Origin of the sequence: Oceanobacter sp. 1_MG-2023, from assembly GCF_030689025.1 — a bacterium.
In the GTDB taxonomy this organism is placed as follows: Bacteria; Pseudomonadota; Gammaproteobacteria; order Pseudomonadales; family Oceanobacteraceae; genus Oceanobacter.
Map to the genome: position 1 here is coordinate 115343 of NZ_JAUYWA010000002.1, position 175651 is coordinate 290993.

The following is a 175651-nucleotide window of genomic DNA, read 5'->3' on the forward strand; positions in this document are numbered from 1 at the left end:
ATAATCCCGGCCTTTGTTTTTCAGGAACATCTCCCCAGGGGTAGAAGCTGTGAGTCAGAGTCGCCATAACGTCAAAACCTTTCAGGGCATGATTGCCGCCCTGCAAGAGTACTGGTCCGATCAGGGCTGTGTTATCAACCAGCCACTGGACCTCGAAGTCGGGGCCGGTACTTTCCATGTACACACTTTTTTACGCGCCATTGGCCCGGAAAAATGGAACTCGGCCTACGTTCAGCCCAGCCGTCGTCCCACCGATGGCCGTTACGGTGAAAACCCCAATCGCCTGCAGCACTATTATCAGTTCCAGGTGGTCATGAAGCCTTCCCCAGCCAACTTCCAGGAGCTGTACCTTGGCTCTCTGAATGTGCTTGGGGTTGATACCCTGATCCACGACATCCGTTTTGTAGAAGACAACTGGGAATCGCCAACACTGGGCGCCTGGGGTCTGGGCTGGGAAGTCTGGCTCAACGGTATGGAAGTCACCCAGTTCACCTACTTCCAGCAAGCCGGTGGGTTGGAATGTTTCCCGGTCATGGGTGAAATCACCTACGGTCTCGAACGGATCGCCATGTACCTGCAGGAAGTCGACTCGGTCTACGACCTCGTCTGGACCTATGGCCCCGACGGAGAGCCAGTCACCTACCGCGACGTCTTCCATCAAAACGAAGTGGAGCAATCCACCTACAATTTTGAATTCGCCGATGTCGACTTTTTATTCCAGGCCTTCGATCAATACGAAAAAGACTGCACCAAGCTGGTCGCTGCCAACCTGCCACTGCCAGCCTACGAACAAACCCTGAAAGCCTCGCACACCTTTAACCTGCTGGATGCACGCGGGGCAATTTCTGTCACCGAGCGTCAGGGCTATATTCTGCGTGTTCGCACCCTCGCCCGTGCCGTCGCTCACTGTTATTACGACAGTCGTGCCGAACGTGGCTTCCCGCTGGCCGAAGACGGTATTCGTGAGGAAGTGCTGGCCAAGTGGTTAGCCGATAAAGAAAAGGACGCTGAAAAAGCACGCAAGAAGGCTGAGAAAGAAGCAGCCCAAGCGGCTGGGGAGAACAAATAATGGCCACTCAAGATTTTCTGGTAGAGCTGGGTACCGAAGAACTGCCACCCATGGCATTAAAAAGCCTGTCGGAAGCCTTTGCCGACGGCATCGTCAATGGCCTGAACGACGCCAGCCTGACGACTGACAAGGTCACCATTTTTGCTGCACCACGACGTATGGCCGTGCGTATTACCGGCCTCGCCGAGCAACAAGCCGATCAGCAGGAAACCCTCTATGGCCCACCGGCCAAAATCGCCTACGATGCCGACGGTAATCTGACCAAGGCGGCGGCAGGTTTTGCCGCCCGTGCCGGTGTCGATGCCAGTGAGTTACAAACCGCTCCCGAATCTGCCGGTAAAAACGCTGGCAAGCTGATGATCCAGCGCACGATCAAGGGTAAACAAACGGTTGAGTTGCTGCCTGCCATCGTACAGACCAGCCTCGACAAGCTGCCGATTCCCAAGCGCATGCGCTGGGGTGACTCCCGGGTTGAATTTGTCCGGCCAGTACAATGGTTGGTGATGCTGTTTGGTAACGCCGTTGTCGACGCTGAAATACTGGGCTTGCAAGCCGGTAACACCTCCATGGGTCACCGCTTCCATTCACCTGGTAAAGTAAGTATCAACTCACCGGCCGAGTACGAAGAAACCTTGCGTGCTGCCTATGTGATGGCCAGTTTTGCCGAACGTTCGGAGCTGATTGCCAAACAGGTAAAAGCCGCCGGTGAAAAACTGGGTGGTGAAGCGGTTATCAGTGACGACTTGCTCGAAGAAGTCACCGCGCTTAATGAGTGGCCTGTCGCCCTGGCAGGTTCATTTGATGAAAGCTTTCTGACCGTTCCGGCGGAAGCACTGGTCTCTTCCATGAAAGAGCACCAGAAATACTTCCACGTAATGAAAGACGGCCAGCTGCTGAACAACTTTATTACCGTCGCCAATATCGAATCAAAAGATCCGGCCCAGGTGATTTCCGGCAACGAGCGGGTGATTCGTCCACGTCTGGCCGATGCCAAATTCTTCTGGGATACCGACCGCAAGCAGCCGCTGGCGAGCCGTTTCGACAAGCTCGAGAACGTTGTCTGGGTCAATAGCCTCGGCTCCATCGCCGACAAGGCCCGCCGCATTTCGACGCTGGGGCAGAAAATTGCCAGCGCAATGAACGCCGATACCGCTCTGGTTGAGCGAGCCGCCCGATTGTGTAAAAACGATCTGGTCTCCAACATGGTATTCGAGTTCACCGACCTGCAAGGTCTGGCGGGTAAATATTACGCCGAGCACGATGGTGAACACGCCGATGTCGCCGCCGCCATGATTGAGCAGTACATGCCCGCCTTTGCCGGTGATGCACTGCCCGATACCGCAACCGGTACTGCCATTGCGTTGGCCGACCGGCTGGACTCACTGGCCGGGCTGTTTGGCATTGGCCAACTGCCCACCGGCTCCAAAGACCCGTTTGCCCTGCGTCGTGCCTCTCTCGGTGTATTACGTATTCTGGTGGAAAAGAAGATCAATATCGATCTGTCGGATCTGCTCGACTGGGCACTCGACAATGACTGGCCGATTGAATTACAAGCCGACACCAAGGCTGCCCTGACAGAGTATCTGCTCGACCGCTTCAGTGCCTGGTACCAGGACGCGCATATTCCGGCGGATGTGTTCCTCTCGGTCCGTGCCCTCGGCATTACCCAGCCGCTCGATATTGACCGTCGGGTGAAAGCCGTACACGCTTTCAGCCAGCTGGAATCAGCCGCCGCATTGGCCGCTGCCAACAAACGGGTTTCCAATATTCTGGCCAAAAACGGCGGCGATACCATCACAGCCGAAGTCAACGCCGAGCTGCTGCAGGAAGTACAGGAAAAAGCCCTGTTTGAAGAAGTCACGGCGCTGGCCGATCTGGTTGGCCCGGTTATCAAACGCGGCGATTACGAAGGTGCCTTGACGGTATTGTCCACCTTGCGTGATGTGGTCGATAACTTCTTTGATAATGTCATGGTGATGGCAGATGACGAAGCGATCAAAAACAACCGTCTGGCGCTACTGAAGCAGCTACGGGCGATGTTTATTGCCATCGCTGATATCAGCCTGCTGCAAGGTTAAAACCTGCTGAACTGGCACACAGACGACGGCAAGCAATATAAGCGGCTCAATCGTCTGTCTCTGACTACAAAAGCCCGGCTGGTCCGGGCTTTTGTGTGTTCGCTCACACTGAATGATGGATACACTGGCCTGTGCCATGCCCTCGGAGATCAATCCCATGTCACTGATTATTCTCGATCGTGATGGCGTCCTTAATCAGGACTCCGATGCTTACGTCAAATCTGCCGCGGAATGGATCGCTATTCCCGGCAGTGCCAAAGCCGTCGGCCGCCTGTGCCAGGCGGGTTATCAGGTAGCCGTCGCCACCAATCAGTCGGGGTTGGCCCGGGGTTATTTCCATCAGGATGATCTCGATGCCATGCACAGCAAAATGAATGCCTTGATTGAAGCCGAGGGCGGTCATCTTGCCCATATCGCCTGGTGTCCCCATGGCCCCGGGGATCAGTGTGATTGCCGCAAGCCATTACCTGGCCTGATCCATCAGATTGAACAGGCGCTGGGAGTCTCCGCCCAAGGGGCTGTCATGGTCGGCGATTCTATCCGGGATCTCGAAGCCGGTACCGCAGCTGGATGTACACCAATACTGGTGCGCACCGGCAAGGGCCGTGGCTCGGAAAACAAGCTGGCCACTCACCCAACACTCGCCCATACCGCCGTGTTTGATGATCTGTCATCCTGGGTAGATCAATTCCTCAATTCGAAAAATCAAAACCCGATAACCGGGCCTGACTGATAGCTCAATAGCCTCACGAATACTTGGTGTGTCGGAGCCGGGTCAGGTAGTCTGGCTGGCAGGCCCTGTAGCCCACAATCTGCTTGGAGTCCGGTGCAGTGCCCGTGCCCACAGGGAAACAGTCATAGGAAATGACGTAACAATCAAAACCTCATGGCAATGGTATAAACACGCAGACAGTTTGATTTTCAACAAGGCTTCTTCAGCATGATGAACAGCTCCAGTTATTCGGCCGCTGCCGACGTTCCAAACTCACCGTTCAGCCATAAACTACGCAGTATCCTTTTTTACATTTGGCTGACGGTAGTCACCGTTATCTGGTTTATCCCCAGTTTATTGATTGGCCCTTTTTTACCGCTCAAGGCACGTAATTATTGGGTAATGGGCATTCATTGCCGCCTGGTTATTTTTGGTTTGCGCTGGATTGCAGGTATTCGCTGTGAGGTCGAAGGCCGGGAAAATATTCCCAGCGATGGCCGTGGCTATGTGCTGATCAGCAAACACCAGAGCACCTGGGAGACCTTTATGCTGCCAACACTGATCTACCCGCACGTGCAGGTAGTCAAGAAAGAGCTGTCTTACCTGCCGTTTTTTGGCTGGGGTTTACAGTTGATTCAACCCATTTTTATTAATCGTAATAAAAAGACCAACGCTCTCAAGCAAGTCATTCAGCAAGGTGAGGTGCGGCTGAAGGCAGGTATTCACGTGCTGGTCTTTCCAGAAGGCAGCCGTATTCCTTCGGGCAAGCGCAAGCTGTTTTCCAAGGGAGGGGCCATGCTGGCGACCAAAACCGCTGCTCCGGTTATCACCATTGCCCATAACTCTTCCGAGCATTGGCCCAACACTCATTGGGTAAAATCGCCGGGGGTTATTCGTATGGTGATCAGTGCTCCTATCGAAACCGCAGGTATGAGTACTGCCGACTTGAATGAACTGACTGAAACCTGGATCAACGAGCAGGTTGATCGTATTTCTGATCTGCCATTCCAGGGTGAGTATGTGGAAGCCGTGACCAGCGGCAAGCGCTTCTAGCCAGCACACAGCAAACACCACGCAGATTGGTTTTAACAACGGCTCTCTGGTTTAACCTGAGGGCCGTTTTTATTGCTCTGCATATCGTGAGACCATCCTGTTCCATGTGGAACATTCGGGCTTATGGTTCCGGTCGTTCTGTCGTGAATTCTGATCTTACTTGGATATTGCACGCTATCGCTTAGCGCATAACAAGAGAGCCATAAAAAAGCCGATGATTCTTTGGGAATCATCGGCTTTTTACTGTTCTTCTGAGTGTGCCTGTCGCCTGTGTGGCTTGGCTCTTGTCTTGATGGCTTGGCTGATCATCGCTGGCTGAAGAGTCTGTTTCACGTGAAACACGTCGCCGTTTCACTCTCTTTATCGTCTGCCAGTACCAGCCTGATTCTCTGGTACTGATCTACTCACACACCCTACACCCCGGCTTCAACCCCGCTTTCAATCGCCCACTCTGGCCCGGCCGGAACACCAAAGCCCGGAACATTCAGGCATGGTCCGATTTACTCGACCATGCCTTTGATGGTGACCAGCGGATTAACATCGGCTTCGTAGTCTACGCCTTCCAGGCCGAAACCAAACAGGCGCAAGAACTCTGCCTTGTAACCGGCAAAGTCGGTATCGGTCGCAATGGTGTCCGTGGTGATGGTATCCCAGGCATCTTCAACGGCTTTTTGTACTTCCGGAATCAGCTCCAGTTCATCAACCCGGGCACGTCCTTCATCATCCAGACGTGGAGTATCTGAATACAGGCACTCGCTGTACAGGCGATACAGCTGTTCGATACAGCCTTCGTGAGTACCCTGCTCTTTCATCACTTTGAATAGCAGCGACAGGTACAGCGGCATAATTGGAATGGCGGAGCTGGCTTGTGTCACAACGGCTTTTAACACAGCAACCCTGGCATCGCCGCCTTTGGCCGTCAGTTTTTCACGGATAGCGATCACTCGTTTGTCGAGATCTTGCTTCGCCTGGCCAATGGTACCGCCCCAGTACAGATCCCAGGTTACCTTGTCGCCGAGGTAGGTAAACGCAGATGTTTTGGCACCATCCGCCAGTACCCCGGCAGCATCCAGCGCATCGATCCACATCTGCCAGTCTTCACCACCCATAACGGCAACCGTATTGTCGATATCTTCTTGAGAAGCGGCTGGCAAGGTGAAGTCCTGAATGATTTCCTTATCGGTATTGATACCTCGCAGGGTAACGTCTTTACCGATGGGTTTCAGGGTCGAGTTATGGACAACTCCGGTTACCGGGTGCTGGCGACGAGGAGCAGCCAGACTGTAAATAACCAGGTCGACTTGACCCATATCGGCCTTGATGGCGTCGATGGTTTTTTGCTTGATCGCATTGGTAAAGGCATCACCGTTGATACTTTTTGCATACAAGCCATCGGCTTCAGCAAATTGATGGAACGCCGCCGAGTTGTACCAACCAGCACTGCCTGGTTTTTTCTCTGTTCCTTCTTTTTCAAAAAACACACCGAGTGTGGATGCACCTGCACCAAAGGCAGCCGCAATACGTGCAGCCAGGCCATAACCGGTCGAAGCACCAATCACCAGGACACGCTTGGGCATATCGATCTTGCCCTGTGCCTTGATAAAGTCAATTTGCTCTTTAACGTTTGCTTCACAACCACTTGGGTGGGTTGTTACACACATAAAACCGCGCACTCTCGGTTTGATAATCATGAATCATTCCTGTCGATCTGGATTACGGGATACCCGAAGCACTCGTCTGGCAGCAACAAGCAGGCTTCGGCCAATGCTGGGTTATTGTAGCTTGCCACCCACTATATAGCAGCTCTCTTTGGGACAAGCACTGTTGAGTCAATCATCCCCTGCTGACCGGATATTTCTGTGGATAACTCAGTGGATGAAATTTTTTGATGCGTTTTTTCAGTGACAGAATCTTGCCACCCAAAAGCCTGAAATAAAAAAGCCCCGACCGAGATACCTCCGCCGGGGCCTGATAAACACTGGAGAAATCAGAAATCCAGGTTCGCTACGTTTAATGCATTGGCTTCGATAAAGGCGCGACGCGGTTCCACTTCATCCCCCATCAAGGTTGTGAACATCTTGTCGGCGGAAATGGCATCCTCGATACCAACCCGCAGCATACGACGGGTATTCGGGTCCATGGTGGTCTCCCACAATTGATCCGGGTTCATCTCTCCCAGACCTTTATAGCGCTGGATATTGAAGCCTTTTTTGGCTTCATTCAGCAGCCATTGAATTGCATCCCAGAAATCAACGATAGGATAAACACGCTCCCCTCGTTGAATATAGGCATCACTTTCCAATGTATCGCTCAGGCGTTGGCTGATCATCGACAATCTGCGATAACCGGAACCAGTAAAAAATTCACGATCGAGAATATAATCACGTGGCACACCATGAGTAATGACCTTAACCAGTACATTAAACTCGTTACGCTCAGTATCCTGGATATGTTCCACGTGGAAATGGTTGCCACTGCGGCCAGCATCCGGCAGTACTGCGTCCAGCTGCGCAGCCCAGTTTTTCACAAAGGCTTCATCACCCAGAGCAGAGGCTTCCACAACAGGCAGCGTCAGTAGCTGATGCAATACGGCTTGAGGAATCAGGCCAGACAAGCGCTGTACGATCTCTTGTGCTGCCCGATAGTCGGCAACCAGTTCAGCAAAAGCCGTGTCCGTTATGGCTGGCGCATCCGCTGACGGATGAAGTGCGGCTTTTTCCAAAGCGATATGAGTCAGGTACTCCTCCATCGCTTCTTCATCCTTGATGTACTGCTCTTGCTTGCCACGTTTGATTTTGTACAACGGCGGCTGGGCAATATACACATGACCACGTTCAATGATTTCTGGCATTTGGCGGAAGAAGAAGGTCAGCAACAGCGTCCGGATGTGCGCCCCATCCACGTCCGCATCGGTCATGATAATAATGCTGTGATAACGCAATTTGTCGGGGTTAAATTCTTCCCGGCCAATGCCACAGCCCAATGCAGTAATCAGGGTGCCGACTTCTGCTGACGACAGCATTTTGTCAAAGCGGGCTTTTTCAACGTTGAGGATTTTACCTTTCAACGGCAAAATTGCCTGAGTACGACGATCCCGGCCTTGCTTGGCGGAGCCGCCGGCCGAGTCCCCTTCCACCAGGTAGACTTCTGACAAGGCTGGATCTTTTTCCTGACAGTCCGCCAGCTTGCCAGGCAGACCGGCAATATCCAACGCGCCTTTACGGCGTGTCATTTCACGAGCACGACGAGCGGCGTCACGAGCACGGGCAGCATCGATCATTTTGCCAACCAGGTCTTTTGCCTGAGACGGGTTTTCCATCAGATATTCACTGAACAGGCGTCCCATCTCCTGCTCCACCGCAGGTTTCACTTCAGAAGATACCAGCTTGTCTTTGGTCTGGGAGCTGAATTTTGGATCAGGTACCTTGACCGAAATAATCGCGGTCAGGCCTTCGCGGGCATCGTCACCAGTGGTAGCCACTTTGGCTTTTTTCGCCAGACCTTCTTTTTCAATATAGGTATTCAGGGTACGCGTCAGGGCCGCACGGAAACCGGCCAGGTGACTACCACCATCCCGTTGTGGAATGTTGTTGGTGTAGCAGAAGATATTTTCCTGGAAGGAGTCGTTCCACTGCATCGCCACTTCCACAGCAATACCGTCTTCACGCTCAGCATTAAAATGGAAAACGTCGTTCAGGGCGGTTTTGCCGTCATTGAGATATTTTACGAAGGAGGCTAACCCACCTTCAAACTCAAAAACGTCTTCTTTATCGGCGACTCGCTCATCTTTTAAATAAATGCGAACACCAGAGTTCAGGAAGGATAATTCCCGCAGGCGTTTGGCCAGGTACTCATAGGAGAATTCGGTTTTGGTGAAGGTTTCTTTTGATGGTAAAAAAGTCACCATGGTGCCGGTGGTATCACTGACACCCACTTCCCGCAATGGGTAATCTGGCACACCGTGGCTGTATTCCTGTTCGAACAGTTTACCACCACGGCGAATGGTCATTTTCAGGCTTTCAGATAACGCATTGACGACGGAAACACCCACGCCGTGTAATCCACCTGAAACCTTATAGCTGTTGTCATCAAACTTGCCGCCAGCATGCAGTACCGTCAGAATCACTTCCGCAGCAGAGACACCTTCTTCTTCGTGAATCTCGGTGGGGATACCTCGGCCGTTATCCGATACTGATACCGAATTGTCCGTGTGAATAACGACATTAACGCTGTCACAATAACCCGCCAAGGCTTCATCAATGGAGTTATCAACCACCTCAAACACCATATGATGCAGGCCGGTGCCATCGTCCGTATCACCGATATACATGCCTGGGCGCTTGCGAACGGCATCTAGGCCTTTCAGTACTTTAATACTGGACGAATCGTAACTCTGCTCACTCATTCAGTGTTCCTCTTGGGCGGAAATAGCATCAACAACTGCTTGTTGGATCAGGTGATCAGGAAAGGCTTTCTTCTTCGATTTTGCCGTGTTCCACATGAAACACCTTGAAGTCGGAGGGGGTCCAGCTGTCCATCAGTTGCTGCTTTTCTATACTTGTAATAAATACCTGACATTTTAAATCTTCCAGCACCTGGCATAAAGCCAAACGGTGCCGGGAATCCAGCTCTGAGGCCAGGTCATCGACCAGGTAAATAGGCGCATTACCACAGCTTTGCTTATACAGAATTCCCTGGGTAAGCTTCAGTGCTGCCACCACTGTTTTTTGCTGGCCTCGCGACAGTACATCCGCTGCCGGTAATTTATTCACTCGAATACGCAGCTCTGCCCGATGTGGGCCAGACTGAGTATAGCCCAGCTGTAAATCCCGCTCTTGCTGTCGGGCCAGAATATCCTTGAGCTGGCTGTCCTTTTCCCAGCCGGGATAATAATGTAATCCTACCTTGATGCTTTCATCGAGTGCTGCCAGCGTAGTCTCAAAGCGAGGCACAAAATCTTTCAGATAAGCCAGGCGATACTGGTGAATCTTTTCGCTGGCTTCCATAAAGCCATCATCCCAAACATCCAGCCAGCTGGTTTCTTTTTGTTTCAGCACGCTGTTGCGTTGTTTTAGTACCTTACGGAAGATCCGCCATTCTTCGATAAAGCCAGGTTCCACATGGAACACTCCCCAATCAAGAAACTGGCGGCGGTCTTCTGGAGATCCAACCAGTAACCGGAAGGTATTGGGCTCAATCACTTGAACCGGCAAGCAACTGGCGACCTGTGCCTGGGATGTCAGTACCGATCCATCGAGGCGAAACAGTACGTCACCATTACGTAAACGGAGGCTGTACAGGTTCTGTGTTTTTTCTTCATCAGGCTCGCCCATCTCGCATTCCAGCTCAAGCCGATCCGCATCGTGCAGGATCAGCTGTTTAATCTGATTGGAACGGAAAGATTTGCCGGAAGACAGCAAGGCGATGGATTCCAGCAAGCTGCTTTTACCGCTGCCGTTATCACCATAAATAAAGTTAACACGGGAATGAGGCTGAATCGTCAGCGGTGCCAGATTACGGACACCGCGAACGGACAAACGCCGAATCGGCATAAATACCTACAAGCGCATCGGCATCACAACGTAAAGCGAGTCGCCACCTTCCGGTTCTTCCAGAAGTGCACTGCTATTTGCGTCGGACAGCGTCAGTTTGACGTTTTCATTACTGATAACAGACATAACGTCCAGCAGGTAGGCAACGTTAAAGCCCATTTCAAGGGAGTCGCCACTGTAATGAACGGCTACAGATTCTTCGGCTTCTTCTTGTTCAGGGTTATTGGCAAACACTTGCAATAAATCCGGAGCCAGCACCAAACGCACACCACGATACTTTTCGTTGGAAAGAATCGCCGTCCGGGCAAATACCTGGCGTAATTCCTGGCGATCGGCCAGCATGACGTTGGTTCCATTTTTTGGAATTACCCGGGTGTAATCCGGAAACTTGCCATCAACCAGCTTGGAGATAAAAGTGAAATTCTCGGTTTGGGTGCGTAAGTGATTACCACTCAAAGACAAGGTCACGCTCATCTCGGCGTCTGTCAGCAGTTTTGCCAATTCCAGCACGCCTTTGCGTGGCAAGATAATCTGGCTGGCTTCATCCGGCCCGGATATATCAACACGGCAGGTCGCCAGGCGATGGCCGTCGGTTGCAACGGTACGCAGTGAGTCAGTGCTGACTTCAAACAGCATGCCGTTAAGATAATACCGTACGTCCTGTTGCGCCATGGCAAAGCTGGTGCGATCCAGCGCCCGGCGTAACACCTGTTGGCTCATGGTAAAGCTTTTTTCTTCACCCACCGATTCAACGTTAGGAAATTCGCTGGCAGGCAAGGAGGACAAGGTAAAACGTGAACGACCAGAGCGGATATTCACGCGCTGGTCATCAAGGGCAATTTCTATCTGGGCACCGTCCTGCAAGGAGCGGCAAATATCCATCAGTTTTTTGCCGGGCACAGTAACAGCACCTTCAACACCGGCTTCGTCAAGCGTTACCCGGCCAACCAGTTCGACCTCGAGATCGGTCCCTGTCAGGGATAACTGCTGACCACGCACTTCCAACAATACATTGGAGAGCACCGGTAACGTCTGTCGTTTTTCAACAACACCCGCCACCAGTTGCAGGGGGCGTAGCAAAGCTTCCCTAGAGATTACGAATTTCATGTTTCTCCACTCAGGTCTAGGTTGTCAGTGAACGCAGCAGGTTCTTGTAATCTTCAAGAACGTCAGCGTTGGTTTGTTGCAGTTCTTTCACTTTTCTACAAGCGTGCAACACCGTCGTATGATCTCTGCCACCAAAGGCTTCGCCAATCTCGGGAAGACTATGATTAGTGAGCTCTTTGCTTAACGCCATCGCCACTTGTCGTGGGCGGGCGATCGATCGTGTTCGGCGCTTAGATGATAAATCAGAGATCTTGATTTTGTAATACTCGGCGACGGTCCGCTGGATATTATCAATACTGACTTGCCGTTCTTGCAGAGCAAGCAGGTCTTTCAGCGATTCCTTGATAAACGGCAGGTTGATTTCACTGCCGGTGAATTGCGCACTGGCAATCACTCGCTTCAGGGCACCTTCCAGCTCCCGGACATTGGAGCGAATGCGCTGGGCAACAAAAAAAGCAGCATCATCGGGTAAGTGCACCCCACTTTGCTCTGCTTTTTTCATCAAGATGGCGACCCGGGTTTCAAGCTCGGGAGGTTCAACACCGACCGTCAGTCCCCAGCCAAAACGACTCTTCAACCGCTCTTCAAGGCCATGAATTTCTTTTGGGTAACGGTCGCAAGTCAGAATCATTTGCTGACCACCTTCCAACAAGGCGTTGAAGGTATGGAAGAACTCTTCCTGGGAGCGCTCTTTACCGGCGAAAAACTGGATGTCATCAATCAGCAAGGCATCCAGACCGCGATAGAAACGCTTGAATTCGTTAATGGCATTCAGCTGCAGGGCCTTGACCATATCCTGTACAAAACGCTCGGAGTGTACATAAAGTACCTTGGCGTTCTGGTTTTTTGACTGTAGATAATTGCCGACCGCATGCATCAAGTGGGTTTTACCCAGGCCAACACCACCATATATAAAGAGTGGGTTGTACGACCCGCCAGCGTTTTCGGCAACCTGCTGGGCTGCAGCGTGGGCGAGCTGGTTCGATTTGCCTTCAACAAAAGTCTGGAAGGTAAATGTCGGGTTCAGGAAGGAACGGTGCTTTACCCCTCCTTCTACCTGTACTTCCCGGCGGGAAGTGGAAGCCGCGGATGTATTGACAGGCATTTGTACCGGAGGTTTGGCAGTAACCGCTGGCGGCTGGAATTCATCCACCATTGGCTCATCATCTTCTGCTCGTGCCCGAGTGGCAGCAAAGCTGGAGGCCGGATTACGCGCCACCGGTGGCTGTGGTTCAGCCTGGCGCGGCGCAGGCGGTGGCGCACGAAACATCGGCTGCGATTCACCCACGGTCAGATCCACGTGAGTCAGCCGTCCGCCATTCAACTCGGAAAGAATTTCCTGGATTCGTTGCAGGTATTTGTCTTTGACCCAATCCCGAACAAAGCGGTTTGGCGCACTTAATACCAACCGCTGATTTTGCTCAGACGCCATCAGAGGTCGAATCCAGGTGTTGTACTGCTGGGTCGGCAATTCATGCTCCAGATGCCGTAAACATTCATCCCAAAAAACAGCCACACCCACCTCAATTTACGTTTTGGTCAAGGCCGCTAGTGTATCCAAAGTGGCAGAAGTTATCCACAGAATAGTCTGACTCGCAGCGGGTGAATTCAGTACCATCGAAACTGCCAACCAACAACCTGTGGAAAACCTGACCGTAATCACCCATTTACTCCACAGCAAATGATGGCGATCAGACAGCGACGGTATATCTTGCTCTTTCACACACGGGTTACGGTCAGCTTAATACCACCTTCATCACTGGAACAAGGCCTGGTTATTAACTCTATAAATTCATTGGAATCAAAAGCTTAGACCGGTTATCCACAGAAAAACCGTGATGTAATAATAATAACTTCATCAGTCCTTCATCTCTTTTCAAACACTAATTCATACAAAATAATAATATTGGGACTGTGGGGAATTCTGCTGACCGATTCGGTCATCAGAATTGGTCAGGAAACAGTCATTGCCATTTATCCGGCTTTCTCATACAATTGCCGCCCTTTAAAAACTGACCCCTAAACATTAACCGGGTATCCGAATATGAAACGTACATTTCAACCAAGCGTCCTGAAGCGCAAGCGCAACCACGGCTTCCGTGCACGTATGGCTACCAAAAGCGGTCGTCAAATCCTGACTCGCCGTCGTGCCAAAGGCCGTCAGAATCTGAGCGCCTGATCGGGCAGATAGCTCCCGACCGCAGTTTACTGATGATCGATTTGACCTTTGGCCGTGATGCACGATTGCTGAAACCAGCTGAGTTCAAACGAGTTTTTGATGATACTGAACGGCGCGGGAGTACTCCCCAATTGCTGGTCCTTGCTTCTGGCAACCAACAACAGCGTCCGCGTCTGGGGTTTGTGTTAGCCAAGAAGCAAATTCGACATGCTGTCGATCGAAATCGTGTCAAACGGTTGATTCGGGAATCATTCCGTCATCACCAGCCCGAACTGGGTTCATACGATTATGTCGTATTGGCGAGGTCAGGAATTACCGAACTGGACAACCGTCAGATACGTGAGATGATTGACTCCCTCTGGTTCCGATTAAAGCGACCAAACCATGGCAAGTCCGGCAACAATCAAAAAAGACGGCGACGTTAGTTTTGCAGCTCGAATACTGCTGTTGCTGATTGCCGGCTATCGCTACGCCATCAGTCCGTTATTGCCCTCCCGCTGTCGTTTTTACCCTACCTGCTCGTCTTATGCTGCTGAAGCGGTAACACGATACGGTGCCTTGCGTGGCGGTTATCTCGCCATCCGTCGTTTGGTCAGATGCCACCCCTGGGGGGATCACGGCGTTGATCTGGTACCTGATTTACCCAAACATTCTTCCAACTGTTGTCAACGGAAACCCTGAACATGGATATCCGCCGTACGGTTATATACCTTGGCCTGGCCATTTCGAGCTATTTTATCTTCATTACCTGGAACGACGATTACGGGCAAAAAACCCGTATCGATGCGCCGATCCAGGCAGAAACACCGGCAATCCCGGATGTACCCAGCGTTGCTGATGTAACAGCCGATGCGGAACATCCGCAGCTGGAAGCACCTCAGATCAGCTCCACAGGGAGTGCCCCGACACCATCCGGTGAACTGATCCGCATCAAGACCGATGTGTTGCAAGTAACCATCAACCCTCGCGGCGGTGAAGTGACGGAAGTGTTGCTACCGGAGTTTCCGGCGTCTATCGAAACCAAGGACATCCCGTTTGTATTGCTGGAAAACAACCAGCGTCGTACCTACGTGGCACAAAGCGGCCTGATTGGTCGTGATGGCATCGATACCAATGGTGGCGCGCTCTTCAGTGCAGCAAAGAATGACTACACGCTGACCGAAGGTGACGATGAACTGGTGGTTGTGCTGTCAACCGAGACAGACAAGGGTATGGTCGAAAAAGTATTTACCTTTCACCGGGGAAATTACCTGATCGACATGCAATACCGGATTCACAACAACTCATCCGAGCCATGGGAAGGGGTGTTTTACGCCCAGCTGAAACGGGATGCCTCTCCGGATCCTTCTGCTGGTAGCGGTATGGGCATGCAGGCCTATCTGGGTGCTGCCTTGACGACGAAAGAGAATCGCTACGAAAAAATCACCTTCGATGACCTTGAAGACGAAGTATACAAAAACCCGCAAGAAGGCGGCTGGGCTGCGATGTTGCAGCATTATTTCCTCTCTGCCTGGGTACCGTCACAAGATGCGACCCACACCTACAATGGTCGCTTCGTCAAGGGTAACTACATCTTCGGTTTTTATGATCAGGCCATGGTGGTCGCACCGGGTACTGTCGGTGAAACCGGTGCCAGTCTCTATGTTGGACCCAAGGATCAGGACTCGCTGGAACAGATTGCACCGCACCTGGAACTGACCGTCGATTACGGCTGGTTGTGGTGGATTGCCCAACCGTTGTTCTTCTTGCTGACCTTTTTCCACAGTATTGTTGGCAATTGGGGTGTGGCGATCATCCTGCTGACCCTGTGTGTGAAAATCCTGTTTTTCTACCCGTCTGCAGTGAGCTATCGCTCCATGGCCAACATGCGCAAGGTTGGCCCGAAAATGCAGCAGATCAAGGAACAGTACGGCGACAACCGTGAAAAACTGGGCCAGGAAATGATGGCGCTGTACAAAAAAGAGAAGATCAATCCGCTTGGTGGCTGCTTGCCAATGCTGATCCAGATGCCGGTATTTATCTCTCTGTACTGGGTACTGATGGAATCGGTTGAGCTGCGTCAGGCACCGTTTGCACTCTGGATTACCGACATGTCGGTGATGGACCCTTACTTCATTCTGCCGCTGTTGATGGGTGCTTCGATGTTTGTACAGATGCGCCTTAACCCGACCCCTCCAGATCCAATGCAGGCGCGGGTGATGCAGTTTATGCCAGTGATGATGACTGTATTCTTCCTCTGGTTCCCGGCTGGTCTGGTACTGTACTGGGTGGTAAACAACCTGCTGTCGATTGCTCAGCAGTACGTGATCACCAAGCAGATAGAAAACAGCTGAAGCTGGTTTTCAGCGATCACGGGAGCCATTGGCTCCCGTTTTTGTATCTGCAAGACGACCTGCAACGATCCCCTTTCTCTCTGTGAGGCTGTCATGAGTAACACCATTCATCAGGACACTATTGCCGCCATTGCCACTGCTCCCGGCCGTGGAGGCGTTGGCATTGTGCGAGTTTCCGGCGCGGCAGCGCAAACCATTGCAGAGCGGGTGATTGGTTATCAGCCCCGGCCCCGGCATGCCCATTATGGTGCGCTGAAAGCTGCCTCCGGAGACGTTCTGGATGAAGGGATTACCCTCTTTTTCCCCGGCCCCCACTCGTTTACTGGCGAAGATGTGGTGGAATTCCAGGGTCATGGCGGCCCGGTGGTGCTGGATTTGTTGCTGAATGAACTGGTGTCACAGGGCTGTCGTCTGGCCCGTCCGGGGGAGTTTTCCGAACGGGCTTTTCTGAACGACAAGCTGGACCTGGCCCAGGCAGAAGCCATTGCCGACCTGATTGATTCCGCCTCCGAACAAGCGGCCCGTTGTGCCCTGCGTTCATTGCAAGGAGAGTTTTCTCGCCGCATACAACAGTTGCTCGATCAGCTGATCGAACTGCGTATCTACGTGGAAGCGGCGATGGACTTTCCAGAAGAAGAAATCGACTTTCTCTCTGACGGCAAGGTCGCCGCCAAACTGGCCACGGTTATGGCCGCGCTGGAACAGGTACTGGCCGAAGCAACCCGAGGCTCCATTCTGCGCGAAGGCATGACCGTCGTGATTGCCGGACGTCCCAATGCTGGCAAGTCCTCACTGCTTAACGCCCTGGCGGGTCATGAGCGAGCGATCGTGACCGACATTGCCGGTACCACCCGCGACGTTCTGAAGGAACATATCCAGATTGATGGTATGCCTCTGCACGTAGTGGATACCGCAGGGCTGCGGGATGCCCCTGACGAAGTGGAACGTATCGGCATCCAGCGGGCCTGGGACGAAATTCGCCAGGCCGACCGTATCCTGCTGATGATGGACGCCACAAGCGACCAGCACAGCCCGGAACAACTGCTGCACGCACTCTATGACGAACAGGGTCTGGCCACCGAAACCGACGCCCTGATTCGCAGCGGTCGACTGACCGTGATTCGCAACAAGATCGACCTTGCCAACGAAACTGCAGGTCTGGACAACCAGGGCCCCTTTCCGGTGTTACGGATTTCAGCCCGTCAGCAACTGGGTATCGACGCTTTGCGCCAGCATCTGAAACAGGTGATGGGGTTTGATGCCGGTGGCGAAGGCGGGTTCTTGGCTCGACGCCGCCATCTGGACGCCCTTGAACGCGCCCGTATCGCACTGCAACAGGGGCAACAACAGCTATCCGGGCTTGCAGCAGGGGAACTCCTCGCCGAAGACCTGCGCGACGCTCAGAAAGCGCTGGGGGAGATTACCGGTGAATTCAGTGCCGATGACTTGCTGGGCAAGATTTTTGGATCTTTTTGTATCGGCAAGTGATGGTGCGAGTCTTGTTCTGGTCAAAAACAGGAGCCAACGTCATTGACTCCGGTAATATAATGCATACAGAGATTAATCGGGATAAATCACATGATTACCAGTTTTTCTATCGCTAATAGCGGCCCTATCGTTAAGGCGCAAGGCCAGAGGCTGGGTCAGTTGAATCTGATTATCGGTGAAAACAGCTGTGGTAAAACCTGGCTGCTCAAAAGCCTGTATTGTGTCATGCGTACTCAGGAAGAATTCGGGCGGGGGCAAGATAATCGGGAATTTCATGATGTGCTGAGTGACAAACTCTACTGGACGTTCCAGAGTCAGCCGTTGGGTGACATGGTCAGACGGGGTAAAAGCAATCGTCTTCGGGTTGCCGTCACTATGGACGATCATTCGGTGCTCGATTTCAGTTTCGGGCAGGATACGAGCAAGCAGGTAAAGCCCGATATTAATACACTCCCGGAGCGGACGGACAATTCTGTGTTTCTGCCGCCAAAGGAGGTGCTGTCATTATGGAATGTTATCCTCCGGAGCGCGTTGCAGAATCGAGAATTTGGTTATGATTCAACGTATTCAGACTTGGTACTTGCGCTACAAAACCAGCCTCAGCGCGGCCGTAATTACGACGGTTTTTCAAAGTCACGTAAGCAGCTGGAACAAATGTATCAGGGTAAAGTGACCTTTGAAAACAATGAATGGCTTTATAAGCAGGGTAACTCCAGATACTCCATTCACAGCACAGCTGAAGGCATCAAAAAAATAGCCGTCCTGGATACTCTGTTAGGCAATCGTTTTTTGACGCCGGGATCCGTCGTTTTTGTTGATGAACCCGAGTCAGCGCTACATCCAACAGCCATTGTGCAACTGATCGATATTTTGGCGTTACTGGCCGCGCAGGGCATGCAAATATTTATGGCGACTCATTCTTACTATGTTGTCAAAAAACTGTTGTTGATTGCGAAACAGCAACAGTTGCCGATACCGTGCTTTCTTTCTGATAACAAGGGCGCCTGGCAGCAGAGTTGTTTACTGGCGGATGGATTGCCTGATACAGAGATCATCAATGAATCAGTGCGTTTATTTGATCAAGAGTTCGAGGGCATCGGTGGATGATCATCGAAGAGTCAGGGCTTCGCTTTGGTCCGTTTAATCCTGAGCAAATATTTCATATTGAAAAATCTTCCTTCGTAAGCTCTCGATTATCTACAAACGGCATCAAAATTTGCGAGTTTGTTTATCTGTCAGAGTTAGGTGATTTGATGCTGGTGGAAGCCAAGAGTTCTGTGCCTGACCCTGGCAAGTCGAAGTCAACGTATGAAGATTTTTTTTGGAATATTTTTGAGAAGCTGGATAATTCATTTCAGATCTTGCTGGCTGGATATGTGACTCGTGACATGCCGCTGAATGCGGAAATTTCCGCGCCATTGCTCGCGGTTGATTGGCAGGAGGCTGCAATTCGTTTTTATTTGGTGATTCCGGAGGTGCCAGATCAGTACCTGCCACCAATGACCGATAAATTAAACCGATTGTTCAAGCGCCATCACAGTATCTGGCGTATGGAAATAAAGGTGATTAACGCCCGTATTGCGCAGAGTATTGGTTTGTTAGTCTGATTCGCTGACGTTGGTGGGCATATTATGCGAATTCCAGAGCTTTAAAAGTAAGCAGTTGCTTACTTTTAAAGCCTTGTCTATCAAAGGCTGGTCAATGTCCCGAGCCATTCGCGGACGGACTCCAGATGAGGGGTGTCTGGCCGGACACGATCGGCAACCATTGCACCTTGCAAGGAAGATACAACGACCCGTGCCAGCGCTTCGCGAGAGACCGGCAAGAAGCGGGCGGAGCTGAGGCAGTCAAGTACCCACTCGTACAAGGCATCATAAAAAGCCTGGATTGCTGTCAGACTGTCTTCGGTCAGTTCGTTCATACCGGCGCTGTAAGCCTGGGCAAGGCACTGGCCATTGCTGCTGAAGTGATCCATGTACAAGTCGCACAGATGTTGCAGTCGCTGCCGCGGGCTACTGATGCCGTCGGTACGCTGTTGCAGTTCCGTAAAAAAAGCCTGTTGGTAGTCGGTAGCCAATTCCAGTAACAGTGCGTCCCGGCTTTTGAAGTGATAATGCACGGAGCTGGATTTGATCCCTGCTACCTTGCCCATTTCTCGAAAACTGGCTGCAGCCAGGTTGTTTTTGCAGATCTGATCAGTCGCAATGGATTTGAGATGATCTCTGGTATCGCTCACGGCACGTTCTCCCTGTATGTCTCTTGGATAAATTCTATCGGGTGTTAGGAATCAATAGAATGGCCTGGATCAGAAATATGCCGGTTTTTTGAGCAATGGTGCCTAAAAAACGGTATTGATGGCCTCTTTTGTGCCCTGGGCAACCCTCTGAGCCGGTTGTGTTCCCGAGCTTGCCGGTAGCCTGGCAACGGTTAGATGCTGCAGTCATGGCGGTTGCTTATATGACCCCTTCAGATATAGGGGGGTGGATGTCCGGCATTCTTGAGAAGACCAGTGATTAGCCGGTGATAAAGGACATATTTGGCAAAAGTTCACATTTTTGGCATTAAATGTGACGCAAAACACTATCTTTGTTGACATTTTTATGAATATTTGATGAAAAGGCTAGCTGCAGGACAGTTTTCCTGATGGAAGTTGCTGTTCCTTGTGATAACTAACCGCTTATCTACCAGGGATCGCCATGCGCGTTTTCACGATAACAACAATAATAACGACTGCATTGAGTTGCTCCGGATGTGTTTCTGGAAGTAATAATCAGGCCTATGAATCTTCTTATAATCGTGCCATCGCGCTGAATGGTTTTTGGGACGGTCAGTTTGATCAAAGCGGCGCTGTGCGGCTCTTGATATACGAAGGCAATATCTACGGTTTTGATGACAGCCGTGGTTTTACCGGTACAGCTGAGTACGACACATCCGAGCGCAGTGTCTCCATGAGTCTGGAATCCCGCTGGATCACTGGTAACGATGAAGCGCAGGGCGAGATGATGTCCAGTGGTACAGCCAGTAATGTTGGTGTGGATGCCTTGCTGATTGATGAGAGCGATGGCACCGGCCTGATTGTGGGCACTTATGCAACCGGCCTGAATGCAGGTGCCATAACACTGAAAGCCGACGGCAGCTGGAAGAACTCTTCTTCTTTGTGGAATACCCTGGGTGTTTGGCAAGCAGGTACGACCAGCCTCTATATAACCGAGGTGGATGGCAGGGCCAAGTTTGTTGGTCAGGGTGCAGACAGCTGCAGCTTTGATGGCGAACTCTTTTTGCTGAATACCGACTATCCCCTGCTGAAAGCACATATTTACAGCCGCTCTGGCTGCAATTTCTTTACCGTATCAACCCCGGTAGATGGCTACGCAGCCATTACCTCTGAGGGAATGCTGGAATTCTATTTCACTTCTGACAGTGAATTGCTGCGTCTGGAATACAGCCGCTAGGTCCCGTTTTTCCCTTGGTCGTTATTTCTTGTTGTTGGCGGTTGTTGTGATCGCCACTCCTTTCTTTCTGGCTGATTAATGTCAGCCTGCCTTGTGTTGTATCTCATTGACCGTGGGCGGCGAGCGGCTGCCTGTTTGGTTGACACCCTGTGGGTAGTATCGTTTTGAGAGTTTGAGGTTTTCAGCTTGTGGATAATCCTGTTAGAAAATGTGGTAAAGCCATGGTGTAAGGGGTGGTTATCCCTGGATAACTGTTATCCGGTTTTTGCCTTATTTTAGCTTTTTAGCGTTTATAAGATTCTTATAAACAGCCTAGTATATTGATTTTAAAAGATAAATTTATGTTTCGAGGTGGCTGTGGATAACATTGTAAACAGCCCGATTCGGGGTGTTTAAGGTTGTGGATAGTTGTTCTGGTTATATATTGTACAGGCTCTATCTGGGGGCTGAGGGAGTTGCTATAATCCGCGCCCGTTTTTGTAATTCCTGTGATTTGGTGAGGTGGCTGTGGAATACCCCGTTCGATATGACGTGATTGTGGTAGGTGGTGGTCATGCTGGTACAGAGGCTGCGTTGGCGTCGGCCCGTACCGGTAGCAAGACCCTGCTGCTGACCCATAGCACGGACACCGTCGGAGTGATGTCCTGCAATCCAGCCATTGGCGGTATTGGCAAAAGTCATCTGGTGAAAGAAATTGATGCACTGGATGGCGCCATGGCACGGGCAACCGATCGCGGCGGTATTCAATTTCGCACCCTGAACGGCCGCAAAGGGCCAGCGGTACGGGCTACCCGTGCCCAGGCTGATCGGGCTCTGTATCGTTCAGCTGTTCGCCATATTGTTGAAAACCAGCCCAATCTGGATATTTTCCAGGCTTCTTGTGATGATTTGATACTGGATGGTGATGGGGTTGGCAGCACCGTTTGCGGCGTGGTGACACACACCAATATGAAGATTTATGCCACGTCCGTGGTGTTGACGACGGGTACCTTCCTCGGTGGCCTGATTCATATCGGTATGGAAAACCACAGCGGTGGCCGTGCGGGTGATCCGCCTTCTACTGCTTTGTCTCGACGGTTGCGGGAAATGCCTTTTGCTGTCGGGCGGCTAAAAACCGGCACCCCGGCGCGTATTGACCGCCGCAGTGTGGATTTTTCCGTGATGCAGGAACAACCGGGGGATACGCCGTTGCCGGTGATGTCCTTTATGGGGTCGCTGTCTGAGCATCCGGAGCAGGTCAGTTGTTACATTACCCATACCAATGAACGGACCCACGATATTATTCGTGCCAACCTTGATCGATCACCCATGTACGCCGGTGTGATCGAAGGGATAGGCCCACGTTATTGCCCATCGATTGAAGACAAGATCACCCGCTTTGCAGACAAAAGCAGCCATCAGGTCTTTGTTGAGCCAGAAGGGTTAAACAGCAATGAGCTGTACCCGAATGGTATTTCCACCAGTTTGCCGTTTGATGTTCAGCTGGATCTGATTCATTCCATCCCTGGTTTTGAGCAGGCCCATGTGACGCGCCCGGGTTATGCCATCGAATACGATTATTTTGATCCGCAGCAACTGAAACACAGCCTCGAGACCCGCTGTATCAACAATCTGTTTTTTGCCGGTCAGATCAATGGCACCACAGGTTACGAAGAAGCCGGTGCCCAGGGCTTGCTGGCAGGCTTGAATGCCGCGCTGCGGGCGTTGGAAAAAGACGTCTGGGTACCACGTCGTGATCAGTCCTATATGGGCGTGCTGGTGGATGATCTGATCACCATGGGCACCAAAGAGCCGTACCGGATGTTCACCAGCCGGGCGGAGTATCGCCTGATACTGCGAGAAGACAACGCAGATCTGCGTCTGACAGAGATTGGTCGTGACCTTGGTATTGTTGGTGATCAGCGCTGGGCAGCCTTTTGCGAAAAACGAGAGCAGATTGAGCGCGAAGCACAGCGTTTGAAAACCACCTGGATACAGCCCGGCTCCACCGAAGCGGCAACCTTGGCCGGACTGGGTGAAACAGCGATTACGCATGAATACAATCTGCACGAATTGCTCAAGCGCCCTGCCCTGACCTATTCGATGATTGCCCGACTCAAGGGCGAGCCATCCAGTGAAGATCCGCGCGTGGCAGAGCAAGTGGAAATCCAGGCCAAGTACGACGGCTATATTGCCCGTCAGCTGGAAGATATCGAGCAACTGCGGCGTTATGAAAATACGCTGCTGCCAGATGACCTCAATTACGATGCCATCGGTGGCTTGTCCAATGAAGTGAAACAGAAACTGTTTGAACTCAAGCCGGAAACCCTGGGTGCTGCTTCACGGCTTTCCGGGGTGACACCAGCGGCGATCAGCCAGATCATGATTCACCTGAAAAAACGCAATATGGCGCACCGCATGGAGGCCTGACACTGGCCTTTAATAACAACAAGTACCGGAGTCTTGCCGTGCATTCGGTCTTTTGACGTCGCTGGCTCCGATTCGCGGATGACTTTGTGCTAGTATCCGCGCCCCTGGCAGGATTCAAGGCATTTATATATGAGTATGGCAACTTCTCTCCCAACTGGACTGCGCCCCCGCTTGGTGCGTGGTGCTGCCCAGATGAATGTCGAACTGAGTGATCAGCACAGCGATCTGTTGATGAGCTATCTGGAACTGCTGCACAAATGGAACAAGGCGTATAACCTCACCGCCATTCGTGAGCCGTCGGCCATGGTTGACCTGCACTTGCTCGACAGTCTTGCTGTGCAGCCACATCTTGGCGATGCAACACATATTCTGGATGTGGGTACCGGCCCTGGTCTGCCAGGCATGGTGCTGGCGATACTGAATCCGCAACGGCACTTTACCTTGCTCGATAGCAACGGCAAAAAGACGCGCTTTATGTTCCAGGCTCGTACCAGTCTAGGGCTGGAAAATGTCACTATCGTGAATGACCGGGTTGAGGCATATCATCCCGAGGTGCCATTCGATATGATTGCCAGTCGAGCATTTGCCTCGCTGTCTGATATGGTGATCTGGTGCCGTCATTTACTGGCACCGCAAGGTTGCTATCTGGCCATGAAAGGCCAGTACCCCCAGGAAGAGCTTGAAGCTCTGCCTGCCGATGTGACGTTGGCATCTGCTGCCATTATTGAAGTGCCAGGTGTCGAAGGTCAGCGTCATCTGCTGCGATTGGTCGCTGCGCCGGGCGACGACCATGTACCGACTGATCAATAATATCCCTGTAGAGCGAAGACAATGATTCTGGCGATTACCAATCAGAAAGGTGGCGTAGGCAAGACGACGACGGCAGTGAACCTGGCTGCCTCACTGGCGGCAACCAAACGCCGGGTGTTACTGATTGATCTTGACCCCCAGGGTAATGCCACCACCGGTAGCGGTATTGACAAATACGCACTGGAAACCTCGTTGTACGAAGTGCTGGTGCAACGCTGCACGGTAGAAGAAGCCATCGTGCCCGCCGGTGAGGCTGGCTATGACCTGATTCCTTCCAATGGCGACCTGACCGCAGCGGAAGTTGAGTTGATCAATGTTATCGGTCGGGAGCAGCGGCTGCGCAAGGCATTGGCCAGTGTGCAAGCAAATTACGATTATATCCTGATCGATTGCCCGCCCTCACTCAGCATGTTGACCGTTAACGCAATGGTTGCGTCGGATGCGGTACTGATCCCGATGCAGTGTGAATACTATGCCCTTGAAGGGCTGAGTGCGCTGATGGAGACCGTCGACTCGATCAAGGATGCCTACAATCCACAACTGTATATCGAAGGCTTGCTGCGTACCATGTACGACCCACGCAACAGCCTGACCGAAGATGTCTCCTCGCAACTGATCAGCCACTTCGGTGACCGGGTTTACGATACCGTCATCCCCCGTAATGTACGTCTGGCGGAAGCACCCAGCTACGGCATTCCGGCATTGTTGTACGACCGTAATTCCCGTGGTGCCATGGCCTACCTGGCCCTGGCCGGAGAAATGAATCGCCGTCACCGGGTGGTAACGGCCTGAATAGAGATGTTCAAAACGGACATGATCGGAATCAAGGTATGATAAAACGTAAACGTGGCCTGGGGCGTGGCCTTGATGCGCTGTTGGCGGCGTCGCATGCCGGTCAGGATGACAATACCCCTGAGTCGGTAACAGCCGGCCCGGTGCAGGACACAGCCGATAAAGACCTCAGTTATTTGCCGCTGGATGTGATTCAGCCAGGCCAGTATCAGCCGCGTCGGGATATTCAGCCAGAGGCTCTGGAAGAACTGGCCGACTCGATTCGGGCACAAGGACTGATGCAGCCAATCATGGTGCGTTTGTTAACGGGCTCGGAAGATCGTTATGAAATCATCGCCGGAGAACGTCGCTGGCGTGCCAGTCGTATGGCCGGGCTGGCGCAAATTCCGGCGCTGGTGCGGAATGTGCCGGATGACGCAGCCATTGCCATGGCGCTGATCGAAAACATTCAGCGGGAAGACCTCAACCCGATGGAAGAAGCCATTGCGCTACACCGGTTGCAGCAGGAATTTGAACTGACACAGCAAGAAGTTGCCCGGGCCGTTGGAAAAAACCGTACCACCGTGGCCAATTTGCTGCGGCTGATGAACCTGAACGCCGATGTAAAAATCCTGTTGGAAAACGGCGACCTGGAAATGGGCCACGCCAGAGCCTTGCTGGGACTGAGTGATCAGGCGCAGAGCCAGGCAGCCGACCAGGTGGTCGCCAAAGGCCTGACGGTACGACAAACCGAAGCGTTGGTGCGTGCCCATGAGCAAAAACAATCAGCCAGTGCCGCAGTTCCCGCACCTGCAGATCCCGATGTCGAACGCTTGGAGCGGCTGCTGGGAGAGCGCCTCGGTGCCAGTGTGTCCATTCGCCATAATGCCAAAGGGAAAGGAAAACTGGTGATCAACTACACCAGCCTGGATGAGCTGGATGGCATTTTGAGCCATTTGCAGTAAGCCTGTCACATCTGAAGGAAATGATTTCTGCTGCGAAAGGACAATAACAACGCGATCAAATGACCAGACAAAGCCGTGCAAGCAAGGGGTTTTGCTTGACATATGGCCCGAATTGATACGTATCAATAGTGCATAGACCATCCAAAGCACTACGACCAATTTATTACAGATAGATCCGGTAATTGGTTGAAGGCCGGATACCTTGCCCATATAATCACCGCGCTTTCGCACTGGCCAAAGCAGAAATTCAACGACTAGTGAGATCAGGTTGTCTACTGTACCGCGTCCACCTGTGCATCGGATCGTCATCTTACAACTGATCCTGACGCTGATTTCTGCCTTGATTGCCTGGTTACATAGTGATGTAGCCGCCGTGTCGGCGTTATTGGGCGGGTTAGCCTGTGCCCTGCCTAACGCTTACTTTGTCTGGCGCGCATTCCGCTATACCGGGGCCAGATCGGCCAGCAGGATTGTACAATCGCTCTACCAGGGAGAATCCTGGAAGTTTTTGCTGACAGCGCTGTGTTTTATCGTCATCTTCCAGCGGGTTGAGCATCTGAATGCATTGGCACTGTTTGCAGGATTCATGACAGTGCAGTTGGGGCACCTCGCTTCAGCACATGTCGCCAATTTATAAACTATGGACTGAGAGTGAACGATGGCTGGAAACTCCCAAGAGTATATTGCTCATCATTTGACCAATCTGACATTTGGCAAACTGCCCGAAGGGTATGTGCGTCATGACAAGAATGGTTCTGAAACTGTACTGACCCACGATACCTGGACCATGGCGCACACCGGCCAGGAAGCTCAGGATATGGGTTTCATGGCGATCCATGTGGATTCCCTCGGCTGGTCTCTGGCTATGGGTATCCTGTTCGCATGGGTGTTCCGGAAAGTGGCGAAAAACGCTACATCGGATGTACCTGGCAAGCTCCAGAACTCTGTCGAGGCAGTGGTTGAGTTTGTTGATGGCACCGTTAAGGAAACATTTCATGGGAAAAACCCATTGATTGCGCCGTTGGCATTGACGATTTTTGTCTGGGTCTTCCTGATGAACTCCCTCAAATGGCTGCCAGTTGATCTGGTGCCCGGCATTGCTCATGCCATGGGGCTGGAATTCTTCAAGATCGTACCGACCGCAGACCCGAATGGAACGCTGGGGCTGTCGCTGGGTGTATTCCTGCTGATTATTTACTACAGCATCAAGGTCAAGGGCATTGGTGGCTTCACCAGAGAACTGACCCTGAAACCTTTTAACCACCCGATTGCGATCCCGTTCAACCTGTTCCTGGAAGTACTGGGCTTACTGACCAAACCACTGTCTTTGGCATTGCGACTGTTCGGTAACATGTACGCCGGTGAGGTTGTGTTTATTCTGATCGCCTTGTTACCGTTCTATATGCAGTGGGTATTGAACGTGCCATGGGCAATCTTCCATATCCTGGTGATTCCGCTACAGGCATTTATCTTCATGGTTCTGACGATTGTTTACCTGAGTCAGGCACACGAAGATCACTAGTGCGAATCGACCGACAATTTTAAATTTAACCCTTAACAAACTACGTAACTAAACTTTAGGAGTCTTTAATGGAACTCGTATACATTGCTGCTTCAATCATGATTGGTATGGGTGCCCTCGGCACTGGTATCGGTTTCGCCCTGCTGGGTGGTAAATTGATCGAAGGTACTGCCCGTCAGCCTGAGCTGGGCCCTCAGTTACAGACCAAAACCTTCCTGATGGCTGGTTTGCTGGACGCTGTTCCAATGATTGGTGTTGGTATCGCGATGTACCTGATCTTCGTTGTAGCAGGTTAATCATCCAAGCGATCCCTGATCGTCTTGAAAGAAACCTGTCCAACGAATTCGTAAGAGGTAAATCGTCGTGAACATGAATCTGACCATGCTCGGTCAATTGATTGCCTTCGCGATTTTCGTCTGGTTCTGCATGAAATTTGTCTGGCCGCCTTTGACCAGTGCAATGCAGGAACGTGTAAAGAAAATTGCCGATGGTCTGGACGCAGCAAACCGTGCAGAACGTGACCTGGAACTGGCGCAGGAAAAAGCCATTTCCGAGCTGCGTGAAAGCAAAGAAAAAGCGGCTGAAATCATCGAACAGGCTAACAAACGTGCCAACCAAATCATCGACGAAGCGAAAGAAACCGCTCGCGCTGAGGGTGACCGTCTGGTAGCCGCTGCTCAAGCAGAAGTTGAGCAAGAGGTTAACCGTGCCAAAGAAGTTCTGCGCAAACAGGTATCTGAGCTGGCTGTTGCCGGCGCTACCAAGATCCTGAGCAAGTCAGTCGATGCGTCAGCTCATGCTGATCTGCTTAATCAACTGACTGAAGAACTCTAAGCGAGGTTGCCATGGCTGAATTAACCACTCTCGCTCGGCCATACGCCAAGGCCGTGTTTGCTGAAGCAAAAGAGAAGAAAACCCTGGACGCATGGTCAGAAGATCTGGCCCTGCTGTCTTTATATGCATCCGACGCCGAGATGGCGAAAGTGCTGGTACATCCTTCTCTGACTGCGGCACAGCAAGCACAAGCCTTGATTGACGTATGTGGCGAAAAGCTTAATGACGCAGCCAAAAACCTGGTAAACGTTCTGGCAGAAAACAAGCGCCTGACGCTGTTGACTGAAATTACAGCTCTTTATGAAGAGCTGAAGGCCCAGCTGCAAAACGCAGTAGATGTCGTAGTGACCTCTGCGTACGCACTGACCGAAGCACAGTCGAACAAGCTCGCTCAGGCACTTAAAGCCAAACTGCAACGTGATGTCCGCATGACCAGCGAAGTTGATGAGACCCTCATCGGCGGCGCTATTATTCGTGCAGGCGACCTGGTTATTGACGGCTCACTCACAGGCAAGCTGTCAAAGTTGGCCGAAGCGATGAAATCCTAGTTTGAGGGACGATGCATGCAGCAACTGAATCCATCCGAGATCAGTGAAGTCATCAAAAAGCGCATCGAAAGTCTCGATGTGACTTCACAAGCCCAGAACGAGGGCACCGTTGTATCCGTATCCGACGGTATCGTTCGTATCCATGGTCTTGCCGACGTAATGTACGGTGAGATGATTGAATTTGAAGGCGGTGTATACGGCCTGGCCATGAACCTGGAACGCGACTCTGTAGGCGCGGTTATTCTGGGCGAATACAAATCGCTGGCTGAAGGCCAGAAAGCGAAATGTACCGGCCGTATCCTGGAAGTTCCAACCGGCGAAGCCATGCTGGGTCGCGTTGTGAACACACTGGGACACCCAATTGACGGAAAAGGTCCTATTGAGACCAGCACATCGGCACCTGTTGAACGTGTTGCGCCTGGCGTAATTGCTCGTCAGGGTGTTGATCAGCCGCTGCCAACAGGCTACAAGGCGGTTGACTCCATGGTGCCGGTTGGCCGTGGCCAGCGTGAGCTGATCATTGGTGACCGTCAGACTGGTAAGTCAGCGATGGCGATCGATGCCATCATCAACCAGAAAGGCAGCGGCGTTAAATGTGTTTACGTTGCAATTGGCCAGAAGCAATCTTCCATTGCGAACGTCGTTCGTAAACTGGAAGAGCACGGCGCGATGGAACATACCATCATCGTTGCTGCTGGTGCTGCCGATCCTGCAGCAATGCAGTTCCTGGCGCCCTATTCCGGCTGTGCGATGGGAGAATACTTCCTCGATCGTGGTGAAGACGCCCTGATTGTATACGATGACCTGACCAAACAAGCCTGGGCTTACCGTCAGATCTCATTGTTGCTGAAGCGTCCTCCGGGTCGTGAAGCATATCCTGGTGACGTTTTCTATTTGCACTCCCGTTTGCTGGAACGTGCTTGTCGCGTTAACCCTGATTACGTGAAAAGCGTAAGCGGTGTTGAAGGCAAAACCGGTTCTCTGACGGCTCTGCCAATCATTGAAACCCAGGGCGGTGACGTCTCGGCATTCGTACCAACCAACGTGATTTCGATCACCGATGGTCAGATCTTCCTGGAAACCAACCTGTTCAACTCTGGCGTACGTCCAGCGATGAACGCCGGTATTTCGGTTTCTCGTGTAGGTGGTGCAGCGCAGACCAAAATCATCAAGAAACTGGGCGGTGGTATTCGTCTGGCTTTGGCTCAGTATCGTGAATTGGCGGCATTCGCCCAGTTCGCATCTGACCTGGATGAAGCGACTCGCAAACAGCTGGAACATGGTAAAGCCGTTACCGAGCTGATGAAGCAAGGTCAGTATGCACCGATGTCCACTGCAGAAATGGGATTGTCGATTTACGCTGCTACCGAAGGCTTCCTGGAAGACGTTGAAGTATCCAAGATCAAGTCTTTTGAAGCTGCTCTGCTGAGCTACGCCAACAGCGAATTTGCTGAACTGATGGCGAAGATCAACGTGAAGGGCGACTTCAATAACGAAATCGCGGCCAGTCTGAAAGAGTGTATTGAAACTTTCAAGAACTCCCAGACTTGGTAAGTCCGGCGCTGGCGACCAGTAATGGTTGCCAGCAGGATTCAACCTTCAACGTGAGGCAGCTTGGTTATGGCAGTCGGTAAAGAAATTAAAGAGCAGATTACGAGTGTAAAAAGCACGCAGAAAATTACTTCAGCCATGGAAAAAGTGGCTGTTAGTAAAATGCGTCGCGCTCAGCTGCGTATGGAAAAAAGCCGCCCTTACGCGGAAAAAATCCGTAACGTAATTGGCCATCTGGCCAACGCGACTTCTGAATACCGCCATCGTTATCTGCAAGATCGTGATGTCAAACGGGTTGGTTATATCGTTGTGTCTTCCGACCGTGGCCTGTGTGGTGGTTTGAACAATAATCTGTTCAAGCTGCTTGCTCGGGAAACAAAAAACTGGAGAGGAGAAGGAGTGGATGTTGATTTCTGCTCTATCGGTGCCAAGGCATCGCTGTTTTTCTCCAGTTTTGGTGGCAATGTTGTGGCTGCAAAATCCCATTTGGGTGACGCGCCGGAACTGGCCAGCCTGATCGGCTCGGTAAAAGTGATGCTGGACGCATTTGACGAAGGCAAGATTGATCGTCTGTTTATCGTCCACAATCGTTTTGTAAACACCATGACCCAACAACCTGTTGCGGAACAAATATTGCCGCTGAAGGCAGATGAAGAATTCGCTCGGGATCACTCATGGGATTATATCTACGAACCTGCTGCCGAGGAAATCATCGACAGCTTGCTGGTTCGTTTCATCGAATCCCAAGTGTATCAGAGTGTGGTTGAGAACAACGCCTGTGAACAGGCCGCGCGTATGTTGGCAATGAAGAACGCCACCGATAACGCCGGCGACATGATTAACGAGCTGAATTTGTTGTACAACAAGGCTCGTCAGGCAGCGATCACCCAGGAAATTTCGGAAATCGTTAGCGGCGCCGCGGCTGTATAAGCCGGGGAACGAAGGTTTTAAGGTTAAGAGGAACCGAATATGAGCGGACGTATCGTACAGATTATCGGTGCCGTTATCGACGTGGAATTCCCACGCGACAGCGTACCCAAAGTCTACGACGCCCTGACCGTTGATGGTACTGAAACTACTCTGGAAGTTCAGCAACAGCTGGGTGATGGCGTAGTGCGTACTATTGCGATGGGCTCCACAGAAGGTCTCAAGCGTGGCCTTCAGGTAACAAACTCTGGCGCTCCAATCTCTGTACCCGTTGGTATTGAGACATTGGGACGCATCATGGACGTCCTTGGCCGTCCTATTGATGAATGCGGCGAGATCGGTGAGAAAGAACGTTATTCGATTCACCGTGCTGCACCTGGCTTCGACGAACAAGCCAACTCCACTGACCTGCTGGAAACCGGCATCAAGGTAATTGACCTTGTTTGTCCGTTCGCCAAGGGTGGTAAAGTTGGACTGTTCGGTGGTGCCGGTGTTGGTAAAACCGTAAACATGATGGAACTGATCAACAACATTGCAAAGGCTCACTCCGGTTTGTCTGTATTCGCAGGTGTTGGTGAGCGGACTCGTGAAGGTAACGATTTCTACTACGAAATGGCGGAATCCGGGGTTGTAAACCTGGATGACAAAGCGGCTTCCAAAGTAGCAATGGTTTATGGCCAGATGAACGAACCCCCAGGCAACCGTCTGCGTGTGGCTCTGACAGGTCTGACCATGGCAGAGAAATTCCGTGACGAAGGTAAAGACGTACTGTTGTTTGTTGACAACATCTATCGTTATACCCTGGCGGGAACCGAAGTATCTGCACTGCTGGGCCGTATGCCTTCCGCAGTAGGTTACCAGCCGACTCTGGCTGAAGAAATGGGTGTTCTGCAGGAGCGTATTACCTCCACCAAGAACGGTTCCATTACTTCTATCCAGGCGGTATACGTACCTGCGGATGACTTGACTGACCCATCGCCAGCAACCACCTTTGCCCACTTGGACTCCACCGTGGTACTGAGCCGTGATATCGCATCCAAGGGTATTTACCCTGCGATCGATCCACTGGACTCTACTTCCCGTCAGCTGGACCCACTGGTTATCGGTAACGAACACTACGACATCGCTCGTGGCGTTCAGGGTGTACTGCAGCGCTACAAAGAGCTGAAGGACATCATTGCGATTCTGGGTATGGACGAACTGTCCGACGAAGACAAGCAGCTGGTTGCTCGTGCACGTAAAATCGAACGCTTCCTGTCCCAGCCATTCCATGTGGCAGAAGTGTTTACTGGTGCGCCAGGCAAGTATGTATCACTGAAAGAAACCATCCGTGGTTTCCAGGGTATCCTGAACGGTGATTACGACGACCTGCCAGAGCAAGCCTTCTACATGGTTGGTACGATCGACGAAGCTGTCGAAAAAGCCAAAAACATGTAATTCGGGCTGGTAAGGCCGGAATCATCCGGCTTTACCTCCTCAACCTGAGGAATACCTTATGGCGATCACTGTACATTGCGATATTGTCAGTGCCGAAGAGAATCTCTTCTCCGGTCTGGTCGAGCGCGTTATTGCTGCGGGCCTGATGGGTGAGCTTGGTATTGAACCAGGCCACGCGCCCTTGCTGACCCCGTTGAAACCAGGTCCGGTTCGTATCGTCAGACAAGGCGGTAGCGAAGAGGTTGTTTACGTCTCTGGTGGTTATCTGGAAGTTCAACCAAACCGGGTGACTGTGTTGGCTGATACGGCAGTTCGTGCGCACGATATTGACGAAGCCGCCGCTCTGGAAGCCAAGAAACACGCTGAACAAGCACTGGCAAATCAAGGTTCCGACTTTGATTATTCCCGCGCTCTGTCCCAGCTTGCTGAAGCCGCAGCCCAGCTGCGCACCATTCAGCAAATCCGTGAAAAACTGGGCAAGCGCTAAGCTTCGCCTGTTTTTGACGGCAGCCCTCGAATCTTCGGGGGCTTTTTATTTTCTGCCGACAGGATGTCAGATGGCCGTTAATATTTTTCTGTCTCCTGTTCGTGCGATTTTATACGATATCGTGTTCCCAAAGCTCAGGAGAGCGTCCTTATGTCCAAAGTATTTTCCAGGGCCTTGTTGCCCTTGATGGTCGCTGCCTCATCCTCTGTGATGGCTGGCCAGTTTTATGCCGGTGTGGGAATAGCCGGTTTTATCGGCAGTGGAGAAGAGGAATACACATCAGGTCGTTACTCTGTTACCTATGATTATGAGTATTCGCAACAATCGATCGGGTTGGGTTATCAGTTTGATAACGACAACCGCCTGGAAGTCTCTTTGGCGACCATTGATGTAGAATATGACAACGATTTTTATGATGATGAATCATACTCTGGCCTTGATGTGGATTATTCGTTTGTTTGGCGTTACGAAGCCGTCAGACCCTATCTGCTGATTGGCTTTGGGTTGTACACATACGATGATTCAGGAGAGTACTATGCCGATGGTGAGGACTTGTCCGGCGTTGCATTCAACTTTGGCGCAGGCGTAATCTGGCAGTTCCATGAACATCTGGATGTTGACCTGGGTTACGGCTTCAAGTCGATTGGCTGGCAGGATGCGGAGGATGGCCACCACATCTACGAAACCCAATCTACCCAGAGCGGTTTCGATCTTGCGGCGCATATATTGTTCTGATTGACGCCAGAAGATGATGTGCAACAGGCGCCATGGCGCCTGTTTTTGTATCTGTTAATCTGTTATGCGTTCAATCAATATCACACCTGTACATACACACCTGCGGGTTTGCTTATTGTTCAGCAAACAGTATGGAAGCGGTTTTCACCACACTGGCATGGCGTTCTGCCAGGCGCTGGTGATCCTTGTCATAGCCACCTCCAATGACCGTCACAACCGGTATGCCGCGCTGTTGGCAGTATGCCAGCACCCAGCGGTCCCGTTGCTGAATACCCTCCAGGGTTATATTCAGGTGGCCGAGCTCATCCCCTTCCCAGACATCAACTCCGGCATCGTAAATCACCAGCTCTGGCTGCTGTTCATGAATCAGGCGTTCGAAGGTGTCCCTGACAACTGTAAGATAGGCAGCATCATCGAGATATTGCCCAAGGCCAATATCAAGATCACTGCGGTGTTTACGGAAAGGAAAATTCTTCTCGCAGTGAATCGAGCAAGTAAATGCCCGTGGCTCATGCTCCAGCAGAGCCGCAGTGCCATCCCCCTGATGCACATCCAGATCAAAAATCAACAAACGCTGGACTTCTCGCCGTTGCAGCAGAGTCAGGGCGGTATAGGCGAGATCGTTGACCAGGCAAAAACCAGAGCCAAAATCATAATGAGCATGGTGGGTGCCGCCAGCGAGATGGCTGGCCATGCCATGCTGGAGTGCCAGCCGGGCGGCCAGCAAGGTGCCATTGGGTGCGGTCAGGGTCCGGTCTATCAAACCCTGGCTCCAGGGTAAGCCCAGGCGTCGCCAGGCTTTCATCTCAATGGCATCGTCAACCAGAGCCTGCAGGTAAACCGGACTGTGGGTAATGGCGAGGTCGGCGATGGAAGCCGCGGCAGGCTGATAGATATTATCGTGGATATAACCCTGCTGTAACAGATGGTCGTGCAGGCGCACAAACTTGGACATGACAAAGCGATGGTTGTCCGGGAACGGGCAAGAATAGTTGGTGTGATAAACAATAGGCAATTTCATGATGAACCGGCAGAGTTCCAACGGCAGAGAGTCTGTAGGGTAGCTGAACCAACGGTGGGACTATGCCGCCGTACTGCATCAGAAACTAGCATATTGTCCGGCAATGCGTGACCTTTAAACAGACCTACGACCAAGGGCGAGTGGCAATTTGATAGCCTGTATGGTCCATTAGAAGCCTGTCAGGATTTGCTCCTGAACGTGCAACGCAGCGCCAGAGCAGGCTTTTGTCAGTCTGCCGGCATACTGTTTAGTCAGCGATGCAACGTCTATTTTTCCGAGGTTGATGTGAAAAAAGATAATAAAAACAAGAAAACAGCCACAGAGAATCAAGCGATCTCCAGCTTTGAGAAATTCTTTTACCGCTATATCGCCTGGTTTCCGATTCTGGTGTTACCGGCCCTGGTATGGGAGATGTTCAGCGTCAACGACTATGCCCCGGCAGGGTTGATCGGCGTTATGCATGCCGTGCTGGTGTTCCGTCTGGTCACGATTGCCGGGCAGGAAGGCTGGTTCAAAAAGCGGCAGCAACAAGTCTGAGATGCGCCGGTGCCTACCCGGGTACCGGTAGAAAACATGACTTAGGCTGGGACTACACAAAGGTGCCGCTATGCTGCTTGGTCACCGTCGATGCTATTTTTTTGAAAAATAATCGGACAGGACAAAGTACTTTATCTTGTTGATCAAAGAGTAGTCTGATGGATTGCCGAGAAAAAATTCCTGTGGGACTTTTTCGAGATTGTGAGTACCTTTGGCCCGAAAGGTTTTAATCAGGTTGCGCATGGTTCTGTAACCCAGCAGGCTCAGCAAGGACGGACAGGCCTCGCCATCTTTATCAATAAAGTGATGCAGGCTGGGGCTATGAATAATTTTCGGAAATCCTCGCGCCTGGTTAGTGATACGTAACCAGTGCAAGTGCATGACATTGTATTCGGTAGGTAATATATGTACATGGAGGTTAGAGAGCCAAATCAGCTCCCGAAAAAGTGGCTGGTCAGCATTACTGCCAGTCTCTTGCATTAACCGCTTCCAGGTATTGAGAAAGGCCGTTGTTTCTTCCGTTTTTCGTATTCCGACAACGCCACTATTCAAGGCTGGAAACGATTCAGGAAATGATAGTTTATGTATTCTCTGGCCATGGTGACTGGTTCGCGCCTGATCGTGTACCGCCGCGATATCAAAACGGTCAAGGATAAAGAACACATCAGATATATCGTCGATTACAAAAGTATCGGCATCGATATAAACCGTTTTTTCAAAGCGGGAATCCTGCAACGCGTCAATTTTGGCGCGAAACCAGGAGTCTTCATACACATGAACCTGATCGAAAACATCGTCATCGCATGGTTGATCTGTGAACAAGTCGATCGGGTAATCGGGGCACTGTGCCTTGAGACTGCGAGCCGAGCGAATGGCTAGCTGTGTGTAGCCAATATCGCCCGTTGCTGCATAGACAAATCCATTCATCAATATATCGCTTCCCTGCTAACAGGACACCTAAGGTCTGGATGCTAGCATATTCTGCGCCCGCACCGCAGCTGCCCGTACCTGATCTGGCGCAGTACCGCCGATATGATCGCGAGCGGCAACAGAGCCTTCCAGGGTCAGTACATCAAAGACATCGACAGTAATTTCATCGGAAAACTGCTGCAGTTCTTCCAGCGTCATGTCACTGAGATCCTTGCCTTGCTCCAGGCCATAAGCCACCGCTTTACCAACAATTTCGTGGGCGTCACGGAAGGGAATACCCTTGCGTACCACGTAATCGGCGAGATCGGTGGCGGTGGAGAAACCCCGCTTGGCAGCATCCCGCATATCATCCCGACGTGCTTGCAGGTGAGGAGCCATATCTGCAAAGGCTCGCAGGCTGTCGCGCAAGGTATCGACGGTATCGAACAGGGGTTCCTTGTCTTCCTGATTGTCCTTGTTGTAGGCCAGTGGCTGGGACTTCATCAGTGTCAGCAGGCTGACCAGATGACCATAGACCCGGCCGGTTTTGCCTCGTACCAGTTCAGGAACGTCGGGGTTCTTTTTCTGCGGCATGATGGATGAGCCGGTGCAAAAGCGGTCTGGCAAATCAATAAAGCGGAATTGCGCCGATGCCCACAGCACCAGCTCTTCCGAGAAGCGTGACATATGCATCATGATCAGCGCTGCGGCACTGGTGAATTCGATGGCGAAGTCGCGATCGGAGACAGAATCCAGACTGTTTTCAGTGGGAGCGTCAAAGCCGAGCAATTCGGCAGTATAGAAGCGGTCAATCGGGTAAGTCGTACCGGCCAGCGCTGCAGCCCCCAAAGGCAACTGGTTAACCCGCTTGCGGCAATCCTGCAGGCGGGCGTAGTCCCGTTCCAGCATCGCATTCCAGGCCAGCAGGTGATGACCAAAGGTGACTGGCTGTGCGGTTTGCAGGTGGGTGAAGCCCGGCATGATGGTGTCGGCTTCCCGCTTGGCCAGTTCAATCAGGCCTTGTTGCAGGCGGGTCAGTTCGGCACTGATCAGATCGATTTCATCACGCAAGTACAGGCGGATATCGGTGGCAACCTGATCGTTACGGGAGCGGCCGGTGTGCAGTTTTTTGCCGGTGATACCGATCTTGGCAGTCAGTGCGGCCTCGATGTTCATGTGCACGTCTTCCAGTGCGATCGACCAGTCGAAATCACCGCGCTCAATCTCGATACGTACTTCTTCCAGGCCACGAATGATATCGTCGCGCTCGTCGTTACTCAGCACTCCGACGTGGGCCAGCATGCGGGCGTGGGCAACCGAGCCCTGGATGTCGTGGCGGTACATGCGCTGGTCAAAGTCCACTGACGCAGTGTAACGGGCAACAAATGCATCGGTTGGCTCAGAAAAACGGCCGCCCCACGAGGCATTGGTGGATTGATCAGTCATGTACTCCCCCTCAATAAACGCAAATGTTGTGGCTCTATTGGCGTTGGCCAGCCACAACAGAAAATTTCCAGCCGCAGAGTATACCTGTGGCGTGGCAACGGTTTAACCGGAATGTGGAGCAGATACTTGTTGTCGTCCGAGACTAAAGCGAGACTAGTACTGTTTTTACCTTACGGTCAGAGGATCAGCTATGTCAGATACCGTATCCGCTGTCAGCCATCAGCATGATCGCAGTTTACTGGATGCGTTTTTCCTGCCCGATTTGTGTAACACCCGGGCAATCCTGTTTTTGCTGGCGGTCAGTGAAGGCCTGGTAGCGATTCTGACCTTGATGGAATCGTCGCTGGCGGCGTTTTCCTGGGAACGTTTTGGCCTGGTCTCGCTGTTTGTGCAGTGGGTGGCCTTGCTGTCGGTGGCGGTGTTGTGTCAGCTGCGATTTGTGCTGGTGCAGGTGAACGTCATGCTGGTTTCGGTGCTGGCGCTGTTATTGGTGCAGCTGGTGACACTGGGTGTGGGGTTGATGGCGGACTGGCTCTGGCCAACCAGTGTGAGAAGCATCGACTGGCTCTGGCTGGCCCGGAATGCGCTGGTCAGTGCCCTGGTGACAGCATTGGCATTACGCTACTTTTATGTGCAGAGCCAGTGGCGGATTCAGGCGCAGGCAGAGCTCAAGGCGCGGCTGTCAGCGTTACAGGCCAATATTCGGCCGCATTTCTTTTTTAATACACTGAATACCGTCGCTGCGCTGATTGTGATTGATCCGGAAAAAGCCGAAAACATGCTGCTGGATCTGGCGCAATTGTTCCGGGTGGTTCTGAAAGCCGATGACACGCCATCGACGTTGGAGCAGGAAATTGAATTTGGCCAGCGTTATCTGGATATCGAACATACCCGGCTGGGGACACGGCTGACGATCGAGTGGCAACTCCCCGACCCTTTGCCGGAGATTATTATGCCAACCCTGATTCTCCAGCCATTGCTTGAAAATGCGGTTTACCACGGCATTCAGCCCCTGGTTGGTGGCGGCTGGATTCGTATTTCGCTGACCCCGGTGACGGGAGGCTGGGAGCTGATGGTCGCGAATGCCCGGGTTCCCGGCAGCAGCAAGCCGGGTAATGGCATTGCCCAACGTAATATCCGTGCCCGACTGGACACCCTGTTTGGTGATTCTGCCCGGCTACAGACACTGGAGCTGGCGGATGAGTACCAGGCGCGGATCATGATTCCACTGTATTCTGGAGAGCGTACCCATGAGTTATCGCCTGGCGCTGGTTGATGATGAGCCGCTGGCTCGTGGCCGGTTGGCACGCCTGTTAAAAGAGCACCTGGATTTTGAACTGGTGGTCGAACTGGAGAGCGGGGATGCCACCTTGCAATGGCTGGAGCACCACCGTGCCGATGTATTGCTGCTGGATATCCAGATGCCTGGCCGCAGCGGGCTGGAAACCGCCCAGGCATTGCAGCAATATGACACGCCTCCGCTGGTGGTTTTTTGTACGGCATTTGATGAACATGCTCTGGATGCCTTCGGTGTCAGCGCCATCGATTACTTGCTCAAGCCGGTACGTCCGGCGGATTTGCAGCGGGCATTGGAGCGGGTCAGGGAGCGGCTGGAGGCCCGGGAACTGGCAAGCCGGGATCTGTCAGAAGAAAAACCGGAGCACGACGAAGGCACCGCTAAAATACGCACGCACCTGACTGCCCGCACTCATATGGGCTTGCAACGTATCCCGCTGGAAGACATATGCTACTTTCTGGCTGATCAGAAATACGTCAATGCCATTCAGGAACAAGGCGAAACATTGATCGATGACAGCCTGCGTCAGCTCGAAGAAGAATTTGGCGACCGCTTTGTCCGGGTCCACCGCAGTGCGTTGGTGGCGCGGGATCGTATCGTGCGACTGGAAGCGCAGGAAGGTCGAGGCCATGTGGTATACCTGAACGGTATCAAAGACGGTGTTGCGGTTAGTCGCCGCCATTTACCGGATGTGCGCAAGGTAATGAAGTCATTTTAGCCCTGAACACAGTATTTCCTGCTGCTTAGCTGATCCGGGTAATTTCAGCTGACGCGCCAGCACTGGTATGATTTGCAAATGTCTCATATCGGTGGTCTGCCAGCCAGGCCACCATACTTCCCGTCGAATAAGGATCATCATGTCATCAGCTCGTCTGCTCCGTATTGCTACCCGTAAAAGTCCTTTGGCCCTGTGGCAGGCTGAACATATCAAGGCCCGCTTGATGGCCTTGCATAAAGATCTGGAAGTAGAACTGGTGACCTTCTCCACCCAGGGTGACAAGATTCTCGATACACCGCTGGCCAAAATTGGCGGTAAAGGATTGTTCGTCAAGGAATTGGAAGTCGCCATGCTGGACGGCCGTGCCGATATTGCCGTGCACTCAATGAAAGACGTGCCGATGGAATTTCCGGAAGGGCTGGAGCTGGGCGTGATTTGTGAGCGGGAAACCCCGCTGGACGCTTTTGTCTCCAATAACTACAGCAGTGTCGACGAACTGCCACAAGGGGCAGTTGTTGGTACCTCAAGCCTGCGGCGCCAGTGTCAGTTGCAACAACAGCGGCCGGATTTACAGATTCGCTCCCTGCGTGGCAACGTCCAGACGCGCCTGGGCAAACTCGATGCCGGTGAATTTGATGCCATTATTCTGGCTTCTGCCGGACTGTTGCGAATGGAAATGGGTGATCGCTTGACGGCATCCCTCTCGGCCGAGCAGTCCTTACCTGCTGGTGGCCAGGGCGCATTGGGGGTTGAGTGGCGTTGTGATGATGAGCTTGCCCAGACACTGATCGCTCCTTTGGCCCATGCCGATACCACCGACTGTGTGCTGGCCGAACGGGCCTTGAACCGTCGTTTGCAAGGTGGCTGCCAGGTGCCCATTGCCGCCTATGCAGAATTACAAGGCGACCAGCTGACCTTGCGGGGGCTGGTGGGCTCCGTCGATGGCAGCAAGGTGCTGACCACGGAACAGCAGGGCAACAGGGCCGATGCAGAGATACTGGGTATCCTGGCGGCAGAACATCTGCTGGCCCAAGGGGCTGGCGAGATCCTGACCGAAGTCTACGGTCGTGAGGTACGCTAGGCTTTGACAACGATTCTGGTGACCCGCCCCGAGGGTCAGGCCGATCATCTGATCGCCGCTCTGGAGCAGGCCGGTTATCACTGTCTGCATCGGCCATTGATGGCGATTGAGGCGGTGGCCGAGCACAGTGAGCACGCGCGTTTGGCCCGTGCCCGGATGCTCGATCTCGACCTCTACCAGCACGTGATTGCCATCAGCGCCAACGCAGCCCGGTCGGGGCTGGAATGGCTGGATACGTATTGGCCCCAGCCACCGCTGGGAGTGCACTGGTATGGTGTTGGCCCAGCCAGTACCGAACCTTTCTGGCAGTACGGTCTGGAGGCCAGCTGTCCGGCCAGCCGATATGACAGTGAAGGACTGCTTGCATTACCTGCCTTGCAGCAAGTGGCAGAACAACGCATTCTGATCTGGCGGGGTGTTGGTGGTCGGGAAACACTGGCGACGACATTACGTGCGCGTGGCGCTTGTGTCGACTATGCCGAGCTGTATGAACGGCGACCGCGGCAGTACAGCAGTCACGATTGGGACGTGACACTCGGTACCCGTCCATGGCTGCTGCTCAGCAGTGGCCAGGCCCTGGATATTATAGAAAGGCAGGTGCCCACGTTGGCTAACCGGATTGTCGGGCTGATACTGCCCAGTGAGCGGATTGCCGAACAGGCGCGGGCCAAAGGCTACGATCCGGTATTGGTTCCCGCCAGTGCCAGGGATGACGACATGCTCAGCTGCCTGGCGGCGCAGCTGTAACCCGATAATCAGGTCGCTAGCGGCGGCGGTGACAGGAAAACAGACGTGGACAACAACAAAGACAAGCAAACAACAGACGATGCGGGTGCTGACGCCCAGGTAACGCTGGACAAAGAGCAAGCTCCCGCAGCCCCGAGCGACAGCACGACGGCGTCGACGAATAAAAAAGCGGCGTCGAAAAAGACCCGACCGGATGTGCAAGCAGGCAAACCCGACAAGGAAAACACCCCTGGACGGCGATCGTCATTGGCAATCTGGCTGCTGGTTATTCTGGTGTTACTGTCACTGGCCGTCTCGGCGGCTGTGGTCTGGTATGGGTTGCAACAGCGCCAACAGCTGGGCCAGCTGCAACAGCAGTTGCAAGGCATGGCACAACAGACGCAGGCTGATCGCCAAACCCTGAATACACTGGGTCAGCGGCAGCAGCAACAGGATAGCGGTGATCGGGCTTTGCAAGACCAGCTGGCCACGGTATCCCGTCAGGCGCAGCATAATGAACAACGGCTGGCCGGGCTGGCCGGTTCCGATCGTCAGGACTGGCTCCTGGCCGAAGTGGAATACCTGCTGCGATTGGCGAATCAACGCCTGAACCTTGAGCGTGATGTTACCGGAGCAGCTGCCATGCTGGTGGCTGCCGACAAGGTGCTGCTGGAAATCAACAACCCGGCCTACGATAACGTCCGGACTAAAATAGCCAGCGAGATCCAACAGCTGCGCCGGGTGCCCGGTGTCGACAAGGTCGGTGCGATTGCCCGCTTGCAGGCGATGCAGGATTCTCTGGATCAGGTTGACTGGTTGCCACAAGTGCGGTTGCCATCAACAGCCTCCGACGCCAATACAACCCTGGCCGGAGCCGCTCAAGCCTGGTACCAGCAGCTGTTTGATGAGCTGAAACAAGGACTTGCCCAGGTGGTACGGATACGTCGTCAGGACAGCCCTGTCGATATTCCCATGGCACCGGAGCAGGCTTATTACCTGCAACAGAATGCCCACCTGATGCTGGAACAGGCCCAGCTGGCGATGTTGCGTGGCGATCAGAACCTGTACGACAACAGCCTTGGCCGCGTTAAAGGCTGGGTTGAACGTTATTTGCCCAAGCAAGATCAGGCGGTGCTGGCATTACGCCAGTTGCTGGGCGAGCTGCAACAATGGCAGGTGAGTCCGGCGGTACCGGATATCAGTGCATCCTTGCAGGCTCTGCGTGCACGTATGATTCTGGATGAAACGGAATACAGCCCGGAGCAACAGCCAGTGGCTCCTGCTGCCAAGGCGACCACTGAGCCGCAAGGAGCACAGCCATGAAGCGCTGGTTGCTGTTTTTTGTAATTACCCTGGTGGTGGCCCTGGGGGCAGGGTCTCTGGCGGGGCAGGATTCAGGTTATGTCCTGCTGAGCTGGCATCATTACAGCCTTGAAACCAGCTTGTGGTTCTTTTTGTTACTGCTTGGCGTCATGCTGGTGGCGGTGTATTTCTTATTCCGTTTCAGCCTGGTGATGCTGGGTTCCGACTGGCGTTTTAATGAATGGCGGCGCAGTCGCCGTACCGCCCGTGCCCGCAAGCAAACCACCCGTGGTCTGTTGTCGCTGGCATTGGGGCAGTGGTCAAGGGCTGAACGTTTGCTGACACGTTCGGCAACCGATACCGATATGCCGCTGATCAACTATCTGGCCGCCGCCCGTGCGGCGTATGAACAAGGCAAGCACGACACCACCGATGAGCTCTTGAGTGCTGCCAGTAAAAGCACCCGCGGGGCTGATTTGGCGGTTGGTATTTCCCATGCCCAGTTGCTGATCTCGCGCGGCCACAAAGAGCAGGCCCTGGCGGTTCTGGTCAGCTTGCGCGACCGTTATCCCCGTCATAGCTACTTGCTTAAATTGCTGGTGCGGCTGTATCAGGATCTGGAAGACTGGGTGGCGTTACACGAATTACTGCCGATTCTGGGCAAGGCTGGCAAAGCCGGAAAAATTCCGGAAAGCAAGCTCAAGGAACTGGAAGAAAAAGTCTATTTGCAGCTGATCGACCGTACAGCCAAGGCGCAGCAAAGCAAGGACCCGGTAGCGGCCTTGAAGAAACTGTATCAGTCGATGCCCCGACACTGCCGCCGTCAGGGGGATATTCTGTTGCACTACACCGATACCCTGCATGAGCTGGGAGAGGATGAGCAGGCCGAAGTGGATTTGCGTAACGGGCTGGCGTACGTTTGGCGTGATGACTTGCTGCTGGCCTACGCCAGACTTAATGGCGCGGATGCCCGCAGACGTTTCCTCTTTGCAGAAAAACAACTGCAGGAACGGCCGAATGATCCGGTACTGTTATTGATTCTGGCGCGCCTGGCGCTGCGTCTTGAGCAACCGGAGCGGGCCAGAGAGTTTTTGCTGATGGGATTGAAGCTGAAAAACCTGCCCGGACTAAACGCCGAAATGGGCAAGTTACTGGTGCAAGAACAGGATCATGTCGGTGCCAGCCGATACTTCCAGCAAGCCCTGGCGCAGCAGGACTGCCAGTCCGGCTAGTGTTTACCCCTGGTCAAACCCGATCCGCTCGCCTGAGCGGATCGATCATACGATCATTTCAGCGTGAGCGACTTGCCCGCTGCCTGTCGGGTGGCTGACCATTCTTCATAGGTTTTGGCCGCCGTCTTACCCGGAATACTCAGCAGGACTTCAAAGTAGTCTTCATTAAACTTGTCTGCCAGTACCGTCGCCCGGTGTTTGCCTTTGACGACATACACGGACTGTACGCTCTGGTGGTCAAAATCGCGCCAGGTCTGTGGGTCCTTGACGCCGGTATAGGTGTGGTTTTCCAGAGCGGAAATCAGACGGCTGCTACTCAGGCTACCGGTGCGTTCTGCCGCCGCTTTGAATTCATAGACAATATTGTAAGCCGAGGCAGCGGAGCTGGAAGGGTATTTCTGGAAGCGATCGGCAAAGCGCTCAACAAATTGCTGGCCCTTTTCAAAGCCGTACAGATAAGGCACCTGCCAGGTCCAGGGCACGGCACCAATAACGTCTTCCAGAATGCCAGCACCGGCGGAGATGGCCATACCCAGCGTCAGGTTGGGCACCACAATGGTCATCTTGTCTTTCAGGCCCATGCGATAGGCTGCCTTCAACGTGCTGGCCATATCGTCACCAAACTGAACCAGCATCAGCACATCCGCATTGGCGCGTTCTGCTGCTTCCAGAGCACTTTCAATATCTGCCTGCTTCGGGCGTGGAAAAGGTACCAGAACGCCGGGGTATTTGTTTTTATCCTGGGTATTGGTGAAGGTGCGCAGGGAGCCTTCGGTGGAATGGCCCCAGCTGTAGTCGGCGGTCAGATAAAACACTTTTTTACCGGCCAGACTCTGGTTCAGATAAAACGCCAGTGCTTTGGCGGCCATCCAGGCGTTGTAGGTTTCACGAAACATATAACGATGGCCTTCCTCGTCTGTGGTTTCGTTGGCGTAGGTCAGGGTGCCAAAATAGATCAGACCCTGACGGGCAGCCTCTTTACCGGCGGCAATGGCCACGGCACTGGAAGAGCCACCAAACAGCATCGAGACCCCTTGGGACGACAGCCGCTTGACGTTTTCGACAGCTTTATCCGGCTTGGATGCGGTATTGGCCGTAATCAGTTCCAGTGGACGGCCCAACACACCACCTGCGGCGTTGATTTCCTCAACGGCCAGCAAGGCACCACGGGCCTGGGCGATTCCCTGTTCTTTATAGGGGCCAGTCGAGGGGTAGTTCAACCCCAGTTTGATGGAGTCGGCGGCCTGAGCGGTGAGCGCAGACAACGCAAGTGCGGTGAGCACAAAGCAACGATACATGGCGATAACCTTCTTATTATTGTTATTACATCTTGAGTCTTTTCAGCGACCAAGGCGTTACGCCATTGGTCGCATAATCGAGCGGGTGTAGAGGCGGGAAACTTGCTTAATCGACTTTGTTGAGATGAACGTCCATTTGCGGGAACGGAATTTCAATTCCTTCGGCATCAAAACGTAATTTGATGGCTTCCGTCAGCTCCCATTTAACCACCCAGTAATCGGCTGCTTTTACCCATGGGCGTACAACAAAATTAACGGAGGAATCGGCCAGCTCGGATACCGCTACGGTGAAGGCCGGGTCTTTCAGGATACGCTCGTCATTACCCAGCATCTCGGTCATGATCTTTTTGGCCAGCAGCAGGTCGCTGCCGTAGGAAATACCCACGACCATATCCAGACGGCGGGTTGGTTCTTCCGAATAGTTCACCATGGTGTTACCAAAAACATTGGCGTTGGGCACGGTGACTACCCGGTTGTCCGGAGTTTTCAAACGAGTACTGAAAATGGTGATCTTGTTGACGGAACCGGCGACACCACCGACTTCAACGTAATCCCCCAGCTTGAACGGGCGGAAAACAATCAGCATGACACCCGCAGCAAAATGCGACAGTGAATCCTTCAGGGCCAGACCAACTGCCAGGCCGGCGGCACCCAGCAAGGTGATCAGTGAGGTCGTATCCAGACCCAGCTGCGACAGCGAGATCACCACCACCAGCACCATCAGCAGTGCCCGCAGTACCGTGCTTACAAAATCTGTCAGGATCGGTTCAACCCGGGCCTTGACCATCATGCCGGTGATGGCTTTCAGCACCAGATTGGCGACCATGCGGCCGGCAAAAAATATCAGTAACGCCAGAACAATCTGGGTACCCCATGGCAGCAGATATTCTGCCCAGATGTTTTCCGTAGATAATGAACTTCCGAATTGATTTAGCCAGTCCACAAATATTCCTCAATAGATTGGCGATGCCTGGAAAGCCTCGCCTGGTTTGCCATCGCTGGTCGGTGATTGCCGGTCAATAACAGAACGGCGTGTATTCTCGGCTGATGTGGCTGTCTTGTCGGTCAGGCCTTGGGAGGCCGTGGCGCATAAGCCAGTACATCGGAGTGCAGATTGGTCTCGCCAAGACCCAGCGGTTCCAATTGCTCTAGAGTACCGTAGACCATATTAGGGGAACCGCAAGCAAAGACATGGACCCCGGAGAGGTCTTTGAAGTCGTGCTGTATCACCTGATAGATCCAGCCAGCCCGTCCGTGCCAGCCATCGGCCTGTTCTTCCAGTATAGGATGGAAATGCAGATTGGGATGATCATGTGCCCATTGTTGGGGTAAATCGGCCATATAGAAGCCGCCAGCGCTGCGGTTGGACCAATACAGGTGGGTTTCTTGTGCCGGAGCCAGCGCCAGAATACCTTCTGCCAGTGCCTTGATCTGGGCAAAACCGGTGCCCGCCGCAAGCAGCAGGATCGGTTTGCCAGCACAGGCCCGCAGCTGGGTGGGGGAGATAAAGCAGTCACCCATCGGCAAGGTGGCTGAAATCGTTGGCTGGGTTTGCAGCTGTTTGATCACCTGTGCGGCGGTGTCGCTGGTGTTGGCAATATGCAGCTGCAAGGCCCGTGGCTCGGAGCCGGTGAGGCTGCCCGGGGCGCTGGCAATAGAGTAGGGGATTTTCCGTTCGCTGCCGTCGGTGCCGGTGATATGTAACAGCAGATACTGGCCAGGCCAGAAATCCAGTGCCTTGCCTGCCGGAGCCAGCAGCTCAACGACATATACTTCCTCCGTCAAGGGGGTGACGGCTTGGACTTGCATGGCCAGGATAACCTGGTCTTTGCAATCCGGGTGCTGAATATTAGCCATAACAATCTGGGTATCCGTTTGAGGCATCGCTATACAACATAATACCCGATTGCTTTGATCAAGTATTTGCTGGCCAATGAGATTATTGAATTTTAGAGAGCCGGCCAGCCAACGACCAGCACAGACTTCACAGACGCCGTTTTTGCAGGCGGTTTTCATCTTGATGCCATGTTCATGAGCCGCATCCATCAGGGTCTGATCAGTGCGGCAAGGCATGGTCACCTGATTTGGTAAAAAGGTAACCGTTACCGTGGTGACGGGTTGCACACTGTTCACTGGCTGTCGTCCATGGGGTCAAGACCGAGTTCCGACCAGATTTCATCAATATGGGCAACCACCTCTGGGTCTTTGACGATCGGTGTGCCCCATTCCCGGGTGGTTTCACCGGGCCACTTGTTGGTGGCGTCCATTCCCATTTTGGACCCCAGACCAGAGACCGGCGAAGCAAAGTCGAGGTAATCGATAGGCGTGTTCTCGATCAGGGTGGTATCCCGTGCCGGGTCCATACGGGTGGTAATCGCCCAGATCACGTCTTGCCAGTCGCGGGTATTGACGTCGTCATCCACCACGATGACAAACTTGGTGTACATGAATTGCCGCAAAAACGACCATACCCCCATCATTACGCGCTTGGCGTGACCCGGGTACTGCTTTTTCATGCTGACAATGGCCATACGGTAGGAACAGCCTTCCGGAGGCAAATAGAAGTCGACGATTTCCGGAAACTGCTTTTGCAGAATCGGCACAAACACCTCGTTCAGGGCAACACCCAGAATGGCGGGTTCATCCGGTGGCCGACCGGTGTAGGTGCTGTGATAAATCGGATCGCGGCGGTGGGTAATACGCTCGACAGTGAATACCGGGAACTGATCCACCTCGTTGTAGTAACCGGTGTGGTCACCGTACGGCCCTTCCGGGGCCATGTCACCAGCATGGATCACGCCTTCCAGCACAATCTCGGCACTGGCGGGCACCAATAGCTCATTCCCAATACTCTTCACCAGCTCGGTTTTGCTGTCGCGCAGCAGTCCGGCAAATGCGTATTCACTCAGGGTATCGGGCACCGGAGTGACTGCACCCAGAATCGTGGCCGGGTCGGCCCCCAGTGCGACAGTGACGGGAAACGGCTCGCCGGGATGGGCTTTTTGCCATTCCAGAAAATCCAGCGCCCCGCCTCGATGACTGAGCCAGCGCATAATGACCCTGTTCTTGCCGATAACCTGCTGGCGATAAATGCCAAGATTATGGCGTTCCTTGTGTGGGCCTTTGGTGATCACCAGGGGCCAGGTAATCAGCGGTGCGGCGTCTCCGGGCCAGCAATGCATCACCGGAATCTTGCCCAGATCCACGTCTTCACCTTCGATGACCACCTGCTGACAGGGGGCCTTTTTAATCACGCTTGGGCCCATGGTTAATACTTTCTTGAAGATCGGCAGCTTTTCCCAGGCGTCCTTCATGCCCTTGGGTGGCTCCGGCTCCTTCAGAAAAGCCAGCAGCTTGCCGACCTCCCGCAGTGCTGCAACTGAGTTCTCGCCCATACCCATGGCGACCCGCTTGGGGGTACCAAACAGATTGGCCAGCACTGGCATTTCGTAACCTTTGGGGTTTTCAAACAGCAGTGCCGGGCCTTCTGCCCGTAATACCCGGTCGGCGATTTCGGTCATTTCCAGATGGGGATCGACGGGGTAGCGGATGCGCTTGAGCTCACCCTGCTTTTCGAGTTGGTCAATAAAGTCACGAAGGTCGTTGTATTTCACGCGGCTGCCTCACTTTCAGGAAGAGGCATGATAGCAACGGGGCGGGTTGATGAGCCAATAGGCTGTGATACTTCTGTGATAACCCGGACGACTCCGTAACACTTCCGGGAGGACTGCAACCGGCTCCAGGCATCATTCTGAACGGGTTGTTCAGCAGGCTGTTGGCAGGCTGCGAACCCTAACCCAATGATGGAGAGCATGATGATGAATTTACGTACAACGCTGCTGGCCGCCGCCATAAGCACTCTGGCGACCCCGGCAATGGCAGCCGACCTGACCGTAGAAATCACCAACCTGACGCGTGGAATTGCCTTTACGCCGTTGCTGGTAGCTGGTCACGATGCCGATACGGCGCTGTTTATGCCGGGTGAAGCGGCCAGTGCCAACCTGCAAAAAATGGCTGAAGGTGGTGATATCAGCGGCTTGTCGGCGGATGTAACCGGTGCCGGTGGTGTCATCGTCGACAATCCAGCCGCCGGGTTGTTGCTGGCAGGACAGTCAGCCAGCACAGATATCGACACCGGTATGAATACCCAACTGTCGATTGTGGCCATGATGCTGCCCACTAACGACGGCTTTGTTGCTCTCAACAGCCTTGAGATTCCAACACTGGCGGGGACCTATTACTACGACCTCAACGGCTATGACGCCGGTACCGAAGCCAATGATGAAATGCGGGGCAGCGGAGCACCGGGCGAAGCCGGATTCCCGGTTCCTGAACCTCTGGATGCCAGCATTGGCATGTCGGCAACAGGCATTGCCGCAGTAGCGGAAGAATTTGTTCATATTCACCGCAATGTGCTGGGCGACAGCGATCTCGGTGGTGGTGTCAGTGATATCGATTCAACAGTACACCGCTGGTTGAACCCGGTGGCCCGTGTGACCTTGACGGTCAAGTGAGGTGATTAAGATGATTCTGATACGCAAGCATGCCGGCCTGGTGCCGGTCTTGGCCAGCGCGGTGCTCTTGAGCGGTTGTTTGGCTGATGACGATAACAACAGCAGTAACAGCGCGAGCGACGCTGAACAAACCAGCAACAAAACCTTTGCCGTCACCGTGACCAATGCCACGGCCGGGCAACCCCTGTCGCCACTGGCGGTGGTGGCACATGGGGCCGGTTATCACACCTTGGTGACCGGCACGGCCGCCAGTATTGAGCTGGAGCAATTGGCCGAAGGTGGCGATAACAGCGCCTTGCTGGCCGCTGCCAACAGCAACCCGGCGGTGTACAGCAGCCAGAGCGGCGAGGGGGTCGTTGTGCCGGGCGGTACGGCAACGCTGACCATAACGCTGGATGGCATAAGTGTAGACAGCATGGGCGCCATGGATGAGAGCATCTTGCTGAGTATTACCAGCATGCTGGTGAATACCAATGATGGGGTGATTGCTGCCTCTGCGCTGGACGTGACGCAGCTGGCAGTGGGGTCATCGCTTCAGGTAACGGCCAACAGCTACGACGCTGGCACCGAAGCCAATACCGAATCGTCGACGACCATTCCTGGCCCGGCTGCCGGTGGCGAAGGGTTTAATGCCAGTCGAGATGATCGGCAAGACCAGGTGACGCTGCATGCCGGTGTGGTCACGCAGGACGATGGCCTGGCCAGCTCGGCACTGACGCACGTCCATCGTTGGGATAACCCTGTGGCCTTGATCACCGTGACCCGGACAGAGTGAATCCGGACAGAGTGAATCCGGATATCTCGGTGTGACGCATGTCCGGGCAGCCGCCGACAGGTTTTGTAAGAACCCGAGGCTGCGCGCGACCAAGGAAACAAGGAAAACAGCCACCGCCCGGAGACCCGCCATGCCTGCGCCACTCACTTCCGCCACTGACCCGACGACGCCCGCCGGAGCCACTGAACGTGGCCTGGTCTCGGCCTCTGCGGCGCTGGCCCATCGTATTCTGGTGATTGAGGATGAACCCGATATTGCCAATTTACTGGCCTTGCATTTACGCCAGCAGTACCACCATGTGCAGGTAACTCACGATGGTCAAGCCGGGTTTGAACTGGCCTGCCAACAGGACTGGAGCCTGATTGTGCTGGATTTACATTTGCCGGGAAAAGACGGCCTGGAAATCTGTCGTGACCTGCGCGGTCGGGGTCACACCGTACCTGTGCTGATGCTGACCAGCCGTTCCAGTGAAATGGACCGGGTGCTGGGGCTGGAAATGGGAGCCGACGACTACTTGCTAAAACCCTTCAGTGTGATTGAGCTGATGGCCCGCATCAAAGCCATCTTGCGCCGGGTACAAACCGAGCGGGCCGGTCGGGAGCCGACCGCGTCAGTGGATGAACTGGTCAGCCAGTCGCACCGTCTGGTGCTGAACCTGCGCCAGCATCGCATCAGCAAGGCGGGCAAGGTGCTCGACCTGACGGGTAAGGAATTCGACCTGCTCAGCTATTTTATGCAGCATCCGGAAGATGCCTTCTCCCGCGCCCATTTGTTAAACCGCATCTGGGGGCAAGGGCAAGAAGGCTACGAACACACGGTCAACACTCACATCAATCGTCTGCGTGCCAAAATCGAAGACGACCCGACCCGGCCCCGCATTATTGTGACTGTTTGGGGGGTGGGGTATCGCCTTGGATAAGCCGGATCATACGTACCGCCATCCGCTGAACCCGAAACCCTCCAGCCGGGTGATGGCACTCGGGGGCCGTCTGTTTACCCGGCTGGCATTGGCGTTGCTGCTGATTCTGGTGATGCTGGGCACCTTGCTGCTGGGACTGTCGGGCTATATGAGCCAGAACCACAGTCTGAATGTGTTGCAACAGCTGAACCAGCCGGTCGCCGGTTATGTGACGCGACAACAGCCGCTGCTGGATGCAGCCGGCGTGGTGGACGAGCAAGCCCTCGACCAGTTGGCCGGGCATGCCATGGTGCTGAACCCTGCCCTGGAAATCTACTTGCTGGACGCCAACGGCCAGATCCTTGGTCATCGTCTGCCGCCTGACCAGGTGCATTTGCAGCGCGTGGCGCTGGCTCCGATTCAACAGTATCTGCAACCAAACGCCCGTTACCCTGTGCTGGGCGATGATCCCAGTAATCCGCAGCAGCGCAACATCTTCTCCGTGGCCGCTATTCCGGCATCTCCAGCCTCCATACTGACCGCCAGCAGCGGCGATGCTGACGCCAGCGGAGCCAGACCACTCGGTTATGTTTACGCCGTTATTGGGGGCCAGCATTACCGGCAGTTGCATGAGTCGGTTTTTTCCAGCTACACCTTTACGCTGGGCAGCTGGCTGATGGTCGGCAGTATTGTCACTGCCGTACTGGTGGGGTTGTGGATATTTTTTGTGCTGACCCGGCGGCTGACCCGCTTGCGGCAAGCTGTCTTGCGTTACAACCTGCTCTACCCTGATATGTCGGTGATGCAGCCATTGCTGCAAAAAACACCGCAGCCGTCGGATGAAATTGGCCAGTTGACTCTCGCTTTCCAGCAGATGGCGGCACATATTCAACAGCAGTTCAGCCGGGTGCAGGCACTCGACAGCAACCGGCGGGAACTGATTGCCAATGTGTCCCACGATTTACGCACCCCGCTGGCCAGTATTCAGGGGTATATCGAAACGGCCTTGCTCAGGTTGCACGACGGCCCGCAGCAAGCGGAGTTGCGAGGCTACCTGGACATTGCCAGCCAGCAGAGTCAGCGGTTGTCGCAACTGATTAACGAGTTGTTTGAACTGTCGCTGTTACAGGCCGACAACGCCGAGCCCAATAGCGAACCGTTTTCCTTGCTGGAACTGGCCCATGACTGTTTGCAGGAATTTCGCCTGAAAGCGCAACAGCAAGGCGTCGAACTGGATTTGCAAGGCCAGCAGCACGACAGTTATGTGGTGGCAGATATCGCCATGATACAACGGGTACTGCAAAACCTGATCGACAATGCCTTGCGCCACACGTCATCCGGCGGCTCGGTGGTGTTGCAGATCCAGGCGCTTGAGGGTGCCACCCGGATTGAAATCCGCGATACCGGTATTGGCATCCAGCAGCACGATATTCCACATATTTTTGAGCGCTATTATCAGGCCAGCCGCTCGCAAACCATGGCCTCAACCCCCACAGGGCAGGCCAAGCGACAAGGCAGTGGCCTCGGGCTGGCGATCGTCAAACGCATTCTGGAATTGCATCAAAGCCGTATCGATGTGGAATCGGTACCAGGAACGGGCACCTGCTTCCGTTTTGAACTGGCCAACTCATTGCCAGCCCGGGAAGCTACCCTGTGACGTAACGCCATGCCTCCTCTATAATGCGCCATTGTTTTTCCGACGGAGCCGAACCATGCAGGCACGAACCACCCTGATGCTGGCCGCTATTGCCGGATTCCTGGGCGTAGCGCTCGGTGCTTTTGGTGCCCATGGCCTGAAACCCCTGCTGTCGGCACCAATGATGACGGTGTATCAGACCGCCGTTGACTACCATCTGCTGCACGCCGCTGTGTTGCTGGGTCTGGGGGTTTGGCAACTGCACCAGCCGCAGGTCTGGCTCAATCGGGCGGCGCTGTTTATGGTGGCCGGACTGCTGCTGTTTTGCGGCAGCCTGTACGCCATGGTGCTGCTGGATTTGCGCATGCTGGGCATGATTACCCCGATTGGCGGCGTTAGCTGGCTGATTGGCTGGGGCTTGTTGTTTATCGCGGCCCGTTCGATGACGACTTCTACTTCCATTGATTAACGTTAGGCATTCCTGAGTGACAGAACACGAGTCCAACAACCTGAACGACCATCTTCCGGCCGATGCCGCCACTGCCTTGCCTGAAGAGGATGAAGTCGCGGCGGAACAAGCAACGGCGGACGACAAACCCGTTTATCGCCGGGGTATCAAAAGCTTTGTGATCCGCGCTGGCCGCCTGACCAAAGGGCAAGAGCTGGCACTGGAGCGCAAGTGGGCTGAGTGGGGGCTGGAGCTGGCCGATGGCCCGATTGTTCCGGCGAATGTGTTTGGCCGTGATGCCCACACCGTGCTGGAAATCGGCTACGGCATGGGTCAGTCACTGGTGGCTATGGCCGCTGCGGCACCAGAGAAGAACTTTATCGGTGTTGAAGTGCATTTGCCCGGTGTCGGCTCGCTGCTCAACCTGGCAGAAGAAGCCGGTGTCACCAATGTGCGCAGTTACAAGGACGACGCCATCGAGGTTCTGAAGCTGATTCCGGATAACAGCATTGATACGGTGCAGCTGTTTTTCCCTGATCCGTGGCACAAGAAAAAACACCACAAACGCCGGATCGTACAAACCGGATTTGTCCAGACCCTGCGCCGTATTCTCAAGCCCGGTGGCATCTTCCATATGGCTACCGACTGGGAAAACTACATGGAGCACATGATCGAGGTGATGGATGCACAGGCGGGTTATGACAATATCGCCGGCCCTGGCCAGTGTGTTGAGCGCCCGGATGACCGACCACTGACGCGGTTTGAAAAACGCGGTCAGGGTAAAGGCCATGGTGTCTGGGATATGAAATACCGCAAGATTGACTGATCGTTGATCGCCCACGATCATCACTCAGGTCGATAATCCGGCGGCACCAATAATGCCGCCCCCGACTTACTATTTGATAACGTCTGGCCGCTGATTGCCGACGTCCGACGGAGCATACTGATGCAAAAGAAAGACAAAGAAAAAGTATTTGGTGGTGACTGGAGCGAAGACCAGTTGAGCACCTTTCTTGACGTTCCCAGCTACGATGGTGACAGTGCCGATTATATCGGTGCCATCCGCGCCTATCGTTATATGGTGCCTGGTACCTTTGCCCAGTATATCGAGTTGTTCAAGGCCAAAGGTCACGACCTGAATGCCACCAATGCTGCTGGTGAAACCATTCTGGCGACCATCAGCCAGCATAAACAAGGCGCAGAATATGCCGAGATCCTGAAGGATGCCGGAGCTGTCTGATCATGGTGATCAACCTGAGTGAACGATGTGCCAGCTGATTGGCTGTCGGCCGGTTCGGTCACTCGGGTCTGAATGGATTGTATTCAACTATCGGCCGTTAGCTGGATGTCAGCGTCGTCGGTAGTGTTCCCACTGTTATTTTCCCATCCCCGGGTGCTTGTTATCGCCGGATATCGCGGTTGATTATCTGGTGTCTGCTCTCGCTCTTGTTCTCGCTCTCTGTTTGTCACTACATCGGCACCAGACCGTCCAGATAACGGACGTTATCGGCACTAATGGCTGTATGCCGTACGTGCTTGCTCAACTTCAGTGGTCAGGCTGTACCGGTGAGGTAGCGAGGTAGCGTAGTAGTTAAGTAGTGAAGTTAGGTAAAAGATAATTGAACCTGTCGCAGCACCACACCACCCAAAACAGACGCGTAATTGGTGCCATTTGGATACTTCTCAGCACGGAGTCTCCAGTAGATACTAATGCTCTCTATAGATGACATAAAACGGATGTGAATGCATGAAAACGATACTGATAACAGGTGCCACATCGGGTATTGGACTGGCTGCGGCACAGCACATCAGGCAGCAGGGCCATCGAGTGCTGATCACCGGCAGGAGGCCGGAGCGTCTGGAGGTTGCACTGACGGCTCTTAACGGGACAGATCAAGATCACAAGCAGCAGGATACACCTGCGGCTCGTGGTTATTGCTGTGACCAGACAGACGTAACGGCGATCACACAACTGTCGGAATTGCTGTTGGCAGAACGGTACCAGCTGGACGCCCTGATCCTGAATGCCGGTATCTTTTTGCCACAAGCCTTTGAGTCCTTTACAACAACAAACCTGCAGCAGCAATTAAACAGCAACCTGCTGGGGCCATTACAGACCTTGTATGAATTGCTGCCGGTATTGAACAACCCGGCGAGTGTGGTGCTGGTCTCGAGCATTGTGGCGGACAAGGCCTTTGCCAATTGTACGGCCTATGCCGCCAGCAAGGCTGCACTGGAAGGGGCCATGGGCCCATTAAATCTGGAGTTGGCCAGCCGTGGTATACGGGTTAACTGTTTGCGACCGGGCATTACATTAACCGAAATCCAGTCCAAGGCCGGGATGAATGAGGAAGCGTTGGCACAGCTGACGGAAAATATGAAATCCACACTGGCCGGACGCATCCTGCAGCCAGACGATATGGTGGCAGCACTGGAATATCTGGCGTTGGGTGGCAGTAGTGCGGTCAGAGGGCTGAAGTTGCAGGTGGATGGCGGTTATTGCCTGTGATCCCGTTGTGTCTGGTCGGTAGCTTGCCGCGATGGCTGATGGCTGATTGATGGTAGATGGCTGATCGAAAGTGGCCAGGCTGATAATTAAGACGCCCCTGAACGGCTTAACCGCGGAGCAACCGATGCCGTTTCGACAGCCATTACCAGTCTCGACCCTGTTTGTTTTCACGTGGAACAATGCCAACACCTGAGGCTACAGGGTCGGGTGCCCAGCGGGCAAGTGATGCTGTAACAAGGCATGCAGACACAGGTGTAAATCATCCAGTGTCCGCCGCGCCCGTTGTGGGTTCTGGTGTACGACCACCAGAAATACGCTGTGGCTGACCTCCAGATAAAGCCGCCCCAGCCGTTCACGTTCGCGAATATGGCTCTGGATTCCCATACGTTTGAATATCACCGCCATATGATGGATCACCAGGTCGTCGTGTTGTTCATCCAACTGGCGTAACTCGGGGACCGAAAACATGGCTTGCACCAGCGTCAGTACGGCCTTCTGGCGTTTGTAGACTTTTAAATGGCGCTCCAGTACCTTGTTGAGTAACTGTTCCAGCGGCAGGGTTTCAACCGGTAGCTGGGCAATACCGAGCAAGGCTTGCTCGACATCTTCGAGCCAGCGTTGGCCCATGGCATACAGAATGGCGTGCTTGTTGGGAAAGTAGTGATACAGCGAACCTACCGAAATCCCCACCGCTTTGGCAATCAGAATGGTGCTAAGGTCATCCAGTCCCACTGTTTCCAGCAGTTCAGCCGTGATATCAATGATCTCCCGTGAGCGTTTGCGTGAGCGCCGTTGCATCGGCTCGCTGCGAGGTTGCAGGTTTTGCTGACGCTGTGAACGGGGGTTGGCAGGGGCTGGTTCATCACTCATTGGTGCAGGGGTTCCTCGTCGATAGTGATCCGGGCAACAGGCTCAATATGGATCAGAAAAAGCGGTCGCGCAGGGAATAATACAGCATTCCAGCCACCAGTCCGGGCCAGCGCAACAGGGTACCACCGGGAAAGCTTGGCGTCGGCACCGCGGCAAACTGATCAAAACCCTGGGCTGACCCGGCGAGGGCATCGGCCATCAGCTTGCCACCCAGGGTGGCAAGAGCAACGCCGTGACCGGAATAACCATGGGCAACAAACAGACTTTGATCCACGCGCTCAAAGTGTGGCATACGGTTCAGGGTAATGGCGAGGGTACCACCCCAGCCGTAGTCGATACGGTACTGTGCCAGCTCAGGGTACAAGGCCAGCATATGCTGCTGCACAAAGGCGCGAATATCGCTGGGGAAGCGCGAGGTATAGGTTTCGCCACCCCCCCACAGCAAACGGTTGTCACCCGATAAACGAAAATAATTGATGACAAAGCGGGAGTCTGCCACCGCTACATCGGCGCGATTAATCCGTTGGACGAGGTGGTCCGGGAGCGGCTCGGTGGCGAGAATAAAATTGTTGATGGGCATGATCTTGCCCGCAATGCGTTTTTCCAGAGGCCCGAGATAGCCATTGCACGCCAGCAATATATATTGGCAGGAGACGTTGCCCGCGCTGGTACTTACCTGGGTTGTTCGGCCCGATTGATAGTCTGTTACCCGGCTGTGTTCATACAGCTGGACACCGGCTTGCTCGGCGGCAGTCGCCAGCCCCAGCGCGTAATTCAGCGGGTGCAGGTGCAGGGCATTGGTGAAATGTTCTCCACCGTAATAACGCTCGGTACCCAGCATCTCCTGTACATCGGCGGGCTTGATGTAAGCCACGTCCTGATAACCCAGGACCTCCTGTTTATAGGCTACTGCGGCTTCAATGTCGGCGCTGTGACCCGGTTTGGCGGCGACATGTAACACGCCATGTTTAAGATCACAGTCAATCTGATGCTTGTTGATGAGTGTTCTGACCAGTTCGACCGAATCCAGCGACATCTGCCACAAGGCGTCCGCTGTGGGGCGGCCGACTTTTGCAGCCAGATCCTCATGCGCCATATTCAGGCCTTGGCAAACCTGGCCACCGTTGCGGCCAGAAGCACCCCAGCCGATTGATTCCGCCTCCAGCAAGGCGACCGACAAGCCGTGTTCGCGCAGCTGCAGTGCTGCCGACAAGCCAGTGTAACCACCACCAATGACACACACATCGGCCTTGATGTCCCCTTTCAGTGAGGGGTAGGCGCTGACACGATTGGCACTGGCGCGATAGTAGCTGCCGCGATCTGATTGTGTGTGCATGGTCTTGCTCCAGCTGTCGGATGATCTGTCTGGCGCTACCGTAGCACAATAAAACCCGAATGATAATTCGGGTTTTATTGTGCTGACAAAATCGCCAAATTGAGCAATTATCGAGCAGGTTGCGTTGCTCTTGCGGGCTTTTTGACATAGCCTTAAACCGAATTATTGTTCGGTTTGAAGATGAAGATCAAACACGAATCGTTATCCTACCGACGCTGGTTAATTGGCCAGCACAACCAGAACCTACTGCAGGACAGGTGAATTATGGAAGCCGTCGAACGCTTTCTGAAAGAAAATGGCATTACTGAAGTTGAGTCTACTTTTCCCGATATGACGGGTAATGCCAGAGGCAAGTTTTATCCTACGCGCAAATTCCTGACCGAAAATGGCGGTCATATTCCGGAATGTTTACTGGTACAAACGGTGAACGGAGAGTGGGCCGACAATCACTATGATCTGGTCGATCCGGCGGATAAAGACATGCTGCTGGTGCCGGACCCATCGACGTTGCGTATTGTGCCCTGGGCCGATGAACCCACTGCCCTGGTGATTAACGACTGTTATACCTCCGATGGTAAACACCACCCGCTATCAAGTCGCTCGGTACTGCGCCGGGTCTTGGCACTGTATGAAAAAGAAGGCTGGCGACCGATTATTGCGCCAGAGGTCGAGTTTTACTTGGTACAGAAAAACAGTGATCCGGATTACGAACTGAAACCAGCCATGGGCCGTTCCGGCCGTCGTGAAAACGCGCGCCAGTCTTACAGTATTGATGCGGTAAACGAGTTTAACCCGGTGATCGACACCCTGTACGCCTACTGCGACGAGTTGGGTCTGGATGTGGATACCCTGATTCATGAATCAGGGGCCGCACAAATGGAAATCAACTTCCTGCATGGTGATGCCATGAGCCTGGCAGACCAGGTATATATCTTTAAACGTGCATTACGTGAAGCGGCCCTGAAACACGATATGTACGCCACTTTTATGGCCAAGCCGATGCAAAGTGAGCCAGGCAGCTCGATGCATATCCATCAAAGCCTGCTCGATGCCAATACGGGCAAGAATATCTTTGCCGGAGAAGGGGATGAGCTGTTCTCAGCAACCTTTTATCACTATGTTGGCGGTTTGCAGAAATTTACCCCGGCGGCGATTCCTTTTTATGCCCCTAATGTGAATTCCTACCGCCGTTTTGTGCCGGAAATCGCTGCGCCGGTTAATTTCAAATGGGGAATCGATAATCGCACGGCAGGATTACGTGCCCCCAAGGCTCCCAAGGATGCCACCCGAATTGAAAACCGCTTTGCCGGGTCAGACTGCAACCCGTATCTGGCCATCGCGGCCAGTCTGGCGTGTGGTTATCTGGGGATGAAACTGGGTATCAAGGCGGAAGCCCCGGTCGAGGCGCTGGCGGCTCATGAAGGGGATCTGGTAGCGGTCTCACGTACACTGGAAGAAGCCTTGCGCTTGCTGGAAGAATGTCCAGAATTGCAAGAAGTGATCGGAGAGCACTTTGTTAAGGGATATATCGGCGTCAAGCGTGCTGAATTTGAAACCTTCAACAAGGTAATCAGCTCCTGGGAGAGAGAGTTTCTGCTGATGACGGTCTAACGAACGTTTCATCGGTGTTGTTCGATAATAGATAGAGCGACGACGTAACGCTCGAAAATGTAGTTCTCGATGCATTAACGCTGGATGAAGTATCCGTAAACCAAGGCAGGGCCATCAGGTTCTGTCCCTTATTCATACAAGGGAGATCACGATATGACGTACGTAACCCGGTCACGCCTGCCACTATTGTCAGCCACTATGCTGATAGGGCTTTCTGGTTTGACACCGCTTGCCCAGGCAGAAGGCGTACTGAACTTTTATAACTGGTCTGACTATATTGGTGAAGAAACCATCGCCAATTTTGAGCAGGAAACCGGTATCAAGGTGAACTACGATGTGTACGACAGCAACGAAACCCTGGAGGGCAAGTTGCTGGCGGGTAATACCGGTTATGACCTGGTGGTACCGACGTCGAACTTTATGGCATTGCAAATCAAGGCGGGTATTTTTCGCAAGCTGGATAAAAGCCAGCTGCCGAATCTGAAAAACCTGGATGCTTCCTTGTTAACGTCATTGCAGAAAAAAGATCCGGGCAACCAATATGGCGTGCCGTATTTATGGGGTACCACCGGGATTGGTTACAACCCGGCGATGGTTGCCGAAGTGTTGGGCGAAGAGGCTCCCGTCGATAGCTGGGAGCTGGTATTCAACCCCAAATACATGGAAAAACTGGCTGACTGCGGCGTTTCCTTTATGGATTCCTCCGATGAAATGTATCCGTTTGTGATGTTGTATAACGGCGATGACCCAAACAGCACCGACAAGAAATACTTCAGCGACGATGCCAGAGCGACCCAAACCCTGAAAGCGGTACGGCCCTACGTCAAACAGTTCACGTCATCCCAGTACATCAGCGATCTGGCAAATGGTGACAGTTGTGTTGCTGTCGGTTACTCCGGTGATGTGTTTCAGGCAGCCTATAACGCTGAAGAAGCAGACAACGGTGTTGAAGTGGTCTACAGCATTCCGAAAGAAGGCTCGGAAGTCTGGTTTGATATGCTGTTGATTCCGGCGGATGCCAAAAACGCCGAGAATGCCCACAAATTCATCAACTATCTGTTGCGCCCGGAAGTGATTGCGGAAGTAACCGATTATGTCTGGTACGCCAATCCGAACACCGCTGCAACGACACTGATTGATCCTGAGATTGCCGCTGATCCGGCGATTTATCCGACTCCCGATGTGTTGGAGAAGCTGTTTGTCAGTAACGAAGAAGACCCTAAAGTGGCACGTATCCGTAACCGCAGCTGGGCCAATATCAAAGCCGGACGTTAACGGCGAGAACAAGCGGCAAAGGAAAGCCAGCAAGTTATAGAACCGCAGCCACAAAAAAGCCCGTTTGAGTTTCCTCAAACGGGCTTTTTATCGTTCAGTCTGGCGCATAAACCGGCATTTGAAGGCCGGTTATGAGATCAGGCTGTTTTTTTCGGCTTGGAGCGCTTGCGTTCATTTTCAGTCAGCAATTTCTTGCGCAGACGAATGCTGGTAGGAGTCACTTCGACCAGTTCATCTTCTTCGATGAATTCCAGAGCCTGTTCCAGCGTGTGACGGACTGGAGGGGTCAGGTTAATGGCTTCATCAGTACCGGAAGCACGGACGTTGGTCAGCTGCTTGGCCTTGGTCGGGTTAACCACCAGGTCGTTGTCGCGGCTGTGCAGACCAATGATCATGCCTTCGTAGACTTCCAGGCTTGGGGCTACAAACAGGCGACCACGCTCTTGCAGGGTGAACAGGGCATAGCCCAGTACCTTGCCCGGTACCATGGAGACCAGTACGCCGTTGTGGCGAGTAGAACCCAGGCTGCTGAGCACAGGACCGTAGTGATCAAACACGTTGGTCAGGATGCCGGAGCCAGAGGTCATGGTCATGAACTGCGAACGGAAGCCGATCAGGCCCCGTGCTGGCATGATGAACTCAAGACGGGTGCGACCCTTGCCATCCGGTACCATATTGGTCATCTCGGCGCGACGGTTGCCCATCTCTTCCATGATGGAACCCTGGTGCTCGTCTTCAACGTCGATAACCACTTGTTCGTATGGTTCTTGCAGCTCGCCGTCGACGATTTTCTGGACCACTTCGGGCTTGCCGATGGCCATTTCGAAGCCTTCGCGACGCATGGTTTCAATCAGTACCGACAAATGCAGCTCGCCACGACCAGAAACCTTGAACTTCTCAGGGCTGTCGCCCGGCTCAACACGTAATGCCACGTTGTGGATCAGCTCTTTGTCGAGACGGTCCTTGATATTACGTGAAGTAACGTACTTGCCTTCTTTACCGGCGAACGGTGAGTCATTGACCTGGAAGGTCATGCTGACTGTTGGTTCGTCGACGGTCAGGGCAGGCAGGGCTTCAACATGACCGACCGCACACAGGGTATCGGAAATGTTCAGGCCTTCAATACCGGAAACACAGACGATGTCACCAGCGGAGGCTTCTTCAACGGCAACCCGGTTCAGACCGTGGAAACCTTTTACTTCCAGCAAGCGGCCCTTGCGGATCTTGCCTTCAGCAGAAATCAGCTGAATGTCAGTACCTGGCTTGAGCTTGCCGCGGGAGATACGGCCAACACCGATAACACCGACGAAGCTGTCGTAGTCCAGTGCCGAGATTTGCATCTGGAACGGGCCATCAAGATCGACAGGTGGCGGGGTTACATGGTCGACGATCATCTGGAACAGTGGCGTCATGTCTTCGGCCATATCATCCGGATCTGTACCGGCGATACCGTTCAGGGCGGAGGCGTAGATAACCGGGAAGTCGAGCTGTTCATCGGTGGCACCGAGACGGTCGAACAGATCAAAGATCTCGTCCATTACCCAGTCAGGGCGAGCGCCAGGGCGGTCGATCTTGTTGATCACCACGATAGGACGCAGGCCACGCTCAAACGCTTTTTGGGTAACAAAACGGGTTTGTGGCATCGGGCCGTCGACGGCATCGACGAGCAGGCAGACGGAATCTACCATGGACATCACACGCTCAACCTCGCCACCGAAGTCGGCGTGTCCTGGTGTGTCGACGATGTTGATTCGGTAGTCGTTCCAGCGAATAGCAGTGTTTTTCGCCAGAATGGTAATACCGCGTTCTTTTTCCTGATCATTCGAGTCCATGACTCGCTCGCCACCTTGGTCTTTACGATCCAGGGTGCCGGATTGCTCCAGCAGTTTATCGACCAGGGTAGTTTTACCGTGGTCAACGTGAGCAATAATGGCGATGTTTCTGAGATTGTCGATCACAACAAAAGCCTTGGTTAAAGTTTGTGCAAAATTGGCGGCCGATTATACCTGACTTCGGATCGATGCGTGATGTCAATTTCATTATAAGAAAAGCGCTATTAATGTAGGCGTGGATATTGGAAACTGGTTGTATGAACCTCTAACGGGCACGCAGTCTGACTGGGGTCATATAAAATCAAGCAAAATGCACCAATATGGATCTATTTTGCTTGTAAGGCACCTGAAGTGTGCAAAAAAGACGATTGTGGGATCGGATATACCCTGAATACCGTGAGGTTTTCTGCATGCCTCTAAATGGCACGCGAATTGCTCCTTTTTCGGGCATGGTAGCAGGGGCTGGACCCCATTATCGGATATGAAACAGCATCTGGAGATAAGTAAATGTCAGAGAACACTCTGAATCTGATCAAAGAAAATGACGTTAAGTGGGTTGACCTGCGTTTTACCGATTCCAAAGGTAAAGAGCAGCATGTAACCATTCCTGCCAGCTATGTCGACGAAGAATTCTTCGAAAATGGCCAGATGTTTGATGGCTCATCCATCTCCGGCTGGAAAGGCATCAACGAATCCGACATGATCTTGATGCCGGATGACACCACGCCTTTCATGGATCCCTTCACTGAAGATGCAACGCTGGTTCTGCGTTGCGACATTATTGAGCCTAGCACCATGCAAGGCTATGAGCGCGATCCCCGTTCTGTAGCCAAGCGCGCTGAAGAATACCTGAAGTCTACTGGTCTGGGTGATACTGCCTTCTTTGGTCCAGAGCCAGAATTCTTCATGTTTGATGATGTTCGCTGGGGTCAGGACATGACCGGCAACTTCTACAAAATCAATTCTGACGAAGGTGCCTGGGCAACTGAAGCCGTTACCGAAGGCGGCAACCTGGGTCACCGTCCACGCGTCAAGGGCGGTTACTTCCCTGTTCCTCCAGTCGACAGCCACCACGACATCCGTGCTGCCATGTGTAACACCATGATGGCTATTGGTCTGGACGTTGAAGTACATCACCACGAAGTAGCAAACGCCGGCCAGAACGAAATCGGTGTTAAATTCAACACGCTGGTGAAAAAAGCCGACGAAGTGCAAATGATGAAATACATCGTGCACAACGTTGCCGCTGCTTATGGCAAAACAGCTACTTTCATGCCGAAGCCAATCGTTGGTGACAACGGTTCCGGTATGCACGTGCACCAGTCTTTCTGGAAAGATGGCGAAAACCAGTTTGCCGGTGACGTTTATGCAGGACTGAGCGAAACAGCTCTGTACTACATTGGCGGTATCATCAAGCACGCCAAAGCGTTGAACGCGTTCACCAACCCGTCAACCAACTCCTACAAGCGTCTGATTCCTGGATTCGAGGCCCCGGTCATGCTGGCATACTCTGCCCGTAACCGTTCTGCTTCTATCCGTATTCCTTACGTTGCGTCTCCTAAAGGCAAGCGTATCGAAGCACGTTTCCCTGATCCGACTGCCAACCCATACCTGGCATTCGCAGCCATGCTGATGGCTGGCCTGGACGGCATCAAAAACAAACTGCACCCTGGCGATGCAGCAGACAAGGATCTGTACGACCTGCCTGCTGAAGAAGCCGCAGCTATCCCACAAGTGTGTGGCAGCCTGCGTGAAGCCCTGGACAGCCTGAAAGCTGACAGCGACTTCCTGACAGCTGGTGGTGTATTCACTGAAGATATGATCGAAGCTTACGTCGACCTGAAAATGGAAGATGTTTACCGCGTTGAACATACCACTCACCCGGTTGAGTTCGATATGTACTACTCCGTTTAATCTTCGGATGAACGGGTTGTCATAAGGAAAGGTCGCTTCGGCGGCCTTTTTTTGTGGCTTACTATTGTTGTTTGCAGCCGCCACCAAATAAAGACATGGCGCTATGGCTGCTGAGGACTATGGTGTTAGACGCAAGAGGATCGGCGTGGTGAAAACAACCAAAGAATTATGGAATTCATATCCGCTCCGGAATGCCCTGCCTGACTGGCGTATCCGTTGGCAGCCGTCGGCTCCTGAGGCATTGACACAGGCGTATCGGCAGTATTATCGGTTACCCGATGTTGAAGCCGGACAGCACCGCATGGGCAAGCTGGAAAGTGCCGGTTTTGATATTGCGCTGCAGTACTGGGTTTGTCCTGACGCGGTGGCCAATCTTATTCTGGTGCACGGCTATTATGACCATGTCGGGCTGTATGGCAGCCTGATTGGATTTTGCCGGGCCCAGCGCCTGAACCTGGTGGCATTCGACTTGCCGGGGCATGGCTTGTCGAGTGGTGAGGCAGCCAGAATCGACGATTTTGATCAGTATGAAACCGTGTTTGCCGATGTGTTCCAGCAGGCTGAACAGCAGCTGCCGGCGTTGCCCTGGCTGGCTGCCGGTCAGAGTACCGGGGGAGCGATTCTGGCCAGCTATCTGCTCAAGCGCCACCCGGTAGCCGGTCAGTCCGGGCCGTTGCTGGTCTGGCTGCTGGCCCCGTTGTTACGGCCAGCGGGATGGCGCAGCGGCCGCTGGATACATACGCTGGTACACCGTTTTGTCGCCCGGGTGCCGAGACGTTTTGTGCTGAACGGTAATAATCGGGTATTTGCTGAATTTGTTGCCAGTAGTGACCCCCTGCAATCCCGTTATTTGAGTGTCCATTGGGTGACGGCACTCAAGCGTTGGCTCGGCTGGATCGAGCGGCGATCACCGTTTGATTATCCGGTACGCATGATTCAGGGGACGGCGGATCAGACCGTTGACTGGCGTTACAATATTCCGGCCTATCAGCGGTTGTTCCCGGCGTTAATGTTGAGCCGCATCGTCGGTGCTCATCACCACCTGGTGAATGAATCTCCGGAACGATTGGGGAACGTATACGAGGTGATGCGGTCAGATTTGAGTGCTGTGTTGGCTGCTCAGGAGACGGCTTCCAAAACAGGGCAATGAGCTGCTCTTTTTTAAGAGCAGTGCCATAAAAAGAAGCAGGCCGGCGAAATATATCGGGGAACAGCCTGCCATACGCAGATTATCTGACGGATGATAGATTTGATTTTCGACCTCAAATGGTGCAATAACAGCTTTTCTTGCCTGGTGGGTCGGTCTTTCAGAAAATGAGCGCACTGATTTTGGCGTCATTGCTCAAAACAGAAGGGCAATTCTGGTGCTATTCATACTTTGGTCACTACTTGTGACTAAAGTGGCAGAAATGTTGCTCAAAGACAGACAAAGTAGCTATATGTCTGCCTGGTGTCATCTTGGTAGGCCATACGTATAAAAGTAGATTTTTGCTGGAGTCACTTTCAATGAAGAAGCCAGATTTACTGGTCTTTGTAGGATTGGTTGTTATTTTGGGTGCTGCCATTACTGGCATGACAATCGATGAGAATCAACGTCCGTCTGCCGTCCTGGCATCGGAACATACTATTCGCTAACTGGCTGGCACCCATCGTAGTGCGGTATCGGTAGCAATAGCAGATAAAGGAATATCCCAGGCTTCAGCAGGAAGCGTAGCAAGACACTGAAACTCATGGGCGCAGCCTATGAGCTTTGGGTGCTTGCCTGCGCGCTGAGTAAAGGCCAGCGAGCGGTCGTAAAAGCCGCCACCCATCCCCATACGATTGCCATGCAGGTCAAACGCAACCAGTGGCAAGCAGATAACAGACAAGAATCTTGCCTGGCAGCGTTTGCCGTAGCGAAAATCCGGCTCTGCGATACCAAAGCGGTTGTTGCTCATGCGTGTGCCTGGCTGATAACGGATAAACGCCAGTTCGCCGCGACGTAGCGGATGCAAGCTGGGCAGATAGACTTCCTTGCCCATTCGGATCAGCTGCTTGATGATCTGCTCCGGGTTGATTTCACCATCATTCACCAGATACAGCGCGATTCTCCGGGCAGCCAGCAGGGCACCCGGCTGTAATAACGAGCGTTGCAGGCCTCGTGCTGCCTGGCGTTGCTGTTGCGCTGTCAGGGAGCGACGCTGCAAGCGCATGGCCTTGCGAATTTGAGGTTTGTTCATAGGGACAGGAATACAGGATGTAAGCAAATCAGAAAGGAGGCCCGCCGCACCGCTGTCGGAAAAAGGCCTTGAACCCAATGGTTCAAGGTGGTGGGTTCTTCACTGAATCAGGCTTTCCGGAAACCGGACATGCGCACAACAGCGACTGGAACCCTCCGGGGTTGTGGACATCGGCTCGAGGTCTTTGTCGACTGGCCAATGCGGCAGGAGCTGGCGAGTATATCAGAGATCAGGAGTTCTGCGAAAAGTCTGCGGCAGAATGCTCGTTTTCACGTTGTGCGGAGAGATTCAGCGCAGTGTCCAGCCGATTATTCAGGTCATCAAAAATAGTCGCCTGTTGCTGCAGCTCGTGTTGTGTTTCGAGTAACTGATGGGCAATGTTCAGCGCCGCGATCACCGCAATCCGGTCGGTACCCGGCAAGGTACCGGAGGACGACGTCGAATTCTTGATTTCAGCCATCTTCTGGTCGAGCAGGTGCGCGGCATCACGCAGCTGCTGTTCGGCCCCGGCAGGGCAGTTGATCCGGTATTCCCGGTCCAGAATCGTGAGACTCAGGGTTCTGGGGTCATTGGCCACAGTTGCGCTCCAGCACTTGCAATTTTTGTATCATTTCATGAACCTTGCGGCGTGCCGCTTCGTTTTGCTGTACCAGTCTGGTCCGTTCAGACTGCCAGTTCGCTTCTTCAGCACGCATGCGCTGGTTTTCTTCGTACAGTTCCTGATGGATGTCGAGCAGTTTCAGGATACGCTGCTGCAGGCTGTGCAAGTCATTTGCTGGCATAACATTCTTCTGGTTCAGGGCTGGACTGGGGCTACTACTATAAGAGCCGTCCAAGTGGCTGGTCAATCCGACTGTCGACTCCAGTGAAAGCGGGCAACCTGCACGATGGCAATGTTAGAATAAACAGATTGATTATATAGAGGTTGTTATGAAATTTGACTTTGCCAGTGCAGCGGATATCTGGCTTGAAGCCCGTTGTTACCAATCCCCGTCGGCTTTGCACGGCTGGTTGAGTGGTTATCTGGCCAGTGGTTCCCGCCTGACACCGAAACAATGGCTGGCAGAAGCCATGGATTACCTGGAACTGGAAATGGCTCCAGAGCCGCCACTGTCCGATATGTTGCCAGAATTCTATGACTGGGTGCTGGCTGTGATTGGTGCGGAAGAAATGGCCTACAGCCCGTTATTACCCAGTGACGAAGATGCTGATGTCGCCGAGCAGGTCGAATGCCTGGCGGAATGGAGCAAAGGTTTCCTCGATGGCTTTGGGGCTTCCGAGCGCTCTGCCGGGCAGTTACCGGAAGATGTCGTGGAAGTCTTGCGTGATCTGGATGCCTTTTCCCAGGCCGAGGTTGACGACCTGGACGATGCCGCCAACGAAGGCATGTACCTTGATCTGTCCGAGCACGCCCGGGTGGCGGCCCTGACGGTGTTTTACAACATGAACCGCTCGGCTGGTTCGTCATCCACAACCCTGCATTGATCCGGAGGTGATATGAAACTGGAAGCATCCGAATACGCTCGTCGTCGTCAGCAACTGATGGCGCAAATGAGTGATAACAGCATCGCGATTATTCCATCGTCTCCGGTGCATGTGCGCAACCGGGACGTGGAATACCTGTTTCGCCAGGACAGCGATTTTTATTACCTCAGCGGCTTTGACGAAGAACACGCCGTGCTGGTGCTGATTCCGGGGCGGGAATATGGCGAATACGTTTTGTTCTGCCAGGAAAAAATCAAGGAACAGGAAATCTGGACGGGTCGCCGGGTAGGGCCAGAAGCCGCGCTGGAGCGACTGGGAGCCGATGATGCCTTTCCGATCACCGATATCGACGACATCCTGCCTGGCCTGATTGAAGGCCGGGACAAGATTTACGCCAATCTGGGCGTCAGCCCGGACTTCGACAACCAGCTAATGGGATGGGTCAACCATATCAAATCCCAGGTGCGTAACGGCTCACGGCCACCACGGGAATTCAGCGGCCTGGATCATATCCTGCACGAAATGCGGCTGATCAAATCCGAGGCCGAAATCGACCTGATGCGACAAGCAGCAGCAATCAGCGCCAATGCCCACTGTCGGGCCATGCAAATGGTTGAGCCGGGGATGTATGAATATCAGCTGGATGCCGAAATCATGCGTACCTTTATGGCTGCTGGCAGTCGTTGGCCGGCCTATCCTTCGATTGTCGGCAGTGGTGAAAACGCCTGCATCCTGCACTACACCCGTAACGATGCGCAGATTCAGGACGGTGATCTGATTCTGATTGATGCCGGTTGTGAACTGGACTATTACGCCTCTGATATTACCCGCACCTTCCCGGCCAATGGCCATTTCAGTGCAGAACAAAAAGCCCTGTATAACCTGGTGCTGGATTCCCAATACGCCGCCATGGACTGGATCAAGGCTGGCAATCGCTGGAATGATCCACACGATGCCGCAGTAACCGTGCTGGTCGAAGGATTGCTGGCACTCGGCTTATTGTCCGGTGATCCGGATGAGATTCTGGCCTCCGGTGAATACCGCCGTTTCTATATGCACAAAACCGGACACTGGCTCGGTATGGACGTACACGATGTGGGGGAATACCGCATCGACGGCGAGCCAAGACGACTGGAAAACGGCATGGTGATGACCGTCGAGCCAGGATTGTATGTGGCACCAGACGATGAAACCGTCGAGGCGCGCTGGCGCGGCATCGGTATCCGCATCGAGGACGACGTGGTTGTACGTGTCGATGGCTGTGATGTACTGACGGCTGGAGTGCCGAAAACCGTTGAGGAAATAGAAGCACTGGTTCAGGGCGGGTTGACTGACTGAGGGCAATGCCCGGTGTGTTTTTCTTGCCTTGGCGGGCGCTAATCGTGACAGGCTCTTGACCCTGCCGCGAGCCACCCGTCAGAGTGTCACCTGCTGAACAAAGAGCGTTATCCATGACCGAACCTGCCTTATCTTCCCCTGCCTTTGACCTGGTGATTCTCGGTGCTGGCATGACCGGCGCCAGCCTGGTGCACCTGCTGCAGCCTGCGCTGGATGACGGTCTGCGCATTGCGTTGATCGATCGCCAGCAGATTCGCTGGACTGCCGACATACTGGAGAGACCGCCCAGTTTTGATGGTCGTGCCACGGCGCTGGCCTGGGGATCACGGCAGTTATTGGAACGTATGGGGTGCTGGTCGGCGGTGGCGGACCGGGCCTGTGCGATTGAACATATTCAGGTATCGGACCGTGGCCGCTTTGGGCAAACCCATCTACACGCCAGCGAGCAGGGCACCGAAGCATTGGGCTATATCGTTGAAAACGCGGTATTGGGGCGGGCACTGCTGCAAGGGCTGGATTCCTGCCCGAATGTCACCCTGTTGTCCGATACCGAGGTAACGCAAGTTACCATGACCGCCACCGGTAGCCAGCTGACCCTGGCCGATGGCAAGACCCTCACCACGGCGCTTTTGGTCATGGCCGATGGTGGCCGCTCCGGTCTGGCGCAACAGCTGGGAATTCGGCATCAGCGTGAAGACTATGGCCGCATGGCACTGGTAACCCAGGTTGAAATGGATCGCGAGCATCAGCACTGGGCTTATGAACGCTTCAGTGACCATGGCCCGGTGGCCTTGCTGCCGTTACAGCAGCGCCACTTTGCGGTGGTCTGGACTCTGCCCCCTGATGATTGTGAACGTATTATGGCGTTGCCAGATGCCTTGTTTGCCGAGCAGTTACAACAGCAGGTCGGCTATCGCAGCGGCCGTATTCTGCGGGTTGGCGAACGCTTCAGTTACCCGCTGGCACTGGTGCGCAGTGGCGAACAGGTACGCCGGGGCCTGGTGTTGCTGGGGAATGCTGCTCACAGCCTGCATCCGGTGGCCGGACAAGGCTTTAACCTGGCATTAAGAGATACCGCCGCGCTGGCGGCCCGTGTACTGGAAAGCTGGTCGATGAAGCGACCGTTAGGTGATCTCACCGTATTGCTGGAATACGCCCAGCAGCAACAGCAGGATCAGGCCAATACCATTCTGGCCAGTGACCTGTTGCCCAGAGTGTTTTCCCACCCCGGCACCTTGACGGCGCTGGGTCGTGGTGCCGGACTGCTGGCGCTGGCCAGCCTGACGGTGCCGCGACGGTTATTGGCACGTCACGCCATGGGGCTGGGCCAGCCTGCGCCCCGGTTTGGTTTGCCGCCAACCCCAAAACCTGACAATTTATCTTCCCGGTCGGAGTCTGCTGATGCGTTATGACGTGGTAATTATTGGTGCCGGGCTGGTCGGACAATCCCTGGCGGCCGCTTTGGCACAGGGTAATCCGCAGCTGGCTATTGCTCTGGTTGATCCGGCGTTGGCGTCCGCAGCGGAGCTTCCGGCGGTATTGCCCACGGAGGGGCTGGATGGATTTGATCTGCGGGTGAGTGCCTTGACCGCGCGCAGCCAGAATTTTCTGACCGATATCGGCGCCTGGCAATGGATTCGCTCACAACGGTGTCAGCCTTACACGCATATGACGGTGTGGGATGCAGAAGGCACCGGTGAAGTGAATTTTGATGCTGCCGATTTGCACGTTCCTTGCCTTGGCCACATCGTTGAAAATCGCGAAACCCTGGCCGGGTTGCGGCAGCAGCTGGCCTCGTGCCCGGCGGTGACCCAGATCGCGCAGCCGGTGCAATATCTCGACAGCCGTCAGTCCGACGGCCTGACGCCCGTAGTGCTGGCGCAGGGGGATACCTTGCTGGCGGCACTGGTGGTCGGAGCCGATGGCGCGCATTCCCGGGTGCGGCAGTGGGTTGGATTACCAACGCGGGAATGGGATTACCAGCATCAGGCGCTGGTGGCGACCGTCGCCATGGAGAAACCGTTGGCGGCCACCGCCTGGCAGCGCTTTCGGCCACAGGGACCACTGGCCTTGTTGCCTATGCCAACCAATCCGCATCTGGCTTCGATTGTCTGGTCTACCAGTGACGATGAGGCCAATGCGCTGATGGCGCTGTCGGACGAGGCTTTTGGTCACGCCCTGGCCGAAGCCTTCGAGCAGCGATTGGGAACCGTTACCGGGTGTTCTCAACGGGCCGCGATTCCTTTGCGCCAGCGCCATGCCCGCCGTTACTGGCAAGACGGTGTAGTGCTGGCGGGGGATGCCGCACACACCATTCATCCGTTGGCCGGACAGGGCGTCAACCTCGGTTTCAAGGACGTGGAAGTGCTGGCCGCTGAAGTACTGACGGCTGTTGCACGTGGCATCTCTCCCGGACACGATCAGGTGCTGGCCCGTTATCAGCGTCGACGTCAGGCCGATAACCTCGCGACCATGGCGGCGATGGAAGGCTTCAAGCGTCTGTTTGCTGCTGATGCGCCACTGGTGCGATTACTGCGTAACGTCGGAATGAACCGGTTTGACCGGCTGTTACCCGTCAAGCAGCACGCCATGATGCAGGCAATGGGCCTGTAGCTCCATTTGGTGTGCTGGCCGGTTCGTGCTCAACACGACGTCCGTATGTATTACGTACAAGTGCAAGTTGCTTATGATCAGTACTGGCACAGACCGCAGCGAATAAACGGTGATGACAGCAGGAATGTTTCGCTGCATGTGTCGCAAACCGATATAATGCCCGGTTCTTTTTGCTCCACCCTGTTGAGGTCTCCATGTCTGAAGCTGTTTCCTGTCTACGCTTGAACCCACAAGCGGAACGCCGTCTTAAATCCGGTCATTTGTGGGTTTACAGTAACGAGGTGGACACCAAAAAAACGCCGATTCAAGGTCTGGAGTCCGGTAGCCAGGTGGTGATCGAAATGGCCAACGGCAAGGCGCTGGGCAGTGCGGTGGTCAGCCCGGATCAATTGATTTGTGCGCGTCTGATCAGCCGTGACAGCAAGCAGTTTCTCGACAGCTCGCTGATTGTACATCGCCTCAAGGTTGCCCTGAGTAGCCGTGAACTTTGGTATCCTGATGGCTGCTACCGCTGGGTGTATGGCGACAGTGACGGCCTGCCGGGGCTGGTTGTTGACCGTTTTGGTGATGTCGCAGTAGTGCAAATTTCCAGTGTCCTGATGGAAACCCTGCGGCAGGAAATCGTGGATGCCATCGTCAAGGTGATCAAGCCGGACGCCGTGGTACTGAAAAATACCGGCAAGCTGCGGGCCGTTGAAGGTTTGCCAGAATACGTCGACGTTGTGTACGGCGAGCTGGAAGACAACTGCGCCCCCATGATTGAAAACGGTACCCGCTTTATGGTGCCTGTGATCGATGGCCAAAAAACCGGCTGGTTCTACGATCACCGTGAAAACCGGGCGGTGCTGAACCGGTTGGTGACGGGCAAACGGGTACTGGATGTTTTCAGTTATATCGGCGGCTGGGGCGTGCAGGCGGCCCGCCATGGTGCTGCAGAAGTTCACTGTGTGGATTCCTCTGCCAAGGCTCTGGATTGGGTTGCCCAGAATGCGGAGCTGAACGGCGTGGCAGAACGGATGACCTGCTGGGAAGGCGATGCCTTTGAAGCACTGCGGCAGCTGAAAGACAGTGGCGAGCGTTTTGATGTGGTGGTGGTTGATCCGCCAGCGCTGATTCCGCGCCGCAAAGACATCAAGGCTGGTGAGCAGGCTTATCATCGCCTCAATCAGCTGGCGATGCGTCTGCTGAATCGTGATGGCCTGCTGGTGGCTGGTTCTTGCTCCATGCATCTGGGCGAAACCCGCTTGCCGAGCATTATCCGGACACTGGGTCGGGAGCTGGATCGTGATGTGCTGATTCAACACGTCGGTAGCCAGGGTGCAGACCATCCAGTGGTTCCGGCCATTCCGGAAACCCGTTACCTCAAAGCCGTGTTCGCTCGCGTATTACCTACCCGCTAACCACGGTTGCAGAAGTTCGGCCCAGCCCTGTCCGTGGCCGTTATGTCTTGGGCAAGGTCAGGCGCAACAGGCTGGCGGTTTGTTGCAACAGACTATCCAGCTGCTTGATGTGATCAACCTGCGAGGTGGCTGCCGGTATCTCTGCCGCTGCTTCTGCCGGGGTTGCTGAGGTATCGGCTGGTTCGGCCCTGGCCGTTTCACTAACAGGCGTCAGAGCCTGGGTCAGCGCCGCCTGCCATTGCGCCAATAATTCTGGATGCTTGTCGCCTAGCAGCGATATTAAAGCCCCTTCCTGGGATTCGTTACCGAGTAACCAGAGCTGCATTCCTTGCAACAGAGCCTGAATATCCTGCTGGCTGGTATCGCTGAATTCACTGCTGTTACCCGGCAGACGTTTTGCCAATAATTCCGTTCGGATCAGCCAGGCACAGGCACTCATGCCGGCTTGCAGGGCTGCCGACGGGGTACTGCTGGTTACCAGCTGGGCATAGTAGCCGTCAACTTGCTGCCAGCGGCTTTGTAACAGGTGTTGGTGATCCAGTAATTGCGCCGTCACCAGTTGCAGGTATTGGCGGCGGCGTTTCTGGTTGGTGACGGCATCAGGAGCCGGTTCGCTGGAGCTACTGCTACTGTTATTGGCTGGCAGCACATAGTCAGAGGCGTCGCGTTGCCCGTCACTGCCCCACAGCAAGAATTCAATCGCATGAAACCCCAGGCTGACCGAGGCCGGGTCAGAAAACCCATGCTGCTGCCTGAGTGCTTCCGGGGTCAACGGCAAGGCCAGATCGTTCACAATGCCGGTAAAGGGGTAGCCCGGCAGATAGTCGAGGTAGCCGCCTTCAATCGGCCAGCTGTCAATCTGATTGACTATCTGGTGGAAATTAACGCCCTGTCGCTGCCATTCAACCGGGTCCGATATCGGCAGAAAACCATACAGGCGAGTACGTAAAAACGCGCTGTAGCTGTCGCGCCAGGCGCTACGGGCAGCGGCCAGCGTGGCGCTATCGGGTTGACCGATCAGGGCCGAGACAGCGCCTTGCAGCGCTTCGCTACTGGCGTAGGCCTGCAGGTAGCTATCGAAGGCCGAATGAGTCAAATGGTCATTGATCGTTGCCGGGAAAGATCCTCCCGGACTGGTGCTCAGCTCAGCCGCCGTCGGGAGAGGTTGCGCTGGTGGTTGCGATTGTTCACAGCCCACCATGCCGAGTGCCAGGGCACTGCTCAGTCCGATCATGAGTCGTTTCATTGGTGCCTGCCTCCTGATGGTCTATGGTTACTGGCGCCAGCGCCAGGATCAATCGTCACGCAGTGAGATGATTGGCCAGCCATATTGGCGAGCCTCGGCTTCCAGAGTGCTGTCCGGGTTGACCGCCACGGGATGATCGACCAGTCGTAACAGTGGCAGATCGTTGCGGGAGTCGCTGTAGAACCAGGCACCGTCCATGGACTGCTGATGCTCTTCCAGCCAGGCGTTGAGCCGGGTTACCTTGCCATCCTGAAAGCTGGGTACGCCAACAATTTCGCCAGTGTATTGGCCGTCGATGACTTCCGGGTGTGGTGCAATAATGTCGGCAATACCCAGACGCTCGGCAATCGGATAGGTAATGAAACCGTTGGTGGCGGTAATGATCAGTAAATGATCCCCCTGGTCCCGATGCTTCTGGATCAGGTCACGGCTTTTTTGGCTGATCAGTGGTTCAATACGTTCAGCCAGAAAACGCTCGCGTTCGGCCAGCATATGTTGCAGTGGATAATCGAGTAACGGCTGTAAGGCAAAACGCAGGTAAGCGTGAATGTCCAGCGTGCCGGCTTTGTATTGTTCATAGAAGTGGTCGTTGCGATGCTGATGCACCGCCGGGTCGACGAGTTCCCGGTCGGCCAGATACTGGCCCCATGCGTGGTCACTGTCATCGGATAACAGGGTGTGGTCGAGGTCAAAAATTGCCAGAGCCAAACGATTCTCCCGAACGGATTGCCGAAAATTGCACAAAGAGCCATATTCTATGATGAATGGGCAGCCCGGGTCACACGTTAAAAACAGGCACGGACTGACACTCATTGGCATAAACGTCCTGTTCCGCCGCTTGTCAGATCCTGTGGTTCGGGTGAAGATAAAGAATAACAATCAATACCTGCGAGTCGATGCATGTTGCTTGACCTTTGCGTTGAAATGGGCAAGTTTTGCAACTCTGTAATAATTCTCGGATGGCATTGTGATTGATGATCAGGGTTACCGCCCGAATGTCGGTATCATTCTGTGTAATGACCAGGGCCAGGTGCTCTGGGCCAGACGCATAGGACAGGATGCCTGGCAGTTTCCTCAGGGTGGGATCAAACAGGGGGAGTCCCCGGAAAATGCGCTTTATCGGGAGTTGACCGAAGAAGTTGGCCTGACAGCGAACGATGTCCAGATTCTGGGCTGTACTCGTGGCTGGCTGCGTTATCGCCTGCCAAAACGTATGATCCGTCAGGGGCGTCAACCGGTGTGCGTTGGCCAAAAGCAAAAGTGGTATCTGTTAAAGTTGACCACCGAAGAAGCACGAATCGATGTGGCTGCATCACCCAAGCCGGAGTTTGATGGCTGGGACTGGGTTAGTTACTGGTTTCCGTTGGGTGAAGTAGTCGCTTTCAAGCGCGATGTCTATCGTCGCGCAATGACTGAGCTGGCGCCGAAAATCGCTCGCTTGCAACGTAAAAGCACCAGTTGAGGTCTTATGCTCGACATACTTCGCCGAATTGTCCAGGAGGTCAGCAGCGCCAGCGATCTTAAGGATGCATTAAAAGTGGTGGTCGTGCGTATCCGCGAGGCTATGCACACCGAGGTATGTTCTGTGTACCTGTTTGATGCAGACAGCAAGCGTTATGTACTGATGGCGACCGAAGGCCTGAAGCAAGAAGCCGTTGGTCGGGTCAGCCTGTCATCATCCCAGGGTCTGGTTGGCCTGGTCGGTGCCCGCGCCGAACCGATCAACATCGACAATGCTCCGTCACACCCCAAATTCCATTTCCTGTCCGAGACCGGAGAAGATCCGTTTCTGTCGTTCCTTGGCGTACCGATTATTCACAACAAGCGCCTGATGGGGGTGCTGGTTGTACAGCAGCGTGACAGCCGGCAATTTGATGAAAGTGAAGAAGCCTTTCTGGGCACCATGTCGGCCCAGTTGGCCGGAGTGATTGCCCACGCTGAAGCGACCGGAAATATTCTGGAGCTGTCACCTGCCAGCACCGAACGCAAAAGTACCCGTTTTAACGGTGCACCGGGGGCGGCGGGTGTCGGCCTTGGCACCGGTTACGTGATTACCCCGGCGGCAGACCTGATTGTGGTGGTCGACCAAACGGTCGAAGACATTGAGCAGGAACTGGAGAATTTTGACAAGGCGCTGATTGCTGCCCGCAGTGAAATCCGTCATCTGGGTGCCCAGCTCAGCCATGATCTGCGCCCGGAAGAAATGGCGCTGTTTGATGTTTATATCAATATGCTCGACGACAATGCCCTGGGGGCAGAAGTCACCAGCCGCATTCGTGAAGGCCAGTGGGCACAAGGGGCCTTGCGCCAGGTCGTGATGCAGTATGTGGGTCATTTCCAACTGATGGAAGACGTTTACCTGCGTGAGCGGGCGACGGACATTCTGGATCTGGGTACCCGTATTCTGGCCCACCTGCAGGGCACGGCGGATAAAGCGCCGGAGGAAAAAATATTTCCGGACGACTGCATTCTGGTCAGTGAAGAACTGACCCCTGCCATGCTGGGCGAAGTACCGACCAGCAAGTTACGCGGACTGGTATCGGTAAAAGGCTCCTCCAACTCCCACGTGGCGATTCTGGCCCGGGCGATGGGGATTCCAACCGTAATGGGGGTGGTGGATTTACCCTACGCCCAGTTGCACGGCAAGGATCTGGTGGTGGATGGATATCGTGGCGTCTTGGTGTCCAACCCGAATGAGGATATCCGCGCGGAGTATCAGGAAATCTACGAAGAAGAGCTGGCCCTGCAGGAAGACCTGGAAGTACTGCGGGATGAACCGGCCGAAACCCTGGACGGTCATCGTATTCCCTTATGGGTCAATACTGGCCTGCTGACGGATGCCTTGCGCAGTCTCGATCGGGGTGCCGAAGGCGTGGGTTTATACCGCACCGAAGTGCCCTTTATGATGCGGGATCGTTTCCCCAGTGAAAGTGAGCAGCAAAAAATCTATCGCCAGCAGCTGGAGATGTTTGCTCCGGCACCGGTGACCATGAGGACGCTGGATATCGGTGGCGACAAGTCGCTGACTTATTTCCCCATCAACGAAGCCAATCCTTTTCTGGGCTGGCGTGGTATCCGGGTAACGCTGGATCATCCCGAGATTTTTCTGGTGCAAGTGCGGGCCATGCTGAAAGCCAGCGAAGGCCTGAACAACCTGCGTATCATGCTGCCGATGATCAGCAGCGTCCATGAAGTCGACGAAGCGCTGCACCTGATTTACCGTGCCCATGCCGAAGTGATCGAAGAAGGCTGTGATATCGACATGCCCAAAGTCGGGGTCATGATCGAGGTACCTTCCGCCGTGTTCCAGATCCGTGATCTGGGCTTACGAGTTGATTTCCTGTCGGTCGGCAGTAACGACCTGACCCAGTATCTGCTGGCGGTGGATCGTAACAACCCGCGGGTGGCTGACCTCTATCAGGCGTTTCATCCGGCGGTCTTGTCGGCCCTTAAAATCATTGCCGAGACCGCTCGTGAAGTGGGCAAGCCGGTCAGTGTCTGTGGTGAGCTGGCGGGTAATCCACTTGGCAGTGTGCTGCTGATGGCCATGGGTTACGAGATGCTGTCGATGAACGCTACCAACCTGCCAAAAGTAAAATCGGTTATCCGTGGTGTCAGTCTGGAGTGGGCAGAACGCTTGCTCGATCAGGTAATGCAGATCGAAAGTGCCCATGTGATTGCCGCCATGGTACAGCTGGCACTGGAGAAAGAAGGCTTTGGCCGGATTATCGGCCCGGCTTCCGGTCGCGGTTAACCAGGGTTGGATCGACTCATTGCCCCGGCTGCTCTGATTGCGCGGGGCGCTTGCTGACTGTTTTATATCAAGGGTAGCTGAAACCGGCACCGGGCGCCTGCAGCGCCATTCTCTTGCCAGCGCTGTTCTTCAATGCTGAGCCGTTGCCCCCGGCCCAGCAGGCTGCTGCTACTGCGGGTGCCATAACGGGCAGAGATAATAAACTGCGCCGATAACAAACGCTCTGTTTCCAGCGCAACGCCGGTGTCGGGCAGCCTGTCGTCCGGCCAGGGCTGACGGCGATTCAATAAGCGGGTTAATTCAGACTGATCCTGCTGCCAGGTGGGCCGGTGCTGCTGGCGTCGTTGGGCTTGCAGCAGTTGCTCTTTCGCCAGCTGTGCTTTGGGCCAGTCACTGTCGAGCCAGGCATTACTGAGCGCATGTATGCCGGGAGAGACCGCCACCGCCGCGGGTTCCGGTGTATTGGTGATGTACCAAAGCTGATGCGCTGTACCACACAGCAAATTAAAGCGGCCATAACGGCCTGCCTCCGGCAACAAGGCATCGGCAAAGCCCGCAGGTGTTTGTGTGCTGCGCAGATAACGGGTCACCAGTTCACCACGAGAGCGCACATGCTCTGGCGGCTCAGGTAAACGAATATTGGTGACTGCCGCAAAACGCAGGTCATTGGTTACTCCCAGCCAGCTGCCGCCTTGCTGCAAATCCTGCCCGGCAACCAGGTCGGGAGACTCGGGCCAGCGGTGTAACGGCGCGGTGGGGCGTTGATGAAATTCGTCACGATTGGCAGTCAGCGTCAGCCAATCGGTCGCATCTGGCTGCCAGTCAAATACAATCAGGCACATGGTAAAAGTCTCGGATACCGGTGTCTTCAAGGTTACCCTGATGCCTGTGGCTTGGCGACCTGGGCGGTTGCCGAGTGTTGCTGGCTGGTACGCACCCTGCCGCTGCGCTCGCGATTCAGGCCATGCCGGGTATAATGCGCGCCTTTTCTTCTCTTCTGCACGGGAGGTGGTCTGTGACCACTCTGTTGATGTATCTCGCGGTAGGTGCCTTTGCCGGAACGCTGGCCGGGTTGTTTGGCATTGGTGGCGGCATGATCATTGTACCGGCCGTGCTGTTTGCCTTGGCGGCAGAAGGCGTTGGCGTGGATGTGATGACCCATATGGCCGTCGCCACGTCGCTGGCAACCATTGTTTTCACCTCACTCAGTTCAATCCGCGCCCACCACCTGAAAGGTGCCATCAATTGGCAAATGGTGTCGCTGATGACGATGGGCATTATCGTTGGCACCAGCCTGGGCGTGGTACTGATTGCCGAAGTCCCCGGGCCGCTGCTGCTGAAAATCATCGGCGTGTTTGCTGCCTTGCTGGGTATCCAGATGTTTTTTGGGCTGCAACCCCGTCCGGGTAAAAGCGCCCCGGGGCACAAGGAGCTGGGATTGGCCGGAGCCGTTATCGGTTTTGGCTCTTCCTGGTTTGGTATTGGCGGCGGCACGTTTTCCGTGCCATACCTGAGCTGGCGTCAGATCGAAATGCGTCAGGCAGTGGCAACCTCCGCCGCGTGTGGTTTGCCGATTGCCTTGACCGGCGCATTAACCAATATCTGGTCCGGCTGGGGCAACCCGGCCTTGCCCGCCTGGAGCACCGGCTTTGTTTATTGGCCTGCGGTGGCCGGTATTGTCATCACCAGCGTGCCCTTTGCCCGCCTGGGTGCCCATTTGGCGCATCGACTGGATCAGCGCAAGTTGAAAAAGGCATTTGCGGTCTTGCTGATCGGCGTATCCATCAAATTCCTGACGCTGTCATGATGGTGTCGAACGCCGGCGTTAGGCTCTTGTCACAGCCTGTCTTGTCCTCGCGTCTGGTCGGGGTAACACTTATTGTAAGGACGTCACCATGATGACTTATCCCGAGATCGACCCGATTGCCCTGGCGATCGGGCCATTAAAAATTCACTGGTATGGCCTGATGTACCTGCTGGCCTTTGGTGCCGCTTACAGCCTGGCAATCTGGCGTGCCCGTCGTCCCCAGTCTGGCTGGAACGATCAGCAGGTGTCTGATCTGGTGTTTTTTGGGGCCATGGGCGTTATTCTCGGCGGCCGCTTTGGCTACGTTTTGTTCTATAACTTCGATCAGTTTCTGGAAGATCCGCTGTGGCTGTTCCGGGTCTGGGAAGGCGGCATGTCCTTTCATGGTGGCTTGCTCGGAGTGCTGGTTGCGCTGGGCTGGTTCAGCTTCAAGTACAAAAAGAACTACTTTGATGTCGGTGACTTTGTAGCACCACTGGTTCCGATCGGTTTGATGTTCGGACGTATTGGTAACTTTATTGGTGGCGAACTCTGGGGCCGCGTTGCTGACCCTGCGGTAGTGCACTGGGCCATGGTATTCCCCCGCGCCGATAACCTGCCTCGTCATCCGTCACAGCTGTATCAGGCCGGGCTGGAAGGCTTTTTGCTGTTTATTCTGTTGTTGTGGTATTCCAACCGCCCGCGTCCGCGCATGGCGGTAGGGGCTGCGTTCCTGTTTGGTTATGGGGTATTCCGCAGCATCGCCGAGTTTTACCGCGAGCCGGATGCCCATATCGGCTTCGACCTGTTTGGCTGGATGAGCCGCGGACAATTACTCAGCATGCCGATGATTCTGGCTGGGCTGGTTCTGTTGCTGGTGGCTTATCGGCGTAATCGTTTTGCGCCGGTCAGTTGAGCGTTTGTTTGATAATAAAAGGTAATGTATGAAAGCGTATCTGCAACTGATGAAACACGTACGTGAACAGGGTGTGTTCAAGCAAGACCGTACCGGCACCGGCACCTACAGCTGTTTTGGTTATCAGATGCGATTTGATCTCCAGGATGGTTTCCCGCTGGTGACCACCAAAAAACTGCATCTGCGCTCGATCATTCATGAGCTGTTATGGTTTCTCAGTGGCGACACCAACATCCGTTACTTGCAAGACAACAAGGTAACCATCTGGGATGAATGGGCCGATGCCGAAGGCAACCTCGGGCCGGTTTACGGTGCCCAGTGGCGCTCCTGGCCCACCGCCACTGGTGAGCATATCGACCAGCTCAGCCAGCTGGTTGAACAGATTCGCAATAACCCGGATTCCCGTCGGCTGATTGTCAGTGCCTGGAACGTAGGGGAAATTCACAACATGGCCTTGCCGCCGTGTCATGCGTTTTTCCAGTTCTACGTTGCCGAAGGCAAGCTCTCCTGCCAGCTCTACCAGCGCAGCGCAGACATCTTCCTGGGCGTCCCCTTCAACATTGCCAGTTATGCCCTGTTGGTGCATATGGTGGCGCAGCAGTGCGATCTGGCAGTGGGCGACTTCGTCTGGACCGGTGGCGACGTACACCTCTACGCCAACCACCTGGAACAAACCGATGAGCAATTGTCACGAGAGCCAAAAGTGCTGCCGCGCCTGAATATCAAACGCAAACCGGCATCCTTGTTTGACTACTGCTTTGAAGATTTTGAAATCGAAGGCTATCAGCACCACCCGCATATCAAGGCACCGGTAGCGATTTAAAGGGTCCGTAATTCAAGGTGCAGCTGAAATAGGCGGGCAGGCAGAGACAGGCTCAAGATGGGATTACCGGACGCTTACCCCCGAGATAATGGCGTCCAGGTTATAGTGTTTGGTTTTGTAGGTCTGACCATGTGCGGCCACATGTTCCAAAATGGAACACGTGCTCTTTTCATCCAGTTCGCCTGCTTTAAAAATATTGCTTAAATGCTTGGTAATAGCGGACCGCTTAGTATCAAAAAGCTCCGCCATTTGCGCTTGTGTTAGCCACAGCGTTTCCTGTTCCAGTTTGATCTCAATCTGCACTTGGCCATCATGTGACGGCAAGGATACGGATGGAATTTATCAGACACGGAGAGCTGGCCCCTGCATGGAATTGATCAGGTGCGGAGTCGGGCGGACACCAGTGGCGTCCATCCGGCACGTTTGGGGGCTGGTTCTGCTGCAATACGGGCGTTATCATCGGTCGTTTGGTGTCATTTGCTGGTAACAGCGGTGATGTTCTCCCGGTTTGACGCGGTTCTTGCCCATGAAGCTGTCTCTGATTGTTGCTCTGTCACGTAACCATACGATTGGTCTCGATAATCAATTGCCCTGGCATTTGCCGGGTGATTTGAAGTATTTCCGCGACAGTACCATGGGCAAGCCGGTGGTGATGGGGCGTAAAACCCATGAAAGTATTGGCCGGGCCTTGCCTGGTCGCGCCAATATTGTGATCAGTCGTCAGCCGGATTATCAGGCGGATGGTGTGGCGGTGGTCGACAGTCTGGAGTGTGCCATCGAGCTGGCGGCGCGGTTGGCGTTACAGACCGATGCCGATGAGGCCATGATCATGGGGGGCGCGGAAATCTATCGTCAGGTGTTGCCGCTGGTTGAGCGTATGTATCTGACGGAAGTGGATGCCGATATCGAGGGCGATGCGTTTTTCCCGGATTTTGACCGTTCCGAGTGGCGTGAGTTGAGCAGCGAAGCCCACGGCCCCAGTGATACCAATCCCTATCCTTATCGCTTTGTGGTGTACGACCGTATCGTGTGCGGCGAGTAGTTTTGCTGGCAGCCGGGCCGCCAATCGGCAACGGTTGCGACGCACTATAACGGCTCAGGCTGTCTGGCTTGAGTCCGACCTCTAATCCTCTCATCATAGCGGCTCATCGTATTGAGCAGGATTCTGGCTGTGTCCCATTTGCCGTTAAAGGTGTTCGCTGGCGCGGAGGCGTTACAGCATATTCGTGAGCATGGTTTGCACGCGGATGATATTGAGGTGGTGCTGGGAGCTTCCGGTGGGCCGAAGTGGCTGGTATTGGCGGCCATGGATCGTTATTTGCTCCGGGAGTGGTTTGCCCAGCGCAGCCAGCCATTGCATTTGTTGGGAACGTCGGCCGGTGCCTGGCGGCTCAGTTGTTTTGCCCAGCAGGATGCCCTGGCGGCGCATCAGCGTTTTCTTGAAGCGTATGTCAGTCAGCGTTATTCAGCCAAGCCAACGCCGCAGGAAGTGGCAACCGAGTGTCGTCATATTCTTGATCTCACCCTGGGTGAGCAGGGGTTGGCGGAGATTCTGGCCCATCCTTTTATGCGTTATCACACTCTGGTGACGCGCTGTCGTGGCTTGACCGCCAGTGATACCCACTGGCTACAAACGGCGGGCTGGCTCGGGGCGATTGGGGCCAACCTGTTGTCTCGCAAGGGGATGCGCCCCTGGGTTGACCGAGTGCTGTTCCATCATCCCGACAAGCCACCCATCGACCATTTTCCTCATTTGCCCGCACAACATGTCACATTAACTGCCGATAATCTGCGCCCGGCTATTTTGGCGACGGGGGCGATTCCGTTGGTGATCGACGGGGTGCGTGATATTGCCGGAGCGCCAAAAGGCACGTACCGGGATGGCGGTATTACCGACTACCAGTTTGATTTGCCGGTGTTGCCGAACAAAGGGTTTGTGCTGTATCCCCATTATTTTGCCCAGGCTCCCAAGGGTGGCTGGTTCGACAAGAAGTTACGCTGGCGTACCGCATCACGGGAGTATTACCGTCGCACCATCATTATTGCGCCGTCGTGGGAGTTTGCGGCGACTTTGCCGGGTGGCCGCATCCCGGATCTGGATGATTTTTACGATTTTGATTACTCACAGCGGCGGCTGCGCTGGGAGCAGGTACTGGCGGCTTGCGAAGGGCTGGCGGATGCGCTGGATCATATTCACAGTCAGCAGCGCTGGGCGGAGATTGCCGAGCCTTTACCCTGGTAGATCGCCCGGCTCGGGCCGGGTGTGTACGAGGGGTTTTTGAATCAATACAGGGCGACGGTATATGGCACGAGTGATTGAAGTATTCCGGGTTTTTTTATGGCTGGGGTTAACGTCTTTTGGTGGCCCGGTTGCCCATTTGGGGTATTTCCGTAGCGAGCTGGTAGAAAAACGTGGCTGGTTGAGCGATGCCGCGTATGCCGATCTGGTGGCCCTGTGTCAGTTTTTGCCTGGCCCGGCCAGCTCTCAGGTTGGTTTTGGGCTGGGGTTGATGCGGGCTGGCTGGGGCGGAGCCTTGGCGGCCTGGCTGGCGTTTACGTTGCCGTCAGCACTGGCGCTGGTGGTGTTGGCCACCATGGCGACTACGGTGGCAGCGTTGGCGCCGCTGTTACAGGGGCTGAAAATTGTGGCGGTGGCCATTGTTGCTCACGCGGTGCTGGGCATGGCGCGTACCTTGTGCCCCGACCGGGCCAGGGCATCGATGGCGTTGCTGGCGGCGGCCCTGGTACTGTTACTGGGTGGTTTGAGTGGTCAGTTATGGGCGATCGCAGTGGGCATGCTGGGCGGCATGATCTGCTGTCGTCATTTGGCTGGGGCTGTGCCGGAGGTTCCCTTGTTTGGTGTGTCCCGTCGTGCTGGTCTGGTGGCTCTGGGGCTGTTTGTGGTGTTGCTGGGGGGATTACCCTGGCTGGCGCAGGCAACGGCGGAGCCGGGCTGGCAGCTGTTCGACAGCTTTTATCGGGCCGGGGCACTGGTGTTTGGTGGCGGTCATGTGGTGTTGCCACTGCTGGAGGCAGAAACCGTGCAGGCCGGGCGTGTTGGGGCTGAGGCTTTTCTGGCCGGTTACGGCGCAACTCAGGCGGTGCCAGGGCCGTTGTTTACTTTCAGTGGATTTCTGGGGGCCGAGTGGGCGCAAGGTCTGGGGGCTTCCGGGCTGATGACCTGGAGTCTGGCCGGGCTGGCGCTGGTGGCGGTGTTTCTGCCCGGTTTTTTGTTGCTGGTGGCGGTCTTGCCGTTCTGGCAGCTGGCGGGGCAATGGGCCGGATTACGGGCGCTGATGGCGGGAGCCAATGCGGCGGTGGTCGGGATTCTGGCGGCGGCCTTGTATCAACCGGTGTTTACCAGTGCCATTCATTCATCGGCGGAAATGGCTTTGGCGTTGCTGTGTTTTGTTTTGCTGACCAGCTGGAAAGCACCGTCCTGGCTGGTGGTGATCGTAGGGGCGTTGGGTGGTTGGGTGCTGGGTTTTTGATAACCGAACAAGAGGCCGGGTAATCCCGGCCTCGGTTGGACTGTTTGTCGTTTGTGATGCTATGTGAGTGGGAAGACGTCAGGACTCTGTTGCGGTGGCCGGAGTTATCTCGGCGACTGGCGCTGCCGTGGTTGCCGGTTCTGGCTCTGCCAACCCTCCCCCTAACACCCGATACAGCGTGATGCGGTTGGACAGCTCTTCCAGCTGCGAGCTGATCAGTTCCTGCTGGGCTGAGTAGTAGGTGCGTTCACTGAGCAGGGTGTCCTGAAAACTGTCAACACCGGCCTGGTAACGCTTCATGGCCAGTTCATAGCTGCGTCCGGCGGCATCGACATAGGCGCTTTCTGCATCCAACTGATCCTGAATGGTGGCACGGCGGGCAAGGGCGTTAGCAACTTCCGCAAAGGCGCTCTGAATGGTGTATTCGTAGTCGGCCAGATACTTCTGTTGCTCGGCCTTGGCGGCTTCCAGATCGGCTTCCTTGCTGCCCCAGTCGAAGATATTCATGCTCAGGCTGGGGGCCAGCGTCCAGATCGTGGAAGCACCTCCGCTGAACAGGCTCGATAACGCCGCGCTGGCGACACCACCGGTTGCGGTCAGGCTCAAGGATGGAAAATACGCCGCCCGGGCTGCGCCAATGTTGGCGTTGGCGGATTTCAGCGTGTGTTCGGCCGCCAGCACATCCGGTCTTTGCAAGAGTACCGCCGACGACAGCCCGACGGGAATGTCGGTCACCAGCTGTTGCGTGGTGGGCAAGCTGGTGGGCAGCAGGGCATCATCCAGGTCGGAGCCGACCAGCAGTTGCAGGGCGTTTTGGTCTTGTGCGACCTGGTTGCGATAGCTGGCGATATCGGCTCGGGCGCTGTGGTAGGTGGTTTCTGCCGAGACCAGATCAATCCGTGAGTCGACTCCCAGCTCCAGCCGTTTGGCGGTAATTTCCATGGCTTTCTGGGCACTGTCGGCAGTCTGCCGGGCCAGTGCCAGCCGGTTCTGATCCGAGGCCAGCGTCAGCCAGGCGTTGGCGGTTTCCGCTATCAGGCTGATATGGGCGGCGCGGGCGGTTTCGGCACTGGCGTAATAGCTTTCCCGCTCGGCGTCGGTAAGGCTGCTGTTTTTGCCAAACAGATCGATCTCGTAGGCGCTTAAACCGCCGGTGGCTTGCCAGTCACTGCTGACGCTGCCGTCGGTGTTGACGCGGGATCCTTCGATGCTGGCGTCGAGTGCCGGGTATTGGTCGGCACTTTGGCCGCGATAAGTGGCCCGGGCAGCGGCGACATCGGCGATGGTGGCCCGCAGGTCACGGTTATTGGCCAGTGCCTGTTCGATCACCTGTTCGAGGCGTTGGTCCTGGATAAAATCCTGCCACGGCAGCTGCTGGGCGGCATTGAGGTTATTCTGGCTCTGGCTGTCAGCATCCGGCAGCTGTGCCGGGATAGGGGCATCCGGGCGCTGGTAGTCCGGGGCCATGCTGGCACAGCCGGACATCAGTACAACGGCGGTGATGGACCACAACAGCGGGCGACAGCAGTGAATGATCGGCTTCATACGGAGGCTCCTGTGTGGTTTGGTGACGGTTTTTTATCCAGGCTGGTGGTGGTCATGGCGGCGTCATCGTCATCATCATCGTAACGTTTGCGGCTCGGAAACAGGCCGCGCACCAGCACAAAGAACAGCGGTACAAAAAACAACGCCAGTACGGTGGCACTGAAAGTACCCCCAACAATGCCGGTACCGATGGAGTTACGACTGTTGCCACCGGCACCGCTGGACAAGGCCAGTGGCAAGGTGCCGAAGATAAACGCCAGCGAGGTCATCAGAATGGGGCGCAAGCGCAGGAATGCCCCTTCGACGGCAGACTCAACCAGACCCTTGCCTTTCATATAGGCGTCTTCGGCAAACTCGACGATCAGAATGGCGTTTTTGGATGCCAGACCAATGGTTGTCAGCAAGGCGACCTGAAAATAAATGTCGTTTTCCAGGCCCCGGAATGTTGCCGCCAGCACCGAACCGAGAACCCCCAATGGCACAACCATAATCACGGCGATGGGGACCGACCAGCTTTCATACAAGGCGGCCAGCGCCAGAAAGACCACCAGAATCGAGATGGCATACAGCATGGTGGACTGGCCACTGGACAGCCGTTCCTGATAGGACAAGCCGCTCCAGGAGCCGTTGGCACCGCCACCGAGGGCGCTGGTCAGGGCTTCCATTTCGTCCATGGCATCACCGGAGCTGGCACCGCTGGCGGCGGCCCCTTCGATTTCGTAGGAGGCAAAGCCGTTATAGCGGCTCAATGTCTGCGGCCCGGATGACCAGTAGCTGCTGGTAAAGGCAGAAAATGGCGTCATTTCGTTGTCGCTGCCACGGACAAACCAGTATTGCAGGTCATCGGGTTTGGCGCGGTATTCACTGTCTCCCTGGACGTAGACTTTTTTCACCCGGCCGTTATCAATAAAGTCGTTGACGTAGGAACCGGCCCAGGCCGTCGACAGGGTGGAAGAAACGTCCGACAGCGAGACCCCCAGGGATACCGCTTTGGCCTGGTCAATCTCGAGTTGCAGTTGCGGCGTATCGCTCAGGGCGCTCAGCCGTATCCCGGTAATCTGGTCGCTGGCGCTGGCGGCTTGTATCAGCTGGTCCTTGAGCGTGATCAGCTCTTCTCGGCTGGTACCGGGAGCGGCGAGTAGTTCGTAGGTAAAGCCGTTGCTCTGCCCCAGGCCTCGAATGGATGGAGGGGACAAGATAAAGAAGTTGGCGTCACGAATGGTCGACAGGCTCGCTCGGGCACGTTGGATAATGGCGTTGGCGGAGGTGTCTGCGCTGGTGCGTTCGTCCCAGTGTTTCAACGCCACAAAGGCCATGCCGGTATTCTGCCCGGAGCCGGCGAAGCTGAAGCCGGAAATGGCGAAGATGTGTTTGACGTTGTCGGCTTCATTGTCGAGGAAATAATCCTCGATCTCGCGGGCGACTGCGGCCGTGCGCGGCAAGGATGCGCCGGTGGGCAGGTTGAACATCACCATGATTTCGGCCTGGTCTTCCGATGGCAAAAAGCCGGTTGGCAAGCGCATCAGCGAGAAGGCCAGCACCGCAATAATGGCACAGTAGCCCAGCATCCAGCGCAGGGGCCGGCGTATAACACCGGCAACGTTGCCCCGGTAGCGTTGGTTCATGGCGTCGAACTTGCGATTGAACCAGCCAAAAAAACCGCGCTGGCTGGCGCCGTGGTCGGTGGGTTTCAGCAAGGTGGCGCACAGGGTTGGCGTCAGTGTCAGTGCCACAATCACCGACAGGATCATCGAGGAGACAATGGTGACGGAGAACTGCCGGTAAATCACTCCGGTGGAGCCGCCAAAAAATGCCATGGGCAGGAAGACCGCCGACAACACCACGGCAATACCGATCAGGGCGGTGCTGATTTCTTTCATGGATTCGATGGTCGCCTGGCGCGGCGACAGGCCTTTTTCGGCCATCAGGCGTTCGACGTTTTCGACCACGACAATGGCATCGTCCACCAGCAAGCCAATCGATAACACCAGTGCCAGCATGGTCAGGGTATTGATTGAATAACCAAACACGGCCATCACACCAAAAGTACCCAGCAAGACGACGGGCACGGCTACCGCAGGAATCAGGGTGGCGCGCCAGCTGCCCAAAAACAGATAGATAACGGCGATAACCAGAATAATGGCTTCGAACAGGGTGTGTTCAACTTCGGCGATGGAAACCGTGATGAAGTCGGTTGAGTCTTTCGGGTAGGCGATATCCCAGCCGGTTGGGAAGTTGGTTGCCAGCTTCGCCAGGGCTTCCTTGACGGCGACGGCGGTATCGAGTGCGTTGGCACCGGGGGATAACAGTACCGCCATGCCGGATGATGGGTGACGGTCCAGGCGGCCTTCGTAGCTGTAGCTTTCACTGCCGCGTTCTACCCTGGCGACATCGCCAAGCGTGACCAAGGCACCTGAGCTATCACTTTTGATAATGATATTGCGGAACTGCTCGGCGGTCTGCAGCATCGATTGGGCGGTGACGGTGGCGTTTAATTCCTGCCCGGCCGGTGCGGGTTGGGCACCGATATTACCGGCGGCAATCTGTACATTCTGGGCACTGATGGCACTGGTAACATCAGAGGTCATCAACTCATAGTTGGCCAGTTTGATCGGGTCGAGCCAGATCCGCATGGCGTATTGGGCACCAAATACCCGGGTGCTGCCGACCCCTTCGATACGGGCAATGGAATCCTGCATGTTCGAGGCTATGTAGTCGGAAATATCGTAGCCCGAGACGCTGTCGGTGGTGTCGTATACCGAGGCAATCAGCAAAAAGGAAGACTGTGAGGATTTTACCGTAACGCCATTGTCTTGCACCGCATCCGGCAAGCTGCTGGTGATCTGGGATACCTTGTTTTGTACCTGAACCTGGGCCATGTCCGGGTCGGTCCCCTGCTCAAAGGTCACGTCGATACTGGCATCACCATCGGAGGAGCTGGAGGAGCTGAAATACAGCAAGCCATCCAGCCCGGTCAGTTGCTGTTCGATAATCTGGGTCACGCTGTTTTCGACGGTTTCGGCCGATGCGCCAGTATAGGTGGCATCGATTTTAACGGTCGGTGGCGACACGCTGGGGTATTGGGCTACGGGTAACGACAAGATCGATTGCAGCCCGAATAGCATGATGATGATGGAAATCACCCAGGCAAATACCGGGCGATTGATAAAAAACTTGGCGATCATGGCAGGAAAGACTCCGGGTTATTCGCTGGCAAGCTGCGGTGTGTGGTCATCGGGGTTGGTATCGGTACGGCTCAATTTGATCGAGCCGTCGTCGTTGACCTGCGCCTTGACGGCAATGACGTCATTACCTGCCTGTATCTTGCTGGTTCCTTCCACTATCAGTTTGTCACCGGGCTCCACACCTGCAGATACCAGCCACTGATTGCCGATGGCGCGTTCTGTTGTGACGATGCGTTTTTCAACCTGATTGTTGTCATTGAGCAGCAAGGCCACGGCATGACCCTGGCTGTCGTGGGATATCCCTTGTTGTGGCAGCAGGATGGCGTTGTGGTTAACGGCATCTTCGACCACGGCGCGGACAAACATGCCGGGCAACAGGAGACCATCCGGGTTGGCAAATTCGGCCCGCAGGGTGACTGAGCCGGTATCTTCGTTCACCGCGACTTCACGGACTTTCAGGGTGCCTTGGTGCTCATAGCGAGAGCCGTCTTCCAGAATCAGGCTGACTCTGGTACTGCCGGTTTTGATGCCGGACTGTTGCAGCAGTTTACGCAGCAGCAACTGATCCTTGGACGACTGGGTCATATCCACATACATCGGGTCGAGGGTATTGATGCTGGCCAGCGCGGTACTTTGTGAGGCATCCACCAGCGCTCCGGGGGTCACACTGGACAAGCCGATACGGCCACTGATCGGGGCGGTGATTCTGGTATAGCCGAGGTTGATGTTGGCGGTGACCAGCGCGGCCCTGGCGCTGGCGAGGGCGGCTTCGGCTTCCAGCCAGGTGGTATGGGCATCGTCAGCATCCTGTTGGGAGATGCCCTGAATGGTGACCAGACCAGCGTAGCGCTTGTCGGTCAAACGGGCTGATTCCAATGCCGCTTTGGCACTTTTGAGATTGGCTTTGGCCTGTTGCAGCGCCGCCTGGTAACTGGCTGGATCTATCTGGTAGAGCACATCTCCGGCATTCACCTGTGAGCCTTCTTCAAACAGGCGTTGCTGGATAATGCCGCCTACCTGGGGGCGGATATCCGAACTTTGCGATGCCACTGTGCGGCCTTTTAATTCACTGGTGAGGCTGACGGTCTGTGGCTGCACTTCAATATAGCTGACTTCCGGGGTCGGTGGCGCCGGTGGTGCCTCGCTGGAGTCGGACAAACAACCAGACAGCAGAGCGATCAAGGTCAGGCTTGTGAATAAATGGATGAAGGATTTCATCGCGGAGAGTCCTCTGGTGAAACATGAATGATTAGCTTCCCGGATTGTTCAGAAACCAGGCGCAAAACCCGGTTTGTTGCGCGACCGTAGTGCCAGGAAAACATCAGGTTGGGAGATGCCGCCATTGTCGCCGGGAGGAAGTTAAGAGCGGGTTAACAACACGTAACAAAGCCGTATAAAAAGCAGCAGAAAGAGGCAATCAATGTGAATTTGATGCGAATGGTGTGGGCGCGGGTTGAGTATGAGCGGGGAGCAGGCCGAATAAGTGGATGGTTGACAGTTAAACCATTAATGATTGCCGGGAATCAGATTGCCCAGCAGCAGGTGGCAGCCGCCTTTGTCGCGAAAGAAAGGCCGACCGGCACGCCACAAGTTGAAGCCCAATGCTGCCGACCAGTGCTTGGCTTGTCGTTGTGCCTGCTTGGCATCCGGTATCGGCGTGGGAGTGAGTGGCGGTTTTTGCGCCCACAGAATCCAGTTGCCATCCTTGGTGGTAGCGTGCTGGGTAATGGGAAAACGTTGTTTGAGTTTCCACAACCAGAGTGCCTGGTCGCGGTGTTCGCGCCACAGGTTGAGTACCAGCCAGCCACCGGGAGACAGGTGCTGATGGCAGTGGTCGAGAAAGCTTTCTTGCAACTGTTGCTGATCCAGACCGTCGGCCAGAAACAGGTCGCTGAGTAACCAGTCTGCGGCGTTGGGGGGCGCCTCGGCCAGCCAGGCTCCGGCATCGGCAATCTGGACGTTCAGATGGCTGTCACGGGGCAGGGCAAAATATTGCCGCGCCACCTGTAATACCGCTGCTCGCAGTTCCACTACATTAATCTGGGACTCGGGCAGCAGGCTATGAATCGTATTGGCCAGCAGCCCTCCTCCCAGACCCAACAAACAGATGCGTTGTGGTGCTTGCTCGGCAAACAATAACAGCGAGGCCAGCATGGCGCGGCTGTATTCGTGCTGCAGCTGTCTGGGCTGGTGCTTGAGCAGGCAGCTCTGTTCATCGGCAGTACCAAAACTGAGGTAGCGTTTGTTGCCGTCATCGAACACCTGTATGACGCCATGGTCGTCGTAGCGGCGGTGTATTTCATTGGCGGCAATAAACCACTCACTCATTGTCTTGATGCCTGTGCTCAGAGGGTTTTCAGGAAGACCTTGGAGTTACGCTGGAAGTTATAAAGCTTCTGGCGTTCTTCGGGCAGGTCGGAGACCTGGCCAGGCACAAACCCCTGTTCAATAAACCAGTGGGCAGTCCGGGTGGTCAGTACAAACAGTTGCTGGAACTGGCGCTTGCGGGCTTCCTGTTCAATTTGATCCAGCAGCAGCTGGCCGCGGTGGCCGCCACGATAGTCGGGGTGAACCGCCACACAGCCGAGCTCGGCGCGGTCGTCAGAGTAGGGGTAAAGCGCGGCGCAGGCGGTGATCATGCCGTCCCGTTCGATAACATAAAAACGGTTCAGCTCGGTTTCCAGCAACTCCCGTGAGCGGCGTACCAGAATGCCGGCGTCTTCCAGCGGTTTCAGCAAGGAGAGGATGCCGCCAACGTCATCGATTCTGGCCGGCCGCAGCTGGTCGTACGGGTCCTGGCTGATCATGGTGCCCTTGCCCTCGCGGGTGAACAGCTCCTGCAGCAGGGCGCCATCGTGCTGAAAACTGATCAGATGCGCCCGTGGCACTCCCTGGCTGACGGCTTTGAGGGCCGCTTCTGCGTGATGGCGGGCTTCGCCGTGAAAGTGGGTCAGGCGTTCTTCGAGGCTGCGACAGGTCAGTTGCTGCAAGGTCTCGCCGTTGTCTTCGAGCAAGCCGTCATCCTGTCCCATCAGAATCAGTTTGTCGGCGCGCAGGCTGATGGCCGCCTGACGGGCAACATCTTCGACGGCCAGGTTGAACACTTCGCCAGAGGGCGAGTAACCAAGGCAGGACAACAACACAATATTGCCCGCCGCGAGCAGGTCGGTAATGGCGCTATGGTCGATCCGGCGTACTTCGCCGGTGTGCTGGAAATCAATGCCATCAATCACGCCCATTGGGCGGGCGGTGACAAAATTGCCGCTGACTACTCGCATGCGGGCACCGTGCATGGGGGAATTGGGCAAGCCGACGGACATGCGGGATTCAATGTCTGCCTTGACGTAACCAACCGCGGCTTTGACCGCGGTTAACGCCTGGCGGTCGGTGATGCGGAAGTCTTTGTAAAAAGTACTTTGTACGCCCAGACGTTCCAGTGCGGTATCGATCTGCGGTCGTGCGCCATGGACCAGTACCAGGCGTACGCCCAGGCTGGTCAGCAGGGCGATATCCTGGACAATATGGGTAAAGTTGGCGTCGGCGATGGCGTCGCCTTCGAACATCAGCACAAAGGTTTTGCCCCGGTGCGCATTGATGTAGGGGGAAGACTGACGAAACCAGTGCACATAAGCGGTGGTATCAGGGGTCACTGCAGTGTCTCATTCATGCAAGTAGAAGGTAGTCGGACGATTTAACCATGCTCATCCGCTGGGCACTACTGCCGGCAGCGGAAATGCCTGTCAGGCCAATCGTGTCGGGCTGATATTCAGGGTGCCGGTCAGCTCTGGGGAGTGAGGCAAAATTGCTGGATCAGGGACTGCAGCAGTTTGACGCCCGGTGCGATCTGGTCGATGGCGAGGAATTCATCCACCTGATGGGCCTGATCAATACTGCCCGGCCCCATTACAATGGTTTCAAACCCAAGCGCTTGCAGGAAGGGCGCTTCGGTGGCGAAAGCGACGGCTTCGCTTGGGTGGCCGGTCAGTCGCTCGGCAGCCTGTACCAGAGCACTGCTGGCGGGGGTTTCAAACGGCTCGACACCGGGAAAGTGGCTTTCCAGCTCGAAGGTTACCTGATTCTGGGCGGCGATGGGGCTGAGTCGCTGGCGAATCTCGTTACGCAAATCATCATTGCTCATGCCCGGCAAGGCGCGCAGATCAAAGGCCAGCTCGCAGCTGCCACAGATGCGGTTGGGGTTGTCGCCACCGTGGATACAACCGAGATTCAGCGTTGGTACCGTGACGGCAAAATGGGCATTGTTATATTGCGTCGCCAGCTCGCGGCGCAGGGTTCTGAGTTCGCCGATGACATCATGCATGGCATCGATGCTGTTGACGCCCAGCTCCGGGTTGGATGAATGCCCGGCGCGGCCGGTGAGGCGCACGCTTTCCATAATAATGCCCTTGTGCATGCGGATAGGACGCAGGCTGGTGGGTTCACCAATCACGGCATAACGGCCCTTGAGGCGACCCTGGTGAGCGAGATCGCGAGCGCCGGTCATGGCGCTTTCTTCATCGGCGGTGGCCAGAACAATCAGTGGCTGCTGGAAGTCGCTGGCCTGAAACACCTGTACGGCTTCCAGTATCAGTGCAAAAAAGCCTTTCATATCACAGCTGCCGAGACCGTACAGGCGGCCGTCACGTTCGGTGAGGGTGAAAGGATCGGACTGCCACAGCTGCGGGTTGCAGGGCACGGTGTCGGTGTGACCACTGAGCACCAGACCGCCATCGCCACTGCCCAGTGTTGCGATCAGGTTCGCTTTGTCGGGGTGATTCGTGACGGGCAGGATCTCGCAGGCAAACCCCAGCGCCTCAAGCCAATGGGCAAGGCAGTGAATCACCGCCAGGTTGCTCTGGTCGTACTGGGGTAACACCGAGCTGATGCTGTTATGGCTGATCAAGGTGCTCAGGCTTTCGATGAGCGTAGGGACTTTCCGGGCAGAAACAGACATAAAGCAATGACCTTGTGCTTGCGCAACCTGACGAGCGTCATGACAATAGCGCCATGACCTATGAAATTGAGCTTAAACTGCGTTTTGCCCCGGAGCACGCCATTGCCTTGCAGCAGGCGCTGGATGTGCGGGCAACGCGTGGCGGACATTCTACGCTGAACAACACCTACTTTGACACTGAGCAAGGGGACTTGTCGCGCCAGGCGTGTGCCCTGCGTATTCGTCAAAACGGTGAGTCATCGTTTGAGCAAACCCTGAAAACCCAGGGTAGCAATCAAGGGGGGCTGAGTGTTCGTCATGAATGGAACTGGCCTCTCGATCATCACCAGCTGGATACCACCTTGCTGGCCAGCGATGTGGTACGGGCGCACTGGCCTGACGGCGTGTGTGCTGACTCACTGCTGCCCTTGTTCAGCACCAACTTTGCGCGCCAGCGCTGGGTCTGGCAGCGGGGGCCAAGCCAGGTCGAGGTGGTACTGGATCGTGGCCTGATCCAGGGCGGAGGTACGGAGGTGCCCCTGTGTGAACTGGAGCTGGAGCTGCTGCAAGGGGACCCCGCCGATATCTGGTGGATGGCCGAGACACTGGGTGCCGAGGTGCCGCTGTGGATGAGCGACATCAGTAAAGCCGAGCGCGGTTACCGCCTCCTGGGCATGGGTCGGGACTGGCGTCAGAGGGGTAATCTGTTTGCCTGTGATGCCGATCCGGCCCTCTTGCCAACGCAACTGAATGAAAGCCTTGAGTGGATCAAACGGGCGCTGGAAGCATTACTTTGGGAGCCTCCGCGTAGCGCCGATCTGGCGATCGATTTTGCCGCACAGCTGTTAGCTTTTTTTGAGCTGGCACGGCAGGAACCGGCGCTGCAGCAATATTTGCCCGCCGGGACTCTGGTAGACTCGGCACTGGCGTTGACTTATGCCTGTCTGGTGCAGACCGGATGTGATGAGCAATCATCATGCTTTGGGCAAGCCGAGGCTGAGATTAACCAATGGCGTGAACAGCCTTCGCTGGCGGGTGCCTTGTTGCAACTGGGCCACGGTTTATGGCAATGGCAGCCCAGTGGTGTTTCGTCGCCGGAGGCCGTCTCGTCACTGTCCCGGTATCTGTTGTCGCGGTCCGTCAATGCCCCATTACGAGGGGCCGACTGGTCGCCATCGCAGCTGGTGGCGCTGATGTTACTGGCAAGGGATAACGGGTCGCTCACATCGGCGAACCGGGAGGAAATTGCTCGTCTGGCCCATGAGTTGCTGGGTCTGCAGTTGCACCAGGTAGCGTTGGGTTCTGACAGCCGGGCCATGGCAGTGCAGCAGCATTCCCGGCGGTTGTCTGGATTAGTGGCGCAGTGGATGCACTGACGCCCGTCGTCGCCTTGTTTCTATCGTATTCTTTTTCTTCTCTGGAGTTTTTCCATGCAGTCTAGTGCTGATCGTCAACTGAGTCTTACTGGTCTGCTGGAGGATATGCGCAGAGACAGGTTGCTCAGTTCCAGCGATTACGAACAGGCTCTGGGTATACGTCGCCAGGCGGGAGAGGCGAGTTTGCATCCGCTGACCTTGCTGGCGCGGCAGAACTTTCAGGATGCTCGCCCCCATGGCAAAACCCTGACGGAAGATGTGCTCTGCGAGTGGTTGGCGCAGCGGGTAAATATGACCACCTGCCAGATTGATCCGCTGGAAATTGATGTGCCTTCTGTGACGGAGGTGATGTCGTACGCGTTTGCGGAGCGTCATTGTATTCTGGCGGTGCGGGTAAGCGCCGAGGAAGTGGTGGTGGCGACGGCAGAGCCGGATGTCACCAGCTGGGTGGTCGATCTCGAACATGTATCCCGGCGGCGGATTCAGCGTGTATTGGCGTCGCCGTCGGCCATTGAGCGTTACCGGGTAGAGTTTTACCAGCTGGCCAACTCGGTCAGCCGGGCGCGTGGCGATCATTCCAGCAGTGGTGCGGTACAGAATCTGGAAACCATGCTGGAACTGGGCAAGGCCAGAGCGCCGGATGCCAATGATGAGCACATCGTCAATATTGTTGACTGGCTGCTCCAGTATGCGTTTGACCAGCGCGCCAGTGATATTCATCTGGAGCCACGGCGGGAGGTGGCTCATGTGCGCTTCCGGATTGATGGCGTGTTGCACAATGTCTACGAGCTGCCTGCCCAGGTGGGTATGGCGGTGGTGGCACGGCTTAAATCCCTTGGCCGTATGAATATTGCGGAAAAACGCAAACCTCAAGACAGCCGTCTGAAGTCCAAGACTCCCTCTGGACAGGAAGTCGAGTTGCGGTTGTCGACCCTGCCCACGGCGTTTGGCGAAAAACTGGTGATGCGGATTTTTGACCCGCAGGTGTTGGTTCGCAGTTTTGTCGAGATGGGTTTTGGCAAGGAAGATCAGCGCCGCTGGCAGAAAATGGTCAGCAACAACCACGGAATCGTGTTTGTCACCGGGCCGACCGGGTCAGGTAAAACCACCACGCTGTACTCGACCCTGAAACAGCTGGCGACCGAGGACGTGAATGTCTGCAGTATCGAAGACCCGATCGAGATGGTCGAACCAGCCTTTAACCAGATGCAGGTACATCCGGGCATCGAGCTGACGTTCGCCAGCGGTGTGCGGGCGCTGCTGCGTCAGGACCCGGACATCATTATGGTCGGGGAGGTACGTGATCTGGAAACCGCAGAAATTGCCGTACAGGCGGCGCTTACCGGGCATTTGGTGTTATCGACCCTGCATACCAACGATGCACCTTCAGCGTTTACCCGATTGCAGGAACTGGGGCTGCCTGCCTACCTGATTCGTTCCAGTGTGCTGGGGGTGATGGCGCAGCGGTTGATCCGGTCGCTGTGTCCGCATTGCAAACAAAAACAGCCGACCGACGAAGCCGCATGGAAGCAGCTGACGGCTCCCTGGTTGGTCAAAACTCCCGAACAGGTGTACAGCGCTGTCGGGTGTCTTGAGTGTCGGGGTACCGGTTATATGGGGCGTCTGGGTATTTATGAAGTCATGCCCATGACCGAAACCCTGGAGCTTTTGATTAATGAACAGACGGATCAGCAAAAACTGCGTCAGGCGGCGATGAAAGAAGGCATGCACAGCTTGCGACTCAGTGGTGCCCACAAAGTGGCGGCTGGTTTGACAACAATGGAAGAAGTGATGCGTGTCGCACCGCTGGCACGACATTCAAGTTGATATTGTTGACGGACGCCCAGTAACACGAATCGTCATGGAGAGTCTGGGCTTCAAACGTTACAATGCGTCAAAGCTCACCCAGGCAACAGGATATCCCGGTGCAAAAACTCGTTCCTCCCATTATCGATCTCGAAGCCTCCGGTTTCGGTTCCGGCAGCTATCCCATCGAGGTCGGGTACGCGCTGGAGGATCGCATGGTGACTTGCTGCCTGATACGTCCGGCTCCATCATGGTGTCACTGGAGTGAAGAAGCAGAAAAGATTCACGGTATCTCCCGTTCGATGCTTGAGTCCGACGGCCTTGGCCCGCGTGAAGTGGCATTACGTATGAACGACGCCTTGCGAGGGAAAACCCTGTACTCGGATGCCTGGAGTTACGACAGCTCATGGCTTGGACGGCTGTTCGATGAAGCTGATCTGGTGCAGCGCTTTCGTATTGATGCGATCAACCGCCTGCTGAGCCAGGAGCAGATGGAAGCCTGGCATGACACCAAGAACAGCCTGTGGGATGAACTGAAGATCGAGCGCCATCGCGCTGCCAATGATGTTCGCGTGTTACAGGAAACGTTTTTACGGGTCACTGGCCGGGTCTGAGACTGGCGGATTGTTCGATTATCTTGACCCCATTGAGCCGGGGTTTATCCTTATGCGCCGATGATCTGTACCCTCGGCCGTGCCGTCTATATGCAATATGGCTCAATGCTGGAGCTTGCCCGGCAGATCCGGTATGTTTCCCGGCATACCCTCATTGGACCCTGACAGGCTCCGAAGAGCACTGGAGAATAAAAATGGATATCAGCCAGTTACTCCCTCTGGCAGCGCAACTTGTGATTCTGATTGCTCTGTTTCTGGTCGTTGCCCCGCTAAAAAAACGCCTTGATCGTATTGAGACCAACCTGGCTGCACAGACTGCCGAGCAGTCCGAGCACCATCAGTTCAGTGCGGAAACCCTGGACAGTGTCGTTAATGAAATCAAGGATCATTTTGAGATCAGTCTGAACAATCTGCTGCGAGATACCGGTGATATCAATCACAGCCTGAGAGTCAATGGCGAGCAGAGCCAGCGCGCCCTGGAGTTACAGGAGCTGGTGTTCAGCGAGATATCCGGTGGCCATGCGCATATCAAGGACCTGTTGTCCGCCAATCTTCGCAATCAGAAAAAACTGGCTGAAGAGATGGCCCGGACATCCATTAACGCATTCCGTAATGCCAGCGCGCAGACGCACTCCGATGTTCAGCAAGCATTTGCAGCACAGGATAAGGCCTTGCTCAAATTGAGTGATTCTTCCCAGCGTATGCTGGGTAGCACAAGTGCGCATTTTAATGAAATGAGCAAGGAAGTGGCGACGCTCAAGAAAGCGGTGGCAGCGATGCTTAATATCCAGCGCAAGGCTGATCAGATGCTGGAACCGCTGTCGGCACAGCAACAACAGCAGCTGACGCTACTGAACCTGGTACGCGAGCAGCAGCTCCGACAGCGGGAAATTATCGATGCGGAGATGACCATACTGACCGATCTTAATCACTCCCTGCAGCTGCAACGCCAGCAGCTGGATGACTTGGGCGAGAATGGCAGTGTGGCCGCTGCCGTGCTGAACAACCTGCAGCGTAATCAGCTGGAAGCCACCACTTTCGAGCGCCGCTATACGGCTCTCAGCCAGGAGTTGGCCGAACTGTCCGTTATGATGCAACCTTGGCTGGAATCCCTTTCCGAGCCTTATGCCGCAACGACATTACATCAGGTTCAACCCTCTGTGGTCGTCGAATAACCTGATCTGTCTCACGTTGTGTTTGACATGGTTTTGTAATAATCATTGGCCGGTCTTACTGATCAGGTTCTGCCTCCTCTTATCCATATCCGCTGTATGTATGCTGTTTGATCTGCATGTCGTTGCCATACAGGCAGGTGCCTGGTCGCGGCATCACGCCGTTTCAGTTTCCAATACATCTGGATATGCCGGGTAGTCCTGTTCCGTGGGTTCAGGATAACCGCCAGTGCCCGTGTTGGAGATCATCACTGCAGGTTGCTGTTCCTTTTTATGGTCAGAACGCATGAAAACCAGACAATACCATTGTTGTAGGAGACAACTCTTATGTTGACCAGTGCCAGAAATCAATTAGTTGGGAAAGTCCTCCAGGTTCGTGGTGGAGCCGTTAATGATGAAGTGGATATCGCCCTGAATGATCAGGATGTGGTGGTGGCGATCGTCACCAGTGAAAGCACCAACAAGCTTGGATTAACGGCGGGCAAGGAAGTAACGGCCTTGATCAAATCCAGCCATGTGATGCTCAGTACCGATCTGGATTTATCCATCAGTGCCCGTAACTTGCTCAAGGGCGAAGTATCGGCAGTGCGTCACGGGGCGGTGAACTGTGAAGTGGACGTGACGTTGCAGGGCGGTGGTGAACTCGTTGCCATTGTTACCGAAGGCAGTATCAACAAGCTGGGGATCCAGGTCGGTACCCCTGTCTGTGCTTTCTTCAAGGCCAGTGCCGTTATTCTTGCTGTTTGAATTAACGGGCTAACCAGCCTGAACCAGTCGTACTGGCTGGCATTTCCCCAAAGAGGTCTGGCGCTGTTTTCAGCGGTAGACTTCGCCTTTTTTTACCGCCTTGTCTGGTCGGGTTTTAAAGCGTTTGTGCAACCACAGATACTGCGACGGATGTTGACGCAGTTGCTGCTCGATAAAGGCATTGGCAACCCGTGCGTCTTCGATATCATCCCCGCTGGGAATCGGCAGTGGCGGGTGTACGGTGATATCGTAGCCGGAGTTGTCATGGCGGCGAAAGTAGGTGACCGGCATCACGGTTGCCTTGCCGGCTCTGGCAATGCGGGAAGTGGCGGTAATCGTGGCCGTCGGAATCCCGAAAAAATCCACAAAAACACTGTTCTTGCGGCCAAAGTCCTGGTCTTGCGCGTACCACAGCGCCTCACCTTGTTTGAGGCAACGAATAAAGGCACGGATATCCTTGCGGGTGTAGCAGCCGCTGTAGAGTTTCTGGCGGCGCTGTTCCATCAACCAGTTCATCACTGGATTGTCCTGGGGCCGGTAACTGACATTGACCGGTACCTGGGTGACAAACAGAGCCCCGGCAAGGTCGAGCATGGAGTAGTGCGCTCCCAGCAATAACACCCCCTTCCCGGCGGCCAGTTCTGCCTTGAGCTGATCAAAGCCATGAAAGTGGGTACGGCTCAGCAAATAGTCCGGCCGCCGAAACCAACCGATCAGGGTTTCCATCAAGCCAATGCCGTTGTCGATAAACACCTGTCGCACCAGTTGCGCCTGTTGCTGTGGGGTTTTCTCCGGAAAGCAGAGACCGATATTGACTCTGGTGATGTGGCGGCGACTTTTGCCCACCTTGTACAGTAACAGTCCCAGCGTTTTACCAATCATCAGCTGGAGACGGTAGGGCAGATAAGTCATGGCGACCAGCAGGCCAACGCCACACCAGACTGGCCAGTAGCGAGGATGTAACAGGTGCTTGGGAGGCATGGATATTCTCTTTCGACGTACGGAAAGTCCGGCAAGGGCTGCCGGACCCAAGGATCAGTGTAGACGCTGTATCAGCGCTGGTTGAGCCAGTTCATATACGCATGGACACCGGTTTTGACATCGGCGAAGGCCTGGTCATACCCGGCTGCCCGCAAGGCACTGATATCAGCCTCGGTAAAGCTTTGGTAAGCGCCTTTAAGGTGATCTGGAAACGCCATGTATTCTTTACGGGCCGGGTTGCCTTGTTCCTGATGCCAGTCGATCACGGCATCAGCGACGTCATTAAAGCTCTGGCACTGGCCGGTACCGAGGTTGAAAATACCGCTTTGATCCGGGTTGGCCCAGAACCACAGGTTAACCTTGACGACGTCTTCGACAAACACAAAATCACGGCGTTGTTCACCATCGGCATAACCGTCACAACCGGCAAACAGTTTGCACACGCCATTGGCTTGAATCTGGTTATTAAAGTGAAAGGCGACCGATGCCATGCTGCCTTTGTGATGTTCACGGGGGCCATAAACATTGAAGTAACGGAAACCCACCACCTGACTTTGGAACTGTTCCGGCGATGTTGCCCGTAGCTGACGGACATACTGGTCGAATTGCCACTTGGAATAGCCATATACGTTCAGTGGCTGCTCGAAGCTGCGCTCTTCCTTGAAAACGGCACTGCCACCATAGACTGCCGCACTGGAGGCATACAGAAAAGGAATACGTTGTTCGAGGCAGGCGTGTAACAGGATTTTGGAGTATTCGTAGTTGTTCTCCATCATGAACTTGCCGTTCCACTCGGTGGTTTCGGAGCAGGCGCCCTCGTGGAAAATCACGTCAACGTCGTCGAGCAGGCCGTCATCCAGCTGTACCCGCTGGATAAAGTCATCCTTGTCGAGGTAATCAGCAATATCGCAGTCAGCGAGGTTGTAGAATTTCTTGCCGTCGGTCAGGTCGTCGACCACGATAATGTCGCTGCGGCCCTGTGCGTTCAGGGTTTTGACAATGTTGGCACCGATAAAACCAGCCGCGCCGGTAACAATGATCATGACTTGCTCTCCTCAGAATTCTGAATACGTTTGACAATGGCACTGGTGGAACAGTTGTCTTTGAAGCTAAGAATAATGACGTCACCGCCGTTGTCCTGCACACAGCGACCGCCAGCAATCTGATCAACGGTGTAATCGCCGCCCTTGACCAGAATATCCGGTAGCAAGCGGCAAATCAGACGCTCTGGTGTGTCTTCGCTGAACGGCACTACCCAGTCAACGCTTTCCAGTCCAGCCAACACCGCCATGCGGTGATCGATTGGATTGATCGGCCGGGTCGGGCCTTTCAGGCGGCTGACGGATTCATCGGCATTGACGGCGACCAGCAGCCGGTCTCCCAGGGCCTTGGCTTCTTTCAGGTATTGTACGTGACCCGGATGCAGGATATCGAAGCAGCCATTGGTCATCACCAGGGTTTCACCCCGTGAGCGCGCTTCTTCTACCTGAATGGCGAGGCTGTCTTCGTCGAACATCCCGGCACCCTGATGATTTTCGCTGCGCAATTCGATACGCAGTTCTTCGGTGGTTACGGTCGCGGTGCCGAGTTTGCCGACGACAATACCGGCGGCGGTGTTGGCCATCAGTGTTGCCTGGCGCAGGTCACAGCCTGCGGCCAGAGAGGAGGCCAGCACCGAAATCACCGTGTCCCCGGCTCCGGTAACATCAAATACTTCTCTGGCCCGGGTGGGCAAATGGAACGGCTCCTGATGTTTGACAATCAGGGTCATGCCTTTTTCACTACGGGTGATCAGGATGGCATCGAGGTCATGGGCCTCGATCAGCGCTCGCCCTTTGGCGACCAGGGTGTCGTCGTCCGGGCAAGGGCCGACCACCGCTTCAAATTCACTCAGGTTGGGGGTGATCAGGCTGGCGCCGCGATAACGTTCAAAATCAGTGCCTTTGGGGTCGACCAGCACCGGGACATTGGCCTGGCGAGCGGCATGAATCAGGCGTTGCGGGTTGCTCAAGGCGCCTTTGCCGTAATCTGACAGTATCACGACTTGCGCCTGGCTGAGCTGCTGGTCGTAGGTTGCACACAGCGTCGACATATCGGTGCTGTGAAAAGCCTCTTCAAAATCGAGCCGGATCAACTGTTGCTGGCGACTGATAATGCGCAGCTTGGTAATGGTGGGGTGGCAGGGGTGCTCGAGAAAGTGACAGGCGACCCCGGACTGTTGCAGCAGGCCCGACAGCTGACGGCCATTCTCATCGTTGCCGGTAACGCCCAGCAGCACGGCATTGGCACCCAGGGTGGCGATATTGAGGGCTACGTTACCGGCACCACCGGCACGGTTTTCGATGTCCTGGATTTTAACCACAGGCACCGGCGCTTCCGGAGAAATACGGGAAGTTGGACCTTGCCAGTAGCGGTCCAGCATGACGTCACCAAAGACAAGCACCTGGGCTTGATGGTAGTCCGGAACGTTGGTATTCATTGTAATTTGCGCACTAAAAAAAGAGCGCTGAGTCTAGCACAATGGCTTGTTGTGCTACCATTCCTGCCCCTGTTCCCGCTAGAGAACTCACTTGTGGCACGGCTTGGCTATACTGTTTTTCTGACCCTGATAACGCCGATTCTGCTGGCCCGCCTCTGGTGGCGTGGCCGCAAGAATCCAGGTTATCGCCAGCGTATTGTTGAACGTTTTGGCGCCGTCACTCCCTTGCCTCACCGTGGAGCCATTTGGGTGCATGCGGTATCGGTGGGGGAGACGCTGGCTGCTGCCCCGCTGATCGAACAACTGTTACGGCAGTATCCGCAGCGCACGATCTGGATCACCAGTACCACCCCAACCGGGGCGGCGCAGGTCGAACGTCTGTTCGGTGACCGGGTCCGGCGCAGTTTTATGCCGTACGACTTGCCGTTGTGCTGGTGGCTGTTTTTGCGATGTACAAAGCCTGACTGTCTGGTGGTGATGGAAACTGAATTATGGCCCAACCTGTTGGCCTGTTGTCAGCAACGGGGCGTACCGGTGCTGCTGGCCAACGCCCGTCTGTCTGAGCGCTCGGCCCGCGGATATGCCCGCTTGTCTGCACTGACCCGGCCGATGTTGCAGCGCCTGACACACGTAGCGGTGCAGCATCAGGTGGATGGCCAGCGGTTGCTGGATCTCGGTTTGCCGCCATCCCGGCTGAGTGTCTGCGGCAGTATCAAATACGATGTGGTGGTGCCGGCCGGGCTGGATGAGCAGGCCGCGGCCTTGAAGCAGGGCTGGGGCAAGCAACGACCGGTGGTGTTGCTGGCGTCCAGCCACGATGGTGAAGAAAGCCTGATGTTGGCTGCCATGACATCCTGGTTGCAGCGCTGGCCAGAACTGTTGTTGGTGCTGGTGCCGCGTCATCCGGAGCGCTTTGGGCTGGTGGCGCAAGCGTGTCTGGAGCAGGGTTTTACGCTGGCGCGGCGCAGCACCCAGGCGTCTGGCAACGATGCACAGGTTTATCTGGCTGACAGTATGGGCGAAATGCTGCTGTTGCTGGCGGCCGCCGATGTGGTGGTCATGGGTGGCAGTCTGGTGCCGCGCGGCGGCCATAACCCGATCGAACCGGCGGTGCTGGGCAAGCCGGTACTGATGGGGCCGCATTATTTCAATTTTCAGACGGTGGTGGATGAGCTGGTGGATATTGGGGCGGTACAGCTGACGACCGCTGCCACCCTGGCTGACGATGTTGCGTTGCTGCTCGATCACCCGGAGCAGCGCCAACAAATGGGCCTGGCGGGGTACAACCAGGTGCAACAGAATCAGGGAGCGGTAGCCCGGCTTGTTGCGAATGTCGCAACGTTGCTGTCAGACAATGCGCATTAAATACGCAGTGTCTGACGGATATAAGCGGCTGACCCGGATCAGTCGCTGTTTTCCAGCTGCTCCGTCAAATCCATCCATTCCATTTCGACATCTTCCAGCTTGCTTTTGGTCTCTGCCTGTTCGGCCAATCGCTGTTTGAGTTCCTGTTTGCGGGCATCTTCGTACAGGCTGCTGTCTGCCAGCGTTGTTTCGATTGCGGTGAGCTGTTGCTGCAGTTTTTCCATCTGTTTTTCTGCGGCTTGCTGCTGTTTGCGTAGTGGTGCCAGACGCTGGCGGCGGGCGGCATCCAGACGTTTCTGCTCCTTGCGATCAACCGTTGTGGCCGGGCTGGTACTGTCCGGTGCGGCGGCTGGACTGCTGGTGTCCCACTGTCCCCGGGTGTTGAGGTACTGGTGGTAGTCGTCGAGATCGCCATCAAACTCCTGCACCTTGCCGTGATCAACCAGCCAATATTCATCGACACTGGCTTTGAGCAAATGACGATCGTGGCTGACGATCAGAATGGCACCGGGGAAGTTCTGCAGCGCCAGCGTCAGTGCCTCGCGCATCTCGATATCCAGGTGGTTGGTCGGTTCGTCGAGAATCAGCAGGTTGGGTTTCATCCAGGCGACGCAGGCCAGCGCCATACGGGCTTTTTCACCGCCGGAGAAAGGTTCAATCACTTCCAGGGCACGGTCGCCATGAAAACCGAACCCACCCAGGAAGTTACGAATTGACTGCTCGCTGGCCTTGGGTTTCAGCCGTTGCAGGATCAACATCCCCGACGCTGAGGTGTCGAGGGATTCGAGCTGGTGCTGGGCAAAATAACCGATGTGCAAATGCTCGCCCCGGGTACGTTCACCGGCGAGCAAGGGAATCTCTTCACAGAGGGTTTTTAACAGGGTGGATTTGCCCGCGCCATTGGGGCCAAGCAAGCCGATGCGGTCACCGGGCACAATGGAAAGGTTGACGCCAGGAAGCAGCGTTTTGGTGCCATTGGCTTGCTGATAACCGAGGTCGGCCTGTTTCAGCGTCAGCAACGGGCTGGACATTTGTTCATGACAGGGAAATTCAAACCGGAATGGCGAGTCAACATGGGCCGGTGCGATCAGCTCCATGCGTTGTAATTCTTTCAGGCGGCTCTGGGCCTGCTTGGCCTTGGATGCCTTGGCGCGAAAGCGGGTAACAAACTTTTCGATTTCTTCAACACGGGTTTGCTGTTTTTCGAACAGCAGTTGCTGCTGGGCCAGCTTTTCTGCCCGGATCCGTTCGTAAGCGCTGTAATTGCCAGGGTAAAGCGTCAGCTTCTGCTCATGCAAGTGGACAATATGATCGGCCACGCCGTCGATAAAATCGCGATCGTGAGAGATAAACAGCAAGGTGCCGGGATATTTGCGCAGATAACCTTCCAGCCACAGGGTAGCCTCGAGATCCAGGTGGTTGGTTGGTTCATCCAGTAACAGCAGGTCGGAGGGCATCATCAGTGCCTGAGCCAGGTTCAGACGGATACGCCAGCCCCCGGAAAAATCTTTCACTGCCCGTTGCAGGTCGGCCTGGTTAAAACCAAGACCATGGAGCAACTGCTCAGCCTTGACGGGCACTTCGTAGCCCTTGTGCTGGTCCATACGGTCGAGCCAATGGGTCAGCTGATGGTCATCGGCGGCGTTGGCAATGCCGGCTTCTATGGTGCGATAGGGCTTGTCACCATCGATGGCGTAGTCGAGGGCGCTGCGTTCACTGGCGACGACTTCTTGTGCCATATGGGAAATTCGCCACTTGCCGGGAATTTCCAGATCACCGCCATCGACGGTCAATTCGCCGTTCAGCAGTGCAAACAGAGTGGATTTTCCCGCGCCGTTGGGACCGATCAGGGCCAGTTTCTGGCCATCATGGATGCGCAGGCTGGCATCTTTCAACAGGGTTTGCGTACCCCTTTGCAGGGAAACCTGATTAAATTCAATCATATTCGACAGTGACTAAAGGTAGCGGCAATGGCGGCGCAGTGTGCCACAGAATCTCTGGACAACCCACTGTGGCAATTCGCCCAGCGGTTTTACCAGATGAATAATGTTGAGCAGCGATTGCTTGAGATACAAGAAGATGGCGGAGATGTACTGCTGGTTTTGGCGGCATTATGGCTGGCCAGTGAGTGGCGTGCCTGGCCTGAGGGTGAGCCGTTTGCTCAGCGTCTGGCCGGTTATCTGGGGTGGAGGGACAGCGTCATCCGGCCGTTACGGGGCATACGGACCCTGCTACCCAAAGGTTCGTTATCCACAGCGCCAACAAACGATCGCTTTGCTGGCGAGTTCCGCCAACGGGTCAAGGCACTGGAGCTGGAGGCCGAGCAGTTTGGCCTGGCTGGTTTGTATCAGTTGCTGGAGGAGTTCGCCGGGGCGTGTCCTGAGGAAGAAAGCCTGGTTGATTGTGTGATGGAAAACCTGGCATTACTGCCAGATTGGCCGCAACCGGATCGGGATGACGATTCGCCAGAACCCTTGATCGACGCTCTGGAGGCTTATCTTGAGCAGCAATCATGACATGGTTTCTGTGATGATGCCGGGAGTGTGTGTCATGGCGATGGCTTGTCAGTCTGGTAATGGCTGCCGGGAGAAGACTTGGTGCGGGTACTTTCCAGCCATTGCAGCAGGACTTCCCAGTGAGCCAGGTCTCTGGCATCCGCCAGCGGGTCATCAATGATGCCTTGGCCCAGTTCGCTGGTTCTGACATAACGCTGGGTGTCCCGCAGGGTGGTGATAAAGGGAATGCCAAGGCTTTTCAGAAACAGATTCAGCTTGGTATAGATCAGGGTATTTTGCCGGGTGCGATTGGCGACGACGGCAATCGCCCGGGGGGATTGGCGGAACACCGGTGACAGCATAACGTCCCGAATAAACGTGGTGGCCGCCCGAATATCAATGGCGGACGGCAAGACTGGAATAATCACCGCGTCACTTTGGCGGATGCGATCGCCAAGGGCATGGCCGGTCAGCCCGGCTGGTGTATCGATGATCATCATGGCGGTATTGCTCGGTACCCGCATTTCCCAACTGCGAGTGGCGGTCGTCTGGCTGCGGCGGGTGGCACAGACGCCGGTAATCGTGGGCAAGTGATGACCCCGCGCCTTGAGCCAGTCACTGGCGGAGGCTTGTGGGTCATAGTCGATCAGGGCGGTGTGAAGCTGTCGGGCAGCAAAAAAACTGGCGAGGTTGGTGGCGAGCGTGGTTTTGCCACAGCCGCCTTTGGCATTGGCAATCAGTACGCGAAAGGGTTTTTCATGACGAGTGATTCGTACATCACTACCCTGGCCTGATGCCGTGCGGTCACTTGAGGAGGAAGCGGTTGCGGGAGAGGTCTGTAACACAGTTGGTTCTCCTTCTGCTGATCGTTGTGCCAGTGCTTCCGGGACTGGATATCAGTCACTCGGAGTTTCCCTGCAAGGCACTTATACATTCAAGTATCGGTTATAATAGTTAACGGACAAAACGAACATCAAAGGATGGTCAAATGCTAAAAGCCAGAATACTGATTCCACTGGCGATCATATTGGTGAGCGTGTTTATGACACCTTACTTTCTTAACCGTTCTGACGGCAAGCCTTTGGTATCGATGGGGGGGAGTGTTGATTCAACCTTATCGACGATGACCACTCGGAAAACCTACTATAAATGGCAAGACGCCGAAGGTATCTGGCATTTTGGTGACGAGGTACCCGAAGGAGTGGCTGTGATTCCGGTGACGGTGGATACGGCGGCCAATATTCTGCAACATTTTGATATAGGGACGGAGCCGGAGATCCACAGCGAGGCACGGGCGTCGACCGCTGCAGATGATACTGATCGGGTACAGCCGGGGCTTGAGGCGTTGTTTAATCCCAAGGCCGCTGAACAGGCCCTGAATGATGCTAAGGCTGTGCAAGGACTGCTGGATGCCCATAATGCCCAGATAGAAAGCATGACGCGTTAGCCTGCGAAGTAGGACGAAAAGTGGGATGGGAAGTGGTACGGGGATGGAGCCTGGAACAGTGTAACGACGGGTGGTCGACCCTTGACGGTTGCAAGAAACAAGAGACAGGGCGTCGAACCCGGTCAGTGGATTCGACGCGCTATGTTGTTATTCAGTAACCGATTCGCGATGAGCAGTGTGCAGGCGTTCGATCAGCTGATCTTCCAGTTGAAAGCGTTCTTCCAGTATTTCTCCCAGGTGAGACAGATCTTCCGACAGCTTGGTCAGCTGCTCCAGATTGCAGGAATGATCATAACGATCGTTGAAGTCCACACACTGGGTCGTCAATTGGTCGAGACGAGGAACCAGTTGCTGGGCAAATTCGAGGCTGCCATCGGCATATTCCCGCGCTTCGACCATCAGGCGCTCGTAAATTTCAAAATGGCCAGCGGAGCAGTAATCCATCATCGCCTGACAAAAATTCTGTACCAGCTCGGCCAATGGGGTTTCTTCGTGAGACAGCGGTTTGACACTGGAAAGGTGGCAAAATTTGACAATTAACGCCTGTCTCCCGTTCAGCCAGCTGTCGATCATCTTGTGGACGCCACCCCAGCGTTCTTTGGCAGTGTTGACTCGTTCTAACATACGGCACTCCTGTCTGTGATCGTGAGTCTGTCCCCGGTGCTTGTAACAGGACAGGGAACAGCCTCCGCTGGCATCAAAAGCCAGCTCTGGCGCGACCAATATAGGCAAGGTTAAAAGCTCTGTGCAAGTGGCTTTTTCAACAATTGCCACTTGCTATCCGCCATGGTTCTGCTTATCGCTCAGGCCGCTCAGGCTTTCCGCCCATTACTGCGCCATTTGGCGATCAGGGTGATCAGGCTGATGATCGCAAACACAATAAAGAACAGCCGCGTCCACTCCGGCATGCTCATGCCCCAGAACATCCAGGAAATATCCGCGCAGTTGCCGTTGCCGTGCAGCATGATGTTGATCAGCTCATTCATGGGCAGGGTTTCGAGCAGGTAGTCAAAGCTGGGACCGCAGGCAGGGACTTCTTCTGGCGGCAAGCCTTGAATCCAGATGTGGTGGTTGGCTACCACGGCTCCAAAAACAGAGGCGCCGGTGGTCAGGGCCAGTGCCAGCCGTGACATCCAGCGAAAGCCGTCAAAAATAAAGGCCAACAGGCAGCCAATACCGATCAGTAGGGTCGCCAAGCGTTGCACAATACAGAGCGGACATGGCTCCATATAAAGCACAATCTCGAAGTAATAGGCTGCACCAAGCAGGGCAGCACAGATCAAAAATCCGGCCAGATAGCCAAAACGCAATAATCTCGGGCTCATGGGGTTGCCTTATGCGAAATCGTGATGATGGGCGAGTGTATCACAGCACTTTGTACGGGAACCGGGTTGTCATTGCGCAAATCTGACACCCGTTATGGCGGCGTCAGACTTGAGTCATGGTTCTTTACGTGCCAAGTGGCTGTGGTGGCGGATGTCAGTCCGCCAGAAGTCGAAAATGTTCCGCCGGATGCAAGCATTCTCGCCCGTTTTCTCTGCCATATTGGCCAGACCGGACGAGAGTCTTGTTAACGTTGCAGGTAATCGGCAAGAAAGTCTTCGAATGACAGTGTATCGCTGGCTTCGATTTGGGCTTGCTCTTGCAGTGACTGGCGGGCCAGGGCTTGCCAGTGGCGATGAACCTCCGGTGCCAGTGGTTGTGACAGGGCCTTGCGGTGCTGTCTGGCTTGTTGCAGGGTAAATTCGCTGAACTCCAGCTTTTGCTCTTGCAGCGCCGCCAGTACTTTGGCGGATGGCGTATGAGCCGCATCGGCCAGTTTCAGGCGTTGCTGGCCCAGGCTGTCAATATGGAAGCTGTGCTGGTTGGCGCTGTCCATTTGTTGCGCCAGTGCCTGCATGTCATCCAGCAAGGCCAGGCCCCATTGCTGCAGGTTGCGCTCTTGCCCTTGACTGAGCAGCGTCAGGCCCGGCTCCCGGCCGCGCATGACCGTGCGCTGTTGATTGGTCTGTATCTGCAGATATTCGTCATCTTCAATGGTGTCGCTGGACTGCAGCAGGCAGTAACACAAAAACAGATCCATAAACGTCGTTTGTGGTACATCGATGCCAACCGGCATAAAGGGATTCAGGTCGGTGTTGCGGACCTCGATGTATTCGACGCCAAAGGTATTCAGGGCTTCCAGCGGTTTTTCATCGTTTTTGGCGATACGTTTGGGGCGGATGTCGCTGTAGAACTCGTTTTCGATTTGCAGCAGGTGGGTGTTCAGCTGCTGGTAAACGCCGTGTTGATCCTGGACGCCCAGCTTTTCGTAATCGTCGACCTGGACATTAATGGCATCCCCCAGAGTCTCGACGTAATTCTCAACGCTGTTGTAGCACACTCGCAGGCTGGACTGGGCATTGTTCTGATAGCCCAGGTCACTCATGCGCAGTGATGTGGCGTATGGCAGATACAGGGTGTGTTTGTGCAAGGTATCAAGGTTGTGCTCACGGCCGGCGAGAAAGCTGCTGCAAACGGCCGGGGAGGCGCCGAACAGGTACAGCAATAACCAGGAATAGCGCCGGAAGTTACGGATCAGGCCAAAATAGCGACGTGAGATAAAGTCCTGCAAGGATTCGTCGGGCTGGTTATCCAGGGCTTTGAGTATTGGCCACAGTTCGTCGGGCAGTGAAAAATTATAATGAATACCCGCAATACATTGCATGGTACGACCATAGCGGTGCCACAAACCATGACGATAAACATGCTTGAGCTGGCCCAGATTGGAGCTGCCATAGGTCGCAATCGGGATGCTCATCTCGCCTTCCAGAATACAGGGCATGGAGCTGGGCCAGATCAGTTCGGCGTCCATCTGGCTGAAGGCAAAACGGTGAGCCACATCGAGACAGGCAATGGCTTCATGGCCGCTGCGGTAGACCGGCGTGATAAATTCCAGCAAGGCTTCGGAATAATCCGTGGTGATGCTGGGGTGGGTCAGGGTCGAGCCAAGCCCTGTGGGGTGGGGCTTCTGGCTGATAACGCCATCGTTGTTACAACGCAGACCTTCCTTCTCGATACCGCGCTGCAACCGCGTCAATAGAGCCGCATGTTGCGGATTTTGCAGTAGCGCCAATGCGTTGCGATAGGCAGTATCTTGGAAAGCGCGGGGAAGGGTGGTGGTTGCCAAGGTCGTCTCGATTCAGAACAAATGTCGGCGGAGTATAAAAGAAAGCTGGTCGGGTAAGTAAGTCCGGGCGCAGGACTGACAAGTAAAAGAGCTGTGCAGGAGCGCAACAATAGCCAGCGACAGGAGACTGTCTGTTGCTGGCTATTGGTCATTCGGGTGAGTCGGGCGGTTATTTTTTCTTGCGCGCGTTGGACAGCGCCGCTGCCAGTGCCCCGGCCATGGCACCCTGGCCTTGCGGCTGTTTGTCGCCAAACGAGGTTCGGTTTTGGCCGCCTCGTTTGGGGCTGTTGTTGCGTTGGCCACCGCGATTGGCTTGTTCAGCGGCTTTTTCATTGGCATCGTCACCCAGGCGCATCGACAGGCCAATACGTTTACGCTCAGGGTCCACTTCCATTACCTTGACCTTGACGATGTCCCCGGCCTTGACGACATCCCGAGGGTCTTTGACATAGTGGTCAGCCAGTGCCGAGATATGTACCAGGCCATCCTGATGGACGCCGATATCCACAAAGGCACCAAAGGCGGCAACGTTGGTAATGACACCTTCGAGCACCATATTGGGTTTCAGGTCGGAGATTTTTTCGACACCTTCCTGGAATTCGGCAAAGCGGAATTCCGGGCGCGGGTCACGTCCCGGTTTCTCCAGCTCTGCAAGAATATCTTTCACCGTCAGCAGCCCGGCGTCAGCACTGACAAACTGCTCGGCATTGACCGATTTGAGGAAGGAGTGGTCTCCGACCAGGCTGCCGATATCCTTGCCAAAGTGCTTGGCGATATTGTTCACCAGCGGGTAGGACTCAGGGTGAACCGCCGAGGCATCGAGGGGGTTGCTGCCGTTCATGATGCGCAGAAAGCCTGCCGCCTGTTCGAAGGTTTTGGCTCCCAGTCGCGGCACCTTGGCCAATTCCTTACGGCTGTTAAAGGCACCGTTTTCGTCCCGGAAGGCAACGATATTATTGGCGAGGGTGGTGTTCAGGCCGGAAATCCGGCTGAGCAGTGGTGCTGATGCTGTGTTCAGGTCGACGCCGACCGAGTTCACACAGTCTTCCACAACGGCATCCAGCGAGCGGGCCAGATGACTTTGGTTAACATCGTGCTGGTACTGGCCAACGCCGATGGATTTGGGTTCGATTTTGACCAGCTCGGCCAGAGGGTCCTGCAAGCGTCGGGCAATGGAGACAGCGCCACGAATGGTGACATCGAGGTTCGGGAATTCCTTGGCAGCCAGCTCTGAGGCGGAGTACACCGAGGCACCGGCTTCGTTGACCATGATTTTTTGCACTTTCTGGCTGGCATCCAGTGCCGGGTTGATTTTTTTCAGCATATCGCCAACAAACTTGTCGGTTTCCCGGCTGCCGGTGCCGTTGCCAATCGCAATTAACTGCACGCCGTGTTTTGCAATCATGGCCATCAGGATGGCTTCAGATTCGGCAAATCTGTTTTGCGGAGGAGTGCAGTAAATCGTGCTGTAATCGACCACCTTGCCTGTGGCGTCAACCACCGCAACCTTCACGCCGGTGCGCAAACCCGGATCGAGGCCCATGGTGTTTTTGGCACCAGCGGGCGCAGAAAGCAGCAAATCCTTGAGGTTGTCGGCAAAGACCTTGATGGCGCCTTCTTCGGCCTTTTCGCGTAATTGCCCGACCAGTTCGGTTTCAAGATGGGTCAACAGCTTGATGCGCCAGGTCCACTTGACGACTTCGGCCAGCCAGCGATCGGCGGCCCGGCCTGCGTTCTTGAGCTGGAAATGACCGGCAATCATGGCTTCACACGGGCTACCAGCCAGCTTGTCTTCCAGCTCTGCTTGGGTGACCAGCGAGAAACCCAGTATGCCTTCGTTACGGCCGCGCAGAATCGCCAGCGCACGGTGACTCGGCACGTTTTTTAACGCTTCATCGTGTTCAAAATAGTCGGCGAACTTGCTGCCTTCGGCTTCTTTACCAGCAATCACCCGGACCGACAGGATAGCTTCCTGTTGCAGAAACTGGCGGAGCTTGGCCAGCAGGTCGGCATCTTCGGCGAAGCGTTCCATCAGGATATACCTGGCACCATCCAGTGCGGCCTTGGTGTCGGCGATGCCCTTGTCGGCGGAGACAAACGCAGTGGCTTCAGACTCGGGGGTCAGGTTCGGATTATCCAACAGACGTTCGGCCAGTGGTGCCAGTCCGGCTTCGATGGCGATCTGGCCTTTGGTGCGGCGTTTTTTCTTGTAGGGCAAGTACAGGTCTTCGAGCCGGGTTTTGGTATCGGCAGTCAGTAGCTCCCGCTGTAGTTCCGGGGTCAGCTTGCCCTGCTCACCAATGCTTTTCAGGATGCTGTCGCGACGATCTTCCATCTCGCGCAGATAACGCAATCGCTCTTCCAGATTACGCAGCTGGGTGTCATCCAGTGCTCCGGTGACTTCTTTCCGGTAGCGGGAAATAAACGGTACGGTGGCACCTTCATCCAGCAAGGCAACGGCAGCCGATACCTGTTGCGGACGGATATTGAGTTCTTCGGCAAGGCGTTGGCCTATGGATTCGAGCAGCATAAGGGTAGATCCATGTTCGGTTTCAAGGCAGTGCGGAGTATAGCGGGATTGATGTGCCGGTGCTGCCGTCTGCTTCTCTGTCTGTTTGCTGCTATTGAAAAACGAGTGTTAGTGGTAGTTGGCGGTTAAGGTGTGGTGGGTGGCGTGTGGTTCCCTGCGAATCCGCCCCTCTCTGGCGGCTTTGTTGCGTATGTTCCATCCCCCGCCTTGCATAGTGATGGCGGGTTTTTGATGATAGATTCAACGAGTTAGGTAAAACCCGTCCCATTCCATCTGTGCGCTCTCTGCTCTGTTCCGGTGTCGTATCGGATACGCCGCTGGGCCATGTTGTCTGAATATTGAATAACCGAGGTGAAGTTCTTGATCTGGTTTCTTGAAGGTCAATCGAGTCAGCGCGATATCATTACCGGCGCTCGCGACGCCTTGCCTGCGGATGTCACTCTCTTGGCTTCTCATCGTGGTGATCGCCCGGAAATTACCGGTCTGGCGGATGTGTCGTTACGTGAGCCGAAGGATAGTCCAGACAAAATTGACTGGGTAATTGACACCGCTCTGGAGCATGGCGTCCAGGTATTGCTGGCCGGACGTAATTGGCAGCTGTTTGAGACGGCTCGCGATCGCTTTGAAGCACATGGCTTGCAGCTGATTACCGGTGGCATGTCGTTGGAGACCTTCCGTCTGGTCGATAACAAAAGCCTGTTTACCGCTGCTGCTGAGCGTGCCGGTTTGGCCTGTGTGCCGGCGGTGACGGTGACGACGGCAGAGGAATTGGCGCAGGCGTATGCTGACATGTCGGTTTACGGTGAAGTCTGTATCAAGCCTGCCATCGGTATTTATGGTCAGGGCTTCTGGCGTTTTCGGGAAGGTGTGGATGCCTTTCGCTGTTTTGCGAATCCGGATGCCCGTGAAGTCAATTTTGAGGCCTATTTACAGGCCTATGGTCTGGATACCCAACGTGCCCCGATGTTGGTGATGCCGTATATGGCGGGCAGCGAGTGTTCGGTTGATATGGTGTGTGAAGCAGGGGTGGCGGTAGCCTATGTTGGCCGTCGTAAACAGGGCTTGTACCAGACCTTTGAGCGTGAGTCGGCAGCGGTTGAGCTGGCACTCAAGGCCGCTGCTCATTTTGGCTGCGATGGTCTGGTGAATGTACAGACTCGTGACGATGACAACGGCCAGCCGCATCTGCTGGAAATCAACCCGCGTTATTCCGGTGGTATCGGTTACACCCGGCTCACCGGGGTCAATTTACCCGGCATCTGGGCCTGTCGCCGCCTGGGTTTGCCAGAACCTGTGAGTGATTGGCTCCCGAATCTCAAGGTAAAAGTCGTCAGTGTGGCTTTACCATTGACGGCAGGCTGAGTTGGAATCACCGCCGGGGTTGCAATTGGCCGGGGTTTGTCTCCATGCTTCAATCCGGCAAACAGGATCAGGGAGTGAGTATTGATGCGGGAATTGGTCGTTGGTGCCAATGAAGGGCTGCCAGTCACAGACATTCGGCTAACCCTGGACAGCAAACAAGTTGGCGCGCTGGGACGTAACGCCGGGTTGGCGTTATTGCCGCTTGACGCAAAACACCTGCCGACCGGTGCACCTTCCTTGTACCGGCTCACCCAGCCCTGGATGCAGTGGCACGAGGAGGGTGACTCACTGCGGTGTGAGGTCGATCTGGCGCAATTACCTGCCCGAAGTGACCGGCTGTTGCTGGTGGTGTACACCTTTGCGGCAGTGGGGCCAGTGGCTGAGCTGGAGCGTGTACACTTGCGGATTGCGGATATCATCTCTTATAAACTGGAGCTGCAGGATTCGGGTGATGCTGCCATGGTCATTGGCGAATGTTACCGCCGTGGTGCGCAGTGGAAATTCCGGGCGCTGGCGGAAGGTTCTGCTTATGGCCTCGCAGCGTTCGGGCGTCGTCTCGGGTTAACCATTGATGATCACCATCCGGACCGGTCGCATGAAGCCGCTGGGGCGGAAGCGGGCAGGGCCGCTGCCGGTGTGGCAACAGGCACTGGTTTTGCGGTTTCCTCCCGACATATCCTGACCTGTGCTCATGTGATTGAAGATCGCCAGGATATTCATATAACGTCCTTTGACGGGCGTTATCGTGCTGAGCCAGTGATGGTCGATCGCCGTAATGATATCGCGTTATTACGTATCCAGCAGGAGCCCGGGTTGCAGCCCGTGTGCTTCCGTGACGATGTGCGCTGCCATCTTGGTGAAACGGTTGTCGCACTGGGTTTTCCTCTGGCCGGTTTTGCTGGTGGCGATGTTCATGTTACACAAGGGGGCATTTCGGCGCTGTTTGGTGTCCATAACGATGCCAGCATCCTGCAGTTCACCGCACCGATTCAGCCAGGCTCCAGCGGCAGCCCGTTATTCGATAGCAACGGAGCCGTCGTGGGTATGGTGACTTCAAGTATCAGTGATGCACAAAATATGAATTTTGCCGTCAAGGCCGCTTTGTTACAGGCCTTTTTGCACGCTTGCCGGGTCGAGGTGTCCACCATGACAAGCGCCACCACACTGACCACGGCCGATATGGCACGAGTGACACAACCTTCCTTATGGAAGATTGAAGCACGCGGCAGCTAAATACATCTTGCTGACCCCGGCCACCGTGTTGTGTGTGCTGTGGTTGGTACTCTGGGAATAAAATCATGGAAAGTACCGCAGTAAAACACGCTTTGAGTGCCCAATTAATGCGCGGGTTGCTCGAAGTTAATGTGGACGATGCACGTATCGATCCCGACGAGTTATTCGGTTTTGCCGAGCGGCGCAACCCGAAGCGGGCATTTCTGTTTGTCTCTCGGGTGTTAGGTCGTCATATTCCGGTACGCCCGGCGCAGATGGAAGCCGCTTTTACCAAATTGGCGGCGCAGATTCCGGATGACTTGCCCGGCCCGGTGCTGGTGATCGGCATGGCTGAAACCGCCGTTGGTCTGGGAGCCGGTGTCCATCGCGCCTACAGCGCGACACGGCCGGATGCAATTTATCTGGTGACGACCCGCCATCCGGTCGGGGATGACATTTTTACCCGCTTTGAAGAAGAGCACAGCCATGCCAGTGCCCATCTGATTCATCGGCCGGTGGATGCTGATATTCGGGATGCCATGTTGCAGGCCCGTTCGCTGATATTGGTCGACGATGAAGCCTCAACCGGCAAAACCTTTATCAACCTTTATGAAGCGCTGATGGCATCCGGGCTATCGCATATTGAGCGGGTGGTGACCTGTGTCTTGACGGATTGGTCCGAAGGCGCCGTGCAAAACAGGATTGCAGCCCCGACCGATCAGGTCTCGCTGTTGCAGGGCTCTTACCGATTTATTGAAGATATTACCGCCCCGTTGCCAGAGATGCCGGATGTTGAAACGGTAGCGGCCGGAGAGTGGCTCTTGTCGCCGGAGCATGACTTTGGCCGCTTGGGTGTACGTCATGTCGACGACACGCTGGCGCCTGGGCTGCAAATCAAGGCCGGAGAACGGGTGCTGGTGGTTGGCACCGGAGAATTTGTCTGGAAACCGTTTTTACTGGCGGAACGACTGGAACAAGCCGGTGCCGATGTGCATTTTGGCTCGACTACCCGTTCGCCCATTGCTATCGGTCATGCTATCGAACATGCGTTATCCTTTCCGGACAACTACGGTCTGGGTATTCCCAATTTTATCTATAACGTCCGTCCGGGCCAGTTTGACCGGGTGCTGATTTGTACCGAGACTCCGGCAGAGGCTGTTCCCGCTCTGTTGATAGATACTCTGCAAGCCGAGGTAGTGGTCAATGAGTAATACGCGTCCGCTGGTTTTTGTCGATCTTGATGACACCCTGTTCCAAACCGCTCGCAAAATGCCACCCGACAGCCCGCGCCACCCTGCCACCCTGGATGTGCACGGCCAGCCCAATGGTTATATGACGCCGGTACAGCAGGCTTTTGTGCAATGGCTGCTGGTTACCGCCGACGTCGTGCCGGTGACGGCGCGCAGCGTAGAGGCCTACCGCCGGGTGCAGATTCCGTTTGTCCATGGTGCTGTGTGTGCCCATGGCGGCGTGATCCTGACGCCGGATCATCAGCTGGAGCCACAATGGCAGGCACAGATGACCGATCGTCTGGCGGCCTTTCAGTCACGGCTGCAGCAGCTGAGCGCCGCCACATTGTCTATTGGCGAGGCGCTGGGTTTCTCACTCAGAGGCTGGGTGGTCGAAGAAGAAGGCTTGCAACATTACGTCGTCACCAAGCATAACGAACAGGACGATGCGGTACTTGCGCAGGTGTTAGCCGAAGTGCAGCGCCGCGGTTTGCTGGAAGGTATGCACGTACATGCCAATGGCAATAATCTGGCTTTCTTGCCCCAGGGGCTGGCCAAACAGCTGGCGGTGCAGGAATGGCTGCAGCGGGACCGGGCCATCAACGGCGACCGTCCGGTATTGGGGTTTGGTGACAGCCTGACCGATTTGGGTTTTATGAGCGAATGCCACTGGTGGGCCACCCCGGCCCGAGGGCAGTTGGCACGGGTGGTGGAGGACCAGATTCATGAGTGATGTGTTTAATGCATTTCACACCGTTGGCAGTGGCAGTTATCTCGCTGACGATGTGCATTTTTTATTGCAGCCCTGTCAAATTGAGCCAACCGACGTGGCTGAGAAAGAGCGTCTGATTCAGACCAATCAGAAGCATTATTCAGAAATGATCAGTCGGGAAGACGCACCAACCGACATTCATATCACCCTGTATGAGCGAGCGCTGAAACAGAATGGCGCTCGTATGGCTGCCGATGTTCAGGCATTGGCCGAGGCTTTGAACACCGGCTGTCCAGGCGGCGCGGTGGTGCTGGTATCGTTTGTTCGGGCCGGTTTGCCGCTGGGCGTGTTATTACGTCGGGCACTGCTGGCGCTGGGGCGCGAGGCTTATCACTACGGCATCAGCATTGTGCGTGATCGTGATATAGACCGTGTGGCGCTGGAAGCCATTATTACCGCGCACGGTGCCGACAACCTGATCTTTGTAGATGGCTGGACAGGAAAAGGAGCCATCGCCGGTGAGCTACAGCGCAGCCTTGGGGATGATCCACGTTTTGTTGGTGGGCCACGTATGGTGGTATTGGCCGACCCTTGCGGTCATGCCTGGCTGGCGGCATCGGCGGAAGATTGGGTGATCCCGTCCGGTATTCTGGGTGCCACTGTGTCGGGTCTGGTGTCCCGTTCCATCTGGCCGGCGGATGGTGGCTTGCACGGTTGTATGCGCTGTGATCATTTACAGGCCTTTGATGTTACCCGTGCGTTTGTTGACCGGATTGAGGCTGAGCGTCAGCAACTGGGGCTTGTGACGGCCGCAGTTCCCTGGAGTGATACGCAACGACAACAGCTGCAAACTGCCGCCACTGGTGTTGTCAGTACACTGGCTAACCGCTTTGGCATCACCAATATGAACCGCATCAAACCGGGTATTGCCGAAGCCACTCGGGCGGTACTGCGACGCGTGCCCGAACATGTACTGGTGCGGGACAAGAACGACAGCGACGTCCGCTTGTTAATGCATCTGACCGAACGTGCCGGTGTCACCGTCGAGGAAGTGGGCGATGCCCTTGGTCCCTATCGGGCTGTAACCATTATCCGGAGCGTGAATCAATGACACGAGTGTCACCCTATGCCCTGGGGGCGACTCTTTATATGCCCGCCACTCGTGCGGACCTCGCCGATGTTATCTGTCACTGCAAAGTGCCTGAACTGCGGTCGTTGGTGATTTGTCTGGAAGATGCTGTGGCCGACAGCGATGTGGATATTGCGCTGCGAAACCTGGAACAGTTGCTGCTGCAATTACATCAACAAAAGCAGCCGTTTTATCCGCCGGGCCAGCCAAGCAGACAGCCATTGCTGTTTGTGCGACCGCGTAATGCCGAGATGGCAGCACGCTTGAGTGAATGGCCATTGATATCCGAAATCGACGGTTTTGTGATTCCGAAGCTGACGCTTGATAATTTACCGGTTTGGGAGCAAGCACTGGCTCACCCGGATTTATTGCTGATGCCAACACTAGAAACACCAGAAACCTTTAATCCTGCCGCCATGGTGGAACTGGGTGAAGCCTTGAAAGTCCGGTTGGGGGAGCGGATTGTGGTGCTGCGTATCGGCGGCAACGACCTGATGGGTTGTTTGGGGCTGCGCCGCAACTCGACCACAACCCTGTACAGCACGCCCATGAGTTATCTGATCCCGATGGTGTCCGGCGTGATGGGCTCATTGGGTTTCTCTCTCTCCGCGCCCGTATTCGAGCAGCTGGCTTCCCCGCAGTTATTGCAGCAGGAGCTGGATCTGGATATCGCCCATGGCATGGTCGGTAAAACCGCTATTCACCCCTGTCAGATCACTTTGATTCACGACCGTTTCCGGGTCAATCTTGAAGATCTGAATGCCGCCAGGATGATAGTGCAAGACCAGGCACCAGCGGTCTTTCGCCATAACGATGCCATGTGTGAGCCGGCCACTCACCAGAAATGGGCGCGTGGTATTCTGGAGCGTGCCAAGTGGTATGGGGTAAAACCGCAGGAAACCATCAGTCAGGATGGGCCGCTCGGTCTGACCGAATCGCGCTGCTAGCCGCATGGTCAGGTCGCGTGGTTAACCTCAGTATTGGGTCGAGAGCGCTGAGAACTGTTGTAGCTTTCACCGGTCACAGTTTTGTTGCTACCCGTATGGTTGAATGGTAATAACAACATCACATGTCTGTGCCAGAAATGACACATGAGATTAATTATCTTATCACTATCTTGTATGGCAGCATGGTCGGCCACTGCCACAGCAAGCATCCAACAGGATGCCGGTGGCACAGATACCCACTCAGATGATGAGCAAGGAGCAAAATAATGGCACTGACTCTAACGAAAAACCAAAGCATCTCCCTGGAAAAAACAGCCGGGAGTGGCCTGAGCAATATCTCGCTTGGGCTGGGATGGGACCCGGTCAAAGCAACCGGTTTCTTCGGCAAGTTAATGGGCGGCGGTGCCATTGACCTGGATGCCTCCTGCATCGTGCTGGATGACCAGTTGCAATCCATCGATCTGGTGTGGTTCCGCCAGCTGAAATCAAAAGACGGCTCAATCCAGCATTCTGGCGACAACCGTACCGGTGAAGGGGATGGTGACGACGAAAGCATCTCTGTTGATTTGAAGAGCCTGCCAGCGGCTGCCAAACACCTGGTGTTTACCGTTAACAGTTTTACCGGCCAGAACTTCGAAAAAGTAGAAAACGCCTACTGTCGTATCCTGAATCGCAGTAACAACACTGAGCTGGCCCGTTTTAACCTTTCCGAAAAAGGTCAGCACACCGGTATTGTTATGGGGTGTCTGAGCCGCGACAGCAGTGGCTGGCAGTTCAAGGCAATCGGACAAGTCACCAATGGCCGTACTGCAGACGATCTGGTTAATCTGGCCATGCAGGCGGTACGTGGATGAGTGTATTGGTGCCAGGCGCTAATGCGCCAGTCGCCACGGGAGAGTTACGGGTGGATATCCGCTATTCACCATTACCCGGAGCCGACATTGATATTTCTGCCTTTGTATTGAATGCCGCGCACAAGGTACGTGGTGATGGCGATATGTGCTTTTATGGTCAGCCCGATATTCTGGCCGGGGCCGTTCGTATGACCCAGGCTGATGCCGGTCATGCCGTGTTTTTTCTGGACCCGGGACAGCTACCGGGAGAAGTTGAAAAAGTGGCTTTTACCGCCACGATTCACGCCAACAAGGCGCGTTTTGATGCCGTCTCGCAACTGACGCTGGCAATCAGTGGTGGTATCAGCGCCGATATTTCGACATCCGGCATGCAGGAAACAGCACTGATTCTGGGGGAGTTTTACCGTCGCCAGGGCAGTTGGAAATTTCGTTGCGTGGCTCAGGGGTTTGCCGGTGGCCTGGAGCCGCTGGCAGAACACTTTGGTGTGGATGTCGCGGCCCCAGAGCCTGAGTCGGCTCCAACCCCAACCCCGGCTCCGGCTCCGGCGGCACCAAAATCCACGGTGAATCTGAGCAAGGTGACGCTGGATAAATCCCGTTCCAGTATCAGCCTGGAAAAATCCACCGCGGGTTTTGGCGAAATACGGGTCAACCTGAACTGGAACAAAAGCAGCTCTGGGGGTTTCTTCTCCAGCAGCAAAGCGATCGATCTGGATGTGGGTTGCCTGTTTGAACTTCAGGGTGGCCTCAAGGGTGCGGTACAGGCTCTGGGAAATGGCTTTGGAGATCTGCAGGGTGAACCCTATATCCAATTGATGGGTGATGATCGTACTGGCTCGGTGGATGGTGGCGAATGGCTGCATATCAACGGCCAGAAATGGCACCTGATCCGGCGTATTCTGGTGTTCGCCTTTATTTACAAGGGCGCACCCAACTGGGAAAAAACCGACGGGGTGATCACCATCTATATCCCTGGCCAGCCGGATATTGAAGTGCGTATGAATGAAGAAGGCGGCCGTCATGGCATGTGTGCTGTTGCCATGCTGGAAAACGATAACGGTGCGGTCAAAGTGACCCGTTGCGTGGATTTCCACAAAGGCCACCGGGATCTGGATCAGGCCTACGGCTGGGGAATGCGCTGGTCGGCCGGATCAAAATAAATAATCGCAGCGACGCTGTGTTTTTTCACAATGAGGAATACAACATGTTGGGATGGCTGAAAACAAATGTGTCGATGGCACGGGACAAGCTGACGACCGAAGTTTCGAAGTTCAAGAACAAGGACTTTATGGAAGCAACCGCCACTGCCTGCGCCATGATTGCCGCCGCGGATGGTGATATTTCTTCCGCTGAAAAAATGAAAATGACCGGGTTTATCAACAACTCGCCAGAGCTCAAGGCCTTCAATCTCAATGACGTTATCAACGTGTTTAACGACGCTTGTGGCAAGTTTGAGTTTGACTATCAGATTGGTCAGGCGGAAGCGTTGAAAACGATCAACAAAATCAAGAAAGACGATGGTGCCGCACGTTTGCTGGTGCGGGTTGCCTGTGCCATTGGTGCATCGGATGGCAGTTTTGATGATCAGGAAAAAGCCGCTTGTCGTTTGATTTGTTCGGAGCTGGGCCTGAATCCGGCTGATTTCGAGCTTTAGGCTTTACCTGCGCTGCGACGAAGACAGTCCTGCTGGCACCGTCTTTGTTGCCATCACGCAAGAGTGGTGCGGTATCATCCGAGAGGTTGATAAACCGTAAATAAAAATCATGGGCAAGTGAGTAATTTATTCATTCATCTTGTCCATGACACCAGCGACGCAGAAAGTATGCGTTATGACCTGGCCAACGATGCATTAACGGAAACTGCCATGAATTTTGCGGCATCGCATCGTAACAATGGCGAGTGGACATTTTATGCGCTTGGCCACGAGCATGCAGCAAGACGGCATGTCCTGGCCAAGGGTCAGGTATGAAATTTTGATTGGTTAATTGACTGAATAAGGAATAAAAAAATGGCTATAAGTCTGTCTAAAGGCGGTAACGTTTCCCTGTCAAAAGAAGCACCAGGTCTGACTGAGGTGGTGGTTGGTCTTGGTTGGGACCCTCGTGTTACTGACGGTACTGAATTCGATCTGGATGCCTCCGTGTTTATTACCGGTGAAAATGGCAAGGTACTGGGCGATACCAGCTTTATTTTCTACAACAACAAGGTATCAACGGATGGTTCGGTTGAACACATGGGTGACAACCGTTCAGGAGAAGGTGATGGCGACGACGAAAAAGTCACCGTTAAACTGACCTCTCTGGCGGCGGATGTGAAAAAACTGGTGTTTGCTGTCACAATTCACGAAGCAGAAAGCCGCAAGCAAAACTTCGGTCAGGTTTCCAACGCGTATATCCGTGTTGTAAACAAAGCCGACGGCAAGGAAATTGCCCGTTACGACCTGTCTGAAGATGCATCTACCGAAACGGCCATGATCTTTGGCGAACTGTATCGCCATGGCAGCGAGTTCAAGTTCAAGGCCATTGGTCAGGGTTTTGCCGGTGGTCTGAAGCCTCTGGCGGAAGCACACGGCGTTAACATCGGTTAATCGACCGTTGCCTGGAGCATCCTGTCCAGGTTTGGAAGCGGGTCAGCTACTGGCCTTCTTCTGTTTCTTCAGTCACCCTGCCGGGTGGCTGAGCTTGATCCATTCGTGATCATCCGCTTGACATATCAACTATCGAATATAACCAGGGAAAGGTATGGGCCTCCGTTTCAGAAAGCGTATTACCATCATGCCGGGCGTGCGCCTGAATCTCAGTGGCTCCGGCGTCAGTACGTCCATTGACCCTCGGGGGCTGAGTCTGACACTGGGACGTCGAGGTACTTATATCAATGCCGGATTGCCGGGTACCGGTCTCTATTACCGTACCCGAATCGATAATAGACAATCCTCCGCTGCTGCCGCTGGTTCCAACCCCGTCGACTACCCTGATACCGTGAATATTCAGGTTGATGATGATGGCTTGTTACGACTGACCGATGAGCATGACCAACCCTTGCCCGCCAAAGCAGCCAGACAGGTCAAGACTCACCAGGCCGAGACCATCCAGACATTACTGGAGCAGGCCGCAGAACGTATCAATACCGAGCTGAATGCTTGTTTGGGGGTACATCTGTTAACGCCCAAACCGGGTACTCCGCCAGCTTTACCGGCCCCCTTTGCTATTGATGAACCATTGCCGCCGGTGATCGAAGAGCCGGGCTTGATGGATAAACTGTTATTTCGACAAGACAGCATTGAACAGAGTAATCAGCAGGCGCTGGCGAGTTATCAGCAAGAACTGGCGCAGTGGCAGCAGCTGCGTGATGATCATGAGCAGGAATGTGCCGAAGTTGAAAAAGCCTTTCGGCTGGCGGCCCAAGGATTCAGTGCCCATATGGAAACGGCGCTGGACTATGTCCTCAGCGGCATTGCCTGGCCGAAAGAAACCTTGATTGAGTATGAATTTAACCATGATGTAACCGGCATTGCCCTGGATGTTGATTTGCCGGATGAAGGCGATGTACCCCAGCGGATGGCCGAGGCGCGGGGCAACGGCAAGTTATCATTCAAAAAACGCACCGATGCCCAGGGGCGGCGTGATTTTATCCGACTGTGCGCCGGGTCGCTGTTTCGGGTCACTGGCGAAGTGTTTGCATTGTTTCCGGGTATTCAGCGTTGTCTGATTTCTGGTTATATCCAGCGAGCCAATCCTGCGACCGGGGTTGTGGAGGATCAATACGTCTTGTCCGTGCTGATTCAGCGGGAGCAATGGCAAATGCTGGACTTTGATCGGCTGGAAGACATCGACCCCGTGGCGACCCTGCAAGCGTGTGGTGTCAGAATGGCCCGTGACCGCTCCAGCCGACTGAAAGAAATAGAGCCTTTGGCGCGAGACGTTCTGGATATAGGCTGAGGACGTTGGCGTTAGCGTTGTTTGACAGTGCAGCGGCAACAGGCGCCATAAGCAATAAAATAAAAAAGGGGCGCTACCAGTAATGGTAGCGCCCCTTTTATTTTATCGGACTGTGTTATTGAGCATTCAGCGGCAAGGCAGTCTTACAGCTGAGGGCCCGCCGCCAGAATGGCGTCGGAAACATCGTATTTCTTGAAGTTTTCAATAAACTGGTTCGCCAGTTGGCGTGCCGCTGCATCAAACTTGTCCTGGTCAGCCCAGGCTTTGGTTGGATTCAGCAATTTGGTTTCTACGCCAGGCAGTTCGGTTGGTACACGAAGGCCAAAGACTGGCAGCTCTTCGGTTTCAACGTCACGCAGCACACCAGACTGAACAGCAGAGATCACTGCACGCGTGGTTGGAATGCTGAAGCGCTCACCACCGGCACCGTTTGGACCGCCAGTCCAACCTGTGTTGACCAGGTAGACCTGAGAGTCGAACTCCGTCACACGTTTCATCAGCAGTTCCGCGTATTCGCCTGCTGGACGTGGGAAGAAGGGTGCACCAAAACAGGTAGAAAAGGTGGATTTCAGACCTTTTACGCCCCCCATTTCCGTTGAACCAACCAGAGCTGTGTAACCGCTCAGGAAGTGGTAAGCCGCTTGTTCCTTGGTCAGGACAGATACCGGTGGCAATACACCGGTCATATCACAGGTCAGGAAGACAACTGCTTTGGGTTCGCCAGCCATGTTCTCAACAACACGTTTCTCAACGTGGGTCAGCGGGTAAGCACAGCGGCCGTTTTCGGTCAGGCTGGTGTCGTTGTAGTCTGCCACTCGGGTTTGCTTGTCGATCACCACGTTTTCCACGATGGCGCCAAAGCGGATGGCATCCCAGATAATGGGTTCGTTTTTCTGTGACAGGTCAATGGTCTTGGCGTAGCAGCCACCTTCGATATTGAAGACAGTGCCCTTGCCCCAACCGTGCTCGTCATCACCAATCAGGAAGCGACCCGGGTCAGCAGACAGGGTGGTTTTACCGGTACCGGAGAGGCCGAAGAACAGGCAAACATCGCCGTCGTCACCAACGTTGGCAGAGCAGTGCATTGGCAGCACGTCTTTTTCTGGCAACAGGAAGTTCTGTACACCAAACATGGCTTTTTTCATTTCGCCAGCGTAACGCATGCCTGCAATCAGTACTTTGCGTTGGGAGAAGTCGACAATAACGCAGCCATCGGAGTTGGTGCCATCACGTTCCGGTACGCACTCGAAGTTGGCAACGTTCAGGATTTGCCATTCTTCCTTGTCTGAAGGGTTGTAGCTTTCCGGCAAGATAAACAGGTTGCGACCAAACAGGTTCTGCCAGGCAGTCTGGGTCGACATTTTGACCGGCAGGTAGTGCTGCGGGTCAGAACCAACATGAACATGGGAAACAAAGCTGTCTTGCTGGGCCAGGTATTCTTCTACGCGGTCCCACAGGGCATCGAATTTATCGGCATCAAATGGGCGGTTGATATTGCCCCAGTCGATTGCATCCTTGCTGCTTGGTTCTTCTACAATGAATTTGTCCATTGGAGAACGGCCAGTACGAGCGCCGGTTTCTACTACCAGTGCGCCGTTATCTTGCAATAGGCCTTCGCCGCGGGCAATGGCTTGTTCTACCAGAAATGGAGTAGATAAATCCGTGAATACAGTGGTCATATCGATACCCTGATGGGTCCTCGCAGTTGTGGTCGGCAATAGTAGCCGTTACCAAAATTCGTACACCCGTCTGTGTGTGCTGCAGACGATACTCGATCAATGAGACTGCGCAAGTATGCCAGAAAATGCCGTTTGCGCTAAGTCTCCTCTTTATGGGTCAGCTTAATAACCCGCATAAACAGGGGCTATATTTGCTGATTCTTCGGATTATTTGTGGGGTTCCAGATCATTGTAACAAATGTAACAGCGACCTGGCAGGCAGTAATTTAATGCAAATTGTTTTCAGGGAACAGCTCTGCCATATCATGTTGGCCGAATTCGTAGTGTTGGTGGCAAAATTCACAGTCGACCGAAATGCTACCGGATTCTTCCATCATTTCGGCTAACGCCTGGTAGCCAACCTGATGCAGGGCGTTGGCCAGCCGGTCACGGGAACAGGTACAGGCAAACGACAGCGGCGTGGCGGGATACACCCGGACATCCTCTTCGTGATACAGGCGTTGCAATAGCAGATCATTGTCCAACTCAAGGAGTTCTTCATCCTTGATGGTGGCGGCGAGGTGAGAGACCCGGTCCCAGGCATCCTGGTCAATGGTTTGCTGCTCGTCGCTGTGTTGCTGGCTGGCGGGTAGTTTTTGCAGCATAAAGCCAGCGGCCCGGGTGCCATCACTGCAGAGCCAGAAGCGTGTGGGCAGTTGTTCTGACTGGCTGAAATAGTCTTCCAGTGCGGTGGCTATATCGCCTTGGGGAATGGCGGTAATACCCTGATAACGCTGGCCTTGCTCCGGCTCCAGGGTGATAACCAGCTGGCCTTCCGTTGCAAAGGTCAGGGTTGCTTCTGGCTGATCGCTGTCATAGCGGGCAATCGCCCGCAGCTCTCCCAGTTCATTGGTTTCTGCCTGCAACAGGGAGATAGCCCCTGGCAGGCGTATTTGCAGGGTTAGCCGGCCTTTGAACTTGAGGCTGGCACTCATCAATGCGGTGGCGGCAAGTAACTGGCCCAGGGCTACCCGGATAACGGGCGGGTAGTCGTGGCGATTCAAGATTGCCTCGTAAGTGGCATTGAGATGGGCGACCTCTCCACGAATCGGGGCGGCATCAAACGAAAATCGCTGCAATTGGTCAGCACTGGGGTATGACATATCGGTGTACCTGTAACGTTCAGCCAAGATCCTGATGGACCTGCTCAAAACGGCGCATGTCGCGGCGTTCTTTTTTGTTGGGTTTGTGGTCTGGGGTGGGCATGGAGGCACGTAACGCCCGGCGTTGTTCGGAGTTGTCCATGCGTCGCTTGATGCTGGCCGGGGTTTCTTCATACAGCAGCCGTGCTTCCGGGGCTCCCCGGCGCTGGTCAGACAAGGTGGTGATAATCACCTCTTTTTCGTCAAAGCCCTGGCGAATGGTCAGCCTGGCACCTGCGTCTGCCAGTTTGCTGACCTTGCAGCGTTGGCCGTCGTAGTGAACCTTGCCGCCTTCAATGGCGTGTTTGGCCAGTGCCCGTGTTTTGAAAAAGCGGGCGGCCCAGAGCCATTTGTCGAGGCGGACTTTGGTGGAGTTGTCAGTCACGGTGAGTAGTGTCCTGTGCGTCAAATACCAGTTCGTCAAAATGTAGAATGCCGGGAAACCGGTTTTGCAATACCGGCTCGCGCTGGCTGTCAGGGTGATGGATGGCCAACAGATAATGAATGCCCCAACGCTGGGCTGATTCTAGCACAGCCATACTGTCATCAATCAGCAGGGTACGCTGCGGGTCGAACGGCTCGTCTTGCTGTAAATGCTGCCAGAAGGCCTGTTGTTCTTTGGGTTCCCGGTAGTCGTGGGAGCTGATGATGCGGTCAACGTATTGATCCAGCCCGGTGTGGTGCAGTTTGAGTTCCACACTGTCGCGGTGAGCATTGGTGACAATGACCTTGCGTTTGCCCTGCTGTGCCAGGGCGTTGAGAAATTCGCGCACAAAAGGCCGGAAGCCGATTTTGCTGGCGACGTCTTTTTTCAACTCCGCGATCGGTAATCCGGTCAGATTGCTCCAGTGATCGAGGCAATACCAGTTGAGGGTACCGCGCAGGCCGATAAAGCTGCTGCTCAGTTCCGTCAGAGCGGCGGCCTTGTCGATGCCTTTGTGGCGGGCATACTGCTCGGGCAAATGTTCCAGCCAGAAGTAATTATCAAAGTGCAAGTCCAGCAGGGTACCGTCCATATCCAGTAGTACGGTGTCAATTTGTTGCCAGTCGATCGGGCGCATAGGGTTATACTCAACAGATTTTCAGCTATTTAAACAGGCCTGACATGGATAAAAAACCTCAGATCCTGCATCGCTCGCTGGTCGCCCAGAGTCGGCTGTTCCGGGTTGAATCGATGGCGTTGCGTTTCAGCAACGGTGTGGAGCGCACTTATGAACGGTTGATGCCCGGTGGCCCGGGTGCGGTGATGATGGTGGCGTTGCTGGATAACGACACCGTGGCACTGATCCGGGAGTATGGCGGTGGTATTGAAGATTACACGCTGACCTTGCCAAAAGGTGCGGTCGACCTGGGTGAAACAATACGGGAAGCCTGTCACCGCGAGCTGCAGGAAGAAATTGGTTATGGCGCGCGCGAGTTTGTCTTCCTTAAACGATTGAGTCTGTCACCCAGCTATATGAGTGGTGGCATCGATGTGGTGCTGGTGCGGGATTTGTACCCGTCACGGCTGGAAGGCGACGAGCCGGAGCCTTTGGAGCTGATCCCCTGGAAACTGAGTGACCTGCTGTCGTTGTATCAGCGCGACGACTTTTCCGAAGGCCGGGCGGTGGCAGCGCTGGCGCTGGCGCAAGCCTACCTGGCCGGTGACTACGACGGCGAAGTGCTGCCAGCCTGAGTGCTTGCCGGGGCCAACTGTTCCGGCAGCAGCTCCACCAGCGCGGCACGTAACGTTGCCATGCGGATGGGTTTACTGACAAAACCGTTCATGCCAGCGCTCAGGCAGCGTTGGCGGTCTTCCATCATGGCATTGGCGGTGAGTGCCAGAATAGGGATTTGGCTCTCATCGCCAGAGAGCTGGCGTATATGCCGGGTCGCCTGGATACCATCCAGCACCGGCATATTGATATCCATCAGAATCAGATCGAAGGCGTCCTGTTTCAGTGCCTGTAACGCCTGGCGACCATCACTGACCACCACACACTCAAGCCCGAGTTTTTCCAGCATGCGCGAAGCAACACGCTGATTCACCTCGTTGTCCTCCGCCAGCAGGATACGGCCAGACAAGGCGGGTGATTGCTTCAGGGATGGCCGCTTGGTCACGGCCGGTGGCTTGGCGGCCTGCAAGGGGAGTTGCAGGGAGAAGGTGCTGCCCACCCCGGGGCTGGATTCCAGCTCCACATCCCCATTCATGGCGGATGCCAGGTGGCGACAAATAGTCAGGCCCAGACCGGTGCCGCCATAACGACGACTGGTGCTGCTATCAGCCTGGCGGAAGGCGGAGAACACCTGCTCTTTCTTGCTCTGGGAAATACCAATGCCGGTATCGTTGACGGCAATGCGGATATCGTACAGCGCCCCTTCGGTCTGCTTGCCGGTGACCTGCACTTCTATCTGGCCGTAGTCGGTAAATTTGATGGCGTTACTGATCAGATTGGTGATGATCTGACGGATACGTTTGGGATCGCCCTTCCAGTATTGCGGAATATCACCGTCGTAATAATAAATAAACGTCAGACCCTTGCGTTTGACCGGTTCATCGAACAGCCGTTTGAGGTCACTGAGTTGCTGGTTGAGGTCAAAATCGATCTGCTCCAGCTCCAGGTTGCCGGATTCAATTTTCGACAAGTCCAGAATGTCGTTAAGGATCTCCAGCAGTGACTGCGATGAGGTATGGACAATATCGAGATAATGGCGCTGCTCGGTTGTCAGGTTGGAATCCAGAATCAGTTCCGTGGCACCCAGAATACCGTTCATGGGGGTGCGGATCTCATGGCTCATATTGGCCAGGAATATGGATTTGGAATGGTTGGCCTGTTCCGCCTGGGTCAAGGCTTCCCGGATGCGGCTGTTGGCGGTTTCGAGTGCCTGCCGGTTGGCTACGGATTCGGTGATATCCAGTCCAGCCAGCAACACCTGTCCCTGGGAGGTATTGGCACTGGTCAGTCGTGTCATGCGCCAGCTGATAATGTGCTCTTTGCCGGTCGATGACAGCACCGGAAATTCCAGCGACAGGTTGCCATTATGACGACTGAGCAGATTTTGCCATTCGCGCTCAACGGTGGAGGTCGCCTGCTGCGGAATCAAATAGCTGAACGGGTAACCGTTGATCTGGTCTTCCGGTATTTGCAGCAGCTGCTGGGCCTGCAGGTTAACCCGTGTCACATGGCCGTTTTCATCACAGATAATCAGCAGGGTCTGCATGGTATTGATATACGTCGATAACCGCTGCTGCTCTTCGCGGAGCTGCGCTTCCATAAAATAGCGCTGGGTAATGTCGTCCCCGGTGACCAGCAGCCAGACCTGGTCGCCATCATTCTGCTGCCAAAGGCGGACTTGCATGGCCCAACGGCCCCATTCGCCGTAGCGGTCGAGCAGACTGGCTTCAAAATCGACCATGGAGCGGGTGCTCAAGGACTGATCTATTTTTTGCTGAATCAACTCGCGCTCATTACGGCGTTGGATACTGGACAGATAAGAGCCGGGGCAAAGGTCAAATAATTGCTGGAAGTTCGGGTTGGCATCCAGAATCAGCTGTTGGGCATTCACTCTCAGCACGATGCCACTGACATGCTCCCAGGTGAACCCTTGTTGCAGCAACTGCTGTTTATAATGATTGGTCACCGGGCGAGTCAGATAATGACTGATCAGGCCGATGCCCGAGCCCACCACAAGCAAGGCCAATATGGCCACCCCTGCCAGTATTTTCAGGGTGACGACGTCTGGCTCTCCTCGGGCGAGCAAAAAAGCCGTTACTCCCATAATGGCACTGATGCCCGCTACCAGAGCGGTAGAGGTCAGTAGTAACTGTTGGCCAGGACTAAACGACATCTGGATTCCTTGAAGTGATACGACCAGGTACAGCAACAACAGTGAAAAGCGGTTAACTGTATCGATGGGGCTCTGAGTATCAAGTATAGGCGTATTTGCCTCAGCAGCCCGCGTAATCTCCTATCCTGACAGGCCTTGCTGACAGAGTGAATAGTGCACCGATGTCGTTATCATGACGTTGGTCATTATGCGTCCATTGATGACGGAGTTATTGCCCGCCGCCGGTAGCGATAAGCACATAGACTACCACTTAAAACAGACTGACGAGCAAGGGTAACACCACAGCATGCAGAGTCGCCGTCAGTATCATTGCGGTGATGGCATAGGCTGCTTCCCGCTCCCCCAGATCCAGTGCCCGACTGGTACCAATCGCATGAGCACAGACCCCCAGCGTAATACCAACGGTTTCTGGACGCTGGATACGCATCAGCGTCAGAATCGGCAAAATCATGATGACCCCCAACAAGCCAGACAAAATCACAAACGCCGCCGCCAGTGACGGATCACCACCGAGTTGACCAGTAATGGCAACCGCCACCGGTGTGGTAATGGACTTGGTCAGCATGGTTTGTGACAGCATGGGATCACCGATCCACCAGCTGGTCAGCCACCAGGCGCAGGCGACGGTGGTGGCACTGCCCAGTGTGACGGCCAGAGCAATACGGAGGGCATCCTGACGTAATGCCCTTAACTGCAGGAACAGAGGTACTGCAAGCATCACAATCAGCGGTTGCAGCATATCGTGCAGATAGTGCCCTCCTTCCATATACGTTGTGTACGGCGTATCGGTCAGTTTCAGCGTCACCACCACCAGCCCGATACCGGTCAGAATCGGTGGCAACAGCACCAGATTACCGGTTAACCGATAGACCTGCTGACCGAGCAAAAAAGCACCGATGGTCAGCGCCGTCCAGAACAGAGGGGTTTGCAGCAATATCATCATGAACGTTTTCCTCTGGACATAATCCAGCCACATACCAGTGTGCCGGGAATCAGACTGATGGCCAGAATCAACAGCAGTAGCAGCCCATGCTCGCGCACCAGTTGTTCATGGGTGATCACTCCCACGCTCACCGGAATCAGGAACAACGGCAAAATCGGCGCAAGTGACTGGGTAATGCTGGTCAATGCTGCAGGCACCTTGCGCTGGCTGATCAGAAAAACCAGCAACAGCAACATACCGATAATCGAAGGAGGAATAGGCGCCGACGTCCAGTGTTGAACGAGCGTCCCGGCCATTAAAAAGGCCAGCAGAATCAGCAGTCCAGTCATAAGCGGTCTTCCGAACGGAGCGGCATAAAAAACCGGGTTTTTATTGATATTATCAGGCAGAAAATCATGAGCAGAAATAACGCTCTCGGCAATAATGTCAGAGCGCAAACAGTACCATTAACCACCAGAAGCACGCTATATTTTGTTGATAAGGCAATCTAACCGATTGATTTGTTAAAGAAAAAATAGCGCATTAAACACTGCTGCCAGAATACGGAAATCCCTGTTGCCACAGCACCGGGACACCTCATTAATCGAATATAATCACCGCTGGTTTCTGCCGCCAACCCAACCCCGTCGCTGTGATAACCTCTCAGCTATCACTTACGGGGACATCTATTTAATCCTGCACGGCTCTGCGCGAGTGTTGCCGTTGTTCAGGGCAAGGCGACGAATGCAGCGAAATGACGGGTCCTTTTCAAATTCTCCCCTTACGGATAACGGTTATGAAAATCCTGCACACGTCTGACTGGCATCTGGGTCAGAGCTTTTTTACCAAGAGCCGCAAGGCTGAACATCAGGCTTTTCTTGATTGGCTGCTGACGCAGGTACGACGTTATAACATCGATGCCGTGATCGTAGCGGGGGACGTGTTTGATACCGGTACCCCTCCGAGTTATGCACGAGAAATGTACAATCGATTTATTGTCGCGATCAGCCAGTGCCACTGCCGCCTGGTTATTTTGGCGGGCAATCACGATTCGGTTTCGACGCTGAATGAATCCAGGCAGCTGGTGGCGTGCCTGGATACGCAAGTAGTGGCCAGTATCAGCCCGCTGGACCCCCATGAGCAGCTTATCGAGCTGGAATATCGCCATGGCAGCGAGCGTGAGCATGGTGACGCGGCTGGCCCGGTTGGTGCCATCGTCTGCGCTATTCCCTTTATCCGCCCGCGCGACGTGCTGCAAAGCCGGGCCGGTGAGTCGGGGTTGGAAAAACGTCAGGCCCTGGGGGAGGCCATCCAACAACATTATCAGCGGGTTTATCAGGCGGCACTGGCACTCAAGACCAGCAAACAACTCGACGTACCGATTATTGCGACAGGACATTTGACGGCGCTGGGCGTCAGCCAGTCAGATTCCGTTCGCGACATCTATATCGGCTCGCTGGACGGGTTTGCTGCGGATGGTTTCCCTCCGGCAGATTATATTGCTCTCGGGCATATTCATCGGCCGCAGCGGGTGGCCAAATCCGAGCATATCCGTTACAGCGGATCGCCCATTCCACTCAGCTTTGATGAATTAAAAACGACCAAACAAGTGGTCATGGTCGAATTTTCTGGTTCACACACCGTTGCGATAACCCCTGTTGATGTGCCGGTTTTCCAACCGATGGCCGTTATCAAGGGAGATCTGGCAGCCATCGAACAGGGGTTGCTGGCCTATCAGCATATACCTGCTGATCAACCGGTCTGGCTATGTATCGAAGTGGAACAGCAAGACTATCTGGCCGATTTGCCGCAACGGATTCAGGCCCTGACCGAAGGGCTGGCGGTCGAGGTCTTGCAACTGCGCCGTTCACGGCTCCATGGCCGTCAGGTATTAACCCGGCAAGCACAGGAAACATTGGCAGAGCTGACCCCGGAGGAAGTCTTTGGCAAACGTCTGGCGCTGGAAAACCTTGACGACCAGCCCGGCAGGCAGGCCCGGATTGAAGTGCAGTTCCAGCAGATTCTGGCAGAAATCGAGCACCCGGAGCACGACGCATGAAGATTTTAAGCCTCCAGTTCAAGAACCTGAACTCACTCAAGGGCGAGTGGAAAATCGACTTCACCCAGGCGCCATTCAGCGACAACGGCCTGTTTGCCATTACCGGCCCGACCGGGGCAGGCAAAACCACCTTGCTCGATGCCATCTGTCTGGCGCTTTATCACCAGACGCCCCGGCTGGGTCAGATCACCACATCGTCCAATCAGATCATGACCCGCGGCTGCGCGGATTGTGCCGCCGAAGTGCAGTTTGACGTTAAAGGCATGGCCTATCGGGCACACTGGAGCATGCGTCGCTCCCGAGGCAAGGTCGATGGCAATTTGCAGCCTGCCTGTGTCGAGCTGGCCGAAGTTGCCAGCGGCAAGGTTCTGGCGACCCAGTTACGCGCCAAGAGTGAAATAATCGAGGCCATCACCGGACTGGATTTCTCCCGTTTTACCAAGTCCATCCTCCTGTCGCAGGGAGAATTTGCCGCCTTTCTGAATGCCAATGCATCCGCCCGTTCGGAGTTACTGGAGGAACTGACCGGCACTGAAATCTACGGTCAGATATCAATGCGGGTGCATGAGCACCATGCCAGCGCCAAGCAGCAACTGGCTGAACTGCACGCCCGGGCTCAAGGGGTGCAACTGCTGGATGATGCCCAAAAACAACAGCTGCAAGAGGAAGCCGGGCAATTACAGCAGCAACAAACAGCGATCAAACATGAGATAGCCACCACCAGTGCCCATCGTGACTGGTGGCAACAATATGACCTGGCCCGAAAGCAGCGGATCACCCAGGCCGAACGCCTGCAGGCGGCCGAAGATCATCTGGCCAGCGCCCTGTCCGATATACAACGCTTGCAGCGCAGCGAACCGGCGGTGCAACTGCAGACCCCATACCGCTTGTTACAGGCGATACGCAGCGAAATCGAACAGCATCAGCAGGACTGTCGGCAAAAGCAGGCACAGCAACACCAGCTGGCCGCTGAGCTGGCCAGTGCAACGACCCGTTTGACCGGGCAGAGCCAGGCACTGGCAACGGCCAAAACCCGGCACCAGCAGCAAGAGCAATTGCTGAACGACCAGGTGGTACCACTGGATCAACAGCTGCTTGCCCAGCAAGACAAACTCAGAGAATTGCAGCAGGCTATCGATGATGAGCTGCGGCAACAAACCGGACATCAGCAGCACCTGGAACATCTGAGCGAGCAGCGGCAGAGCCAGACACAACAACAAGCCAAGGTTGAGCATTACCTGACGCAACAGGCGGCCGACCAGTCGCTCAAGCAGTATCTGGGGCAATGGCAGCAACAGGCCCGGCAGATTCAGGCGGCCAAGCAGCAGTTGGCGCAGCAGCGTGAAAAAGAGGTCGAGCTACAACAGCAACTGACCCGGCAGCAAGGTCAGCAGCAACAGGCTCAACAGCAATACCAAGAGGCTGACAGCGCCGCGACGACCAAAGAGCAAGCCTGGCAACAGGCGGTTCAGGCGCTGGCTGGTGCCAGCCGTGAACTGGGCACTCTGGATCAATTGGAGCAGCAGCGTACCGGGCAGCTGGAGCAGTATTCCGTATTACTGAGCTTGCTATCCATCAGCAAACAATGGCAATCCCTGGCGGCAGAACAACGGGATAAACAAGCCATAGCCGAGGATAGGCAGCGCCAATGCACCCACGTCGAACAGACACTCAGCCAGTTGAAAGGCCAATACCAGCAACAGCAGCAACTGGTACAGGCGTTAACCCAGCTGGTGACCCAGGACGAACAGCTGGCCCATTATCGGGCTGCCCTGCAGGCTGGTGATCCGTGTCCACTGTGTGGTTCGCAGGAACATCCGCAACTGGACGCCGACAAACATCAAGAGGCACTCAACGGCGGCTTGAGCCGTGACTCTCAACATATTACCGAGAAGCTGGACGCCGAACGGGTACTGGATAGCATCAGGGAACAAGGGCAGGAAGCCAAAGAGACACTGGCATCCAGCCAACGTTATCAACAAGAACTGGCGCAGCGTCTGACGGATATCCAGGTTGAGCAAGCCGACTTGCAACAACAATGGCAACAGCAATGGCAACAGCAATGGGAGCAACAGTGGCAGTCCAGCATCGCCAAATCGGAGCAAGACATTTTGCTGACGATTGCCGACACCCTGGCGCTGGAGCGGCAGATAACCCGGCACCAGGCCGAGCAGCAGCGTTATGGCGAGGCCATTCAGCAGCTCAACGCTCTTAATAAACAGTGTGAGCAGGCCCGGCAACAACGGGATCATGCGCTGCAGCAGCTGACCAGCGCCCGGACCGGGCTGGCCCTGGCCGATCAGGCCATCACTAACGGCCGTCAGATGCTGGACGACCATCAGCAGCAACAAGCCCTGACGGCGCAACAAGCCGAGACCTTATGGCAAACCTTTGTCACGCAACTGAGCGAACAAGGTTATCCCGCGCCGTCGCCGGCAGAATTGGCCTTATGGCTGGCCGCCCGACAGCAAGACAGCCAAAAGTGGGACGACCATATCCGTCAGCAAGAACAGCTCAAGGCCAGCCTGAACCGGCTGGATGCCGATTATCAGCACTGCCAGCAACAGCTGGATAAGGTAAAGCAGCAGCTGACCGATACCCGCGAAAAACAGACCCGGCTGAAGCAGACGGTCACGACGCTGCAGGCCCAGCGTTATCAGCTGTTTGGCGACAAAAGTGTGCGGCAAGAACGGGACAACAGCATCACCGCACTGCGGCAGGCCGAAGCGGACTACCAGACTGCCCAGCATCAGCAACACACAGTATCCAGTCAGCATCAGGCTCTGCAGGCCGAGTTAACCACACAACAGCACGGCCTCGACCGCTTGCAAGCCCGACTGGATGAGCAGCAATCCGACTGGCAGTCACAGTTGGCGGCCAGCCCCTTCGCCACCGAAGCCGATTTTCTGCAGGCCTTGTTACCGGAGGCCGAACGTCAACGCCTGCAGCTACAGAAACAACAGCTGGATAACGAACTGGAACGCAGTCGCGCCTTGCTGGAGCAGGCCGAACAGGCCTGCCATCAGATCCTGGCAGACCCGCAGGCGGCGATTTATCAACAAACGGCACTGGCTGACGTAGAGCAGGTGTTAGCCGAGTTAACCACCCGGCTGGAACAACTGAACCAACGGGCTGGTGAAATCAGTCACGCGCTCCACTCCGACCAGACCCGGCGCGACAGTCAGCAAGCGCTGTTTGATCAAATCGCAGCGTTCCAGCGAGACTATGACGATATCAGCTATCTGCATGGCCTGATTGGCTCACGGGACGGCGCCAAATTCCGTAACTTTGCCCAAGGCCTGACGCTGGACAATCTGGTGGTACTGGCCAATCAGCAGCTGCAACGATTACACGGCCGTTACTTGTTGCAGCGCAAACAGAATGCGGGTCTGGAGCTTAGTGTGCTGGATACCTGGCAGGGCGATGCCGAACGGGATATCACCACCCTGTCGGGAGGTGAAAGTTTTCTGGTGAGCTTGGCGCTGGCGCTGGCGTTGTCGGATCTGGTCAGCCACAAAACCAGCATCGACTCGCTGTTTCTGGATGAGGGTTTTGGCACGCTGGACAGCGAGACACTGGATATTGCCCTCGATGCGCTGGATAACCTCAATGCCTCCGGCAAAATGATCGGCGTTATCAGCCATGTGGAGGCAATGAAAGAACGGATTCCAACCCAGCTGCAGGTGATCAAAAAAAGCGGCTTGGGTATCAGTGAGCTGGATCCGATATATCGCATGACACAATAAACGGCGTGAGGAAACGGCGTGAGGTCGTTGTGACTCTGGCGATCAGTCAGCATCCGCCAAGGGCAGCAGCCGCTTTTTGTAGGCGGTGGCGTTCATATCCCGAATATCAATGCTGAGGCTGGTGACATCGGGTAACTGCTTGGCCAGCACCTGCCGCAGATTGATTGCCAGCTGTTCTTTTTGCTGGTCAGTGCGACCCTCGAGCAGCGACAAGGTAATATGAAGGAAGGTTTCGTCGTCTCGGCGCAGTAAAAAATGGTCGTACGGCATGGCCCGTACCTTGATGTCTTGCGGTTGGATAATACCGCCCTGGCAGGCGGCTTCGAACAGCTGTTGCATCAAGGGGCGCAACGGGGTTGTTTGCTCGATCACACGAGCGTATTCAATGACCAGGTGAGGCATATTAATCTCTGATATCCGGATAAATGACGGGATGCATGGCTGGGTCGACTGGGTAATCGGCTATGGATCAGGGTCCGTCGTGTGTGCGCTTGAAGGGCCGGCAGACAAGATAAAGAGCCGCGCACACCATGGGCATACACAGACTCTCACTGCTCTGGGCTGGCACCGTACTAGAACAGGTTAAAGTATTCCCGCTCTTCCCACTCTGAAACTGTGGTCAGGTAACGATTCCACTCGGCTTTTTTCAAGTGCGCATAATAGTCGACAAAGGTGTCGCCAAACTGCTGGCGGTACAGCGCACTGCTTTCGAACAGCTGTACGGCGTCCATCAGACACTGGGGCAGGGTTTCTGCGCCGGTATCGTAGGGTTTGGATACCGGTGCTGGTGGTTCCAGTTCACGGTTGACGCCATCCATACCACTAATGATCTGGGAGGCCAGATACAGGTAAGGGTTGGCAGCGGGTTCGCCGACGCGGTTTTCAATCCGGCTGGCGTTGTCACCGGGGTTGGCCAGACAGCGCACCATGGCACCCCGATTGTCTTTACCCCATTGGATCCGGTCGGGGGCCAGCGTAAACGGACGATAACGTTTGTAACCGTTAATGGTGGGTGTCGACAGCACACAGCTGGCTTTGGCATGGGCCAGAATACCGGCGATCCAGTGCTGGCCGAGGCGTGAAATCGGTTCTCCAGCGGCCGGTTCAAAGCAGTTGTTGCTGTGCTCCAGCGATACAATCGACTGGTGCAAATGCCAGCCGCTGGCCATGGAGTCCTCAAACCGTGGTCGACACATAAAGGTGGCGTGCAGGCCGTTACGCTGACACACCTGTTTGACCATGGAACGGAACAGAATCATGTTGTCGGCTTGTTGCAACGCCGGAGCCGGGTCAAAGGTGACTTCAAACTGGCTGGGGCCAAACTCCACTTCTAACGAGCGTACGGGCAAATCCAGACCTTGGGCGTTCCGGCGAATCAGGTCGAACACCTCTTCCATCTCATCGTAGCGGTCTTCGGTCAGGTACTGATAACCCTGATTCAGTAACTCGGTTGTTGGCGGTGGGCCTGGTTGACCGGCATCGTCGAGGCCACGAGGCTTGTTGATGGTGCGGAAAACATGAAATTCCACTTCCAGCCCGGCAATAAATTCATAACCCTGATCATTCAGTTGTTGCTGGGCTTTTTTCAGCATGGCACGGGTCGACAGTTCAACTGGCGTACCGTCGGTCTGATACAGGTCGGCCAGTATCCAGCCGGTATGGGGCGACCACGGCAGGATTTTAAATGTGGTTGGGTCGGGCAGCATCAGTACGTCGCTGGCGCCGGTCATTTGTCCTTCGCCAAACCCGGCGTCATCTTGCCAGACTGAAAACACCGTCCGATGCGAGGTGTCTTTCAGCAGCATGGTCGAGCTCATGGTGATGCCTTTGTTCAAGGCAGACGCCAGGCCGCTGGCAACGATGGTCTTGCCACGCAGTACGCCGTGCTGGTCAACAAACGACACCCGAATGACTTCGAGGTTGCAGGTTTGCATGGTGTCGAGCAGGGTTTTGCAGGCAGAAATCTGTTCCTGACTCCACAAATTGTATTTACCGGAAAAGCTGTTTTCGTCGTCGAATACACCGGTCATGGTTTTCTCCTCGCAGGGCCTGTTACCGCAGTAACACACCCTGACGCTTGATGTTGGTTTAGGCTTACAGTTCAGCGTCCCAGTCGCAGGCGGCACGGCGTTGCTGATCGCTGGTTTGCCAAACGCTTTCCCAGTCCTGGGTTGGTGCGATGGCGTCAATGGCGATAGGGCCTTTGATATCGCGTGCCTGGGCGGCACTAAGCTGTAATGGCAGTTCACTTAAATCGCCGCCATCACTGATGATCTTCATGGCTTTACGCAGTTTGCGGCGATGCTGGATGATGGCCTTGTCGGTGGTGCCCAGGTGTTCGTTGGTACGATCCTGGATATTGCCCATGGATTCACAGGCCCACTGGTCGTGGACATTGATGTCCATGCCCATACCGGTCCAGGTCAGGGTTTCCTGTTCTTTCTTGTTATAACCATAGTGGTTGCGCTTGTTCCGGATCGGGGCGTAGTCGGGCAGGGTGTGTTCTTGCAGGCGCTGGGCACGCATGGTGTCCTTGTCGACCGGGTTGCCAAAACTGGTGAACATCGAGAACCAGTAGCAGTTTTCGTCGTCGATCGGTACATGCCACTGGGTGATGGTCATTTCATTCGACATCGGAATGGTAATGGCGCACGGGAATACCTGGTTGGTCAGGCGCACATGGCTGGTGCCGTTTTGCAGATCACGCAGGGCGATGATGCGCATGCCGTAATCGGTGTCCTTGACGATGATTTCCGGGCGATCAAACTCGCGCAAGACCTGGGTCATGGGAATATTGGTATCGGCGGCGGTGTCGCGGAATTGCTTGCCGTAGCTGTCTTCCGGGTCTTCATCGAGCAGGAAGCGGTGCAGGAATGAGGCGTGCGCCGGGTCGATGCCGACTTCCAGTGCTTGCAGCCAATTGCATTCCCACAGGCCTTTAAAAGCAAAGACGTGGGTGTCTGGGGCTTTGAAGCAGTCGAAATCCGGGAAGGCGGGTGGCTCGCCGGTGCCCAGGAAGGCGAAAATAATGCCGTTCACTTCATGCAGCGGGTAGGAGTTGATGCGGATTTTTTCGTGCATCTTTGAGCCTTCCGGCTCCGCGGGCTGGTCAACACATTGACCCTGGGCATCGAATTTCCAACCATGGAAGGGGCAGCGGATACCGCCTTCTTCCTTGCGGCCGAAACACATATCGGCACCCCGGTGCGGACAATGACGATCCATCAGCACCAGTTTATCGTCTTCGTTACGGAAGAGGGCCAGTTCTTCACCCAGCAGGTTGACGGGTACGACCGGGCGGTCGCTGTCCAGCTCTTCGGACAGGGCGGCAGGCATCCAGTATTGGCGTAACAGTTTACCGGCTGGATCGGATGCCTTTACAAGGCTGAGTTCGTTGTTTTTTTCCTGGCTCATCATAGTGGGTATCTCCTGCGATCAAGCAATCATCAGCGAATTAGGTAAAGCTTTTCAGGCGCACAGCGGTATCGGCAGCGGCGTCTTTGGGCAATGGGAAACGTTGGCTAACCAGCTTGCGGGCGGCAAGGTGGTCGGCAGCGGCGTTGACGGAATCGACGCGGATCAGCCGCTCATTCTGGTAGTACAGCAGCGAGAATTTGCCGCTGGCGATGTCGCCACGAACAATCAGGTCGTCGTAATCCATGGCGTCGCCCACCATTTGTAATTTGATGTCTTTCTGGTCAGACCAGAACCAGGGTGCTACTGGCTCCGGCGCTGGCTGGCCGGTGATATTGGCGGCGACCGTTTTGGCCTGTTCCAGAGCGTTTTGTATGGATTCAATATGCGTGGTGCGGCCATCGGCCCGGGTCGTGATGGTGCAATCCCCACAGGCGTACACTGCCGGGTCGGAGGTGCAGCCGCCGGGGTCGACCAGAATGCCGTTCTGACAGGCCAGTCCGGCGTCTTGGGCGAGCTGGTCATTGATGGTGGCACCAATACCGACCACCACCAGATCGGCGGTGAGTGTCTGGCCATTGCTCAGTTGCAAACAGGTCTGGTGAGCGCGGTTATTGGTGTTGTTCTTATGGGTGTCCGGGTTCTGCGTGTTTTGTGGATAAGAGTGGGTGTCCGGGTTCTGTGTCCGGTTCTGTGTGGTCAGGCGCTCAACGGTGGTGTCAAAGCAGAATGCAACGCCGTTCTGTTCATGGGTCTGCTGCATAAAAGCCGACAGCTGTGCCGGAAACAGGCGGCTCAGGATACGGCTGCCGTGTTCGACCACCGTCACCTGTTTGCCGAGGCTGACAGCGGTGGACGCGACTTCCAGACCAATAAAGCCGGAACCGATGACCACGATGGACTGGGCCGCATCAAAATCCGCCTTGAGGGCAATGGCGTCATCCAGATCCCGTAACACCCGCACCCCCGGCATACCAGCGGCGGCCGGTAAGGTTCGGGCACTGGCACCGGTGGCGATGACCAGCTGGTCGTAGTGAAAGGTGACTTCGCGGTTATCGTGCCAGGCACTGACGCTTTGGTGCTGACGATCAATCTGCAAGGCGCGGTGATTCAGGAGCAGAGTGATGTCCTTTTGTTGATAAAAGGCTTCCCCGCGCAAGGCCAGACGCTGGTTGTCGAGGGCTTCTTTCAGGTATGCCTTTGACAGCGGTGGCCGCTGGTAGGGCAAATGGGTACCGGCTTCCAGCAGGGTAATCGGCAAGTGATAGCCGTTATCCCGCAGTGAAGCCGCAACCTGTACACCGGCATGAGACGCACCAATAATCAGGGTGCCTGCTGCATGGCTCATGACTGGCATTCCGGTACTTCAAAAATAACACCGGCCATGGCTTCGGTGGCCAGCAGCTGGCAGCTCAAGCGGCTGCCCGGTCGACGTTCGGCAGCGGTTTCTTCGAGCATTTCCAGCTCTTCATCGTTCGCGGGCGTGACGCTGTCGAGCAGGCTGTCGGGCAAGTAAAGGTGACAGGTCGCGCACATACAGCTGCCGCCACATTCGGCTTCGATGCCGTCGATGTTATTGACAATGGCCGCCTGCATGATGTTCTGTCCCAGCGGCGCGTCAATATGCTGGATGTTGCCGTCCGGGAGTTTGAATCCGATGTGAATGGTGGCGTTGCTCATAATGATTATCCCCTTGAAAACGGAGTGTCAGTTCAGTTGCCCAGAAGCTCTGGTAAAAACAGTGAAATAGCAGGAAAAGCGATCAGGATGGCCAGCCGTAAAAAGTCGGCCAGGACGAAGGGAATAACTCCAACCATGACATCGTTGATCTTGAGGTTTTTGGTGGCACCCTGTACCACAAACAGGTTCATGCCGACGGGGGGCGAAATCAGCCCGGTTTCGACCGTGACCACGGCAATAATGCCGAACCAGATCGGATCAAAGCCGCTGGCAACAATCACCGGATAAAAAATCGGCACGGTAAGCAGAATCATGGCCAGACTTTCGAGAAAGCAGCCCATCACAATGTAGAACACCACAATCAGCGCCATCACCATCCAGGGGGAGAGCTGATAGGCATCAATCATATCGACCATGGCGAACGAGACCTGGCTGACCGATAACAAGAAGCCAAAGACTTCGGCACCAATCAGAATCACAAAGATGGTTGATGTGACGGCCACGGCTTCGGTAACGGCCTCGCGGAAATCATCCCAGCCCAGGCCACGTACCAGCGCAAAGACCAGCGCCAGTCCAGCGCCTACGCCACCGGCTTCGGTGGGGGAAAACAAACCGCCGTACAAACCGCCCATCACCAGACCAAACAACAGCCCTACAGGAGCAAATTGCAGCAAGGCTTTGCGCAGTGAACTGTTCTCGTCGGGTGCTTGTTCACCGGAGGGTTTCCACTTCCGCACCATCACGGTGACGGTAGCCAGATAGAGCGCATAAGCCAGCAAGCCCGGCAGGAATCCGGCCAGAAACATATCGCCGACCGATTGTTCGGTAATCAGCGCGTACAGCAACAGCGCGACCGACGGCGGAATCATGATGCCCAGGGTGCCCCCGGCGGCCAGCGATCCAGCGGCCAGACGAGGGTGATAACCCTGTTTCATCATTTCCGGGTAAGCCACCCGGGTCATGGTCGACGCTGTTGCCAAGGAAGAACCGGAAATGGCCGAAAATGCCGCGCTGCCACTGACCGCAGCCAGTGCCAGACTGCCATTCCAGCCCTTGGTGAAATAACGGGCAGACTCAAACAGGTCTTTGGAGAATCCGGCCCGAGCGGCCAGACTGCCCATTAACAGAAATAAAGGAATCAGGGTGAACGAGTAGTTGGATGCGGTTTCGAAAGCCGCGGTTTCCAGCACGTTGAGTGCTGGCTCCGGGCCAACGATCAGGGCAAAGCCTGAAGCACCCACCAAAATCATGGCCAGACCAACCGGGCACCCCAGTGCCAACAACATCAGAATGACCACCATGCCACCCAGACCAATTACAAGAGGATCCATCGTATTACCTTTTGGTTAGTCGTCTTGGGAAACAGGGCGTTGCGGATGCCGCGCCAGCCACAGGCCCGTCAGCACAATGGCAACGCAGCACACCGTCAGTGCGCCATAAAACAGATACAGCGGAATGCCGAGGTCCTGGGAACGATCACCACGGTCGATCATTTCAACCATGGTGCCGAAAAACAGCCAGCCAATAACGGCTGCAAACGCGGCCAGCAACAGATGCCAGATACGCTCCAGCACCCGCTTGAGAAGGTCGGGTAATTTATCGAGTAACAACTCGACACTCACCAGCCCATGAGTGGCTGCCCGAGGCAGCGAGGCAAACACCATGATGAGCAGGGAATAACTGGCCAGCTCGACCGAGCCAGGCATGACCAGTTGCAGTTCTCCGCCACTGATGTCGAACACCAGACGTCCCAGAACGCTGGAAACGACCACAAACAACATGCATACCAGGGCCACGAAGGCCACTTTGTCGAAAAATCGAATGATTGTTTCCACCTTGATTCTCCCTGCTCAGATCACTCAGTTCAGTTCGGCTTCGCAGGCGCTGACATAACCTTTGACGCTGTTATACGTTGTTGTACCGGGCAGACCCTGCTCGTCGAGGCGGGTAATGTAGGATTGCGTTACACCGTCAACAATGGTTTGCCACTGCGCACGTTCTTCTGCAGACAAGGTATTGATGGTGCCGCCTTCTTCCTTGATTTTGGCAATACCGACGAGATCGGCGTCGTCATAGCCCTGACCGGCGTTGACGGCCCAGTCCATGCCAGAGTTGTCGTCGATGACTTTTTTCAGATCGGCAGGCAGCTTGTCGTAAGCGCGTTTGTTCATGGTGGTCACAAAGGCCAGCGAGTAGAAGCCGAAGTCGAGATGCTGATCAGAGACTTCATAAGCACGGAAGCTGTTAACCGCTGACCATGGCAGCATGTAGCCATCAATAACGCCCCGTTGCATGCTCTGGTAAATAGACGGTGCGGGCATACCAATTGGCTCGGCACCCAGTTCGCCGATCAGTTCGCCAATCAGGTCGGTAGGACGACGGATTTTCAGGCCTTTCAGATCGTCCAGAGAGGTGACGACCTGATCCTTGGTGTGCAAGTGACCGGGGCTATGGGTATGGACGTAAAGCACCTTGGTTTCTTCGTATTCCTTGTCGAGCACGCCGCTGTCATACAGCTTCTGGAAGGCGCAGGAACCAACGGCACCGGTCTTGAACAGACCAGGCAGTTCCATGATCTGACTGAGTGGGAAGCGTCCGGCGGTATAGCCCTGTACGGTCCAGGCGATATCGGCAATGCCATTTTTGGCGTTGTCATAACCGGCAGGGGCCTTGCCCAATGTCTGGGCCGGGAAGACCGTCACCTTGAGGCGACCTTCGGATTGTTCTTCGACAGCTTTTTTCCAAGACTCGAACATGCGTTCACTCTGCCAGCTGTTTTTCGGCATGAAATGAGCAAAACGCAGGTTGGCTTCGGCGGCCAGAGTTGAGGCCGAACTGAGTGCCAGCAGGCTGGAAAAGGCAAGCGTTGACAGGTTTTTTCTCACGGCTTTCATCGATAGCTCCACAGCGGCTTATAATAATTTGATCGATAATCGAACTTATGTTTCAATATCGATCACCACTTATAGAATGTCAGTTTGATCTGAGTCAAATTTTTTTTAATCCATCGCTTTACAAAGCCAACAAACCAAACGTGCGCACAGCGCCGTTGAAAGCGCCTTCATTAATCGGAAAGGAATAGTCCAAGTGTTTGAAAAATATAATGAAAAAGATATATCCATGACCTTTGCAAAAGGCCTGGAAGTATTGGAGGCGTTTAGTGGCACGGATCGATCCATGACCATTCCCAATATAGCTGAGAAAACCGGCCTGAACCGAACGGTCGCTCGCAGACTGGTGCTGACATTGCAATATCTGGGTTATCTGGAATGCAGCAACCGGGTGTACAAACTGACGCCCAAAATACTGGGTCTGGCGGGGGAGTTCCTGCAGGGCAGGGACATTGGCAAGCATGTCACGCCGATTCTGCGGTCGTATTCACTCAAGCTGGGAGAAGGGATTTCCTTCGCCATGCTGGACGGCACCGAAGCTATTTATGTGGCCCATTCACCCAGCGATCCGGGCATGATTACCCAGGGGTTTACCGTGGGTTACCGGCTACCCCTGCACGCCACCGGGATCGGTCGGGTTCTGGTGGCATTTTCCACGGATGAGATGCAAGAGCAGCTACTGCAGGATGCGCCTCGGACAGCGTATACCGAAGACACCAAAATCGACCTGGAAGACCTTCGTCTGGATCTGAAAAAGGCCCGAATCAACGGTTACGCCCTGGTGGCCAACGAATTCGAACAAGGGGTGACATCGTTGGCAGTACCGGTCATGCGTGGCTCGGCTCTGATCGGTGCGCTGGGTATTGTTGGCCCCACCCCTCGCTTTGAGGATGCCAATGGGCTGTTTGAACGGATATTGGCATTACGGGAATGTGCTGAGGCTATTGCCGTGTTTGCCTAGTCTGTTTACCTGAGACAGCACACAAGCAGTCTCCTAGGGTGGTTGGTGTACACTCTCGGCCACATCGTCAACCAGGTTCAACATCCTTATGAAAATATGGCTGATTTGCCTCGCACTCTCCATGCTGATCTCTGTCTGCGGACTGATTGGCTTTATTTATGTTTCGGCTCAAGACATCTGCCTGGATTCTGGCGGACGCTGGCTTGGTTTGATATCGGGGTGCGATGAGGGCAAGACGTATTCATTGCAGTATTTGAGCTCACCGCTAGCGATCATGGTGTTTTTGGGGATTACCGTAGGGATCAGTAGTGTCTTGGTGCAGATCTACCAGTTATTGGTCCGGCCCCCTGTTTCACGGCGTCCATCCAATGGTCGCCGCTGAGGCTGCGAGAGATACCGTGCCATCGGTGAGTTGCCAGCATCAGCTACAAATAAATCCTGCTGTCGTCAATCGGGATTAAGACTGAAACTTCCATGTAAAAAACAGTAATATACCGTCCGCTAGCCGTTTTTAAACTTGATGACAAAACTACAAATTCAGGAGAGAGTATGAAAAGGATCGCAGCAGTTGCTTCAATCGTGATGTTGGCCAGTGGGTGCACCACATTCGACGCTTATACCGGTGAAGAAAAAACATCCAAAACTGCAATAGGCGCAGGCATTGGCGCCAGCGTTGGGGCTGTGGTTGCTTATGCTACCAACAAGGATGAAGACAGCGGCACCCGTAATCGCCGGATTCTGGCGGCGGCTGCAGGTGGTGGTTTGGTTGGTGGCAGCATCGGCTACTACATGGATGCCCAAGAAGCCAAATTACGTAAACAACTGCGCGGCACTGGCGTCAGCGTTGAGCGGGTTGGCGACAATATCAACCTGATCATGCCAGGTAATATTACTTTCTCCTCGGGTCGTTCAGCGATCGCCTCCAGCTTTTATGAAGTGTTGAACTCCGTGGTATTGGTACTGGAAGAATACGACTCCACATTGGTGGTGGTTTCTGGCCATACCGACAGCGACGGCTCTGAAACCTTTAACCAGGCATTGTCGGAACAGCGTGCCAAATCCGTGGCTAACTACCTGCAAACCCAAGGCATCAACTCCGTACGACTGGACCCGGTTGGCTTTGGTGAAAGTCAGCCGATTGCCAGCAACAGTACCGAAGCCGGCAAAGAACTGAACCGTCGTGTTGAAATCACGCTGCTGCCGATTACGCAAGACTGACAGTGATGGCATGACAAAAAAAGCCGCCTGATTCAGGCGGCTTTTTTGATCGTTTTTAAATAGGACACCCATTCTTAAAAGCGTTGCAGATAATCAACAGCAACAGAGCGAAGCCATCAGGGCTGATGTATCTCCGTCATTGCACAATGAATTTCAATTTTAGCGAGCTGGTTTGCCCGTTTTTAAACAGAGTTTAAATAGGACACCAGAGTTTAAATAGGACACCCACTATTAAGTAGTTTTAAATAGGACATCCACCATAGTTTTTAAATCGTTTTTAAACAGGACACCCACTCTTAAAAGCGTTGCAGACAATCAACAGCAACAGAGCGAAGCCATCAGGGCTGATGTATCTCAGCCATTGCACAATGAATTTCAATTTTAGCGAGCTGGTTTGCCTGTAGGCGATGACAGTGCCTTGAAAATATCGTCGTTTGGCAAATACGCAGGCTCAAGCGTATCGGGCTTCAGGTATATACCCGAAGAATGCTGTTGTTGTTGGTTTGGACACAGAATCTAGCTTGCCACCAGTAGTCTGGCCCGACCAATCCCTGTCGGTCGTTTGTAGCCCAGTTGCTCACACGCTGATCGAACCTTGGCTTCATTGCCTGCAAAGGTCGTAAAGCACTGCTCGAATTGCTGGCTCATGGCTAGCCATTGTTTTTCGTCCAGGCCTATACGGTGGAGAACAGGCGATAACCCTTCACTGATTACACCCTGCTTATCGGAGCGAAGTATGCGCCCGGTTGCATCGACTAACGACAGGTAGCTGGTTAACGGCATCTGGATTCCTGTTGGAGAATCTTGCCGTGGGTTTCCGACGAATGGCAGCAAGTGCGGGCACTGCCGGGTGATGTGATCAGGTGTTGATGTTGTTTGAGCCTGCTTAATACGACGTTTCACCGACGTGTGATCGGCCTTTTCCGGTGTCTCGGCAATGCCAGCCCTAACCGGGTTTAAATCGACATATGCCATGCAGCTGAGCAGCGCGGCTTCGTCCAGCAGCGCCTGGGATTTAAAGCGACCTTCCCAGAAGCGGCCCGAGCAACCATCTTCACTGTTCGCCTCACGGGCAATGGCTTCATTCAGTACCCGCATAAACCAGCTGATATCTGACAGTCGTGAACGCCACTCGTCGACCAGTATTTTTAGCCGCTGCTGCTCGGCTTCGGCCAGCTGCTCTTCTTGAACAAAACGTTGTGATAATACGTTGCCTTTGAAGAGCTGGTGCCAGCGCTGCACAACATCCATATCGCTCCAGGCTTGTGCTTGATTGATATCCACAAACAGTACGACATGGTAGTGATTCGACATCACTGCATAGGCGGCAACTTGAATAGCAAATATTTGTGGGAGGGCAAGAATCCGCGCTTCAAGCCAACTGCGGCGATGTTCATAGCACTGGCCAGACACCGAATCGGTGCCGCACAAAAAGGCGCGTCGAACGCATCGGGACACGCAGTGGTAGAAGGGTGTTGCTTCAACAGAGACTTGTTGTTTCCGTGGCTTTGGCATGATCGTACCCCGTCCTTGAAGTTAACGAAGCATTATTATGGCGCTTGGGTTATGCAATGGAATCAGGCAAAAGTGCTGATTTAAGTGGGTGTCTCTGTAGTGTCTGTAGTGAAGGACTCGGACCGCTGATTTAAGTGGGTGTCTATGCAGGACCGGGTGTCCATGCAGGGCCGGGTGTCCATATAGAAGGGACCAGAAGGACTAGGATGGACTTAAGTGGGTGTCCATGTAGGAGAGAAAGACCAGGATCTAAAAAAGATGGTGCGGAAGGAGAGACTCGAACTCTCACACCTTGCGGCGCTGGAACCTAAATCCAGTGCGTCTACCAATTTCGCCACTTCCGCAAACAGAGCGCGGATAATACAGAACTCTTTGCTTGCTGCCAAGTCCATGATCATCGCGGTTGTTCACTGGATGCGTCCGAACGCTGGCTGGTGTAAGTTGAGCCTTTCGCCTTCAGGGGTTTCGGGAAGAAATCATGTCGACTAATACTCATGTAACCAGCAACATCTTTGTGACGTTGGCGGCCGCTATTATTGTGATTGCCGGTGTGCGCAGTGCGGCGGATATTCTGGTGCCTTTTCTGTTGTCGGTTTTTATTGCCGTGCTCAGTGCTCCAATGATGCATTGGCTGTCGCGTCGTGGTGTGCCGGATGTGTTGGCGGTACTGCTGATGATGCTGGGTTTTCTGGTCAGTGGTACCGGTTTGACCGTATTTCTGGGTGGCACCGTGAATGCGTTTTATAAAGACATTCCGCTGTACGAAACCAAGCTGCAGAATTTGATGCAGGGAATCGTAGCCTGGCTGAATAACCTGGGTATCGAAGTACCTGCCAACCTGTTGCGGGAATACGTCGATCCGAGTGTGGTCATGAACATGGTGACCAGCGTGTTTAATGGCCTTGGTGGTGTCTTGACCAATGCTTTTCTGATTTTGTTTACCGTGGTGTTTATCTTGCTGGAGGCCTCCGGCATGCCAGAGAAGCTGAAACGTGCTTTTGGTGAGCAAACCAGTGCGTTTGCGCATTTTGAGCGTTTCAGTAATTTGGTACAGCGTTATCTGGCCATCAAGACCTTGATGAGCCTTGGCACCGGGGTCTGTATCGGAGTGGTATTGTGGATAATTGGGGTGGATTATGCGCCGGTGTGGGCGGTGATTGCTTTTCTGCTGAATTATATTCCCAATATCGGCTCTATTATTGCGGCTGTTCCGGCTGTGCTGATTGCTTTGATCCAGTTAGGCCCAGGTTCGGCACTGGCAACGGCTATCACCTATGTGGTTGCCAATATGACGTTTGGTAATGTGCTGGAACCCCGCATGATGGGGCGTACGTTGGGGTTGTCGACACTGGTGGTGTTCCTGTCATTGATTTTTTGGGGCTGGATTCTTGGCCCGGTGGGTATGCTGCTTTCGATACCGCTGACCATGGTGGTCAAGATAGCGCTGGAAACCCGCCAGTCAACTCGCTGGATGGCAACGCTGCTGGACCATTAGTTGCTGGTCATTAGTTGCTACCGGGCCATTGACTGTCGCTGGATGATGTCTTGCAACGGCTGGGAATACCCCGGTCTTTAGATACACCGGTTTATGTCAATAATCACGGTCAGTTGCAAAAAACCGTAAACCTGTTAGAGAACAGTCCATCGCCTGATTAGACTTGGGCTGGGAGGAACCGAATGAAATCAATATTACTGATCGACGACGACACCGAGCTGGGCGAATTATTGCAGGAATACCTGGCGATGGAGGGCTTTGAACTCACTCCGGTACACGATGGAGAAAGCGGCCTGGAGCAAGCATTAAAAGGGGACTACGATCTGGTCTTGCTGGACGTTATGTTACCTAAAATTCATGGCTTTGAGGTGTTACGCCGCATTCGGGCTGAATCCCAGGTGCCAGTGATCATGTTGACTGCTCGAGGCGAGAGTGTCGACCGGGTATTAGGGCTGGAACATGGCGCGGATGATTATATTGCCAAACCGTATCACCACCATGAACTGGTAGCGCGGATTCGGGCACTGTTTCGCCGTATCGATATGACGGGTGATTCCAGCGCACCGGTAGCCGAAGGGGCGATACAGGTGGGGCCTTTGGTTCTGACGCCCAGTGATCGGGGAGTATGCCTGGATGGCGAAAACCTGGTGCTGACCGGTGCCGAGTTTGGCGTCTTGCAGTGCATGATGGAGCACGCCGGAGAGCTGGTCAGTAAAGATACCCTGTCGATGTCGGCATTGGGACGTTCACTGATGGCTTACGACCGTTCGATTGATATGCACGTCAGTAACTTGCGTAAAAAACTCGGCCACCGTGAAGATGGTAGTGATTGGATCAAGACGGTGCGTAGCCGCGGCTATTTGCTGGTTAAGTCCTGACCGATGATCAGACACTTTAGGGGCGTTAAGGTCAGCTGGTACCGATCGCTGTTTTTTAAGGTGTTTGTCTGGTTCTGGCTGGTGATCTTTCTCGCCATGGGGCTGGCGGTTGCTACCAGAAACTGGGTTGATGATGACTTTATGCGACCTGCGGATCTGGCAGACTCGCGCCTGTTACTGAATTTGATGGAGAAACAATTGCCGATTGTGGCAGAAGGCCGGATGCTCTGGCGGCAGCTGCGGCCGGGCTGGAACCTGGTATCGGTACCGGTGGACCGGGTTGAGGAATTACCCCACGACCTGGAAGAGTTTGCCGATCGGGCCGGCTATCTTGGACGGTCTCTGTACGGCCAGAACGATGGCTGGTTGATGCTGGGGCCAGTGCAGAGTGACGGCTATCTTTATATCGGTGTTTCCCGCCAGGTTTGGCAGAACTTTCTGGACGATAAACGCCGCTGGGTGGTGCCGGTCGTGATTGTAGTGGTGGTCACGCTGCTGTGTTTCTTGCTGGTCTGGAATCTGACGCTGCCAATGCGCCGTTTGCAACGGGTCGTGCGGCAAATGGCCGAAGGCAATTTTGATGTTACCGATCTGGCTGCTGATATCAGTCGCAAGGATGAAATTGGCGTATTGGTGGCCGAAGTGGCCAGCATGGCGGACGCCACCCAGCAGTTATTGGCCAGCCATCAACAATTATTACGTGATGTCTCCCACGAATTACGCTCACCGTTAACCCGCTTGCAAATTGCGCTGGGTATCGCCCGTAAAAAAGATCAGCAGCAGCTCGTTGCGGCAGAACATGACCGTATCGAACGGGCCGCGTTTCAGGTGGAAAATCTTATCAGCCAGATTCTGGATCTGGCTCGTTTGTCCCAGTTACGGGCCGGACAGCTGCAGCTGGAAGAACGCAGTCCTTGTGAGCAAGTGAATGGCTGGTTGCAGGATGCTGAGCTGGAGCTGGAATCCCGGCACATCAAGGTAACTTGCGACTGTTCCAAAGCACCGGCCCAGTGTTCCTGGGATTGGGTGCTGATTGAACGGGCGGTTGATAACCTGCTGCGTAACGCCATTCGGTATTCACCGGACGGTGGCTGTTTGTTGGTAGAAGTGGCTGAAGTGGGAGATCGTGTGGATATTTCGGTCATGGATCAGGGGCCTGGTGTGCCCGACGATATGCTGGAATCCATTTTTGCACCCTTTACCCAGGTTGATCATGCCCGCAGTCCCGGCGCCGGGGATATAGGCTATGGTCTGGGCCTGGCATTGGTCAGGCGAGTGGTGGAATTGCATGGCGGGAAAGTGGTCGCTGAAAACCGTCATCCTGGTCTGTGTGTTGCCCTACAACTACCAGTCGTTAATGTACCTACGACTTTTGTATGAATACTCTGGTCGAATCTTGCGGTAGATCAGGGCAATTCAAATCAGCGCAAAAGAACAGCAGTCGCCTGGAACATTTCAAGGATATAGTGGAAATACCCGGGGCTTTTTGCTATTAAGGGTGCCCCTTTCGCAATTGTTGTCTAATTGGACAACGCGTTATGCGTCGAGCCCAGGGATATTAACACCACAAAAAAAACGACTGGATGAGCACTATGTCAGAAGATCTCAAGCAAGCAGCTCTGGATTATCATCAATTTCCCAAACCGGGCAAAATCAGTGTCGAACTGACCAAACCTGCCGCCACCTCACGCGATTTGTCGCTGGCGTACAGCCCAGGTGTGGCTGAGCCGGTCAAGGAAATTGCTGCCGACCCTGAAAATGCCTACAAATATACCGGCAAAGGGAATCTGGTTGCCGTGATTACTGACGGTACCGCCATTCTGGGGCTGGGAAATCTGGGGCCACTGGCATCCAAACCCGTCATGGAAGGCAAATCTTTGCTATTCAAACGTTTTGCGGGCGTTGACTCTATCGATCTGGAAGTGGAAAGCGAAAGCCCACAAGCCTTTATCGATACCGTGCGTCGCATAGCGATTACTTTTGGTGGCATCAACCTGGAAGACATCAAGGCACCTGAGTGTTTTGAAATCGAACGCACCCTGATCGAACAGTGCGATATTCCTGTATTCCACGATGACCAGCACGGTACTGCAATCGTTACGGTTGCCGGTGCCATGAACGCATTGGAAGTTGTTGGTAAAAAAATCGAAGACGCCAAAATGTGTGTCGTCGGTGCCGGTGCTGCAGCAATCTCATGCTCCAAGCTGATGATTCTGGCCGGTATGAAACCAGAAAACATCTTTATGTGTGACCGCAAGGGCGTGATCCATTCCGGTCGTGATGACCTGAACCAGTACAAAGCCATGTTTGCTGTCGATACCGACAAACGCACCATTGACGATGCACTGGATGGCGCGGACATCTTCCTTGGTCTGTCTGGTCCGAACATGGTGACTGGTGAACAGATCAAGGCCATGGCAGCCGATCCGGTTATCTTTGCTTGCGCCAACCCGGTACCGGAAATCATGCCGGAAATCGTATGGGAAGCGCGTCCTGATGCCATCATGGCAACCGGTCGTTCTGACTATCCGAACCAGGTAAACAACGTACTGGGCTTCCCGTTCATTTTCCGTGGTGCTCTGGACGTACGTGCCAAGCGCATCAACGAAGAAATGAAACTGGCAGCAGCCAAGGCGCTGGCGGGACTGGCGAAAGAGCCAGTGAGCCAGGAAGTGCTGGATGCATACGGTCTGGAGTCTCTGGCTTTTGGTCGCGAATACATCATTCCGAAAGCAGTCGATTCCCGTCTGTTGGGCGCGGTGTCTTTTGCCGTTGCACAAGCTGCGATTGAAACCGGTGTAGCAGCAGGCCCAATGCCTGCCAACTACCCGTTAAAAACGATTGCTGATATCTGATCTGGCGATTGTTTGATACAAAAAAAACCGCCCCTCTTGCGAGGGGCGGTTTTTTTTTGTGGCCAGCGTTTTTGATGACACGGTTATCAGGCGTTGTGGCCAGCCATTGTTGTGATCAGGTGATCAGACGCTGTAACGCTGACGCAAGGCGTTGATACGATCTGTCAGTGGCGGGTGAGACGCGGCCAGCGCTGCCAGTTTGCCTTCACCAGCAATACCAAAGGCGACCAGCTCGCCATTCAACTCGCTGGGTTGGTCATAACTTTCCTGTAACCGTGCCAGCGCATTGATCATGGCGACCGGGCTGACCAGGTCAGCTCCGGCAATATCGGCACGATACTCACGACGACGACTGAACCAGGCGACAATAAACGACGCCAGGATGCCAAGCACAATTTCGGATACAAATGTGGCGATAAAAAAGCCGATGCCCGGACCGTTTTCGTTTTTCAGAATAGCCTTGTCGACAAAATTACCAATAATACGGGCAAAGAACATCACAAAGGCGTTGATTACCCCCTGAATCAGAGCCAGCGTCACCATATCCCCGTTGGCAACGTGACCAATCTCATGGCCCAGCACGGCCTTTACTTCGTCTTTGCTCATGCGTTGTAGCAGACCGGTTGAAACCGCCACCAGAGCATCGTTACGATTCCAGCCGGTGGCAAAGGCATTGGGTTGATGAGAGTTGAACACCCCCACTTCCGGCATGCCGATTCCTGCCTTGTCGGCCAGCTCTTGCACCGTGCTGACGAGCCATTGCTCGCTGGCGTTATGGGGAGATTCGATTACCTGGACGTTCATGCCGCGCTTGGCCATCCACTTGGACAGCAGCAAGGACACGGCAGAACCCGCCATACCAAACACCAGACAGAATATCAGCAGGTTGCCAAAATCCAGCCCTTGTTGTGAAAAGTAGCTGCCAACGCCGAGAATCGACAAGGTAATGCTGGCGACCAGAATCACCGCCAGGTTGGTGGCCAAAAACAGGATAATGCGCAACATGATATTCCTCCTGTGGAATGAATTAGGCGCAAATATGAACTCTCATTATGACCACAAGATTGAGACGATGACGGCGTAATTCAAGTAAAAGAATGCGACAGCAAGAACGAAATCCGGTGCAGGATTGGTATCCGATGGAATATCCGTATAATGGCCGCGTCCCAGGGGGTGGCTTGATCAGCCTGAGACTTGCCAAATGGCATAAACCCCTAGAACCTGATCCGGTTAGTACCGGCGTAGGAATGGGCGAGTGCTGTGAGTTATTCCTGGCATATCGACAGTCTTTTTGTTGCTAAATGGATTAGCGACCTACGCGTTATCCTGTACACCAAACCGGGTCTCCTTTTTGAATTATTTAAGAGGACAGACCCAATGATATGTCGCAAGACACCTTTATTCCTGGCCGTATCCGCGGCTGTATTCACCCTGTCAACGTATGCCGACCAGTCTGCCATGGAAGAAGTGGTCGTGACGGCGGATTTTCGCCAGACCGATGTCCAGTCCATTCCGGAAGCAACGACCGTTGTTGGTGCGGCTGCTATTGAACAGCGCTCGGCGGATCATCTCGAAAGCCTGCTGGCGCTGGCTCCCAACGTCAACTTCACTTCCGGTGCTTCCCGGGGGCGTTTTTTCCAGATTCGCGGTATTGGTGAACGCAGCCAGTATGTGGACCCGGTCAACCCATCGGTGGGTTTGCGGGTTGATGGCATCGACATGACCGGGCTGGGCGGTGGTGCAGGTTTGTTTGATGTACAGCAGGTCGAGGTCTTGCGCGGCCCACAAGGCACCCGTTTTGGTGCCAATGCCCTGGCCGGTATGATCAATATCGAAAGTAATGATCCAACAGAACAGTTTGAAGGCATGGTGTCGGGCAAACTGGGTAACTACAACACCAAAGCCCTCGGTGCCGTGGTGTCGGGGGAAGTCGGCCCGGGACTGAATATGCGCTTGTCGGCGCATCAGAACAGCTCGGATGGGTATATTCACAACGCTTACCTCGATCGTGATGACACCAACAATATCGATGAACAGCTGGTACGTCTGAAAGGCAATCTGGCGCTGGATGAGCGTAATACCCTGGCACTGACCTGGTTGTATATCGATGTGGATAACGGCTTTGATGCCTTTTCTCTCGATAATAACCGCACCACCTATTCCGATAATCCGGGTGTTGATCGGCAGAATACCCATGCCGCCGCCCTGACCTGGACATCGGAAATGGCCGAGGCGTTTGATCTGCGCGTGCATGCCTCTGGCAGCAACGGCAACACCGAATACAGCTACGACGAAGATTGGGCTTATGGCGAATACGATGGCACCACCGACAACATCTGTGTAACGCCGGGCACTTGTTTGGCCAATCAAGGAGGGTATAGCTCTACTGACCAGTATCTGCGCGATCACCGCCGCCGTGAACTGGACGTGCGCTTGACCTCTACCGAAGCAGGACAATTGTTCTCCGGTTCGACCGACTGGGTTGTGGGTGTATATCGTATGACCCGCTCAGAAGATATGACCCGCTTCTATACCTGGAATACGGAGACCTTTTTCAGTGACCTCAACACCGCCTCCACGGCGGTCTACGGTGAACTGTCCGTTCAAGCCAGTGACGACCTGGTGGTAACGACGGGTGTGCGCAGTGAACAGTGGAACACCGACTATGACGACAGTAACGCCATTAACAATGACCGCACGGAAAGCTTGTGGGGCGGTAAAGTGGCGCTGGAATACCTGCTTAATAGCAACCAGCTGGCTTATGCGTCATTGGCGCGTGGTTATAAAGCCGGTGGGGTGAATACCGACCAAGACATCAGCGAAGACCATCGCACTTTCGATACCGAGTTTAATAATGCGCTGGAAGCCGGATTAAAATCCAGCCTGCTCGACGACACCTTACGCACTCGTGTAGCGGCCTTTTATATTCAGCGTAAAGACCAGCAAGTCAAAAGTTCGTTGGCGGTACAAAACGAAGATAACAGCGGTATCAGCTTCCAGGACTATCTGGCCAACGCCGCGGAAGGGGTTAACTACGGTCTGGAACTGGAAACCGACTGGGCACTCAGTGAACAGCTGAACTGGACTTTCAGTGGTGGCTGGTTACAAACCAAGTTTATCGACTATCAGTACGAAACCGCCGATGGCACCTTCAGCATGAACGGTCGTGAGCAGGCTCAGTCGCCGACGTACAGCTTTGCCAACAGTCTGGCTTATGCGGTTGGCAACGGCCTGACGTTGGTACTGGAAAACGAAGCCAAAGACAGCTTCTACTTTTCCGACAGTCATTATGAAGAATCCACCGCCTATGTCATGTGGCATGCCCGGGTGGCGTATGATGGTAGCAATTACCAGCTGGCCGTGTACGGTCGTAACCTGACCGATGTCGAGCAGGAAGTCCGTGGTTTCCATTTTGGTAATGACCCCCGTGACGGCTACACCAACGAGCGCTGGGTACAGTATGGCGACCCGCGACTGGTTGGCGTGGAAGGCAAATACTATTTCTGACCGGTTGTTTATTCAGGCCAGTCACTGCTGACTGGCCTATGCTTTATTCCCGTAATCCCATCCTAATCTCAGGAGTACCGTATGGAACTTTCCGTTGATATCAGCGCATACCCATTGGCAGACAAATATATCCCCGCGATCAAAGACTTTATCGAGCGTCTGCAAGGGACCGAAGGACTGACCGTGGTGTGCAACACCATGTGCACCCAGGTGTTTGGTGACTACGATCTGGTCATGAATACCATTGCCGCAGAAATGAAACACTCGTTCGAAACCTATGGCAAAGCCATTTTTGTCTATAAGATGATTCCGGGTGTGAATCTGGACCCTGCGCTCAAGCCACACGGCTAGGCTTGGGGGTTGGGTTTGAGGGCCAGGTTTAAGGGGTGTTGTGGGAACAGGATTGGATGCCTCGGCGGCGGTGATCAACCGCTGTACTGACACCACGACCAGAGCCGCTGAACCAGCACGACCAAGACCAGAACCACAGACACCAAATCATCGCCACGACCCTGTAACGCCCATAAGGCGCTGCTCTGGTCGTGCGAGACAACTCCGAGGTAATCCAATCCGATGGATAACATAGTGAGCCAGATGACAGCTGCTCTGGCTGCCCAAAGCCTCCCCGAGGTCATTGCCGTGGTGCTGGGGCTTGCTTATCTGGTACTGGCCATGCGTCAGAGTAACTGGTGCTGGTATGCGGCCTTTGGCAGTACTGCCATTTTCAGCTGGTTGTTCTGGGATGTCAGCTTGCTGATGGAATCGGCGCTGAATGTCTATTATCTGCTGATGGCTCTCTATGGCTGGTGGGCCTGGCAGCATTCCGCTGCGGATGAAACCACCGAAGAACTGCCAATCCAGCGCTGGAACCTGACACAGCATATGCTGACACTGGCAGCCATTGCTGGGCTGACACTGGTGAGTGGTGCCTTGTTACACAGCAATACCAGCGCGGTCATGCCCTATCTGGATTCCTTTACCACCTGGGGCGCGGTGATCACTACCTGGATGGTGACTCGTAAAGTGCTGGAAAACTGGCTTTACTGGATTGTGATCGATGCCGTGGCGATTTATCTGTATATCGACCGTGAGTTGTATCTGACCGCCACCCTGATGGCTATTTATGTGGTGCTGGCTGCCATCGGCTGGTTTGTCTGGCATAAGGATTATCGTGACCAGAGTGTGCGGCACAACCATCGGGATGCACCCGATTGGCAGCAAGTTTGAGCTGGCTGTTTCTCCCCTGCACTGAGCCGCCACACGACGCTCAGTGTCAGCATATTCTGGCGGAATGGCAGAACTGGGACCTGTGTGATCACGCCCCTGGTGTGGATGACATGGTGTTGATGACCGGCGGCCTGACCAATCGTAGCTGGGCACTGACACTGGATTCTGGCGAATACGTGGTACGGCTCAGTGCAGCCAACAGCCAGTCGCTGGATATATGTCGTGAAACCGAATACCGCATTCAACAGCGGGCCGCCCAGGCTGGTCTGGCACCCCGGATACGTTACCGCAGTGCCGATGACAGTTACTGGATCGTCGACCGGGCCGATGGCCCGGAGCTGTCGGAGTGTATGCGCGGTAGCATCAGCACTGAACTGATGACCATACTGGCGCAACAACTGACCCGGCTTCATACCTTGCCCTTCGGTCCAGATTTGCCTGAGCTGCATGTGGCGGTCAAGGCCGAGCACTACTGGCGTGCCATTGAAGTTCGCTGGCCCGGAGACTGGAGCCAGCAGCGATTACCGTTGCAGCACTTGCTGGCCGAGGCGCCAGGTCCAGAACGGGCGCTGTGTCATATGGACCCGAACCCGCTTAACTGGCGCTTGCATCAGGGACGCTGGATTCTGATCGATTGGGAATATGCCGCGGTGGGCCATCCTTGCTGGGATATCGCCGGGTTGGCAGTATCAGCCAACATGAAAGCAGAGCAGCAACAGCAGTGGTGCGCTCTGTTTGGCATTGATGTCATGGGGAAGGATTGGCAACGGGCCTTGCTGCAAGAGCACTATTTTGCGGTGCTCTGGTATGGCGTACAGGGCATGATCGACCAGCCCCGGCTGGTGGCCGAGCTCGACGAGCTGCATCGTGCGGCTCGCCGACTGGACTGACCCGCAGCAAGCCGGGCTCCACGGCCCGTCGTATTAAGCGGCGGGCTGGGCGGCCTGGCGTCTGCGGCACAGTTTGTCGCGGTATTCCGCCGGATCCTTGCTGATCGCCATTTGCCCGTCGGCGGCGGTCAGCTGGGCTGACTGCAGCTGTTGGGTCAATATCCGGCTGAGCCAGAATCTCAATGCCGCGCCACGCAAGGCCATTGGCCAAAGCGCCTGTTCGGCTTCAGTGAACGGTCGTACCGACTGATAACCCTCCAGCAAGGCCTCCAGCAAGTCGTACTGCCAGTTACCATGGCTGTCGCAACACCAGTCGTTGGCAGCAATGGCAAGGTCAAAAATCCAGGCGTCCTGACAAGCGTTATACAAATCCAGAATGGCCCCCAGTTTCGGGCCAGCAGCGGTATTTTCAAACAACACGTTATCGTGGAACAGATCACCGTGAATCCAGCCATGGGGTAACGCCAGCCAGTCTCCCCGGATCTGTTGCTGCTGCTGGATCTCATCTCGCAACAGGGCCATATCGGCTTCATTCAGGACATGGGTCAGTGTGCCCGCCATATAGGTCCACCAGTCGAGACTGCGACTGTTGGGGCGCTGGACATTAAGGTCTGCTGCCGCCAGATGCAATTGTGCCAGTCCGGCGGCGGCCTGGCGGGCATGACTGGCAGTTGGATGCTCGACATGCTCGCCCGCCAGACGCGGACACAGAATTGCCGGTTTGTGTTCCAGGGAAAACAGCCACTGGCCATCACGATTGGCGATGGGTGCGGGCACGGGTAACGATGACGATTGCCCGGCAGCATTGGCGCGGCCAAGATGATTGGCCAGCGCAACAAATTGCTCGACTTCATCGGCAGCATGGTGCTCAAACAACGTCAGCACAAACTCACCGGCCGTGGTAGTGACAAAGTAATTGGTATTTTCAATACCTCCAGCGATGCCGCGCAAAGACAGCAGCGAGCCGAGCTCGAATTGTTCGAGCCAGACGGCCAGAGTGGATTGTGGGACGGGCGTATAGACAGACATAACGTGATTATATCACCAGCGGAAGATAACCCATTTGGGTACGACGATATCGGGATTGTCTTTGCGGACAAAGTTATCCCCTTGAGATTCTGGTACCAGGTAATACGGCTTGCCTACTTTGGGCTCGACCTTGATTTCAACCAGTTCGCCATTGACCCGGAACTCATAAAAGGTTTTGTCGCCATCATTACGGATGGTAACAGACTCTCCACTTGGGTCGGCCGCAAAGCCAACGCTCGAAAACAGCGCTGAAGCCAGAGTAACACCCAGCACCACGGTGGCACGACGGAGGTTCAGACGAGTCGGGGTCTTCATGTTAGGATGCCTTTCAATTTCAATTCTTCCTTATTGTATGCCGACCCGGACGTGAACCCCAGCGCCAGCGGCCGGATTTTGCCGAGTCTACAGGAATTCTGTTATGCCCAAGTCTGTTGTTCTTATCGACGGATCTTCCTATCTGTTCCGTGCCTTTCATGCCATTCCACCGCTGACCAATTCACGCGGTGTGCACACCAATGCAGTGAAAGGCGTGATCAGCATGATCAAACGACTGCAAAAAGACTATCCCGATGCCCAGATGGTGGCGGTGTTTGATGCCAAAGGCAAAACCTTTCGTAACGATATGTACCCGGAGTACAAAGCCAATCGCCCGCCAATGCCGGACGAGCTGCGCGAACAAATCGCCCCCATCCATGACATCATCCGCGCCATGGGCCTGCCGCTGCTGATTATCGACGGTGTGGAAGCCGACGACGTTATCGGCACGTTGGCGGCCCAGGCCGAAGCCAGCCAGTGTCAGGTGGTTATTTCCACTGGCGACAAGGACATGGCGCAGCTGGTGGATCCGCATGTGTCATTGATCAACACCATGACCAGCACCTTTCTGGATGTCGACGGGGTAAAAGAAAAATTTGGCGTACCGCCGGAACACATTATCGACTACCTGGCGCTGATGGGCGACAAGGTCGATAACATTCCCGGCGTGCCCAAGGTCGGTGAAAAAACCGCCGTTGGGCTGGTGGCTGGATTAGGCTCGCTGGAAACCATTTACGCCAATCTGGATCAGGTCAAGACCCTCAGCTTCCGTGGTGCCAAAACCCTGGCTCCAAAGCTGGAAGAACACAAGGACCAGGCCTTTCTGTCGAAAGAGCTGGCCACCATCAAATGTGATGTCGAGCTGCCGCAATCGCTGGGAGAGCTGCACAGTACGACAACCGACACCGATGCCTTGCTGGCGCTGTATCAGAGCATGGAATTCAAAGCCTGGATCGCCGAGTTATCGGAGGCATCCAGCAACCCGCCCGAAGCCAACAGCTCTGACAGCCGGCCCTCAAGTGCCAGCGCTGAACAGCCGTTGGCAACCGCTGCTGACACCGCCACGGAAGTGGATGTCCCGACCGTCAGTGCTGAACCGGGTGAATACGAGCTGGTGCTGACGCAGGCCGACCTCGATCGCTGGGTTGAGCAGCTCAAAGCCAGTGAACTGTTTGCCTTCGATACCGAAACCACCTCGCTTAACTACAAGGACGCCCGCATTGTGGGCGTCTCGTTTGCGGTGGAAGCCGGCCAGGCTGCTTACGTACCATTGGCACATGATTATGACGGCGCACCGGAACAGCTCGACCGCGACACCGTATTGGCACAACTCAAGCCGCTGCTGGAAGATAACAACCACAAAAAAGTCGGCCAACACATGAAGTACGACGCCCACGTACTGGCCAACCACGGTATTCACCTGCAAGGGGTGCAGTTCGATACCCAGCTGGAAAGCTATGTGCTGGATTCCGTCGCGACCCGTCATGATATGGACAGCCTGGCGTCAAAGTATCTGGAATATCAAACCACCTCGTTTGAAGACGTGGCGGGCAAGGGCGTCAAACAAAAAACCTTTAATCAGGTTGAACTCGATATGGCTGGGCCATACGCCGCCGAAGACGCCGATATCACCCTGCGTCTGCATCAGACCCTGTGGCCCCAACTGCAAAATCAGGGCGCATTGGCGAAGGTTTTTACTGACATAGAAATGCCCGTTATGCCGATCCTTACGGCGATGGAATCCCTCGGGGCACTGATTGATGCCGACAAACTGCATGAGCAAAGCGCCGAGCTGGAGCAAAAACTGCAGCAGCTGGAGCAGCAGGCTCACGACGTGGCGGGGCAAGTCTTTAACCTTGGGTCGCCCAAGCAGCTGGGTGAAATCCTGTATCAGAAACTCGGCTTGCCCGTGAAAAAGAAAACCCCGAAAGGGGCACCGTCAACGGCGGAAGAAGTGCTGCTGCAGCTGGCGGAAGAAGGCCATGAACTGCCCAAAATCATCCTCGAAAACCGGGGGTTGGCGAAATTAAAAAGCACTTATACCGACAAGTTACCCACCATGATTGCCGGCTCGACCGGGCGGGTGCACACCTCTTACCATCAGGCTGTGGCTGCCACCGGGCGCTTGTCGTCCAGTGATCCGAACTTACAGAATATTCCGATTCGCTCTGAGGAAGGCCGCCGTATTCGTCAGGCATTTATCGCGCCGTCAGGCTACCGGCTGGTGGCGGCAGATTACTCCCAGATTGAACTGCGCATCATGGCGCACCTGTCGGGTGATGACGGTTTGTTGAAAGCCTTCAGCGAAGGCCGGGATGTACACCGGGCTACCGCGGCAGAAGTCTTTGGTGTTGATGAAGCCGACGTCACCGACAACCAGCGCCGCAGCGCCAAGGCGATCAACTTTGGTTTGATTTATGGCATGTCGGCGTTTGGGTTGGCAAAGCAGCTGGGCATTGGCCGTGGCGAAGCCCAGGATTACGTCAACCTCTACTTCGAACGTTACCCCGGTGTGCGGGAATATATGGACAACACCCGTGAACACGCCAAAGACCTGGGCTATGTCGAAACCATCTTTGGCCGTCGTCTGTACCTGCCAGAAATAAAATCCCGCAACGGCCAGCGTCGTCAACACGCAGAACGTACCGCGATCAACGCGCCGATGCAGGGCAGCGCCGCCGACATTATCAAGCGCGCCATGATTCGGGTCGCCAACTGGCTGCCGGATTCCGGGTTTGATGCCCGCATGGTCATGCAAGTGCACGATGAACTGGTGCTGGAAGTACGGGCAGAAGAAACGGATGTATTTGCTGAAGCCCTGAAACAGCAAATGCAGGGCGCGGCTGAATTACGGGTACCGCTGCTGGTGGAAGCCGGGATCGGTGACAACTGGGATGAGGCTCACTGAGCCTCGCTGTTCTACGGCGCTTGTGGTCTGAGTCATCAGGAGAGCGGTGATCAGCAGGCGCCATCGTTCTGCACTGGCTTGACGGTATCGACTGCGAAAACCTGTCATGCCAAGGCTCGACCGAACGATACCGAATGGAATCCCGTGCACTCGCCTTTGAACTCGCCTCTCACTCTCTGTGGGCGATTTTGTCTTATTCACGACAATGTCGGGTTTCTCTCCTGCCGATCCTTGCCACCGCCATCCGCAGAGATTGGCTGTTGGAAGCGGGATGGCGCTGCTGACGTGAGGTTCTGACGGTTTTGGATTGACTGGCCCGGTTGGTCTGACTTGTGCTTCGTTATATATAAAATTATATAACGGTAGGAATATTGTATGGTTTCATCGAAATGGACTCACCGCCTGACAGCGACACTGGTTGCCATGCTGATGTTGGGGTGTTCTGCCCGGATATGGGCCGTCGAGCTGAAAGTTTACGCAGGTGCCGGTTTACGACCGGCCATCGATGCTCTGGTACAGGAGTACCAACGTCAAAGCGGTGATCAGGTACGAGTGGAATACGGAGGCTCGGGCGCAATCCTGACACGTTATCAACTCAGCCATCAGGGAGATGTGTTTATCCCCGGCTCACGAATGTACTTCGATAAACTGGCGGGAGAGGTGCTCTCGGTACACGACATTGTGGCGCACACTCCGGTGGTTGGCGTCAGTCTCCGCCGAGGTGCCAATGTCCAGCGCCTGGATGACCTGACCCAGCCCGGCCTTCGAGTAGCATTGGGAGACCCGAAAGCCATGGCACTGGGGCGCACTGCCGAACATATTCTGAATGCTTCCGGACAGGGAGACGCCATTCGTCGTAACACGGTGATGCGGGCAGGGACGGTCAAGCAACTGGCGATGTACTTGGTTCAAGGGGAAGTGGACGCTGCCATCATTGGACGTACCGAAGCCTTTCTGAACGCCGGGCATATCCGCATGGTGGCCATTCCAGAGCATTTGTATCAACCCGAAATCGTTGCTGCCGGGGTGCTGAAAAGCAGCCAATACCCGGATCAGGCCCAGGCCCTGGTGGATTTTCTGACCTCCGCAGAGGGGGTTGCCGGGTTTGAAAAGGTCGGGTTTTTACCCATCCAATCCACCTGGCAAGCTTCGCAGGCAGCAACAAAATGAACTGGCTTGGGCTGTTGTTTGCACTGCCGCTGGTGCTGATGGCGCTGGTAATTATTGGGGTTGTGGGAGCCCTGGTGAGCTATTTGTCACCGGGCGACTTGCAGAGTGCGCTGCTGTCGGAAGAAACCCTGTTTGCCGTCGGGATGAGTCTGCAAACCTCGTTATTATCGCTGGCGCTGGCATTGCTGTTGGCGGTACCGGCGGCTCATTGTTTGGCACGACAGGCATTTCCCGGCAAAGCAATGGTGGAGACCTTACTGGATTTACCCATGGTAACGCCGCCGCTGGTTGCCGGGGTCGGCTTGTTGTTTTTGCTGGGCTACCAAAGCCCGGTCGGAGCTGCGTTGGCGGCGGCGGGTATCAATCTGCTGTTTTCTCCTGCCGGTATTGTGCTGGCGCAAACGTACGTCGCGGCTTCTATTATCGTGCGTACGGCGCGAGCGGCATTTGCCAGCGTGGATCAGGATTACGCGCGTATGGCCTGGACGCTTGGCTTATCACCCGGATGGGCATTTTTACTGGTAGAAATCCCGATGGCAGCCCGAGGCTTGGTGACTGCGGCAGTCTTGGGGTGGGCACGGGCTCTGGGTGAATTTGGAGCCACCTTGATGGTGGCCGGAGCGACACGGATGTATACCGAAACACTGCCGATGGCGGTGTACCTGAATATTGCCAGCGGTGAAACCGGTCTGGCGGTTGCCTGTGCCCTGATTTTGCTGGGGCTGGCGTTTCTGTTGCTTTTGGCAACCCGCCTGGTGGACAGGGATACGCCAAAGGAGGTGGAATATGTCGGCCGTGGCGCTTGAAAAAATCAGCAGCCGGATTCTGCATGAGGTTTCCCTGAATGTGGCCGATGGAGAAGCGGTGGCGATCCAAGGGCCGTCCGGCTCTGGAAAAAGTACCTTGCTGAAAGTGGTGGCCGGTTTGGTTACCCATCAGGGGCGCGTCTTGTTTGATGATACCGCGGTACATGGCTGGGCACCTCACCGCCGACGGCTGGGGTATCTGAGCCAGGATTTGCATTTGTTCCCGCATCTGACGGTACGGCAGAATGTCTGGCTGTCTCTGGCATTCGGGTTTGACCATCAGGGTTCTCGCGCCGAGCGGATTGAAGAGGCCCTGTGTCTGGCCCGCGCGCAACATTTGCACAACCGTTATCCCGCCCAGCTGTCTGGTGGCGAACGGCAACGGGCGGCTCTGGCCCGTTGTCTCGCCCGGCGGCCGGGCGTGCTGTTGCTGGATGAGCCGTTTTCAAGCCTGGATCTGGGGAATCGGCACACCATCTGGCGTGACTTGAATGCACTGCGACAGCCGTTGCAAATGACCTTGTTGCTGGTCACTCATGATGAAACTGAAGCGCAGGTATTGGCAGATCGTACGGTTTGGCTGCAGCATGGCCAGATTGTGTCGAGGTGATTATTCCATGCTGTGCTCCAGCCTGGCGGCCAGAGGTTCTGGGAGATGGTAAAAAAGACCCGGGCGTTATGGAAATCACGACCGGGTCAACTTCGGATTCTGGAGGAATGACCGAAGACTGGAAACCAGTCGCCTGTTCCAGTATTCCGTGCGGGGAACTGTCCCACTGTACTGCATAAGCACACAGATAGTGCGGTTACTGGCCGCCACCATACTGCGTTTACAGTGAGATGTGACTCAGATCAACCGTTTCCGAGTGCAGCCAGGCTATCTGGATGCTCAGTCATCACCGGAATCAGAATCGTTTGGGGCAGCCGCAGGCAGGTCAGTAATGCCCGGGTCGATATCATCTTCAGGATTAGCGCCAACCGTATCGCCCGGTGGCAAGAACCACTGGTTAAGACGCCGTTTCAATTCCTCCAGTCCATCGCCATTCAGCGATGAAAACATCTGCACGGATACATCTGTTGAGCTGTCACGTACCGCTTGCTGGACCTTTAGCAACGTGCTTTTGGCAGCCCCTCGTTTGAGTTTGTCGGATTTTGTCAGTACCAGATGGAGAGGCATACCGTTATCATTGGCCCATTCCAGCATGCGCTGGTCGTAATCGGTCAGTGGATGACGTATATCCATTAGTAGTACCAGGCCGACCAGCGCTTCGCGTTTTTGCAAATAGTTGCCGAGCTCTTTTTGCCAAGCATTTTTGACGCCAATAGGCACCTTGGCATAGCCATAGCCTGGCAAGTCAACGAGGGCCAGCGGCAGTTCACCAAGCTGAAAATAGTTGATCAGCTGGGTTCGACCGGGTGTTTTACTGGTTCGGGCCAGTTTTTTCTGCCCCGTCAGCCGGTTGAGTGCACTGGATTTCCCTGCATTGGAGCGGCCTGCAAAGGCGACTTCACGCGTGATTTCGCCAGGGCATTGGCTCAATGTGGCGGCGCTACGAAGGTAGTTGGTCTTGGTGTAAGTCAATGAATCCTGATTTGGCATAGGGTAAACGTAATGACCGTCCGGTTTTTGATGATATATAATGCTGGGCCTTTGAATGGCGCAGCCAGTCTAGCACAGGGTGTAACATTCCGGGCGGAGTCTCTGATGCACGCCGAGCAGAGTAAAAAATTAGCCTGATATTATAACGACTGATGAGAGAGAACGTCACAATGACCAAACTTCTGACCCTGCTTGCGGTATCAGCTGCCGCCATGTCTGCCAACGTTAACGCATTTGATGCGGAAGCCAAATACAATACCTCTTGTGGAGCGTGCCATGCTCCACAAGTTGCGCCAATGATCGGCTCACCTACCGCTTTTGATGCGGCAGCCTGGGCTCCTCGATTGGAAAAAGGTATGGATACACTGGTAAGCCACGTAACCAACGGTTTTAATGCCATGCCTCCACGCGGACTTTGCATGGATTGTTCCGCAGAAGACTATAAAGCGCTGATTACTTACATGTCGACGCCCAAATAAAGCAGCAGTGACAAACGTCGACTGCGACGACAAGAATTAACTTACTAACTGGATCTGACGATGAAAAACCTGTTGATTAGCCTGATTGTTTCAGCCGGACTGATGTCCGCGGCCCAAGCTGGTGAAGCGGCCTCCGCCTACCAGGGCGATGCCGATGCCGGCAAAGCAAAATCTGCTACCTGTGCTGCTTGCCACGGGGCAGACGGTAACAGCATGGTGCCAACATTCCCCAAACTGGCTGGGCAGGGCAAGGTGTACCTTGCCAAGCAGCTCCAGGATATTCGTGATGGACGTCGTCAGGTGCTTGAAATGACAGCCTTTGTTGCCGGACTGAGCGACAACGACATTGCCGACCTGGCCGCTTACTTCAACTCCCAGGCACCTAGCGGTGGCGGAGCCAAAGAAGAACTGGTTGAACTGGGCGAAAAAATCTACCGCGCTGGCATCGAAGAAAAAGGCGTACCAGCCTGTATGGCGTGCCACGGCCCAAGCGGCAAGGGCATCGAACTGGCAGCCTTCCCCATGCTGTCAGGTCAGCATGAAGCCTATATCTCCAAACAGCTGCATGATTTCAGCTCCGGTGCCCGTACCAACGACGGTGACAGCCGTATGATGCGAGCTACCTCATACCGATTGCACGATTCTGAAATCGAAGCGGTCTCGTCCTATATTCAGGGCCTGCGTTAAGCACGCTAACGAAAAAAAGCGGCTCCGGCCGCTTTTTTTCTGCGCCTGGGTTGGGGAACCACAGCAGGCCATCTGAGCAAAAAACGCCAATGGCGGAATGAATATCCTGCTTTGCCAGACAGTAGTTGAACCTTTGTTCAAAATCGCACCTAATTGGCAAATCTGAATCGCGACTTTAACCCTGACTGGAGATTTCTATGCTTTCGCTGATCAAACAATGGATAGCAGTACCCCTGCTGTTGATTAGCTCACTCACTTTGGCGGCAGAATACGAAGCCGGAGTGCATTACGACGTTTTGGCCGAGCCTGTGCCGGTTATGGCCGATGGCAAAGTACACGTGGAAGAAGCCTTCTGGTATGGCTGCCCACACTGCTTCCACCTGGACAGCTTTCTGGGCAAATGGGAAAGCACCTTGCCTGCAGATGTTGAATTTACCCGCGTTCCTGCTATGTTCGGTCGTGCCTGGGTTGCACACGCGCAGTTGTTCTATGTAGCCGATGTGCTGGGTATTCTCGACCAGGTACACACGCCGATTTTCCGAGCCATCAATCTGGAAAAACAACGCCTGCTGGATAAAGACGACCAACGCGATTTTCTGGTCAAAAACGGCGGCATTACCGCAGCCCAGTTTGACAAGGCGTACGACAACTTTGCCGTCAAATCCCGCATGAGCCAGGGTGACAAACGTATCCGCTCATTCAACATCAGCGGTGTACCGGCATTGATAGTACAAGGTAAATACGTTGTGTCTGCCAGTACTGCCGGTGGCCAGGATAAAATGACATCCGTTGTGGATTATCTGGTCGAAAAAGAACGCAGCGCCAAATAACCGTAACTGATAACAACCCGCGCACCGGCAGAATAGCCGCTGGTGCGCGGTGCTCCCCGATCAACCACCATCACCATGCTTTCTCCTCTTCTTCGCGTGGCCCTCACGCACCAGAACCAGCGCCCGGATACCGGTATTCCAGACGAACCTGACACAGCGAATATAGCGGAGTGTGGTAATCTTTCGCCTTCCAGTTCAGCGCGTCGGATTATCTTCAGGAGTATATGGTATGTGTGGCATTGTCGGAGCAGTAGCCCAGCGGGATGTAGTCGAAATATTGCTGGAAGGCTTGCGTCGTCTCGAATACCGGGGCTATGACTCTGCTGGCGTCGCCATTCTCGACGCCACCCAACCGGCACCGGCACTGACCCGGGTGCGACGACTGGGCAAGGTGCAGGAACTGGCCAATGCCATCGCGGCAACCGGCTTGCCCGGAGGACTGGGCATTGCCCATACACGCTGGGCCACCCACGGCGAACCCTCCGAAGCCAACGCCCATCCCCATATCTCCGGGGATATTGCCGTCGTTCACAACGGCATTATTGAAAACCACGCCAGTCTGCGCCGGGAATTAGAAGCCGACGGCTACCACTTTGAATCCCAGACCGATACCGAAGTGATCGCCCACCTGATCGCCCGAGCAGTAACCTCCGGCGAGTCTTTGCTGGCCGCCGTCAAACAGGTACGCCAACGTCTGGAAGGCGCTTACGGCATGGTCGCCGTGAACCGCGCCACTCCCGACCGCATGGTCGTTGCCCGTTCCGGCAGCCCGCTGGTGATTGGTTTCGGGATTGGCGAACACTTCGTCGCCTCCGACCAGCTCGCACTGCTGCCAGTAACCCGCAAATTTGCCTTTCTCGAAGAAGGCGACGTGGCCGAGATCACCCGCCAGAGTGTGCAGATATTCAACATCGACAACGAAGCCGTTGAACGAGAGACCCGCGAAACCTCAGTCGAACACGACGCCGGCGACAAAGGCGAATATCGCCACTACATGCTCAAGGAAATCCACGAGCAGCCCCAAGCCATCGCCAACACCCTCGAAGGACGCCTGCACAACGGCCAGCTCAACCTTGAAGCCCTGGGTGACCTCAGTGGCATCGACAACGTCCAGATCATCGCCTGCGGCACCAGCTACCATGCTGGCGTAACCGCCCGCTACTGGATCGAAGCCCTGGCCGGACTCAGCTGCAACGTCGAAATCGCCTCCGAATTCCGCTATCGCCAGCCCGTCGTCAGACCCAACACCTTGCTGGTAACCATCTCCCAGAGCGGTGAAACGGCAGATACGCTGGCAGCACTGAAACTGGCCAAACAACTGGGGTTTCGCAAAACCCTCTCCATTTGCAACGTACCCGGCTCCTCGCTGGTGCGTGAATCCGATATGGCGCTGATGACCCGCGCCGGTGCCGAAATTGGCGTTGCCTCCACCAAAGCCTTTACCACCCAGCTCACCGCATTGTTACTGCTTACCGCCGGGCTGGCGCAACAACACCCCGATGCCGATGCCATTCAGCAGCGCATCGCCACCGCCCTGGCCCAACTGCCAGGACTGATCCAGCAAGCACTGAAAATGAACGACCAGATCGAACAACTGGCCGAACGCTTCGCCGACAAACACAACGCCCTGTTCCTTGGCCGTGGCGACCAATACCCCATTGCCATGGAAGGCGCGCTCAAACTCAAGGAAATTTCCTACATCCACGCCGAAGCCTATGCCGCCGGAGAACTCAAACACGGCCCGTTGGCACTGATCGACGCCGAAATGCCCATTGTGGTGGTAGCGCCCCATAACGACCTGGTCGAAAAACTCAAATCCAACATCGAAGAAGTCCGCGCCCGGGGCGGCGAACTCTACGTCTTTGCCGGACAAGCCACCGAAATCACCCCCGCCGACAACATGATCGTACTGTCGATGCCCGCCTGCGACGACCTGATCGCCCCGATTGTCTACACCCTGCCACTGCAACTGCTCAGCTACCACGTCGCCATTATCAAAGGCACCGACGTCGACCAACCGAGGAACCTGGCCAAAAGCGTGACGGTGGAGTGATCGGGGTGGTGTAGAGGGCAACCAATGTAGGTGCCAAATAAAGTTTGATCGAATCAAATAAAGTTTGATAATAATTCCCTCCTGCTTTCCCTGAAAGGAGGGAGTTATGTCGTTAGACAACAGTAAACCACTCGATAGAGCTGACCAGATAAAGCTGAAGACCCGTGGTAAGGGGGTAGGCGCTGACTACTTGCCTGTAGTGGTCAACTAATCCCGGACAGTATTTTAAAGTTTTCCTCAGCTGCAACGGGTGAAATGCCGTCGTTGAATGTATGAGGTCGCTGCCGGTTGTAGTAGTCCATCAGATAACCACCAACATCCTTCTTGGC

At 54.7% G+C, this 175651-nt stretch carries 158 protein-coding genes, 1 tRNA gene, 1 other RNA gene, 1 pseudogene and 1 riboswitch; of the genes and pseudogenes, 101 read left to right on the top strand and 60 right to left on the bottom strand.

The features are described 5' to 3' along the window. The first annotated feature begins 49 nt into the window (after positions 1-49). From glyQ to Q8W22_RS01895, 4 genes are all read left to right on the top strand, one after another. On the top strand, positions 50-1069 hold the full coding sequence (glyQ, locus tag Q8W22_RS01880; RefSeq protein ID WP_305451450.1) for a glycine--tRNA ligase subunit alpha: 1020 nt from the start codon (positions 50-52) through the stop codon (positions 1067-1069). Next, on the top strand, positions 1069-3147 hold the full coding sequence (gene glyS, locus Q8W22_RS01885) for a glycine--tRNA ligase subunit beta (protein WP_305451451.1): 2079 nt from the start codon (positions 1069-1071) through the stop codon (positions 3145-3147). Before glyQ ends, glyS begins: the two co-directional genes overlap by 1 nt. 157 nt (positions 3148-3304) lie before the next feature. Further along, entirely contained in the window at positions 3305-3880 is a 576-nt protein-coding gene (gene gmhB / locus Q8W22_RS01890) for a D-glycero-beta-D-manno-heptose 1,7-bisphosphate 7-phosphatase (RefSeq protein WP_305451452.1), read from the top strand. Between the two features lie 207 nt (positions 3881-4087). After that, positions 4088-4912 (top strand): 1-acyl-sn-glycerol-3-phosphate acyltransferase, encoded by an 825-nt coding sequence (locus Q8W22_RS01895; protein ID WP_303431247.1) that lies wholly within the window; start codon positions 4088-4090, stop codon positions 4910-4912. 500 nt (positions 4913-5412) lie between these two features. Here the strand turns inward: Q8W22_RS01895 and fabV are convergent, their stop codons facing one another. The 5 genes from fabV to dnaA all read right to left on the bottom strand — a co-directional run bounded on the left by fabV (position 5413) and on the right by dnaA (position 13093). Beyond that, positions 5413-6603, bottom strand: a complete 1191-nt coding sequence (fabV, locus tag Q8W22_RS01900) for an enoyl-ACP reductase FabV (protein ID WP_305451453.1) — start codon at positions 6601-6603, stop codon at positions 5413-5415. 296 nt (positions 6604-6899) lie between these two features. Then, positions 6900-9317, bottom strand: coding sequence for a DNA topoisomerase (ATP-hydrolyzing) subunit B (gene gyrB, locus Q8W22_RS01905; protein ID WP_303431243.1), 2418 nt, complete (start codon positions 9315-9317; stop codon positions 6900-6902). A gap of 55 nt (positions 9318-9372) precedes the next feature. Then, entirely contained in the window at positions 9373-10464 is a 1092-nt protein-coding gene (gene recF / locus Q8W22_RS01910) for a DNA replication/repair protein RecF (RefSeq protein ID WP_303431242.1), read from the bottom strand. Positions 10465-10470: 6 nt separating this feature from the next. Then, positions 10471-11571, bottom strand: a complete 1101-nt coding sequence (gene dnaN / locus Q8W22_RS01915; protein WP_303431241.1) for a DNA polymerase III subunit beta — start codon at positions 11569-11571, stop codon at positions 10471-10473. A 16-nt stretch (positions 11572-11587) separates the two neighbouring features. After that, positions 11588-13093, bottom strand: coding sequence for a chromosomal replication initiator protein DnaA (dnaA, locus tag Q8W22_RS01920; protein WP_305413607.1), 1506 nt, complete (start codon positions 13091-13093; stop codon positions 11588-11590). Positions 13094-13615: 522 nt separating this feature from the next. Here dnaA and rpmH point away from each other — a divergent pair. The 7 genes from rpmH to Q8W22_RS01955 all read left to right on the top strand — a co-directional run bounded on the left by rpmH (position 13616) and on the right by Q8W22_RS01955 (position 19178). Beyond that, the gene (gene rpmH / locus Q8W22_RS01925) at positions 13616-13750 is read left to right on the top strand and encodes a 50S ribosomal protein L34 (protein ID WP_303431238.1); all 135 of its coding nucleotides are present in this window, start codon (positions 13616-13618) and stop codon (positions 13748-13750) included. 32 nt (positions 13751-13782) lie between these two features. Beyond that, entirely contained in the window at positions 13783-14175 is a 393-nt protein-coding gene (rnpA, locus tag Q8W22_RS01930; RefSeq protein ID WP_303431237.1) for a ribonuclease P protein component, read from the top strand. Next, positions 14135-14431, top strand: a complete 297-nt coding sequence (gene yidD, locus Q8W22_RS01935) for a membrane protein insertion efficiency factor YidD (protein ID WP_303431236.1) — start codon at positions 14135-14137, stop codon at positions 14429-14431. The genes rnpA and yidD overlap by 41 nt, the downstream gene beginning before the upstream one ends. A gap of 2 nt (positions 14432-14433) precedes the next feature. After that, a complete protein-coding gene (gene yidC, locus Q8W22_RS01940; RefSeq protein WP_303431235.1) occupies positions 14434-16083 on the top strand; it encodes a membrane protein insertase YidC in 1650 nt (549 codons plus the stop codon). Positions 16084-16176: 93 nt separating this feature from the next. Further along, a complete protein-coding gene (gene mnmE / locus Q8W22_RS01945; RefSeq protein ID WP_305451454.1) occupies positions 16177-17571 on the top strand; it encodes a tRNA uridine-5-carboxymethylaminomethyl(34) synthesis GTPase MnmE in 1395 nt (464 codons plus the stop codon). A gap of 90 nt (positions 17572-17661) precedes the next feature. Beyond that, on the top strand, positions 17662-18678 hold the full coding sequence (locus Q8W22_RS01950; protein ID WP_305451455.1) for an AAA family ATPase: 1017 nt from the start codon (positions 17662-17664) through the stop codon (positions 18676-18678). After that, positions 18675-19178: a hypothetical protein gene (locus tag Q8W22_RS01955; RefSeq protein WP_305451456.1), complete on the top strand. Its 504-nt coding sequence runs from the start codon at positions 18675-18677 to the stop codon at positions 19176-19178. The genes Q8W22_RS01950 and Q8W22_RS01955 overlap by 4 nt, the downstream gene beginning before the upstream one ends. Before the next feature lie 80 nt (positions 19179-19258). Here Q8W22_RS01955 and Q8W22_RS01960 read toward each other — a convergent pair whose 3' ends face one another. After that, positions 19259-19807 (bottom strand): TetR/AcrR family transcriptional regulator, encoded by a 549-nt coding sequence (locus tag Q8W22_RS01960; protein WP_303431233.1) that lies wholly within the window; start codon positions 19805-19807, stop codon positions 19259-19261. Between the two features lie 613 nt (positions 19808-20420). Between Q8W22_RS01960 and Q8W22_RS01965 the strand changes: the two genes are divergently transcribed. The 15 genes from Q8W22_RS01965 (at position 20421) to Q8W22_RS02035 (ending at position 34019) form a co-directional block, all read left to right on the top strand. Then, the gene (locus tag Q8W22_RS01965) at positions 20421-21023 is read left to right on the top strand and encodes a hypothetical protein (RefSeq protein WP_303431232.1); all 603 of its coding nucleotides are present in this window, start codon (positions 20421-20423) and stop codon (positions 21021-21023) included. A 507-nt stretch (positions 21024-21530) separates the two neighbouring features. Then, positions 21531-23432 carry a tRNA uridine-5-carboxymethylaminomethyl(34) synthesis enzyme MnmG gene (gene mnmG / locus Q8W22_RS01970; protein WP_303431231.1) on the top strand — a complete coding sequence of 634 codons (1902 nt, stop codon included), beginning with the start codon at positions 21531-21533 and terminating at the stop codon, positions 23430-23432. A 129-nt stretch (positions 23433-23561) separates the two neighbouring features. Further along, complete coding sequence (gene rsmG, locus Q8W22_RS01975; protein ID WP_370693299.1) at positions 23562-24242, top strand: 16S rRNA (guanine(527)-N(7))-methyltransferase RsmG; 681 nt, start codon at positions 23562-23564, stop codon at positions 24240-24242. Between the two features lie 21 nt (positions 24243-24263). Next, the gene (locus tag Q8W22_RS01980; RefSeq protein WP_303431230.1) at positions 24264-25034 is read left to right on the top strand and encodes a ParA family protein; all 771 of its coding nucleotides are present in this window, start codon (positions 24264-24266) and stop codon (positions 25032-25034) included. A 38-nt stretch (positions 25035-25072) separates the two neighbouring features. Next, positions 25073-25978, top strand: coding sequence for a ParB/RepB/Spo0J family partition protein (locus Q8W22_RS01985; RefSeq protein WP_305451457.1), 906 nt, complete (start codon positions 25073-25075; stop codon positions 25976-25978). Between the two features lie 268 nt (positions 25979-26246). After that, entirely contained in the window at positions 26247-26615 is a 369-nt protein-coding gene (locus tag Q8W22_RS01990; RefSeq protein WP_303431227.1) for a F0F1 ATP synthase subunit I, read from the top strand. Positions 26616-26636: 21 nt separating this feature from the next. Further along, complete coding sequence (gene atpB / locus Q8W22_RS01995) at positions 26637-27500, top strand: F0F1 ATP synthase subunit A (RefSeq protein WP_303431226.1); 864 nt, start codon at positions 26637-26639, stop codon at positions 27498-27500. Positions 27501-27568: 68 nt separating this feature from the next. Beyond that, positions 27569-27796, top strand: a complete 228-nt coding sequence (atpE, locus tag Q8W22_RS02000; protein ID WP_303431224.1) for a F0F1 ATP synthase subunit C — start codon at positions 27569-27571, stop codon at positions 27794-27796. A gap of 67 nt (positions 27797-27863) precedes the next feature. Continuing rightward, positions 27864-28334, top strand: coding sequence for a F0F1 ATP synthase subunit B (locus Q8W22_RS02005; RefSeq protein WP_303431223.1), 471 nt, complete (start codon positions 27864-27866; stop codon positions 28332-28334). Between the two features lie 11 nt (positions 28335-28345). Next, a complete protein-coding gene (locus Q8W22_RS02010) occupies positions 28346-28882 on the top strand; it encodes a F0F1 ATP synthase subunit delta (RefSeq protein WP_303431222.1) in 537 nt (178 codons plus the stop codon). 15 nt (positions 28883-28897) lie between these two features. Next, positions 28898-30436, top strand: coding sequence for a F0F1 ATP synthase subunit alpha (gene atpA, locus Q8W22_RS02015; RefSeq protein WP_303431220.1), 1539 nt, complete (start codon positions 28898-28900; stop codon positions 30434-30436). A 66-nt stretch (positions 30437-30502) separates the two neighbouring features. Further along, on the top strand, positions 30503-31363 hold the full coding sequence (gene atpG / locus Q8W22_RS02020) for a F0F1 ATP synthase subunit gamma (protein ID WP_303431219.1): 861 nt from the start codon (positions 30503-30505) through the stop codon (positions 31361-31363). A gap of 39 nt (positions 31364-31402) precedes the next feature. After that, on the top strand, positions 31403-32797 hold the full coding sequence (atpD, locus tag Q8W22_RS02025; RefSeq protein ID WP_303431218.1) for a F0F1 ATP synthase subunit beta: 1395 nt from the start codon (positions 31403-31405) through the stop codon (positions 32795-32797). Positions 32798-32855: 58 nt separating this feature from the next. Beyond that, the gene (locus Q8W22_RS02030; protein ID WP_303431216.1) at positions 32856-33284 is read left to right on the top strand and encodes a F0F1 ATP synthase subunit epsilon; all 429 of its coding nucleotides are present in this window, start codon (positions 32856-32858) and stop codon (positions 33282-33284) included. A gap of 150 nt (positions 33285-33434) precedes the next feature. After that, positions 33435-34019: an outer membrane beta-barrel protein gene (locus Q8W22_RS02035; protein ID WP_305451458.1), complete on the top strand. Its 585-nt coding sequence runs from the start codon at positions 33435-33437 to the stop codon at positions 34017-34019. A gap of 112 nt (positions 34020-34131) precedes the next feature. On the opposite strand, the gene Q8W22_RS02040 is transcribed toward Q8W22_RS02035, so the two are convergent. Further along, positions 34132-35040: a histone deacetylase gene (locus Q8W22_RS02040; protein WP_305451459.1), complete on the bottom strand. Its 909-nt coding sequence runs from the start codon at positions 35038-35040 to the stop codon at positions 34132-34134. Between the two features lie 285 nt (positions 35041-35325). On the opposite strand from Q8W22_RS02040, the gene Q8W22_RS02045 reads away from it, so the two are divergent. Continuing rightward, positions 35326-35577: a hypothetical protein gene (locus Q8W22_RS02045; RefSeq protein WP_305413599.1), complete on the top strand. Its 252-nt coding sequence runs from the start codon at positions 35326-35328 to the stop codon at positions 35575-35577. Between the two features lie 93 nt (positions 35578-35670). Here the strand turns inward: Q8W22_RS02045 and Q8W22_RS02050 are convergent, their stop codons facing one another. Continuing rightward, the gene (locus tag Q8W22_RS02050) at positions 35671-36504 is read right to left on the bottom strand and encodes a putative nucleotide-diphospho-sugar transferase (protein WP_305451460.1); all 834 of its coding nucleotides are present in this window, start codon (positions 36502-36504) and stop codon (positions 35671-35673) included. Positions 36505-36534: 30 nt separating this feature from the next. Then, positions 36535-37932, bottom strand: a complete 1398-nt coding sequence (argH, locus tag Q8W22_RS02055; RefSeq protein ID WP_305451461.1) for an argininosuccinate lyase — start codon at positions 37930-37932, stop codon at positions 36535-36537. 190 nt (positions 37933-38122) lie between these two features. On the opposite strand from argH, the gene Q8W22_RS02060 reads away from it, so the two are divergent. From Q8W22_RS02060 to Q8W22_RS02085, 6 genes are all read left to right on the top strand, one after another. Beyond that, on the top strand, positions 38123-39208 hold the full coding sequence (locus Q8W22_RS02060) for a sensor histidine kinase (RefSeq protein WP_305451462.1): 1086 nt from the start codon (positions 38123-38125) through the stop codon (positions 39206-39208). After that, the gene (locus tag Q8W22_RS02065; RefSeq protein WP_305413595.1) at positions 39183-39947 is read left to right on the top strand and encodes a LytTR family DNA-binding domain-containing protein; all 765 of its coding nucleotides are present in this window, start codon (positions 39183-39185) and stop codon (positions 39945-39947) included. Before Q8W22_RS02060 ends, Q8W22_RS02065 begins: the two co-directional genes overlap by 26 nt. 139 nt (positions 39948-40086) lie before the next feature. Further along, a complete protein-coding gene (gene hemC, locus Q8W22_RS02070; protein ID WP_305413593.1) occupies positions 40087-41028 on the top strand; it encodes a hydroxymethylbilane synthase in 942 nt (313 codons plus the stop codon). Between the two features lie 3 nt (positions 41029-41031). Further along, complete coding sequence (locus tag Q8W22_RS02075) at positions 41032-41775, top strand: uroporphyrinogen-III synthase (protein ID WP_305451463.1); 744 nt, start codon at positions 41032-41034, stop codon at positions 41773-41775. Positions 41776-41820: 45 nt separating this feature from the next. Further along, positions 41821-43077 carry a uroporphyrinogen-III C-methyltransferase gene (locus Q8W22_RS02080; protein WP_305451464.1) on the top strand — a complete coding sequence of 419 codons (1257 nt, stop codon included), beginning with the start codon at positions 41821-41823 and terminating at the stop codon, positions 43075-43077. Next, positions 43074-44288, top strand: coding sequence for a heme biosynthesis HemY N-terminal domain-containing protein (locus Q8W22_RS02085; protein ID WP_305413589.1), 1215 nt, complete (start codon positions 43074-43076; stop codon positions 44286-44288). The genes Q8W22_RS02080 and Q8W22_RS02085 overlap by 4 nt, the downstream gene beginning before the upstream one ends. 53 nt (positions 44289-44341) lie before the next feature. On the opposite strand, the gene Q8W22_RS02090 is transcribed toward Q8W22_RS02085, so the two are convergent. The 4 genes from Q8W22_RS02090 to ubiD form a co-directional block, all read right to left on the bottom strand. Next, positions 44342-45586 (bottom strand): ABC transporter substrate-binding protein, encoded by a 1245-nt coding sequence (locus tag Q8W22_RS02090; protein WP_305413587.1) that lies wholly within the window; start codon positions 45584-45586, stop codon positions 44342-44344. A gap of 106 nt (positions 45587-45692) precedes the next feature. Then, positions 45693-46529: a mechanosensitive ion channel family protein gene (locus Q8W22_RS02095; RefSeq protein ID WP_303431202.1), complete on the bottom strand. Its 837-nt coding sequence runs from the start codon at positions 46527-46529 to the stop codon at positions 45693-45695. Between the two features lie 122 nt (positions 46530-46651). Continuing rightward, complete coding sequence (locus Q8W22_RS02100; protein ID WP_305451465.1) at positions 46652-47719, bottom strand: 2Fe-2S iron-sulfur cluster-binding protein; 1068 nt, start codon at positions 47717-47719, stop codon at positions 46652-46654. Continuing rightward, positions 47716-49200 carry a 4-hydroxy-3-polyprenylbenzoate decarboxylase gene (gene ubiD / locus Q8W22_RS02105; RefSeq protein ID WP_303431200.1) on the bottom strand — a complete coding sequence of 495 codons (1485 nt, stop codon included), beginning with the start codon at positions 49198-49200 and terminating at the stop codon, positions 47716-47718. Before ubiD ends, Q8W22_RS02100 begins: the two co-directional genes overlap by 4 nt. Positions 49201-49398: 198 nt before the next feature. On the opposite strand from ubiD, the gene Q8W22_RS02110 reads away from it, so the two are divergent. The 8 genes from Q8W22_RS02110 (at position 49399) to Q8W22_RS02145 (ending at position 56366) form a co-directional block, all read left to right on the top strand. Further along, the gene (locus Q8W22_RS02110) at positions 49399-50100 is read left to right on the top strand and encodes a spondin domain-containing protein (protein WP_305413582.1); all 702 of its coding nucleotides are present in this window, start codon (positions 49399-49401) and stop codon (positions 50098-50100) included. 10 nt (positions 50101-50110) lie between these two features. Next, on the top strand, positions 50111-50875 hold the full coding sequence (locus Q8W22_RS02115) for a spondin domain-containing protein (protein WP_305413581.1): 765 nt from the start codon (positions 50111-50113) through the stop codon (positions 50873-50875). A gap of 130 nt (positions 50876-51005) precedes the next feature. Beyond that, positions 51006-51794: a response regulator transcription factor gene (locus Q8W22_RS02120; protein WP_303431197.1), complete on the top strand. Its 789-nt coding sequence runs from the start codon at positions 51006-51008 to the stop codon at positions 51792-51794. Further along, positions 51787-53430, top strand: a complete 1644-nt coding sequence (locus tag Q8W22_RS02125; RefSeq protein ID WP_303431196.1) for a cell wall metabolism sensor histidine kinase WalK — start codon at positions 51787-51789, stop codon at positions 53428-53430. Before Q8W22_RS02120 ends, Q8W22_RS02125 begins: the two co-directional genes overlap by 8 nt. Before the next feature lie 55 nt (positions 53431-53485). Then, a complete protein-coding gene (locus tag Q8W22_RS02130; RefSeq protein ID WP_303431195.1) occupies positions 53486-53878 on the top strand; it encodes a DUF423 domain-containing protein in 393 nt (130 codons plus the stop codon). A 16-nt stretch (positions 53879-53894) separates the two neighbouring features. Continuing rightward, on the top strand, positions 53895-54683 hold the full coding sequence (gene trmB, locus Q8W22_RS02135; RefSeq protein WP_370694158.1) for a tRNA (guanosine(46)-N7)-methyltransferase TrmB: 789 nt from the start codon (positions 53895-53897) through the stop codon (positions 54681-54683). Positions 54684-54803: 120 nt separating this feature from the next. Beyond that, a complete protein-coding gene (locus Q8W22_RS02140; protein ID WP_303431194.1) occupies positions 54804-55097 on the top strand; it encodes a PA4642 family protein in 294 nt (97 codons plus the stop codon). A 507-nt stretch (positions 55098-55604) separates the two neighbouring features. Continuing rightward, positions 55605-56366, top strand: a complete 762-nt coding sequence (locus Q8W22_RS02145) for an SDR family NAD(P)-dependent oxidoreductase (protein ID WP_303431193.1) — start codon at positions 55605-55607, stop codon at positions 56364-56366. 195 nt (positions 56367-56561) lie between these two features. Here Q8W22_RS02145 and Q8W22_RS02150 read toward each other — a convergent pair whose 3' ends face one another. Beyond that, complete coding sequence (locus Q8W22_RS02150; protein ID WP_305451466.1) at positions 56562-57236, bottom strand: TetR/AcrR family transcriptional regulator; 675 nt, start codon at positions 57234-57236, stop codon at positions 56562-56564. Positions 57237-57288: 52 nt separating this feature from the next. Next, a complete protein-coding gene (locus Q8W22_RS02155; protein ID WP_305451467.1) occupies positions 57289-58572 on the bottom strand; it encodes an FAD-binding oxidoreductase in 1284 nt (427 codons plus the stop codon). 264 nt (positions 58573-58836) lie between these two features. Between Q8W22_RS02155 and Q8W22_RS02160 the strand changes: the two genes are divergently transcribed. Then, positions 58837-60183 carry a glutamine synthetase family protein gene (locus tag Q8W22_RS02160; protein ID WP_305451468.1) on the top strand — a complete coding sequence of 449 codons (1347 nt, stop codon included), beginning with the start codon at positions 58837-58839 and terminating at the stop codon, positions 60181-60183. A 153-nt stretch (positions 60184-60336) separates the two neighbouring features. Next, positions 60337-61458 carry a polyamine ABC transporter substrate-binding protein gene (locus Q8W22_RS02165; RefSeq protein ID WP_303431189.1) on the top strand — a complete coding sequence of 374 codons (1122 nt, stop codon included), beginning with the start codon at positions 60337-60339 and terminating at the stop codon, positions 61456-61458. Positions 61459-61595: 137 nt separating this feature from the next. Here Q8W22_RS02165 and typA read toward each other — a convergent pair whose 3' ends face one another. Beyond that, positions 61596-63416 carry a translational GTPase TypA gene (typA, locus tag Q8W22_RS02170; protein ID WP_303431188.1) on the bottom strand — a complete coding sequence of 607 codons (1821 nt, stop codon included), beginning with the start codon at positions 63414-63416 and terminating at the stop codon, positions 61596-61598. Between the two features lie 381 nt (positions 63417-63797). On the opposite strand from typA, the gene glnA reads away from it, so the two are divergent. The 3 genes from glnA to Q8W22_RS02185 all read left to right on the top strand — a co-directional run bounded on the left by glnA (position 63798) and on the right by Q8W22_RS02185 (position 66839). Beyond that, on the top strand, positions 63798-65204 hold the full coding sequence (gene glnA / locus Q8W22_RS02175; protein ID WP_303431187.1) for a glutamate--ammonia ligase: 1407 nt from the start codon (positions 63798-63800) through the stop codon (positions 65202-65204). A gap of 148 nt (positions 65205-65352) precedes the next feature. After that, entirely contained in the window at positions 65353-66354 is a 1002-nt protein-coding gene (locus Q8W22_RS02180) for an alpha/beta hydrolase (RefSeq protein ID WP_303431186.1), read from the top strand. 356 nt (positions 66355-66710) lie between these two features. Then, positions 66711-66839 carry a hypothetical protein gene (locus tag Q8W22_RS02185; protein WP_303431185.1) on the top strand — a complete coding sequence of 43 codons (129 nt, stop codon included), beginning with the start codon at positions 66711-66713 and terminating at the stop codon, positions 66837-66839. Here Q8W22_RS02185 and Q8W22_RS02190 read toward each other — a convergent pair. From Q8W22_RS02190 to Q8W22_RS02205, 4 genes are all read right to left on the bottom strand, one after another. Then, complete coding sequence (locus Q8W22_RS02190; RefSeq protein ID WP_305413567.1) at positions 66836-67423, bottom strand: 5-formyltetrahydrofolate cyclo-ligase; 588 nt, start codon at positions 67421-67423, stop codon at positions 66836-66838. The genes Q8W22_RS02185 and Q8W22_RS02190 overlap by 4 nt on opposite strands. Positions 67424-67458: 35 nt before the next feature. After that, positions 67459-67636: non-coding RNA, 6S RNA (gene ssrS, locus Q8W22_RS02195), on the bottom strand. A gap of 16 nt (positions 67637-67652) precedes the next feature. Beyond that, positions 67653-68000, bottom strand: coding sequence for a cell division protein ZapA (locus Q8W22_RS02200; protein WP_303431182.1), 348 nt, complete (start codon positions 67998-68000; stop codon positions 67653-67655). Next, positions 67990-68205 carry a DUF904 domain-containing protein gene (locus tag Q8W22_RS02205; protein ID WP_303431180.1) on the bottom strand — a complete coding sequence of 72 codons (216 nt, stop codon included), beginning with the start codon at positions 68203-68205 and terminating at the stop codon, positions 67990-67992. The genes Q8W22_RS02200 and Q8W22_RS02205 overlap by 11 nt, the downstream gene beginning before the upstream one ends. Before the next feature lie 148 nt (positions 68206-68353). On the opposite strand from Q8W22_RS02205, the gene Q8W22_RS02210 reads away from it, so the two are divergent. The 5 genes from Q8W22_RS02210 (at position 68354) to Q8W22_RS02230 (ending at position 74259) form a co-directional block, all read left to right on the top strand. Further along, positions 68354-68908, top strand: coding sequence for a UPF0149 family protein (locus Q8W22_RS02210; RefSeq protein WP_303431179.1), 555 nt, complete (start codon positions 68354-68356; stop codon positions 68906-68908). A gap of 12 nt (positions 68909-68920) precedes the next feature. Continuing rightward, on the top strand, positions 68921-70246 hold the full coding sequence (pepP, locus tag Q8W22_RS02215) for a Xaa-Pro aminopeptidase (protein WP_305451469.1): 1326 nt from the start codon (positions 68921-68923) through the stop codon (positions 70244-70246). Positions 70247-70359: 113 nt separating this feature from the next. After that, entirely contained in the window at positions 70360-71658 is a 1299-nt protein-coding gene (gene ubiH / locus Q8W22_RS02220) for a 2-octaprenyl-6-methoxyphenyl hydroxylase (RefSeq protein WP_305413561.1), read from the top strand. Then, entirely contained in the window at positions 71648-72859 is a 1212-nt protein-coding gene (locus Q8W22_RS02225; protein ID WP_303431174.1) for a UbiH/UbiF/VisC/COQ6 family ubiquinone biosynthesis hydroxylase, read from the top strand. Before ubiH ends, Q8W22_RS02225 begins: the two co-directional genes overlap by 11 nt. A gap of 194 nt (positions 72860-73053) precedes the next feature. Beyond that, on the top strand, positions 73054-74259 hold the full coding sequence (locus tag Q8W22_RS02230) for a class I SAM-dependent rRNA methyltransferase (protein WP_303431173.1): 1206 nt from the start codon (positions 73054-73056) through the stop codon (positions 74257-74259). A 40-nt stretch (positions 74260-74299) separates the two neighbouring features. On the opposite strand, the gene Q8W22_RS02235 is transcribed toward Q8W22_RS02230, so the two are convergent. Both Q8W22_RS02235 and Q8W22_RS02240 read right to left on the bottom strand, forming a co-directional pair. Continuing rightward, entirely contained in the window at positions 74300-75505 is a 1206-nt protein-coding gene (locus tag Q8W22_RS02235; RefSeq protein WP_305451470.1) for an imelysin family protein, read from the bottom strand. Between the two features lie 48 nt (positions 75506-75553). Continuing rightward, on the bottom strand, positions 75554-76213 hold the full coding sequence (locus Q8W22_RS02240) for an HAD family phosphatase (RefSeq protein WP_303431171.1): 660 nt from the start codon (positions 76211-76213) through the stop codon (positions 75554-75556). Between the two features lie 259 nt (positions 76214-76472). Here Q8W22_RS02240 and rppH point away from each other — a divergent pair, with 259 nt between their 5' ends. Together rppH and ptsP are read left to right on the top strand one after the other, a co-directional pair. After that, positions 76473-76967, top strand: coding sequence for an RNA pyrophosphohydrolase (gene rppH / locus Q8W22_RS02245; protein WP_303431170.1), 495 nt, complete (start codon positions 76473-76475; stop codon positions 76965-76967). A gap of 6 nt (positions 76968-76973) precedes the next feature. Continuing rightward, a complete protein-coding gene (gene ptsP / locus Q8W22_RS02250; protein WP_303431169.1) occupies positions 76974-79259 on the top strand; it encodes a phosphoenolpyruvate--protein phosphotransferase in 2286 nt (761 codons plus the stop codon). 62 nt (positions 79260-79321) lie between these two features. On the opposite strand, the gene Q8W22_RS02255 is transcribed toward ptsP, so the two are convergent. Beyond that, entirely contained in the window at positions 79322-80101 is a 780-nt protein-coding gene (locus Q8W22_RS02255) for an NRDE family protein (RefSeq protein ID WP_305451471.1), read from the bottom strand. Between the two features lie 173 nt (positions 80102-80274). On the opposite strand from Q8W22_RS02255, the gene Q8W22_RS02260 reads away from it, so the two are divergent. The 3 genes from Q8W22_RS02260 to thyA all read left to right on the top strand — a co-directional run bounded on the left by Q8W22_RS02260 (position 80275) and on the right by thyA (position 82784). Next, positions 80275-81066: a sulfite exporter TauE/SafE family protein gene (locus tag Q8W22_RS02260; protein WP_368501340.1), complete on the top strand. Its 792-nt coding sequence runs from the start codon at positions 80275-80277 to the stop codon at positions 81064-81066. A gap of 88 nt (positions 81067-81154) precedes the next feature. After that, positions 81155-81961, top strand: coding sequence for a prolipoprotein diacylglyceryl transferase (gene lgt, locus Q8W22_RS02265; protein ID WP_303431167.1), 807 nt, complete (start codon positions 81155-81157; stop codon positions 81959-81961). A 28-nt stretch (positions 81962-81989) separates the two neighbouring features. Continuing rightward, positions 81990-82784: a thymidylate synthase gene (gene thyA, locus Q8W22_RS02270; protein ID WP_305451472.1), complete on the top strand. Its 795-nt coding sequence runs from the start codon at positions 81990-81992 to the stop codon at positions 82782-82784. Positions 82785-82847: 63 nt separating this feature from the next. Here thyA and Q8W22_RS02275 read toward each other — a convergent pair whose 3' ends face one another. Continuing rightward, positions 82848-83087 (bottom strand): hypothetical protein, encoded by a 240-nt coding sequence (locus Q8W22_RS02275; protein WP_305451473.1) that lies wholly within the window; start codon positions 83085-83087, stop codon positions 82848-82850. 223 nt (positions 83088-83310) lie between these two features. Here Q8W22_RS02275 and folA point away from each other — a divergent pair, with 223 nt between their 5' ends. The 3 genes from folA to chrA all read left to right on the top strand — a co-directional run bounded on the left by folA (position 83311) and on the right by chrA (position 86275). After that, positions 83311-83826: a type 3 dihydrofolate reductase gene (gene folA / locus Q8W22_RS02280; RefSeq protein WP_305451474.1), complete on the top strand. Its 516-nt coding sequence runs from the start codon at positions 83311-83313 to the stop codon at positions 83824-83826. A gap of 129 nt (positions 83827-83955) precedes the next feature. Next, positions 83956-85026, top strand: coding sequence for a patatin-like phospholipase family protein (locus Q8W22_RS02285; protein WP_303431163.1), 1071 nt, complete (start codon positions 83956-83958; stop codon positions 85024-85026). A gap of 61 nt (positions 85027-85087) precedes the next feature. Then, a complete protein-coding gene (gene chrA / locus Q8W22_RS02290) occupies positions 85088-86275 on the top strand; it encodes a chromate efflux transporter (RefSeq protein ID WP_305451475.1) in 1188 nt (395 codons plus the stop codon). A gap of 78 nt (positions 86276-86353) precedes the next feature. On the opposite strand, the gene Q8W22_RS02295 is transcribed toward chrA, so the two are convergent. From Q8W22_RS02295 to argE, 6 genes are all read right to left on the bottom strand, one after another. Continuing rightward, positions 86354-87820, bottom strand: a complete 1467-nt coding sequence (locus Q8W22_RS02295; RefSeq protein ID WP_305451476.1) for an efflux transporter outer membrane subunit — start codon at positions 87818-87820, stop codon at positions 86354-86356. Beyond that, positions 87817-91005, bottom strand: a complete 3189-nt coding sequence (locus Q8W22_RS02300; RefSeq protein ID WP_305451477.1) for an efflux RND transporter permease subunit — start codon at positions 91003-91005, stop codon at positions 87817-87819. The genes Q8W22_RS02295 and Q8W22_RS02300 overlap by 4 nt, the downstream gene beginning before the upstream one ends. 18 nt (positions 91006-91023) lie before the next feature. Continuing rightward, entirely contained in the window at positions 91024-92223 is a 1200-nt protein-coding gene (locus tag Q8W22_RS02305; protein WP_305451478.1) for an efflux RND transporter periplasmic adaptor subunit, read from the bottom strand. Between the two features lie 288 nt (positions 92224-92511). Further along, positions 92512-93333 carry a spermidine synthase gene (locus Q8W22_RS02310; RefSeq protein ID WP_303431157.1) on the bottom strand — a complete coding sequence of 274 codons (822 nt, stop codon included), beginning with the start codon at positions 93331-93333 and terminating at the stop codon, positions 92512-92514. 17 nt (positions 93334-93350) lie between these two features. Further along, positions 93351-94655 (bottom strand): amino-acid N-acetyltransferase, encoded by a 1305-nt coding sequence (argA, locus tag Q8W22_RS02315; protein WP_303431156.1) that lies wholly within the window; start codon positions 94653-94655, stop codon positions 93351-93353. A 128-nt stretch (positions 94656-94783) separates the two neighbouring features. Beyond that, the gene (argE, locus tag Q8W22_RS02320; RefSeq protein ID WP_305413539.1) at positions 94784-95956 is read right to left on the bottom strand and encodes an acetylornithine deacetylase; all 1173 of its coding nucleotides are present in this window, start codon (positions 95954-95956) and stop codon (positions 94784-94786) included. 14 nt (positions 95957-95970) lie between these two features. Here argE and Q8W22_RS02325 point away from each other — a divergent pair, with 14 nt between their 5' ends. The 5 genes from Q8W22_RS02325 (at position 95971) to Q8W22_RS02345 (ending at position 101650) form a co-directional block, all read left to right on the top strand. Then, complete coding sequence (locus tag Q8W22_RS02325; RefSeq protein ID WP_305451479.1) at positions 95971-97311, top strand: inorganic triphosphatase; 1341 nt, start codon at positions 95971-95973, stop codon at positions 97309-97311. Positions 97312-97365: 54 nt separating this feature from the next. Next, complete coding sequence (locus tag Q8W22_RS02330) at positions 97366-99138, top strand: GspE/PulE family protein (protein ID WP_305413535.1); 1773 nt, start codon at positions 97366-97368, stop codon at positions 99136-99138. A gap of 98 nt (positions 99139-99236) precedes the next feature. Then, complete coding sequence (locus Q8W22_RS02335) at positions 99237-99731, top strand: hypothetical protein (RefSeq protein ID WP_305451480.1); 495 nt, start codon at positions 99237-99239, stop codon at positions 99729-99731. A gap of 194 nt (positions 99732-99925) precedes the next feature. Beyond that, a complete protein-coding gene (locus Q8W22_RS02340) occupies positions 99926-100906 on the top strand; it encodes a hypothetical protein (protein ID WP_305451481.1) in 981 nt (326 codons plus the stop codon). Positions 100907-101230: 324 nt separating this feature from the next. Then, positions 101231-101650 carry a molybdopterin-binding protein gene (locus Q8W22_RS02345; RefSeq protein WP_303431149.1) on the top strand — a complete coding sequence of 140 codons (420 nt, stop codon included), beginning with the start codon at positions 101231-101233 and terminating at the stop codon, positions 101648-101650. A 69-nt stretch (positions 101651-101719) separates the two neighbouring features. Here the strand turns inward: Q8W22_RS02345 and lpxL are convergent, their stop codons facing one another. The 3 genes from lpxL to hldE form a co-directional block, all read right to left on the bottom strand. Then, positions 101720-102631: an LpxL/LpxP family Kdo(2)-lipid IV(A) lauroyl/palmitoleoyl acyltransferase gene (lpxL, locus tag Q8W22_RS02350; RefSeq protein ID WP_303431148.1), complete on the bottom strand. Its 912-nt coding sequence runs from the start codon at positions 102629-102631 to the stop codon at positions 101720-101722. A 71-nt stretch (positions 102632-102702) separates the two neighbouring features. Beyond that, the gene (rfaD, locus tag Q8W22_RS02355) at positions 102703-103674 is read right to left on the bottom strand and encodes an ADP-glyceromanno-heptose 6-epimerase (RefSeq protein ID WP_305413528.1); all 972 of its coding nucleotides are present in this window, start codon (positions 103672-103674) and stop codon (positions 102703-102705) included. After that, positions 103671-105110, bottom strand: coding sequence for a bifunctional D-glycero-beta-D-manno-heptose-7-phosphate kinase/D-glycero-beta-D-manno-heptose 1-phosphate adenylyltransferase HldE (hldE, locus tag Q8W22_RS02360; protein ID WP_305451482.1), 1440 nt, complete (start codon positions 105108-105110; stop codon positions 103671-103673). The genes rfaD and hldE overlap by 4 nt, the downstream gene beginning before the upstream one ends. A gap of 93 nt (positions 105111-105203) precedes the next feature. Between hldE and waaA the strand changes: the two genes are divergently transcribed. Beyond that, positions 105204-106475 carry a lipid IV(A) 3-deoxy-D-manno-octulosonic acid transferase gene (gene waaA, locus Q8W22_RS02365; protein ID WP_305451483.1) on the top strand — a complete coding sequence of 424 codons (1272 nt, stop codon included), beginning with the start codon at positions 105204-105206 and terminating at the stop codon, positions 106473-106475. A gap of 38 nt (positions 106476-106513) precedes the next feature. Here the strand turns inward: waaA and Q8W22_RS02370 are convergent, their stop codons facing one another. Next, the gene (locus tag Q8W22_RS02370) at positions 106514-108418 is read right to left on the bottom strand and encodes an ATP-binding cassette domain-containing protein (RefSeq protein WP_305451484.1); all 1905 of its coding nucleotides are present in this window, start codon (positions 108416-108418) and stop codon (positions 106514-106516) included. A 27-nt stretch (positions 108419-108445) separates the two neighbouring features. Between Q8W22_RS02370 and Q8W22_RS02375 the strand changes: the two genes are divergently transcribed. Next, entirely contained in the window at positions 108446-108991 is a 546-nt protein-coding gene (locus Q8W22_RS02375) for a TIGR02444 family protein (RefSeq protein WP_305451485.1), read from the top strand. 32 nt (positions 108992-109023) lie between these two features. Here Q8W22_RS02375 and Q8W22_RS02380 read toward each other — a convergent pair whose 3' ends face one another. Then, entirely contained in the window at positions 109024-109815 is a 792-nt protein-coding gene (locus Q8W22_RS02380) for a ParA family protein (RefSeq protein WP_305451486.1), read from the bottom strand. A gap of 143 nt (positions 109816-109958) precedes the next feature. Here Q8W22_RS02380 and Q8W22_RS02385 point away from each other — a divergent pair, with 143 nt between their 5' ends. Further along, positions 109959-110417, top strand: a complete 459-nt coding sequence (locus Q8W22_RS02385) for a DUF4124 domain-containing protein (RefSeq protein WP_305451487.1) — start codon at positions 109959-109961, stop codon at positions 110415-110417. Positions 110418-110564: 147 nt separating this feature from the next. Here the strand turns inward: Q8W22_RS02385 and rsd are convergent, their stop codons facing one another. From rsd to Q8W22_RS02405, 4 genes are all read right to left on the bottom strand, one after another. Beyond that, positions 110565-111041 carry a sigma D regulator gene (rsd, locus tag Q8W22_RS02390; protein WP_303431139.1) on the bottom strand — a complete coding sequence of 159 codons (477 nt, stop codon included), beginning with the start codon at positions 111039-111041 and terminating at the stop codon, positions 110565-110567. 188 nt (positions 111042-111229) lie between these two features. Continuing rightward, positions 111230-111742: a disulfide bond formation protein B gene (locus Q8W22_RS02395; RefSeq protein ID WP_303431138.1), complete on the bottom strand. Its 513-nt coding sequence runs from the start codon at positions 111740-111742 to the stop codon at positions 111230-111232. A 245-nt stretch (positions 111743-111987) separates the two neighbouring features. Then, positions 111988-113586: a glutamate--cysteine ligase gene (gene gshA, locus Q8W22_RS02400; protein WP_305451488.1), complete on the bottom strand. Its 1599-nt coding sequence runs from the start codon at positions 113584-113586 to the stop codon at positions 111988-111990. A 169-nt stretch (positions 113587-113755) separates the two neighbouring features. Continuing rightward, positions 113756-116116: a Tex family protein gene (locus tag Q8W22_RS02405; protein WP_305451489.1), complete on the bottom strand. Its 2361-nt coding sequence runs from the start codon at positions 116114-116116 to the stop codon at positions 113756-113758. A 360-nt stretch (positions 116117-116476) separates the two neighbouring features. On the opposite strand from Q8W22_RS02405, the gene Q8W22_RS02410 reads away from it, so the two are divergent. The 12 genes and pseudogenes from Q8W22_RS02410 to Q8W22_RS02465 all read left to right on the top strand — a co-directional run bounded on the left by Q8W22_RS02410 (position 116477) and on the right by Q8W22_RS02465 (position 127499). After that, the gene (locus Q8W22_RS02410; protein ID WP_303431134.1) at positions 116477-117478 is read left to right on the top strand and encodes an ATP-grasp domain-containing protein; all 1002 of its coding nucleotides are present in this window, start codon (positions 116477-116479) and stop codon (positions 117476-117478) included. Positions 117479-117562: 84 nt separating this feature from the next. Then, positions 117563-118711, top strand: a complete 1149-nt coding sequence (locus Q8W22_RS02415; RefSeq protein WP_305451490.1) for a trypsin-like peptidase domain-containing protein — start codon at positions 117563-117565, stop codon at positions 118709-118711. Positions 118712-118776: 65 nt separating this feature from the next. After that, positions 118777-119901 carry a phosphoribosyltransferase domain-containing protein gene (locus tag Q8W22_RS02420; protein ID WP_305451491.1) on the top strand — a complete coding sequence of 375 codons (1125 nt, stop codon included), beginning with the start codon at positions 118777-118779 and terminating at the stop codon, positions 119899-119901. Next, entirely contained in the window at positions 119894-120652 is a 759-nt protein-coding gene (locus Q8W22_RS02425) for a hypothetical protein (protein WP_305451492.1), read from the top strand. The genes Q8W22_RS02420 and Q8W22_RS02425 overlap by 8 nt, the downstream gene beginning before the upstream one ends. Next, positions 120645-121742, top strand: a complete 1098-nt coding sequence (locus Q8W22_RS02430; protein WP_305451493.1) for a cysteine protease StiP family protein — start codon at positions 120645-120647, stop codon at positions 121740-121742. The genes Q8W22_RS02425 and Q8W22_RS02430 overlap by 8 nt, the downstream gene beginning before the upstream one ends. Next, positions 121739-122707, top strand: a complete 969-nt coding sequence (locus Q8W22_RS02435; RefSeq protein WP_303431129.1) for an HpcH/HpaI aldolase/citrate lyase family protein — start codon at positions 121739-121741, stop codon at positions 122705-122707. Before Q8W22_RS02430 ends, Q8W22_RS02435 begins: the two co-directional genes overlap by 4 nt. Positions 122708-122973: 266 nt before the next feature. Next, positions 122974-123561 (top strand): TerD family protein, encoded by a 588-nt coding sequence (locus Q8W22_RS02440; protein ID WP_303431127.1) that lies wholly within the window; start codon positions 122974-122976, stop codon positions 123559-123561. Beyond that, complete coding sequence (locus Q8W22_RS02445) at positions 123558-124721, top strand: TerD family protein (protein WP_305451494.1); 1164 nt, start codon at positions 123558-123560, stop codon at positions 124719-124721. The genes Q8W22_RS02440 and Q8W22_RS02445 overlap by 4 nt, the downstream gene beginning before the upstream one ends. Positions 124722-124765: 44 nt before the next feature. Next, positions 124766-125215, top strand: coding sequence for a tellurite resistance TerB family protein (locus Q8W22_RS02450; protein ID WP_303431125.1), 450 nt, complete (start codon positions 124766-124768; stop codon positions 125213-125215). Between the two features lie 111 nt (positions 125216-125326). Beyond that, positions 125327-125530 (top strand): annotated as a pseudogene (locus tag Q8W22_RS02455) (TerD family protein); the annotation flags it as partial. A gap of 39 nt (positions 125531-125569) precedes the next feature. Continuing rightward, entirely contained in the window at positions 125570-126148 is a 579-nt protein-coding gene (locus Q8W22_RS02460; RefSeq protein ID WP_303431124.1) for a TerD family protein, read from the top strand. Between the two features lie 154 nt (positions 126149-126302). Further along, the gene (locus Q8W22_RS02465) at positions 126303-127499 is read left to right on the top strand and encodes a DUF4236 domain-containing protein (RefSeq protein WP_305451495.1); all 1197 of its coding nucleotides are present in this window, start codon (positions 126303-126305) and stop codon (positions 127497-127499) included. Between the two features lie 143 nt (positions 127500-127642). Here the strand turns inward: Q8W22_RS02465 and Q8W22_RS02470 are convergent, their stop codons facing one another. The 4 genes from Q8W22_RS02470 to yrfG all read right to left on the bottom strand — a co-directional run bounded on the left by Q8W22_RS02470 (position 127643) and on the right by yrfG (position 131420). Continuing rightward, positions 127643-129184 carry a phosphoenolpyruvate carboxykinase gene (locus Q8W22_RS02470; RefSeq protein ID WP_305451512.1) on the bottom strand — a complete coding sequence of 514 codons (1542 nt, stop codon included), beginning with the start codon at positions 129182-129184 and terminating at the stop codon, positions 127643-127645. A gap of 260 nt (positions 129185-129444) precedes the next feature. Next, a complete protein-coding gene (gene hslO, locus Q8W22_RS02475; RefSeq protein WP_303431122.1) occupies positions 129445-130320 on the bottom strand; it encodes an Hsp33 family molecular chaperone HslO in 876 nt (291 codons plus the stop codon). Between the two features lie 19 nt (positions 130321-130339). Beyond that, the gene (gene hslR, locus Q8W22_RS02480; RefSeq protein ID WP_303431121.1) at positions 130340-130744 is read right to left on the bottom strand and encodes a ribosome-associated heat shock protein Hsp15; all 405 of its coding nucleotides are present in this window, start codon (positions 130742-130744) and stop codon (positions 130340-130342) included. Then, the gene (gene yrfG / locus Q8W22_RS02485) at positions 130737-131420 is read right to left on the bottom strand and encodes a GMP/IMP nucleotidase (protein WP_303431120.1); all 684 of its coding nucleotides are present in this window, start codon (positions 131418-131420) and stop codon (positions 130737-130739) included. Before yrfG ends, hslR begins: the two co-directional genes overlap by 8 nt. Before the next feature lie 44 nt (positions 131421-131464). On the opposite strand from yrfG, the gene nudE reads away from it, so the two are divergent. Continuing rightward, on the top strand, positions 131465-132034 hold the full coding sequence (nudE, locus tag Q8W22_RS02490) for an ADP compounds hydrolase NudE (RefSeq protein ID WP_303431119.1): 570 nt from the start codon (positions 131465-131467) through the stop codon (positions 132032-132034). On the opposite strand, the gene Q8W22_RS02495 is transcribed toward nudE, so the two are convergent. The 3 genes from Q8W22_RS02495 to Q8W22_RS02505 all read right to left on the bottom strand — a co-directional run bounded on the left by Q8W22_RS02495 (position 132007) and on the right by Q8W22_RS02505 (position 135459). Beyond that, positions 132007-134187, bottom strand: a complete 2181-nt coding sequence (locus tag Q8W22_RS02495; RefSeq protein WP_305451496.1) for a PAS domain-containing hybrid sensor histidine kinase/response regulator — start codon at positions 134185-134187, stop codon at positions 132007-132009. The two genes, nudE and Q8W22_RS02495, sit on opposite strands and share 28 nt — an antisense overlap. 250 nt (positions 134188-134437) lie before the next feature. Beyond that, positions 134438-135130, bottom strand: coding sequence for an LrgB family protein (locus Q8W22_RS02500; RefSeq protein ID WP_303431117.1), 693 nt, complete (start codon positions 135128-135130; stop codon positions 134438-134440). Then, positions 135127-135459, bottom strand: coding sequence for a CidA/LrgA family protein (locus Q8W22_RS02505; protein ID WP_303431116.1), 333 nt, complete (start codon positions 135457-135459; stop codon positions 135127-135129). The genes Q8W22_RS02500 and Q8W22_RS02505 overlap by 4 nt, the downstream gene beginning before the upstream one ends. A gap of 446 nt (positions 135460-135905) precedes the next feature. Between Q8W22_RS02505 and sbcD the strand changes: the two genes are divergently transcribed. Both sbcD and Q8W22_RS02515 read left to right on the top strand, forming a co-directional pair. After that, complete coding sequence (gene sbcD / locus Q8W22_RS02510) at positions 135906-137168, top strand: exonuclease subunit SbcD (RefSeq protein ID WP_305451497.1); 1263 nt, start codon at positions 135906-135908, stop codon at positions 137166-137168. Then, on the top strand, positions 137165-140914 hold the full coding sequence (locus Q8W22_RS02515) for an AAA family ATPase (RefSeq protein ID WP_305451498.1): 3750 nt from the start codon (positions 137165-137167) through the stop codon (positions 140912-140914). Before sbcD ends, Q8W22_RS02515 begins: the two co-directional genes overlap by 4 nt. Before the next feature lie 42 nt (positions 140915-140956). Here the strand turns inward: Q8W22_RS02515 and Q8W22_RS02520 are convergent, their stop codons facing one another. The 8 genes from Q8W22_RS02520 to Q8W22_RS02555 form a co-directional block, all read right to left on the bottom strand. Continuing rightward, a complete protein-coding gene (locus Q8W22_RS02520) occupies positions 140957-141316 on the bottom strand; it encodes a 5-carboxymethyl-2-hydroxymuconate Delta-isomerase (protein ID WP_305451499.1) in 360 nt (119 codons plus the stop codon). A 170-nt stretch (positions 141317-141486) separates the two neighbouring features. Continuing rightward, a complete protein-coding gene (locus Q8W22_RS02525; protein ID WP_305451500.1) occupies positions 141487-142944 on the bottom strand; it encodes a glutamine synthetase family protein in 1458 nt (485 codons plus the stop codon). A 64-nt stretch (positions 142945-143008) separates the two neighbouring features. Then, positions 143009-144331, bottom strand: a complete 1323-nt coding sequence (locus tag Q8W22_RS02530) for an aromatic ring-hydroxylating dioxygenase subunit alpha (RefSeq protein ID WP_303431111.1) — start codon at positions 144329-144331, stop codon at positions 143009-143011. Positions 144332-144368: 37 nt separating this feature from the next. Beyond that, positions 144369-145676 carry an NAD(P)/FAD-dependent oxidoreductase gene (locus tag Q8W22_RS02535; protein WP_303431110.1) on the bottom strand — a complete coding sequence of 436 codons (1308 nt, stop codon included), beginning with the start codon at positions 145674-145676 and terminating at the stop codon, positions 144369-144371. After that, entirely contained in the window at positions 145673-146008 is a 336-nt protein-coding gene (locus Q8W22_RS02540) for a 2Fe-2S iron-sulfur cluster-binding protein (protein ID WP_303431109.1), read from the bottom strand. Before Q8W22_RS02540 ends, Q8W22_RS02535 begins: the two co-directional genes overlap by 4 nt. Positions 146009-146040: 32 nt before the next feature. Beyond that, positions 146041-147339: a TRAP transporter large permease gene (locus Q8W22_RS02545; protein WP_303431108.1), complete on the bottom strand. Its 1299-nt coding sequence runs from the start codon at positions 147337-147339 to the stop codon at positions 146041-146043. 15 nt (positions 147340-147354) lie between these two features. Further along, positions 147355-147843: a TRAP transporter small permease gene (locus tag Q8W22_RS02550; protein WP_303431107.1), complete on the bottom strand. Its 489-nt coding sequence runs from the start codon at positions 147841-147843 to the stop codon at positions 147355-147357. Between the two features lie 24 nt (positions 147844-147867). Next, positions 147868-148902, bottom strand: a complete 1035-nt coding sequence (locus tag Q8W22_RS02555) for a TRAP transporter substrate-binding protein (RefSeq protein WP_303431106.1) — start codon at positions 148900-148902, stop codon at positions 147868-147870. 226 nt (positions 148903-149128) lie between these two features. Between Q8W22_RS02555 and Q8W22_RS02560 the strand changes: the two genes are divergently transcribed. The 3 genes from Q8W22_RS02560 to Q8W22_RS02570 all read left to right on the top strand — a co-directional run bounded on the left by Q8W22_RS02560 (position 149129) and on the right by Q8W22_RS02570 (position 151078). After that, entirely contained in the window at positions 149129-149860 is a 732-nt protein-coding gene (locus Q8W22_RS02560; RefSeq protein WP_303431105.1) for an IclR family transcriptional regulator, read from the top strand. 88 nt (positions 149861-149948) lie between these two features. After that, on the top strand, positions 149949-150242 hold the full coding sequence (locus tag Q8W22_RS02565; protein ID WP_303431104.1) for a hypothetical protein: 294 nt from the start codon (positions 149949-149951) through the stop codon (positions 150240-150242). Positions 150243-150409: 167 nt separating this feature from the next. Further along, entirely contained in the window at positions 150410-151078 is a 669-nt protein-coding gene (locus tag Q8W22_RS02570) for an OmpA family protein (RefSeq protein ID WP_303431103.1), read from the top strand. A 516-nt stretch (positions 151079-151594) separates the two neighbouring features. Here Q8W22_RS02570 and Q8W22_RS02575 read toward each other — a convergent pair. Beyond that, on the bottom strand, positions 151595-152593 hold the full coding sequence (locus tag Q8W22_RS02575; RefSeq protein ID WP_305451501.1) for a transposase: 999 nt from the start codon (positions 152591-152593) through the stop codon (positions 151595-151597). A 259-nt stretch (positions 152594-152852) separates the two neighbouring features. Next, positions 152853-152937: transfer RNA gene (locus Q8W22_RS02580), tRNA-Leu, on the bottom strand. 134 nt (positions 152938-153071) lie between these two features. Between Q8W22_RS02580 and Q8W22_RS02585 the strand changes: the two genes are divergently transcribed. From Q8W22_RS02585 to Q8W22_RS02600, 4 genes are all read left to right on the top strand, one after another. Beyond that, positions 153072-154088, top strand: coding sequence for an AI-2E family transporter (locus tag Q8W22_RS02585; RefSeq protein ID WP_303431100.1), 1017 nt, complete (start codon positions 153072-153074; stop codon positions 154086-154088). Positions 154089-154270: 182 nt separating this feature from the next. Beyond that, positions 154271-154966, top strand: a complete 696-nt coding sequence (locus tag Q8W22_RS02590; protein ID WP_305451502.1) for a response regulator — start codon at positions 154271-154273, stop codon at positions 154964-154966. Between the two features lie 60 nt (positions 154967-155026). Continuing rightward, on the top strand, positions 155027-156346 hold the full coding sequence (locus Q8W22_RS02595) for a HAMP domain-containing sensor histidine kinase (RefSeq protein ID WP_305451503.1): 1320 nt from the start codon (positions 155027-155029) through the stop codon (positions 156344-156346). A 212-nt stretch (positions 156347-156558) separates the two neighbouring features. Continuing rightward, on the top strand, positions 156559-157821 hold the full coding sequence (locus tag Q8W22_RS02600; protein WP_303431097.1) for a malic enzyme-like NAD(P)-binding protein: 1263 nt from the start codon (positions 156559-156561) through the stop codon (positions 157819-157821). A gap of 123 nt (positions 157822-157944) precedes the next feature. Here Q8W22_RS02600 and htpX read toward each other — a convergent pair whose 3' ends face one another. After that, positions 157945-158826, bottom strand: coding sequence for a protease HtpX (htpX, locus tag Q8W22_RS02605; protein WP_303431096.1), 882 nt, complete (start codon positions 158824-158826; stop codon positions 157945-157947). Positions 158827-158980: 154 nt separating this feature from the next. After that, positions 158981-159086, top strand: a riboswitch (TPP riboswitch). A 112-nt stretch (positions 159087-159198) separates the two neighbouring features. Between htpX and Q8W22_RS02610 the strand changes: the two genes are divergently transcribed. From Q8W22_RS02610 to Q8W22_RS02625, 4 genes are all read left to right on the top strand, one after another. Further along, positions 159199-161328: a TonB-dependent receptor gene (locus Q8W22_RS02610; RefSeq protein WP_303431095.1), complete on the top strand. Its 2130-nt coding sequence runs from the start codon at positions 159199-159201 to the stop codon at positions 161326-161328. 81 nt (positions 161329-161409) lie between these two features. Next, positions 161410-161679, top strand: a complete 270-nt coding sequence (locus tag Q8W22_RS02615) for a hypothetical protein (protein WP_303431094.1) — start codon at positions 161410-161412, stop codon at positions 161677-161679. A gap of 243 nt (positions 161680-161922) precedes the next feature. Then, positions 161923-162555: a nicotinamide riboside transporter PnuC gene (gene pnuC / locus Q8W22_RS02620; protein WP_303431388.1), complete on the top strand. Its 633-nt coding sequence runs from the start codon at positions 161923-161925 to the stop codon at positions 162553-162555. Further along, a complete protein-coding gene (locus tag Q8W22_RS02625) occupies positions 162540-163445 on the top strand; it encodes a phosphotransferase (RefSeq protein ID WP_305451504.1) in 906 nt (301 codons plus the stop codon). The genes pnuC and Q8W22_RS02625 overlap by 16 nt, the downstream gene beginning before the upstream one ends. 33 nt (positions 163446-163478) lie before the next feature. Here Q8W22_RS02625 and Q8W22_RS02630 read toward each other — a convergent pair whose 3' ends face one another. Further along, positions 163479-164474, bottom strand: a complete 996-nt coding sequence (locus tag Q8W22_RS02630; protein ID WP_305451505.1) for a homoserine kinase — start codon at positions 164472-164474, stop codon at positions 163479-163481. A 12-nt stretch (positions 164475-164486) separates the two neighbouring features. Then, positions 164487-164789: a DUF2782 domain-containing protein gene (locus Q8W22_RS02635; protein WP_305413470.1), complete on the bottom strand. Its 303-nt coding sequence runs from the start codon at positions 164787-164789 to the stop codon at positions 164487-164489. Positions 164790-164892: 103 nt separating this feature from the next. Between Q8W22_RS02635 and polA the strand changes: the two genes are divergently transcribed. The 4 genes from polA to Q8W22_RS02655 all read left to right on the top strand — a co-directional run bounded on the left by polA (position 164893) and on the right by Q8W22_RS02655 (position 170283). Further along, positions 164893-167697, top strand: a complete 2805-nt coding sequence (gene polA / locus Q8W22_RS02640) for a DNA polymerase I (protein WP_305451506.1) — start codon at positions 164893-164895, stop codon at positions 167695-167697. Positions 167698-168072: 375 nt separating this feature from the next. After that, positions 168073-168867, top strand: a complete 795-nt coding sequence (gene modA / locus Q8W22_RS02645) for a molybdate ABC transporter substrate-binding protein (protein WP_305451507.1) — start codon at positions 168073-168075, stop codon at positions 168865-168867. Further along, the gene (locus Q8W22_RS02650) at positions 168864-169673 is read left to right on the top strand and encodes an ABC transporter permease (RefSeq protein ID WP_303431087.1); all 810 of its coding nucleotides are present in this window, start codon (positions 168864-168866) and stop codon (positions 169671-169673) included. The genes modA and Q8W22_RS02650 overlap by 4 nt, the downstream gene beginning before the upstream one ends. Continuing rightward, positions 169654-170283 (top strand): ABC transporter ATP-binding protein, encoded by a 630-nt coding sequence (locus Q8W22_RS02655; RefSeq protein WP_305413462.1) that lies wholly within the window; start codon positions 169654-169656, stop codon positions 170281-170283. Before Q8W22_RS02650 ends, Q8W22_RS02655 begins: the two co-directional genes overlap by 20 nt. Before the next feature lie 279 nt (positions 170284-170562). Here Q8W22_RS02655 and yihA read toward each other — a convergent pair whose 3' ends face one another. Further along, positions 170563-171273 (bottom strand): ribosome biogenesis GTP-binding protein YihA/YsxC, encoded by a 711-nt coding sequence (gene yihA, locus Q8W22_RS02660; protein ID WP_305451508.1) that lies wholly within the window; start codon positions 171271-171273, stop codon positions 170563-170565. 170 nt (positions 171274-171443) lie between these two features. Between yihA and Q8W22_RS02665 the strand changes: the two genes are divergently transcribed. From Q8W22_RS02665 to glmS, 4 genes are all read left to right on the top strand, one after another. After that, positions 171444-171752, top strand: a complete 309-nt coding sequence (locus tag Q8W22_RS02665) for a cytochrome c5 family protein (RefSeq protein WP_303431084.1) — start codon at positions 171444-171446, stop codon at positions 171750-171752. Positions 171753-171812: 60 nt separating this feature from the next. Next, a complete protein-coding gene (locus Q8W22_RS02670) occupies positions 171813-172439 on the top strand; it encodes a cytochrome c (RefSeq protein WP_303431083.1) in 627 nt (208 codons plus the stop codon). 197 nt (positions 172440-172636) lie between these two features. Next, complete coding sequence (locus Q8W22_RS02675) at positions 172637-173269, top strand: thiol:disulfide interchange protein DsbA/DsbL (RefSeq protein ID WP_303431082.1); 633 nt, start codon at positions 172637-172639, stop codon at positions 173267-173269. Between the two features lie 229 nt (positions 173270-173498). Continuing rightward, positions 173499-175322, top strand: a complete 1824-nt coding sequence (gene glmS, locus Q8W22_RS02680; protein WP_305451509.1) for a glutamine--fructose-6-phosphate transaminase (isomerizing) — start codon at positions 173499-173501, stop codon at positions 175320-175322. The last annotated feature ends 329 nt before the right edge of the window (positions 175323-175651 follow it).

Coding starts and splice junctions, on each gene's coding strand:
- Q8W22_RS02330 (WP_305413535.1), top strand. CDS start 97,366: ATGCAGTCTAGTGCTGATCGTCAACTGAGTCTTACTGGTCTGCTGGAG.
- mnmE (WP_305451454.1), top strand. CDS start 16,177: ATGAGTAACACCATTCATCAGGACACTATTGCCGCCATTGCCACTGCT.
- Q8W22_RS02185 (WP_303431185.1), top strand. CDS start 66,711: ATGAAGAAGCCAGATTTACTGGTCTTTGTAGGATTGGTTGTTATTTTG.
- polA (WP_305451506.1), top strand. CDS start 164,893: ATGCCCAAGTCTGTTGTTCTTATCGACGGATCTTCCTATCTGTTCCGT.
- fabV (WP_305451453.1), bottom strand. CDS start 6,603: ATGATTATCAAACCGAGAGTGCGCGGTTTTATGTGTGTAACAACCCAC.
- lpxL (WP_303431148.1), bottom strand. CDS start 102,631: ATGCCTCCCAAGCACCTGTTACATCCTCGCTACTGGCCAGTCTGGTGT.
- Q8W22_RS02540 (WP_303431109.1), bottom strand. CDS start 146,008: ATGAGCAACGCCACCATTCACATCGGATTCAAACTCCCGGACGGCAAC.
- Q8W22_RS02090 (WP_305413587.1), bottom strand. CDS start 45,586: ATGTATCGTTGCTTTGTGCTCACCGCACTTGCGTTGTCTGCGCTCACC.
- Q8W22_RS02140 (WP_303431194.1), top strand. CDS start 54,804: ATGCAAAAGAAAGACAAAGAAAAAGTATTTGGTGGTGACTGGAGCGAA.
- Q8W22_RS02010 (WP_303431222.1), top strand. CDS start 28,346: ATGGCTGAATTAACCACTCTCGCTCGGCCATACGCCAAGGCCGTGTTT.
- Q8W22_RS02500 (WP_303431117.1), bottom strand. CDS start 135,130: ATGATGATATTGCTGCAAACCCCTCTGTTCTGGACGGCGCTGACCATC.
- yidD (WP_303431236.1), top strand. CDS start 14,135: ATGGCAAGTCCGGCAACAATCAAAAAAGACGGCGACGTTAGTTTTGCA.
- atpB (WP_303431226.1), top strand. CDS start 26,637: ATGGCTGGAAACTCCCAAGAGTATATTGCTCATCATTTGACCAATCTG.
- Q8W22_RS02615 (WP_303431094.1), top strand. CDS start 161,410: ATGGAACTTTCCGTTGATATCAGCGCATACCCATTGGCAGACAAATAT.
- Q8W22_RS02445 (WP_305451494.1), top strand. CDS start 123,558: ATGAGTGTATTGGTGCCAGGCGCTAATGCGCCAGTCGCCACGGGAGAG.
- Q8W22_RS02065 (WP_305413595.1), top strand. CDS start 39,183: ATGAGTTATCGCCTGGCGCTGGTTGATGATGAGCCGCTGGCTCGTGGC.
- Q8W22_RS02630 (WP_305451505.1), bottom strand. CDS start 164,474: ATGTCTGTCTATACGCCCGTCCCACAATCCACTCTGGCCGTCTGGCTC.
- Q8W22_RS02395 (WP_303431138.1), bottom strand. CDS start 111,742: ATGAGCCCGAGATTATTGCGTTTTGGCTATCTGGCCGGATTTTTGATC.
- Q8W22_RS02425 (WP_305451492.1), top strand. CDS start 119,894: ATGAGTAATACGCGTCCGCTGGTTTTTGTCGATCTTGATGACACCCTG.
- Q8W22_RS02155 (WP_305451467.1), bottom strand. CDS start 58,572: ATGCACACACAATCAGATCGCGGCAGCTACTATCGCGCCAGTGCCAAT.
- Q8W22_RS02190 (WP_305413567.1), bottom strand. CDS start 67,423: ATGAACAAACCTCAAATTCGCAAGGCCATGCGCTTGCAGCGTCGCTCC.
- Q8W22_RS02255 (WP_305451471.1), bottom strand. CDS start 80,101: ATGTGCCTGATTGTATTTGACTGGCAGCCAGATGCGACCGATTGGCTG.
- Q8W22_RS02495 (WP_305451496.1), bottom strand. CDS start 134,187: ATGTCGTTTAGTCCTGGCCAACAGTTACTACTGACCTCTACCGCTCTG.
- Q8W22_RS02675 (WP_303431082.1), top strand. CDS start 172,637: ATGCTTTCGCTGATCAAACAATGGATAGCAGTACCCCTGCTGTTGATT.
- Q8W22_RS02435 (WP_303431129.1), top strand. CDS start 121,739: ATGACACGAGTGTCACCCTATGCCCTGGGGGCGACTCTTTATATGCCC.
- Q8W22_RS02040 (WP_305451459.1), bottom strand. CDS start 35,040: ATGAAATTGCCTATTGTTTATCACACCAACTATTCTTGCCCGTTCCCG.
- Q8W22_RS02160 (WP_305451468.1), top strand. CDS start 58,837: ATGGAAGCCGTCGAACGCTTTCTGAAAGAAAATGGCATTACTGAAGTT.
- recF (WP_303431242.1), bottom strand. CDS start 10,464: ATGCCGATTCGGCGTTTGTCCGTTCGCGGTGTCCGTAATCTGGCACCG.
- Q8W22_RS02050 (WP_305451460.1), bottom strand. CDS start 36,504: ATGAATGGATTTGTCTATGCAGCAACGGGCGATATTGGCTACACACAG.
- glnA (WP_303431187.1), top strand. CDS start 63,798: ATGTCAGAGAACACTCTGAATCTGATCAAAGAAAATGACGTTAAGTGG.
- hldE (WP_305451482.1), bottom strand. CDS start 105,110: ATGAATACCAACGTTCCGGACTACCATCAAGCCCAGGTGCTTGTCTTT.
- Q8W22_RS02460 (WP_303431124.1), top strand. CDS start 125,570: ATGGCTATAAGTCTGTCTAAAGGCGGTAACGTTTCCCTGTCAAAAGAA.
- gmhB (WP_305451452.1), top strand. CDS start 3,305: ATGTCACTGATTATTCTCGATCGTGATGGCGTCCTTAATCAGGACTCC.
- atpA (WP_303431220.1), top strand. CDS start 28,898: ATGCAGCAACTGAATCCATCCGAGATCAGTGAAGTCATCAAAAAGCGC.
- rpmH (WP_303431238.1), top strand. CDS start 13,616: ATGAAACGTACATTTCAACCAAGCGTCCTGAAGCGCAAGCGCAACCAC.
- Q8W22_RS02585 (WP_303431100.1), top strand. CDS start 153,072: ATGTCGACTAATACTCATGTAACCAGCAACATCTTTGTGACGTTGGCG.
- dnaN (WP_303431241.1), bottom strand. CDS start 11,571: ATGAAATTCGTAATCTCTAGGGAAGCTTTGCTACGCCCCCTGCAACTG.
- rfaD (WP_305413528.1), bottom strand. CDS start 103,674: ATGATCATTGTTACCGGCGCGGCTGGTTTTATCGGTGCCAACATTGTC.
- atpE (WP_303431224.1), top strand. CDS start 27,569: ATGGAACTCGTATACATTGCTGCTTCAATCATGATTGGTATGGGTGCC.
- Q8W22_RS02565 (WP_303431104.1), top strand. CDS start 149,949: ATGAAAATATGGCTGATTTGCCTCGCACTCTCCATGCTGATCTCTGTC.
- Q8W22_RS02225 (WP_303431174.1), top strand. CDS start 71,648: ATGCGTTATGACGTGGTAATTATTGGTGCCGGGCTGGTCGGACAATCC.
- htpX (WP_303431096.1), bottom strand. CDS start 158,826: ATGTTGCGCATTATCCTGTTTTTGGCCACCAACCTGGCGGTGATTCTG.
- Q8W22_RS02115 (WP_305413581.1), top strand. CDS start 50,111: ATGATTCTGATACGCAAGCATGCCGGCCTGGTGCCGGTCTTGGCCAGC.
- atpG (WP_303431219.1), top strand. CDS start 30,503: ATGGCAGTCGGTAAAGAAATTAAAGAGCAGATTACGAGTGTAAAAAGC.
- Q8W22_RS02205 (WP_303431180.1), bottom strand. CDS start 68,205: ATGCCAGCAAATGACTTGCACAGCCTGCAGCAGCGTATCCTGAAACTG.
- Q8W22_RS02235 (WP_305451470.1), bottom strand. CDS start 75,505: ATGAAACGACTCATGATCGGACTGAGCAGTGCCCTGGCACTCGGCATG.
- Q8W22_RS02035 (WP_305451458.1), top strand. CDS start 33,435: ATGTCCAAAGTATTTTCCAGGGCCTTGTTGCCCTTGATGGTCGCTGCC.
- Q8W22_RS01955 (WP_305451456.1), top strand. CDS start 18,675: ATGATCATCGAAGAGTCAGGGCTTCGCTTTGGTCCGTTTAATCCTGAG.
- Q8W22_RS02590 (WP_305451502.1), top strand. CDS start 154,271: ATGAAATCAATATTACTGATCGACGACGACACCGAGCTGGGCGAATTA.
- rsmG (WP_370693299.1), top strand. CDS start 23,562: ATGAGTATGGCAACTTCTCTCCCAACTGGACTGCGCCCCCGCTTGGTG.
- Q8W22_RS02110 (WP_305413582.1), top strand. CDS start 49,399: ATGATGATGAATTTACGTACAACGCTGCTGGCCGCCGCCATAAGCACT.
- sbcD (WP_305451497.1), top strand. CDS start 135,906: ATGAAAATCCTGCACACGTCTGACTGGCATCTGGGTCAGAGCTTTTTT.
- modA (WP_305451507.1), top strand. CDS start 168,073: ATGGTTTCATCGAAATGGACTCACCGCCTGACAGCGACACTGGTTGCC.
- Q8W22_RS02210 (WP_303431179.1), top strand. CDS start 68,354: ATGAAATTTGACTTTGCCAGTGCAGCGGATATCTGGCTTGAAGCCCGT.
- Q8W22_RS02150 (WP_305451466.1), bottom strand. CDS start 57,236: ATGAGTGATGAACCAGCCCCTGCCAACCCCCGTTCACAGCGTCAGCAA.
- Q8W22_RS02465 (WP_305451495.1), top strand. CDS start 126,303: ATGGGCCTCCGTTTCAGAAAGCGTATTACCATCATGCCGGGCGTGCGC.
- yihA (WP_305451508.1), bottom strand. CDS start 171,273: ATGCCAAATCAGGATTCATTGACTTACACCAAGACCAACTACCTTCGT.
- yrfG (WP_303431120.1), bottom strand. CDS start 131,420: ATGCGCCCGATCGACTGGCAACAAATTGACACCGTACTACTGGATATG.
- Q8W22_RS02600 (WP_303431097.1), top strand. CDS start 156,559: ATGTCAGAAGATCTCAAGCAAGCAGCTCTGGATTATCATCAATTTCCC.
- Q8W22_RS02415 (WP_305451490.1), top strand. CDS start 117,563: ATGCGGGAATTGGTCGTTGGTGCCAATGAAGGGCTGCCAGTCACAGAC.
- Q8W22_RS02525 (WP_305451500.1), bottom strand. CDS start 142,944: ATGACCGGTGTATTCGACGACGAAAACAGCTTTTCCGGTAAATACAAT.
- Q8W22_RS02385 (WP_305451487.1), top strand. CDS start 109,959: ATGCTAAAAGCCAGAATACTGATTCCACTGGCGATCATATTGGTGAGC.
- rnpA (WP_303431237.1), top strand. CDS start 13,783: ATGATCGATTTGACCTTTGGCCGTGATGCACGATTGCTGAAACCAGCT.
- Q8W22_RS02650 (WP_303431087.1), top strand. CDS start 168,864: ATGAACTGGCTTGGGCTGTTGTTTGCACTGCCGCTGGTGCTGATGGCG.
- atpD (WP_303431218.1), top strand. CDS start 31,403: ATGAGCGGACGTATCGTACAGATTATCGGTGCCGTTATCGACGTGGAA.
- chrA (WP_305451475.1), top strand. CDS start 85,088: ATGGCACGAGTGATTGAAGTATTCCGGGTTTTTTTATGGCTGGGGTTA.
- Q8W22_RS02665 (WP_303431084.1), top strand. CDS start 171,444: ATGACCAAACTTCTGACCCTGCTTGCGGTATCAGCTGCCGCCATGTCT.
- gyrB (WP_303431243.1), bottom strand. CDS start 9,317: ATGAGTGAGCAGAGTTACGATTCGTCCAGTATTAAAGTACTGAAAGGC.
- Q8W22_RS02450 (WP_303431125.1), top strand. CDS start 124,766: ATGTTGGGATGGCTGAAAACAAATGTGTCGATGGCACGGGACAAGCTG.
- Q8W22_RS01985 (WP_305451457.1), top strand. CDS start 25,073: ATGATAAAACGTAAACGTGGCCTGGGGCGTGGCCTTGATGCGCTGTTG.
- glmS (WP_305451509.1), top strand. CDS start 173,499: ATGTGTGGCATTGTCGGAGCAGTAGCCCAGCGGGATGTAGTCGAAATA.
- Q8W22_RS02520 (WP_305451499.1), bottom strand. CDS start 141,316: ATGCCTCACCTGGTCATTGAATACGCTCGTGTGATCGAGCAAACAACC.
- argE (WP_305413539.1), bottom strand. CDS start 95,956: ATGTCTGTTTCTGCCCGGAAAGTCCCTACGCTCATCGAAAGCCTGAGC.
- Q8W22_RS02165 (WP_303431189.1), top strand. CDS start 60,337: ATGACGTACGTAACCCGGTCACGCCTGCCACTATTGTCAGCCACTATG.
- Q8W22_RS02295 (WP_305451476.1), bottom strand. CDS start 87,820: ATGAAGCCGATCATTCACTGCTGTCGCCCGCTGTTGTGGTCCATCACC.
- nudE (WP_303431119.1), top strand. CDS start 131,465: ATGGATAAAAAACCTCAGATCCTGCATCGCTCGCTGGTCGCCCAGAGT.
- Q8W22_RS02505 (WP_303431116.1), bottom strand. CDS start 135,459: ATGACTGGACTGCTGATTCTGCTGGCCTTTTTAATGGCCGGGACGCTC.
- argH (WP_305451461.1), bottom strand. CDS start 37,932: ATGACTGATCAATCCACCAATGCCTCGTGGGGCGGCCGTTTTTCTGAG.
- Q8W22_RS02345 (WP_303431149.1), top strand. CDS start 101,231: ATGTTGACCAGTGCCAGAAATCAATTAGTTGGGAAAGTCCTCCAGGTT.
- Q8W22_RS02370 (WP_305451484.1), bottom strand. CDS start 108,418: ATGATTGAATTTAATCAGGTTTCCCTGCAAAGGGGTACGCAAACCCTG.
- Q8W22_RS02535 (WP_303431110.1), bottom strand. CDS start 145,676: ATGAGCCATGCAGCAGGCACCCTGATTATTGGTGCGTCTCATGCCGGT.
- Q8W22_RS02305 (WP_305451478.1), bottom strand. CDS start 92,223: ATGAAATCCTTCATCCATTTATTCACAAGCCTGACCTTGATCGCTCTG.
- folA (WP_305451474.1), top strand. CDS start 83,311: ATGAAGCTGTCTCTGATTGTTGCTCTGTCACGTAACCATACGATTGGT.
- Q8W22_RS02575 (WP_305451501.1), bottom strand. CDS start 152,593: ATGCCAAAGCCACGGAAACAACAAGTCTCTGTTGAAGCAACACCCTTC.
- pepP (WP_305451469.1), top strand. CDS start 68,921: ATGAAACTGGAAGCATCCGAATACGCTCGTCGTCGTCAGCAACTGATG.
- glyS (WP_305451451.1), top strand. CDS start 1,069: ATGGCCACTCAAGATTTTCTGGTAGAGCTGGGTACCGAAGAACTGCCA.
- Q8W22_RS02420 (WP_305451491.1), top strand. CDS start 118,777: ATGGAAAGTACCGCAGTAAAACACGCTTTGAGTGCCCAATTAATGCGC.
- Q8W22_RS02610 (WP_303431095.1), top strand. CDS start 159,199: ATGATATGTCGCAAGACACCTTTATTCCTGGCCGTATCCGCGGCTGTA.
- Q8W22_RS02555 (WP_303431106.1), bottom strand. CDS start 148,902: ATGAAAGCCGTGAGAAAAAACCTGTCAACGCTTGCCTTTTCCAGCCTG.
- Q8W22_RS02375 (WP_305451485.1), top strand. CDS start 108,446: ATGGCGGCGCAGTGTGCCACAGAATCTCTGGACAACCCACTGTGGCAA.
- Q8W22_RS02430 (WP_305451493.1), top strand. CDS start 120,645: ATGAGTGATGTGTTTAATGCATTTCACACCGTTGGCAGTGGCAGTTAT.
- ubiH (WP_305413561.1), top strand. CDS start 70,360: ATGACCGAACCTGCCTTATCTTCCCCTGCCTTTGACCTGGTGATTCTC.
- pnuC (WP_303431388.1), top strand. CDS start 161,923: ATGACAGCTGCTCTGGCTGCCCAAAGCCTCCCCGAGGTCATTGCCGTG.
- Q8W22_RS02670 (WP_303431083.1), top strand. CDS start 171,813: ATGAAAAACCTGTTGATTAGCCTGATTGTTTCAGCCGGACTGATGTCC.
- Q8W22_RS02340 (WP_305451481.1), top strand. CDS start 99,926: ATGGATATCAGCCAGTTACTCCCTCTGGCAGCGCAACTTGTGATTCTG.
- Q8W22_RS02130 (WP_303431195.1), top strand. CDS start 53,486: ATGCAGGCACGAACCACCCTGATGCTGGCCGCTATTGCCGGATTCCTG.
- Q8W22_RS01980 (WP_303431230.1), top strand. CDS start 24,264: ATGATTCTGGCGATTACCAATCAGAAAGGTGGCGTAGGCAAGACGACG.
- Q8W22_RS02145 (WP_303431193.1), top strand. CDS start 55,605: ATGAAAACGATACTGATAACAGGTGCCACATCGGGTATTGGACTGGCT.
- Q8W22_RS01950 (WP_305451455.1), top strand. CDS start 17,662: ATGATTACCAGTTTTTCTATCGCTAATAGCGGCCCTATCGTTAAGGCG.
- Q8W22_RS02440 (WP_303431127.1), top strand. CDS start 122,974: ATGGCACTGACTCTAACGAAAAACCAAAGCATCTCCCTGGAAAAAACA.
- Q8W22_RS02655 (WP_305413462.1), top strand. CDS start 169,654: ATGTCGGCCGTGGCGCTTGAAAAAATCAGCAGCCGGATTCTGCATGAG.
- yidC (WP_303431235.1), top strand. CDS start 14,434: ATGGATATCCGCCGTACGGTTATATACCTTGGCCTGGCCATTTCGAGC.
- Q8W22_RS02085 (WP_305413589.1), top strand. CDS start 43,074: ATGAAGCGCTGGTTGCTGTTTTTTGTAATTACCCTGGTGGTGGCCCTG.
- Q8W22_RS02570 (WP_303431103.1), top strand. CDS start 150,410: ATGAAAAGGATCGCAGCAGTTGCTTCAATCGTGATGTTGGCCAGTGGG.
- Q8W22_RS02560 (WP_303431105.1), top strand. CDS start 149,129: ATGACCTTTGCAAAAGGCCTGGAAGTATTGGAGGCGTTTAGTGGCACG.
- lgt (WP_303431167.1), top strand. CDS start 81,155: ATGATGACTTATCCCGAGATCGACCCGATTGCCCTGGCGATCGGGCCA.
- rsd (WP_303431139.1), bottom strand. CDS start 111,041: ATGTTAGAACGAGTCAACACTGCCAAAGAACGCTGGGGTGGCGTCCAC.
- Q8W22_RS02635 (WP_305413470.1), bottom strand. CDS start 164,789: ATGAAGACCCCGACTCGTCTGAACCTCCGTCGTGCCACCGTGGTGCTG.
- Q8W22_RS01895 (WP_303431247.1), top strand. CDS start 4,088: ATGATGAACAGCTCCAGTTATTCGGCCGCTGCCGACGTTCCAAACTCA.
- hemC (WP_305413593.1), top strand. CDS start 40,087: ATGTCATCAGCTCGTCTGCTCCGTATTGCTACCCGTAAAAGTCCTTTG.
- Q8W22_RS02515 (WP_305451498.1), top strand. CDS start 137,165: ATGAAGATTTTAAGCCTCCAGTTCAAGAACCTGAACTCACTCAAGGGC.
- hslO (WP_303431122.1), bottom strand. CDS start 130,320: ATGTCATACCCCAGTGCTGACCAATTGCAGCGATTTTCGTTTGATGCC.
- Q8W22_RS02405 (WP_305451489.1), bottom strand. CDS start 116,116: ATGCTGCTCGAATCCATAGGCCAACGCCTTGCCGAAGAACTCAATATC.
- Q8W22_RS02300 (WP_305451477.1), bottom strand. CDS start 91,005: ATGATCGCCAAGTTTTTTATCAATCGCCCGGTATTTGCCTGGGTGATT.
- ptsP (WP_303431169.1), top strand. CDS start 76,974: ATGCTCGACATACTTCGCCGAATTGTCCAGGAGGTCAGCAGCGCCAGC.
- Q8W22_RS02120 (WP_303431197.1), top strand. CDS start 51,006: ATGCCTGCGCCACTCACTTCCGCCACTGACCCGACGACGCCCGCCGGA.
- Q8W22_RS02060 (WP_305451462.1), top strand. CDS start 38,123: ATGTCAGATACCGTATCCGCTGTCAGCCATCAGCATGATCGCAGTTTA.
- Q8W22_RS02530 (WP_303431111.1), bottom strand. CDS start 144,331: ATGATGAGCCAGGAAAAAAACAACGAACTCAGCCTTGTAAAGGCATCC.
- Q8W22_RS02030 (WP_303431216.1), top strand. CDS start 32,856: ATGGCGATCACTGTACATTGCGATATTGTCAGTGCCGAAGAGAATCTC.
- Q8W22_RS02545 (WP_303431108.1), bottom strand. CDS start 147,339: ATGGATCCTCTTGTAATTGGTCTGGGTGGCATGGTGGTCATTCTGATG.
- thyA (WP_305451472.1), top strand. CDS start 81,990: ATGAAAGCGTATCTGCAACTGATGAAACACGTACGTGAACAGGGTGTG.
- Q8W22_RS02230 (WP_303431173.1), top strand. CDS start 73,054: ATGTCTGAAGCTGTTTCCTGTCTACGCTTGAACCCACAAGCGGAACGC.
- Q8W22_RS02310 (WP_303431157.1), bottom strand. CDS start 93,333: ATGAGTGAGTGGTTTATTGCCGCCAATGAAATACACCGCCGCTACGAC.